The sequence below is a fragment of the Sphingomonas sp. CBMAI 2297 genome (assembly GCF_029870595.1).
Taxonomy (GTDB): Bacteria; Pseudomonadota; Alphaproteobacteria; order Sphingomonadales; family Sphingomonadaceae; genus Sphingomonas.
In genome coordinates this window covers 57,672-283,302 of sequence record NZ_JAPDIR010000002.1, presented here as the reverse complement: position 1 = coordinate 283,302, position 225,631 = coordinate 57,672, and the positions used below count along the sequence as shown (strand labels likewise).

Below are 225,631 nucleotides of genomic sequence, written 5' to 3'. Positions count from 1 at the left end.
CGCTCGCCGCACAAATGGTGGACAATGGGCGGAGGAACATCGTGACCGGATACGAAGCCGAGCCGCAGTTCACCGACCATGACAACGATCCAGCCACCCCGCCGGTGGAAACGTCCAAGGCTTCGTTCGGCCCGGCCTTCACGCTCTATGACGGGGCGCATGCCGAACCCTGGGTGAAGTTCCATTGGGACGGCACCCAAATGGTGATCGATGGCGGCCAGGGTGCCTCGGTGGTCCGCGTCGGCGTGGGCGACTATCTGGTCAACTGGGACAAGCCCTTCCGAAGCAACGACTATGCGCTGGCGGCGTCGCTCAACACCGACGCGTCCGGCCATCCGGGCTCGATCACGCTCGGCAGCCAGACCGCAGCGAATGCCCGCTTCTACACCTATATCGATGCCGGTGGTCCGCTGGCGCAGGCGGATCCGCAGTTCCTGTACGTATCGGCCAGGAATAGCTGATTCCGCTCCGCTCCTGCGCGTTCGCGCGCAGGAGCCTCAGCCCTCCACCCAATCCTTCGCCGCGATCCCCTGCGCATGGAGCAGCGCGGTCAGGTCGCCATGGTCGATCCGCACGCCCGCCGCCGCCGCGACGATCGGCTTGGCGTGATAGGCCACGCCCAGCCCGGCCTCGCGGATCATCGCCAGGTCGTTGGCGCCGTCGCCCACCGCCAGCGTTCCGTCCATCGCCAGCCCCAGCTCGCCCCGCACCGCGCGCAGCGTCTCCAGCTTGGTGTTGCTGTCGACGATCGGCCGCTCGACCGTCCCGTCCAGCGCGCCGTCCGCGATCACCAGCCGGTTCGCGATGACGCGGTGGAAGCCGATCTCCGCGCCCACCGGCTCGGCGAAGCGCGTGAACCCGCCCGATACCAGCACGCAGGTCGCGCCCCGCGCCCGCATCGTCCGCACCAGCGCCTTCGCGCCCGGCATCAGCTTCACCCGCTCGGCCAGGCACTGGTCGATGGCGCTTTCGGAAAGCCCCTTCAGCAGCGCCACTCGCGCGTCGAGCGCGGCGCCGAAATCCAGCTCGCCGCGCATCGCGCGCTCGGTCACTTCCGCGATCCGCGGCTTGATCCCGGCATAATCGGCAAGCTCGTCGATGCACTCCACGGTGATCATCGTCGAATCCATGTCGGCGACGAGCAGCTTCTTCTCCCGCCCCGCGGCCGGCTGCACCGCCACGTCGCAGGCCGGGAACGCGCCTTCCAGCGCGGCGCGCGCGGCATCGGGATGCAGGGCGAATTCGAGATCGGCCGCTCGCCCCGCGTCGATCCAGCACGACGCTCCCGGCGCACAGCCCGCCGCCGCCAGCCGGTCACCCGCCTCGGAAAGCTGCCCCGCGGTCAAACCCTCTGCTATAAGCGTCGCAATGAACATCGGATCCCCTGACCTGCCTTTGGTGGCGCTCATCGCAGGGCCGACCGCGAGCGGCAAGTCCGCGCTCGCCCTCGCGCTGGCCGAAAAGCATGGCGGCGTCGTGATCAACGCGGATTCGATGCAGGTCTATGCCGACCTCCGCGTGCTCACCGCCCGCCCGTCGGCCGAGGAGGAGAAGCGCGCCCCGCACCGCCTGTTCGGCCATGTCGACGGCGCCGAAGCCTATTCCGCCGCGCGCTGGGCGGCCGAGGCGCGCTGCGCCATCGCCGAGGCGCATGCGGCGGGCCGCCTGCCCATCCTGGTCGGCGGCACCGGCATGTATCTGCGCACCCTGGTCGAGGGCATCGCACCGGTGCCCGAGATCGATCCGGAAATCCGCGCCGCGGTGCGCGCCATGGCAGTCGCCGACGCGCATGCCGAGCTGTCCCGGCACGACCCCGAGACCGCCGCCCGGCTCAAGCCCGCCGACACCGCCCGCGTGTCCCGCGCGCTCGAAGTCGTCCGCTCCACCGGCAAGTCGCTCGGCACATGGCAGGCGGAGCGCCACGGCGGCATCGGCGGCGAGGTGCGCATCGCCGCGCTGATCCTGCTGCCCGACAAGACCTGGCTCGCCGACCGGATCGATCGCCGCTTCCGCCACATGGTCCAGGTGGCGCGGAAGGAGGTCGAGGCGCTGCTCGCCCGTACCGACATACCGGACGACGCCCCGGTGCTGCGCGCGATCGGGGTGCGGGAGATCGGCCTGGCGCTCTCGGGCGAGAGCAACATGGACGAGGCGCATTTCGCCGGCTCGCTCGCCACCCGCCAGTATGCCAAGCGCCAATATACCTGGTTCCGCCGCCAGCCTCCGCCCGAGTGGGAGCGCACGAACGAGACACAAACGAACAGACTCATTGAGCAATTCGAAACAAAATTACTATAATGCGGCTTGACGCGTAGTTTTCGTGCAGCTAGCAGCGCCCTTCGGCGGTGCGTTTTGCACTGCAACCAACGGAGGCCGATGTGACCGAGAAGAGTGGAGCAGACATCCTGATCGAGACGCTGTGCGATCTCGGTGTGGAAGTCGTGTTCGGCTATCCCGGCGGCGCGGTGCTCCCGATCTACGATGCCATCTTCAAGCAGGATCGCATCAAGCATATTCTCGTCCGCCACGAGCAGGCGGCGACGCACGCGGCCGAGGGCTATGCCCGGGCCACGGGCAAGCCGGGCGTCGTCCTCGTCACGTCGGGCCCGGGCGCGACCAACGCGGTCACCGGCATCACCGATGCGCTGATGGATTCGATCCCGATGGTCGTCATCACCGGCCAGGTCCCCACCGGCCTGATCGGCACCGATGCCTTCCAGGAGGCCGACACGGTCGGCATCACCCGCCACTGCTCGAAGCATAATTATCTGGTGAAGGACCCCGCGCGGCTGGAGCCGACGATCCGCGAGGCCTTCTACATCGCCACTTCGGGCCGGCCGGGCCCGGTGGTGATCGACATTCCCAAGGACGTCCAGGTCGCGACCGCGCGGCGCGGCGAGAACGCCCCGATCTCGCACAAGACCTATCGCCCCCAGGTCGAGCCCGATGCGGCGGCGATCGAGAAGGCGGTCGACATGCTGGCCGCGGCCGAGCGGCCGATCTTCTATACCGGCGGCGGAGTCATCAATTCCGGCCCCGAGGCCGCGCGCCTGCTGCGCCAACTCGCGGAGATCACCGGCGCGCCGGTCACCTCGACGCTGATGGGCCTCGGCGCCTTCCCCGCCTCGGACGAAAAATGGCTGGGCATGCTGGGGATGCACGGCACCTACGAAGCCAATATGGCGATGAACAAGGCCGATCTGATCATCGCGCTGGGTGCCCGTTTCGACGATCGCGTCACCGGCCGCCTGGATGCCTTTTCGCCGAACAGCGCGAAGATCCATGTCGATATCGACCGGTCGAGCATCAACAAGAACGTCCGGGTCGACCTGCCCATCGTGGCGGACGTCGGCCGGGCGCTCCAGGCGATGATCGACGCGTATCAGCTTCGCAAGCATCCCCGTCCGGACCTGACCGAATGGTGGAACCGCATCCAGGGCTGGCGCCAGACCCGTTGCCTGGATTTCCAGGAAGCCGATCCCCAGGTCATCATGCCCCAGCGCGCCATCAAGGCGCTGTGGGAAGCGACCCGGGACAAGGCGCCGATCATCACCACCGAAGTCGGCCAGCACCAGATGTGGGCCGCCCAGCATTTCGACTTCGAGGATCCCAACAAATGGCTGACCTCGGGCGGCCTGGGGACGATGGGCTATGGCCTGCCGGCCGCGATCGGCGCCCAGCTGGGCAATCCGGACGCGCTGGTGATCGACATCGCCGGCGAAGCCTCGATCCAGATGAACATCCAGGAGCTGGCGACGGCGACCCAATATCGCCTGCCGGTCAAGATCTTCATCCTGAACAACGAATATATGGGCATGGTCCGCCAGTGGCAGCAGCTGACCTATCAGTCGCGCTATTCGGAGAGCTATAGCGACGCGCTGCCCGATTTCGTGAAGCTTGCCGAAGCCTATGGCTGGAAGGGCATCCGCATCGAGACGCGCGACCAGCTCGACACCGGCATCGCCGAGATGCTCGCGCATGACGGGCCGGTGCTGGTGGACTGCATGGTGGCCAAGCTCGCCAACTGTTTCCCGATGATCCCGTCGGGCGCCGCCCATACCGAAATGCTGCTCCAATCGGCCGAAGTCTCGGGCGAGATGGACGACGAAGCCAAGGCGCTGGTCTGATCCCATGCATATCAAGGAAGAAGCAGCCGAGCGGCACACGCTCGCCGTCATCGTCGACAACGAGCCGGGCATCCTCGCCCGGATCGCCGGCCTGTTCACGGCGCGGGGCTACAACATCTCCTCGCTTACCGTGTCGGAGATCAGCGACGACGACCTGATCAGCCGCATCACCATCGTCACCGAGGCGTCGGCCCCGGTGATGGAGCAGATCATCGCCCAGCTCGAACGGCTGGTGCCGGTGCACAAGGTGACCGACCTCACTGCCTTCGGCCCGCATGTCGAGCGCGAGCTGGCGCTGGTGAAGGTGGCGGGCACCGGCGAGCACCGGATCGAGGCGCTGCGCCTGGCCGAAGTCTATCGCGCCCGGGTGGTCGACGCGACGACCGCGAGCTTCGTCTTCGAAGTCACCGGCGGATCGGAGAAGCTGGACAAGTTCGTCGAGCTGATGCGCGACCTCGGCCTGGTCGAGGTGGCGCGCACCGGGATCGTCGCGATCGCGAGAGGGGCCGAGGCGGCATGATCACGAGAGGTCTGGTAGCGATCGGCCTGTTGGCCGTGAGCAACGGCGTGAACGCGCAGACAGCCCCGCCGGCCGGAACGCCCGGCTTTGAGGACATGCTCGCGGGGCAATCGGTCCTCAAGATGAATGGCGCCTGCAACCGCTTGACGACCCCGGAGGGCGATCGGACGCCCGAATGCGATAAGCAACTGATCAACATCGCGTTCGCAAGTGGCAATTCCACCTTCCTCGCGACCATGGAAGGCAAGGGCAGCATATCGTTTCGCGGCAGGGACAGCGCCGCCAGGGGCGATGTCGCCACCATAGCGCTCAGGTCCGTCATTCTGACCGGGACCGATCTTTCTTCCCCGCCCGTCGAAATCAAGGCGAAGGGCCAATGCACCTATACCAACCCCCACAAGGGGCCGATCCAGGTTGAATGCTCGGCCAATACCGCCAAGGGCAAATACGAGCTTTCGTACGTGTCCGACGGCGTCTGGCCGCCGAAATAAACCGACCAACACCGGCTAAAGCAAAAAAGGGCTATATCAATGCGTGTCTATTACGATCGCGATGCCGATCTGAACCTGATCTCGGGCAAGAAGATCGCCATCCTCGGCTATGGCTCGCAGGGCCATGCCCATGCGCAGAACCTGCGCGACAGCGGCGTGAAGGAAGTCGCCATCGCGCTGCGCCCCGGCTCGGCCTCGGCCGCGAAGGCGGAGGGCGCGGGCTTCAAGGTGCTGCCGAACAAGGAAGCCGCCGCCTGGGCCGATATCCTGATGATCCTCGCTCCCGACGAGCACCAGGCCGCGATCTGGGAGAACGACATCAAGGGTAATCTGCGCCCCGGTGCCGCCCTCGCCTTCGCCCATGGCCTCAACATCCATTTCGGCCTGATCGAGGCCCCGGCGGATATCGACGTGATCATGATCGCGCCCAAGGGCCCGGGCCACACCGTGCGCAGCGAATATGTCCGCGGCGGCGGCGTCCCCTGCCTGATCGCCATCCACCAGGATGCCAGCGGCAACGCGCATGACCTCGCGCTTGCCTATGCCTCCGGCGTGGGCGGCGGCCGTTCGGGCATCATCGAGACCAATTTCCGCGAGGAATGCGAGACCGACCTGTTCGGCGAGCAGGCCGTGCTCTGCGGCGGCGCCACCGCGCTGGTCCAGGCCGGGTTCGAAACGCTGGTCGAGGCCGGCTATGCGCCGGAAATGGCCTATTTCGAATGCCTCCACGAGCTCAAGCTGATCGTCGACCTGATGTATGAGGGCGGCATCGCCAACATGCGCTACTCGATCTCGAACACCGCCGAGTATGGCGACATCAAGACTGGCCCGCGCATCATCACCGAAGAGACCAAGAAGGAAATGAAGCGCGTGCTGGCCGACATCCAGTCGGGCCGCTTCGTCAAGGACTTCGTGCTCGACAACCGCGCCGGCCAGCCCGAGCTGAAGGCCAGCCGCATCGCCGCCAAGCGCCACCCGATCGAGCAGGTCGGCAGCGAACTGCGCGCGATGATGCCGTGGATCGGCGCCAACAAGCTGGTAGACAAGGAAAAGAATTAAGGAGAGGGCGTGCGGCGCCGGGCTTTGACAGAGGCCCGGCGCCAGCCGCTGCGACAGCCACCGGACATTGCCCGCGGGATCGCCCGGGCCGCCAAGCGCCCATCCGGGCCCCATGCGCCCGGTCGGCCAACAGGCGGGGAAACGCCTGACAAAGCCCGGCGGAGGCGTGTCGTTCCTTCCCGCCGGACGGTTCCCGCGGCGCGATATCGGACTATAAGCATCGCAACCGCAGCGAGGAACGGGGGCTGACTTGAACGAGACCGACGAAGGCCGGGGCGGCGTCAATCGCGTGGAAGCCTTTTCCGACGGCGTGATCGCGATCATCATCACGATCATGGTGCTCGAGATGAAGGCGCCCGAGGAACCGGGGCTGGCGCATCTCTGGGCGCTATGGCCGGTCTTCACCGCCTATGTGCTCAGCTATGCCTATGTCGCGATCTACTGGGTGAACCACCACCGCATGTTCGCCCATGCCACGCGGATCACCAACGACCTGCTCTGGGCCAATATCGCCCTGCTCTTCACGCTGTCGCTGGTGCCCTTCGCCACCGCCTATCTGGGCGAGCAGCATTTTACGCATGACGCGGCGCTGGTCTATATGTGCGTGATGATGCTGCCGAGCTTCGCCTATGTGTGGCTCCAGGCGGTGATCCGGCGCACCGGCCGGCAGGACGCGGCGGCGCAGGCCTATCACCACCGCACCCTGCGCAAGGGCGCGGTGGCCTCCGCCATCTATGCGAGCGGCATCGCCCTCACCTTCGTCTCGCCCTGGGCGGGGCTGGCCTGCGCGGCGCTGGTGGCGGTGCTGTGGTTCCTGCCCAAGAGCCCGATCGACGCGCTGTTCGGAGAGTAAGGCGGAGCTACTTCTTTCCCCGGCGAAGGCCGGGGCCCAGGCTTGAATTCTAGGGCGTGGCGATCCGATCGTAGAGATCGTCCCAATCTGGATTCATCGTTTCGATCTCGCGCAGCTTCCAGAGGCGTTTCCACTCTTTCATCTGTTTCTCGCGATGTCGTGCCGCTTCGAGGCTCTCGAAGGCCTGATACCAGACGAGCAGCTTGCACCCATATTTCTTGGTGAAGCCCTCGACCACTCCGTTCCGATGCTCCCAGGCTCGCTTCGCGAGGTCGCTGGTCGCGCCGATATACAGCGTGCCGTTTCGCCCGCTGGCCATGATGTAGGCATAACCCCGTAGCTCCACGCTCAGACTCCAAGTCTGGGCCCCGGCCTTCGCCGGGGAAAGATAAAGTCCGCCCTCCCCCAACGAAAAGGGCGCCCCGGTCTCCCGGAGCGCCCCATCCCTGGCCGATGGCCCGATTTAGAAGCCGAACCGCAGCCGCGCGCCATAGAAGCGCGGATAGCCCGGATAGCCGTTATAGTTGCCGGTCTGCTCCGGCACCGCGAAGCCCGAGATGAAGTAGAAGGTGTTGGTGAGGTTCTCGACGAACACCTCGCCACGGATCTTCCCGTCGTTCGACTGCAGGCCGATCGAGCCGTTGATCAGCCCATAGCCCTCGTTGCGGATCGCCGTGTGGCCGGTCACCGGATCGGGGTTGCTCGAAGGGATGTCGACTTCGCTGTTGTAGCGGGCATCCATGTGGATCAGGCCCTTCAGGCCGCTGGTGATCTGCGGCTCCCAGGTCACCGAGCCGGTCACCGTGTGCCGCGGCTGGTTCTGGAACTGGCGGCCCTCCTGCCCCTGCAGCGGCGTGCCGGTGAAGTTGTTCGACTTGGAATATTGGGCGTCGATATAGCTGTAGCCCAGCTGGAAGGTCAGGTTCTTGGACGGCCGGATCGACGATTCGATCTCGACGCCCTTCGAAACGCTCTTGGGAACGTTCTGGACGACGAAGTTATTGCCCGAGAACACCAGCGACTGCAGGTTGTAGAAGTTCATGTAGAAGGCGGCGATGTTCAGCGAGAAGGCACGGTTCGGGCTGAACTTGGTGCCGATCTCGAACGCGTCGTTGGTCTCCGCCCCGAAGCGCAGGTCGCGGCCCTGCGGGCCGTTGCCGCCGAGCAGCACCGAGTCGAAGGTCGCCTGGTCGAGATTATAGCCGCCCGACTTGTAGCCGTGATCATAGCTTCCGTAGATCAGCAGCCGGTTCGAGAGCTTGTAGGCCAGCTTCACGGTGCCGGTGATCTTGTCGTCGGTGAAGCTGTCGGTGTAGTTGCCGTTGAACTCGGTGTTGATCGCCGGGTTGCAGCTCAGCAGATACAGGTTGTTGAAGATACCGAGCTGCTTGAGCAGGTTGGCATAGGCGGTGGCCGCCGGATTGCCCGCGCGCACCTGGTTGAAGAAGGTGCAGCTGCCGGTGTTGTTGTTGATCGAGGCGTTCATCGCCTTGCGCTCATGGTTCCAGCGCGCGCCAAGGGTCAGCGAGACCTTGTCGGTGATGTTGACGATATTGTGGGTGAACAGCGCGAAGGCATCGGTCTTCACGCCGAACTGGTCGTTGTTGTTGCCCTGCCCGGCAACGGCGCCCGGCAGCGGCGAGGCGGCCAGCGCGGCGAGGCCGGGGATCGGCGTCGAGGGGAAGCCCGGGATCACGCAGAGGCTGCCCGGCGCCGTGCCCGCCTGGGCGCGGAAGCAGCCGACCAGCGGCGCGAGCGTGGCGCCATAAACGGCCTGGAGCGCCGCCAGCGAGTTCGGCACCGCCGGGTTGAGGAACACCGCGCCCGGCGTCGGCACCGTCGGGCCGAGCGAACCGTAGAACTGCACCTTGCCGCCGAAGGACGGGCCGGCGAGCGCATTGAACACCGAATCGACGTACAGATTGGCGTCGTTGCCCACCCGCACCGTGTCGGTCAGGTCGTTCTGCTCATGCAGGTAGAAGCCGCCGACGAGCCAGTCGAGCACCCCGCCAAAGGCCGAGCCCTGGAGGCGGACTTCCTGGGTGAAGTCCTTCAGGCGGGTCTTGTAGCCGTCGCGATAGGCGCGATCGATGCCCGAGAAATCAATGTCCTGGCTGCGGAGCGCGCGCCAGTCGCGATAGGCGGTGATCGACGTCAGCTTGACGTCGCCCAGGTCCCAGTTGAGCTCGCCCGAAAGGCCCCAGTCCTTCACCTTCTCGCCATAGTTGCGATTGGGCGACGCGGCCTGGATGCGATCGCTGGGCTGGCCGGTGTAGATGCCGACCCGGCCCTGCGACGCGGCGATGCCGTTGATCACCTGGGCAAGGCCGCCGCGCACCACCGAGACGGTGGCGCAGCAGACTTCGTTGGTCTCGTAATAATCGCCGATCAGGCGGAAGGTCACGTCGCCCTTGTCGAGCAGCGCCTGGCCGCGCAGCGCCCAGCGATCGATGTCGTTGAAGCGGCGGTCGCTATTGGCGTCCTTGATATAGCCGTCACGCTTCCGGTAGGTGCCGTCGAGGCGCAGGGCGAGGCCTTCGCTCACCGGGCCGGTGATCGCGCCCTTGACGCCATAGGCGTTGTAGTTGCCGTAGGTGCCCTCGATATAGCCATGCGTCTCGAACTGCGGCATCGCGGTGTAGATGCTCAGCGCGCCGGCCGAGGTGTTGCGGCCGAACAGCGTGCCCTGCGGGCCGCGCAGCACTTCGACGCGCTCCAGCTCGGGCAGTTCGGAGATGGCGACGCCGGCACGGGCGCGGAACACGCCGTCGATGAACACGCCGACCGCCGGCTCGAAGCCCGGATTGTCGCCGCCCGTGGTGATGCCGCGCAGATAGATGGTGGTGCCCGTGGCCGAGGACTGGCCGGTCGAGCTCTGGATCGAGGGCGCGAGCTGCTCGAGATCGCGAATATTGTCCACGCCCGCATTCTGCAGCTCGGCGGCGCCGATGGCGGTGATCGCGATCGGCACGTCCTGCACGGTCTCGTTACGGCGGGTCGCCGTGACGACGATCTCGTTGGCCGAGGTATATTCCTGGCTGTCGTCCGCAGCGGCCGGCGTCGCGGTCTGCTGCTGGGCAAAGGCGGGCGTCGCGAGGAACAGCGTGAGCGCAGTCGCCGCGAGCAGGTCGATCTTCTTCATCGGGTGCATCCCCCTCCTTGGGCGCCGGCCGGCTGCTACCGGTCACGGCGTTGCTTTTATCGCCAGCGAAACTAACGCTGCATTTTTCAGCCCGTCAACGGGGATAAGGGCCGGAACTCCGCAGTTTCCCGCCGTTTTTCTCGATGAGATACAGTTGAGCCACACCCGGTTTCTGCAAGAACCGCAGATGCCGTAGCGTAAAGCCCGGAAGTCGCGAGGAAGAGAAGAAAATGGTGCATGATCATGAGGGACCCGAGGATGGCGACATCGTTGCGCCGTCGGCCAAAATTCCGGTCCCCGCCGAAGTCTCGGACGCGATCCGCACGCTGATCCGCTGGGCCGGCGACGATCCCGGGCGCGAAGGACTGCTCGACACCCCGCAGCGCGTCGCCCGCGCGTGGAAGGAATATTGCCAGGGCTATGACGAGGACCCCGCGCATCACCTGAACCGCGTGTTCGAGGAAGTGGGCGGCTATGACGACATCGTGCTGCTGAACGGCATCCCGTTCCAGTCGCACTGCGAGCATCACATGGCGCCGATCACCGGCAAGGCCTCGATCGCCTATCTGCCCAAGGACCGCGTGGTCGGCATCTCGAAGCTCGCCCGGGTGCTGCACGGCTTCGCCAGCCGGCTCCAGGTGCAGGAACGGCTCACCGCGCAGGTGGCGGACTGCATCTGGGAAAGACTGCGCCCGCAGGGCGTGGCGGTGGTGATCGAGGCAACGCATGGCTGCATGACCGCGCGCGGCGTGCGCACGCCCGGCGTCGGCATGGTCACCAGCCGGATGATGGGCGTGTTCCGCGACGACGAGCGCAGCCGCCAGGAAGTGCTCAAGCTGATGGGCTATTGATGCGGGTTCTCGTCACCGGCGGCGCGCGGCGGATCGGGGCGGCAATCGCCCGCCGGCTGGCGCTGCGCGGCCATGCCGTGGCGATCCACCATCACCATGCCCCCGACGAGGCCGAGGCGCTGCGCGCGCAGATCGAGGCCGAGGGCGGCACCGCCTGCGTGGTGAGCGGCGAGCTGACCGAGGCGGAGACCGCCCCGGCGCTGATCGCGGCGGCCCGGCAGGGCCTGGGCGGCGCGGTGGAGGGGCTGGTCAACAACGCCTCCCAATTCGCCTGGGACGCCCTGCCCCTCACCGATTTCGCGCTGCTCGACCGGCACATGCGCGTCAATTGCGGCGCCCCGGTCGCGCTCGCTTCGGCGCTGGCGGCGCAGGACGATCTCGATCAGGGCGCAGTGGTCAACCTGCTCGACCAGAAGCTGGCCAATCTCAATCCGGACTTCCTCACCTACACGCTCAGCAAGGCCGCGCTCGCCGCCGCCACCGAGCTGCTCGCCCGCGGGCTGGCCCCGCGCATCCGGGTGAACGCGGTCTCGCCGGGCCTCACCCTGCCCAGCCTGGACCAGACGGCCGAGGAGTTCGCGGAGCATGCCCGCCAGAACCTGCTCCAGCGCCCCGTCGCGCTCGCCGACATCGCGGCTGCCGTCGAGCATCTGCTCACCGCCCGGAGCATCACCGGCCAGAACATCTTCGTCGATTGCGGCCAGCGCTTCCTCCAGCGCGACGGCGACGTGATGTTCGAGGGGCGGGAGCGTCCGCATGGCTGAATACACCATCCTGCTCGACGGGCTCGAGGTGGCGATGGGCCTGGGCATCCATCCCGAAGAGCGCGCCGCGCCCCAGCGGGTGACGCTGCACGTCGCGATGACCTGCCGCTATCCCGCGCTCCCGGAAGACCGGATCGAAGCGGTGGTCGATTACGACTTCCTGCGAACCGGCATCCACAAGCTCGCGGAATCGCGCCATTTCGAGCTGCAGGAGACATTCTGCGAGCAAGTCGCGGCGCTGGCATTGGCGGACGCGCGCGTGGTTCGCGTCACCGTCCGCTCGATGAAGCTCGACATCTATCCCGATGCGCGCATCGGCTGCGAGCTGACCCGGGAGCGCAATCCGGGCTAGGGTGAGAACCCAGGCAAGCATTTGATTTTCTGCCGTCATCCCCGCGCAGGCGGGGATCCAGGATAGCATGGGATGATCGAAGCAATCACGCGGGGCTTGCCGGAAACGGCAAAGTGAGCGTCGCGCGCCTTGCCCCTGGCCCTGGATCCCCGCCTGCGCGGGGAGGACGGGAGGGAATGGCCGGGATCACCGACGAGGGAATGGCCGGGATGACCTGCGCGGAAATATGAGTCCCCAGCGCAGGCCAGCCGCCCGTGCCTACACCCGGTTGGCTGCGCTGAGGACCGCGCGCACCGAAGCCGTCGCGATGTCCGCATCGATGCCCACGCCGAACACGGTCCGCCCATCGGCGGCACGGCATTCGACATAGGCGGCCGCCTGTGCATCGGCGCCGTGCCCGATCGCATGCTCGCTATAATCGACCACGTCGAGCGCCGGCCCGGTCGTGCCCGCCAGCGCATCGATCACGCCCGAGATCAGGCCGTTGCCGCGACCGGAGATCGACCGCGTCTCGCCGTCCACCGCGATGCGGCCGACGAACACGCGCTGCCCCGCGGCGCCCGTCTCCTCATAGTCGACCAGCGCGAACCGGTCCTTCTCGCCCGGCAGATAGGCCTGCTCGAAACGGCCCCAGATATCCGCGGCATTGAGCTCGCGGCTGGTCTCGTCGGCCAGCGCCTGGACGTGGCGCGAGAAGTCCGCCTGCATGCGCTTGGGCAGCTTCAGCCCCTTGTCCTGCTCCAGCACCCAGGCGACGCCGCCCTTGCCGGACTGCGAGTTCACCCGGATCACCGCCTCATAGTCACGGCCCAGATCCTTGGGATCGATCGGCAGATAGGGCACGTCCCAGAATTCGTCGTTGCGCGCTTCCTGCGCCGCGAAGCCCTTCTTGATCGCGTCCTGGTGGCTGCCCGAAAAGGCCGTGAACACCAGGTCGCCGGCATAGGGGTGGCGCGGGTGGACGGGGATCTGGTTGCAATATTCGACCGTCTGGATCACCTCGTCGATGTTCGAGAAATCCAGTCCCGGATCAACGCCTTGCGTGTACATGTTGAGCGCCAGCGTCACCAGATCGACATTGCCGGTGCGCTCGCCATTGCCGAACAGGCAGCCCTCGACCCGGTCCGCGCCCGCCAGCAGGCCCAGTTCCGACGCGGCGACGCCGGTGCCGCGGTCGTTGTGCGTGTGCAGGCTGATGACCACGGTCTCGCGGCTGCGGATGTTGCGGCAGAACCACTCGATCTGGTCGGCATAGATATTGGGCGTCGCCGCCTCGACCGTTGCCGGCAGGTTGAGGATCAGCGGCTTGTCGGTGGTCGGCCGCAATATGTCCATCACCGCCTCGCAGACCTCGACCGAGAAATCGAGCTCGGCGGTGGAGAAGGTCTCGGGGCTGTATTCGAAATGCCAGTCGGTGTCGGGCTGCTTGGCGGCTTCGTCGCGCAGCACCTTGGCGCCGGCGATGGCGATCGCCTTGATCTCCTCGCGGCTCATGCCGAACACGATACGCCGCCATGCCGGCGAGACGGCGTTGTAGAGGTGGACGATCGCCTTCCTGGCGCCCTTGAGCGACTGGAAGCTGGTCTCGATCAGGTCCTGGCGCGACTGGGTGAGCACCTGGACGATCACGTCGTCGGGGATCCTGTCCTGCTGGACCAGGCCCGAGATGAAGTCGAACTCGGTGGCGCCGGCGCTGGGGAAGCCGACTTCGATCTCCTTCACGCCCACCTTGCAGAGCAGCTCGAAGAAGCGAGTCTTCTTCTCGGCGTCCATCGGGTCGATCAGCGCCTGGTTGCCGTCGCGCATGTCGGTCGACAGCCAGCGGGGCGCCTTGGTGATGGTGCGGCTCGGCCATTGGCGGCCGGGCAGGTTTACCTGGGGGAACGGACGGTATTTGATACTCGGATCGCGCAGCATGACAGCTCTCTCTCGGCTGGAGACTTGGGTTCAGACCTTTGAAATGCCCTTAGGGGCGTGCGCGTGCGCGTCCGGCCCCTAAGGGCGGATAAGTCGCAGTCCGAGAAGCGCGCGAGCCGTCATGATGGGCTCCCCTTAGACAAGCCCGCGCGGCCTTGTCCACCTCACATTGTGTTTGTGGCGGCCGTAGTATCGCTATTCGCCGCTTCGTCCGCGGTGGCAGCGGCGGCGTTGGCGGCAGCGGCCGGGGCGGCTTCCTCCGCCGGCGTCTCGCTCGCCCTTGGGCTCGGCGTGGCGACGATCTCGGCCATGGGCGGCGGGTCGGAATAGTTGGTGCCGGTGGTTCCACCGCCGCCGCAGCCCGCCAGAATCAGCAACCCGCCGAGCACCAGACCGCGCATCCCGCTCTCCCCTTTCGCCGTGAAATTGCACGATAGCACGGCATTTTCCCCACTCCTACCGGCCGTTTAACCCCAGTTATCCCCGAAATATCGCTCTCCGGGCCCGTCTCGGCGCATCTGCTCTCTAGACAGACGCGTTTTGGCACGATCAAAGGGTTGCAGGTGAGGACGAATGCTCTCACCGCGGTACATCGTAGGCACGAAAAGCGGCGGAAGGGTTCGCACACGCCGCTGGCGCCCACGAAGGCATAGCCCGTCCAGGGCAGGAACAGGAGAAGACTTTATGGCCGAGACCAAAGCACGCGGCGGTATCGCCAAGCCGGTGACCCCTTCGCCCGAGCTGGCCAAGATCACGGGCTCCGCGGACCTTCCGCGCAGCGAAGTCGTCAGCAAGCTGTGGGACTATATCAAGAAGAACAACCTGCAGAACCCGGCGAACAAGCGCGAGATCATCGCCGATGACACGCTGCGTCCGATCTTCGGCACCGACAAGGTGACGATGTTCGAGATGAACAAGCACATCGCGAAGCACGTCAAGTAAGCCGGCCGGGGCCATGAGGCCCTGCCGCTGAACATGCGAAGGGCGGGTTCCCTGGGGGAGCCCGCCCTTTTGCTTCAGGAGATACCAATGGCCGAACGTTTCGAACGCCACCGCCAGCCCTGGCGCCCCGACGAGGTCCAGAAGCTCCACACGCTGGCGAAGAAGGGCATGGCGCTGAAGGCCATCGCCAAGGCGCTCACCCGCAGCGAGGAATCGGTGAAGGAGCGGGCCAAGCTCGACGGGCTCAGCATCGCCAAGCTGCACTAGCTTGCGGCGCACGGCCGCTTGCCGCGGGCCGAACAGCTGCTAGGGGGCCCCGCGATGTACGATGCGATCATCCTGGGAGCCGGCGCCGCGGGGCTCATGTGTGCGCTCACCGCCGGCCAGCGAGGCCGGCGCGTGCTCCTCGTCGACCATGCCGACGCGCCCGGCAAGAAGATCCTGATCTCCGGCGGCGGCCGCTGCAACTTCACCAACATCGGCACCACGCCCGATCGCTATCTCTCGCAGAACCCGCATTTCATGAAGTCCGCGCTCGGCCGCTACACCGCGCAGGACTTTCTCGACCTGGTCGAGCGCCACCGCATCGCCTGGCACGAGAAGACGCTGGGCCAGCTCTTCTGCGACGGCTCGGCGCGCCAGATCGTCGACATGCTGCTCGACGAATGCGCGCGCGGCCAGGTGGAGATCTGGTTGGGCGACGCGCCGCGAGTCGAGCATGCCGATGCCCGCTGGCAAATCGCTTGCGGGAAACGCGTCGCCACCGCGCCCGCGCTGGTGCTCGCCACCGGAGGGCCGTCGATCCCCAAGCTGGGGGCGACCGGCTTCGCCTATGACTTCGCCCGCCGCTTCGGCCTCAAGGTCGTCGAGCCCCGCCCCGCCCTCGTCCCGCTCACGCTGAGCGGCGAGGAAGCGCTGTTCCGCGAGCTTTCGGGCGTCTCGACCGAAGTCACCGCCAGCGCCGGCAAGGCACGTTTCCGCGAGGCCGCGCTGTTCACCCATCGCGGCCTGTCCGGGCCCGCTATCCTCCAGGTCTCGAGCTATTGGCGCCACGGCGAGAGCATCGGCATCGACTTCCTGCCCGATGCCGAACCCGGCTGGCTGCTCGCCGCCAAGCGCGCGCGTCCCCGGGTGATGCTGCGCAAGCTGCTCGGCGAGGCGCTGCCCGCCCGCCTGGCCGATGCGCTGGCGGAGAAGCTCGCCTTGCCCGCCGAGCTCGCCAACACGCCCGATCGCAAGCTCGAGGATGCCGCCCGCCGCCTCGCCGACTGGCGCTTCGCTCCCAGCGGCACCGAAGGCTTTGCGAAGGCCGAAGTCACGCTGGGCGGGATCAGCACCGCCGAACTCAGCTCGCAGACGATGGCAGCGCGCAAGCTGCCCGGCCTCTACGCGATCGGCGAGGCGGTGGACGTCACCGGCTGGCTCGGCGGCTATAATTTCCAATGGGCCTGGGCGAGCGGCCGTGCCGCGGGGCTCGCGCTTTAGGGTCCCAGCGCCGGCATAAACGCCATCCCAGCCGCCATGCGGGCATGATTCCTCCCCATGGCCCGCCCGGAACGCATGATCCCATCGGATATGTCGGAAATGCTACGGCGTTTCCCAAATCGAATTTCACAGATAAAATAATGTTTCCACCATGTGTCTCCTACAAAGGGCTTGTCCGGTCGCGCTTCCCGTGGGGCCGGGCCAGCAACTGGCTTTCCGGGCTGTATCTTCCGGAGGCCGCCCAGGAGGATTCACGATGCACTGGTTCCAGGCCATCGCGCCTATCCGTCTCAAGCTCTACATCGCCTTCGGCTCGCTGATCGGCGTCATGGCGCTGGTCGCGCTCGTCGCCTTCGTAGCGCCTCTCCTGGTGGCGGCGCCGATCGTCGCGCTGCTGATCGGCGGCGCCGCGATCCAATGCGTGCGCTATCGCGCTGCGATCGCCGATCCCTATGTCACCACCGTGGTCCGCATGGAGGCGCTCGCCGCCGGCGACCTCGCCAGCCCGATCCAGTTCGGCGACTATCGGGACTGTGTCGGCCGCATGACCAAGGCGATGGAAATCTTCCGCGACAATGCGGCCGAGCAGGCCCGCCAGGCGGAGGAACAGTCGGTCGCCGTCGCGCATCTCGGTGCAAGCCTTGCGCGCCTCACTCATGGCGACCTCACTGCCGAGATCGGCCAAGGCTTCCCCACGGGCTATGGCGAGATCAAGACCAACTTCAACGCCGCGCTCGCCGCGTTGCGCGGGCTGATCGGCGCGGTCACGGAGAGCGCCGCGACCATCCAGGCCGGCTCGGGCGAGATCGCCCAGGCCGCGGAGGACCTCGCCCGCCGGACCGAGGCCAATGCCGCCAGCCTGGAGGAGACTTCGGCCGCAGTCACCCAGATGGACCTGCGCCTCAAGGCCACCGCCGAGGCCGCCGGCCGTACCGTCACGCGCGCCGACGACGCCATCGCCACCGTTGCCGGCGGCCGCGGGATCGCCGACGAGGCGGTGCAGGCGATGACTCGGGTCAGCGAGTCCGCCAAGGGTATCGACGGCGTGATCGAGGGGCTGGACAAGATCGCGTTCCAGACGCGCGTCCTCGCCATGAACGCGGCGGTGGAGGCGGGGCGGGCCGGCGAGGCGGGGCGCGGCTTCGCGGTCGTCGCCGACCTGGTCTCCGCCCTGGCGATGCGGGCCGAGGAAGAGGCCGGCCGCGCCCGCGACCAGCTGACCGCCACCCAGGCCGACATCGGCACCGCCGTCGGGATGGTCCGCAAGGTCGACGGCGCGCTCGCCGACATCTCGAGCGACGTCGGCGAGGTCCATGCGCTGCTCGGCCAGATGGCGGGCGACAATCAGGCCCAGGCGGCGGCCATCACCCAGATCAGCACCGCGATCGGCGACATGGATCGGGGCACCCAACAGAATGCCGCGATGGTCGAGGAAACTTCCGCCGCCGCGCGCAAGCTCACCGGCGAAGTCGCCGCGCTCGGCGAGCAGGCGGCGAAGTTCGACGTCGGCGCGCCAACGCGCCCCGGCCTGCCCGCGCGTCCCCGGACGCAGCAGAAGCCGCGCACCGGCGGCGCGCCGGCCAGGCCGGCGCCGGCAGCGCCCGCCAACGACTGGGCAAGCTTCTGATCCGGCCGCGAGGGCGCCCGCACCCGGCGCCCTCGCCGCTGCCGCCCATCATCGGCCGCAAGGGCTATTCCGCCGCCAGCCGCGCCGCGCGCCGCTGCGCGATCCGGGGCATGTTCGCCTCGATCCAGTCGGCCAGGCCGCGCACCCGCGCCGCCGCCTCGCGCCCCATCGGCGTCAGGCTATACTCGACGTGCGGCGGCACCACCGGATAGGCGACGCGATCGACCAGCCCGTCGCCCTCCAGCCATTGCAGCGTCTGCGCCAGCATCCGCTCGCTCACGCCGCCCACCTTGCGGCGAAGCTCGCTGAAGCGATGCGTGCCGCCTTCCAGCGCGATCAGGATCAGCACGCCCCATTGGCTGGTGACGTGCCGCAGCACCTCGCGAGAGGGGCAATCGGGCGACATCAGGTCACCGCGCCGCACGCGGGCCGAAAAGGGCTCGACAGGTTTTTCCATGCTTACATTTATGTACGTACTTACGATTAGTAAGCAACCCCCATATCTGGATGCCCGTCCCCAAGGAAGGAACGGATCCATGACCATCGCCATCACCGGAGCCACCGGCCAGCTCGGCCGCCTCGTCGTCGGGAAGCTCAAGGAGAAGCTGCCCGCCCGCGAGATCGTCGCGCTCGCCCGCACCCCGGAAAAGGCCGCCGATCTCGGCATCGCGGCGCGCGCCTTCGACTATGATCGCCCGGATGCCCTTGCCCCCGCGCTTGCCGGCATCGACACGCTGCTGCTCATCTCGTCCAGCGAAGTGGGCAAGCGCGGGCCGCAGCATGCCGCGATCGTCGCGGCCGCCCGGGAAGCCGGCGTCGGCCGCATCGTCTATACCAGCCTGTTGCGTGCCGACACGACGCCGCTGAGCCTGGGCATCGAGCATGCCGAGACCGAGCGGACGATCGCCGCCTCCGGCATTCCGCACATCTTCCTGCGCAACGGCTGGTATCTCGAAAACTATGCCGCATCGGTGCAGGGCGCGCTGGCGCATGGCGCGCTGATCGGCGCCGCCGGGGAAGGCCGCATCGCCGCCGCGAGCCGCGCGGACTATGCCGATGCCGCGGTCGCCGTGCTGCTCGGCACCGGCCATGACGGCAAGACCTATGAACTGGCCGGCGACACCGCCTTCACGCTTGCCGGGCTTGCCGCCGAAGTCTCGCGCCAGGCCGGCCGCGACATTCCCTATCGCAACCTGCCCCAGGCCGATTATGCCACGGCGCTCGTCGGCGCGGGCGTCCCCGCTCCCTTCGCCGATCTGCTCGCCGCCTGGGACATCGACATTGCGAGCGGCGCGCTGTTCGACGACGGCCACCAGCTCTCGCGGCTGATCGGCCGGCCCACCACCGGCCTGGCGGACGGCGTTCGGGCATTGATCGGCTGACCGCCCTTCCCGGCCGTATCGACATTCGGAGCAAGGGCGCCGCAAAGGCGCCATATGGTCCGTCGCCCCGGCAAGCGGCCGGGGCGACGGATATCCGAAATATGCGGCACGGAATGCCCTCGGCACCTATCCCCTTGAGGCAGGGAATGCCCCATAGCCGTCATCCCCGCCTCCCTCCGTCGTCATCCCCGCGCAGGCGGGGATCCAGGGTAGCCCGGGACGATCGAAGCAATCGCGCGAACGCTTTCCGGAGAGGGCAGGGGCTGCTGCGCCTGCCCCGCTTTTGGCCCTGGATCCCCGCCTGCGCGGGGATGACGGAGGGGTACTTGTCCCGGCGGGGCAAATGCCAATGCCCGCCCGCCCCTCCGGGAAGGGAGAGCCCGCAAGGACTGGCAATGTAGGAAATCTTCCGGTCTACCCTCGAAGATGCGGCACCAACCCGACTCCAGCCCCCCTGTTCCTGCCCCGCACCGGCGCGCGTGTATCAAGGGATTCAACATTTCCACCGCGAGGGGTTCGCGCGCCGCAACGAAAATCCGGGCGGATCCGCCATTTAGTTGCTCAACCCCTCGGTTGAACGACACAAAGCGACGCCGCCGGCGATCAACCCTCTTTTCCCTTGCGATGCGGGCCCGGCGAGCCCATGTGCGGGACCTCATGTCATTTGCCGATCTTCCCGCGCTTCTCGCCGAAGCGCTCGCAGCGCGTGGTTATGCCGCGCCCACGGCCGTGCAGGCCGCCGTCATCGCCCCCGAGGCCGCAGGCCGCGACCTCATCGTCTCGGCCCAGACGGGATCGGGCAAGACCGTGGCCTTCGGCCTCGCCATGCATCCCGAGCTGCTGGGCGAGGACGGCCGCATCGAGCCGACCCGCGAGCCGCATGCGCTGATCATCGCCCCCACCCGCGAGCTGGCGCTCCAGGTGAGCCGCGAGCTGATCTGGCTCTACGGCCCCACCGGCGCGCGCATCGCCACCTGCGTGGGCGGGATGGATGCGTCCAAGGAACGCCGCCAGCTGAGCTATGGCGCCCATGTCGTCGTCGGCACGCCGGGCCGGCTGCGCGATCACCTCGAGCGCGGGGCGCTCGACCTGTCGGCGCTGCGCGCGGTCGTGCTCGACGAAGCCGACGAGATGCTCGACATGGGCTTTCGCGACGACCTGGAGGCGATCCTCGACGGCACGCCCGAGACGCGCCGCACCCTGCTCTTCTCGGCGACCATGCCCAAGCCGATCGTGGCGCTCGCCAAGCGCTACCAGAAGGAGGCGCTGCGCATCTCGACCGTCGGCGAGGATCGCGGGCATGGCGACATCAGCTATCAGGCGATGACCGTCAGCCCCTCGGACATCGAGCATGCGGTGATCAACCTGCTGCGCTTCCATGAAGCGGAGACGGCGATCCTGTTCTGCGCGACCCGCGACAATGTCCGCCACCTCCATGCCAGCCTGGTCGAGCGTGGTTTCGCCGCGGTGGCGCTGTCGGGCGAGCACAGCCAGAACGAGCGCAACCACGCGCTCCAGGCGCTGCGCGACCAGCGTGCGCGGGTCTGCGTCGCCACCGACGTGGCGGCGCGCGGCATCGACCTGCCCACGCTTACGCTGGTGGTGCATGTCGAGCTGCCGCGCGATGCCGAGACGCTCCAGCACCGTTCGGGCCGCACCGGCCGCGCCGGCAAGAAGGGCACCGCGGTGCTCATCGTCCCCTATCCGCGCCGCCGCCGCGTCGAGATGATGCTCAAGGGCGCGCGCATCCCGGTCGAATGGGTCGAGGTGCCGAGCGCCGAGGCTATCCGCGCGCAGGACCGCGAGCGGCTGATCGCCGCGCTGCTCGCGCCCGTGGAGATCGACGAGGAGGATGCCGCCATCGCCGAGCGCCTGCTCGCCGAGCGCAGCCCCGAGGAGCTGGCCGCCGCGCTGGTGCGCGCCCACCGGGCCGCGCTGCCCGCGCCCGAGGAGCTCAGCGACCGCAGCCATTCGGACCGGCGCGAGGAGCGCCAGGCCGGCCAGCATCGCCCGGGCTTCGACGATGTCGCCTGGTTCCGCATGGACATCGGCCGCCGCCAGAATGCCGATCCGCGCTGGATCCTGCCGCTGATCTGCCGCCGCGGCCACATCACCAAGGCCGAGGTGGGCGCGATCCGGATCGGGCCGAACGAGACCGCCTTCCAGATCCCCCGCGCGCTCGCGGCCAAGTTCCTCAACGCCGTGGGCCGTTCCGCCGAGGGGGACGACGATGTCCGCATCGAGCCGTCCGAGGGACCGGTCCAGGGCGGCCGGCCGCAACGCAACGGCCCGAACCGTCCCTATCAGGCCAAGCCGCATCGCAAGGGGCCGCCCCGGGGTCACGCGCCCCGGTGAGGATCCTCGTCGACGCCGATGCCTGCCCGGTGAAGGACGAGGTCTACAAGGTCGCCTGGCGGCATGCGGTGCCGGTGGTGATCGTGAGCAATTCATGGCTGCGCGTGCCCCAGCATCCGCTGGTCAGCCGCCAGGTGGTGAGCGACGGCTTCGACGCCGCCGACGACTGGATCGCCGGGCAGGCCGGCGCGGAGACGGTGGTGATCACCGCCGACATCCTGCTGGCGGACCGCGCGCTCAAGGCGGGATCGAAGGTGCTGGCTCCGAACGGCAGGCCGTTCACCACCAGCTCCATCGGCGCGGCGATCGCGACCCGGGCGATCATGGCCGATCTGCGGGCCGGCGGCGACCAGATCGGCGGGCCCCGCCCCTTCTCGCCCGCCGACCGCTCGGCCTTTCTCCAGGCGCTGGACCGCGAGCTGGTTTCGTTGAAGCGGCTTACGCAATCTTAGGAGACGTGCAGCTATCCTCCCCCGATTGCTGAAGTGGGGCCTGGGTCGGGGAATGCTGAAACTACCGCTGATTGCACCGCGTCCGCCGCGGCTGAGCGAGATGAGTGAGGAGCTGCGCGCGCTGGAAGCGAGCGGCTATTTCAGCAATGGCGGGCCCATCGTCCGCGATTTCGAACGGCGGGCCGTGGCGCAGCTGTTCGGCGGCGAGGGCTTTGCGCTGGCGGTCTCCAACGCCACGCTCGGCCTGCTGCTCGCCGTCCGCGAGGCGCGCGCCGGCCGCCCGGGCCGCTACGCGCTGGTCCCCGCCTTCACGTTCGCCGCCACCGCCCATGCCGTGATCTGGGCGGGGCTCACGCCCATCCTGGTCGACAGCGATGGCCGTGACTGGGCCGTTGCCGCCGCGGCGCTGGAAGAAGCGCTAGCCCGATATGGCGAGGAAGTCGCCGTGGTCGTCCCCTATGACACGTTCGGCGCGGCCATCGACCTCGACTATTACCGCGCCCTGTCCGATTGCCACGATGTCGGCGTCGTGATCGATGCCGCCGCCTCGCTGGGCAGCCTCGACGCCGCCGGCCGCGGCTTCGGCACCGGGGCGCGTTTCGCCTGCGTCTTCTCGATGCACGCCACCAAAACCTTCGCGACCGCCGAGGGCGGGCTGATTTACAGCGCCGACCCGGACCGGATCCAGGTGCTGCGCCGCATGCAGAATTTCGGCTTCGGCGCCCCGCGCACCGCCACGCAGGAAGGCATCAACGCCAAGCTGCCCGAACTGCTCGGGCTGATGGCCCGCGCCAAGCTGGGCGAGATCGACGCCGTCGCCGAGCATCGCGCCGCGCTCGACCGCGCCTATCGCGCCGCCCTGGGCGACACCGTCACCTTCCAGCACGGCCACGCCACCCGCCAGGTGGCCCAGTTCATGCCGATGCTGCTCCCCGCCGGCGCCGATCGCGCCGCGGTGATAGCCAGCCTGACCGAGCAAGGCATCGGCTCCGGCCATTATTTCAGCCCGCATATCGGCGAGCAGCCCTATTTCCGCCAGGCCTGCATCACCGGACCGACTCCGATCGCGGACGACCTCTCCGCCCGGATGCTCTCGCTTCCCGTCACCGACGCCATGACCGCGGCCGATGTCGCCACCATCTGCGGCGCCCTCCATGCCGCGCTCCGCAAGCCGCGCATCGTCGTCCCCGCCCCGCAGCCCGGAATCCTCTCCACCGTTCTGATCGGCGGCGGCCCGGCCGGCATCGCGTTCCTCATCGCGGCGAGCAAGAAGGGCAAGCTGCGCGAACTCGGCGCCGACCTCGCCGTGATCGAGCGGGGGCCGAGCCTTGGCGCCGGCCAGCTGCCCGACTATGCCATCACCTCGGACAGCACCGCCGAGACCTTCCTCAGCGCGGTGAAGGACAATCCGGAACCCGGCATCGCCGCGCTGCTCGACCATCCCGCCGCCCGCGAGATCGCCCGCCATGCCGGCAAGCTCGGCGTCCCCCTCCACCGCACCCGTCCCTTCCTCGAGGCGATGGGCCAGCGCGTCGGCGCGATCCTGGCCGAGAGCGGCGGCAGCGTGCACACCGGCCACGAAGTGCTCGACAGCCGCCGCACCGCCGCGGGCCTCTGGCAGACCCGCATCCGCGATACCGCCACCGGGGCGGAGCGCGCATTGCTCTCCCGGAACATCGTCCTCGCCACCGGCGGCTATCAGTCCGCCAGCGACATCGCCGCCGCCACGGTCGCCGGCACGCAGCTGGGCCCGCAGGCCGGCGAGCGGCTGATGCTGTGCGACGACATGCTGCGCACCGGCGGCATGGAGCGGCTGCACGCCCGCATCGCCCACACCCGCGCCCCGCGCATCGCCATCGTCGGCGCCTCCACTTCCGCGATCGCCTCCGCCGTCCTCCTCCTCAAATCCGACATCCCGTTCGGCGCCGAGAGCCTGAGCCTGCTCCACCGCGAGGCGCTGCGCCCCTGGTATCCCAATGCCGAGGCCGCCCATGCCGACGGCTTCACCGATTTCGGCCCCGACGACATCTGCCCGCTCTCGGGCTTCGTCTATCGCCTGGCCGGCTTCCGCCTCGAAGCCCGCGAGCTGGTGCTGCGCATGCTCCGCATCGGCGGCCGCACCCCCGATCCGCGCGTCCGGCTCCACCGGCTCGCCGGCCCGGATGCCGAGGCCGCGCGCATCCTCGCCGAGGCCGACCTGATCGTCGCCGCGCTCGGCTATCGCCCGCACGCGCTGCCCCTGCTCGACGCGGCGGGCCAGCGCATCGCCCTCGCCGCCCATGCGCCGGGCCGCCCCCGCCTAGCCGACCAGCTCTGCCGCGTCAGCGACGCGGACGGCCAGCCGATCCCCGGCGCCTATGGCATCGGCCTCGCCGCCGGTTTCGTCCCCGAAGGGCGGCTGGGTGGCGAGAAGAGCTTCAGGGGCAAGGCCAACGGCCTGTGGCAATGGCAGAACGATGTCGGCCAGCTGATCGTCGACCAGCTGCTCGGCGAGAGCGTGAGCCTCGCCGCATGAACGGCCTGCCCGCCCCCACCGTCTCGGTCATCATGCCCGCCTATAACGGCGCGCCCTGGATCGGCGCGACGATCGACTCCGTGCTGGCGCAGGACTTCACCGACTGGGAGCTGGTGATCGTCGACGACTGCTCGACCGACGACACCCGCACCCTGCTCGCCACCTTCACCGATCCGCGCATCACCATCCTCCATGCCGAGGCCAATGGCGGCCCCGTCCTCGCCCGCAACCAGGCCTTTGCCGCGGCGCGCGGGCGCTACATCGCCGGCCTCGACCAGGACGATCTGTGCAAGCCCGGCCGCTTCGCCGCGCAGGCCGCCCATCTCGACGCAAATCCCGGCACCGTGCTCGTCGCCACCGCGGCCGAGCTGCTCGAGGACGGCCGCCTCACGCCCTGGCCCGGCGATCGCCCGCTCACCCCGGCGACCATCGACTGGCTGCTCCTCACCCAGAACCCGCTGGTCTGGTCCAGCGTCATGTTCCGCGCGGAGGCCGCACGGCTGCTCGAGCCGTTCGAGCGCCCGCAGGTGCGCTATGCCGAGGATTTCGACCTCTATCACCGGCTCGGGCGCTTCGGGCAGATCGCCCGGCTCGACGAGGCTCAGCTCCTCTATCGCTGCCATCCCGGCGGCGCCTCGAAGCGCTATGCCGAGATGATGGCCGCCAGCGCCGCGCGCGTGCTCGCCGGGCGCTATGCCGGCGTGTTCGAGCCCGATGCGGTACAGGCCAATGCCGAGCTCGTGGTGCGCTATTTCATGGCGCGCGAGCCGGTGTCGGACCTCGGCACGCTGAGCCGCCTGTCGCGCATCCTCGCCACCCTCCATGCCGACCATGTCGCCCGCACGCCGCTCACCCGGCAGGAGCGGATCGAAGTGGACGGCGAGCATGCCCGGCTCTGGTGGCTGGTCGCCCGCCCTGCGCTCCGCCAGGGCGCGGTGACGCTGCGCGAGGCGATGGGCGTGCTGCCCGAGAGCGTGAGCCTGCCGGCCAAGGATCCGGACCGGCTGATCTCGCCGCTGATCGGCCGGGTGCGGGCAATCGGGCGCGGGCTGGGCGTGGCGCTGTAGGAAGGGCGCGCTGCCCGAAAGCCCCCATTGCCGGCCGCACCACGGAGGAATAGCGGACCAGCGCGCAGCCCAGCCCAGCCCGACGCAGAAACCGCCGAAACGCGAGGATAGCCAAGCGGGCGGATGCACACACCGGCACTTGAGGCAAACAAAGATGGCGCGCCCGAAGGGAGCGGCATCGAACCCGCCAGGGTTCGCAAGGCCGAACGGCCGCCCGAGCTTATGCGAGGTTCCAGAACAAGAAATGGCGCGCCTGAAGGGAACAAGCTCGAACCCGCCAGGGTTCGCAAGCGCGAACGCGCGCCCGAGCTTATGCGAGGATCTTCCAACAAAAATGGTGCCCCGGGAGAGACTCGAACTCCCGACCTGCGGTTTAGGAAACCGTTGCTCTGTCCTGCTGAGCTACCGGGGCGCACCGCAGAACCCCTAGGTTTCTGCGCCTTTCGGGTCAATCTCCAACACGCGAAACGCGCGGGCAGCTACGGTTTGCGTCGGCACAACGGGGGGCACAGTCTGTTCTCGCTATGTTGCGCACCGTGCCTAGCGCGCGAGCGCCCTAGCGGCGGTAGGCGATGGCAACCGAAGAGTTCGCACCGACGGGAGATGTCACAAAAAGTGGCACAACAAACCGCGGAGTTTCACGCGTCCATGTCGATCGTGTCGCCCGTCGCAACGTCGTGCACTCGATACCGGTAGCCGCCGTTAAAGCAGCGAAGAAAGTCACGCATATCATTCGTCACAATCACCAGGTCGGGGCGAAAGGTGCAATTCGACGTAATCTGATGAGCCATTTGCATTAGATAGGCGTCGACATAATCGAGCTTGTGGCGGGTCATCCATTCCAAATCCGCGCCGAGGTACCTCTGGACAGATGCCTCAGGCGATCCGTGCGGCGCTGGGAGCAGCCGTATTCCACTTCCGGGACTGAGCAGCCAGTTCAACAGCCACTCCGCGCGATCTCGACGTTTACGCTTACCGATCAACAAGCTGCACGCCTCCCCGATGACGGGCGGCGCTACGGCAAGCTGAAAATCGTCTTGCTCATCGATGAATTGCTGTGCGTAGGCGTGATGTTGGTCGTCGGGGTCTGCCAGCGCGACAAGAATATTCGTATCGATCAGCGCCAAATTGCGGGGAAGATCAATCTCCGCGCCGTCGACGACGAACATCACCATTTAGAAGAGGTCTATGCCAGAGGTTTGAGCCGCCCGCACGAGCAGATCGTCAATCGATTTCTCGACGGCAATGCAGGCGTCGCCGGAGCCGTCGACCCTAAGGCGTTCTCGGGCTAGCAAGCCGAGCTGGTGCATCAATTCTTCGTCTTCAATCACAGCGTTGAGCACGGGCATCCGGCTGAGAACGCCGGGCTCGAACTTAAAAAAGTCCCCCCGGAACGTAGGAGCCTGCCGCTCGGCAAAACGGCTGATGAGCGGGCTATTGAGATATGCCAAAAGCGGAAGCGTATGATCCGGATCCGCCGGCGCCACGGCAGTTCCTCCCACCAAGAACGCTTCGCCACTTACGTCGACAGCAAAGGCCGTCGCCGGCGCTAGGTCACGGATGAGGAGTTTTGGTCGACGTAGCCAGCTTTCGTCCCGTGGCCGGATAAGCTCATAGTGCTCCGATCCGGTACCTTTGAGGCTGGAGCGGGCCGCCAGGATGTCGCGGTACGCCCACAGATATTCTTGGGTTCTCGGATATCGTTCACGCAGCTCGAGCTCCGAGACCGCGCGACCACCCCTATATGGGTACAGCAGCTTGCGAACCGGCTGAACCTCAGTGAACCGCACCAGCTCAGTTCCGAACACTAGCGGCTCAAGCAGATCGCGCTCTACAAACCATTGTTCGCCCAGGCCGTTGATAACCCGCGCCAACGACGAACCATCGTCCTCGACAACCTCGAGCACAAAAATGTCGTTCGCGCCGGTCCTGATGCCCTGCGCCACGGTCGCAATGTCACCCAGCTGCACCGAGGCTTCATCGAGCAGAACTCTGGTTCTCTGCTCCCGCACGGACAGTAGCTGCCAGGGTTCTGCGCCAGGTTGCCGTGCGTCGTATGAAACCAACTCGGAGCCTCCAAGGCCTCCCTCTTGCCTTTCGGCCTCGAGAAGCTCCGAGGTCATGAAATCGGGTTCAAGCGAGCTGACTTTCACGACCCGCACTGGCGAACGGTCGCTCGCCGCCGCCGACCGTCTTGCCACTATGCAACCGACATAGGCATCAGCATCGAACAGCTTCGTGGACCCAAAATCCACAACGACATCCAAGTGACACTGTGAAGTGAGAACCTGCCTCAACGGCTCCGCGCTTTTATTGATGAAGAGCCGATTGGGAATCACGAGCCCAAGCACGCCGTCTGGCGCGAGGATTTTTACACCCCGTTCCACGAACAATGACGAGAAATCATACCGACCACGGGCCGTCGTGTATGTCGCTTCCAGCTTTTCCCGATTTGTAACGAGGGTTGTCGCAAGGAACGGCGGATTACCTAGAACAACGTCGTACTCACCGTCCAGGTCTCCCCAATTCTCGGCATCGAGGCCGTCGGCTTGGCGGATGAAATGGGAAAGATTCGGTAGCGGTAGGGCGTGAGGCTCCTCAATCAACCGCTGCCACAGATGGAGTCGAGCTGCGGTCACAGCCTTCGCATCGATGTCGATGCCGACGATATAGCCGCCTTCTACAATCTCTCGCGCCCAAGGTCGGTTCGGATCTTGCCGCTTTAGATGGCCAAGCATTTGATCGACTGCGGCAACCAGAAAGGATCCGGACCCACAAGCGAAATCGATGACCTTAGGAATGCTCCCGGGCTCGCGATCCGCGAAAGTTTTGTTCAAGCAGGTAGTGGCAAGATAAGTCGTGAGGAACCGTGGCGTATAGTATGCCCCAGCCGATTTTCGCACACTCAGACGCTCAACACCGCGCTGAGGCTGGACAAAGAGTTCGGTCTGCGCGGGCAGCGGCGCCGGCTGCAACACGGTCGAGAGGTACTTTTCGTAAGCCGATCCGAGCACGTCGGCACTGATCCACGAAAAGTCATATCGGACGTCTTGGCCAGGCACCCGCTTGGGGAAGTAGAGGTCGCGGATTACCCCGCTTAGAATGAATGGTTCGATCGCGTCCGTGGCATCTTCCGCGAATAAGTCGCTTCCGATTTGGCTCTGCGCCCGCTTGAAAATCGTAGCCCACTTTTCCCGATCGAACACGTCAGGAGCCATCGCGGCCTCGAGGATGGGTGGAATAATGTCATTGAGCGAACGATCCTCAACCGTGCGAAGAACAAAGAGCTGAGCATAGAGTGTCTGCAACTGTTCATCTATGCGAGATACAGTCCCCCGCGAGTAGCGCACGGCTTTCTCACGCCAAGCATCGAGCCGCTCAACCAAAGCCTCGTCCACGCCCTTGAGAAAGGCCGTGGGCTGCTCGACCTCAAGCAAGCGTCGAGCCGGCTCGCCCAGTCGTACAGCGTCTGGCGCAAAAATATCGAGCAGGCTGGCTCTCTGCTCCGCGGCATCGATCGGCGCCAAGCGATACCAGTCGGTGTCCCGTAGCCACCGCGAGCTGAGCACGTGGACGCCCTCGCTATCTGCCACCAGCCCCCAGTGCGAAGACGCGTGATAGCCATAGAGTGAAACCGCATCGAGATCTGCGCGGCTCGCTCGTCCTTCGAAGCACGAGAAAACGATTGCGCTCTCACCATCCAAACGCGCGTTCTGAAGAGGGATCGGCCGTCCCGCCTGGCTTTTGATCTCACGTGCAATCAACTGCTCGCCCGACCACCCTATGGCCGCGGCCAAATGCTCAGGAGCAGCGATGTCAACACCCTTAAACTGCACGCCGTGACCCCACCGAAAAATCTGCGTGGCCCTAGTACCACCTGAGCCGAATAGGAATGATTTCGGCCTTGGTCCACGTCCAGCGTTGACCAGTCAACCAGATACCGGCCCATTCCGGCGACGAGCGCGGGATCAGGCATGGCGCTTCCTCTGATAGCGCCCTGCGCCAGCCTTTAGAGTAGCACGCGGGAGAACCCCAACATTCCCAATATCCGCAGAATTCTGCGGATATTGGCCCAACATTTTTCCCAACCTCACCCCAACGACATTGGCCTTTCCGACCCCAATAATTTTATTCAATAATATCAATGATATTGGGATAAATGGTTGGAGAGATTGGGGTTGCATTGGGATAGAAAGCCAACAATTTATTGGCTTAATATCAGATAGTTAGTTCTGAATTCTGGCCTGGGTTGGGGATATTGGGATTTTCCCGCCTGCCCTACTCTCTCGAAGCGAAGCGAACGGCGAACATAGGCCGGGCCGCCACACTCGCAATTCGGCCCACCAGCTGCATCAGATCGCATCATCCGTCCGCCACCTCCCCCTCAGGGAGAGCCTCAGGGGCTGCGGGATGCATCAAAGGGGACACAGAAAGCTGGCGGGCGAGGCGGGGGGAAAAGCGCCCTTGCTGGGGTACCAGCTGCAGGGCCCGACCCCGTCCAATGGCGAGGCCTCGACTCTCCATTTATGTTCACATTATGTTCTTATAAATGGGTAGGAGTATCGATTCGGCCATCGCGGCAACGGACTGGCTGGCGCAACGCTGGGACTTCGCAATCCGCAACGTCGGCCTGATCGCCTGCGGCGAACCCTGGTACGTTGAGGCCGGCGGCTGCACTGTCAGCAGTCATGCGACCGAGCTGGATGCGGATGCCTGGATCGCAGGGTTCAAGATCCTGTCGATCGCCGATGTGGTGCTCAGGCATGCCAGGCTGGGGCCGCGGGTTATCATCATCGAAGGGATGAGCGGGCGCCTGGCGCGCATCCCAACGGCATTGGCGGTGGCGGCGGCGCGCCGCAAAAGGAAACGCCGCCGCCTCCGACTTGGAAGTCTAGAGCAAAGGACGTGCTTTGCTCCGACACCACTGGAAATGTGGCTGATGCCGTGATCGGAACATTGACCGGCATAGGCACTGGAGCGGCAATTAGAGGCGCCAATTGGGCTTATGCGGCTAGCGTTGGAGGCCGGATTGGATCGGTGATCGGAGGACGCGCAGTGCTTATTGCGGCCGGCCCTGCTTTTCTCATCTCCGCCGGCGTCGCGCTCGCAACGTCTGCTGCTGTGAGGTATGCACGATCGCAGTTTTGTCCGGCAGGAGGTTGAGATGCGGGCTGGGCCGATTATCCGAAATCTACTGATCATATTCAGTCTTAGTATTTTGGCCGTTTTCATCGCCGGAATATTCTTCAATAAAGGCGGATCAGGTAAAGATCTGGCTATATATGTCATTTCCTTCGGCTGGGGTCTTGGCGCTTTTGAGCTATGGTGGCGCAAGAGAAAACCTAGATAATCGCCGCAAAGGGATAATATTAGGTTGGGGACTCATTTAAGCTACACAGAGATAAGGGCTACGAGAGCGACGGCAGCGAGGTAGTTTGTGGCATGCCAGTCGTATCTGGTAGCGATGCGTCGCCAGTTCTTGAGGCGACAGAATAGGCCGCCGGCGAGAACACCAGCGTGACTCAGGTACTTGTCATGTAGGAAATCTCGCTCTTCTAGGATTCTCGCCCGGTGATGCCGGGTGCGGGACGGCCGACTGGCCAGTTGGTCGTGGCGAGACTATCCTCGTCGGTGATCCGGGCCGCCACCCGGTTCTCCCCCGCTCGGCCTGGCCGAGCGGGGAACCGTCAGGCCGCCGTCAGCGCCTTCAGCGCGTCCATCAGCTGGCTATTGTCGAATGCGATAAGCGGATGGCCAACGGCCTCATTCACCTGCTCGAAGCGGCGCTGCAGCGCCATGATCTCCAGCGCGAGGAACATCATCACCGATTGCAGGGGGTTGCCCGGCGTCGTGCCCTGGGCGGGAACGATGCCGATCAGCGAGGGCGGCACGCGGTGCGCGGCCAGCACGTCGTCGCGCGTCGCCGTCTTGATGCCAAGGAATTCATCCTTCGCCCCCACCTCGGTGATCGGGATCACCTTCAGGCTGCCTTCCTTCCCGTTCGGCGCATGGACGAACAGGTTGCGGAAATTGCCCGGCCCCTTCGACTTACGGAGCGCCTCACGCAGCCCGTCCACGTCGTTGTTGTCGATGTCGCCGGTGGCATAGAGGATGTACCCGGCATGGCTGCCATTCAGGTAATAGCGCCGGCGGAATAGCGTGGCGGCCTCGTTCAGCAGCGCGGACTGCAGCGCGCTCAGATACTCCGGCACGCCGTAGATCTCCTGGTTCACGTCCGGCTGCCGCACCATGACGACACTGCCAGGCCGGAACTCGGTCTCCATCTTGAAGCCCGGCACCCAGAAATGCTGCCCAGGCTCTAGGCCGACCCGGGTGAACTTGGCCAGGCTGTGGTCATAGCGCAGGGTGCCGCCCAGGCGGTTCAGCTTCTCTTCCAGGAAGCCATAGCCGAATACGAGCAGATCCTGGGCGAGCGCCTCGAAGGCGCTGCCGCTAAGCTGCGAGCTGGAAACGAACGTCGCTGCGAGCAGATTGCGCTTGAGCAGAATGGCGGAGCTGTGATGCGGCGACACGCGGAACGCCCGCGCGAGCCCGTCCACCGAGATCGGCGGCTCGTACCAGCGGCCATTGTGCACGCATTCGAACATGTCGATTATCTCGCGCCGGTTCAGCACCGGCTCGGGATCGCCGAAGCTGAATACCAGCTCGCCGCGCTCCTCGCTCGCCCGCGCGTCGATGGCTCCATGTGAGGCCGCCAGCGCTTCCTCCCGCCGCATCCACCGCGCTGCCGCGCTCCGCTTCGACATCGATAATCTCCATGCGCGTCTTCGGCCGCGCCTTGCCGTCCAGGGGTTCGTTGATCAGGATGTGCATCACCGCCCAGGCGAGATCGGCATGGCCCACCTCCTCGCTGCGGCTCGCCTTGAACGTCATGGCGCGGCCCGAGCTGGTCAGCGCCTTCTTGATCGAAAGGAAGCTGGATTGGACATCGATCCAGCCCGCGTCGAACTCGATGCGGCCGCGGGCGAAGGTGTGCTGCGCCTTCATCACCATCGCGGCCTTGGCTTCGAGCGAATATTCGATCTTCACCACGCCGCGCATGTCGCTCAGCAGCTGATAGACCGCGGCGCCCACGCCATTGGCATCGATCCCCAGATAGGTGCAGTTGTAGCGGCTGAGCCGTGCTCGGATGAACTCGGCCTGCGCCTGGAAATCGGCGCCGCGCAGCTGGTGGCGCTCGATCAGGCGGAATTTCTCGCCCGGCCCTTCCGGCGGCAGCGCGATCACCAGCGCGGCATTGTCGCCGTCCTCGCTCTCCTGCGGATCATAGCCGGCCCAAACCGGGCGATTGCCCACCGGCCTGGGCGCGAGCACATCCACGTCACGCCAATCGACCATCGCATCGACGGTCGCGCGCTGCAGCTCGTTGAACTTGAAGGCCGAGAGGCTGTCGTCCACGAACTGGCACATCAGCAGGTTCGCGAACTCGTCGGGCGCATACTCGACGCGCAACTCCTCGATGTCGAACAGGTCGCAGCCGCGCGCCGCGGCGTCTTCGATCGTAACGATCTGGCGCCAGATATTGTCCTCGCACCGCACGCCCGTCCGCAGCCGCTCGTGGCTGACGTCGATCGTGACGCGCTGGTCCTTCTTCACCCGCCGGTTGCGGCGCTCGCCCGTCCAATAGGGATGCGCCTGGTGCGCGACGCTGGACGGGGTCGAGAAATAGGTGCGGCGCCAGCGCTTGTGCATCGCCATGGCGCTGGCGACCTTGTTCAGCTCCTCAAAGCCATAGGTCCAGAAGAATTCGTCGAAATAGAAATTGCCGTGATAGCCCTGGGCGGTGCGGGCATTGGTGCCCAGGAAGATCAGTTCGGCCGCCGGCTCGCCCTCGGGCATGGTGTCCGCGGTGATCACGATCGGGTCGCCCTGCAGCTTCACGCCGACGCGCTGGGCGAACTGGACGATATAGTTGCGGAAAATATGCGCCTGGTTCTTCGAGGCGGACAGGAAGATCTGGTTGCCGCCGCCGCGCAACGCATCGAGCAGGGCTTCGCGTGCGAAGTACCAGGTCGCGCCGATCTGGCGCGACTTCAGGATCATGCGGGTCCGCTCGTCCTTCGCGGCCCACCAGCCCTCCTGATAGCCGAACAACTCCTCAAGGAAGATCGCCTCGAGCTGCTCGACCTGCTCGGCGGTGAAGTGGTTCTTCTTGGCCTTCTTCCGCTCGCCGGCGTTCCGGTTGCCGACATTCTCGTTCAGATCGCCTTCGTGACCGCCCGGCGCCTCGAAGCGCCGGACGCGTGCCGCGGCGACGATCTGCCGCATCAGCAGGTCGATTTCCTTGAAGTCGGCGCCCGTCTTGTTCGTTTTCAGGATCAGCTGGTTGATCCGCATCTCGGCGGTATGCTCGACGCGGTCGATCGGGCGGGCCTTGTCCCACCCCTGGCGCTGCTTCCATGCCTCCACGGTGGAGCGGGCATAGGCCTTGCCCGTCTCGTCGTTGCGATAGCCCAGATTGCCCAGCTCGTCGGCAATCTGGGTGATGCCCCATCCCGCCCAATACAGGCTGCGCGCCCACCGATCCGCCGTGATCGGGATCGGGAAGGTGTTCGCCGGCAGATGCGCGTCGATATCGGGCGGAGGCTTGGCCATCGGCACGGAACCTAGCCACCCCACACCCCGCCGATGGTGCGGCCAATCCTGTAGAGACTGTCTCTACAAGTCCGTTCGCTTGAGAAGCGGCGCCCCTTCGTCCCCTTTCGGCCCGGTCAACGCGGCGATGCCGCCAGCACCGAAACCGATCCGAGGGACCGCACCGCCATGGGCACCAAGAGCAAGATGTTCCGCGTTTTCGTCGCCGGCCAGACGATTAGCGATGGCCGCACGATCACGCCGGAAATGGTCAACCAGTGCGTCGAGACCTTCAACCTCGAAACTTACACGCCGCGCATCAACATCGAGCACATCTCGGGCTACAGCCCCGAACCGCCCTTCAACGGCTATGGCGACGTAGTCGCGGTCGAGGCGCGTGATGTCGAGCTGGAGATCGCCGGAAAGGCGGAGAAGCGCCGCGCGCTCTATGCTCAGGTCGACGCCAACGATCAGCTCGTCACGCTCGCCAAGAAGGATCAGAAGCCCTTCCCCTCGGTCGAGCTGACGCCCAGCTACGCCGGCACCGATAAGATCGGCCTGATCGGCCTGGCCTTCACGGACAAGCCGGCCAGCGTCGGCACCGAGCGCCTCAAGTTTTCGAGCCGCGCGCCCGGCTCGCTGTTCAGCCACGGCGCCGACGCGGTCGAGATCGAATTCGACGCCAAGGCGCCCGATGCCGCCACGATGGCCGAGTCCATCAAGTCCGGCCTCGCCAGCTTCTTCGCCCAGTTCAAGCCCGAGGGCGAGAAGCCGAAGCCGCCGGTCGAACAGGACGGGGGCACCGGCAAGCCGGCCAACGACAATATCGACCTGGCGGGCTTCTCGGTCGCGTTCGGCGAGCAGGTCGGCAAGCAGATCGCGGAAGCAGTGAAGCCGGCCAACGAAGGGCTGGCCTCTCTGCAGCGCGACTTCGCCGCGCTCAGGTCCCAGCTCGAAAAGACCGAGCAGCCGGCCACCTTCAGCCGCGCGCCCGCCACCGGCGGCAACGGCGGGCTGCTGACCGACTGCTGATCGGCCACCAGCACCCGCCACTCACCACAATCCGCCGCCCAGGAGCCCAAGATGCGCAACGCCACCCGCACCCTCTACCTCGCCTATTGCTCGCAGATCGCGCTGCTCAGCGGCGTCGCCAACGCCACCGATCGCTTCACCGTCGCCCCGGCGGTCCAGCAGAAGATGGTCGAGGTCCAGCAGCTGCAGAGCGACTTCCTCTCGCGCATCAACATCATCACCGTCGTCGAGCAGGAAGGCGACAAGGTCGGCGTCGGCGTCACCCGCCCGATCGCGGGCCGCACCAACACCGCCGCGGGCAATCGCCGCACGCCCACCCCGGCGACCGACACTTCGGACATGGGCCGCTATCGCTGCGAGCAGACGAACTTCGACACGGCCATCAAATATGCGACGCTGGATGCCTGGGCACACAAGCCCGAATTCCAGCAGCTCGTGCGCAACGCGATCCTGAAGCGCCAGGGCCTGGATCGCATCCTGATCGGCTGGAACGGCACCTCGGTGGCCGCCCAGACCGATCGCGCCGCCAATCCGCTGCTCCAGGACGTGAACAAGGGCTGGCTCCACAAGATCCGCACCTTCGCCGCGGCACGCGTCCTTGCCGATGGTGGCCTCACCCCCGATGCCACCAAGGCCATCTATGTCGGCGAAGGCACCGTCGGCACCCAGGTCGATTACGTCAATCTCGACGCGCTCGTCATGGACGCGGTCGAGCTGATGGACGAATGGAACCGCGACGACACCGAACTGGTGGTGATCTGCGGGCGTGACCTGGTCCACGACAAATATTTCAACATCGTCAATGCAGCCGGCGACAAGGCGACCGAGCAGCTCGCGCGCGACGTGCTGCTCTCGACCAAGAAGATCGGCGGCCTGCAGGCGGTGCGCGTGCCGGGCTTCCCGGCAGGCAAGCTGCTGATCACGCGGCTCGATAACCTGTCGATCTACGAGCAGGAGGGCACCCGCCGCCGCATGCTCAAGGATGAACCGGCCCTCGATCAGATCGAGAACTACGAGAGCGTCAACGAGAGCTACGTGGTCGAGGATTACGGCCTCTGCGCGTTCGTCGAGAACATCGTCATGGGCAAGAAGCCGGCCTGATCGCCGGCGCCGCCCATCCCCCTGTAGCCCGCTCGCCCAAAGGAACCGCAATGAGCCTCGCTCGCAAGCACCGGGACAGCTTCTCGGCACTTATCACCCAGGCGGCCGCACCTTCCGAGGCGAGCGGGCTCGCCACCGATACGACGGCGCCCGCCAGCGCCAGCGCCGCGCCCAGCCTGGCGCGCGCGCACCGCGACCGCGCCCTAGCCGAGGCCTCCGCCGTCGAGCAGGTCGCGGTCGCGTCCGTGGCGGAGACCGGCACCGAAGCGGAGCGCGCCGCGGCCCAGATGAATCTGCGCCTGCAGGCCGACCTGCGCCGCCTGCGCGACATCAAGTCGATCGAGAAGAAGATCGAGACCAAGCGCGAACTGCTCCCGCACTATGCCGCCTGGGTCGATGGCCTGGTTGCCGCCGGCGTCGCGGCCGAGGAAGACGTGCTGCCCACGATCATGATCTGGCGCATCGATACCGAGGATTTCGCAGGCGCGATGGTCCTGGCCGAGCATGTTCTGGAACATGCCCTCCCGCTGCCCGCCAGGTACGAGCGTTCGGCGCCCGATCTCATCGTGGAGGAGATCGCTTCCGGTGCCCTGAAAATCCAGCAGGCAAACACTGCGTTCGAATTCGAGATCCTGGCGCACCTCGACATGCTCACCGCCGATCTCGATATGCACGACGAGATCCGGGCAAAGCTCAAGAAGGCGATCGGCGTCGAGCAGATGCGCGGCGCGCTGAACGCGGACGGGGATGCGATCGTGAACACCCCGCTTGCGCGGCTCGCGCTGGAAACTCTGGGTCGTGCCCGATCGCTGAATCAGCGCGTCGGCGTCTCCGATCGCATCAAGAAGCTGACCAAGCTCCTGCCGCCTCCCGAATCCCAGGCGCCCGCCAGCGCCTAACCAGCTCGCCCCCCGGCGCTCGGGGGCGGATCGCGCGCGATGGGAGGGCCTTCGGGCTGAGGGCCATCGCAGTCCCGATCCCCACCCCCGATTTTCTAGGATCGCCCATGTCGCTCGCCGTCGCCCTCGCCATGCTCGCCGCCGCCGCCCTGGTGACGATCGGCGCCGGCTTGGCGATTGCCGGCGGCATGGTCCTGGCCTGGGCGCGAGACAACCGCCTGGTTTACATGGCGTCGATCGCCGGGATCGGGGGCGGCATCGCCTCCTTCATCGCCGGCATGGCGATCCTCGCGGGCAACCTCCAATGAGCGGCTTCGCCTGCGCCCCCTCGATCGTGCCTCCGCCCGATCCGCCCTCCGGCGCCGCGATCGTCAACGATGGCTGGTTCCCGGACATCCATCCCGAGGATCTGCGAAAGGCAGTGCGCATCCGCGACGCGGTCACCGGCGATCAGCTAACCGACGCGATCGTTCGGGCGATGCTCTGGGCAAACCCGCAACTCGAGCCGCTCCGGCTGCGGAACCTTGGCGCCGCCAGCCTCGCTGCCGTGTCCTCGCCCCAGATCAACGGCGAAAGCCGCCTGGTCGTGCTCTATCGGATCGCGATCTCCGCCTGGGTGAAGGCGAGCCTGGTCGAGCGCCAGCGCGATGTCGATCTGACCGGTGCGGGCCAGCGCAAGGCCGATGACAATGACCCGGTCATTCCCGATCTGCGGCGCGATGCCCTGCACGCAATCCGCGACATGCTCGGCGTCGGCCGCACAGCGGTGGAGCTGATCTGATGGCAGACAGGCTCACTGCCGCCCAGGGCGACACGCTGGACGAACTGCTGTGGCGTGAACGCGGGCTAGGCCCCGATGCCCTGGCCGCCGTTCTGACCGCCAATCCCGGCCTTGCCGATCTGGGCGCCGTCCTGCCCCTCGGCACCCCCGTGATCGTGCCCGCAATCGCCACGCCCGCCGCCCCCACCCGCGAAATCGTCCAGCTCTGGAGTTGAGTATGGAAGCCAAGCTTCATGCATTTTACGAGGCCTGCTTAACGCTCCTCTCCGGCCTCGCGCCCGGCGCGATCGGCGCCGCCGTCAGCATGGCCTGGCGGCGCGGCCTGACCTGGGGCGAGCGCTTCGTTCAGCTTGCCGTGGGCATCATTGTCAGCTGGTTCATCACCCGCGCCGTCGCGGCCCTCTGGCCGCTCTGGTTTCGCGCGGCCCCCGATCCCTTCGTCATGCAGGCCATCGCCTTCACGATCGGGATGGTCGCTTTCGAGGCGACGCCCCGGTTCATCGCCGCCGCCAGTGACGTGATCGCGGGCATTCCCGCGCGCCTGGCTGACCGCTTCCTCCCCTCGCGAAAGGACGGCAAGTGACCGAAAGAACGCCCGCACCTCCCCGAAAGTCGCTAGTCGCCATCGTCGGAGTCATCGCCGCCATCGGCCTGGGCACTTCGATCCCGCGTGACGAAAGCGGTCGTACCGTCGAAGCACGCGTAGCACCAGACGGCCAGCTCCAGGTCGAGCACAAGGCTGGCTCGCAGCACCTGGCGGCCTATCGGGACATGGTCGGCGTGCTGACGATCTGCGATGGCGACACCGCCGATGTGAAGCCCGGCCTCTTCGAAACGCCCGAGGGATGCTCGCGGCGACTGGAGCGCCAGCTGGTCGAGCATGCCGAACCGGTGATGGCCTGTATCCCCACGCTTCGCGAAGCGGGCCGAGATTACCAGCGATGGGCTGTGATCTCGCTCGCCTACAATGTCGGGACCGATGCGGTCTGCCGGTCTTCGCTCGCCCGCCTGATGCGCGCCCGAGAGTGGCGCAGCGGCTGCGATCAACTGCTCCGCTGGGATCGCGCCGGCGGCAAAGCGGTGCGGGGCCTCACCCTTCGCCGGCAGCGTGAGCGCGAGATCTGCTTGAGGGGGCTCTGATGAAGTCGGTCCTTTCCGTCCTTCGCTGGGTGGGCAGCGCGCGCGAGTGGCTGTTGCTTCTTTCGCTCGCCGCCCTCGCCGCTGGCACCTATGCACATGCCCGCCGCGTCGCCGCCGATCGCGATGCCTGGGCGAGCTGGGGCAAGCAGGTCTGCGCGTTCGCCGGCACCACCACCGACGCGGCAATCGTCGAGGTCGACACCGCCAAAGGCAAGCGGAAGGTCGCCAAGGCGCGCGGCCAGGTCTGTGGCGAAGCGGTCCAGGATCTCGCCGCCTACCGGGCGCGCAGCCAGGCCGCGACCGCCCGGGTGCTGGGGGATGCCCAGGCCGCCCGCGCGGCCAAAACGAACACCGATAGCGGCACCGCCGCGGCCAATGCCGCCGATCGGCGCCGTGCAGTCACGAAAATGGAGAGGCTCGATGCGCAGCTTGGCGACGATGATCGCGTGGATGGCAATTACTTTGCCGGCATCAACGATCTTGGCGGGCTGCGCTAGCCGTCCGATCGCGCACGTCTCGCCCGAGGTGATCGCCGTGCCGGTGCAAGATACGCCGCCGGCGGACCTGCTCGCCTGTCCGCAGCCCGCGCGCGCCTTCCCCACTGATACGGCCGCCGTGCTCCCCAAGGCGCTGCGCGGGCCCCTGCAGGGATTGGCGATCGAATATCGCGACCTGTTCGATCGCCAGGTGCGCCTGATCAACTGGATCTCGCCCGGCGCCTGCGCAGTGCGGGAGGCTGCCGCGCGGTGAACAAGCCCGATCAGCTGCGCCGGGTGCTGCTCGCCCATGTGCCCGATCTGAAGGCGAGCCCGGATCGCCTCAGCCTCTTCATCGACAAAGGGCGCGTCGTCGCTTCGGCAGGCTCGCTGGGCTTCGTCTGCGCCTACACGCTCAATGTCGTCGTCCAGGACTATGCCGGCGACGTGCCGGCGCTCCTGGTGCCCGTGCTCGCCTGGATCGCCGAGGCGCAGCCGGATCTCCTCCAGAAGCCGGAGCGGCAGCCCTTCACCTTCGGTGCGGAACTGATGGATGAAAAGGCGGCCGACGTGTCGATCTACATCGATCTGACCGAGACCGTGCAGGTGCAGGTCAATCCCGAGGGCGGCTTCAGCACCGTGGCACTTCCCGAGCCGGTCATGGCGGATGAATTTGCGGGCGTTTGCTGCGTTCTCCTCCGTCAGCTCAAGCTTGGCGCCGACATTGTCGCCGAGTCCGAAACCCCGCCCGGCGCATGACGGACGATCTCGCCGAGATCGAACGCATCGCCGGCGCGCTGCTCCGCCAGATCGGCCCGAGCGAGCGCCGCCGCATCCTTCGCGCCATGTCGCGCGATCTGCAGAGGTCGCAGTCCGCGCGCATCGGCCGCCAACAAGCCCCGGATGGTTCCGCCTACACGCCACGCCGTCAGAAGAAACCGCCGCGCCCCGGCAATTATGCGGTCAAGTTCCTCTATCCGCGCGGTGCAGCCGAGCCGCGCCTGGTGCTGATGAAAAGCTGGGTACACGAGGGCAACCTGCTCACCGGCTTCGATGTCGAGGCCGGTGGCATCCGTAGCTTCTTCTGGGACAAGGTCGATCGCTGGTTGCCCGTCGAACCCGCCGAGCAGAACAAAGGGGCCGGCAAGTTTCGCCGCTCCGGCAGCATCCGGCGAGCGGCGATGTTCCGGAAGCTGCGCAATGGCCGAAACCTTCGCGCTGGCGCGACAGATCGTGAACTATGGGTTGGCTTCAGTGGGAGGGCGTCCGAAATCGCGGGCGTTCACCAGGAAGGCGGTCGGGACCGCCCCGCGGCAAAGGCCGCGCTGGTCCGCTATCCAAGGCGCGAGCTGCTGGGGGTAACGGATGTCGAAATGCAGCGGATGCTGGATTGGTTGCTCGCTCATTTGGAGGTCACGAGAAACTAAATTTCCATTCCGGGTCCGGATCTGACGAATATTTTTGTTTCGAAAGTTTCATGTGCAATTCGTGACTTAGAAGCATTGGGTTCCAAGCCCTGAATTTGCCATACCCGACGGCCACGGACGTTTGCGTTCTCACAAAATACCGCGCAATCTCCTTTAGACTACTATCTTCTCGTGCCATTTTCTCGAACAGAAACATCAACATCACACCAATTGGGGTCGGCGGCTCGCGATCTGGCTGTCTATCAGTCGCAAGCCTCATAAATGTCGATCTTGGACCGCGTTCGTCCCATTTTCGGCCGTCTCCTTCCCTAGTAAATAGTAGCGTCGTATCGACGAGGCAGGTCCAAGTGGCGAGGTCGGCGACACATACCAAATCAACCAGGAGTGCCGGGTGCGGCACAGGCTCGCTGGCGGCTGTCAGCGTATCTTCGATGTTAGCCAGAGGTGTCGATTTCTTGCCCTTCCAAGAGTGGGAGTGAGCAAGCACGCCGTAAACTAAGGGACTAGTTAGCTCGGAACGCGGAGTTCCAAAGCGCCGACGCAATAGTGACTTTAATTTTTGCCCTCGATCGGCTGCGTCTTTTAGGTGTTTAGCGTTCAAAGTTGTCTTACATTCGAACGCCGCCGCAACACCGTCGGCTAGCCAGAGCTTCTTCTCAAGAAGTTTAGGCGGATAACTCGGCTTAAGGACCACAACATCGATCTGGTCCGACAGCCTACCGTTTACGCTAATCAACCTGCCCTTTGTCCTGACATGATAGCCAGCCGGAATCCAGTCACGAAGCAAACTGGCCCAGTTCTCCTCACCCTCGTCACCAGCGGTTCCCGGATCTTGAGCAGCTCGTGCAACAATCCGCCGATATTCGGAAGCCATCTCGTTGGTTACTTGATTGAGAAAATCGTATAGCGGGTGCTCTTCCGGCAAAACCCTCTCCTCCTCCGCTATGGTCCACTCCTGTAGAGACCATCTCTACAAGTTTGCAGGCTAGCGGCCCAGCCCGTGCCGCACCGAAGTGGCGGCATGGCCGACACTCCCGCCACCTTCACCGCGGTCGATCTCTCGCGCCTCCCGGCGCCGAGCGTGATCGAAGCGCTCAGCTACGAGCAGATCCTGGGCGAGATGGTCGCCAACCTGGTCGAGCTGATGGGCGATGATTTCGACGCGCTGGTCGAATCCGATCCGGCGATGCGCCTGCTTCAGGTTGCCGCGATGCGTGAATTTCTGCTGCGGGGCCGCGTCAACGACGCTGCCAAGGCGGTGATGCCGGCCTATGCGGTAAAGGAAGATCTCGACAATCTGGCCGCGCTGATGGGCGTCACGCGCCTGGTGATCGCACCTGGCGATCCCGCCGCCGGCATCGATCCTGTCCGCGAAAAGGACGATGATCTCCGCCGCCGGCTCGTCCTGGCACCCGAAGGATATTCCGTCGCCGGGCCCGAGGGCGCCTACATCTTCCATGCCATGTCGGCGTCGGGCGATGTGCTCGACGCATCCGCGATCAGCCCCAGCCCCGGCGAAGTGCTCGTAACCGTGCTCTCGCGAACCGGCGACGGCACGGCACCGCCCGCGCTCCTCGCCATGGTCGATCAGCACGTTTCCGACGAAACCCGGCGCCCGCTCACGGACGCGGTCACCGTCCAGGGTGCGCACATTGTGCCCTATGCGATCACGGCCGCGATCACGACCTTCGCAGGTCCCGATGGCTCGATCGTCCTTGCCGAGGCCCTACGGCGCGCGGGCGAGTATCGCGACCGCCAGCACCGCCTGGGGCTCGACATCACGCGCTCGGGCATCTTCGCCGCGCTCCACTGCGAGGGCGTGCAGAACGTCGTGCTCACCTTGCCGGCCGCGGACATCGTGATCGACCGCAAAAGCGCGAGCTGGTGCACCGCCATCAACGTCACCCATGCGGGTGTCGGCGAATGACGGCGAGCCTCCTCCCCCCCAACGCGACGAAGCTCGAGCGCGCGATCGAGACGGCGATGGCGCGCCTGGCCGATCTCCCGGTCCCGCTCCGCCAACTCGTCTCGCCGGACCACTGCCCACTCGACTTGCTCCCCTATCTCGCCTGGGCGCTCTCGATCGACAGCTGGTCGAGCGATTGGCCCGAGCCGGTGAAGCGCGCGCGCGTCCGCCGCGCGATCGAGATTCAGCGCCGCAAGGGCACAGCGGAATCGGTTCGCGCCGTGGTCGAGAGCTTCGGCGGCGCCGTCGCGCTGCGGGAGTGGTGGCAGACCACGCCACGCGGCGAGCCCCACACCTTCAACCTCGCCGTCACCCTGTCGGGCGCCGGCGGCACCGAGGCCAGCGCAGCCTTTGCAGACGCGGTGATCGCCGAGGTCCGCCGCACCAAGCCCGTGCGCTCCCACTTCACTTACACCCAGGGCGTCAGCTTCGCCCGCAAGGTCGGCATCGTCGCCGCCGCCCGCCCCGCCATCTTCGCCCGCCTGTCGCTCGACGCGCCCGCCGCCTGACCGGAGACCCGCATGCCGTTTCAGTTCATCGTCACCGACGCAGGCCGCGCCGCCCTAGTCAACGCCAAGCACAACGGCACCAATGCCGTCACGATCGAGCAGGTCGGCTTCTCCGGCACGCCGATCGTGGCCACGCCGGCAACCACCGCCCTGCCCGGCGAAGTGAAGCGAATCGCCACGATCAGCGGGAGCGCGGTCGCGGCCGACACCATGCACGTCATCGTGCGCGACGAGAGCGCGGACGTGTTCACGGTGCGCTCGGTGGCGTTCTACCTTTCGGACGGCACCCTGTTCGGCGCCTATGGCCAACCGGCTGTCATCGGCGAAAAGTCCGCCCAGGCCATCTTCCTCCTCGCCATCGACGTGATCTTCGCGGACATCGCCGCGGCCATGATCCAGTTCGGCAACGCGAATTTCCTCAATCCGCCGGCGACCACGGACACCGCCGGCGTGGTCAAGCTCGCCACCGATGCGGACGCGCTCGCGTTGGCCAGCGCGATCAAGGCGCTCACCCCGCGCGGGATGGCGCTGGCCTTCTCGGCGGCGAACGTCCTGGCGCGCCTGCTCACCGTCGACGGCGCCGGCTCGGGACTGGACGCAGACCTGCTCGATGGGCAAGACGGCAGCTACTACACCAACATCACCGCGCGGCTCGGCTACACGCCGCTGAATGCCGTCTATTACACCGGCTCGGAGATCCTTGGCAGGTTGGTCGCGGTCGACGGCGCCGGCTCCGGACTGGATGCGGATCTGCTCGACGGCCGCCACGCCACGGACTTCGCGCTTCTCTCTGGCGCAGCCTTTGCCGGCGGCGTGTCCGCGCCCTCCTTCAATGCTGCTGGCGCAATCGCTGCGGGGACGGCGCTGACACGCGGTGGCTGGACGGTCTGGGATCAGGGCAACATTGCCCCATGGCATGTCGGCAATGACGGGTCCGGATCCGGCCTCGATGCCGATCTGCTCGACGGTCGCCATGCCACGGACTTCGCGCTGCTCAGCGGTGCCAACTTCACGGGCGACATCCAGTTCAACAGCACCGCCCGAACCTTCTATTCGAACAACTGGGCTTCCGTCTCCAGCTCCGCTCCCACGCGCTTCATCAACAATGCGAACTGGGAATGGATGAACACCAGCGCCTCAATCCTGATGCGGCTGACCACCGCCGGCGATCTGGCCGTGGCGAGCGGTCTCAACACGGGCGGAGCCATCACCCAGAACGGCAACCAGGTCTGGCATATCGCGAACGACGGCGCCGGCTCCGGGCTCGACGCGGATCTGCTGGACGGGCGCCAGGGCTCGGAGTTCGCCCTGTTGGCCGGTGCGACCTTCACCGGTCGCGTGAGCGCGACCGGGCTGCAGTCGACGGGCGGGAATGCGATCGAGCTGTTTGACGAATCCAATACCGTCGCGACGCGTTGGTACCTGGTGAACGGGGGAAACCGGCTGTCGATCTACGATCCGGGCGGTGTCGTGCGCTTTGTTCTCCAGGGCGCAACCGCGTCGATCGGTGGCGCACTGAATGTCTCCGGCACGATCACGCGCGCGGGCAGCCTGGTATGGGACGCGGCGAACGATGGCGCCGGATCCGGGCTCGACGCCGACCTGCTCGATGGCCAGCACGGGAGCTATTATGCCGATATCGTCGGGCGCCTGGGCTATACCCCCGTCAACAGGAACGGCGACACCTTCTTGGGCACCGTGCAGAGCACGGCGAGCGAAGGCCTGCGCGTCCGCGCCGCATCCCCGTTCATCAGCTTCTTCGATGCCGCGAACACCACGCGCCAGGGCTATATCCAGCACACGGGCAGCACCCTGGCGCTGGTGAATGAGGTAGGATCCACGATCGCGATCTCCGCATCCTGGTTCCAGCGCGGTGGGAACACGATCTGGGATGCCGGCAACGATGGCGCCGGATCCGGCCTCGATGCGGATCTGCTCGACGGCCGCCACGCCTCGGACTTCACCTTGCTCACCGATGCTACCCGAGCCGGCTCCAACGCCTATGGCTATTGGGAGAAGCGGCCGAACGGCGTGATCGAACAATGGGGCATGATCATCGGCCCGTTCCCCGAAGGTACGGTCGGCATTCACTATCCGATCCCGTTCACCGACCAGGCCTCGATCAACCTGACCCCCACCGCGTGCAACTTCGACGCCAGCAACCGCAAGGACATGATCGCGCAGTTCAGCTCGACCACCACGACCGACGGCCTCGCCTATCTGCAATGGACCGCCGCCGCGAGCAGCCTTTCCCAGGCCGATGCCCTGATGTGGCGAGCGATCGGCCGCTGAGTTTCAACGAGGAGCCCACCATGGAAATCAAGGTCAACGGCTATAGCGCCGACACCCGCACCGTCTCGGTCACCTATGATCATGCCGGCGTCACGCACACCAGGGACGTGAACGCCTGTCACGACGAGGCCGGCGCCTATGATCAGGTCGCCACCGCCGCCCGGGTCGAGGAAGTCGGCGCCGGCGTCGCGGCGAAGATCGCCGCCGGTGCGATCACCAACCCGCCGCCCGCCGAGGAGGAGGAACCGGGCGAGGAGTCGAAGGGCCGGAAGAAGAAGAAGACGGCGCCGGCGGAATAGGCCCGTTCTTGTAGAGACGGTCTCTACAGCTTCTCCCGCGCGCGGATCGGCACCGTGGTCGGCAATGTCCGGCACCATGAGCGCTCTCGCCGATCCGCGCCGCACCATCGGCAACATCCTGCAGCTGGGCACGATCGAACGGATCGACCTGGGCGCGGCCACGTGCCGCGTCCGCGTGGGTGACAACGTCACCGGCGATATCCCCTGGGCCACCGGCGGCGCCGGCCAGATGCTGCGCGTGTGGTCACCGCCCAGCGTCGGCGAGCAGTGCATGCTGCTCTGCCCGGAGGGCGACGATGAAGGCGGCATCGCCGTGCTCGGCATCTTCTCGGACACCCATCCCGCCCCATCCAGCGAACCGCTCGTGCTGCTCGAATTCAAGGACGGCAGCCGGTTCTCCTACGATCCCGAGGCCCACGCGCTCAAGATCCAGCTCGCCGGCGAAGGCACCGCCCTGCTCGAAGCGCCCGGCGGCCTGAAGATCACGGCTGATGTCGAGGTCGAAGGCGATATCAACCTCACCGGCAAGCTCGATGCCTCCGGCAAGATCACCAGCTCGGCCGACGTGATCGGCGGCGGAAAGAGCCTGAAGGATCACAAGCACACCGGCGTCACCGCCGGCGGTGGCGTCTCGGGGCCGCCGCAGTGATCGGCATGGATGCCCGCACCGGCAAATCGCTCGCCGGCGAGGCCCACCTGGCGCAGTCCGTGGGCAAGATCCTCGGCACGCCCCTGGGCAGCTGCGTCGCGCGCCGGGAGTTCGGCTCGCTGCTCGCCGAGCTGGTCGATCAGCCGGCCAACCCGGCGAGCCGCCTTCGCATCTACGCGGCCACCGCGCTGGCTATCCAGCGCTGGGAACCGCGGATCACGCTTACCCGCGTCAGCCTGGAGCAGACCGGCCCGGGCGCGTTCAACATCGTCCTGGACGGGAAGCGCACCGACACCGCGCAGCCCAACCTCCGCACCCGCCTCACCATCCCGCTCGCATCGCAGAGCGGCCTCCCCGTCTACGCCTGAAGGAGTCTCACATGCCCGATCAGTTCATGCATGGCATCACCATCACCGAAGTGAACGAGGGCGCGCGCAGCCTCGTCACGGTCGCCACCGCCGTCATCGGCCTGGTCGCCACCGCCACCGCGCCGGTGGGCGCCGCGCTGAACGCGCTCAACGCCGCCTTTCCGCTCAACAAGGCGGTGCTGGTCAACGACATGAGCGCCGCGATCGGCGTCGCCGGCACCGGCGGCACGCTGCGCGGCGTGCTCACCGCCATCTCGGATCAGGTCACCTGCCCCGTCGTCGTCGTCCGCGTTGCCACCGGCGCCGATGCTGCCGGCACCGATGCGAACGTGATCGGCGCCACGGTCGACGGCGTGAAGACGGGCATGCAGGCGCTGCTCGCGGCCGAAGCCCAGCTCGGCGTCAAGCCGCGCATCCTCGGCGCCCCTGGCCTCGATACCCAGGCGGTCACCGCTGCGCTGATCGTCGTGGCCCAGAAGCTGCGCGGCATGGCCTATGCCGCTGCCAATGGCGTCGATACCGCCGCCGCCATCGCCTATCGCGCCAACTTCTCGGCCCGCGAGCTGATGCTGCTCTATCCGGACTTCATCGCCTTCGACCAGGTCGCCGCGGCGAACGCCACCAGCTTCGGCACCGCGCGCATCCTCGGCCTGCGCGCGCATCGATCGCGAGCAGGGCTGGCACAAGACGATTTCCAATGTCGAAGTGCAGGGCGTCCTCGGCCTCACCAAGGATATCCAATTCGACATCCAGGATTCCGGCTGCGAGGCGAACCTGCTCAACGCGAAGGAGATCACCGCGCTGATCCGCGCTGGCGGCGGTTTCCGCGCCTGGGGCAGCCGCACCTGCTCCGATGAACCGCTGTTCGTCTTCGAGAGCGCCACCCGCACCGCCCAGGTGCTGCTCGACACGATCGGCAGCGGCATGATGTGGGCGATCGACAAGCCGCTCCGTCCCAGCCTGGTCAAGGACATCGTGGAGACGATCAACGGCAAGATCCGCGCAATGGTCTCGGCGGGCCAGCTCCTCGGCGGCAAGGCCTGGTACGATCCGGCGAAGAACACGCCCGATACACTGAAGGCCGGCAAGCTGGCGATCGACTACGAATATACGCCGGTGCCGCCGCTCGAAAACCTGCAGCTCACCCAGCGCATCACCGACACCTATCTGGCGAACTTCTCGATCGCCGCCGGTGCCGCTGGCTGATCCGCCCACCCTTCCCGCACGATATCAAGGAGCTAAGCCATGGGCTTTCCCCGCATCCTCAAGAATCTCAACCTCTTCAACGAAGGGCTCAGCTACCTGGGCGAGATCGGCACGGTCACCCTGCCCAAATTGGCGCTGGAAACGCAGGATTGGCGTGGCGGCGGCATGTTCGGCAAGGTGAAGCTCGATATGGGCCTGGACGCACTGGAGATGGAGTTCTCCACCGGCGGCCCGATGCGCGACGTGCTGCGCCAGTTCGGGGTTACCAACGCCTCGGGCGTCTTCCTGCGCTTTGCCGGCGCCTACCAGAACGATTCGACGGGCGATGTCGATACGGTCGAGATCACGGTACGCGGCCGCCATACCGAGATCGAGATGGGCGAAGCGAAGGCCGGCGAACCCGGCGAGTTCAAGGTGAAGTCGGCCCTCACCTATCTGCGCGTCGATTGGAACGGCGTGGAGGAGCTCGAGATCGACCTGCTCAACATGATCTTCCGCGTGGGCGGCGTCGATCGCCTGGAAGAGATCCGCAACGCCATCGTCTGATTCCGGGGCCGCCCGCGCCCTGCGCGGCCCTCCCTTCCCCCTCGACTTCACAGGTGCATCCATGACCGACTCTTCCACCACCGCCATTGCCGCCGCCACCGCCAACCATGGCACCCCGGTCTTTCGCAGCTTCTTCCTCGACACCGCGATCGTGGTGAACGGCCAGGTCGTTCACCCTGCAGGCACCGAGATCAAGGTGCGGAAGCCGGGTGCGCCCGAGCTGCGCGGCCTGCAGATCTCCAGCCTCTACCAGATGGATGTGAGCCAGTTGGAGACGCTCGCGCCCCGCATCACCATCCCCGTGCTGCACAAGGCCTATTGGTCCGCGGGCGGCATCGATCCCGCGGATATCACCCAGTTCGGCACCGAGGTGGCGGATTTTTTGCTACCGAAGGCGATGAAGCCGGCCTCCCCGACCGCGTAGAGGAGGTGATGGCGGACCTGGCGGCGGTGTTCCACTGGCCGCCTTCCGCCTCCGACGGGATGTCCATCCCCGATCTGATGCGCTGGCGCGCCCTCGCAATCGACCGCCTCAAGGCCATGAACGGCATCAAGGACTGAAGCTATGGACCGCAACTTACGCATCCGCATGATCCTCGAAGCGGCAGATCGGGCCTCCCGCTCGCTCCGTGACATTGCCTCCAGCAGCAGCCGCACGGGCCGCGCCCTCAACGAAACGCGCGAGCGCCTGCGGCAGCTGCAGCGCACCCAGGCCGATATCGCATCGTTCCGCTCGCTGAAGACGGGCCTGCAGGGCACCGGGGAACAGATGGGATTGGCGCGCGAGCGTGTCGCGTCGCTCGCCCGCCAGATGCGGGAGGCGGCAAACCCATCCCGCGCGCTGACGCGGGAGTTCGAACAGGCGAAGCGCGCGGCCGCCGCGCTGAAGCTGCAGCACGAGCAGGAAAGCGCGGAGCTACAGCGGATGCGCGATCGTCTCCGCGCTGCCGGCGTCGGCACGAACGACCTGGTCCACCACGAGCGCGAGTTGCGCGCGGCCATGGAGCGCACCAATCGCGAGATCCAGGAGCAGTCGCGCCGCCTGCAACAGGTGGATGCCAGGGCGCGGCGATTCGCGGAGGCCCGCAGCCGGTTCGACCAGGTGCAGGGCCGCGCGACCGGGCTTGCCGCCGGCGGGTTCGCCGCGGTGTCCACCGGCCAGACCATCGCACGCCCGGTGCTGGGCACGATCGACGCCGCGGCGAAATATCAGTCCACGATGACGGATATCGCCCAGAAAGCGAACCTCAGCCGCGCCGCCGGCGACAAGCTCGGCCAGACGCTGCTCGCCGCCGCCCAGGCGGCCAATCGCCTGCCCGAGGAGATGCAGGCTGGCGTCGACGCCCTGGCGGGCTTCGGCCTCGATCCGCGCGACGCGATGAAGATGATCACGCCGATCGGCCGCGCAGCCACCGCCTACAAGGCCGAGATGGCGGACCTGGCATCGGCATCGTTCGCGGTGAGCGACAATCTCAAGGTGCCGATCGAGCAGACCGGCCGCGTCATCGATGTCATGGCGGCCGCCGGCAAGGCCGGCGCCTTCGAGATGAAGGACATGGCACAGTATTTCCCCGCCCTCACCGCCGGCTATCAGGCGCTGGGGCAAAAGGGAGTGGGCGCGGTCGCGGATCTCGCCGCCGCCCTGCAGATCGCGCGCAAGGGCGCCGGCGACGCGTCCTCGGCCGCCACCAATGTCTCCAACATCCTGCAGAAGCTCAGCTCGCCGCAGACGATCAAGGCGTTCGACAAGTTCGGCATCAACCTGCCCCGGGCGCTGAAAAAGGCCTATGCGGAGGGCAAGACGCCCCTCGAAGCAATCGCCGAGCTGACGAACAAGGCGCTGAAGGGCGACATGTCGAGGATCGGATTCCTGTTCGAGGATTCCCAGGTGCAGCAGGGCCTGCGCCCGATCATTGCCAACATGGAGGAATATCGCCGCATCCGGACGGAGGCGATGAATTCGCCTGGCACCACGGACACCGATTTCGCGCAACGCATGCAGGACGCGGCGGAATCCACCCAGCGGCTAGCGGTGGCGGGGCGCGCGCTGGCAACTGACTTCGGCACCCAGCTCCTTCCAACCTGGTCGAAGATCACCGGCGCGGCGGCGGACTGGGCCAAGTGGCTGGGCAGCCTGGCGAAGCGACATCCCACCCTCACCCGCGCGATCGGCCTGACCGCCCTCGGACTCTCGGCGCTGTTCGTGATCATCGGCGGGGGTTCGCTTGCCATCGCCGGCCTTCTGGCTCCATTCGCGGCGCTCACCTTCGTCGCAGGGGCCTTCAACATTGCGATGTTGCCGTTGATCGGCATCGTGGCTGCCGTCGTGCTAGGTATCGGCGCGCTGATTGCGATCAGCTACCTGATCTATGCGAAATGGGGGCCGATCTCCGCCTGGTTCGCCGGGCTCTGGGAAGGCATCAAGCGCGCCTTCTTCGCGAGCCTGCAGTTCATGGCTTCGGCGATCATGAACTTCTCGCCGGTGGGATTGATGATCCGCGCCTTTTCCGCGCTGGTCGCCTGGCTTCCAGGCATCTGGGCGACGGTAAAGGCCTTGTTCGTGAATGGCGTAAGTGCCCTCGGCACGGCGTTCATCGGCTTCAACCCGACCAGCTTGTTGCTCGCGGGCTTCCTCGCCCTGCTCGGATGGCTGCGCGGAACGATGGCCGGCCAGCTCGCATCCGTCGGCGCCGACCTGATCCGCGGCCTGATTGGCGGCATCACGGGTATGCTGGGCACGCTCAAGAATGCCGTGGTCGGCGCAGCATCCTCGGCCGCCAGCTGGTTCAAGGAGAAGCTTGGCATTCACTCCCCGTCCCGCGTCTTCATGGGCTTCGGCGGCTACATGATGCAGGGACTCGATCAGGGCATCATCCGGAACCAGCAGGCGCCCGTCCAGCGCATCACCGAGCTTTCCCAGCGCATAAAGGCAGCGCTCGCCGTGGGTGCCGTGGCGACGGCCGCACCGGCGATGGCCGCCGCCGCCCCCCCGCCGGCAGCGGCTGCCCATGCTCCCCCCGGCTCCGGCCTCTCGATCGCCAAGGTCGAGATACATATCCACGCGAAGGATGGACAATCCGCCACCGATATCGCCGAGGCGGTGCGCAAGGAGCTGGAGCGCCTGGAACGCGATCGGCGCGCCAATGAGCGCTCCTCGATGCGCGACTTCGGCGATGGAGCCGATGCATGACCAGCAAGCTGATGTCGCTGGGGATGTTCGTCTTCTCGATCCCCACCCTCGCCTATGACGAGCTGCAACGCCGCAGCTCGTGGCGCGTCGCGCGCAATTCGGTGGTCGGCGCAAAGGACGCCCTGCAGTTCCTGGGCGCGGATCTCGACACCATTTCGCTGTCGGGCAGCGCACCCGCCGAGATCAGCAAGGGCCGCGCCTCGATCGATCAGCTGCGCGAGATGGCGGAAGAGGGGGAGGCATGGCCGCTGGTGGACGGCTCCGGCATTGTCTGGGGCGCCTACATCATCACCGGTATCGATGAACGCCAGAGCCGTTTCACGCCCAATGGCACCGCGCGTATGATAGACTTCGCGATCGACCTGTTGGAAGCCGGCGCGCCCGGAACCGGCAGCGCCTACAGCACCGGAGCCAGCGGATGATGGGGGTGAACTACCCGGATTGGCGCGTCGTGGTCGCGGGGAACGACGTGACGGGCAAGATGCGCCCGCGCCTCGTCTCCCTGCGCCTCACCGAGAAGCGGGGCAGCGAAGCCGACCAGCTCGATATCGCCCTGGACGATACCGATGGCCTGCTGGCGCTGCCGAAGGAAGGCGCGGAAATCAGCCTGGAGCTGGGCTGGCTCAACGGCCCCGACGTGCGGGCCGGCCTGGTCGACAAGGGCCGGTTCAAGGTGGATAGCGTGAACCATTCCGGGCCGCCCGACACGGTCACGATCCGCGCCCGTGCGGTCGATTTCACCAGCAAGATCGGCACACGCCGCAGCCGCAGCTGGCACGATGTCACCTTGGGCACGGTAGTTCGCGAGATCGCCAACGGGAACGCCCTCACCCCGCGGATCGAAGCGAAACTGGCGGCCATCACCGTCAAATCGCTGTCGCAATGCCGGGAAAGCGACGTCGCCTTCCTGCGCCGCCTGGGCAAGGAACACGATGCGCTCGCCACCATCAAGCGCGGCTATCTCGTCTTCGCGCCGATCGGCACGGGCAAGACGGCATCGGGAAAGGATCTGCCGACCGCGATCATCAATCGCCAGCAGCAGGATCGCCATAGCTTCGACATCGAGGCGCGCGAGGGGGCCGGCAAAGTCACCGCAGATTGGCACGATCGCAAGAGCGCCGCCAAGAAGACCGTCTCCGCGGGCAGCGGCGATGGCCCCGAGCGCAAGTTGGCCCGCACCTATGCGAGCGAGGCCGCGGCGAAGAAGGCGGTTGCCGCCGAGGCAAGCCGATCGAAGCGCGCGCCGCGCAAGATGTCCGTCACGCTCGCGCTCGGCCGCGTGGACCTGTACCCTGAGCAGAAGACGGGCGTTGCCGGCTTCAAGGCGGAGATCGACGCCACGAATTGGGTGATCGCCGAGGTGCAGCACCAGCTAGACGGCAACGGCGGCTTCACCAGCCAGGTGCAGCTCGAGTTGGCGCCCTAGGCGTTGTCTGCATTCAGGGATTCCGTTTGTGCGTGAGTTCTGCTTCAAGGTCGTCGAAGGAGACGAGCCTTGAGCAAGTGCCTTGTGGCGCTCGTACTCGACGGTCCATCCCAAAAAGGGGCAGATCACCAGCCACCTCTCATCGAGCGCGCATGGAATTTCGTTTCACATTCGTATCTATTTGAACTAAACTCCAAGTACCGCTATGGGTGCCAACCGCATCAGGGAAAAGAATCGTCGACGGAGAGAGCGCCATGAAATATCGACGTTACGGTGACGTCCTTATAACCCTGACATCGCAATATAAACTGCGTTATGCAGATCATGGAAGCGGCGCTCGTTGGGATGGCACATTCTGGCATCCCAAGAGCGACGGCAATTTTCGTCCGCTCGGTAGTGTTTGTGTCGGCGGCCATGCGAACATCAACTTCAACCGTGCATCCATGTTGCTTGCCAATGCGCCTGACCACGTGGCGTTGGCGGCTCCTCTCGATTACTCCTGGGTCTGGGACGATCACGGATCAGGAGCCAAGACGAATTGCTCGGTCTGGCGGCCAGTTCCACCGGAAGGATATGTAGCGCTGGGTGACGTTGCCGCATCGGGTTACTTGAAGCCAAGTCTTAGTGATATCTGGTGCGTCCGTGCCGATTTGGTAACGAGTGGTGTTTTTACCTCTGGCCCGGCGTGGCGAGATGCCGGCTCAAAGGGCAGGCACGACATTGCGGCATGGCCTGTCGAAGTCGGCGATTCCTCCAGAGACCTGCAGATGGGTATATTGGCGCCAGATACATTCATCGGCGTTGCCAGTTATGATTTTCCGCCGGATGCTGGTCTGGCGAGAGTTATTCAAATCCCGATCGTGGTAGACGAGCGCGACATGCCGGAAAGGCCGATGTTGAAGAGTCGTCGAGAGCCGCGCGATCCTATCTCACCAGTAAAAGATCGTAGCGTTGTCTTACCTTTCACAGCATTGCTCGATCGAACCGATCGACCAAGTCTAAACAAGATCGAAGATCCGTTCTGCACTATCGAGCGATCCGTAAATTGGTCATTGATAGCATTTGACGACAACACAACGACCGCTCCGCAGACCATAACTAAATCGGTCACTGTTGGATTTACGGTAACCGAGGCACAATCCTTCGCGCATAGCACTGGTGTGAAGGCTGGGCTAGATATCGGCGACAAGATAAAATTCAAGATTGAACTTAATTATCAGTTTACGCATATCGCTTCTTCCAGCACCTCCAGCCTATTGAGCACCACTGTCATTCGTAATCTCACTACGCCCCCAGGCGTTGCCGCTGCATTGTGGACAACAACCTATACGTTCAGGGTAACCCGCGCCGATGGTACGGTCGTCGGACGTGATCTCAGATTCGACGTCGACAATGTAGCGCATGATCAATATCCGCCCGCGGCGCATAATATCCAGAAGGCAACGATATCCTCGAGAGCAGATCCAGGATGAATTTGTAGCATTTCGAGGAGACTTCATCGGAGATAGGGCATAGCTTGGTTACAAAGCTTTATCGGACAGCGCCATCACGTCTGGAAAACGACAATATCCCGACCCTCAAGTCATGTTCGGCGCGAGCTGCTCCGGTGGAGTAGATTGCGATAGTCGCCCTCGGCCATGATACGTGCGCTCGCGCGCCAGCCGCCTCACCCGAGTGGGCTTCGTCCATCTCGCATGCGCCATGATCTGGATACGATGAATGCAGACAACGCCTAGAGCGACTTGCAGACCTGCGCCGAGGGATGCGCGCTACAATAGGACTTCACGACATCGTCGTTCGCTGGCGTCCAATAGCCGAACCCTTTTGCGGCATCGAGCACCGACTCGGAGTTCGCGCCCATATGCGCGAGCTGGCGGAGTTGCTGCCCATCAAGCGAGAAATGGGCGATTTTCCGCCCCACCGTTGGTTCAGCGCCGGCGGGTCCGAGGATGGTGAAGTTGATGGTGTCGATCTTCCCCGGCACCAGCGGGTGCCCATCGGTCATGGCCTTGCCCACCGCTAACACCTCGGCGCCGGCACGCTCCAGCAGGGCGCCCTCCCTTGGAGTGTCCTGCCCAAGATCGATCGTCAGATTCAGTATCGGCTCGTAATAGCCATCGTTCTTCACGGCCGCTTTGGGCACCGACGTGGCAACGGGTTTCGGCTGCTCGGAGGCACCGCATCCGGCAGCCAACAACAGCGCGAGCAAGGCGAAGAACCGCCGCGGTGCGAATTCATTTGGCACTGTAGGAAAATTCCTGCGAGCTAGAACACAACGAGAACACGAATCGGAACGAGTCGTTGAGCGAACCGGTATTTCGGCTGACTCCTGGATGCGAGCAGTCCTGCCCACGTTGCGACGTCATGTGCGCGGTGCTCGCGGCGACTCGCGACCACCTGTGGCGGGAGCTGGAGGAGCTTCATCGGCTCCGCGCGCTCCGTCCTGGTCGAGTTGCGGCAGCAGAGCTTGAACTTGCGCGAGGCCGATTGGCAGACGCTGAGCGAGGATTCGAGCGAGTTCGGCCCGCGAAAGCTCGTGATCGAGCGGCAGCAGCAGGCCCTCAAACATCCTCGTCAGCGCAGCTTCACTAGGCAATGCGACGCGCATCGTAACGAACTGAAGCGTTTTCGCGTTCTCTGGTGCGGCGAGACTTGTTCCCGCGTTCGCCTCGTCAAAAGCAGCCCGCACATGCTGGAACCAGGCAGGCATCCGCTTGGCCGTGCCATTTTCAAATGCGGAGATCGATTGCTGACTGAGGCCGGTCTCGGAGCCCGCCGCTTCAGCGTGGCGACGCGCGCGCGCAGCGAGTTCAGCAGCCGACCAGCCCAGCCGAGCCCGCTCCGATTTCACCCAAGCCGCAACCTCAGAAACGCTCATGCCCAAGGGCCTACAAAAAAATTTGTAGCGCGCCGCTACAAAAACTCTTGTAGTAATTACCTGTCTTAGGTAATTCTCTTGTATGAACACGCGCCAAGCATATCTCGCCTTCGTAGAAGCGGTAAGGATTGCCACGTCGCAATCGGCCTTCGCCTTGGGCGTTGGCACATCCCAGCAGCGCATTTCCTACCTTCTGAAGCACGAGCGCCCATTGCCTGGCGAATTGGTCCTGGCCGCCGAGAAACTGACCGGCGTTTGCCGCCACCAACTCCGGGTGGACCTGTACCCACTGCCCGCCGCTGACGGCGACGGCAGCGACGATCAGCCGGATCTCTTTGAACGCGACGGCGTCGCCCCAGTGCCCCCTTGCCATGACGCCGTCGTATCCACCGCCGCTCCGATCGTCGCGTGCGATCGGAGCGGCATTTCGCACCCGAAGGCAAAATGATGTCCGTGGAGCATACGCCGGGGCCGTGGTCGACCGCAAACGACGATGGCGGCAATGGCCTGCTGTCTGTGACGATGGGCCACGACAAGGCGTGGATGCACTTCAATCCCTCGGTGTCGAGTTTTGGTTATGACCCGACAGAGGAGATGCGCGCCAACGCCCGCCTGATCGCCGCCGCGCCGGAGCTGCTGGAGGCGCTGGAGAACGCAGAGGTTCTCTGCACAGCGTGCGTCGCGCGTGATCGCACCGAGACCAAGCGCCGGCCGCACAGCACCGGTGCGAAGGAAATCCTCGCTCGATCGGAGGCCTGCCTCGCAACTGTTCGCGCCGCCATCGCCAAAGCGCGAGGTGAAGCATGAGCACCGGCTTCGACTTCACCGGCAACGCGCCAAAACCGGTCTCTATCAAGGCTCACCAGGTCCGGACGCTCCCCGCCCTGCGCATGGCGCTCGATGACCTGGTCAAGGTCGCTGACGATCGCGGCACCAAGCATGTCGATCTGCGCGAGGTTTCGCCCATGCGCGGCGTGCAGGTCAGCCTGATCGATTTCGGCGGACGCCTCTACATCTCCTTCGAAGGACTCCGCGCATGAGCGCCATCACCGATAACCCCGCGGGTCGCAGCGCGGGCACCGGCGCCCTGGGTATCTCTCCCGCCCAGGGCGCCAATCCTTCCACGGCGCTGGACGAGCTGTTTGCGCAGCGAGCCCGCCTGGCGCACGAACTTCGCCATCTCCGGGAACGGCTGACCAGGCGAGTGTGTCGCAACATGCTCCTGAACACGCTGATGGATGTCCATATCCGGATCAGCGCCCAAGCCAGAATCGAGCGGCGCTGCAGCGAGTGCGGCGCGGGCTTGTCCGATGCGGGCTCGGTCGCCCCCGTCCGCGTGTTCTGCACCCCTTGCGACGAAGCGATCCCGTTTTGACCCGCGCCCGCGAACCCCTCACCTTCCCTCGCGCGATCACCAGGATCGCGGGCTTGGTCGATTATCCCGACATGGCCCGTATCGTGGCCCGCAGCGAGCGCCTGGTGCGCAAATGGTCGCACCCGACGGCAGAGGCCTATCCCACGCTGATGCAGGCGGTGACGCTCGATAGCGCCTATGTCGCCGCCGGCGGGGACGGCACGCCCCTGCACGAAGTCTATTCCCGGATGCTCGATATCGAGCTTGGCCGCCAGATCACCTGCCAGCTCGCATTGTCCGCGGCGATTGCGGTCGCGGCCAGGGAGTTCGGCGAAGCCGTCGCAGCCAGCATCGCCGTGACCAGGCCGGGAAATCCAGATCCACGCGCGATCTATGTCGCGCTGTCCGAGAACGAGGAAGCCTGCGAAGCGATGGCGGTCGTCACGCGGCACCTCACTGCACTCCTGCCGAACGGCGCTGGGCCGATCGGGGAAGCGAAGGGGGAACCCCAATGACGGCCGCCAAACGAAAATCCCGCCCGAGGCTGCCCAGCCTCCACTGCCCGCACTGCGGATCCCGCGCGATCGTGCGCAGCAACAATGAGGTGACGCCGATCGTGCGCGAGCTGCGGATGATCTGCACCAACGACGAGGAATGCGGCTGCATCTTCGTCGGCCAGCTCACCGCGACGCACATCGTTCGCCAGAGCGCGATCCCGAATCCTTCTGTCACCCTGCCCGTCAAGAAGTGGGGCGTGCCGGCGAACGATACCGGCCCGACGCCTGCCAACGACGAACAGCCGCCGGCGGCCGAGGGGGCCGCCACCTGACCGGCTAGCTCTTCCACCCGGCTCCCTGGCCCAGCCCGACCACCTCCACCCGGAAGCATCCCGCTTCCGGGAGCGCCCTCCGCTTGCCCGAAAGACCTGCCCTCTCCATGCGCGACGATCTCCACAAGGAAGTGACTGCCCGCCTGAAGGCCGATTTCGGCTTCAAGGAGCAGCGCACCTATCTGCGCCAGGGGTTGTGCCCGAAAGAGCATGGCGGCTGCGGCAAGCGCGAAGTCTATGCCGTCGCCGATAAGCCCTGGACGCTGCGCTGCGGTCGGCTCGATCGCTGCGGCTGGGAAGGCCGGGTCAAGGAGTTGTACCCGGACATCTTCGATGATTGGTCGAAGCGGTACGTTCGCACCGAGAAAGACCCGCACGCGGCGGCCGATGCCTATCTGGCGCACCAGCGCGGCTTCGATCTCATGGGCCTGCGCGGCTCCTACAGCCAGGAACATTTCCACCATTCGGCGCTGAACATCGGCAGCGCCACCGTGCGCTTCCCGATGCCCGGCGGCGGATATTGGGAGCGGATCATCGATCAGCCCCATCGCTTCGGGAAGCAGAAGGCCAATTTTTCCTATGGAGTCGGCTATCGGGGCCAGTGGTGGACCTATCCCGGGCACGACCTAACGACGCTGGCCCAGGCCGATGAAATCTGGCTCGCGGAAGGCATCTTCGACACGATCGCCCTGGTCCAGTCCGGCAAGATCGTCGCCGTCTCGACCATGTCGACCAACAACTATCCGGAGGATGCGCTGGCCGCGCTCCGGCAGAAGTGCGGCGAGCTCAACCTTTCCACCCCGAAGCTGATCTTCGCATTCGATCCCGGCAAGGCCGGCACTGAGTTCGCCCGCAAATATGTGAAGCGCGCCCGCGAAGACGGCTGGGAAGCCGGCGCCGCCCAGAGCTTCCCCGATGGCGAGGGCGAAAAGCTCGACTGGAATGACCTGGCGATCGAGGACCGGCTCAAGCCCGAGGATCTCGAAACCTATCGCTGGAACGGCGAAGTCACGATCGCGCCGGATGTCCAGGCCAAGGCGATGCTGATCTACCGGCGCAACCGGTTCGCCAGCTTCTCGCTCACCTTCGAACGCCGCCTGTTCTGGGCCAGCTTCTCGCTCGACCGCATCAACGCCGCGCTGGAAGAGATGGCCGGCGATCCGGAATTCGACGCGCTCGGCAAGGACGAAAAGTGGGACCGGGCCGCCGAGGCGGCCGTGGAGGTCGAGGAGATCGCGAATTGCGTCTTCCGCGTCCTCTATTTCCAGCGCGATTTCGGCATCGAGGAAGGCGCCTATTTCGTCCGCGTCGATTTTCCCAAGCAGCCCAGCACCAAGGCCACCTTTTCCGGCGGTGCGATGACCACCAGCGGCGAGTTCACCAAGCGGCTCGCCTCGGTCGCGCCCGGCGGGCTGTGGACCGGATCGCAGAAGCAGCTCACCCAGATCGCGCGAACACAGTGGCGCACGATCCGCACGGTCGAGGCCCTGCAGTTCACCGGCTATTCCATCGACCATAGCGCCTACATTTTCGGCGATATCGCCGTGCACCGCGGGCGCGTGATCGAGAAGAACGAGGAGGATTATTTCGTCCTCGGTCGCCAATCGGTGAAGCTGCGCACCACGGAGCGGATGCTGCGCATCTCCTACGATGCCGAGAAGCTCGACCTGTCCTGGGCGCGCCCGCTCACCATCGCATATGGGCCGAAGGGCCTGGTCGTGCTCGCCTTCTGGGTGCTGAGCCTGTTCGCCGAACAGGTCCGCTCTTTCCAGGAAAGCCTGGGCTTTCTCGAAATGACCGGCGTGCCGGGCAGCGGCAAGACCACCCTGCTCGCCTTCCTGTGGCGCCTGGTGGGCCGCCCCGGATACGAAGGTTTCGATCCGACCAAGGCCACCTCCGCCGGCATCGCGCGCACCCTCGGCCAGGTCGCGAACCTGCCCGTGGTGCTGATCGAGGGCGACCGCAGCCAGGAGACGAACCATTCCCGCCGTTTCGAGTGGGACGAGCTGAAGACCGCATATGACGGTCGCGCCGTCCGCACCCGCGCCATTGCCAATGGCGGCATGGAGACGTTCGAACCGCCGTTCCGCGGTGCCGTCGTCATCGCGCAGAACGCCGTGGTCGAGGGATCGGACGCGATCCGCGAGCGCATCATGGGCGTGCACTTCGACAAGGGCCGCTTCTCCGATGAGGGCAAGGCGGCGGCCGACAGGCTGAAGGCCGCCCAGATCGCCGACATATCCGGCTTCCCGGTCCATATCGCCCGGCGCGAGGAGCAGATCCTCGCGGCCTATCGCGAGGGGTTCGCCCGCCACGAAGCGGCGATGCTGAAGCATCCCGGCTGCGGCGACTATCGCTTCGCCAAGAACCATGCCCAGCTCGCGGCGATGCTCGATGCCATGCGCATCGTCGTCACCAACCTGGACGATCGCGACGTCGCCGCCGCGCATAGGCTGATCCTCGCCATGCTGGTGGAGCGTCACCAGCTCAACGGCGCCGATCACCCGCATGTCACGGCGTTCTGGGAGAAGTTCGACCACTTCTTCGCCCAGGATCTGGAGACGGCGCGCAGCTCGGCGCTGCCGAACACCTTCGCGATCGATCATGCCCGCGCGGCCGATCAGTTCGCCATCAACCTGGTGCAATTCGAGACGCGGTGCAGCGCCGCGGGCCTCCGCCTGCCCTGCACGCTGCACGAGCTGAAACGGCACCTGAAAACATCGAAATCCCGCCGCTTCATCGACGTGAAGGCGGTCAACTCCCGGCACACCGGCAGGACGGTCGATTGCTGGGTTTTCGCCAACCCCGATCCCTCGCGGAAATCGTCCGCACCTCCCGAAAGAAAAGGAGCCGCAGCATGATGCTTGCCCCCGTTGTCGGCCGTGCCGTGCCGAAAAATGTCCCCGTTACCACCACGCGCCAGGCGCTCACGCCGGCGGGCTATGTCGCCCTGCGCCGCAAGGCGTCGAAGCTGGACATCGCCCGGGTCGCGGCGCTGATCGCGGTCAAGGCCGATGACCAGGCCAAGGTGCGCAGCCTGATCCGCCAGCTCGAGACGCCCGGCCTCGTCGCGCTCGATCTCAAGTCGATCGCGTTGCTCGGCCGCGCCTTCCCGATCGACGCGAACGTCTATCGCCAGCTCGCCACCGAGCCCGCCGATCGTCACCCCCAAATCTGCCGCGGCTGCGGCTGCTCGGAATGGGATTGCTGCGAGCGCTGGCCGGATCAGCGCTGTGGATGGGCGGCACCGAACCTGTGCACGCGCTGCGGGGGCAACGACTGATGCGCGCGCCGATCCGCACCCTGGGCTGCCGTTGCGCGACCTGCGCGCCGCCAGCTTCGCGCTTGTTCGACCGCCTGACCATCTGGTTCGCGGTCGCCGGCTTCCTGCTGATGCCTGGTCGCGCCCTGTTCCAACTTGGGTGGGAGGCCCTTTCCCGATGAGCAGCTTGACCATGCGCACCCAGCGCGGTGCCGACGGCATCGCACGCCATGTCCCCATGATCGGCGACACGGCTCCGGCAAAGGGGAAGAAGAAGCCGCGCCCGCGCCCCGACCCCATCGTTGCGAACGAGAACACGCAGGTCGCCGGCGAGCAGCTGAAGTTGCTCATCGAGCGGATCGAGCGCCTCGAAGAGGAGAAGCAGGGCATCGCGGACGACATCAAGGATGTCTACGCGGAGGCCAAATCGACGGGCTTCGACGTGAAAGGCATGCGCGCGATCGTCGCGATGCGGAAGATGGAGAAGCACCACCGCGACGAGGCGGAATTCATCATCGAAACCTACAAGCTGGCGCTCGGGCTATGAGTACGCCCCAGCCCGCCCGCCGGCCCCGCCCGTTCCGCGCCCTCGGTCTCGGCCTGGTCGCAATCGTCGCCGCAATCCCTTTGGTGCTCGCCGTGATCGTGTCGATCGCCGGGAGCCGCCAGCGATGATCGGCGCCCATTACAAGCGGTGGCAGCCCGCCGAACTGCAGATCCTTCGCGAGGAATATCCCCGCGGCGGATACAAGCACGTCGGTCGGCTGCTGCCCCATCGCTCCCTCGACACGATCCGCATGCGCGCCAGCGCCTTGGGGATCCGCGCACCCAGGAGGATCGCGGCATGAAATCCCGTACCCGCCCGAAAAGCATCTGCCACGCGCCCGAATGCGCGGAAGAAATCAGCTGCGGCAAGCTGATGTGTCGCCCGCACTGGTTCGCGCTGCCCAGGCCGCTTCGCCAGGCGATCAGCAGCGCCTGGAAGGAGCGCCGCCTCGCCGATTGGTCCGCCAACTGCCTGGAGGCACGCCGCTTGCTCGCGACGACGCAGGCGCCCGCCACCCGCACCACCGTCACCCCCGAACGCGCCTTCGAGATGAACGCGCGCATCACCGGCGAAAGGATCGACAATTGACCCCTCGCCGTCTGCTCGCGGCCACCGTCTTCCTCGTTGCGTGGTCGGCGTTCTGGATTGCAATCAGCTTTCTAACCGGCTTTGCCTATCAGCTGGGGTTTTAGTGTGGCGCGCGAACCTACCCGCGTGGGCATCGCCGGCGCATACGAGATAACAGGGCTTTCCTACAGGACGTTGCAAGATCTAGCATCTCGCGGTGCGATTCCCGGCGCCTCGAAGCCGGCGGGCCGCTGGCTCTTCGTGGTGACCGATCTCAAACGTTGGTCGACACGGATAAATCGATCGAAGAAGAGATGCCGAAAAACCTCTACCAGCGGAACGGAATCTACTGGGCGCGTTTCAAAGTCGCGGGGATCGAATACCGGGAAAGCCTACGAACGCGCTCTGTCAGCGTCGCGGAAAAGCGGCTGAGGGCTCGCCGCGAGGAGATCGAGAACCAGACGCATTTCGGCATCGCTGGCCCGATGGGCTGGGAATCCGCCGTGGTCGCCTGGGACGAGGCCATGTCGCAGGAGATCCGCAACAAGACCAAGAGCGCTAAGACCGTCTCGCGCTATAAGACAAGCTTGCGCGAGTGCCGGCCCTGGCTCGATGGCCGCGAGGTGCACGAGATCGATGCGGAGCGCATCCGCGAGCTGGTGAAGGGCCGCAAGGCCCTTCGCGTCACTAACGCCACGATCCGCCGCGACCTGACCGCCATCGCCAGCGTTCTTGACCTGGCGATCGAGGAAGGCTGGCTAGAGGACGACACCAATGCCGCCCGCGCCCACTCGCGGAAGCGCCTGCAGGAGCGGCGCGACCCGATCGTGCTCCCCACCGACGCCGACATCAAATACACGGTCGGCCGCCAGAGCACGCGGTTCGGCGATATGATGCTGTTCGCTCGCGAGACCGGGATGCGCGAGGAAGAGATCGCCGGGCTGGAGCATGGCATGCTCGACCTGGTCGGCCGACACGCGACGATCGTCGGCAAGCGCAATCGGATGCGCACGGTCACGCTCACGCGCCGCGCTGTCGAGATAGTAAAGCGCCAGCCCCGCCATCTGCGCTGTCCGTTCGTGTTCTGGCATCTGGAGGAAAATCCCGAAGGAAAGCCTGTTGCCCAGCGCTATCGCAACGTCGCGTCGAATTTCGGCGACTACACCGTGCGCGCCGCCAAGCGAGCCGCAAAAGCCGGCATCGATTATCGCCGCTTCAACTTCCACGCGCTCCGACACCTCTTTGCCGTGGAGTATCTGCGCAACGGCCGAGGCGGCATCTACGACCTGCAGCGCGAGCTGGGCCACAGCAGCGTCAAGACCACCGAGATCTACTTGGCCTTCCTCACGCCCGAGCAGGCCGCCGCGGCGATGTCAGGGGTGGCACAAAAGAGGGCACACAAGCGGCGGTCAGCAGCTTCGGAGTAGCAAAAATCGTCAGAAATCTGCCGTTCCCGAGACCAACACCGGCACCCACATGAGGGTTTAGGAAACCGTTGCTCTGTCCTGCTGAGCTACCGGGGCACAAACGGGTTTCGGAGGCGCGTCGTATCGGGCCGGGCGCGGCCGGTCAATTGCAGGCCTCGGGCGGCACCACCGGCAGCGGCAGCGGCGCGACGGGAACGCCTTCGTCGATCAGCGCCTTCGCCTCCGCCATGCTCGTCTGGCCGTGGATCGGCGCGGCGGGCGCCTCGCCCAGATGCATGGCGCGCGCCTGGTCGGCAAAGGCGGTGCCGACCCATTGCGAGCCCTCGAGCAGCTTCGCCTGCGCGCCCGCCAGCGCGGCCATCGCGGCCTTGAGCATTTCCGGCGGGAGTGCCGGCTCGCCCCGGACGGCCGGGGCGGATGCCGGCACGGGCGCCGGCGCCTGATTGCCCTTGGCGCCGACATTGGGCGCCATCACCGCCTTGGCCACCTCCGCGCTGCCGCATATCGGACAGGCGACCAGCCCGGCGGCGCGCTGGCCTTCATAAGCCGCGCTCGACCCGAACCACGCCTCGAAGACATGGCCGGCGCCGCATTTGAGGTCGAAGACGATCACAGCCGCCCGATCCCGTCACGCGGCGAGCAGCGGATCGAGCCCGCCGCGCGCATCGAGCGCCGCCAGGTCGTCGGACCCGCCGATATGCGCGCCGGCGATGAAGATCTGCGGAACGGTGGTGCGGCCATGGGCGCGGTCGATCATCTCGGCACGGCGCGGGCCGCCCATCGAGATGTCGATCTCCTCATATTCCGCGTGCTTGCCGTCGAGCAGCGCCTTGGCGCGGTAGCAATAGGGGCAGAACGCCTTGGTGTAGATTTCGATCTTGGGCATTGCGGCATACACCTGTGGTCGTGCCGGGCGCTTGTCAATCCGCGCCCTCGCCTTCCATCAGAACGCGCGCCCAGCACAGAAGGATCACGCGCGCCGCACCGCCGCGCTTGAGCACCCGCACACAGGCATTGGCGGTGGCGCCGCTGGTATGGACATCGTCGACCAGCACCACCGTCCTGCCGGAAAGGCGCGCGCCGGCGTCCGGCGCGAGCGCGAAGGCACCGGCGACCGCCCTGGCGCGGGCACGGGGACCCAGGCCGCGCAGCACCGGCGTGGCCTTCACCCGCCGCAGCAGATCGGGCGCGGCGGGCAGGCCGTGCGCGCGCGCGAGCGAAGCGGCGATCAGCCCCGCCTGGTTGTAGCCGCGCGACCAGAGCCGCCAGCGATGGAGCGGCACCGGCACGATCAGCTCGGCTTCGCCGGGCATCAGCCGGGCCATGGCGCGTGCCATGGTGGCGGCGCAGGCGAGCCGTCCCGAATATTTGAGCTTGAGCGCGATCGCCCGCGCCACCTCGCCATAGGCGACCGCGGCGCGGATCCCGTCATGCGGCGGCGGCTGGGCGATGCACGCGGCGCAGCGCGCGCCCTCGCCCCGGTCGTGATCGAAGGGCGCATGGCAGGCCGCGCACCAGGGCGGGCCGAGGAAATCCAGGCTGGCCCAGCAGGTAGCGCAGAAGCGATGGTCCGCCGGCGTTATCGTGCCGCAGCCCGGGCAACGCGGCGGCAACGCGAGGTCCGCGATGCGGCGCAGGGATGCGCAATAGTCGCCGAACCGGGCCATGCCCGCCTTGTCCCCGGCGGCGCGGCGGCGCACAAGCGCGCCATGCCCCAAAACGGACCCAGCGATTCCGCCGAGATCTTCGACCGCGCCCTGCGCCGCAAGCGCCGCGACCGCGCCGCCCGCCGCTACGAGGGGTTCGTGCGCGAGCACATGCTCGAGGGGATCCAGGACCGGCTGGCGGCGGTGAAGCGCGCGTTCGGCGACGTGCTCGACCTGGGCAGCTTCGGCGGCGGCTTCGACTTGCCGGGCGCGCGCATCACCCGGATCGATGCCGGCGCCGGCTTCGCGGCGATGGCCGGCGGCGTCCATGCCGACGAGGATCGCCACCCCTTTCCCGAGGCCAGCTTCGACCTGGTGGTGAGCGCGGGCGTGCTCGACCAGATCAACGACGTGCCGGGCGCGCTCGCCCTGGCGCGCCGGGCGCTGCGGCCCGACGGACTGTTCCTGGGCGCGTTCCTGGGCGCCGGTACGCTGGCGACCCTGCGCGGCGCCTTCCTCAGGGCCGAGGCGGAGCGGCCGGTCGCGCGCTTCCACCCGCAGATCGACGTGCGCGCGGCCGGTGACCTGCTCACCCGCGCCGGCTTCGCGCTGCCGGTGGCGGACGTCGAGACCCTGACCGTGCGCTATGGCAGCATGTTCTCGCTGCTCCGCGACCTGCGCGGCATGGCCGCGACAAACCTGCTGCCCGGCACGCCGCCCCTCACTCGCGGCACGCTGGCCCAGGCCGCGGAGGCCTTTGCGGAACGCGCCGATCCGGACGGCCGGACGGCGGAGCGTTTCGAGATCGTCTACCTGACCGGCTGGGCCCCGGACGAATCGCAGCCCAGGCCGGCACGACGCGGCAGCGCGACGACGAGCCTGGCCGAGGCGCTGCGCGTGAAGCAATGAGCGCGGTTGCGGTTTCGCAGCCACGGCGCTAAAGGCGCCGCGTCGGAAAAGGCAGGCTTGGTCTGGTAAGCCCAAGTCCTTTCGGTAACGAAAGCTCTGGTCTTTGGCCTCGCGCCCGGGATCCCCACGACGAACATCGGACGCCACCGGGCGCTCCGTGGTTCGTCCATGCGGGTCTCCAGCACGGGAAACGCTCCGGTCGAACCATCGACTTGGGAGTAGTTCATGCCACACCGCCACACCGTACTTCACGATGCCGTCATTGCCGGGGCCGGCCCCGTTGGCCTGTTCCTCGCCTGCGAGCTGCGCCTGGCCGGCCTGTCCGTCCTGGTGCTGGAGCAGGCGGAAGACCCGCATTCGCCGCTGAAGCGGCTCCCCTTCGGGATGCGCGGCCTGTCGGCGCCGACGCTCGAGGCGCTTTACCGGCGCGGGCTGCTCGACGATGTCGTCGCGGCGCAGCGCGCCGGTGCCGCCTCCCCCGTCGCCGCGCATTGGGCGCGGCAGCCCCGGCGGCCGGCGGGGCATTTCGCCGGCATCCAATTCTATCAGGACGATGTCGATCCCGCGGCCTGGCCCTGGCACCTGCCGAGCCCCGCGAGCACCGGCATGGCAGTGACGCTGGAGTCGTTCGAGACCGTGCTGGCGGCGCGGGCGAGCGCGATCGGCGTCTCGATCCGGCGCGGCTGCGGCGTCGACGACCTCGTCTCGTCCGGGGACGAAGTGGCGGTCCATGCCGGCGGCGAGACGTTCCGCGCGCGCTGGCTGATCGGCTGCGACGGCGGGCGCAGCCTTGTGCGCAAGGCGGCCGGCTTCGATTTTGCCGGCACCGATCCCGAGTTCACCGGCTATTCGGCCGAAGTCGAGCTCGCCGATCCAGACGCGCTCCCGCCCGGCCGGCACTATAGCGCGGCCGGCATGTTCACCTATGCGCCGCCGGGCACGATCGCGATGGTCGATTTCGACGGCGGCGCCTTTCACCGGACCCGGCCGATCACGCCCGAACATGTTCAGGCGGTGCTGCGCCGCGTGACCGGCACGGAGGTGACGCTGCGCGCGCTCCGGCTCGCCACGACCTGGACGGACCGCGCCCATCAGGCGACGGCCTATCGCAAGGGGCGCGTGCTGCTCGCGGGCGATGCCGCGCACATCCACTCGCCGCTGGGCGGGCAAGGGCTCAACCTCGGCATCGGCGACGCGATGAACCTGGGATGGAAGCTGGCCGCCACGATCCGGGGCACCGCGCCGGCCAGCCTGCTCGACAGCTATGCGGCCGAACGCCATCCGGCAGGCGCGAAGGTGCTCGACTGGTCGCGCGCGCAAGTGGCGCTCATGCGACCCAGCCCCGGCACTCGCGCGCTCGCGGCCATCGTCCGCGACCTGACCGCGACCCGCGACGGCGCGACTTATTTCGCCGAGCGCGTATCGGGCGTCTCGCTACGCTACGCGCTGGACGGCACCCATCCGCTGGCCGGCCGCAGCATGCCGGACTTCGCGCTGGCCGACGGACGGCAGGCCGGCCCGCTGCTGTGCGAGGGCAAGGGCCTGCTGCTCGACTTCGACGCCCATGCGCCGCTGCACGCCGTGGCGGCGCGCCGGGACGGGCGGATCGACTATGTGGCATGCGACGCGAAGGTGCGGCTCGGCCTGAGTGCGGTGCTGGTGCGCCCCGACGGCGTCGTCGCCTGGGCGAGCGAAGGCGGGCCGGACGCGGGCGAGGCGGAGCGCGCGGCGGCGCGGTGGTTCGGCTAGGCCTTCCCGGGCGCGTCCGCGAAGCCACGCCACCCCGCCAGCGCCGCCACCAGTGGCACGTCCGCCGGCGGCATCGCCATCCCCGACATCTCCGCCGGGGTCACCCAGCGCAGCGCCGTCGCATGGTGCGCGACCGGCTCACCCGCCCATGCCCGGCAGGTGTAGAGCAGCAACAGCAGGTGCCGCCCGTCCAGCGGCTCGCTCGCAAAGGCGAGCGGCGCGAGGCCGGACGGGTCGAGCGCAATCCCCAGCTCCTCGTGAAGCTCCCGGGCCAGCGCCGCTTCGGGGCGCTCGCCCGGCTCGATCTTGCCGCCCGGAAACTCCCAGAGCCCGGCCATCGGCTTGCCCGGCGGGCGCTGCTGGAGGAGCACCCGGCCGCGATCATCGATCAGGGCAGCCGCCACGACGAGCAACATGTCAGAAGCAATCATCAGCTTTTCGTTAAGCCTCTTCGGCTAGATTGTTGCCATCATTGGAGAAGAAGCGCCCACAATGCGAGCCCTTGTACGAGCGATCCGCGATGTGATGCACGACCGCCGCGCCGCGACCGCAGTGGAATATGGCTTCATCCTCGCGCTCATCGTCATTGCAATGATGGCCAGCCTGATGAGCGTCGCCAACACCACCACGGACATGTGGAGCAACGTCACCAACAAGGTGCAGGCGGCCACCCAGTCCTGATTCTGGTTACGATGCCGTAACACTCGCTCTTAGCCGTTTCTTTACTTCCCAACCGTAGTTTCGAGTTGCCGAACCGGAGTCTCCGGTGAGGCCGGGTGAATGAAGCAATCCTTGAACACTGGAGACCGGTTATGCAGAAGATCCGCAACTTCCTGAAGAATTCGAAGGGCGCGACCGCCATCGAGTACGGCCTGATCGCCGCTCTGATCGCCGTCGCCGCGATTGCTGCCATGCAGGGCCTCGGCAACTCGCTGAAGTCGACCTTCACCAACGTTTCGGCGAGCATGAAGGTCTCGTAAGCCTTCCGACGAAACGAACGAGAACGGGCGGCGGGACCTTGGTTCCGCCGCCCTTTTCTTGCCGGAAGCCCCCCCCGGATCATGTCCGGGCGCGGGCGCGCGTTCGCGCTTGCGAACCCTGACCGGTGCGAGGCCGCTACCTTCGCGCGCATCCAAGTAGTTTTCCTGAACCGCGGCGAACGGGCCGCTTCACCCGGCGTACAGCCGACTCTCCTATAAGGAAGGAATGAAGCAGCTTTCCTCCAAAAAGGCGGTGACGCGGATCGAGCTGGCGGTGGTCGCGTTCCTCGCGCTTTGCGCGGTGCTCGCGGTCATCCAGGGCCTGGGCATGATCGGGGCGAGCATGGCCGCCGCCGAGCATATCGCTCCGGTCCGCTAGCGTCAGATCCGGCCCATCGCCAGGAACTTGGCGCGGCGCGCCTGGCGCAGGCTCTCGGGCGACATGCCGTCGAGCTTGCGCAGCGATTCCTCGATCGCATCCCCCAGCGCATGGATCGCCGCACCGGGCTCGCGGTGCGCACCGCCCAGCGGCTCGCCGACGATCCGGTCGATCACCTTCAGCTCCTTCAGGTGCTGCGCGGTGACCTTCATCGCCTCCGCCGCCTCCGCCGCCTTGTCGGCGGTGCGCCACAGGATCGAGGCGCAGCCCTCGGGCGAGATCACCGAATAGACCGCATGCTCCATCATCAGCACGGTGTTGCCCGCGGCAAGCGCGATCGCCCCGCCCGAGCCGCCCTCGCCAAGGATCGATGCAACCAGCGGCACGCCGAGATTGAGGCAAGCTTCGGTCGAGCGCGCGATCGCCTCGGCCTGGCCGCGCTCCTCGGCCTGCACGCCGGGAAAGGCGCCCGAGGTGTCGACCAGGGTGATCACCGGCAGATGGAATTTGTCGGCGAGCGCCATCAGGCGAATGGCCTTGCGATAGCCCTCGGGCTTGCCCATGCCGAAATTATGCTTGAGCCGGCTGGCGGTATCGTCGCCCTTTTCATGGCCGATCACCATCACCCTGCGCCCGCGGAACCGGCCCAGGCCGCCCTGGATCGCATTGTCGTCGGCAAAGGCGCGATCGCCGCCCAGCGGCATGAACTCCTCGATCAGCCCGGCGACATAATGTTTGAAGTGCGGGCGCTCGGGATGGCGGGCAACCTGGGTCTTCTGCCAGGGCGTGAGCCTGGCATAGGTATCCCTGAGGAGCTTCTCGGCCTTGGCCTGGAGCGGGGCGATCTCCGCATCGATATCGACGGCGCCGCCCTCCGCGGTCTGGCGCAGCTCGTCGATGCGGGTCTGAAGCTCGGCGATCGGCTTCTCGAAGTCGAGGAAAGTGGTCATCGCTGCGCGGGCTAACCTTGGCGCGAAGCTACGTCAACGAGCGGGTAGGTTGAGCGATCCCGTTGTGAGGCGCGGAAGCCGCTCCAACCCTCATCCGGCACAAGGCCGGGATGGCGGTTAGGTCGAGGGCACATCTTCTTCTTTCGTCGCCCCTGCCTTGAGCCGGCGTCCCGCTGCCCTACGGACGGAAGAAGAAGCGGGATCCCTGCTCAAGCCCGGAATGACGAAAGAAAATCAAATACTTTTCTTGGGTTCTCAATCTGGCGGCTAGCCTCGCTTCCCCAGCGCTTCACCCAAAGGATGCCGCTGGTTGACCAGCTCGACCAGCCGGCGGCTGTCGACATGGGTATAGATCTCGGTCGTCGCGATATCGGCATGGCCGAGCATCGCCTGCAGCGCGCGCAGATCGGCGCCGCCCTCCAGCAGATGGGTGGCGAAGGCATGGCGGAGCACATGGGGGCTCACCCGGTCGGGCGGGATGCCCGCCTCCCCGGCCAGCGCGCGGACGAGCTGGTAGAGCCGGATGCGCGAGAGATGCCCCTTGCCCGAGGGAAAGAGGAAGGGCCGGTCCGCCGCGACATGCCCGCGCCACGCCGCGACGGCGGCACGGGCGCGGTCCGAGATCGGCACCAGCCGCTCCCGCCCGCCCTTGCCCTTCAGGATCAGATAGGGCCGGTCGGGCGACACGGCGTTGCGCGGCAGCGACACCAGCTCGGTGGCGCGCAGGCCAGAGCCATAGAGCAGCTCGATCAGCGCCAGCAGCCGCAGGTCGTTCGGATCGGGCGGCACCCGCGCGATGCGCGCATCGATCGCGGCGAACATCCGGTCGACATCCTCCACTCCGAGCACCTTGGGCAATGCGCGCGCGGTGCCGGGGCGCGGCAGCATGGCCGAGGGATCGTCCGCGCGCAGCTTCTCATCGGCGAGGAATGCATAGAAACGGCGCAGCGCCGCCGATTTGCGGGCGACGGTGGCGCGCGAGAGCGGCTGCCACTCGGCACCGAGCCGCTCCAGCTCCGGCCGCCCGGCCCCGCCCAGCCCGCCGCGGAGAAATTCGGAGGCGAGCCGCAGATCGGTGCCATAGGCGGCGATGGTATTGGCAGCGGCGCCCGCCTCCGCCCGCATCATCTCGAGGAAGCGCTCGATCAGCGCCCGGTCTTCGGAGACGCTCAAGCCGATCGCGTGACCGCCTCCACGGCGATCATCCGCGCATAGCTGGCCATCCCCGCGGCGCGCATCGCCGCGACGATGTGGAACAGCGCCTCGGGAGTCACATTGTCCCAGACGCGCGACTGCATGCCGACCGCGGCGAGCAGCGCCACCATCGCCGAATCGCCGCGCCGGCCGGCGGCGTCGATCGCGCGGGTCCAGGCGTTCTGCGCGCCGATCTGCACCTCGAGCGCCTGGGCGCCGCGGCGCGCGTCGCTGCTCTCGAAGCGGCCGAGGCCGGCAAGGCCGGCAAAGGCCAGCTGGGCGCGGCGCTGCCCGGCGGCATCCTTGAACGCATCGAAATCACCATAGGCGACCGGGCCCTGCGCGCCGGGATCGCCGAGCGCGAGCAGGCCCCAGGCGACGCTGCCGCGCGGCACCACCTGGCGCCATTCCATCGCCTTCGATTCATAGCCGGCGGAGAGCATCGAGGCGATCAGCTTCTCGGGCTCCTCCACCTTGGCGTCGGCCGGGATCCAGGAAGCCGCGCGCGCGGTGAGGATCAGCCGGGCATATTGGGTGCGCGGCGTGCTCGCTTCGGCCCAGAGCGTGCGAATCGCCTTGATCCGGTCCCCGACATCGCCGTCGGTATAGGCGATGCGCAGATCGCGGGCGACGCCGCCCTCGGTGGTGCTGGCATCGTCGCCCTCGGCGATCTCGCTGTAGAGGTCGACAAGGCCGGCGCTGGAGAAGACGCCGGCGGTGGCGGCCAGCTCGGCAGCGGCGGCGCGCTGGCGGGGCGAAAGCTGCGGGGCGAGCGCCTGCCAATAGCGGACCTGCGGGCCGGCGGTGGCGTAGAGCGAGGCGGGGACTTCCTGGCCGGTCGCGGTGGCGAGGCCCCAGCGCCAGGCGGTCAGCCGGGTGATGCCGCCCCATTCGAGCGTGACCGCGCGGCGCCCCTGCGCGCCGGTGCCGAGCACCTTCTCGGCCAGCAGATTGTCGATATCGCTGGCGGGCGTGCCGCCGCGCGCCTCGTCGAGCAACTGGCCCGCCTCGTTGGGCTTGCCGGCGAGCCCGGCGCACATCGCCCGGGCAAGCGCCCAGCCGCGCTGCTGGATATATTGGTTGCCGCGCTCGGCGATCGGGCAGATGCCGCCTGGATCGGCGGTGGCGAGCGAGACCTGCATCGCCACCTGGAGCAGGCGCGTCGTGTAATTGTCGCCATCGACGTCGTTCACCACCGCGCGCGCGGCATTGGCCTCGCCCATGCGCAGCAGCAGCCAGGCGCGCTCGGCGGCGAAATCGGCGCCATTGGCATGCCGCGGCGTGTCGAGCGGCGACATCAGCGCGCGGCGGAGCGCGATCGACGCCCAGCGCGACGCCACCGGCGCGCGCAGCCGCTGCATCAGCACCGCCAGGGTACGGCCATCGGCATTGCCGAAGCCCCTGGCGGGGAACGGCGTGTTGCCCGCGGCAAGCACGCCGACGCGGTTCAGCGAATGTTTCGCGAATTCGGGCAGCTCGTAGCGCGACAGGTCGACCGGACCGGTCGCCGTCACATCCTCGACCGCGCTGCTATTGGAAAGCGCGGTGTCGCCGCCCGGCGCGGGCGCGCTCGGGATCGGCGCGCTGCCGGGCGCGCCGGGGGGCGTCGCGGCGGGCGCCGTTGCGGCCGGCGCGGGGGCGGGGCGCGGCGCCGGAGTGGGCGCCGGCTCGTCGAAGCCCGGCGGCAGCAGCGATTCGGGCTTGTCCTGCTGCCCCAGCGCGGGCACCGCCGCGCCGGCCAGCAACAGCGCCCCGAAGGCGATGTGGCGGCGCTTAATTCGCGAGATTGTCAAGCGGGACCACCTTCTCCATGCGCACCGGCTCCTTCTTCGTCTCGCGGCCCGCGAGGAAGAAGAGGCCGCCGACCAGGACGACGAGAATGACGATCAGCGCAACGATCAAGCGGGACATGAAAAAGGGTCCGGAAATTGTGACTTCGCGGGCCTTTTGCCCGAGACCCGCCCTCGCTGTATAGCCCCTCCGAACATGTTACAAACGCAGGCAGCGAATACCGCGTGGACGGGCAAGGCCATCGTCCTGATCGGCCTCATGGGTGCGGGCAAGACCACGGTCGGCCGGCGCCTGGCGCAGCGCATGCGCCTGCCCTTCGTCGACGCCGACCACGAGATCGAGGCGGCGGCCGGCATGACCGTGGCCGACATCTTCGCGCGTTTCGGCGAGGCGCATTTCCGCGACGGGGAGCGGCGGGTGATCGCCCGGCTGGTCGACGGGGCGCCCAAAGTCATCGCCACGGGCGGCGGCGCATTCATGAACGAGAGCACCCGCGCGCTGATTCTCGAGCATGCGATCGCGGTATGGCTCGACGCCGAGCCGGCGGTGCTGGCGGACCGGGTGCGGCGGCGCGACACGCGCCCGCTGCTGCGCGGTCGCGATCCCCAGGCGGTGCTCACCGAGCTCGCGGCGATCCGCAATCCCTATTACGCGCTTGCGCCGATCCGGGTGCCCAGCATAGCAGCGCCGCACGACACCACCGTCGACGCGATCCTGAAGGCCCTCAATCCGTGACAATCGTCCCCGTCGCGCTCGGCGACCGCAGCTATGACATCCGCATCGAGGCGGGGCTCCTCGCCCGCGCCGGAGATGCGCTCGCGCCGTTCGACAATGGCCGGCGCCGGATCATCGTCACCGACGAGCATGTCCTCCCGCATCTCGCCACGCTGCAGGCGGGCCTGGGCACGAGCGAGGCGATCGTGCTGCCGCCCGGCGAAGGCACCAAGAGCTGGGGCCAGCTGGAGGCGCTGCTCGACCGGCTGCTCGCGCTGGGCGTGGAGCGCGGCGATCACGTCATCGCGCTGGGCGGCGGCGTGATCGGCGACCTGGTCGGCTTCGCCACCTCCATCCTCAAGCGCGGCTGCGGCTTCGTCCAGATCCCCACCACCCTGCTCGCCCAGGTCGACAGCTCGGTGGGCGGCAAGACCGCGATCAACACGCGCGCCGGCAAGAACCTCGTCGGCACCTTCCACCAGCCGGCCATGGTGCTGATCGACCCGGAAGTGCTCGACACGCTGCCGGCCCGCGACCTGCGCGCCGGCTATGCCGAAGTGGTGAAATACGGGCTGATCGACGATTTCGCCTTTTTCGAATGGTGCGAGGCCAATGCCGCCGCGCTGCTGGCGGGCGACCCGGCGGCGCGCACGCATGCCATCGCCCATTCGGTGGCGGCCAAGGCGCGGATCGTCGCGGCCGACGAGCGCGAGACCAGCGGCATGCGCGCGCTGCTCAACCTCGGCCACACCTTCGGCCATGCGCTGGAGGCCGAGGCCGGCTTCTCCGACCGGCTGCTGCACGGCGAGGGCGTGGCGGCGGGCATGGCGCTCGCCTTCGGCTTCTCGGCCGCCAGGGGCATCTGCCCCGGCCAGGACGCCGAAAGGGTTGCCGCGCACCTGGCCGCGGTCGGCCTGCCGGATGGGCTGAAGGCGGCGGGGATCACCGCCTCCGGTGCGCGGCTCGTGGAGCACATGCTCCACGACAAGAAGATGAGCGCCGGCACCCTGCCCTTCCTGCTCGCGCGCGGGATCGGGCGGACGTACCTCGACAAGAATGTCGACCTTGGCGAGGTGGCGGCGTTCCTGGATGCCCAGCCGCGCTAGAGCTCGCTCGTCAGCGTCAGGGTCAGCGTGCGCGGGGCGATCGGCGTGATCAGCCCCGAATTGGCCGGGGTCCAGGCGAAACGGTCGGTCAGGTTGGTCACGCGGGCGCGCAGCGTCACCGGATGGCCGCCGATCGCGAAGGCCTGGCGGAGCCCCAGGTTGAACAGCGCATAGCCGGGCAGCGCGACGCTGTTCTCGCGATCGGCATAGCGCGCGCCGCGGACGTTCACGCCGCCGTCCACCGTCAGCCCTTCCATGCCGGGCACCCGCCAGGTGAGATTGGCGAGCGCAGTCACGCGCGGCCGGCCGATCGGGCGGGCGCCGATCACGCCGCGATCCACCAGCTCGCCATCGATCCTGGCATCGAGCCAGGTAGCGCCCAGCACCGCGTTCAGCCGCGGGGTGATCGGCCCGGCCAGCGACAGCTCCACGCCGCGATGCCGCACCGTGCCGACAAAGTCGAACGCGCCCGTGGCATCGATCCCCGGCGTCGGCTTGGACAGGTCGAACAGGCCCGCGATCAGCGTCGGGCCTCCGGCAAAGCCATATTTCACGCCCAGCTCGGCCTGGCGCGAGATGGCGGCGGGGAGGACCGCGCCGCGATTGCTGGCATTGGCGGGCGCGACCCCGGCTTCCTCCAGCCCGCGCGCATAGCTGGCAAAGCCGGTGAGCCGTGAGGTGATCCCCACCGACAGCGCCCCGCCATAGAGCCAGGGCCGCGTCGTCTGCTCGGTCACCGTGCCGTCGAGCCCCCGGACGCGCTTGGCATATTCCACGCGCTGCGCATCGACGCGCAGCTCGGCCAGCGTGCCGATCGACAGGCGATAGCCGAGGCCGCCGGTCCATTGCCCGACATCGTCGCGCTTCCGGACCGTGCCGAGCGCCACCATGGGCCGGGCGATCCTGGGCGGCTTGTTCACATCGCCGAAGGTGCCGAGCGCGAAGGGGACGCCGGGATCGCTCTCCACCATCGAATCCCGCCGCCGGGCCATGGCGATGATGCGGTGCGTGAGATTGCCGGTGGCGAACTGCTTGGCCGCGGTCACTTCGGCCGAGACCGTGTGGCGCGTCTCGGCACCGAACAGCAGCCCGCTCGCCACCGCCTCGCGGCCATTGCCGGTGAAGCGCAGCACGCTGTAGGCGCTATGGTCATAGGGCAGCGCATTGTAGAACAGCGAGGCGCCGAACCGCCAGCCCTTGCCCGCGTCCACATCGGCAAAGGCGCCGATCAGGTCCGATTCGTTGCGCGCGTCCATCCAGCTCTGGGTGCGATTGGTCCAGCGCTTCACTTCGCGCGGCGCGCCGGCCGGATTGGCATAATAGGTGTCGCCTTCGCGCGGGAACCAGTTGCGGCTCCACACGCCGGTGATCCGCACGCCGGGCGCCGGCGACCAGCGCGGAACGAGGCCGATGGCAGTGAAGTCGCCGGTCGTGCCGTCGGTATATTGCTGGGCGGGCGTGAGCTGAAGGCCGCCCGCGATCGACCAGCGCCCGTCGGCGGTGCCCACCGAACCGCGCAGCATCGCGACCGGCCCCGAGCCGCCCCACCAGCCAGCCTCGATCGAGGCGCGCGCACCGGGCGTGGCGCCAGGCATCGTATATTGCACCACGCCGGAGGGAGCGGCGAAATCGGTCCGCAGGCCATTGGCGCCGACCCGGATCGCGGTGCCGCCGTTCAGCGGCTGGAGCATGCCGGAAACGCGGACGTAATAATGATCCTCGATCCGGTAGTTGCCGGCGGCCTGCAGGTCGAACCCGCGCACCTCGCTCTCCGAATAGAGCCCCACTTCCTCGATCCCGATCCGCCGGCCGAACGCATCGTCGGCGGCGCTGACCACGTCGCCGTTCGCCGGCGGCTGCGGCGCCCGCGCGGTCTGCGCATGGACGGCGGGCACCATGAGAAACGGCAGGCAGAATATCGAATGACGCATGACACGAACCCTCTTCCCAACCCGGCCCGATTGACCGGGCCGGCGGCGGCGGGTGGAGCCGGCTGGGACGAATGGATCGCGGGCGTGACGAACGGCATTTCGCGCGCGCGCGTTCGCGAGCTATCGTGCGCGCATGGAAATGACGGCGCGCGAGTCGATCTGGGACCTCAGAATCCCGTTGAGCGCGGCGACGGCGTTCGCGCTGTTCGCCTTCCTGCTCGGCTATGGGATAGGCGGGCTGGAAGCGAACACGGGCAGCTTCGCCGCCGAGCATCCGGACGAGGCGCGGCTGGCGCGGCTGCTGGTCTGGGGCGCCATGCTCACCATCGCCTGGGCCAGCCGCAAGCCGATGCAGGAGATATTGCAGACGCCGAAACGCTCGTCGCCCCTGCTGCTCGGCGCGTTCGCCTTCGTGCCGGTGATGCTTACGGAACTGGCCGCGTCGCGTTTCGCGATGGCCATTTCCCCCTATCAGCTCTGCGGGCCCAACGGGCCGCCGCCAGTGCCCGTCGACAATTTCCTGCCGCGCGCCATTGCGCTGGGCTCGACGGCGTGGCTGTCGCTGATGGCCTGGAGGCGCCACCTCGCCAATGGACATGATCGGCAGGAGGCGGACCCGCCGTTCGCCGAGCCGCTGCCGCCGATGCTGCCCGTCCAGCCAAGCGCCGAGCAATGGCTGAGCCTGCCCGAGGCGCCGTTCCTGCGCGTGCGCGCCTGCGACGTGGCGCAGATCCGCTCGGCGGGGAACTATAGCGAGATCCTCGCGCATGGCCGGGTGCACCTTGTGCGCGCGCCGCTTTCGGAGCTGGCCGGGCGTTTCGCGGAACTCGGCTTCGTCCGCGTGCATCGCCAGGTGGTGGTGAACCGCAGCCATGTCTCGCAAATCTATCGCGAGGCGGGCGGGCGGCTCGCCGTGCAGCTCAATTGCGGCGCCATCGTTCCGCTCGGCCGCAGCTATCGCACCGCCCTCGCCGCCTTCGCGCATTGAATCGCCCCCGGCTTTTCCGGAGCATCATCCCCAGCTTTTCGGGAGCCGAATGGCGCCTGCCGCGTTGACTTGGCGGCGGACGGCGATTTCGTCCGCGCAACGAAACAGACACTCTCCGGGGGACGGATGGCCACCGCGATCTCTCCAGCCACCTCGCTTGCAGCCTTTGGAGAATTGGGCCGGCTGACGGCCGCGATCGGCGACGAATCGCCGCTGGGGCCCGCTGCCGGCTGGTCGAACGCGCTCCTCGCCTCGCTCCGCATGATGCTGCCGGCGCGCGCCGAGATCGTGATGTTCTGGGGCCCCGAATTCTGCGCGCTCTACAACGAGGCCTATGCGCCGACGATCGGCGACAAGCACCCGCGCGCGCTCGGCCAGTCGGCGCTGATCTGGTGGGGCGAGCTGTGGGACGATCTCGGCCCGCTGCTCCAGGGGGTGCGCGACACCGGCGAGACCTTCTGGGCCAAGGACCGCCCCTTCTATATCGAGCGCGACCAGGGCCGCGGCGAGACCACTTATTTCGACATCAGCTATTCGCCGGTGTTCGACGATGACGGAACGGTGGGCGGCGTGCTCTGCATCGTCAGCGAGACCACGGCCCGCGTGCTCGCCGAGCGCGAGGCGATCGCCGATCGCAACCGGCTATGGACGCTGGCGCGCGACCCGTTCCTGATCGCGGACAGCCATGGCGTGTGGCGCAACGTCAGCCCCGCCTGGACCGAGATCCTCGGCTGGAACACCGACGAGCTGGTCGGCCGCACCTCGGAATGGATGGAGCATCCCGACGACCGCAAGCGCACCCGCGCGGAACTGGCCGGGCTGCGGCAGGGCGCCACCACCCTGCGCTTCGAGAACCGCTTCCGCGGCAAGGACGGCGACTATCACTGGTTCAGCTGGACCGCGGTGCCCGAGGGCGACCTGCTCTATTGCGTGGCGCGCGACATCACCGCCGAGCGCCAGGCGGCGGATGCGCTCGAGGCGGCCCAGGCGGCGCTGCGCCATTCCCAGAAGATGGAGACGGTGGGCCAGCTGACCGGCGGCGTCGCGCATGATTTCAACAATCTGCTCCAGATCGTCACGGGCAATCTCGATATCCTCCAGCGCAACCTGCCGCCCGACCAGCCCAGGCTGGCGCGCGCGGCCGGCGCGGCGATGAACGGGGCACAGCGCGCCGCCGTGCTGACCCAGCGCCTGCTGGCATTCTCGCGCCGCCAGCCGCTCGCGCCCGAGCGGACCGATCCGAACCGGCTGATCGTCGGCATGTCGGACCTGCTCCACCGCAGCCTGGGGGAAACGGTGGAGGTGGAAATCGTGCAGGCGGCGCGCATCTGGCCGGTGGAAGTGGATGCGAACCAGCTCGAGAACGCGCTGCTCAACCTGGCCGTCAACGCGCGCGACGCGATGCCGCAGGGCGGCAAGCTGACGATCGAGACCGCAAATACCCATCTCGACAGCCATTATGCCGCGCAGGATGCGGAAGTGACGCCCGGCCAATATGTGCTGATCTGCGTGTCCGACACCGGCACCGGCATGGACGAGGAAACGCTCGCCCATGCCTTCGAGCCCTTCTTCACCACCAAGGAAGTGGGGCGCGGCACCGGCCTGGGCCTGTCGATGGTCTATGGCTTCATCAAGCAGTCGGGCGGGCATGTCCGCATCTATTCGGAGCGCGGGGACGGCACGACCGTGAAGATCTACCTGCCCCGCGTCCACGGCACCGCCCGCGACGCCGCCGCGGCCCATGCCCCGGCTCCCCCGGCGCCGCAGGGCAATGTCGACGAGACGATCCTGGTATGCGAGGACGACGAGAATGTCCGCGCCTATACGGTCGAGGTGCTGCGCGAGCTTGGCTACCGCGTGATCGAGGCGGGCGACGGCCCCGCCGCGCTCGCCGCGCTTGATGCCGAGCGGGAAGCGATCGACCTGCTGTTCACCGATGTCGTGCTGCCCGGCGGCATGACCGGCGCGGTGCTCGCCGCCGAGGCGCATGCGAAGCGGCCGGATCTCCGGATCCTCTTCACCACCGGCTATGCCCGCAACGCGATCGTCCATCACGGACGGCTCGATCCCGGCGTGCAGCTGCTGCCCAAGCCCTTCACCTATACCGATCTGGCGGCCAAGGTACGCGACATGCTCGACCAGTGACATCCCGCCTGGAAGAGCGGGGAGCAGCGCGTCGGTTGCCGTTCCCGCCCGATCCGCCTAGCACATCGGCATGCGCATCCTCCCCGCTCTCGCCGCCGCGATCGTGATCGCCGCGCCCGCCGCCGCCCAGACCGGCAAGCCCGCCCCGATCCTGACCACGCCCGAAGCGAAGGACGCATGGACCCATGCCGTGCCCGAAGTGGCGCGAGTCACGCATGTCGACCTGAACCTCGACGTCGATTTCGCGAGCAGGACGCTGGCCGGCGTCGCGACGCTCGACGTGCTCGCCGCCGCCGGCGCGAAGGAGATCGTGCTGGACGTCGATGATCTCGATGTGATCGCGGTCACCTGCCCCAAGGGCAAGCCGCTCCCCTTCACGGTCGGCCCGCGCGACAAGGAGCTGGGCTCGGCGCTGACCGTGCAGCTCGAGGGCAACAAGCGGATCCTGATCCGCTACAAGACGCGGCCGGGCGCATCGGCGCTCCAGTGGCTCGCGCCGGAGCTCACCGCCGGCAAGCGCAAGCCCTATCTGTTCAGCCAAGGCCAGCCGATCAACAACCGCAGCTGGATCCCCACCCAGGACAGCCCCGGCATCCGCCAGACCTGGTCGGCCACGCTCACCGTGCCCGCCGGCTTCGTCGCGGTGATGAGCGGCGACCGGCTGGACGGCGAAAAGGGCCAGGCCGCGCCGGACGGCAAGCGCAGCTTCCGCTTCCGGATGGACAAGCCGGTGCCGCCCTATCTCGTCGCGATGGCGGTGGGCGACCTCGCCTTCAAGGCCACCGGCAAGCGCTCGGGCGTGTGGACCGAGCCTTCGATGCTCGATGCCGCGGCGCATGAGGTCGGCGATGTCGAGAAGATGATCGACGCGGCGCAGGCGCTCTACGGCCCCTATCGCTGGGGCCGCTACGACATGCTCGTGCTGCCGCCCAGCTTCCCCTATGGCGGCATGGAGAACCCCACTCTCACCTTCCTGACGCCGACGATCATCACCGGCGACCGCTCGAACACCGATGTCGTCGCGCACGAGCTGGCGCACAGCTGGTCGGGCAACCTCGTCACCAACGCGACCTGGTCGGACAGCTGGCTCAACGAGGGCTTCACCACCTATTTCGAGAACCGGATCATGGAGGCGGTCTATGGCAAGGAGCGCGCCGCCATGTATGCCGATCTCGACTGGGACGGCCTGCAGCGCGACATCAAGGATGCGGGCGGCAGCGATGCGGCCACCACGCGCCTCCATGGCGATCCGGGGGCGACTTTCGGCCAGCTCGATTATTTCAAGGGCTCCACCTTCCTGCGCACGATCGAGGCGGCGGTGGGCCGGGCGAAATGGGACGCCTATCTGCGCGCCTATTTCGATCGCCACGCCTTCCAGCCGCAGACCACCGCCGGCTTCCTGGCGGACCTGCGCGCCAATCTGATCAAGGGCGACAAGGCGCTCGAGGCGAAGCTGGAGCTCGATCGCTGGGCCTATCAGCCGGGGCTGCCCGGCAATGCCGTGCACGTGACGTCGGCGACGCTCGCCGCCGTGGACGCGAAGCTCGCCGCGTTCAACGCGGGTGGCCCGGCGGCCGCGGTGCAGCCCACCGGCTGGGCGACCCAGCAATGGCTGCGCTTCCTGAACGGCCTTCCCCGCCAGCAGGCGCCCGCCCGCCTTGCCGAGCTCGACGCGACGCTCGGCCTGTCCGCCTCGAACAATGCCTATGTCCGCTCGGCCTGGGCCGAGCTGGCGATCGCCAATCGCTACGAGCCCGCGCTGCCGGGGATCGAGGAATTCGTGAAGCGGGTGGGCCGCGGCCTGCTGATCTACCCGATCTACAAGGACCTGATGGCCCAGGGCGATTGGGGCAAGCCGATCGCACGGCGATTCTATGAGAGCGCCAGGGCGGGCTATCACCCGAATGCGGCCGCCGGCGTGGCGAAGATCGTCGGGGCGGAGTGACCATCATTCCCCTCCCTGGAAGGGAGGGGCCAGGGGTGGGTCGCGTCCGGGCGATACTGAAGCCAAAGATGTGACGGCACCGCATCGCGTGCATTCACCCACCCCCACCCCTCCCTGCCAGGGAGGGGAGTTTCAGTCGAAACCGAATACCTCCGTCACTCGCATCACGCCGCTGTCCGTCTCGGCGAACCGATATTCCGCCAGCGCCCGCAGCCGGTCCAGCGGCAGCGGCGCGCGGCGGGGATCGCCCACCAGCACCGCCACCCCGGCCGCCCGGCAGCGCGCAAGGAAGGGCTCCACCCGCGCCGCCGGCTCCGGATCGTAGAACAGGTCCCCGGCGAGGATCAGGTCCGTCTCCGGCACCGGACCATCGGTCAGGTCGGCGTGCACCGCCTCTACCACGACGCCGTTCGCCGCCGCGTTCAGCGCCACGGCCGCCAGCGCATAGGGGTCGACGTCCACCGCCAGCACCCGGTCCGCGCCGGCCTTGGCCGCGGCGATCGCCACCAGGCCCGAGCCGCAGCCCAGGTCGAGCACCCGCCGCCCGGCCACGACTTCCGGCCGGTCGAGCACGAACCGCGCCAGCGCCAGGCCGCCCAGCCAGTAATAGGCCCAATAGGGCGAGCCGAAATCCCCGTCCGCCGCCGCCAGCCGGCCGAGTCCGCTCGCCGGCACGGCCTTGTGCAGCACGATCTCGGCAATGCCCGGCACCGGCAGCACGGGCAGCCGCGCCCGGATGAAGTCGCTCGGGTTCAGGCGAGCCTTCCTATTCGCCAGTGTCGGGCGCCGGGCAGCGCGCGGACTCGCACCGGCGCCAGTCGATATTGAACCAGCCGCGGGCCGGGCCTGGCTTGCCGTCGGGATCGGCCGCGGCCGGTGCCGGGACCAGCGGCAACGCCATCAGCGCGCCCTCCATGCGCCGAGCGCCAGGCAGAGCCAGCCCGCGATCAGCGCCGCGCCGCCCAGCGGCGTCACCGCGCCCAGCCAGCGGGGGCCACCCAGCGCCATCAGGTAGAGCGTCCCCGCGAACAGCGCGCCGCCGCCGACGAACAGCCAGGCCGGGATGCGCGCGCCCATCCGGACGGCGACCAGCGCCGCCACCGCGTGGACCAGCTGATAATGCCCGCCGGTCCGGAGCCACTCGGCCGCCGCGCCGCTCGCGCCATGCGCGCCGAACGCCCCCGCCGCCACCGCCACCGCGCCCGAAAGCGCCGCCAGCACCGCCACGATCCTCACAGCCCGATCTCCTCCAGGAAATGCGGCCCGTTCGCCGCCACCATCGCCACCGCCACGACGAGCGCCGCGACGCTCATCACGAGCACCGCGCCCGCCAGCATGTCCTTGGCGGCCTTGATCGACGGATGGATGCCGGGATGGAGCAGGTCGATCACTGCCTCCATCGCCGAATTGACCAGCTCCAATGCCAGCACGATCGCGCAGCAGATCGCGACTAGCCCCCACCAGATGGGCGCCGGCCGGAGCAAAAGCAGCGCGAGCAAGGCCGCCGCCGCGAGCCGCGCCTGGCTGCGGAAGCTCGCCTCGCGCGTCCAGCCGGCGTGGATGCCGGCCAGCGCGAACCCCATCCGCGCGCGGAAGGGCCGCCCCTTCATCCCGAGGACTCGAGATCGATCTCGATCGCCGCCGCCCTGCTCGCATGAGTGATCATGCCGTCGATCCCGGCCCGCAGGTCGCCGGTCTCGCGCTGCACGTCCAGCCGGGCGCTGTCGCGGCGGCGATATTCCGCCTCGGTCTTGTCGATCTCCATCTGGTCGACGCCCACCGCCTGCATCGCCTGGCGCGCCATCATCACCGCGCTCTCCAGCACTTCGCGTACCACGCCGCCCACCGGCGCGCCCTTCATCTTGATCACGCTGCGCCGGTCATAGGCGCGCACGAAGATCGTCGCCTTGGGAAAGGCGTGATGGACCGCCTCGAGGAACTCGGTATCGATCTTGTCGCCGTCGTTGCAGAACAGCACCAGCTCGGCCTCGGCCGCACCGGCCTGGCGCAGCAGGTCGATGCGCAGCCCGTCGCCATAATAGACCTTCATGCCGAAATCGCTGGCGGTCTGGATCATCTCGACATCGGTGTCGATCAGCGTGACCGGGATGTCCTGCGCGAGCAGCATCTGCGCCACCGTCTGGCCGAAGCGGCCATAGCCTACCACCACGGCATTGGCGCCTTCGTGCTGCGGCGTGTCGACGCCCTGCGCGCTCGGCGCCGGCTCGGTCCGCAGCTTGCGGGTCGCCATCATCAGGAACGGCGTGGTGGCCATCGACAGGGTAACGATCGCGCCGAAGATGCTCGCTGCCTCCCCCTCGATCAGCATCGCCGACTGGGCCTGGGCGAACAGCACGAAGCCGAACTCGCCGCCCTGGCTGAGCAGGACGCCCAGTGCGAAGGCCTGGCGCCGCGGCACGCCGAACAACAGGCCCAGCCCCATGATCAGCGCGGCCTTGGCGGCGATCAGCGCCAGCGCCATGCCGACGACGAAGAAGGGCCGCTCGGCGATCGCGTGCAGGTTCAGCGTCATGCCCACGGCCAGGAAGAACAGCCCGAGCAGGATCGAGCGGAACGGCTCCACATCCGCCTCCAGCTCGTGGCGATAGGGCGAATCCGCCAGCATCACGCCCGCGATGAACGCGCCCAGCGCGGCGGAAAGCCCCAGCGCCTCCATGATCGCCGCGGCAGCGATCACGGTGAACAGCCCGGCGAAGATGAACATCTCGCGCTCGCCGAGATTGCCGATCAGCCGGAACAGCGGGCGCAGCAGGTAGCGGCCGGCCAGGATCAGGCCGATGATCGCCACCACCGTATAGACGCCGAGCAGCCAGCCGGGGGTGCTGCTCTGGTCGTGCGGGTTGCGCGAGAGCGCGGCGACGATCGTGATCAGCGGGACGATCGACAGGTCCTGGAACAGCAGGATCGCGAAGGCGCGCTCGCCGAACGGCGTGCGCAGGCGCCCCGCCGATTGCAGCATCGGCAGCACCTGCGCCGTGGAGGAGAGCGCGAGCGGCAGGCCGAGCGCCAGCGCCGCGCCGATCGAGCTGCCCGTCGCCAGCCACACCATGCCCGCGATCACCAGGCCGCAGATCGTCACCTGGAGCAGGCCGAGCCCGAAAATGTCGCGCCGCATGCGCCACAGCCGCGCCGGGCTCAGCTCCAGGCCGACGAGGAAGAGCAGCAGCGCGATGCCGAGCTCGGCGATGCCCATCTTGCTCTCGGCATCGCCGACCAGCCCGAGCACCTGCGGTCCCACGATCGCGCCCGCGACGAGATAGCCGAGCGTGGCGCCCAGCCCGAACCGGCGGAATACCAGCACGAAGACCAGCGCGAAGCCGAGCAGCGGCACATATTCGCCGAGCAGCGAAGCCTCGTTGGCGTGCTCCATCAGCCGCGCCCCCCGGAAACGGCGGCTCGGGCGGCTTCCGCCACCGCCTCGAAGGCGAGCCGGATCGCCGGATGGCGGCCGCGATGTTCGAGCGCGGGCGTGAACAGGTCGAGCCCGGGCCAGTCGGGCGGGGTGGCGCGCGTGCCGGCAAGCCAGGCGGCGAGACCGTCGCGCGCCGCCTCGAGCTCCTCCGGCGAGCGGCCGACGGCATGCGCCTCCATCAGCGCCGCCGATGCCTGGCCGAGCGCGCAGGCGCGCACCACCATGCCGATCGCGGCAACGCGTCCCGCATCATCCAGGTTCACATCGACGGTGACGCGGCTCCCGCAGACCGGGGAGCGTTTCTCGCAAGACGCCATCGCGCCTTCCAGCCGGGACTCGAACGGCACGGAAGCCGCCAGGCGCAGGATTTCGGTGTTGTAGAGCGGCGCGTTCATCTGCTTCCGACTTAGGGGAGCGGCGCGCGAAGTGCGACCCCCCTAATCGGTGGAATTCGCCCTGGCCCTGTCGGCGGCGCTGCCATTGCCTGGCTCGTCCCCGAACACGGGCTCGCCCTTGCGGCGGCGATCGACGAAATCGGCGATGCTGGCGCTGGTGGCGTTGAGCAGCGGATAGGTGGTCGACTTGGTGATCCATTGCGGGCGATTGGCCGGGCCGCCGCTCACCGTGTCGAACAGCAGCACGACCAGCAGGAAGCCGATGCTGACCAGGATCAGGCCCTTGAGCGCGCCGAAGCCGAGGCCGAGCACGCGGTCGACCGGCCCGAGAAAGCTCTCGCGGGTGCGCGCGCCGATCGCCCGGGCGAGCAGCCGCCCGCCGAAATAGGTGACGCCGGTCAGGATCACGAAGGCCAGCACCGCCCCGCCCTGCTCGGTGCCGACCAATCCGGCCAGCGCGGCGGCGAGCGGCGTGTGGAACAGCTTGAGCGCGAGCACGATCAGCAGCCAGGCGACCAGCGCCAGCACCTCGGTTACGAAGCCGCGCAGGAAGCCCAGCACGGCGGCGCCGCCGATCGCGAGCAGCACGATGATGTCGAGCCCGGTCAAAGTCATTGGAACACGTCCCTCCCGGGGACGGCCTATAGCGGAGGATGGATGGGAAACGGGAGAGGAAATCAGCCCTGCCGCGTGATCCGCAGCGCCCAGCGGTCATAGCCGAGTTCCTCGACTCGCTTCATGATCGCCTGCGCCAGCGCCGAGGAGGGGACGGCATCGCGGCACAGCACCCACAGATAGCGCCCGCTCGGCTCGCCGACGATCGACCAGGCATAGTCCTCGTCATGGTCGAGGATCCAATAGTCGCCGGTGTAGAGCGGGCCGAAGAACGCGACCTTGAGCTTGGCGTTGGTCGCCTCGTCGGCGACGACGGCCTTGCCCTCCGAGACGCTGCGATCGCCCTCCGGCCAATCGAGCGTGCCGCTGTTGGTCACGCTGATCTTGCCGTCCTCGAGCAGCGCATATTCGGCGGTCACCGCGTCCAGGCCCTTCTCGAAGCGGTTCTCGTGCCGCGCCAGCTCGTACCATTTGCCGAGATAGCGGGCGAGATCGACCGGCCTTGCCGGCTCGGGCACTTTCTTGTTGATCACCGGCGGGCGGGTGGCGCGCGAATAGAGGAAGAGGCCGCCGATCGCGGCGACCGCGACGCCCGAGGCGATGGAAATGGCAGTGCTTCGCTTCATTCCGGCAATGTGGGGGGTAAGCCACGGAAAGGATAGCCCTATCAATGATAGGGCGTGCAGCTTCGCTCCCGCTGGTTCCACGGGGGAAGGATCCGCGCCCGGCGCTTGCCGTAATAGCTGAGGTCCATCGACACGCGCACCGGCACGCCCTGGCGCGTGTAGATGTCCTGGTCGCCCCAGCGCTCGTTGCCGGTCTCGCAGTGCATCCAGCCCCGGCGCTGCAACGCCTCGACCAACTTGTAGATTTCCTCCTGGCCCCCGTTCGCCCACAGGGTCAGGTGATCGAAGCCGCCGCGCCCGTCGCTGCCGATCAGGTCGAGGGCCGCTTCATAGGGCCCTTCGCCGGCCATCATCAGCCCGCTGCGGCGGCAGCGCGCGCGGAACGCGTCGATCTTGACGCATTCGGTGAAGCCGGCGCGCCGCGCATCCGCCGCGCTGCCGCTCACCGGCAATCCCTCGAAGGCGAGCGAGGGCGGCGGCGTGCGGACGGGCTCGGCGCCGGCCCACAGGATCGCCGCCATCAGCGCCACGGCGCAGGAGGTCGGCACCAGCATCCCGGGGCGCGCCCATTCGACGGCCAATTCTCGCAACATCGATCGCCCCGCCAATCCGTTCGCGAGACGATGTTCCATGGCCCGGCAAGCGATTGCAACCCCTTGGCAAATGACGGAGTAGCGCCTCAGCGCCCCAGCAGGTGATCGACGAACTGGCCGAGCGACTTGAACCCCGCCAGCTGCAGCCCGCCCTTGTCCTTCGCCTGCACGGCCGGGGCGAGCGCGCGGCCGAAGCCGAGCTTCGCCGCCTCGCGGCAGCGCAGCGCGCCATGCGCCACCGGGCGCACCTCGCCCGACAGCGCGATCTCGCCGAACACCACCGCATCCACCGGGATCGGCCGCTCGGCCAGCGCCGAGACGAGCGCCGCCGCCACCGCCATGTCCGCCGCCGGATCCTGCACGCGGTAGCCGCCGGCGATGTTGAGATAGACTTCGCAGGTCGAGAAGCTCAGCCCGCACCGCGCCTCCAGCACCGCGAGGATCATCGCCAGCCGCCCGCTGTCCCAGCCCACCACGGCGCGCCGCGGCGTCGCGCCGCTCGCCAGCCGCACGGTGAGCGCCTGCACTTCGATCAGCACCGGCCGCGTGCCCTCCAGCGCGGGGAACACCACCGTGCCGGTCACATTCTCGTCGCGCGCGGTGAGGAACAGCGACGAGGGATTGGAGACTTCCTCCAGCCCCTCGGTCTGCATCGCGAACACGCCGATCTCGTCGGTGCCGCCGAAGCGGTTCTTCACCGCGCGCAGGATGCGATACTGGTGGCTGCGCTCGCCCTCGAACGCCAGCACCGTGTCGACCATGTGCTCGAGCACGCGCGGCCCGGCGATGCTGCCGTCCTTGGTGACATGGCCGACCAGCACCAGCGCGGTGCCGCGTTCCTTGGCGAAGCGGATCAGCTCGCCCGATGCGGCGCGCACCTGGCTCACCGTGCCCGGGGCGCCTTCGATCAGGTCCGAATGCATCGTCTGGATCGAATCGATGATCAGCAGCGCAGGCGGCGCCCCCTCGCCCAGCGTGGTCAGGATGTCGCGCACCGAAGTCGCCGCGGCCAGCATCACCGGCGCCTTGCCCAGGCCGAGCCGCCGCGCGCGCAGCCGCACCTGGTCCGCCGCCTCCTCGCCCGAGACATAGGCGACCGCCAGCCCGCGCGAAGCGATCCGCGCCGCCGCCTGGAGCAGCAGGGTCGACTTGCCGATGCCGGGATCGCCGCCGATCAGCGTGGCCGATCCCTCGACGAAGCCGCCGCCCAGCGCCCGGTCGAACTCGGCGATGCCGGTCGAGGTCCGCTCGGGCAGCGCGATATCGGTGTTGAGCCCGGTCAGCTGGATCGCCCGCCCGCCCGATTGGAGGTTGTGGCGCGCCTGGAACGGCGTCACTACCGCCCCGGCATCCTCCACCATCTGGTTCCACTCGCCGCAATCGCAGCACTGACCCGCCCATTGCGAGGAAACCGAGCCACAGGCCTGGCAGACATAACGCTTCTTGAGTTTCGCCATGGCCGGGAAGGTAGCGAGAGAACAAGATGAGAACAATAGCGCAAACGCGCGCGTGCGGGCCGGCGGAGAGCGGCGAACGGGCCGCTACACAGGATATCGACGGTTTCTCCACACTGTCTCCAGAAAGGAGAACTATGCGCCAAGGTTGCCCCTCGCGCTCGCGGACGGTATCGCGCGCGCCATGAAGCCCACCGAGCTCCGCGTCGCACTGTTCAGCGGCAACTATAACTACGTCCGCGACGGCGCGAACCAGGCGCTCAACCTGCTCGTCGGCTATCTGCTCGACCAGGGCGTGAAGGTCCGCGTCTATTCGCCGACCACCGACACGCCCGCTTTCCCGCCGACGGGCGACCTGGTGAGCGTGCCCGCGCTGCCCGTGCCGGGCGGGCGCGACGAGTACAAGTTCGCCAAGGGCATCAAGGCGGTGCTGCCGGATCTGGAAGCCTTCGCGCCCAATCTCGTCCATGTCTCCGCGCCCGAGATACTCGGCCACCGCGCGGTCACCTGGGCGCGGCGGAACAACATCGCCTCGGTGGCCTCGGTCCATACCCGGTTCGAGACCTATCCCGCCTATTACCATATCGGCTTCGTCACGCCGTTGCTGATCTGGACGCTCACGCGCTTCTACAACCGATTCGACACCGTGCTGCCCACCGGGCGCGGCATGGAGGAGCTGCTGCGCGGCTGGGGCGTCGAGCGGCCGATGCGGATCTGGTCGCGCGGCGTGAATCACGACCGCTTCAATCCGGGGCGCCGCAGCCTCGAATGGCGGCGCTCGCTCGGCATCGCGGACGACGAGGTGGCGGTGAGCTTCCTCGGCCGGCTGGTGCTGGAAAAGGGACTCGACATCTTCGCCGAGGTGGTCGGCGAACTGCAGCGGCGCGGCGTGAAGCATCGCGTGCTCGTGATCGGCAAGGGCCCCGCGGAGCAATGGTTCGCCGAGCGCGTGCCCGACGCCGTGTTCGCCGGCTTCCAGGCGGGCGACGATCTCGGCCGCGCGGTCGCCTCGATGGACGTGTTCTTCAATCCCTCCCTCACCGAGAGCTTCGGCAACGTCACGCTGGAGGCGATGGCCGCCGGCGTGGCGGTGGTCGCCGCCAATGCGGTCGGCCCGGTCGGCATGGTCGAGGAGAATGTGAGCGGCCTGCTGGTCGATCCCGGCAAGGGCGCGGTGAGCCGCTATGCCGATGCGATCCAGCATTATTGCGAGAATCACGATGCGCGGCGGGCCGCGGGCGCGGCCGGGCACGCGATCGCCGAAACCTATCAATGGGACGCGATCAACCAGAAGGTGCTCGACGCCTATCTCGAGGCGATCGCGAAGCGGGCGGGATAAACCCTTTGCCGGCCCGGCAATGGGCGTGATGGCGGTTCCGCCGGAAGAGACCGGTGCGCCAGCGCTGAAAATCCAGGCAAACCTATGAAACCATGCCCGTCATCCCCGCGCAGGCGGGGATGACGGAAGAAATCGGCATGACGGAAGAAATCGGGATGGCGAGGGAAATCCCGGATCTTGCCCGGGTTTTCGACCCGGGCTTCATTTCCAATCATATTTCAGCCCGTCCTCGCGAAAGGCGAACCGGTCGAGATGGCGCTCCACCGCGCCCTTCAGCCCCTCGAGCTGTTCGGACGAGCTGGCGTCGATCCGGATGTCGAGCCCGGTCTCGGCGACGTTGAAGGTCACCACCGCGTCGCCCGGATGGTCCGCGCCGCGCGCGTCCCTGGGGAAGATCACCGTGCCGTTCTCCGGCGTGAACTCCACCTGGAGATTGTGCTGCCAGTGCTTGCACAGCTGCTGCAGGTAGCGGCTGCCATGCTCGGTGGGGGCCAGCGTCTCGGCCGAAAACAGAGTCATCGTCATGCGCTTCGTCTCCATCGGCGGCGGCACGATCCCGAGCCGCCGCCTCAGCATTTCAATGCGCGGCACCGGGCTCAGAGCCGCTCGATCTTCCGCGCCGCCTCGTCGAGGATCTCGGCGACGCCGTGCAGCATGTCGGCATCGACGCTTTCGCCCGCAAGACGTTCCTGCAGCACGGCGCGCAGATTGCCCATCGCGCGGCGGATCGGCCCGCCATGGGACCGCTCGCGCAGCCCCGCCAGCTGCTGGAGCCGCTCGAACAGCGCCGCCACTTCCTCGGTCCGCTCGGCGAGATGCGCCGCGCCGGCCTCGGTGATCGCGAACTGCTTCTTGGCGCCTTCGCTCTTGCTTTCCTCGATCAGCCCCATGTCGTCGAGCATGGTGAGGGTCGGATAGACCACGCCCGGGCTGGGGGCATAGGCACCGCCGGAACGCTCCTCGATCTCGCGGATCAGGTCATAGCCGTGGCGCGGCTGCTCCTCGATCAGCTTGAGCAGGATGAGGCGCAGCTCGGTGCCGTCGAACATGCGGCGGCGGCCGCCCCGTTCGCCGCGCTCGCCAAAGCCGCCGCGCCCCATGCCCCATCCGATGATGAAGTCCGGCGCGCCGCCGCCAAAGCCGCCACGGCGGCCGAAATGCATGCCGCGATGGCCGCAATGATGATGTCGCATAATATCTCCTGTACGACTCTTGATGGCTCTAAGATATATCTTAAACCGATCTTTACAAGCCTCAACATTGACATTCGCCATTGTTCCCGTATTGTTCTCGCCATGCTTCTCGACCTCCCCTTCTCCGCCGGCGCCCTGCGCGGAAAGGCGGTGGGGCACGGCGCGGCGCGCGATGAGGTCATGGCTTTTGCGACCTTCCGGTGCCGATATCCGCAGTGGGAAAACGGGTCCGCCGGCCCTATCTGTGCCGGCGATGGCTGATCTTTTCGCGACCGAGGAACAGGCGCCGCGCGCCTCCGAAAGCCCTGCCGGCCCGCTCGCCGATCGCCTGCGCCCGCAGCGGCTCGAGGATGTCGTGGGGCAGGAGCATCTGACCGGGGCCGAGGGCGCGATCGGGCGGATGGTGGCGGCGGGCAAGCTCTCGTCGATCATCCTCTGGGGCCCGCCCGGCACCGGCAAGACCACGATCGCCCGCCTGCTCGCCGACGCGGTGGGCTTGCGCTTCGTGGCGATCAGCGCGGTCTTCTCGGGCGTCGCCGACCTGAAGAAAGTGTTCGCCGAGGCGAAGGAATATGCCCGGATCGGCCGGCGCACGCTCCTGTTCGTGGACGAGATCCACCGGTTCAACCGCTCGCAGCAGGACGGCTTCCTGCCCTATGTCGAGGACGGCACCGTCACCCTGGTCGGCGCGACCACCGAGAATCCGAGCTTCGAGCTCAACGCCGCGGTGCTCAGCCGCGCCCAGGTGCTGATCCTCCACCGGCTCGATCCCGCCGCGCTGACGCGCCTGCTCGATCGGGCCGAGGCCGTCGAGGAGCGCCCCCTGCCCCTCACCCCCGATGCGCGCGACGCGCTGGTGGCGAGCGCGGACGGCGACGGGCGCTTCCTGCTCAACCAGGCCGAGACGCTGTTCGCCGTCCATTTCGAGCAGCCGCTCGACCCCGCCGGCCTGTCGAGCTTCCTCCAGCGCCGCGTCGCGGTCTATGACAAGGATCGCGAGGGGCATTACAACCTGATCTCCGCGCTGCACAAATCGGTGCGCGGCAGCGACCCCCAGGCGGCGCTCTATTATCTCGCGCGCATGCTCACCGCCGGCGAGGAGCCGCTCTTCGTGCTGCGCCGGCTGGTGCGCATGGCGGTGGAGGATATCGGCCTGGCCGATCCCAACGCGCTGGTCCAGTGCCTCGCGGCCAAGGACACCTACGAGTTCCTCGGCTCGCCCGAGGGCGAGCTGGCGATCGCCCAGGCCTGTCTCTATGTCGCCACCGCGCCCAAATCGAACGCGGCCTATGTGGCGCAGAAGGCGGCATGGCGCGCGGCGAAGGAGACCGGCTCGCTGATGCCGCCGCAGAACATCCTCAACGCCCCCACCCGGCTGATGAAGGACATCGGCTATGGCAAGGGCTATACCTATGACCATGACGCCGAGGGCGGCTTCTCGGGCGACGACTACTGGCCCGAGGAGATGGCGCCGCAGACCTTCTATACCCCCACCGATCGCGGCCATGAGAAGCGCATCGCCGAGCGGCTCGCCTGGTGGAACGAGATGCGGGAGCAGCGGCGGGATGGCGGCGGGAGATCGGACGAATGAAGGACTGGGAAGACGCCACCGCCTATGCCCGCACCCTGCCCGATGTGGTGATGGAGAAATGGTGGGGCACGCTTTGCCCCAAGATCAACGGCAAGGGCTTCATGTCGCCCGGGCGCGAAACGGGCAGCTTCGCGCTGATGGTCGCCAACCCGGAGAAGGAGATATTGTTCGAGACCGATCCGGACACCTTCTGGCAGACCGCCCATTACGCCAACTATCCGATGCTGCTGGTGCGCTACGGCAGCGGGAGCCGCGAGCGGATCGAGCTCTACATCCAGCGCGCCTGGTGGGACCGCGCGAAAAAGCCCCAGCGCATCGCGGCGGGGATGGCGGAGCGGCCGTGAGGGCGCTGCATTCCTCCCCGAGGAACTAGGTGCCCGCCTTCACCGATTTCATCGCGATCGACTGGTCGGGCCAGGCGGTCGAGCGGCCCCGGGGGCTGGCGGTCGCCCATGCGAGGTCGGGGACCGGCGCGCCCGAACTGGTCGAGCGCGGCTGGTCTCGGCAGGACATTGCCGACTGGCTGGGCGGGCTGGCGGATCGCGGCACGCGGGCGCTGATCGGGCTGGACCTCTCCCCCGCCTTCCCGCTGGCCGATGCGGGCGCCTATTTCCCCGGCTGGGCGCTCTCCCCGCCCGACGGGCCCGCATTGTGGCAGTTGGTGGAGCAACTCTCCGCCGAAGACCCGCATCTGGCCGCCACCAGCTTCGTCGACCATCCCGAGGCGCGGCGCCATTTCCGCCGGATGGGCGATTGCGGCGACCTGTTCCCGCCCGGCCGCGGCCGCTTCCGGGTGTGCGAGCATGGCCAGGCGGCGATGCGCCTGTCGCCCTATAGCTGCTTCAACCTGGTCGGCGCGTCCCAGGTCGGCAAGTCGAGCCTCACCGGCATGCGCGTGCTGCACCGGCTGCGCGGGCGGGTGCCGATCTGGCCCTTCGATCCCCTGCCCGGAGACGGCCCGGTGCTGGTCGAGATCTACACCGCGCTCGCCGCGCGGGCCGCGGGCATGCGCAAGGGCATTTCCAAGATCCGCGATGCCGCGACGCTGGACGAGATGCTGGCCGCGCTCGGCTCGCGGGCCCATGCGCCGATCGCCCGCTACGACGATCACGCCACCGACGCGATGCTCAGCGCGGCCTGGCTGCGCCATGTCGCCGGCCGGCCCGAACTCTGGGCGCCCGCCGGCCTCACCCCGGAGCTGGCGCGCACCGAAGGCTGGACCTTCGGTGTTCGCTGAGCGGCCGTTGATCGCGGCCGGGCGCGCTTTCGTCGCAGGGGCGATGCGCGCGCCCCCCCGGGCCAGCAGCGTCTCCCAAAGGGCACCCATGGCGGGGCCGTTCTCGAGGGAGCATTTGCATGCAGGCCGTCCTCCTCATCCTCTCCAGCCTCGCGGCGGCGCCGCACGAAGCGCCGCAACAGGCGACCAGGCCCGCGCAGCCCGCCGCCAAGGCGCCGCCCGCGCCGGCCGTGCTCAGGCTGCGCACCGGCATGAAGGTCTATGCGTCGGACGGCGTGCTGGTCGCGGAGACGGCGCATATTCCCTCGCCCATCGGCTTCTACGAGCCCAATGCCAGCTTCTTCACCGTGCAGGAGCGGCCGTTCATGGAACGGCGCATCTATGCCCGCGAGGCCTGGCTGGACGGCGACGTCGTGCGGCTGCGGATGACCGCCGCGCAGTTCCGCGCGCGCGGCCAGAACCCGCCGGGTGCGCCCGGCTCGTAACTGCGTGCCTAGGCGGGCTCGGCCGCGATCTGGCGCAGCGCCTGCTCGAAGGCCTCGGGCGGCTGGCCGCCCGATATCAGCCATTTGTCGTCGATGACGATCGCCGGTACCGAATGGATGCCCCGCCCCTGCCAGAGCTGCTCGGCCTGGCGGACCTCGCCGGCATAGCGGCCCGAAGCGAGCACTTCGCGCGCGGCCGCGCCGTCCAGCCCGGCCCGTTCCGCGGCGGCGACCAGGACGTCATGGCTCGACGGGTCCTGCTGGTCGGTGAAATAGGCTTCGAACAGCGCGTGCTTCAACGCCGCCTGGCGGCCCTCGATCGCCGCCCAGTGAAGCAGCCGGTGCGCGTCGAACGTGTTGTAGATCCGGCTGTCGGCCGAGCCGTTCATCGTGAAGCCGAGCGCCGCCGCACGGTCGCGGATCATTTCCCGGTTCGCCGCCGACTGCTCGGGCGTGGACCCGTATTTCCGCGCGATGTGCTCGCCGATATTCTCGCCTTCGGGCGCCATGCCGGGGTTGAGCTCGAACGGCTGGAAATGGATCCGCGCATCGACGACATCGCCGGTCCGCGCCAGCGCTTCCTCCAGGCCCTTCAGGCCGATGATGCACCAGGGGCAGGAAACGTCGGAGACGAAATCGATCTTGAGCGGGCGGGGCATCGGCGGTCCTTTGTCGGCTTGCTCCGCCAAGATGGGAACCGGGTGTCCCGATGCAATGTCAGCGCGGCTTCAGCGCGTCCGCCCGCCGGAGATATTCGTCCGCCATCTCGAAGCGGATGCGCCGTACGCCGGGATCGTCGCTGTCCGCCGCGCGTGCCCGCTCCTCGCGCGCGCGGCGCTGCAGATAGGCGCGCTCATCCTCCTTCGCTTCGGACTCCGCCGCCTTCGCGGCCGGAAGTCCGGTTCCGGATCCGCGCTTCGGCTCGGTGGCCAGCGCCTCGTACATCGCCGCCAGGGTCAGATGCTGTTCGCGAGCGGAGCCCGTCAGCTCCGCCGCCATTTCACGCTGGAGCGCGGCGCGGGCCTGGTAATAGTCGTGCTGCTTGTTCATCGCTGTCCCCGCTGCGCGGATGCAATTCTACGAAACCTTGCGCAAAAGCGAAGGTTTCCAGGCAGCAATGGTCGCTCGGCGGCGCCATTCCATCGCATATCCGGGCACCGCGCGCGCGCCGCCGATGGGGCTTGCGCGCACTACAAATGTAGCGTAGGCTACAAATGTAGCGTAAAGGGATTCTCATGCTGAACAATCTGCCGCCTCGCGAACGCCAGATCGTCGACCTGCTCTACGAGCGGGGAGCGATGGCGGTATCCGATGTCTGCGACGCCCTGCCCGACAAGCTCTCCGCCTCGGCGGTCCGGGCCATGCTGACCCGGCTCGAGCAGAAGGGCGCGGTGCGGCGCACGCAGAGCGATCGCGGCTATCTGTTCTCGCCGGTCGAGGCCGAGAGCAAGGCGAGCGTCAATGCGCTCGGCCATGTCGTGCGCACTTTCTTCAACGGCTCGACCACCCATGCCGCCAGCGCGCTGCTCGGCATGAGCGAGAAGCTGGACGAGAACGACCTGGACGAGCTGGAGGCGATGATCGCCGCGGCGCGCGCCAAGAAGGGAGCCTGATCATGACCGCGTTGCTCGGCCTCGTGCTCAAGTCGCTGGTGATCGCCGGCACCACCCTGATCCTGCTCCGCCTCACCCGCGGCCGTTCGGCGGCGGAGCGCTCGCTGATCGCGCATCTCGGCCTGGCCGGCCTGGTGATCCTGCCGCTCGCCACGCTGGTGCTGCCGTCGATGCGGCTGCCGATGCCCGAGTTCGTCCAGAGCCGGTTCGAGGCTCCGGCCACGCGGATCGCCCCGCAACCGGCCGCGAGCTTCACCGCCGCCCCGCGGACGGCAGACACGCCGGCGACGACGAGGGCGACGCCCGCCACCGAGGCCGCCGCCGCGCAGCCCTGGCTCACGCTGCCGCAGGGCTGGGAGCGCTATGCCTATGCGCTGCCCGTGCTGGCGCTGCTGCTGCTCACCATCGTCGCGCTGCTTCGCCTCGTCCGCCTGCGCGCCGGGGCCGAAGTGCTCGTCGACCCGGTCTGGCTGAGCGCGCTCGCCCATGCCCAGCGCCGCATGGGGATGAAGAGCGGCACCGCGCTGCTGGTGAGCGATGCGCTGCCCTCGCCCATTTCCTGGGGCCTCGCCCGCCCGACCATCCTGCTCAGCGCCGATGCGCTCGCCGCCACCGACGAGGCCGAGGCGATCATCGCGCACGAGCTGGCGCACGTCTCCGCGCTCGACTGGGCCAAGCTGATGCTCGCCCGCGTCGCCACCGCGATCCACTGGTTCAACCCGCTGGCCTGGCGGCTGGCGCGTGAGGCGCACCAGCTGCGCGAGGAAGCCGCCGACGATGCTGTGCTCGCCGCGAACATCGATGCGCCCGACTATGCCCAGCTGCTCGTCCGGGTCGCCCGGCACGAGAGCAAGGGCCTGTTGCTCGGCGCGCATGGCGTCGCCCCCGGCAAGGGGAGCCTCAAGCGCCGGGTCGGCCGCGTGCTCGACGCGACGCTGCCGCGCGGCCGTGCCCAGGGCTCATGGATCGCGGGCTTCGGTGCCGGCATGCTGGTGATGGCCGCGCCGCTCGCCGCGCTGACCGTCGGCGCCGCCGAGAGCCGCGACGCCGCTACGGCCGTGCAGGAGACCAAGGCCGACACCGGCCTGACGGCAAACCCGGTCACGGCCCCCACCGTGTCGCCCGCCGCCCATGCGGCCCCGGCTCCGACGGCTACCGAACATGCCCCTGCCGTTGCCGCCGCCACGCCTGCGCCGGTGGCCGCCGCCGCCGCGCCCGACCCCCGCCAGGACCGCGAGGCCCGGAACGACAACGGCCGCGACCGTGAGCTCAATGCGATCATCGGTGCCCGCGCGGTCGGCGTCACGCCCGAATATATCGAGGCGATCCGCCGCGCCGCGCCGCAGCTCGGCCCGATCAGTCTCGACGACGCGACCAGCATGCGCGCCGTCGGCGTCACGCCCGAATATGTCCAGGCGATGATGTCCACCGGCCTGCGCATCCGGTCGTTCGACGATATCGTCTCGGCCCGGGCGGTGGGCGTGAACCCCGACTATGTCCGCAGCCTGGTGTCGGCCGGCTTTCGCGGCCAGCTGGACGATTATGTCGCGCTGGCCGGCATGGGCGTGAGCGCCGACGATGTCCGCCGCCTGCGCAGCGCCGGCATGCCGGTCGAGATCGACACGCTCGCCCTCACGCGCAACGGCCGCAGGCGCGGTCCCAATCCCAACCCCAATCCGCGGCCCAACCCGAATCCGCATCCCGATCCGGACCCCAATCCCGACAACTGACGGGTCCGCTCTTCCACCTGCCCATTGCCGAAGCATCAACGCCCCGTCCGGGGCGGACGCCCCCGGCTTGCCTGCTGCATTAGGAGAAATGCCATGAACCGCGTTCTTGCCGTCATCGCCTCCGTTACCCTGCTCGCCACCGCCGCCATTGCCGGCGATCGTGCCCGCGACCCGGTCACCGCGTCCACGCCGATCAGCTTCAAGCTCCAGCTCGAAGCCAGCGGCACGCGCTTCGAGCTGCGCCTGTCCATGGGCCCGCGCAGCAACATGAACACCCATCTCAGCCACGAGCAGCTCGGGCTCGACAGCCGCGCGCTCGAAGCCGATGGCCCGGTCCGCTTCGCCATCGCCCGGGAGCCCGGCCGCCTCGACTGCGCGGGCGACGCCGGCAAGCAGATCGCCACCGGCAACTGCACCTTCACTCCCGCCACCGAGTTCGCGCGCTATCTCGCCGGCCGCGGCATCGGCGAGCCGAGCTTCCGGGAATCGCTCGACCTGACGATGGTCGGCGCCAACCGCACGCTGGTCGAGGCGCTGGCCCAGGCCGACTATCCCAAGCCGACCATCAATCAGCTCATCGCCCTTTCCGCGCTCCGCGTCACCCCGGCCTATGTTGCCGACCTCGCCCGCCAGGGCTTCCGCCCCGACAATCTCGAGGACCTCACCGCCTTCGCCGCGCTCGGCATCAATGCCGACTATGCCGGCAAGATGCTGCGCGCCGGGCTGGGCAAGCTGAGCGGCAGGAATCTGATCGAGCTCAAGGCGCTCGGCGTGTCGCCCGAATTCCTCTCGGAGATGGCGGGCGCGGGGCTGCGCAACCTTTCGGCCGACCAGGCCGTGCAGCTCAAGGCGATCGGCGTCACGCCCGCCTATGTCCGCGAGCTCGCCGCGATCGGCTATGTCGATCTGCCGGCGAACCGGCTCGTCGAGATGAAGGCGGTCGGCGTCACCGCCGAGGATGTGCGCCGCGCCCGCAAGATCGGAATCGCCAGGCCCACGCCCGATCAGCTCGTCCAGCTGCGCACGCTGCGCAACTGATCGTCGCGAAGCCTTCCCCAGATGCGTCCAGCTGCGCTGCTTCTCGCCGGCGCCGCGCTCTTCCCCATGAGCGCGGCCGCCCAGACCACCCCTCCCCCACTCAGCGCCAAGCAGGTCTTCGCTCCCGAGGACTTCACTCGCTTCGCCCCCCGGACCGCCTATGACATGCTCGTCCGGGTCCCCGGCTTCACCATCCGCAGCGCGGACCAGGAGCGCGGCCTCGGCCAGGCATCGGAGAATGTGCTGATCAACGGCGAACGCATCGCCAACAAGACCGGCGGCGCGATCGCCGAGCTCCAGCGCATCGTCGCCGGCAATGTCGAGCGCATCGAGATCGTCGATGCCTCAACCCTCGGCATCGCCGGCCTGGCCGGCCAGGTCGCCAACATCATCCTCAAACAGGCCCGCAAGGCAGGCGGCCAGTTCGAATGGCGGCCGGATTTCCGAGCCCATTATTCGCGCCCCAACCTGTTCCGCGGCAATGTCAGCTATACGGGCAAGACGCGCGGGATCGACTACACGCTCTCGCTCGAGGACCAGACCGGGCGCGGCGGCCTGGGCGGGCCGGAGCTGTTCCATGCCGCCGACGGAACGCTGATCGAGCGCCGCGAGGAGATATATCATTCGGAATCGGACACGCTCGTCGCCAAGCTCAGGCTCGGCTTCGACGGACCGGGCGGCGCCAAGGGGCATCTCATCCTCAACTATTCGCCCTATTGGGGGCCGGTCTATGATTTCGAGCGGCGCTATCGGGCCGATGGCAATGACGGCACCCGCCTGCGCCGCAACCGGCTCGACGGCTGGATGTACGACGTCAACGCGGACTATGAATTCCCGCTCGGGCCCGGCCGGTTCAAGATCATCGGCCTGCGCCATTTCGACCATGAGCCGCTCATTTCCACCCAGGTCGACAGTTTCGCGAGCGGCGCGCCCGACCAGGGCACCCGTTTCGAGCGCAACTCGTACATCACCGAAACCATCGCCCGTGCCGAATATGGCTGGAAGATGGGGGGAAGCGACTGGCAGCTCTCGCTCGAGCGCGCGGTCAACGGCCTCGACCAGCGCGGCGCGCTCGCCAGGCTCGATCCCCAAGGCCGGTTCGTGCCGGTTCCCTTCCCCGGCGGCAGCGGGATCGTGCGCGAAGTCCGCCACGAAGGCATGGTGACGTTCAGCCGCCCGCTCGGCGCGGGGATTACTCTCCAGGTCGCCGGCGGCGGCGAGTCCAGCACGCTCGAGCGTGTCGATGGCGACTTGCCCGCGCGCCGCTTCTTCCGACCAAAGGGCAGCATCACGCTCGGCTGGCGGCCGGACGAGCAATGGGATCTCAGTCTCAAGCTGCGCCGCCGGGTTGGCCAGATCAGCTTCTACGACTTCATGGCCCAGCCCAACCTCAAGTCCGAGCGGCAGAACAGCGGCAACGCGGAACTCGTCCCCCCGCAGAGCTGGGAAGCGGAGATGGAGGTCGGCCGCGCGCTGGGCGCCGCGGGCAAGACCCGGCTGCGCGCTTATTATTACGCCGTCGAGGACATCGTCGATATCGTGCCGATCGGCGCGGACGGCGAAGGCGTCGGCAATCTGCCGCGGGCGACGCGCTTCGGGCTGGAGAGCACCAGCACGATCCAGTTCGCGCCGCTGGGCCTGCCCGGCGCCCGGCTCGACGCCAAGCTGGGCTTCGAGATCGCCCGCGTCCGCGATCCGCTCACCGGCGAGATGCGCCCGATCAGCGGGACGCAGGATCGCTGGGCGGAGCTCGATTTCCGCCACGACCTGCCGAACAGCGATTTCGCCTGGGGCGTCACGGCCGGCCTCAATCACAATACGGCTTATTATTATCTCACCGAGGTGAACCGCGAGAACGAAGGCCCCTGGTTCACCAACGTCTTTGTCGAGCACAAGGACGTGTTCGGCCTCACCGTGCGCGCGCAGGTGGGCAATGTCCTCAACGGCCGGCACTATTATGATCGCCAGGTCTATGCCGGGCGGCGCAATGCGAGCCCGCTGGTGTTCCGGCAACGCAACGACCAGTTGATCGGGCCGATCTTCACCTTCACGATCCGCGGGAGCTTCTGATGCACATGATCGACCGAGCCCTGCGCTCCATCGCTTCGTCCGCCCTTCTTTCGAGCCTTGCCCTGGCGCATCTCGCAACGGCCGCTCCCGCCCGGGCGCAGGCCCAGGCACCCGCGCAGCAGGCCCCGCTGCTCGCGCCCGAAACCGTGATGCTCACGATCGACATGGGCCCCGGCGAGCCGCCGCTCGCCGTGACGCTGGCCGAGCTGATGCAGGTCTTCCGCGTGCCGGGCATGAGCATCGCGGTGGTGAAGGACAATCGCATCGCCTTCTCGGCCAGCTTCGGCGTGACCGAGGCGGGCGGCACCACGCCGGTCACGCCAGCCACGCTGTTCCAGGCAGCCTCGATCAGCAAGCCGGTCGCGGCGATGGGAGCATTGTGGCTGGTCGAGCGGGGCAAGCTCTCCCTCGATGCCGATGTGAACACCCAGCTCAAGGGCTGGAAGCTGCCGGAGAGCCCGCTCGCCGCCACGCGGAAGGTCACGCTGCGCCGGCTGATGAGCCACAATGCGGGCCTGAACGTCCATGGCTTTGCCGGCTATGCCCAGGGCGTGCCGGTGCCGGGCATCGAGCAGATCCTCGACGGCAAGCCGCCCGCCAACAGCCCGGCGGTCCGCGTGACCGTGGAGCCCGGCACCCAGTGCATCTATTCGGGCGGCGGCGTGACGATAGAGGGCCTGATGATCCGCGACGCCGCGGGCCAGCCGTTCGAGGATTTCATGGCCGCGCGCGTCCTGCGCCCGGCCGGCATGACGAGCAGCAGCTTCGCCCAGTCCCTGCCCCCGGAACTGGCGGCGCGCGCCGCCAGCGGCACCGGGCCGGACGGCGCCATCACTCCGGGCAAATGGCACGTCTATCCCGAACTCGCCCCCGATGGGCTGTGGACCACCGCCGAGGATCTCGCGCGCCTGGGCATCGAGGTGTCGCTCTCCCGCGAAGGCAAGGCCAACCATGTCCTCTCGCAGGCGATGACGCGCGAGATGCTCACGCCGCATTGCCCCGACGATTCCGGCAAGCCCGGTGGCATCGGGCTGGGTTTCGGTGTCGGCTATGGCGGCCATCCCGGCCAGTTCCGCCACAATGGTGCGAACGAAGGGTTCCAGTCGCTGATGTTCATGGACGCCGACAAGGGCTGGGGCATCGCCCTGCTCGGCAATTCGGACAGCTTCTCGTCCATCTATGAGCGCATCATGAAGGTCGTCGGCGACGCCCAGGGCTGGCAGTATCAGGCCCGCCAGCCGCGCGAAGGCGATCTGCTGCTCGTCATCGCCGCCCGGCGCGGCCTGGATGCGGCGCTGGCCCATTATGATCGCACGCGGAACGGAAAGGACGACCCGTCGGTCCTCAACCTGCTCGGCTATCGCCTGCTCCGCCAGAACCAGGTCGCCGACGCGCTCCGCGTCTTCGAGCGCAACGCCGCGCTCTATCCGGCCGACGCCAATGCCTGGGACAGCCTGGGCGAGGCGCATGCCCGCGCCGGCAACCGGAAAGCCGCGATCCGCAACTATCGGCGATCGCTCGCGCTGGATGCGAACAACGCCAATGCGAAACGGCAGCTGGAGAAGCTCGAGCGCTAGGGTGGAGCCTAATATTCTTCCTTCGTCACCCCGGCCTTGCACCGGGGTCCCGCTATCTCGCCAGCGCAAGAAGAAGAGGGACCCCGGCGCCAGGCCGGGGTGACGGTGTTTGCTGATCGAGTCGTGACCCTAATCCAGCCCCGTCTTGCCCGGCGCCCAATAGGCCTTGGTCGCGATCCGGCTCGCCGGTACCGCCAGCCGTTTCAGCCGCTGGCGCAGGCGCTGGACGGTGCCCGCCTTGCCGGTCAGCACGAAGCCGGTGCCGCCGGCCGCCAGCGTCGCGAGCCGCAGCTCCATCTCGCCGACATGCGCATCGTCCGCCGCTCTCGCGAACAGCGCGACCCGGTCGAGCCCCAGCTGCTCGGCCACCCGGCAGCTGCCCTCCACGTCGCCGACCTCGAAATAGCCGGCAACCACGCGCCCCGGGGTCTGATAGGCCAGCGCATGGGCAAGCCCGATCGAGGTCTCGTCGCCGAACACCGCCAGCGGTCCGTGCATCCGGCCGGCATCAAGCGAGCCGCGCGGCCCGAAGATGTCGCACATGGCGCCCGGCGCCACGTCGCGCACCCAGGAACTGCCCGGCCCGTCGCCGTGCACATGGCCCAGGATGCAGGCGCGCCCGGTCCCCGGGTTCCATTCGATCGGCGTATAGGTCCGCGCGGTGAACGCCGATCCCATCGCGATCTGGATCTTCTGTCCCGGCGTCCAGGCGATGCCCTCCAGCGCCGGGCCTTCCAGGGTGATCAGCCGGAAGCCGTCGGCGAGCCGTTCGCTGGCCGTCACGGTCGCGCGCTTCATCAGCAGCCGGATGAGCGCCTGGCCAATCCGGCCGGGAGCCTTGGCCACGGGGCGTTCGGGCGATTCCATCGGCAGCATCACACGGTCCTCATGCAGAATTCATTGCCACGTCTCCCCGCCCCGCGCCGCCGCCTGGCTCCTCGCCTGGCCCATGCCCGCGACGGCATGCCGGCTTCCGTGCCCAATCTCTCGACTTGCGCCGCCTTTCCGGGCTCGACGGGTTCGCGAACAACTGATAATGGCTCGCATTATTGTCGTCATTGCGAAGCATGGACAGAATATTATTAGATCCTGCCAATCAAGGCGGAGGCGGATATGCCCATTCTGAATGAGATCGGCAGCGACAATGGCTGGATGGATCCGGACGCCGTGCCCCGCCCGGTCGTCACCTATGGCTTCATCACCGAAGCGTTCGGCAGCTTCGAACTCGCCCCGCATCACCACGCCAAGGGCCAGATCATCCTGGCCCAGCGCGGCGCGCTGAGCTGCGAGGTGGACGGGGGGCTGTGGATCGTCCCGCCGCGCAGCGCCATCTGGATCCCCGGCGGCGCTCTCCATTCGGTCAAGGCGACGGGCGCGCTGGAAGGCTATAACGCCTTCATCGCCCCGGACGTGGCGGCAGGCCTGCCCGCCAGCTGCTGTGCCCTCTCGGTCAGCCCGCTGCTCCGCGAGCTGCTCGCCCGCGCCGCCGTCCTGCCCGTCCTCTACGAGGAGACCGGCCCCAATGCCCGGCTGGTCGCGGTCCTGCTCGACGAGATCGCTGCCGCCGGGATCGAGGATCTCCACCTCCCCATGCCCGCCGATGCCCGGCTGCGCCGGGTAGTCGACCTGATGATGGCCGCCCCGGCCGAGCGCGGCACGCTCGACGGCTGGGCCCGCCGCGCCGGCCTGGGCGAGCGCACCCTCGCGCGGCTGATCCACCGCGAGACCGGCATGAGCTTCGGCCGCTGGCGGCAGCAGTTGGGGGTGATGCTCGCGGTCAAATGGCTGGCGGGCGGCGCTTCGATCCAGCAGGTCGCGGGGGACCTTGGCTATGAGAGCGTGCCGAGCTTCGTGACGATGTTCCGCAAGGCCCTGGGCACCTCGCCCGGCCGCTACATGGCGGAACGCCATTCCAGCCGGCACTGACCCGCGCGGGGGCTGGACGCCGGCCCCGGCGCGCGCCACCCTGCCACCTCGCGCCAAGGAGAGCCCGATGATCCCCGCCCCTTTCCGGGTCACCCGTCATCCCGCCTGAGACCCGCCTCGGCAGCCGCGCGGCGCGCTTCCTGTGGGTAGCGCTCGGCTTCTTCTTCGTCGCGCTCGGCGTGATCGGGGCGCTGTTGCCCGTGATGCCGACCACGATCTTCCTGATCCTGGCGGCCGGCTGCTTCGCCCGCGGCTCGGCCCGGCTCGAGGCCTGGCTGCTCGATCATCCCAAGGTCGGGCCGCCGATCCGGCAATGGCGCGAGCAGGGGGCGATCCCGCGCCGCGGCAAGATCGCGGCCTGTGCCGGGATCGCGCTGGGCTATGCGCTGTTCTGGATCTCGGTACGCCCCCATGCCGCGCTGGCGCTTGGCGTCGCGGCCGGGATGGCGGCCTGCGCGCTGTGGATCGTCACTCGCCCCGCGCCCATCGGCCCGGCATAGTTCGTCCTTGACCGCCCCGACGAAGCCGACCAAGGGGCGAGCGACCTGCGGATCGTTGCGGGTTTCGGGCAGGTGCCGGGTTAGCTCAGCTGGTAGAGCAGCGGTTTTGTAAACCGAAGGTCGCGGGTTCGATCCCTGCACTCGGCACCAGCCCTGGCCTCGCGATTCGGCGGGAAGCCCTTCAGAACAGCCGGAATGCCGCGTTGAAAGCTCGACTGGCCAAGGGTCCGCTCCCTTTGTCCACGGCTCCGCGCATCAAGATGATCCGCATTCGAGATGGGCTTGATCGCCCCGATCCGAATGCTCCGGACCAAAAGCCCGAGCCACCCCTTGTTCACGATATGATATAATGTTACGCGATTCGCACTTCTTGCATCGAGCCTTTCATCCGGGGGGATGGTCCTTTGAATCTCTGCACCAGAATCGCCGCCACCGGCGCGGCACTCGTCATGGCCGGCGTCGGACACGCGGCCGAAGACGAGGCGCGCGCGAATACCGGCAACGAGCCGCGGCGCGACGCCGCGGAGATCGTGGTCACAGCCACCCGCAACGAGCAGCCGATCGCCGACGCGCCCGCGACCATGTCGGTGGTGACCGGCACGGAGCTGCGGCGGCGCCCGGTCCAGGATCTCGCCGAAGCGCTGGAGAACGAGCCCGGCGTGGCGATCAACGGTATCGGCATGACCCGGCGCGGCATCTCGATCCGCGGCATGTCGAACGAGCATGTGCTGACCCTGGTGGACGGGCGCCGGATCAACGACGCCGCCGCCAATATGGCGCATGTCGATTTCGACCTCGGCTGGGTGCCGAGCATCGCGATCGACCGTATCGAAGTGGTGCGCGGGCCATTGTCCGCGCTCTATGGCTCGGAGGCGCTGGCCGGCGTCATCAACGTCATCACCCGCCGCCCCACCGAACGGATCGAGGTGAGCGCGCTCGGCCTTGCCGGCTTCCGGGACGGCAAGGGCGGCGACAGCGCGCAGATGGCGGCGCTGGTCGGCGGGCCCTTGACCCGGACGCTCGGCATGGTCGCCTGGGGCGAATATCGCCACCGCGACCGCACGCAGAGCCTGGCGGACCCGCGGCAGAGCGAGCTCGAGGGGCGCAACGCGCTGAGCGGCAGCATCATCGCCTGGTGGGAGCCCGTGGCGGGGCAGCGATTCGAAGTCGGTCAGGCCGCGATCAACGACGATCGCGCGCGCGATACGGTGACGACCTCGGCGCCGGCCACCTATTATGAATATCAGGATCACGTCACCCGGGCGCAGACCCATGGCAGCTATACCGGCCGCTGGCGCTGGGGCGAGCTGCGCGCCCGCGCCTATCGCTCGACGCTCGAACGGATCAACGAACGCGACCGGAATCAGGCACCGACCCAGCCGACCAAGGTGACCGACACGGTCGCCGATGCGAGCCTGCTCCTCAACCTCTTCCGGGGCAATCGCCTGACCCTGGGCGGCGAGCACCGGCGCGAGGCGCTGCGCGACGCCACGGTCAACGCCACGGGCTTCGCGAGCATCGATCACGACGCGCTCTTCGTCCAGGATGAATGGGATATCATCGACGGCATTTCGTTCACCGCCGGCAGCCGCTTCGATCACCATCCCGGCTATGGCTGGCAGGTTTCGCCGCGCGCCTATCTGGTCGTCGCGCCGATCGAGGGGCTGCGCTTCCGCGGCGGCTTCGGCGAGGCGTTCAAGGCGCCGAGCCTCAAGCAATTGTCGCGCGGCTATATCACGGTCGCCGCCGGAGGGCGCTTCATCATCACCGGCAATCCCGATCTCAAGCCGGAAACCAGCACCGCCTATGAATTCGGCGCCAGCTATGCGGGGCGGAACTGGAATGTCGGCGCCACGCTGTTCCGCAACGATCTGCGCGGGCTGGTGCAGACGATCTGCGTCGAATTTTGCGGCGTTCGCGGGCGCGAGCGGCGCGCCTATGTCAATGTGAGCCGGGCCCGCACGCAGGGAGTCGAGCTGTCGGCGGAAGTTCGGCCGGCGCGCGTGCTGACGCTCGGTGCCAGCTATACCCATGTCGACCCGCGCGACATCTCCGCCAATCGCGAGCTTGCCGAGCGTCCGAACGACACGGTCAAGGTCAGGCTGGCATGGGAACCCCTGCCCGGCACGGCGCTCAACGTGCGCGGCCGCTATATCGGCAAGCAGACCGTCTACCAGACCGTGGGCACCGCCACCAATGCGGTCCGGCTCAACGCCTATGATCTCTGGTCGCTCGATGCGAGCCACGCGCTGAACCGCCGGCTCACCCTCAAGGCCGGGATCGACAATATCTTCGGAAAGCGGCTGGCGGAGACCTCCGCGCTCTACAGCTTCGCCGAGCCGGGCCGCGTGTTCTTCATCGGCCTGGGCGCCAGTTTCTGACGATGCGGCTGCTTCTCGCCCTGGTCCTGACGCTCCTGGCCGGCACGGCCTTCGCGCAGGATGCGACGAAGGTGCCGGGGCATCCGCCGGTCGTCAGGATCGTCGCGACGCGCTTCACGCTGCCGGCCAAGTTCGAGCGGCTGGCCGGCTGGGCCACGGAGCGGGGGTACCGGATCGAATGGCGCCAGATCGAGGACGGCGGCACGCCGGCGGAGCTGACCGGTGGCGCCGGGCTGCTGGTGTTCGACGGCCCCCGCCCCGGCGATATGGCCGCGCTGGACAAGGCCGCCGGCGGCCTGGGCGACCGGCTGGCCGTCCCCTGGATCGCGATCGGGGGCGGTCCGCCGCGCTCGGGCGGTCTCGCGCCCGATGTCGCGCGGCGGCTGATCGGCTATTATGCGGGCGGCGGCGCGGCCAATCTGCGCAGCTTCGTCGAGGCTGTTCCGCTGGCGCTCGCGGGGCGCGATCTCGGCGCCCTGCCCGCACCCGCGCGGCTTGCCGCAGCCGGTCTCTATCATCCGGCCGCGCCTGCCCCGTTTGCCGGAGCGGAATCGTTCCGGACCTGGGCGGGGACCCGGGGCTGGGCGGACCGGCCGGTGGTCGCCATCGCCATCCCCGACGGCATGATCCGCGACATGCAGACCGAAATCGTCGACGCGGTCGTCGCGGCGCTCGGCGAGAAGGGGCTGCTGGCGGCTCCCTTCTGGTATGACGATACCGATCCGCAGGCGATCGCCAAGGCCGTGGGGGAGCTGCATCCGATCGCGCTGGTCAACATGACTCATATGCAGAACGGAGCCGCGCGTGCCGCGGAGTTCGCGGCGCTCGATATTCCAGTCCTTCTCGCACTGAGCGCGCGCGGGCAGACCGTCGCCGAATGGCGCGCCGGACCGGGCGGCATCCCGGCCTCGACCGCCGCCACGCTCCTGACCATTCCCGAAGGCTGGGGCGTCTCCGATCCGCTCGTGATCGGCGCGGTCGAGAAAGGCGCGGCCGTTCCGATCCCCGAACAGATCGAACTGCTCGCGGCCAAGCTCCGGCGGCTCGCGGCGCTGCGCGCCATCGCCCCCCGCGACAAGCGCGTGGCGCTGTTCTTCTGGAACCATCCCGTCGGCGAGAAGAACCTCGCCGCCTCCAACCTCAATCTGCCGAAGAGCCTCGCCAATGTCGGTCGGGCGATGGCGGCGGCGGGCTATGAGGTGACGCCCGCCGAGGAGTCGCGGCTGATCGCCGAGGGTCAGGCGATGCTGGCCGGCTATTACCGGCCCGAGACGCTGGCGGCGCTCCAGCAACGCGGACTCGCGGCCACGCTGCCGCTGGCGACCTACACGGCCTGGCTGGACACCCTGCCCCGCGAGCGCCGCGAGGAGATCGTCGCGCGCTGGGGTCCGCCCGAGCAGAGCCGCTGGCTGCGCGGCGGCGCATTCGTCATTCCGCGGCTCATGCTCGGCAAGCTGGCGATCCTGCCGCAGCCGCCGCGCGGCGGCGATCCGGTGAAAAGCTATCACGACCAGAAGCTGCCGCCCGATCATGTCTATCTGGCCGCCTATCTCTGGGTGCGCGGGCATGCCGACGCGATCGTCCATTTCGGCACCCACGGAACCCAGGAATGGACGCCGGGCAAGGATCGCGGGCTCTGGGCGGGCGACTATCCCTTCCTGCTCATCGGCGACCTGCCGGTCTTCTATCCCTATATCCAGGACAATGTCGCCGAGGCGATCCAGGCGCGCCGGCGCGGCCGGGCTGTGACGATCAGCCACCAGACGCCCGCCTTCGGCCCCTCCGGCCTCTATGAGGAGCTTCGCGACATCCATGCGCTGATCCACCAATATGCGCAGCTCGACAATGGCGGCGTGCGCGATCGCGTCGCCGGCGAGATCCGCGCCAAGGCCGCCGCGGCGCATCTGGATCGCGACATCGGCTGGGATGCCGCGGCGATCGATCGCGACTTCCCCGGCTATTATGCCGCCCTGCACGACCATCTGCACCAGGTCGCGCGCACCGCGATACCGCTTGGCCTGCACAGTTTCGGCGAACCCGCATCGGCCGAACATCGCCTGACGACCGTGATGCAGCAGCTCGGCCCCGCCTATCTCGAGGCGCTTGGACAGGATCCGGTCGAGGCATTCGCGGAGGACTTCGACGCGATCCGGCAGGGCCGGCCCTATCGCACGCTCGTCCGCTATCTGCGCGATGGGGAAAGCCCCGCCGGCATTGCCGACCCGAAGCTGCGCGGCCAGATCGAGCGCGCCATGCTGCTGGACGCCAGGCTGGCGGACACCGGCGAGATCGAGGCGTTGCTGGCGGGACTTGCCGGCCGCTTCGTGCGGCCCGGCGCGGGAGGCGACCCGGTGCGCAATCCGGACGTCGAGAGCGGCCGCAATCTCTACGCGTTCGAGGCCGACAAGATTCCGACCCGGGCCGCCTATGCCCAGGGCGGCACGATGCTGGACAAGCTCGTTGCCGCCTATCGCACCGGGCATGGCGGCAAGGCGCCGGAGAAACTCGCTTTCGTCATGTTCTCGGGCGAGACGATCCGCCAGCAGGGCGTGATCGAGGGGCAAATCCTCCACGCGCTGGGCCTGCGTCCGGTGTGGGGGCGTGGCGACCGGCTCGAGCGGCTGGAAGTGGTGCCGGCGGCGGAACTCGGCCGGCCGCGGATCGACGCGGTGGTTCAGGCCAGCAGCGTCTATCGCGACCAGTTCGACGGCTTCATGCGGCTGCTGGCCGGAGGGATCGAGCAGATTGCCGCGCTCGACGAGGGGAGCGGCCCCGCCGCGAACGCGAGGGCGCTCGCCGCGAAGCTGGTGGCGCGGGGCGTCCCCGCCGACCGGGCGCAGGCGCTGGCGCGGCTGCGCATCTTCAGCAATGCGCCCGGCGACTACGGCACCGGCCTGCCCGGCCAGATCGCCAAGGACCGGAACTGGAACGCCGACAAGGACCTCGCCGACCCGTTTCTGGCGCGCCTGCAATATGCCTATGGCGCAAGCGCATGGGGCATGGCGCCCGGAGAGGCCAATCTGTTCGCCGAGCAGCTGCGCGGCGTCGATGCCGCCGTGATGTCGCGATCGTCGAACGTGCATGGCCTGCTCTCGACCGATCACCCGTTCGAACATCTCGGCGGGCTATCGCTCGCGATCCGCAGCCTGACGGGCAAGGCGCCCGATCTCTACGTCGCCGATCTGCGCGACACCGAGGGCAAGGTGACCACTGCCGCCAGCTTCCTCTCCAGCGAACTGCGCGCTCGCTATCTCAATCCGCAATGGATCGGCGCGATGCAGGCGGAGGGCTATTCCGGCGCCAATGCGATGCTCGACATCGTCAACAACCTCTGGGGCTGGCAGGTGACCGATCCCGCCAGCGTTCGCGCCGACCAATGGCAGGCGATGCACGATATCTATGTGCGCGATACGCGCCGGCTGGGCCTTGATCGCTTCTTCGCCCAGGCCCATCCCTCGGCGCAACGCCAGATCGTCGAGCGCATGCTCGAGGCGGTGTCGCGCGGCTATTGGCGGCCCGATGCGCAGACCCGCCGCTCCCTGGAGGAGAAGCGCGCCGCTCTCGCCACGGCCGTGCGGAGCAGTGCCTTCACTGCGGCGGCGGGAGGTTTCGGCCTGCGGACCATCGCGCCAGCCGCTCCGCGGGCGGCCCCGGCCCCTTCCCGGGCCACCGCCGCGCGCGCGCCGGCCCCGCGCGGGATGATCCTGGAGCAGACCCGGCCAAGGCCGGCGCCCACGATCCGCGCCGCCCCCGTCGCGGGATTGCTGGTGGCGCTCCTGCTGCTCTTCATCGCCGGCGTCACGCGTGAAATGCGGATGCGCCGGCACCCCGTTCCAGCCTGAAGGATCCGCTGATGCCCATGCTCGAAGCGACATTGTACGACCTGTCGCGCCTGTTCCTCATTCCGGTGATGCTGCTGATCCTCGCGTCCCTCGCCTATGCGGTCGTCAGCCTTGGCGGATTCGCGGCGGAAAGCGTGCAGCGGCTGCGGGGACGGCGCGCTGGCCGGCTGGCCATGCACCAGCGCCATACCGGCTGCGCGGCCGACGATCTCGAGCTCGTCGTGCTGCGCCGGCTCGAATGGCTGCGGATCGTGTCGCGCGCGGCGCCGATGCTGGGCCTGGTCGCCACGATGATCCCGATGGGCCCGGCGCTGCTCGCGCTCGGGAGCAACAACAACCGGGCGGTGGGCGAGAATCTCGTGGTGGCCTTCTCCTCGGTGATCCTCGCGCTGGTCGCCGCGTCGATCACCTTCTTCATCTATACCATCCGCCGCCGCTGGCTCCTCGAGGAACTGCGCGCGATCGAGACGGGAGCCGCCTGATGCGTTTCATCGAAGACGATGAGAATGACGATCCGATCCTCTCGGTCGTCAATCTGGTCGACCTGTTCCTCGTGATCACCGCCGTGCTGATGGTGCTGATCGCGCGCAACCCGCTCAACCCCTTCCAGTCCAGACAGGTGGTGGTGGTCGAGAATCCGGGCAGGAAGGACATGACGATCACGGTCAAGGACGGCGAGAAGCTCGAACGCTATACCGCATCCGATCGCATGGGCGATGGCGGCGGCGTGAAGGCGGGCGTTACTTATCGCCTGCCCAGCGGCGATCTCGTCTATGTGCCGGAATAGGGCTCGAAAGGCGCCCTGGGGCCCCTGATCCCGGCTTCAGGCTCAGGCCATCAGGCGATAGCCCACCCCCGGCTCGTTGCGGATCACCGAAGGAGCCGCCGCATCGCCCTCCAGCTTGCGGCGGACGCCGCGCGCGGCGACGCGGAGATATTCGACGTCATGCTCGTGGCCCGGGCCCCAGACGGTGCGCAGCAGCTGGGCATGAGTCACCACCCGCCCGGGATGCTTGGCGAGCTCGGCGAGAAAGCCGAACTCCTTGGGCGTCAGATGCACCTCCTCGCCGGCCCTGCGGACCAGCCTTGCGCCCAGGTCGATCTCGATCGCATCGATCCGCACCACCGGCATCTCGGCCTCCACCGAAAGGCGATGGCGCAGCGCGGTGCGGACGCGAGCGAGCACTTCCTCGGTATCGAATGGCTTGGTCACATAGTCGTCCGCGCCCAGGTCGAGCGCGGTGACCTTCTGCTCGGTCGCGTCGCGCGCGGAGACGACGATCACGGACGCGCCCGCCGCCTTGAGCAGCGGCACCAGCTCAAGCCCGTCGCGATCGGGCAGGCCGAGATCGAGCAGCACCGCCTCGGGCTTGTCGATCTGCATGGCGCTCAGCGCGTCGCGGGCGCTCGCCGCCTCGACCACGCGGTAGCCCGCGCGCGCCAGCCCCGCGCCGAGCAGACGGCGGATCGCCGGCTCGTCGTCCACCACCAGAATTTTCGCCTGCTGGCTCATTCGCCTGCATTTCCTTTCCGTAGCAAGGCTTCCGGGAAGCGGATGGTGAAGATCGCCCCGGCCCGGTCGGTGCGGTTCGCCGCGGAGACACTCAGCCCCATCGCCTCGGCAAATCCCTTCACGATGGCGAGGCCGAGCCCGGTGCCTCCCTTGCGGTCCGATCCCTCGATCCGGGTGAAGGTCTCAAAGATCCGCGCCTCGTCGCCCGGCGGCAGGCCGGGGCCCTCGTCCATCACGCTCAGCGTCATGCTGCCCGGCTGGCGGCGCGCGGTGAGCGTGATCGACGAGCCCGGATCGCCATATTTTCCGGCATTCTCGATCAGGTTGATCAGGCAATGGTGGAACAGCTGCGGATCGACCGAGGCGAAGGGGAGCTCGGGCGGCACGTCGAGCCGCACCGGATGATCTTCCAGCACCCGCCGCAGGTCGTGCACGGCGGCGGCGACAGCCTCGGCCAGGTCGACCGGCTCGATCGACTGGTGGAGCGCGCCCGCTTCGATCCGCACCATGTCGAGCAGGTTGGCGACGAAGCGGTTGAGCCGTTCCGCCTCGGCGCGGGCGGCGGACAGCTGCTCCTCCTGCCCCTCGCCCGCCGGCCGCATCTCGCCCAGCATGCCGAGGATGGTGGTGAGCGGCGTGCGCAGGTCGTGGCTCACCGAGGAGAGCAGCGCTGCGCGCAGCCGGTCGCGCTCCTTCAGCTGGGTCACCATCGCCATCTCGCTCTCCAGCGCGATCCGCTCAAAGGCGAGCGCGGCCTGGTCGAGCAGGCTGAGCAGCAGCGGCAGCTGGTCCGAGCGCAGCGGATTGCCCGCATCGATCCGCGCCACGCCCAACACTCCTAGCGCCCGCCCGCCCGCCGCGAGCGGATGGAACAGCCATTCCGAAGCGGTGAGCGTGTCCGAGCCGCGCCCGGCGGGGCTGTTGTGGTCGAACGACCATTGCGCCGCCGCCTGCTCGATCATCTCGAGCCGGTCCTCCGGCGGATAGGCCGCGCGCAGCCCGAGCTGGCCGTGCTCGGGCAGCAGCAGCACCGCGCTCACGTCGAGCAGCCGGGCGACCTCGGCGCAGAGCGTCTGGCCGAGATCCTCCTGCGTGCTCACCCCCGTCAGCAGCCGCGCGAAGCCCGCCAGCGTGCTGTTCTGCGCGGCGCTGCGCTGGGCGAGCTCCGCCTGTGCCCGCACGCGCGCCGCGAGCTGGCTGGAGACCACCGCCACCCCCATCAGCACCAGCACGGTGATGATGTTCTGCGGGTCCTGGATGGTGAAGGTCCGGGTTGGCGGGATGAAGAAGAAATTATAGGCGAGCGACGAGACCAGCCCGGTCACCACGCCCGGGCGCACGCCGTAGCGCGTCGCCGCGACCATCACCGGCAACAGGTAGAGCAGCCCGATATTGGTGATGTTGCCGAGCGAGAAGATCGTCGCCCCCAGCACCGTGACTGCGACGACCAGGCCGAGCGAGACGATATAGTCGGCCGGGGAACCCCAGCGGCCGCGCGGGCGGTGGTGGCGGCCGGGCGCGGGCGCCTCGAGCATCGGCAGCACGTGCACCGCGATGCCCGGCGTCTCGCGCACCAGCCGGTCCACCACCGAGCCGTGCCGCAGCTCGAACCAGCGCGAGCGCGCCGACTTGCCGACGATGAGCTGGGTGGCGCGCGCCTCGGCGGTGAAGCGCTTGAGGCCCTCCAGCACCGATTCCGCCGGTACCGTCGCCACCTGCCCGCCGAGCTGGCTGGCGAGATGGAGCGTCGCGGCGATCTGGGCATTTTCCGCGTCGCTGAGCCGGGCGGTGCGCGGCGTTTCGATGTGCACCGCCGTCCAGGGCGCGCGCAGCCCGTCGGCGACGCGCTTGGCGGCGCGGACCAGCTCGGCCGAGCCGGGCAGCTCGCTCACCGCCACCACCAGCCGCTCGCTGGCCGCCCAGGTGCCGGCCAGCGCATGGGTGCGCAGATAGTCGAGCATCTGCGCGTCGACCGCCTGGGCGGCGCGGCGCAACGCCAGCTCGCGCAGGGCGGTCAGGTTCGACTTGGAGAAGAAATGCCCCAGCGCTCGCGTCGCTTCCTCGGGGACATAGACCTTGCCTTCGCGCAGCCGCTCGATCAGCTCGTCGGGCGGCAGGTCGACGATCTCGAGGTCCGCCGCCTCGAGCACGCGGTCCGGCACGGTCTCGCGCACCCGCACCTTGGTGAAGGAGGCGACGACGTCGTTCAGGCTCTCGATATGCTGGATGTTGACGGTGGAATAGACATCTATCCCCGCCGCGAGCAGCTCCTCGATGTCCTGGTAGCGCTTGTCGTGCCGGCTGCCCGGCGCGTTGGTGTGGGCAAGCTCGTCGACCAGCACCAGCTGCGGCGCGCGGGCCAGGATGGCGTCGATGTCCATCTCGGCGATGGTGCGGCCATGATAGGCGACCGGACGGCGCGGCACGATCTCCAGCCCCTGGACCAGCGCCTCGGTCTCGACGCGGCCATGCGTCTCGACCACGCCGATGACGACGTCGATGCCCGCCTTGCGCCGCGCCGCGGCCTCGGTGAGCATCTCATAGGTCTTGCCCACCCCGGGGGCGGCGCCGAGGAATACCTTCAGGCGGCCGAAGCCCTCCTGCGCGGCGGCGCGCAGCAGGGCGTCGGGATCGGGTCGCTGGTCGTCGTCGCTCACTCGGCGGCTTTTGCGCCCTGCGCCGCCTGCTTGTCGAGATCGCGATTGAGCGCGAGCACGTTGACGCGCGGCTCGCCCAGGAAGCCGAGCAGCGGCTGCTCGACATGCCCGGCGACGATCGCGCGCACCTTGCCGGCGCTCAGCCCCCGCGCCCCGGCGACGCGGGCCACCTGGAAAAAGGCCGCCTCGGGGCTGATGTCAGGGTCAAGCCCCGAGGCGGAGGTGGTCACCAGATCGGCGGGAACCGAATTTCCTGGTGCGGAACGGTTGGCGGCGACGTCCTTGGCGACGCGATCGACGAGCGCCTGCGCGGTCGGCCCCAGGTTGGAGCCGGACGAAGCGGTGGGGTCATAGCCATTGGTGCCGGCGGCCGAGGGCCGGCCGTGGAAATAGCGGGGACCGGCGAAACCCTGGCCGAGCAGCTCGGAGCCGCGCACCCGGCCGTCCTCGACGATCAGGCTGCCATTCGCCTGGTGCGGGAAGGCGAGCTGGCCGATGCCGGTGAGCGCCGCCGGATAGGCGAGCCCGAGCAGGGCGGCGAACAGGATCGTCAGGACGAGCGCCGGACGAAGAGCGGTAGTGAGATCCTTGAGCATTTCTTCTTCCTTCTGAAGCCTCTCCGCGGGAGGGGCCTGCCTCGTCACGCCAGCCCCAGCCCCGCCACGACCAGGTCGATCAGCTTGATCCCCGCGAACGGCGCCAGCACGCCGCCCAGGCCGTAGATCGCCAGGTTGCGGGCCAGCAGCGGCCCCGCCCCGATCGGGCGATATTTCACGCCCTTGAGCGCCAGCGGCACCAGCGCCGGGATGATCAGCGCGTTGAAGATGATCGCGGAGAGGATCGCGCTCTGCGGGCTCGCCAGCTCCATCACGTTGAGCACGCCGAGCGACGGATAGAGCGCGACGAACATCGCCGGGATGATCGCGAAATATTTCGCGATGTCGTTGGCGACCGAGAAGGTGGTCAGCGCCCCGCGCGTCATCAGCAGCTGCTTGCCCAGGCCGACGATCTCGATGAGCTTGGTCGGATCGCTGTCGAGATCGACCATGTTGCCCGCCTCGCGCGCGGCCTGGGTGCCGGTATTCATCGCCACGCCCACATCGGACTGGGCGAGCGCCGGCGCATCGTTGGTGCCGTCGCCGCACATCGCCACCAGGCGGCCGCCCTGCTGCTCCTTGCGGATCAGCGCGAGCTTGTCCTCCGGCGTGGCTTCGGCGAGGAAATCATCCACCCCGGCCTCGGCCGCGATCGCCGCGGCGGTCAGCGGATTGTCGCCGGTGATCATCACGGTGCGGATGCCCATCCGGCGCAGCTCGCCGAACCGCTCGCGTACCCCGGCCTTGACCACGTCCTTGAGCGCGATCACGCCGAACAGCCGGCCATCCTCGGCCACCGCCAGCGGCGTCTGGCCCTGGCGCGCGATCTCCTCGGCGATGCGGCGCAGGTCGCCGCCCGCCGCCGTCTCGCCCAGGCCGGGATTGGCGCGCAGCACCGCGTCGACCGCGCCCTTCTGGATCAGCGTGGTGCCGATGCGGACGCCCGAGATGCGCGTCTGGGCAGTGAAGGGAATGACCTCGGCGGTCTTGGGCAGGCTGCGGATCTCCACCGCATATCTGCCCTGGGCGAGCGCCACGATCGAGCGGCCCTCGGGCGTCTCGTCGGCCAGGCTGGCGAGCAGGGCGGCGCGCGCCAGCTCGTCGGTGGTGACGCCGCCGAGCGGGCGGAACTCGCTCGCGGCGCGGTCGCCGATGGTGATGGTGCCGGTCTTGTCGAGCAGCAGCACGTCGATATCGCCCGCCGCCTCCACCGCGCGGCCCGATTTGGCAAGCACGTTGAAGCGCACCAGCCGGTCCATCCCCGCGATGCCGATCGCCGAGAGCAAGGCCGCGATCGTGGTCGGGATCAGCGTGATCAGCAGCGCCGCCAGGATCGCCACCGGCACCTGGCCGCCCGCATAGGCGGCGAAGCTCGGAATGGTCGAGACGGCGATCAGGAAGATAATCGTCAGGCCGACGAGCAGGATGGTCAGCGCGATCTCGTTCGGAGTCTTCTGGCGCTCGGCCCCCTCCACCAGCGCGATCATCCGGTCGAGGAAACCCTGGCCCGGCTCCTGGGTGACGCGCACCTTGATCCGGTCCGAGATCACGCGGGTGCCGGCGGTCACCGCCGAACGGTCGCCGCCCGCCTCGCGGATCACCGGCGCGCTCTCGCCGGTGATCGCGCTTTCGTTGACCGAGGCGACGCCCTCGATCACCTCGCCATCGGCCGGGATCAGGTCGCCGGTCTCGACCAGGACGATGTCGCCCTTCTTCAGCTGCGAGGCCGGGACGACCCTGCCGCTGGGCAGCCGCGCGCTGAGTTCCGACTTGGTGGCGCGCAGCGACGCGGCCTGGGCGCGGCCCCGCCCCTCGGCCAGCGCCTCGGCAAAGGTGCCGAACAGCACGGTGAGCCACAGCCAGACGATCAGCTGGATCTGGAAGGACAGGGACAGGCTGGTGCCGCCGAGGAACAGCAGCACGGTGAGCAGCAGCGCGACCACCGCGGTGGTGAAGAGCACGGGGTTCTTCACCAGCTGGCGCGGATCGAGCTTCGCGAACGCGTCGCCGATGGCAGGGCCGATCAGGGCGGGCGTGAACAGGGTTGCGGTCGTCATGGCAAGGGACCTCAGAAGAGCTGGCCGTGGATCATCGCGAGATGATCGGCGATGGGACCGAGCGCGAGGCTGGGCAGGAAGGTGAGCCCGCCCAGGATCAGGACGATGCCGACGAGCAGGCCGACCCAGAGCAGGCCGGTGGTCGGGAACGAGCCCGCGCTCTCCGGATGCACCTTCTTCGCGGCCAGGCTGCCGGCGATGGCGAGCGCGGGCACGATGATGAAGAAGCGGCCCACCCACATCGCGACGGCGAGCATGCCGTTGTAGAAGGGCGTGTTCGCGCTCAGGCCGCCAAAGGCCGAGCCATTGTTCGCGGTGGCCGAAGTGAAGGCGTAGAGGATCTCGGTGAAGCCATGCGGCCCCTTGTTGAGCGGCCCGGCCAGGCCCGCCGGCAGCGCCGAGGCCAGCGCGGTGCCGCCCAGGATCATCAGCGGCAGCACCGCGATGGCGAGGACGGCGAGCTTGACCTCGCGGCTCTCGATCTTCTTGCCGACATATTCGGGCGTGCGGCCCACCATCAGCCCGGCGACGAACACCGCGAGGATGGCGAAGAGCAGGAAGCCGTAGATGCCCGCGCCGACGCCGCCGATCACGACTTCGCCGAGCTGCATGTTGAACAGCGGGATCATGCCGCCGAGCGGCGTCAGGCTGTCGTGCATCGCGTTGACCGCGCCGCACGAGGCCGCGGTGGTCACCACGCTGAACAGGGCGCTGGCGGCGATGCCGAAGCGGACTTCCTTGCCCTCCATGCTGCCCCCGGCAAGGCCGAGATGATGGAGCGCCGGATTGCCCGCGGCTTCCTGCCAATAGCTCATGGTGGTGCCGGCGACGAACATGACCAGCATCGCGGCGAGGATTGCCCAGCCCTGGCGCGGATTCCCCACCGCCCGGCCGAAGCTGTGGGTCAGGCCGGCGCCGATCAGCAGGATCGACAGCATCTGGACGAAATTGGTGAGCGCGCCCGGATTCTCGAACGGATGCGCCGAATTGGCGTTGAAGAAGCCGCCGCCATTGGTGCCGAGCATCTTGATCGCTTCCTGCGAGGCGACGGGCCCGAGCAGGATCGTCTGGCGCGCGCCCTCCAGCGTGGTCGCGTCGACCGAGGACAGGAAGGTCTGCGGCACGCCGCTGGCGATCAGGAACAGCGCATAGACGATGCACGCGGGCAGCAGCACGTAGAGCGTCACCCGGGTCATGTCGGCCCAGAAATTGCCGATGCCGCTCGCCTGGCGCCGCGCGAAGCCGCGGAACAGCGCAAAGGCGATGGCGATGCCGGTCGCCGCCGACAGGAAATTATGGATGGTGAGGCCGAGCATCTGGCTGAGGATCGACAGGCTCTCGCCCGAATAGCTCTGCCAGTTGGTGTTGGTGGTGAAGCTCACCGCCGTGTTGAAGGCGAGGTCGGGCGACTGGCCCGGCAGCCCGCGCGGATTGAGCGGCAGCAGGTCCTGGAAGCGCAGGATGCAATAGGTGAAGGCGAAGGTCGCCAGCTGGAACGCCAGCATGTGCAGCGCATAGCGGCGCCAGCCCTGCTCGGCGTGCGGATCGACGCCGGCGAGCCTGTAGAAGCCGCGCTCGACCGGGCCGAGCACGGCATGGAGCGGCGTGCGCCGCCCTTCATAGATGGCGAAGAGCCAGCTCCCCATCGGCTTGGCGAGCGCGACGAGGAGCAGCAGGAAGACGAGGATCAGCGTCCAGCCTTGCACGGTCATGATGAAGTCCGATCAGAAGCGCTCGGGCCGGACGAGCACGGCCACGAGGTAGATGAGCAGGCCCAGGGCGGTGAGCCCGGCGAGCGCGAGCGGCAGCGGCATAGCGTTCTCCTCAAGCCTGGTCGCAGAGGCGGACGCAGGCGAGCGTGAGCAGGAAGAGCCCGGCGAGCGCTCCCAGCCAGATCAGGTCGTTCATGGTCTTGTTCCCCTATTGGCGGCGATCATGGCGCCCATTGTCGAACCGGATGTGCCCGGGCGGCACGGGGATCAGCCGGAACAGGCCCGGCCCCTCGATCAGCAGCGCCCAGCCCAGCGCCCAGGCGATGACGGAAAGCACGGCCTCGCCGAATTCGGCGGGATCGGCATTGTGCAGCGGCGCATGGTGGATCGAGACGGCGAGCGCCGACACCGCCAGCGCGCAGCCGCCAAGCAGCAGCGCGCCGCCCAGCCGCAGCCCGGCCTGTGCCGGCCAGCCTCCGGCGCCGCTTTCCAGACGATGCAGAAACGCACCCACGATGCACCTCCGAACAGGATGTCGTGAGCAGCGATGTGGGGCGGCGGCCAGTTAAGGTTCCACGGGGAAGTTCGGCCCCCGCATAAAGATTCCATAAAATCGTTGGCAGCGGCCGAAACCTCTGAATACTAGGCGGGCTCGACGGCGCCGAAGGGGGAGCCGGCAGGGAAAGGCCCGCCTTGAACGCGACGCAGACCGCCGAAACCGGCCCCTCGCACGGCCATCAGGATCGGCTCGGCACGCTTGCCGTCGGCGCCATCGGCGTGGTGTTCGGCGATATCGGCACCTCGCCGCTCTATTCGCTCAAGGAAAGCTTCATCGGCCATCATCCGCTGGCGGTGGACCGGGAGCATATCTTCGGCGTGCTCTCGCTGGTCTTCTGGACGATGGTGCTGGTGGTGACGCTCAAATATGTCGTCATCATCCTGCGCGCGGACAACAAGGGCGAAGGCGGCAGCCTGGCGCTGCTGGCGCTGATCACGCGCAAGCTGGGCGAGACGCGCTGGACGCCCTGGGTGACGATCCTGGGCGTGATCGCCACCGCGCTCTTCTATGGCGACGCGATCATCACGCCGGCGGTGTCGGTGCTGTCGGCGGTGGAGGGGCTCGCCACGGTCGAGGACTCGCTGTCGCAGCTGGTGCTGCCGATCAGCATCGCCATCCTGATCGGCCTCTTCATGATCCAGTCGCGCGGCACCGCGCGGGTCGGCCGGCTGTTCGGCCCGGTGATGGTCTTCTATTTCGCGGTGATCGCGGTGCTCGGCGTGTCCGGGATCGCGCGGAGCCCGGACATCCTCTGGGCGCTCAATCCCTGGTACGCGCTCAACTTCTTCCTGCTCGATCCCATGCTTGCCTTCCTGGCGCTGGGATCGGTGGTGCTGGCGGTGACCGGGGCCGAGGCGCTTTATGCCGATATGGGCCATTTCGGGCGCAAGGCGATCATGGTCTCCTGGCTCTACATCGCCTTCCCCTGCCTGATGCTCAACTATCTCGGCCAGTCGGCGCTGCTGCTGAGCAGCCCCGCCGCGGTGGAGAACCCGTTCTTCCTGCTGGCGCCCGAATGGGCCCGCCTCCCCCTCGTCATCCTCGCCACCATGGCGACGGTGATCGCCAGCCAGGCGGTGATCTCGGGCGCCTTTTCGGTGACGCAGCAGGCGGTGCAGCTCGGCTTCCTTCCGCGCCTGCGCATCCGCCATACCAGCGCCAAGGCGGCGGGGCAGATCTATGTCCCGCTCACCAACTGGCTGCTGCTGATCATGGTGATCCTGCTCGTCCTCGGCTTCCGCAGCTCGAGCAATCTCGCCGCCGCCTATGGCATCGCGGTAACCGGCACGATGTTCATCACCGCCTGCATGCTGGGCGTGCTCACCTTCGCGGTGTGGAAATGGCCGCCGGTCGTGGCCGGGCTGGTCACCGGCGGCTTCCTGCTCATCGACGGGCTCTATTTCGCCTCGAACGTCACCAAGATCCCCGATGGCGGCTGGTTCCCGCTGCTGGTGGCGGCGATCGTCTTCATCCTGCTCACCACCTGGGCGAGCGGGCGCCGGCTGGTCCGCGCGCGGCTGCACGAAGGGGCGATGCCGATCCAGATCTTCATCCAGTCCGCCGGCCATTCGGTGCAGCGCGTCCCGGGCACCGCCGTGTTCCTTGCCAGCACCGACGACATTCCGCCCGCGCTGCTCCACAACCTCAAGCACAACAAGGTGCTGCACGATCGCGTGGTGATCCTCACCGTGGCGATCGAGCAGGTGCCGCATGTCGCCCCCGCGGCCCGTGCCGAAGTGAAGCCGCTCGGCGAGGGATTCTACCGGATCGTCCTCCATTACGGCTTCATGGACGAGATCGACATTCCCGCCGCGCTCCATGCGCTGGGCGAAGCCGTGGGCGACAAGTTCAAGGCGATGGAGACAAGCTATTTCCTCGCCCGGCAGACGCTGATCGCTTCGTCCCGGCCGGGCATGGCGATCTGGCGCGAGAAGCTGTTCGCCCTGATGGTCCGCAACGCCGAGAGCGCGATGGAGTTCTTCAAGCTCCCCACCAACCGCGTGGTCGAGCTGGGGAGCCAGGTGGAAATTTGAAGCGGCGCCCCCTCCCCGAAAGGGCGGGGAGATAGGCGCGAACCGCGCGGCGCCGGCCGGCCGGAAAGGGGGCGGATCGCCGCCCCCTCCCCTAGCGGATCAGAAGCTCATGCGCAGGCCGGCGGTGATGATCCGCCCGGTGCTGGCATAGGTCTGGCTGACCGGATTGGCCGCGTACATCGTGCGATATTGCGGCGCGTTGGTCATGTTGCGGCCCTCGAGCGACAGCTTGGCGAACTTGGTCACCGCATAGGACATGGCGAAGTCGATGTTCAGCTGGTTCTCGTTATAGCCGAAGTCCGCGAACACCGGCGAGTTGCAGGGGCCGCCGCCGACCGTGGTGGTGCCTACCGAGCAGGTGCCCGTCGCCAGCGGGAAACGGTTCACGTAGCGCGCCCGCCACGCGCCCGAGACGCGGGCCGAGAACTTGCTGTCCTCGTAATAGAGCGTCGCGTTGAACGCGTCCGGCGACGTGTTGAGGAACGGCCCCTCGGCATAGCTGTTCACCGCGGTGCCCGACACCGTCTGGCTGGTGCTCAGCGCCGTGCCCGTCAGATAGCTCAGGCTCGAATCGATGTGCGTGTAGTTCGCGATCACGCCGAAATGCTTCAGGAAGCCGGGCAGGAAGAAGAAGTCGGTCTGCAGATTGACTTCCACGCCCTGGATATGGCCGCCGGGCGCATCCTTGAACTGGCGGATGCCCCAGGTGCCGCCGGCCGTGGTGTAGCTGAGCAGCGCGGGGTTGGTGATGAAGGTCAGCACCTGCTGGTACACCTCGGGCTCGAACACCGCCGACAGCGGCGCCTCGAGCGCCACCTGCTGCGGGAAGGTGTCGATGTTCTTCCTGAACAGGTTCACCGCGATCAGGCCGTTATGCGCGAAATATTTCTCGAGGCTCAGGTCGAGATTGGTCGCGCGGAACGGGTTGAGATAGGGATTGCCCACCGTCAGCGTCGGCGCCGTGCCGTTCGCGTTCAGGCTGGTGGTGAAGGCCGTGGTGCCCGGCGTCAGGCTGGCGAGCTGCGGCCGCGACATCACCTTGGACGCGGCGAAGCGGACGAGGAAATTGTCGGCGACTTCCCAGTTCGCGTTCATCGCGGGCAGCCAGTCCCAATATTCGTTCTTCGCGGTCACCCCGAGGCCCGCCACGCCGTCGGCGCCGCCGACATTGCCCGAGCCCGAGACCCGGGTATTGGCGACGCGCATGCCGATATTGCCGCGCAGCGGCCGGCCGAGCAGGTTGACGTTGTAGTCGACCTGGAAATAGGCCGACACGTCGTTCTCGCTCACCCCGGAGCGCTGGCGCCCGTCGACCACGGCGCGGAAATCGCCCCATTTGTTCACACAGTTGCAGTTGATGCCGAACTGATTGATGAACTTCTTGATATCGGGCGCATAATAGCTGGTCGGCGTGCCCTGCGACACGTTCAGCCCCTGGCCGAAGCCGATCGTCTGGCCGAGATCGGTGATGTTGAGCCGCGCCTCGGCCAGCGTCGGGTTGATCGCCTCGATCGACTGGTTGCGGCGGCCCTGGTCGCCCGAATAGGCGAACTGCTTGGCGGTCCCGCCGAAGCGGATCGACATCTCGGGCAGCGCTTCATAGGTGAAGTTCACCCGCGCCACCTTGAACTCATTGTCCACGGTGTTGGTGAAGTAGCGGATCGTCGACAGGCCCTTCACCAGCGTCCAGCTGTTCGGGTTCGCCACGTCGAAGCCGGGCTTGAACACCGGCATCTTGCCGCCGGCGCGCTCGTCGAAGGTATAGCCGTCCTGGTCGATCGCGTTGAACTCGGCGAGCAGGCCATAGGCGCGGAACTGCGATTTCGACCAGCCGCCGGTCGCATCGGCATAGAAGCCCGGCGCGAGCTCCTGATGGACGTTCAGCGTCACCTGCTTGAAGTCGGTGCGGCCGAACTGGGTATCGGCGAAGCTGCGCCAGTCCACATCGTCGAGGACCAGATAATCGGCCTGGCCGGCGCTGTTGACATGCGCCTCGCGGATCTTGGTGTTCGGGCGGCCGAGCAGCTCGTTGTAATAGCCGATCTGGTTGGCGGTCGCGACATAGCCCGGCGAGGCGGGGTTGTTGTAATAGTCGAACGGATTGAGGTTGTTCGGGTTGAGGCTGTTGAAATAGCCGGCCAGCGGCGCCTGGCCCACGCCGTTGCCCGGCTGGTCGCCATTGCAGTCGATGATCGCGCTGGGCACGCAGTTCGCATAGAGCGCGACACGGTCGGCATAGCCATTGGCGGTGCCGATCGCGCGCAGCCCGTTCGCGCCCGTCCCCACCACGCGCGCATTGGTGCCGTTGCGGTTGAGGCCGATCGGCGTGATGCCGGTGTTGTTGCTGTTCTGGTCGTAGCGCGAGAACACGCCGTCCAGCGTGATCTCGGTGCCCGGGCCCGGCTTCCACTGCATCGTCGCGGTGGCGCCGATCCGCTCATAGTCCAGATATTGGCGGCCGACCGAGGGCAGGCCCGGGATGATCGTGGTCGGCGTGACCAGCGCATAGGCCGCCGGATCCGAGCCGAAGGTGGCGCCGGTGCCCTGGTTGCTCGGGCGCGCGAAGCCGAACACGTTCGGGGTGACGCCGGCGATCTGCGAGTTGCGATAGGCATATTCGAACACGCCGATGTTGCGGCGATAGGCGTCGATCTGCTGTTCCTGCTTCTGGTACGCGCCCGAGACGAGGATGCCGAAATTGTCCGTCACCCGCACCGAGGCGAGGCCGGTGAAGCGCGGGTTCCACTTCTTGCCGTTCTCGCGATACTCGGCCTCGGCGCCCGCGGCGAAGCGGTTCTTCTTGTAGGCGAGCGGGCGGCCGGTGGTGAGGTCGATGATCGCGCCGAGCGACCCTTCGTCATTCTCCGCCGCGGTCGACTTGGTCACCTTGATGCCGCCGAACAGTTCGGAGGCGAAGGTGTTGAAATCGAAGCCGCGCGAACGGTTAGCGCCGGAATCGGACTGGTTGCCGCCCGAGATGTTCTGGGCATCGGCACCGTTCAGGCGGACCATCTGGAAGTCGCCGCCCAGGCCGCGCACAGTGATCGTGCGGCCCTCGCCATTGTCGCGATCGATCGAGACGCCGGGCAGGCGCTGGATCGATTCCGCCAGATTGGCGTCCGGGAAGTCGGCAATGTCCTCGGCGGTGATCGCGTCGACGATCTGGTTCGAATTGCGCTTGATGTTGACCGAGCTGGCCAGCGAGGCGCGGAAACCGGTAACAACGATCAGGTCGCCGCTTTCCGTCTGGTCCTGCGGCGCGGCCTGCGGATCGTCCTGCGCGACGGTGGCGGCGACCGCGGCGGCGGCCTCGGCGGTCTGCGCCCAGGCCGGCGCTGCCATCAGCAGCGCCATGCCGAGCGCGCCCAGCGCCGTCGTGCCGCGCAGCGCCGAACGGCGCGCGGCAAGGGTGTCAGCGATAGAAAGCATGAATTCCTCCCCCAAAGTCTTCTCATCGACAAGCATGAGTCGATGCGCCCGGCGGAGCCTGGAATCAGGGTGCGACGCAGCATTGCGGAAAACGACGCGAGCCGCTCCGCAAGATCCAGCCATGTCGCGACTTGCCCCCTCCCACGCCCCTCTTGCGGATCTTCTCGTCCACTTGGGCGCAAGCGTATTCAGCCACGCTTGTTCACCCTATTGATCGCGCTACCATCCACGCGTGTCAACCGGTGTCATTGAACAAAATGTCACAATCGGGCGATTGCGGCATTTCAGCAACATCGGGGAAATGCCGCCGTGCCGCGTGGGTTTTCGGGGAGGTTTTGCGCGCCGGTTCCGCGCGCTGGCCTGTTGCCCGCGGGCAATGGCTCCTTCCGCACCTTCTCCGCCGTCACCCCCACTATCCCTTCCTCCATCCCCCGCTGTGCCTTCCTAGTCATCCCCGCATATTCTCCACCGTCATCCCCGCGCAGGCGGGGATCCAGGGTAGCTCGGGATGATCGAAGCAATCACGCGGGCGCTTGCCGGAAACGGCAAGGCGAGCCTCGCACGCCTTGCTGTTGGCCCTGGATCCCCGCCTGCGCGGGGATGACGAGGAAGGCACAGCGGGGGATGGAGGAAGGGATAGCGGGGATGACGGTGGAGAATATGCGGGGATGGCCGGGTTCGCCGATTGGGCGGGGTCTTGAACCTAGCCCTCGCGCGGCGGCGCGACCGAGGCGCGGTGGATCAGCGTCGAGGGGAAGAGCGACGGCTCCTCCACGGCATTGCCGTCGTCGCCGAAAAAGTCCGCCAGCAGCTTCAGCGCGGCCGAGCGTGCCATCGAGATGATCGGCCAGTGCACCGTGGTGAGCGGCGGCCAGATGTGCGAGGCGATGGCGGTGTCGTCGAAGCCGACGATCGACAGGTCCTCGGGCACGCTCATGCCCCGGCGGCGCGCGGCGTGGAGGGTGGCGGCAGCCATCTCGTCGTTCGAGGCGAAGATCGCGGTGGGGCGCGGCGACAGGTCGAGCAGCCGGTCGGCGGCGGCCAGCCCGGTCTCGAACGTGTAGTTGCCGTCGGCGATCAGGCTGCGCGGCAGCTTGATCCCCGCCTCTTCCAGCGCGTTCTCGAAGCCCTTGCGGCGCTCGCGCGCGGAGCGGAAGCCGTGCGGGCCGGCGATCAGGCCGATGCGGCGATGGCCGAGCGAGATCAGGTGGTTCACCGCCTCGGTCACCACGTCGCAATCGTTCGAGGCGACCATGTGCTCGGACGCGTCCAGCGTCGCCGATCCCATGCGGACATAGCGGATGCCGAGCTCGCGGCAGAGCTCCGCCACCATCTCGTTCTCGGAGACGGGCGGCAGGAACATCACGCCATAGAGCCGCTGGCGCTCGAGGAAGTTGCGCACATCCTCGAGCATCGTCGAGCTGCCCCGGTCGATCGGGCGGACGATCAGCTCGAACTCGGTGTCGCGCATTGCCTCGAGCATGCCCGCCTGCACGTTCATCACCATCTGCGCGTTGGGATTGTCGTGGATCAGGCCGATCAGGAAGTTGCGGCGCAGCGCCAGCGCGCGCGCCTGGACATTGGGGACATAGCCCAGCTCGCTGATCACCTGCTCGACCTTCGCGCGCGTGTCTCCATTGAGCAGCGGCGAGCGATTGATCACCCGGCTGACGGTTTTCTTCGAGACGCCGGCGATACGGGCGACGTCGTTGATCGTGGGCTTTCCGGTTCTCTCCATCCCGCGAACATAATGGCTTGCAGGACAAAGCGATACGATATTATCGGCTTGGTCGGCGCCGCGGATTGGCCACCGGTGTCAGCTATCGCCTCAACTGCCCGGCTGGATGTACGGCACCCTGCTCCATAGCTCGCGCTCCCATTTGCGCGGATCGCCGGCCAGGCGGCTGGGCGCGTCGAACAGCATCGTCGCGCGGCCGGGCAAGGTATAGGGCGCCCAGGCGGGCAGGCCCGCCGCCGCCGGCCGGCCGGTGCGCGCGAGCGAAGCGAAGGCGCCCATCACCTGCCCGCTCAGCTTCCGCGCCGCCGGCCCGGTACCGGTATAGGATCCCGGCGCATCGAGCGTGCCAAAGGCCAGCGCTATATCCATCGTGTGCGGCGCGCCGCGCTCGGGCCGGGTCGGCGACTGGTAGTCGACCTGATAGACCCAGGTCGCCCTGGCCCCCGCCGCCGCCCGCGCATCCGCCTCGAGCCATTGGCCCGGCCAGCTCCGGCCGGCGGTGGTGGCGCGGTAGAAGAGCTGCTCGGGCGTGTCGCCCGGGAAGCGCGCGCGATATTGGGCGACCACCCATTCGGGCAGCAGGTCCATGCGCAGCTCGGGCGCCATGCGCGCGGCCACATTGTCCCAGGTCAGCCCCCGCACCTTCTCCGAATTGGGATCGATGAAGGCCCGTGTCTCGTCATGCGTGTTGCCCAGGATCATCGGGATCGCCAGGCTCTGCGGATTGGCGTCGGGCCAGAAGGGGTGGCGGGTGAGCCACTTCATGTCGAGCACCGGCCCGAAATAGACGCCGCCGCCCAGGATCGGGTCGGTCGCGTCCAGCGCATCGACCAGCTTCTCGACCGGCATGTCGAGCAGGGGCTGGAGGTCGCCTTCCCGCACGCCCAGCCGCGCGAGATAGGCCTGGGCCCGCTTCGTCGCGTTGAGCGGGCCCGACGCGGTCACCTGCTGCCCGCTCATCGTCGCCGCCGAATGGAACAGCCCTCTGGCCGCCGGCATGCCCATCAGCGTCGCGATCTTGGCGCCGCCGCCCGACTGGCCGAACACGAAGACCCGGCGGGGATCGCCGCCGAATGCCGCAATATTGTCCCGCACCCATTGCAGCGCCAGGATCAGGTCGAGCTGACCGAGATTGCCGCTGTCGGCGAAGCGCGGATCGAAGCGGGCGAGATAGAGATAGCCGAGCGCGTTGAGCCGGTGGTTCACCGTCACAACCACCACATCCTCGGCCGCCGCCAGCGTCGCGCCATCGTTCAGCGGCACGGTGACGGTGCCGTTCGAATAGGCCCCGCCATGGATGTAGAGCATCACCGGGCGCTTCGCCGTGTCACTGGGGGCGGGCGTCCAGATGTTGAGGAACAGGCAGTCCTCGGAAGCACGCTGGTCGCCCCTGCCCTGCGGGCAGATCGGGCCGAACGTATCGGCACGGAAATCGGTCACGCGCGCGGCCCGGCGCGGGGCGCGGAAGCGATCGGCCACGCCGTAGCGGATCCCCAGAAATGCCCAGGGACCGCCCTGGTCTTCGGAATGGCCCATGCTGAGGAAGCGGCCCGCAGGCGCATCGACCACCATGCTCACCGGAGTCGCACGGGCCACCAGCGGCGCCGCCGCCAGCGCCATGCCGCCCGCCACTACCGAACGCCGCGTTACCCCGCTCATTGCCCTGCTCCCGTCATGATATGTCCCGTCGCCTCTTCGATCCGGCCGAGCGCCGCGCGGGTCAGCGCCGCCTGGCGCCCGGCTTCCTCGGCCTCGCCGGCCAGCCGCCCCACCTGCAGGCTGATCGTCGCGATCAGCGCCGCGATCTCGCGCGAGGAGACGGCGGTCTCGTCGATCGAGGCGAGGATGCCCGCCACGGTGGCCATCTGCGCCTCCATCGCGCCCGACACGGCGCGGACGCGGGCCAGCAGCTCGGTGACGACGCCCAGGATCGCGCGGTTGGTCTCGGCCATCGCGGCGCTCGCGGCCTGTGCCTCGCGGATCGTCCGGGTGACGCCGCCGGTCGCGTCCGCCGCCTGGTCCGCCAGCGTCCGCACTTCCTGCGCGACCACCGCGAAGCCGCGCCCGCTGTCGCCGGCGCGCGCCGCCTCGATGCTGGCGTTCAGCGCGAGCAGCCTGGTCTGATGCGCGATGCCGGAGATCAGCGTGACGACGCTCTCGATCCGCGCCGTGTTGGCGGAGAGGCGCTCGGCGCTCTCCTTGCCCTTGAGCGCGATGGCATCGGCATTGCCGGCGACTTCCGCCGCGGCGGAGGCATCCTCGCGGGCGCGCTCATAGGCGGTGATGAGCGCCGCGGCGCCGCGCGCGGACTCGCCCATCGCGATCGCCGCCTGGTCCGCCGCCGACGCCACTTCCGCCGCCGGCGCGCGCAGCCCGAGCAGCTCGGCGGCGGTGCGCTCGGTGAACCGGGCGATCTCGCGGCTCGTCCGGGCGGTGCTGGCGATCGATTCGCTAAGCTCGGCGCGAACCTCGGCCAGCTCGCGCCGCCGGGCGGCCTGGGCGCGCAGACGGGCGATCTGGCGCAGCCGGCTGGCGATGATCTCGAACTCGATCACCGCCAGCTTCTGCGTCGCGCGGGTCAGCCGCTCGAGCTGGCCGGGATCGCTGCTCAGCGCGAAGAACAGGGCATGGATGTGCATCTGGGCGACGAGCATCGATGCGGCGACGGTGGAGAATTCCAGGCCGTCCTCGGCGATGCGGTCGGCCTCGGCGGCGACGCGATCGACCCAGGCCTGGTCGATCGGGCGCGAAAGCTTGGCGCGGGCATAGTCGACGCGGCTCTCGACCAGCGCGGCGGGCACCGCGCCGCCCGCGCGCCGCTCCAGCAGCTCGCGCGCCACGCCCGCTATGTGCGGCGCGATGAAGCGCCAGGCCTCGGCCAGCTCGCGCTCGAAGCCCGCATCCATGCCATAGACCGCGCGCAGCTGCGCTACGTCACGCCCTTCCGGAGCCGCTTCGGCGGTGCCGGCGAAATCCTCCCCCATCGGCCATCCTCACCCATGCCGGGGCGATGTTTCGCCTCCGGTCGATCATCGGCGGACGTCGAGCCCGCCTTCGTCGAACGCCGCCAGGTCGGCGCGCGTGAACAGGCTCGCGTCGCCGGGCAGCGAATGCTTGAGCGCCGTGAGCGCCAGGCCGGCCCGCGCCGCCGCCTTCGCATCGCCGCCGCTCTCGATCAGGCCGTGCAGCACGCCCGCGGCGAACGCGTCGCCCGCGCCGATGCGATCGACGATCCCGGCGATCAGCACTTCGTCGGTCTGGTAGCCGCCGGCACGCGTATCGACTCGCGCCGAGACGCGGTGGCTGTCCGCATCGTCGACATGCCGCGCGGTGTTGGCGATCGTCTGGAGCCTGGGAAAGGCCGCGAACGCCGCCTCCGCCGCCTCGCGCCGGCGATCGGCGCCGTCGCCCGAGAATTCCCGCCCGAGCAGCAGCGAGATGTCGCGATGGTTGCCGAACAACAGGTCGGCATGGCCGATCAGCCGAGTCAGCACCGCCTTGGGATCGCTGTCCCAGCTCTCCCACAGCTTCGCGCGGTAATTGCCGTCGAACGAGACCGGGATGCCCCTCGCGGCCGCCGCTTCGGCCGCGGCGATCGCGGCGGTGGCGCTGTTGTGGCCGAGCGCCGGAGTGATGCCCGACAGATGCAGCCGCGTCGCCCCGTCGAGCAGCGCGTCCCAGTCCCAGGCCTCGGCCGGGCGCAGGGCGAACACCGACCAGGCCCGGTCATAGACGACCTCGGACGCGCGCAGCCCCGCGCCGGGGGTCAGGAAATACAGGCCGAGCCGCCCGGGCTCCGCCACCACGGTCGAAGTGTCGACGCCGCGCCGGCGCAGCTCGCCGATCACCGCGCCGCCCAGCGGATTGTCCGCCACGGCGGAGATCATCCGCACCGAATGACCCAGGCACGCCAGCCCCGTGGCGACGTTCGCCTCGGCCCCGCCGACATTCACCTCGAGCTTCGGCGTCTGGAGCAGCAGCTCGCGCCCCGGCGGCGAGAGCCGCAGCATCAGCTCGCCGAAAAAGGCAATGCTCATCGCGCCAGCCACCCGCCGTCGACCGCCAGGATATGGCCCTGGACATAATCCGCGGCCGCAGAGGCGAGGAACACCGCCGCGCCGCCCATGTCCGCCGGATCGCCCCAGCGACCGGCCGGGATGCGCTCCATGATCGAGCGGTTGCGATCCGCGTCCGCCTGGAGCGCCGCCGTGTTGTTGGTGGCGATATAGCCGGGCGCGATCGCGTTCACGTTGATGCCCTTGGCCGCCCATTCGTTGGCGAGCAGCTTGGTCAGCCCGCCGATGCCGGACTTGGACGCGGTGTAGCTGGGCACGCGGATGCCGCCCTGGAAGGTGAGCATCGAGGCGATGTTGATGATCTTGCCCCGGCCCTGCGCCACCATGTGCCGCGCCGCCGCCTGGCACAGGAAGAACACCGACTTGAGGTTGGTGTCGATCACCGCGTCCCAGTCCGCCTCGGTGAAATCCAGGCTGTCGGCGCGGCGGATGATGCCGGCATTGTTGACCAGAATGTCGAGCCCGCCCAGCTTGTCCACAGCTTCGTCCACAACCCTGTCCACAGGCGCGATGGTCGAGAGGTCGGCCGAGACGATCTCGGCGCGGCGGCCGAGCGCGCGGACCTTCTCCACCGTTTCCTCGGCCGGCGTGCGGCCGACGGCGGCGATGTCGGCACCCGCGGCGGCGAGCGCCAGCGCGATGCCCTGGCCGATGCCGGTATTGGCGCCGGTGACTATGGCAACCTTGCCGGAGAGATCGAAGGGATTGGTCATGGCTCTTCTCACTCCCCTCCCTGCAAGGGAGGGGTCGGGGGGTGGGTACGCGGCGCGCAGCGTCGCGTTCGACGTCAGCGGAGGCAGGCCGAGCCTCACGGCTCGGCACCCACCCCCAGCCCCTCCCTTGCAGGGAGGGGAGCAACGGTTACGCCAGCTGGCAGATGTCCAGCACGTTCATGTCGGTATAGTCCTGGTTCTCGCCGGCCATCGCCCAGATGAAGGCATAGGCCTTGGTCCCCGAACCCATATGGACCGACCAGGGCGGGCTGATCACCGCTTCCTCGTTCTGGACCACGATGTGCCGCAGCGCATCCTCCTGACCCATGTAGTGGAACACGCGGTCCTTCTCGAGATTGTCGAGCTCGAAATAGAGATAGATCTCGCTGCGGCGCTCATGGATGTGCGGCGGCATGGTGTTCCACACGCTGCCCGGCTTGAGCACCGTCAGGCCCATCACCAGCTGCGCGCTGTCGCACACGCCCGGGATGACGAGCTGGTAGATCGAGCGCTCGTTCGATTCCTCCAGCGTGCCGCGATCGAGGCGGTTGGCGTCGGCGATGCCGAGCTTGCGCGTCTGGAAGCCCTTATGCGCCGGGCACGAGACCAGGTAGAAGCGCGCGCCGTCGCCCGAGAAGGTCACGTCCCTGGCGCCCATCGTCACGTACAGGCAGTCCTTGTTGCCCAGCGCGAAGCTCTCGCCATCCACCGTCACGGTGCCTTCGACGCCGCCGATATTGACCACCGCCAGCTCGCGGCGCTCGAGGAACGGGTGCCCCGCCGCCGAGGCCGGCTCGGTCTGATCGGGCAGCTTCACCGAGCCGCCGGCCACCGCGACGCCGCCGATCACCATGCGATCGGCATGGGTGTAGTTCAGCACGCACTCGCCGGCGCGGAACAGGTCGGTGATCAGATAGCGGTCGCGCAGTTCCTCGTTCGAGACGCACTCCATCATGTCGGGGTGCGTGGCGTAGTAGGTCCGGTCGAACATGAATGCTCCGTAGGTTAGGCAGCGGCGGCGACGGGCGCCGGCGCGGGGTGATCGAGCTTGTACGCTTCGCGCACCAGCCCGTTGGTCAGTTCATAGGCCAGCTCCGCGGCTTCCCAGTCGAGCAGCCGCCCCTCGGCGACCAGCCGCGCGAGGAAGCCGCAATCGATCCGCCGCGCGACATCGTGCCGCGCCGGGATCGAAAGGAAGGCGCGGGTATCGTCGTTGAAGCCGACGGTGTTGTAGAAGCCGGCGGTCTCGGTCACCTGCTCGCGGAAGCGGCGCATGCCCTCGGGCGAATCATGGAACCACCAGCTCGGGCCCAGCTTCAGGCACGGATAATGGCCGGCCAGCGGCGCCAGCTCGCGGGCATAGACGGTCTCGTCGAGCGTGAAGAGGATGATCGAAAGGTCGGTCGAGGTGCCGAACCGGTCGAGCAGCGGCTTCAGCGCATGGACGTAATCGGTGCGCATCGGGATGTCCGCGCCCTTGTCGCGGCCATGGCTTTCGAACAGCCCGCCATTATGGTTGCGGAAGCTGCCCGGATGGATCTGCATCACCATCCCGTCCTCGGCGCTCATCGCCGCCATCTCGGTCAGCATCTGGGCGCGGAACAGCTCGGCGTCCTGCGGCGTCCAGCTGTCGGACAGGATCGTGCGGAACAGCCGCTCGGCCTCGTCCCTGCCCAGGTTCGCGGTCGCCGCCGTCGGATGGCCATGATCCGTCGCGGTGGCGCCGGCGGCGCGGAAATCGGCGCGGCGCTTGCGATGCGCGGCGAGATAGCCGTCCCAGCTATACACGTCCTCGCCGGTCTTCTCGGCGAAGACCCGCATCGCGCCGGCGAACTGCTCATGCTCGACATCGATCACCGCATCGGGGCGATAGGTGGTGACGACGCGCCCGCCCCAGCCCGAGGCGCGGATCGCATGATGCGGCGACAGATCGTCCTGCGGCCCCTCGGTGGTGGCGAGGAAGCCGATGTTGAACCGGTCGAACAGCGCGCGCGGCTTGAACGCGTCGGTCGCCAGCTTCGCGTTGATCGTGTCGTAATAATGATCGGCGGTCGAAGCATCGAGCGCCACGTCGAAGCCGAACACTGCGCCGAACACATGGCCCAGCCACATTGCCGAGGGGGTGCCGCGGAAGAGATAGATGTGCTCGGCAAAGGTCCGCCACGCCTCGCGCGGATCGGTGGCCGGCATGCCCGCCTTGCTCGGCACGCCCAGCGCGTCGAGCGCCACGCCCTGCGAATAGAGCATGCGATAGATATAGTGATCCGGCGAGAGCAGCAGCTCGGTGGCGTTCGACCAGTTGGCGTTGGTCGAGAACCAGGTCGGATCGGTGTGCCCGTGCGGGCTGATGATCGGCAGCCCGGCCACTTCGGCATAGAGCACGCGGGCAATCTCCCGCGTGCGGTCCTCGGCCGGGAACAGCCGGTCGGGATCGAGCTTCAGGGGCCGGGCCATCGTCCAGTCCTTCCGTTACGCGACGTCGACGCGCGCCAGGCGCGGCGAAAGCAGGTGAATCGAAAGCAGCGCCAGGAAATATGCCGCACCGGCGACGATGAAGAGCGGCGCATAGCTGCCGATCGCATCGAGCACATAGCCCGCATATTTCGAGAAGACCATGCCGCCGATGGCGCCGACGGTGCCGCCGATGCCGATCACCGAGCCCACCGCGAAGCGCGGCACGGTGTCCGAGGGGATGGTGTAGAGCGTCGCCGAGAAGCTCTGGTGCGCCGCCGCGGCCACGCCGACCACGAACACGCTGAGCCAGAGATTGCCGTAGAAGGTGGTGAACATCACCGGCAGCACGAAGCAGGCCGAGATCAGCATGGTGAGCTTGCGCGCCTTGTTCACGCTCATGCCGGCGCTCATCAGCTTGCCCGAGAGCCAGCCGCCCGCCACCGAGCCGACATCGGAGATCAGGTAGATCGCGCCCAGCGCGATCGCCGCGGTCGGCGAATCCCAGCTGGTCAGGTTCAGGCCATATTCCTTGCCCAGCCAGCTCGGCAGCCAGAACAGGTAGAACCACCAGATCGGGTCGATGAAGAACTTGCCCAGCGCGAAGGCCCAGGTCTCCCTGGTGCGGAGCAGCTTGCCCCACAGATTCTTCACCTTCACTTCGGGGTCGGCCGGATCCTGGGTGATATAGGCCAGCTCCGCCGCGCCCACCTTGGGATGGTCGGCCGGCTTGTCGCGGAAGATGGCGAGCCAGGCGACCAGCCAGATCACGCCGAAGATGCCGGTGATCACGAAGGTCATGCGCCAGCCGAACGCCGGCACCATCGCCCAGATCAGCAGCGGGGTGAGGATCGCGCCGACATTCGATCCGGCGTTGAACAGGCCCACGGCAAAGGCGCGCTCCTTGGCCGGGAACCAGTCCGCGACGGTCTTCACGCCGGCCGGGAAATTGCCCGATTCGCCGATGCCCAGGCCGAAGCGGGCCAGGGTGAACTGCATGACGGTGTGCACGCCGCCATGGGCGACGTGCGCGATCGTCCAGATCACCACCGCGATGGCATAGCCGAAGCGCGCGCCGATCGCGTCGACGATCTTGCCGAAGGCGAGATAGCCGATCGCATAGGCGGCCTGGAAATAGAAGACGATGTTGGCATAGTCGGTCTCGGTCCAGCCGAGCTCCTTCGACAGGTCGGGCTTCAGCACCGCGATCATCTGCCGGTCGACATAGTTGATCGCGGTCGCCGCGAAGAGCAGCCCCACGATCACCCAGCGATAGCGCCCGACGCGCGAAACCGCGCCGGAGACTGCCGCCTCTCCCTTACTCGCCATCATCCTCTCCCTCGTCTCTCTCGATCGCGTTTCGCGACTCAATTCTCAGGCGTCGTGGATGCCGACGATACGGCACCGGACGCTGTAGTCATTCGCGAACCGCGCCTCCACCAGCTCGCCGACGCGAACAGGGTGGACCCCCGTGACCGCGCCGGTGGAGATCCACTGGCCCGGCGCGAGCGGCAGCTGCCGGTTGGCGGCAAGCTCGAACAGGAAGCGGACGGCGCCGAACGGGCCGTCGAGCATGGTGCTCGCGGTCGCCTCGCCGGCCACTTCATTTTCGATTGTTAGCGCTACCGGCCACTCGAGGAAATCCGTGCCGCGCGGAATTTCCGCGCCGACCACCAGGCCGTTGTTGTTGCCGAAGTCGGAAACCGTCACCGCCGGTCCGTGCGCGTTGATTCCCGCGAAGGGCGAGCTGGCGACCTCGATGCCGACATGGACGGCATCGACATATTCGGCGACTTCCGCATTGGTCCAGGGCCGGTCGAAATCCTCGGGGAGTTCGCCCAGGCGGAGCAGATATTCGGCCTCGCCCGCCGCGAAGCCCCGTTCGAACACCGGCATCTCCGGCACTTCGCCATTGGCCGCGGTCACCACCGAATCGGCGAAGATCGGGCCGGTCAGCCGGTTGGTGCCATAGGTCGCGTCGAGCGGCGCGGGGATCTTGCCCACTTTCCATCCCGCGATCCGGTCGCCGAACAGCGCGATCGCGCGTTCCTGGATGCCATAGGCTTCCTCGAGCGTACCCGGCAGCTCGCCGGGATAGTCGGTCAGCGCATTTCCTGCCTGTCGGGCCGCGACAAATGCTTGGGCGATGGCCTCGGCCGGTTCCCGTCCTTCGATCAACTTGAAATTCCCCATGTTCCCGTCGCGTGAGGGCCGCCCGCCATGTCCGGCCCGCGCACGCGCAAGCCGTCGCCCGACATCGCCGTCCCGCCCCGCTTCGCCTGCCCGGAAACCGCTCGCCTCCTGCGGTCCAGGGCTATGGGAGAAGACAGGCCGGAACCGGTGCCGGGCCATGTCGAGTAACTTGCGCGCGATCTCCTCTCCGAAGTCCTGCGTCCGACTTTGCGCGGTTCCGCAGGTGTCGCGCTGATGCTACCGGTGTCAGGTCGGCGCGTCAACGCACCTCAGGCGAGATGATCGACCAACGCGCCGTTCACCCGCACATTTTCCAGCCTCAGTCCCTCGGTATGCCGGATCACGCTGGGCTGGGTGACGCCGTCGAAGCTGCAGTCGCGCAGGGTGATCCCGGTCACCGGCGCGCCGGCCAGGCCCTGGCTGTCGAGCACCCGCACCGCGTTTTTCGCGCGCAGCCGCTCGATCACGACGTTGCGCAGCCGTGGCACGAACGGTCCGTTCGCACCTTCCTCATAGTTGAAGTCGCAGGTCACCGCGGCGCGGCCGACCTGGCCCACCTCCAGGTCGCGATAGTGGAAATTCTCGAGCAGCCCGCCGCGCAGCGCGTTGTTCTTGAAGCGGATCGCGTACCACAGGTCCGGCGAATCCATCACGCAGCCCTCGGCGAAGATCCAGCGCGCGCCGCCCGAGATCTGCGATCCGACGACCACGCCGCCATGCCCGGCCTTCATCCGGCAGTTGCGGATCAGGATGTTCTGGGCGGGCGCGGCCAGGCGCCGGCCATCGGCGTTGCGCCCGGAATTGATCGCGATGCAATCGTCGCCGGTGTCGAAGGTGCAGCCCTCGATCAGCGCGCCGTCGACCGATTCGGGATCGCAGCCGTCATTGTTCGGGCCGTGCCCCAGGATATCGAGCCCGCGCACGATCAGGTTGCGGCAGAGCACCGGATGCACCTGCCAGAAGGGCGCGCCGCGCAGGCGCACGCCCTCGATCAGCACATTCTCGCAGGCATAGGGCTGGACGAAGGCCGGGCGCAGGAAGTCGCCGTCGCCGAACACGCGCTTCTCCACCGGCACCTTGTCTTCGGCCATCCGGAACAGCCGCGCCCGCGCCTTGCGCTGGTCCGGCATGCCCTCGCGCCAGCCATGGTCGGCCGCGCCGCCCCAGGGCCCCTTCCATGCCCACCAGTGCCGGGCGCTGCCCTGCCCGTCGAGGATGCCCGCGCCGGTGAGCGCGATGTTCCGCTGCCCGCGCGCATAGACGAGCGGCGAATAGTTCATCAACTCGATGCCTTCCCAGCGAGTGAAGACGATCGGATAGTGCGCGGGGTCGGTGCTGAAGAGCAAAGTCGCGTCGCGGGTGACGTGCAGGTTCACGTTGGACTTCAGATGCACCGCCCCGGTCAGGAAGCGCCCGGCCGGCACCACCACCCTGCCTCCGCCCGCCGCGCTGCACGCCGCGATGGCGGCGGCGATCGCTTCGGTGTTGAGCGTCGCGCCGTCGCCCTTCGCCCCGAACCGGGTGACGTCGAAGTCGCGCGCCGGGAAGACCGGCGGCTTCACGGTCCGCGCGATCGCGGCGGCGCGCATCCAGGGATCGGGCTCGGCCGCGAAAGCAAGTCGCGGTGTCAGCCCCAGCACGGCCCCCGCGCCGAAATTGTGCAATATGTCGCGGCGTGCGATCATCGCCCTCTCCCCAATGCGTATCCCGGTTTTCGCATCGACTTTTTCTGACACCGGTCACCGGAAAGCTGTCGCGCGGGGGCCTTCGCGTCAAGCGGACATGCCGCCGAAACCAGAAAGATATTGTCACCGGTGTCAAGCGTCGCCATGCTGGACGGGAGAGACGGCGCAGACCGTCCCGTTCGTTCAGAGAGGCAAGTCATGATCCGCACCTCCACCGGCATCGCCCTGGCATGGGCGCTCGCGCTCGCCGCGAACCCAGCCGCGGCCCAGAGCCCGGACGATCGCCTGCTCTTCCGCGCCTCGGGCGACCGGGACGGCACGGCGGAAAAGGCCGGCGGCGATGCGGTCCCCAATTTCCAGACCAGGGTGACCAGCGTGCCCGACGGCGCGATCGGCGGCGCCTTTCGCTGGGCGGACGACGGCTACATCGCCTGGAACGCACCGGGCAACATCCAGGCGCAGCGCGGCACGCTCTCCTTCTTCTGGCGCCCGCGCGAGCCGGTGGGCGAGGCGCCCTTCGTGATCTTCCGCGTCGGCTATGCCGATCATTCGAGCTGGGACATGGCGTTCCTGCGCATCGACTGGAACGGCCATGGCTTCGATGCCTTCGTGACCGACGCGAACCTGTCGCGCGTGCGCGTCTCGTTCAAGCTGCCTGCCAATCCCGCCCCCGATGCCTGGCGGCACATCGCCTTTGCCTGGGACGAAAGCGTCGGCGTGCGGCTCTTCGTCGACGGCAGGGAAGTCGCCCGCCGGGACCAGAAGGCCGATCTCGATACCGGGCTCGACCAGTTCGGCATGGCCGGCCGCGTGATGGCGCCGCACCAGGTGCAGAGCCGCTACAATTTCATGCGCGGCAGCGATCTCGACGAGATCCGCGTCTATGACCGCATGCTCGACGCCGCCGGCGTGGCCGCGCTCGCCGCCAAGGCCGAGCCCGCCCCCGCCCCGGCCGCCGACAAGGCGGGCAAGCGCGCCGCCTGGCTCCACCGCTTCGGCTGGGACGCCGCCTCGCCGCCGGTGCTCGCCGACAAGGTCACCGGCGTGCGCAAGGTCGAGTTCGCCGATGCGAAGGACTTGAAGGAATGGATGTGGAAGGGCGTGGACGGCATCGCCGAGACGACCTGGCCCGGCGTCTATAATCGCTCGAAGCTCCCCGGCCGCGACGATTATTTCGAGCTGCCCGACTGGAACGTCTATGTCGAAGGCGGCAAGACCTACACGCTGACCGTCCCCGCCGCCGAGAAGTTCAACCGCGTCGAGATCCGCGGTGCCGCCTATGGCGCGCTCGACTATAGCGCGGACGGCGCCGGCTTCCGCAACCTCGCGAAACGCCCCCAGGGCGTGGTTCGCAGCGTCACGTCCCTCGGTACCGCGCAGGGCGGCACGCTCCGCTTCACCAATGGGATGCAGGAGCAACCGATCCAGGAGATCTGGGCCTATGACGTCGGTGCCGCCAGCGAGCCCGAGGGCAGCTTCAAGCTCAGCTATACGGTGAATGCCCAGGTCTCCGCCGATCTCGCCGCGCTCGCCCCGCTGAACAAGTTCATCCGCGGCCGCTATCCCGCCGACGAGCGCAACACCGTGCTCGCCCTGCCCCCCGGCGCCGGTTCGGCAGCGGCCGGCGCGGGCAGCGCCGCCGCGACCAGCGCCGCCGCGCATGTCGAGGGCGCCATGCCGATCGTCCATGTCCTGATCCCCTCGGGCTTTGGCGACGCCTTTCCCGGCCGCGCGCTCGCCCGCGCCTGGAACTATGGCTGGGAGCACAGCCGCGACGGGCTCGACGGCATCGCGATCGACCTTCCCGCGCTCAAGGTCGCGCCCGGCAAGGACGGGCTGATCCCGCTCAACATCAGGGTGAAGGACCCGATCTGGCCGGGCCGCGACATGATCGACCTGTCCGTCTCGGTCCGCCCCGGCGAGGCGCGCACGCTCTGGCTCGACCTGCGCGACCGCATCCTCACCAATGACAGCCTCTATCTCGCCATCGCTTCCGCCGCCGCCGATTTCGGCCCGGCATCGCTCGACGGCATGAACGTCCGCCTGGTGTTCAAGGACCGCGCCGCCGCGCTCCCCGAGCACGTCGCCGACCGGTTCAACCAGGTGAAGGACAATTGGGGCTTCCTGGTCGAGGAGCATACCGCCTCGAAGCGCGCCGCCCTGTATGCCCGCGTCTTCGCCGATATCGGCGACCTGCTCCGCGTCGATCCCGACCATGTCGAGGGCCGTCGCTACTGGGCTGACATCAGCTACGGCGCCCAGAACCTGCCCGCGTTCAAGCAGCCCGAAGCGCCCGCCGGCGTGCCGCTCTGGGCCTTCCGCCAGCTCGAGGATCTGAAGATCACGCGCCAGTTCGTGAACTGGTGGATCGACAATCGCCAGGTTCCCTATGGCGATTTCGGCGGCGGCATCTCCGACGATACCGACCTGACCCAGCAATGGCCGGGCCTGGCGCTGATGGGCGTCGATCCGGACAAGATCAACGCATCGCTCCGCGCGCTCTCGGACGCGGTGTATCGGAACGGCATGATGGTGAACGGCCTCGGCCATATCACCACCGACGAGCTGCATGCGTATGAGGAGGGCATGAACTCGGACGCCGAGCGGCTCTACCTCAACTGGGGCGAGCCGCGCGCGATCGAGCGGCTGATGGCGACGGTGAAGGCGCTCAAGACCGTCATCCTCCCCAACCCCGCCGGCCATCTGCACTTCGCCAGCAACTGGTACGGCGCGCGGAAGATGTACCGCGAGGGACCGTTCGAGTGGCAGAAGCCCTATAGCTGGGTCGTCCTCCACGCACCGACGCTGATCGGGCTCTACAACGGCAATCCCGATGCGCGCGGCCTGATCACCGGCACCGTCGACGGCCTGCTCGCCCATGGCAAGCAGGACGCCAGGGGCAACTGGAGCTGGCCCAACGAGATCAACTGGCGCACCGATGCCGAGCGCGCCGGCGATGGCGGCGGCGCCTCCACGCCGCTCCAGGCGGCCTGGGCGGCATATCGCTTCACCGGCGACGGGAAATATCTTGCCCCGATTCTCGCCCGGGTGGGCAAGAGCGGCCCCACTTCGGTGCAGGACATCAACGAGAATGTGATCAAGCTGCTCGGCACCGGCACGGACTGGGCCAAGACGCTCGCCGACAAGGCACGGAAGGGCGGCGCCTTCGAGCAATGGGCCGCCTGGGACGCGAGCGGCGACACCGGATATCTGGAATCGCTCCACGCCGCGGCGATCGCGGACAAGTCGCAGCGCCAGTATATGTATACCGAAGGCCATTGGTGGTCCGACCGGGTCGACCAGCCCAACGAGATCCTCCAGCGCGAGCGGCTGGGCGGCATCGCGCTGCGCCGCAACCAGACCTGGCCGGGCAACACGGTGAGCTGGCGCTTCGACGACCCGGAAGGCGCGCTCAAGACCGCGATCCTGCTGCCCGGCGCAACGCCCACGCGCTTCAAGGTGATCGCCTACAATACCGGCGACACGCCGCAATCTGCCGAGATGTCGACCTGGAACGTGGCCGCCGGCGAATGGGAGATGGTGACGAACGGCACCACCACGCCGCTCCACCTCGAACGCAGCGCCGCGACTCGCGTCACCTTCGCGCCGCATGCGACGACCGAGATCGAGTTCCTGCTGAAGACGGCGGGCGAGGACGTCGCCGCGCGGCCCGACCTGGGCATCGGCAGCGACGACCTGGTGGTGAAAGGCGGCCGGATCGCGGTCACGGTGCACAGCCTGGGCGCAAAGGATGTGCCGGGCGGCACGCTCGTGATCGAGGACGAAGCCGGCAAGGCATTGGCGACCGCCGCCATACCCGCCCTCGCCGCGCCGACCGATCTTGCGCCCAAGACCGCCACGCTGCGGCTCGCGCTGCCCCGGGGCGCCGCCCGCGTCCGCGTCGCGCTGCCGGGCGATGCTCCGGAAGTGACGCTGCGGAACAACCTGGTGCCCCTGCCCCGCTGAACCGGAGGACCGCGATGCATCGCCGCCAGTTCCTCGCCGCCGCCGGCGCCGCCGCGCTTCCCCGCGCCGCCCTTGCCGCGCCGAACCGCGACGCCGACCTGCGTGCCGCGCTCGACGGCCTGGCGAAGCTCGACACGCCCACCGCAAAGCTCGCGCGGCTGCGGGGCTTCGATCCCCTGTCCCTCTCGCCCTCGGCCCGGATCGATCTGGAGACGGTGCGCGCCGGCCTCGCCGTCGACGCCGCGCTGCTCCGCAGCCTGCCCGTGGGCCGGCTGGGCCGCTCGCCCTATGCCGTCGCCCCCAATGCCGGCGCCTGGCGCGACAAGGCACCCGATCCCCATCATATCGAAGCCGAGAATGCGCGGATCGCAGCGGATGCCCGGCGCGGCGTGATCCTGCCGGCACCGCTGCTCGAAAAGACCCGCTCCGGCATTGCCGCGGCCGCCGACAAGGCGACGGGGCCCGCCGCGGCGGCGCTCGCCGGCCAGGCCCGGCTGCTCGGGGAACTCGCCCCCCGCGCGCCGCGGGAACCCGGCACCAGCCGCTTCCCCGGCGGCGCCCGCTATTTCGCGCTGCTGCTCGAGCGGCACTATGGCGCCGCCATCGACCCGGCCGAGGCGCATCGCCGGATGCTTGCCATGGCCGAAACGCTCACGGCCCGCGCCGATGCCGTGCTCAGGCGCCTGGGCTATTCCCAGGGTTCGGTCGGCGCCCGGATCAGCGCCGCGTTCAAGGATCCCCGCTTCCTCTACAGCGACGACGATGCCGGCAGGAATCGTGCGGTGGCCGATATGAACGCGGCGCTCGCCACCGTCCCCGCGCGCCTGCCCGCGCTGTTCGGGCCGTTGCCGCCCGAATGCCTGAACGTATCGGCGCTGAGGATGACGCCGCAGGAAGAGGCCGAGGGCAAGCAGGGCTATCGCACCATCCCCGCCCCCGGCATGGCGGGCGCCTATTTCCCCGACCTGGCGCGCATCCGCGACCGTCCTTCCTGGACGTTGCCCGCTGTCGTCCATCACGAGCTGCTGCCTGGGCACATGATCCAGCTGCCCATCGAGGCGGCCGCGAACCCGCATCCGCTGCGCATCGAATATGCCCCCACCTTCGCCGAGGGCTGGGCGATCTATGCCGAACAGCTGATGGCGGACCAGGGCGCCTTTGCCGGCAACGACCCTGCGCTGCTCGGCCATTTGCACTGGCTGCTGTTCCGGATCGGCCGCGGATTGGTTGACACCGGTGTCCATATCAGACAAGAAACGCTGGCACAGACGAGCAGCAAGCTCGCGACACTGCAGGGAGAGGCGGCTTATTTCGCGCCAATGGCGCAGGATATCGAGCGAATCTGCATTGAACCCGCCATGCGCGCCGCGGAGGCGCTCACTTGGCTCGGGCTGGCCCGTCTGGGGTCCGTCGCGCAGTGCAACGGACCGGAATCGCTCAGGAAATTTCACCGCAAGCTGCTCGCCGACGGGCGCAGGCGCTTCGCGATGATCGCATAAGGGCGGGCAAGAGCCGGCCGAGAAATCACAGAGAGCTGGCGCAAGCCGGCCGGAATGCCGGGCGAGCCGCACGGGCGGCGCGACCCGGAAACACTGATCATGGGAGAATTGGGATGCGTAAAGGGATTTTGAGGCGGAATCTGTGGTGTGCCGGCGCTTTGCTTGCCGTGATGGCCGGCACCGGCATCGTGACCCCGGCGCTCGCGCAGGAGGCGCAGGACACGCAGGCGGCGCCCGCCGCCCCGGGCGTGCAGGAACAGGACCAGGGCACCGATGGCGCCATTGTTGTCACCGGTTTCCGCCAGTCGCTCCAAAAGGCGCTCAACCTGAAGCGCGAGTCGGTATCGTCGGTCGATGCGGTTGTCGCCGAGGACATCGCCAAGTTCCCCGACCAGAATCTCGCGGAGTCGCTCCAGCGCATTCCGGGCATCTCGATCCAGCGCGACGCCGGCGAAGGCCGCGCGATCACCGTTCGCGGCCTCAGCGCGCAATTCACTCGCGTCCGCCTCAACGGGCTCGAGACGGTCGCCACCTCGACCGACGGCGCCTCGGCCAATCGCGACCGGGCATTCGATTTCAATGTCTTCGCTTCCGAACTGTTCACCTCTCTGGTCGTCCACAAGACCGCCGAGGCATCGCTCGACGAAGGTTCGCTCGGCGCGGTCGTCGACCTGAACACCGGCAATCCGCTTGCCGGCAAGGCCGGCTTCACCTTCGTCGGATCGATCCAGGGCAGCTATAACGACCTGTCCAAGAACTGGGGGCCGCGCGCGGCCGGCCTGCTCTCGTGGAAGTCGCCCGACGGCACGCTCGGCGCCTCGGTTTCGGCCGCCTATTCGAAGACCGACAATGTCGAGCTCGGCAACAATTCGGTGCGCTGGGCCCAGGCCGCGTTCGACTCAGTCAACGGCACGTCGTGCTTCGCCACGCCCAATTCCGGCAATGGCTGGCTGGGCAATGCCGCCTGCACCAAGGCCGCCCTCGCCTTCCATCCGCGCATCCCGCGCTACGGCATCGTCGGGCATGATCGCGAGCGGCTCGGCGTGACCGGCAGCGTTCAATGGGCGCCGAGCGACGCCACCAAGATCTCGATCGACGGTCTTTATTCGCGGTTCAAGGAAACCCGCGAGGAGAAGTGGCTGGAAGTGCTGGCCCGCTCGAACGAGCGCGCGATGGACATCGTGAACCCGGTCTATGACGCCAACAACAACATGATCTCGGCGACGATCAACGATGCCTGGGTTCGTACCGAACATTATCTGCGCAAGTCCGATACCGAATTCTACCAGCTCGGCGGCACCTGGGACCAGGATCTCGGCGACAGCTTCCGCTTCACTCTGCTCGGCGGCTTCTCCAGGTCGAACGCCGACATCCCGGTCGAGACCACGCTGATCCTCGACGATCGCGACGCGCAGAATTATCGCTACGACTATACCGACATGAAGCGCCCGGTGCTCACCTTCGGCACCAGCGTCACCGATCCCGCGAACTTCCAGCTCGCCGAGATCCGCGACCGCCCGTCGAACGTCACCAACAAGTTCCGCACCGCGCAGCTGCGCACCGAATGGGACGTGACCGAAGGCTTCCAGATCAAGTCGGGCGCGATGTATCGCCGCTTCGATTACGAAGTGAAGGCGTTCCAGCGCGATACCGCGGTGTGCGGCAATGGCGGGCTCGACCTGGTGCTGCGCACGATCACCTGCTCGCCCAGCTCGGCCTTCGGGCCGACCGCGGTCTATGGTTTCCAGGCCACCCCGGCGCTGACCGAGCTGGTCAATCTCGGCAATGCCGGCCAGCCGGCGGGCACCACCACCAGCTGGGTGGTCGCGAACATCGATGCGGCCGCCAGATATACCGGACTCTACAATCGCGCGCTGGCGCTCGACGTCGGCAACAACCGCTCCGTCATCGAGGAAGTGAAGGGCGGCTATCTCCAGTTCGACGCCAAGGGAGAACTGCTCGGACTGCGCTACGCGCTCAACGCCGGCATCCGCTATGCCTCCACCTCCCAGACCGCGACCGGCATCAACGGCACCACGCCGGTCACGCTGAAGCGGACCTATGGCGACTGGCTGCCCGCGGCCAACCTCGCCCTGTTCCCGACGGAGAAGCTCATCCTGCGCGCCGCCATCGCCGATGTGATGACGCGCCCGACGCTGGGCAGCCTGACGCCGGGCGGCTCGGCGGACGGTTTCAACTATCGGGTCAATTTCGGCAATCCGAACCTCGATCCCTATCGCGCCACCTCCTATGATCTTGCGGCCGAATGGTATTTCGCGCCGCAGTCGATCTTCTCGGTGGCGCTGTTCAAGAAGGACGTGAAGAGCTTCCCGGTCAGCCGGACCCTGACCGAGCAGACCTTCCTGTCGACCGGCCTTCCCGCCAATGTGCTCGCGGCATCCTCGCCGGCCTTCCTGGATCCGGCCAGGCTCGCCATGCCGATCTGGACGGTGGTGACGACGATCAACGGCACCGGCGCCTCGCTCAAGGGCGCCGAAATCGCGATCCAGGCGCCGTTCCGCTTCCTGCCGGGCTTCCTCAAGAACTTCGGCGGCATCGCGAACGCGACCTTCATCGATTCGACCGCGACCTATATGCAGTCGGCACCGGGAACCGCGGTCAGCGCCACCGGCACGATCGCGCTGCCGAACCTGCCGTTCAAGTCGACGCTCTACGGCGTGTCGAAGCGGGCGTTCAACGCGACGCTCTATTATGAGGACAAGAAGTTCAGCGCGCGCGCCTCGGTCAGCTATCGCGGGCCCTATGTCGATGCGGGATCGGGCACGGGCAATGTGTTCGAAGGCTATAACGCGATCACCAATGTCGATGCCTCGGTCCGCTACAAGCTCACCGACTGGATCGAGCTGTCGGTAGAGGGCACCAACCTCACCGATGCCTATCGCGATCGCTACACCGACACCGCCGCGAACCGGAACTATGAGTATAATCATTTCGGCCGCACGATCCTGTTCGGCGCGCGCCTGAAGCTCTGATCGCCTCCGCGACCACTGAAGGGCCGTCGCATCATCCGATGCGGCGGCCCTTTCTTTTCGGGGGATCAGGCCGCCAGCGCCGCGTCGCGCCGTTCCACCGCACGCGCTTCGCCGCCGCGGAACAGCAGGATGCAGGCGGCCAGCGCCGCGACCGCCGGCGGCAGCGCATAGGCGGCGCGCACCGCCAGCAGCGCATCGGCCTGCCCGGGCTCGCCCGGCGCGAAGCCGGCCCAGCCGAGTGCCCCCAGCGCCGCGGCCACGCCCAGCCCCATCGCCAGCCGGAGCGTGACGTTGAACAGCGCATAGCGGCTCGACGCCCAGCGCTGCCCCTGCTCCACTTCGCGCCGGGTGATGTCGCCCACCATCGCGCGCAGCAACATATAGTCGACTCCGAAGACCAGGCTGCGCGCGATCAGCCAGAGGACGAGCGCCGCCAGCCCGCCCATGGGCAGCAGCAGCGCCAGCGGCGCCACCAGCGCCTGCCAGCCATAGCCGGCCAGCAGCACCCGCCGCTTGCCGAAGCGCCGGCTCATCCGCGCCCAGAAGGGCAGCAGGACGAGCGGCACCACGGCCTGGACGAGCATCAGCGTGCTTCCCCAGCCGGGCAGCGCCAGCGCCTGCTCGACGAAGAACAGGAACGTGCCGGCCGCGGCGGCATCGGCCATGCCGACCAGCCCGTAGAGCATCAGGATGCGCCGCATCTCGCGCGTGCGCAGCATGCCGGCGAATAGGGCGAAGGGATTGGCGACACGCGCGATCGAGGGCGCGTCCGGCTCGCGGATCCGCCGGAGGACCAGCGCCACCGTGATCGGCGCGAGCAGCACGATCGCCGCGCCCAGCGCTCCCACCTGCGCCGCCCGCCCCAGCCCGAAGCCGCGCTCGAGCAGGCTCGGCAGCACCAGGGTGACGATCATCCCCGCCATCGCCACCCACACCTTGGCCCCCATCACCCGCACGCGCTCATGCGCATCGCGCGACAGCTCCAGCCCCCAGCCGCCATGCGGCGTGGCGATCAGCGTGTAGCCGAGGTGGAAGACCAGGCTCCAGGCGGCGAGCGTCGCGATGCCGGTGCCGGGCACCGCCCAGAACAGCCCGAGCGCGCCCAGGCCGACCAGCGGCGCCCCCAGCGCCATCCATGGCCGGCGCAGGCCGAAGCGCGTCGGGAACCGGTCGCTCGCCCAGCCGATGCACGGATCGATCAGCCCGTCGAACAGCCGCGCGGCGAGCAGCAGCATGCCCACCGCCGCGATCGGCAGCGCCAGCGTCGTGGCGAAGAAGGCGGGGAGATAGGTCCGCCAGGCCAGCTCGATCGCCTGGAACAGGATGACCGGGGAGGAGAAGACGAACAGGTCCACCCGGCTCAGCCGCTCGGTTCGACTCGATCCGATATCCCCGCTCACGCCGCCCCCTCTGGCCGAGCGGGATGACAAATATGCGACCGTCAGCCGCCGCGCAGAACGGCGAGCAGCGCTTCGGTCTCGGCCAGGCTCGCCGCCTGGCGCTCGCCATCGGACAGCCCGCGATGCGCATTGCCCTGGCCGATCGCGAAGCTCGAGAAGATCGCCGCGTCCAGCGGCCCGATCGGGCGGTCGCGGCCGATCATCGCCTGCAGGAACAATCGCGAGGTGCGCCCGCGCAGATAGCGCAGCTGCGCGGCGAAGGGCGCCAGCGCCGGATCCCGCATCGCCGCCATCATCAGCTCGGACGTGGCCAGGCGGAACTCTTCCGCGCCCGGCCGCTCGCCGAGCCTGTCGAGCATGGTCCGGCCGTCGCCATCGGTCGCCGCCGCAAGCTCGGCCTCGAGCTCGCCGGCCGGCACGTTGCGGCGATAGATGACTTCGAAAGCCGATCCGAGCAGCTCGGCGCTCGTGCGGAACTTGTGCGAGACCACGCCGAGCGTCAGCCCCGCCTCCGCCGCCACCGCGCGATGCGTCACCCCGGCCACGCCGCCCCGCGCGACGATCGCCGCCGCCGCCTCGGCAATGCGTTCGGCAGTCTCGTCGCGCGCCTCGGGCAATCGCGCCGAACGCTGGGCGCAGCCGCGCGCCATGTCCCGCCAGGGCCCCGGCCCGGCCAGGCTGCCGCCCAGCCAATTGCCCCAGCCGCGGCACAGCTCGTCCAGCGCGGCGCGGTCCACCGAGCGGCGCCAGCGCATCATGTGCAGGAAGCTCTCGCCGTCGAACAGCCGTTCGGTGATCGTCGCGGTGCCGGGAATGCCCAGCCGGTCGCAGACATGGCGCCAGAACCCCGCCCAGAGCGTGCGCCAGCGCTGCGCGGCCGGGCCGTAGCGCGGATCGCGCGCGACCAGCAGCTGGCATTCGCGCCAGGCAAAGGCCAGCCCGCGCTGCCCCTCGCACCAGTCGTCGATCAGCGCGGCAAGCAGCGCCGGCAGCGAATCGGCGCCCGCCGGCACATCGGCAAGCTGGTCCAGCCGCGCGCCGCACCACTCCGCCGCCAGTGCCTGGGCATGTTCGTGCGCGCACACATACAAACGTTCGAGATCACCAAAATGGTGATAAATGGACGACGCCGGCAACCCCGTCACCTGCGCCAGACCGCGCGCGGACACCGCAGCCTGACCGCTCACTTCCCAGGCACTTAGCACTGCGGCGATCCATTTCTCGGCGCTTCCACTCGCCTTGCCGACAGCCGCGATACTCCGACCGGACATCCACTTCTCCCCCATTTCGCGCCCATGCCAATGCCGGAATGGGCCACTCCATACAAGCGTCACAGAAGATACATACAATCGTTCTAGTTGGCCGCTCGTCATCAGCCTTTGGGGGTCATCATGGAACTGAACGTCAAGCACCGGTTGCGCCTGTCAGCCCTGTCCGGAGCCGCCGCGTCGGCACTGCTCCTCGCCCCGCCCGCCCTCGCCCAGCAGGCCGACACGGCCAGCATCGTCGCGGCCGACGAACAGGATCAGAGCGGCGGCCTTGGCGAGATCGTCGTCACCGCCCAGCGGCGCGAGACCAATCTCCAGAAGACGCCGATCTCGATCGCGGTGCTGAACAGCGCGGCGCTGGAGAACCGGCATGTCCAGACCCTTGCCGATCTGGCCGACGGCTCGGTCCCGGGCCTGCGCGTCGCCCCCTTCTTCTCGCGCACCTCGGCGCTGGTGATCGGCATTCGCGGCGTGGGCTTCCTGGGCGACGCCAACCAGCCGGCCCGCGAGCAGGGCGTCGGCGTCTATATCGACGGCATCTATCTCGGCCGCGCCCAGGGCCTGGGCACCGCCCTGTACGACATCGAGCGCATCGAAGTGCTCAAGGGCCCGCAGGGCACGCTGTTCGGCCGCAATACCGAAGGCGGCGCGATCAGCATCGTCACCAGGAAGCCGAGCGGCGAGTTCCATCTCAATGCCTCGGCCGGCATCGCCAATTTCGGCGGCTACGAGACCGCGCTGCACCTCGACCTGCCGCGCGCGGGCAATATCAGCCTGAAGTTCGACGGCGTGATCCAGAAGCGCGGCGGCACGATCGACAACCCGATGGCGGGCCAGCTCGACTTCAACAGCCATGACCGCCGCGGCGCGCACGTCGCCGCGCTGTGGGAGCCGAGCGACAAGTTCAGCGCGCTCTGGCAGTTCGACGTCTCGCACGACGAGAGCTCGCCTTATTATCTCCAGCTGCTCCGCAAGGGCAGCCTGCCGCTCGCGCCGATCGTCAAGCTCCAGCCCGAACGCGCCAAGGCCGGCAATGTCGGCGTGCCGCTCCAGCCCAGCGTCGGCGACACCACCGGCATGTCGCTCCATCTCGACTGGAAGCTGGGCGACGGCATCCGCGCCCGCTCGATCACCAGCTACCGCACATTGACCCAGAGCCAGTATGACAACGGCTCCGCGATCCTCTCGGTCTTCGCGCCCAACGGCAATTTCGCGCGCTACAGCATCGCCAATTTCGGGCAGCGCCAGTTCAGCCAGGAAGTGCAGCTGCTCGGCGAGCTGCCGCGCCTCAGCTTCGTGGCCGGCGCCTTTTACTACAGCGAGCATGTCGGCGATAACGCCTTCGCGCCCAACACGCTCAAGTTCAACGCGGACGGCACCGACTATAGCGTGCTGCCCGCGCCGGTCTCGGCCACGCGCTTCCCCGATCGCGCCAGCATCGCCCGGACAAACAGCGCGGCGGTGTTCGGCCAGTTCACCTATACCCCGGCATTGCTCGGCGACCGGCTGCACCTCACGCTCGGCGGCCGCTATTCGCACGACAAGAAGACCGGCGAGCTCGACAAGGTCAACGGCGCGCTGCCGGTGGTGAATGGCGTCAGCGCGGTGGTGCCGATGCGGGTCACCTCGGATCGCTTCGATCCGCTGGTCAACCTGTCGCTCGACGTCGCCGACGGCGTGATGCTCTACGGCAAATGGAGCACGGGCTATAAGTCGGCCGGCGCCAATTCGCGCTCGCTCACCTATCGCGGCTTCGGCCCGGAGGCGGTCTCGGAGTTCGAGGGCGGCGTGAAGGCCAGCTTCCTCGACAATCATGCCCGGCTGAACCTCGCCGCCTATACCGGCACCTACAAGGACGTGCAGATCGACTTCAACGCGGTGATCCCCGGCTCGAACCGCGGCACGCTGGAGACGACCAATACCGCCGGCAAGGGCCGGATCTCCGGCTTCGAGGCGGAACTGACGGTGATGCCCGTCGCCAACCTCACCTTGTCGGGCACCTATACCCGCCAGCACATCCGCCTGCCCGAAGCGCCGAACCCGTTCGTCGCCGGCAATCCGCTGGTGCCGGTCTATCCGATCTTCGCCCCGAAGAATTCGGCGAGCGGATCGATCGACTATCGCCTGCCGATGGGCGCGGCGACGCTCGTCGCGCATCTCGACGGCAACTATGCCTCGAGCCAATACAGCTCGACCAGCGATCCGACGAAGAGCGACCCCTCGTTCATCGTCAACGGCCGCCTGGCGCTGACGGACATCGCGCTGGACGAGGGCGCCGCGCGCCTCGAGCTCTCGCTCTGGGCCCGCAACCTGCTCGACAGGCAGTATCTGTACCTGCGCAACACCAGCGCGGCGCTCGGCACCTATGGGATCTTCAACGATCCGCGCACCTACGGCCTCACCGGCACCGTCCGCTTCTAAGGAGAATCCGACATGCGTATCCCCATTTCCGTCCGCGTGATCGGCCTCGCGGCGCTCGCCGCCGCCGCGGTGCCGCTCGCGGCCAATGCCCTCCAGCAACAGGCCCCGGCGGCGCAGGGCGAGAATGCGCGGCTGCTCCCGCTCCAGGGCGGGCAGAATTTCCGCGATCTCGGCGGCTATCGCACCCGCACCGGCCGCACGGTGCGCTGGGGCATGCTCTATCGCTCGGGCTCGATGCATTTCCTGACGCGCGCGGATTTCGACTATCTCGCCGGACGCGGGATCCGCACCGTCTGCGACTTCCGCAGCACCGGCGAGCGCAGCACCGAGCCGGTGGTCTGGCCGGCCGGCAAGCCGCCGCGCGTGCTCGCCGACGACTATGTGATGGACACCAGCGCGCTCGCGCCCCGGGCCGATCGCCTGCCCACCGTGGCCGAGGCCCGGGCGACGATGACCGCGACCTATCCGCAGCTGCTGAAGCAGTTCAACGGCCAGTATCGCCGCATGTTCGGCGAGCTCCTGGCCGGGCGGGTGCCGCTGGCGTTCAACTGCACCGCGGGCAAGGACCGCACCGGGGTGGCGGCCGCGCTGGTTCTCACCGCGCTCGACGTGCCGCGCGAGACGGTGATCCAGGACTATCTGCTCACCAACAGATATTTCGATCCGCGCAAGGTGGTGCGGGCGGACGACCAGGCCTCGCAGGCCTGGCGCAAGCTGCCGGCGGACGTGCTCAAGGCCTATATGGCGGCCGATCGCGACTATATCGAAGCGGTGTTCGCAGTGATGGACCGGCATCGCGGCGGCGTCGCCGGCTATCTGAACGACGCGCTCGGCCTCAGCCCGGCCAGGCTGGCCCAGCTGCGCAGGGCCTATACGCGCTAGGTTGCCGGCGCATATTCCGCCATCGTCATCCCGGTGCAAGGCCGGGATGACGGTGACAGATCAGATACTTGCTTGGGCGCTCAACCCAGGCGCGGCACGTCGGCCGCCCCTTCGGGGCCATTCCGGAATCTCGATGGTACGGGTGGTCGGACTCGAACCGACATGTTGTTGCCAACGGCGGATTTTGAGTCCGCTGCGTCTACCATTCCGCCACACCCGCATGCCGATTGGCACGGGGCCATGGATCGACTTCGGACCCTATAGAAAAGCGCTTGCGGGATTTCCAGATGCTAAGATGCGATGCGGCGAGCGCTCCGCCGGGCGCTCGCCATGCGCAAATGCCCTAGCTGAAGACGTCGGCCGCCTGCTCGACGCCGAACGGGTCCTTGGGATCGTCGCCGAAGCGGTTCTCGCCCTTCGTGCCGGGCAGCAGCATGAAGACCAGCACGATCAGCCCGCCGATATAGGGAATGAAGTTGAGCAGGCACAGCCAGCCCGTCTTGTCCTGGTCGTGGAAGCGGCGCACCTGCACGGCCACCGCCGGGATCAGGATGGCGAGATACAGGAGAATCCCCAGCACCACCCAGGTGATCTCCGCGCCGTTCATCTGCCGGGTCGCATAGATGCCGTCGCCGGTCACGTCGCCGAGCAGGAAGAAGACGACCGCCCAGGCGGTCACCGCCAGCATCAAGAACAGCGCGAACATCCAATATTCGAGCCGCCGCGAACGGCCCGAGAAATCGAAATAGCGCCTGAGCGGCATAATCATCCAACGCATGCATTTCCCCTCTGAAAGCATCCCGGACGGGACGCCGGCATCTGGGCACAAGATCGGCCGGGATACAATCGGGTCAATTGCCCGGCGAACGACGCCGCCTGCCCGGCGCCTGGCCGACATGCGGGCTCCACCCCCTTTCGCCCCGGTCCGCGACCGTGCGGGCGAGGCGTGGCGGATGCGCATGGGTGCGCAAAGAGCAGATTGTTCTTGAGCCGCCGCCCGGCAAGGTCCAGTTTTCCGGCATGACGGCAGCGATACGATCCATCGCCATCCTCCCGCTCTTTCTGGCAAGTGCCTCAGGTGCTTTCGCGAACGCGCAAACCCGGGCTTCGCCGGCCTGCTACGATGCGGTCGTCAAGGCTCGAATCCACAGCCAGATACCGAGTATCGTCCCGGATTGCGGTTCCGACTGCATCATCATGACATGGCCGTGGTTCCTGGATCTTGACGTCAGGCGGACCGAGAGCGGCGATGTGCCGCGGGGCCGGCTGGAGACGCTGGCCATGCTGCACATGTCATACCGAAGGGATCTCGGCAGCCGACGCTGGTGGCTCAGGCGGAACACGCTCGGGGGATACAATGCCCTTCGATTCGACGAGGAAGGGCCGCCGCCGCGCTGCGCGGCCGGATCGCCCCCGGAACCTGCTTATATCGATCCGGGCAGTGGCGAGGCCTTGCGCAAGCTGCGCGAGGCCGGAGAGCGTATCTATCGCGCGCAATGAGAAACAAGCTGCCGTAAAATCAGTTTGCTGGCGAACGACGCCGATAGCTCAGCGCCTCGGCGACATGCAGGCGCCCCACCCCTTCCGCTCCCGCCAGGTCCGCGATCGTGCGGGCCACCCGAAGCACCCGGGTATAGCCCCGCGCCGAGAGCCGCATCGCCTCGGCCGCCTGCGCCAGCAGCGTGCGCCCGGCCTCGTCGGGCGTCGCATGGTCGGCGAGCAGATCGCCGTCCGCCTCGGCATTGGTGCGCGCGGGAGTGTCGCGGTAGCGCGCCGACTGCACCGCCCGCGCCCCGGCCACCCGCTCCGCCACTGCCGCCGAACCCTCGGCCGGCCGGGCGAGCACCAGGTCCGCGGCGGTCACCGGCTGGACCTCGACGTGCAGGTCGATCCGGTCGAGCAGCGGGCCCGAGACCCTGGCCTGATAGTCCGCCGCGCAGCGCGGCGCCCGCGCGCAGGCAAGCGCGGGGTCGCCCAGATGCCCGCACCGGCACGGGTTCATCGCCGCGACCAGCTGGACGCGCGCCGGAAAGGTGACGTGCGCATTGGCCCGCGCCACGCTCACCACGCCGGCCTCGATCGGCTGGCGCAGCGAATCGAGCACCGCCCGCTGGAATTCGGGCAGCTCGTCGAGGAACAGCACGCCGAGATGCGCCAGGCTCACTTCGCCCGGCTTCACCCTGAGCCCGCCGCCGGTGAGCGCCGCCATCGAGGCCGAATGGTGCGGGCTGCGAAAGGGCCGCGTGCGCGTCAGCCGGCCGCCCTGCAGCGTCCCCGCCACCGAGGCGACCATCGACACTTCCAGCGCCTCGCCGGCGTCGAGCGGCGGCAGGATGCCCGGCAGGCAGGAAGCGAGCAGCGACTTGCCCGCCCCCGGCGGGCCGCACATCAGCAGATTGTGCCCGCCCGCCGCCGCGATCTCGAGCGCGCGCCGCGCCGTCTCCTGCCCCTTCACCTGGGCGAGATCGGGGCCCGGCACGGGCAGGTCGACGGTGCCGGCCATGGGCGCGGGCAGCAGCTGGCTGCCCTTGAAATGATTGAGCAGCGCGATGAGGTCGGGCGCGGCGATCACGTCCACGCGCCCGGCCCAGCTCGCCTCCGGCCCCTGGGCGGCGGGGCAGACCAGCCCCTTGCCCGTCTCGGCGGCGTGGAGCGCGGCGAGCAGCACGCCGGGGCTCGGCGCGATCCGCCCGTCCAGCGCCAGCTCGCCGACGACGACATAGCCGGACAGCGTCTCGGCATCGACCACGCCCATCGCCGCCAGCAGCGCCAGCGCCACCGCCAGGTCGAAATGCGAGCCTTCCTTGGGCAGGTCGGCGGGCGAGAGGTTGAGGATGATGTGCTTGGGCGGCAGCGCCAGCCCGATCGCGGCCATGGCGGCGCGGACGCGCTCCCGGCTTTCCGCCACCGCCTTGTCGGGCAGGCCGACCACCACGAACTTGGGCAGCCCGGCGACGAGGTTGCACTGCACCTCCACCGCGCGCGCCTCGAGTCCCAGATAGGCAACCGTCGATACGCTCGCGACCAAGCCCGTTCCCCCCAACCGGAACCGGACGATAGCGGCGGCGGCGGCCGATGCGCGCCGGGATGCCCCCGGAACGGACCAATCGATCGGGGGCCGGCGGCCGAGGCGCGGCGGCCAGGGCGTGGCGGTCAGGGCGTGGCGGTCAGGAAGTTGCGCTTCACCGCGCCCAGCAACGGGCTGCTGCCGTCGGGCATATGGTCATAGTTGATCGCCCAGATGATCGTGCCGCCCAGGCCGGTCTGGCGGACATAGATGCCCTTGGCCGCGATCGACAGCTCGTCCTCATAGCTCAGAAAGCCCGCCGGATTGATCCCCGAGCCCGCCGGCGAGAAGCCGCCGGGATAGCTGCGATAGCCGACCTTGGAGAGCTCGTCCCAGGTGTAGGTGCCCCGGCTGAAATAGCCCATCCGCGCCAGCTCCGAATAGCGCAGCGGACGATCCTGCACCTCGAAGATGTTGTTGTGCGTGGTGTCCTGCCGCGGCCCGGTGATGCTCGGGCCGTAGAAGATGCCGTAGAAGCCGATGCCGATGCCGATCCTGCCGCGCGGCACGCCCGTCTTCACATAGGCCGCGATGCTGGTGTCGAGGTCGCGCGGCGTGTGTGGCTGGGCGCCGTAGATCGGGCTGCTGAACCAGGAATACCAGTCGGCCTGGTTCCAGGCGCTGCCGATGCCATAGCTCATCAGATTATACTGATCGACCAGGTTGGCGATGTCCGCCTGCCACTGCTCGACCATGCCCGCGCGCGGGCCGTCCCGCGGCAGGTCGTTGATCGAGACCAGATAGCCCGGGAAGGTGATCAGGAAGTTGCGGCCGCCCTGGTAGCGCGGCCGCGTGTTCGCCTCGGCGCGCAGCTCGGTGATCAGCGCGATCGCGCGCCGCTGCGCCTCCGCGGCGCTGACGCCGAGGGGCGCGCTGCCCTCGAGCCTGTCCTCCCAGTCGACATCGATGCCGTCATAGTCGTGCGTGACCAGATAGTTGACCAGATTGCGCACGAAGGCAGGGCGGACGGCATTGGTCGCGGAGCGCAGGAAGCCGTCGCCATCGCCCTCGCCGCCGAGCATCAGCACCGCCTTCTTGCCCGCCGCATGCGCTTTCTTGACGAGATAATCCTCGACGCTGTTCACGCCGTCGGGCGAGAGCCCCGGGTCGTGCCCGGTGCCGGCGCCCTTCACCACCTGGCCCGGTTGGCCGCCCAGCGTGCCGCTGCCCGGCGCCACGCGCGCGAACAGCAAATGGGTGAGCGTGCTCATGTCCACCGCCTCGGGCGGATAGATATAGTCCCAGAAATAGCCGAGATAATAGCCGGTCACCCAAGGCTTGTCGGTGACCGGAACCGTCACCGTCACCGCCGCCGTGGCGGAGCTGGCGGGATCCGCCACGCTCGTCGCCACGACGTGGTAGGTGCCCGGGGCGGACGGCGCGGCATAGATGCCGTCGGCCGACATCGCCCCGCCATTCGCTTCCCGCACCGACCAGGTGCAGCGCGTGTCGGTCGCGCCGGCGACGGTGCAGCCGAAATGGCGAGTCGCCTGGGTGGGCAGCGAGAAGGTCGCGGGCCCGACCTGCACCGTCACCGCGGAGGTGGGGCTCGGCGTGGGAGTCGGCGAGGGAGACGGGCTCGGCGAAGGCGTGGGCGTGGGCACCGGCGTGACGATGCCGCCATCGCTCCCGCCGCCGCCACAGGCGGCAAGGAACAGCATCGGGACGAGCAGGCAGGGAGAGCGGGTCATGGCCGCGCCTATGCCGGCCCACCCCCGGGGCGAGCGACGCGGGCGCGACCGGGGGCGACCGGAAGGCGACGAAACAAGGCTAAGCGGCGATGAACCACGGCCAGCGTGTCTTGCACAGGCAATACACGATCCCCACCTTGCCGCCATGGCAGCCGCACGCAGCCCGATCGTCCGCACCGCCCTGTTCGTCACCGGGGTGCTGGTGATCGCCGTCTCGCCGCTGGTCGGCATCCTCCCCGGCCCGGGCGGGATCTTCGTCTTCGCCGCGGGGCTGGTCCTGGTGCTGCGGAACTCGGCCTGGGCGCAAAGGGCGTTCTGCCGCGCCAAGCGGCGCTGGCCGCGATTCGGCCATTATGCCGACATGGCGCTCCGCCGCCGCAGCGCCCGCAGGCGCCGCCTGCGCGGGAAGGAGGCGGAAATCGCACGCGCGGAGGCCGAACTGCCCGGTTTGCGGAACGGAACGCGTTGACTCGGCCGGACCATCCCACTATGGGCACCCGACACGCGGCCGCCCCTGTGGTGGCCCTTTTACGTTCTAGATACTTGAGGATGAGCGATGAAGCGGACCTTTCAGCCGAGCAACCTGGTGCGTGCGCGCCGGCACGGCTTCCGCAGCCGCATGGCGACCCCGGGCGGCCGCAACGTGATCCGTGCCCGCCGCGCCCGCGGCCGCAACAAGCTGTCGGCGTAATCGCCGACGGTGCGGCGGTGGGCCTTACCCGGCTCACGCAGCGCAAGGACTATCTCGCGGCGAACGCGGGCAAGCGGGCCCCCATGCCCGGCTTTGTCCTGATCGTCCATGCGCGCAACGATGCCGATCCGGTCATGCGGGTCGGCATTACCGTATCCAAAAAGGTCGGCAACGCGGTGATCCGCAACCGGATGAAGCGCCGGTTTCGCGCCCTCGTCCGCGAAGTGCTGCCCGAAGCCGGCCTGCCCGGCGCCGATCATGTGCTCATCGGCCGCAACGGCGGCATCGAGCGTCCGTTCGCCGAGCTGCGGGCCGAGCTGGTCAAGGCCCTGGGGAAGGTGCGGCGGTGAGCTTCCACCTCCCTTCGCGCCATTCACTCTATTCCCGTCATCCCCGCCTTCGCGGAGATGACGAATTGGGAGCATGGCTGTGCTCGCCAAACTCCTGATCCTGCTCGCCCGCGCCTGGCAGATCGGCCCTTCGGCCGTGCTTCCGCCCAGCTGCCGCTACCAGCCCAGCTGTTCGGCCTATGCAATCGAGGCGCTTCGCCGCTATGGGGCTGTCAAAGGCAGCTGGCTCGCCATCCGGCGGATCGCCCGCTGCCACCCATGGGGCGGGCACGGCTACGACCCAGTGCCATAAGTTTTTCCGGGGAATCGGTTACGTGAAGGACGATCAGAAGAATTTCCTGCTGTTCGCGGTGATCGCGGCGCTCCTGCTGTTCGCGTGGCCCGCCGTCATGCACTGGTTCTTCCCGCAGCAGCAGCAGCAGCAGCAGGCTGCCCCCGCCCAGCCCAAGGCGATCCCGAACAGCGCCGATTCGCCCGCCGCGCTGCGCGACCGCGCCGTCGTGCTGGCCGAATCGCCGCGCGTCGCGATCGAAACGCCTTCGCTCAAGGGCTCGATCAACCTCAAGGGCGCGCGGATCGACGATCTCGTCCTCGTCAAATATGACGAGACCACCGCGAAGAACTCGCCGCCGATCCACCTGCTCTCGCCCAATGGCGCGCAAGGCGCCTATTTCGCCGAGTTCGGCTGGTCGGGCTCGGGCGTGCAGGCGCCCAATGCGAATACCGTGTGGCAGGCGAGCGGCACCAAGCTGACGCCGACCACGCCGGTGACGCTGACGGCAAGGACCGCCACCGGCCAGGTCTTCCGCATCGATCTCGCGGTCGACCAGGACTATATGTTCACGATCCGCCAGACGGTCGCGAATCTCGGCCAGGCGCCGGTCTCGGTCACGCCCTATGCCTCGGTCTCGCGCGCCGAGCGCTCGAAGGACGCCGGCCAATGGGCCGCCCGTGTCGGGCCGATCGCCGCGACTGCCGACAAGGCGCATTATCTGGGCTGGAGCGACGTGGAGACCACGGCGCAGAGCTACAGGACCAGCGGCGGCTGGGCAGGCTTTACCGATCATTACTGGCTGACCTCGCTGATCCCCGATCAGCGGGTGCCGGTGACGCTTGGCCAGCGCCAGAATCCGAGCAAGGCCTATCAGGCCGATTATCAACTCGATCAGCCGCTCGCCATCGCGCCGGGCAAGCAGACCAGCTATTCCAGCCGCTTCTTCGCCGGCGCGAAGGAAGTGAAGCTGCTCGAAGCCTATCAGGACAAGCTGGGCATCAAGCTGTTCAGCTATGCGATCGACTGGGGCTGGTTCGGCGTGATCGAGCAGCCGATCTTCTATTATCTCGACTGGCTGTTCCGCCTGGTCGGCAATTTCGGCGTGGCGATCATCCTGCTGACGATCACCATCCGCGGCCTGCTCTTCCCGATCGCGCACAAGCAGTTCGAATCGATGGCCCGCATGCGCGTCATCCAGCCGAAGATGAAGGCGCTGCAGGAACGCCACAAGGACGACAAGCAGCGCCAGCAGCAGGAGATCATGAAGCTCTACAAGGAAGAGAAGGTAAACCCGCTGGCGGGCTGCCTTCCGATCCTGCTGCAGATCCCGATCATGTTCGCGCTCTACAAGGTGCTGCTGCTGACGATCGAAATGCGCCACCAGGGCTTCGTGCTGTGGATCAAGGACCTTTCGGCGCCCGATCCCGCGATGATCCTCAACCTGTTCGGCTATCTCCACTTCACGCCGCCTTCGTTCCTGGCGATCGGCGTGGTGCCGGTGCTGCTGGGCGTCTCGATGTATTTCCAGATGAAGTTCAACCCGGCGCCGATGGACGAGATCCAGAAGCAGGTGTTCGCGATCATGCCGTGGATGCTGATGTTCCTGATGGCGCCGTTCGCGGTGGGCCTGCAGCTCTACTGGATCACCTCCAACGTGATCACCATCCTGCAGCAGCAGTGGCTCTATTCGCGCCATCCGGTGCTGAAGCAGCCGGCGAAGAAGGAAGCCCCGGCGAAGTGAGCGGGTTCGACGAAGATATGATCGAGGCCGCGCGAAAGACCTTCGCCGGCCCGGTCACGTTCCTGAAGTCCGCGCCGACGCTGGAGTTCCTGCCCGGCCAGGAAGTGCCCGAGGTCGCGTTCGCGGGCCGCTCGAACGTGGGCAAGTCGTCGCTGCTCAACGCGCTGACCGGCCGCAACGCCCTGGCGCGCACTTCGAACACGCCCGGCCGCACCCAGGAGCTGAACTTCTTCGACGTGGGCCAGCCGCTGCGCTTCCGCCTGGTCGACATGCCCGGCTATGGCTTCGCCAAGGCGCCCAAGGACATGGTCCGCAAGTGGCGCTATCTGGTGAACGACTATCTGCGCGGCCGCCAGGCGCTGAAGCGCGGGCTCGTGCTGATCGACGCGCGCCACGGGATCAAGGAAGTCGACCGCGAGATCCTCGACATGCTCGACGGCGCCGCGGTGAGCTACCGCATCGTCCTCACTAAGGCGGACAAGATCAAGGCGACCGAGCTGACCGAAGTGCGCGAGCGCACCGAGGCCGAGGCCCGCAAGCGCCCCGCCGCGCATCCCGACATCATCGCGACGTCGAGCGAGAAGGGCATGGGCATTCCCGAGCTGCGCGCCGCAGTGCTCGAAGCGATCGGATAGAGCGGCGCTGGATGCGCGAGGGCGCGCTGCTCTTCTCCTATGGCACGCTCCAGCTGGCGAGCGTGCAGCTGCGCCAGTTCGGCCGGCTGCTGGAGGGCAGCGACGACATCCTCCACGGCTATCGGCAGATCGAGATCACGATCCGCGACCCGGACGTGCTGGAAGCCAGCGGCATCGAGGTGCATCTGGCGCTGGTTCCCGATGCCGATGCCCCGCCCATCCCCGGCAAGGTCTTCCGCCTCACGCCCGAAGAGCTCGCCGCGGCGGACGTGTACGAGAGCGAGAACTATGTCCGCGTCGAGGCACCGCTGGCCAGCGGCGCGACGGCCTGGGTGTATGTGAAGGCCTGACTGGCTGCGCTTGGGGCGTCGGCTACCCCAGCGTCATCCCCGCCTTTGCGGGGATGACGCTAGACGTCAGAGCTGGTCCGGGTGCGGAGCCCGCCCATGGGCATGATCGCCGGACCTCAGAACAGCAGCGTCTTGCGGAACAGCGATCCGTCCGGCGCCTTCGCCTCCAGCTTGACGAACTGCTGCGTGCGCTTGGCGTACCAGAAGCGCGACGGGTCCTTGCCGCTGTTATAGTCGCATTCGACGATCCAGCAGTCGATCGGCCGCCCGTCGGGCCCGGCCAGCTGCGCGTCCCCGGTCACGGTCCACAGATAGCGCGCCGGCGGCCCGCCGGCCGGGTGATAGAAGGGAATCGACACCTGATAGCCATGCGCCAGCGGCAGCGTGCCGAGCATCTCCATGTCGGTCTCGAAATTGAACATGGGCTCCGGAAAGGCGACGCTGAAATCGGCGCGGCTATTGTCCGCCACGCCCGCCAGGCCGGTGATCCGGTCGGCGGCAAACAGGAAACCCTCCACCGTCTTCCTGTCTTCCACCGTCGTGACGCGCAGATGGCTGGAGGGCCGCCAGGTGCCGGGCTCGAACAGCGAATCGCGCGTGACCAGCGAAGGCTTCGCGCCCGTCCCGTCCCAGCGCTGCACGACGCGCAGCGTCTGCACCCCGTCGACCGTCTCGAACCGCACTTCCCGCCGCCAGATGTCGCGCGCGACATGGGCGCCGTCCTTCTCGGCCGAGCGGAGATAGCTGTGCACGCCCGGCTTGAGCAGGTCGAAGCGCGCCAGCCGGTCGCCGACGCTCAGCCTGGCCGGTGCCGCCCTGGCCATCGCCGCGACCGGCGCCACCGTCGCCGTCGCGAGCACGCCCCGCCGGCTGATCCTCACTCCGTCCATCCCCGCCTCCCACATTATCGTGCTAGATCACTAACACACCCCGTTCCCGCCGCAAGCGCCGCGCTTTGACCGGGCGGCGCAACCGATCCATGGTGCGGCCGGGAGGGACGCGATGAGCGAAGGCAGAACGCAGGCAGGCGCACGGCTCGGCGGGCTCGACCTGTTCCGCGGGCTGACGGTGGCCTTCATGATCATCGTCAACACGCCGGGCAGCTGGGCGCATGTCTGGTGGCCGCTCGACCATGCCGAGTGGCACGGCTTCACCCCTACCGACCTTGTCTTCCCCGCCTTTCTCTGCGCGATGGGCGTGGCGCTGGGCCTGTCCTTCCCCCGCCGGGTCGATGCCCGGCTCTGGGGCCGCGTCGTCCGGCGCGCGCTGCTGCTGATCCTGATCGGCTGGGCGTGGCAGATGCTCGCGCGCCCCGGGCTGGCGGATTTCCGGGTGTTCGGCGTGCTACCCCGCCTCGGCCTCTGCTACGGCCTCGCCGCCGCGCTGGCGATCCTCACCGCCCGGACGGACGCGGACGGGCGCGCACGCCTGGGCGCCCGGGCGCTGGGCATCGCCAGCATCGTGCTGCTGCTCGGCTATTGGGCGCTGCTGGTCTTCGTGCCCGTCCCCGGGCACGGCGCGGGGGATCTCAGCCCGGCGGGCAACCTCGCCGGCTATGTCGACCGGATCGCGGTCACCACGCATCATATGTACCGGCTCGGCACCGATGCGGCGGGCAATATCGTCTATGATCCCGAGGGCCTGCTCTCGACGCTCCCCGCGCTGGTCAACGTGCTGCTCGGCGTGCTCGCCGCGCTGCTCTGGCAGGCGGCGCCCGCGCGCGCGGTGCCGCGCCTCCTGCTCGCCGGCATCGCGCTCGCCGCGCTCGGCCTCCTGCTCGCGCCCTGGCTTCCGCTCAACAAGAAGCTGTGGACCAGCAGCTTCGCGCTGCTCACCTCGGGCCTTTCGGCGGTGCTGTTCGTCGGCTGCATCCTCGCCGCGCGCAGCGAGACGGTCCGCAAGGCGCTATGGCCGCTCGACGTGCTGGGGATGAACGCGATCCTCGGCTATCTGCTCTCGCTGCTGCTCTCGCTCGCCGCGATGCGCTCGGGATTCCAGGCCTGGGCGTGGAAGGGGCTCGCCGCGCTCCTTCCCGGCAATCTCCTCCTCGCCTCCTTCCTCTTCGCGCTGGCGGCGCTGCTGCTCGTGCTGGCGCTGCTGATCCCGCTCCACCGCCGGGGCATCCATCTGCGCCTGTAAACGCCATGGTAACCATGTTCGGCTAGTCGCTGGCCGAATGGGAGAGGTGAGCGGACACGCCCTCAGGCGGGCGATCTGGGACAGATGGGCGGCCCTCCCGCCGCCGCTGATGCGCGCCCACGCCATCGCCATCCAGCGCGGCTATCCGCTCTCCTATGCCGCCAGCGTCTTCGTCAGCATCGCGCTGGCCCTGATGATCCATGCCGGCGGCTTCTGGACCTGGCACATCGCCGCGCTGGCGCTGCACCTCGCGATCGGCACCGCGATCCTCGTGCGCTGGCGCGACGGCAAGCGGCGCGACTGGCGGGTCGACGATCCCGCCGGAACGCTCCGCGGCGCGGTGATCGAGGCCGCCGCCTCCTCGCTCGGCTGGTTCCTGTTCCTGCTGACGATCGGCCTGGGCGCGACCGACCAGGAACTGATCGTCACCACCACCGCCATTGCCGGCGTCGTCGCGATCGGCGCGCTGCGCTACGCCCCGCTGCCGCCCGCCAGCCTGGCATGGCTCGGCATCGCCGTGGCGATCTGCGCGCTCTACGCCGTCTTCGCCAATATCCCTGCCGGCGTGTTCGTCTTCCTCGCCGTCTTCGTCGCCCTGCTCGCCCGCACCGTGATGGGCCAGGCCGTGCTGATCGGCGAGCAGTTCGCCCAGGGCGAGGCGCTGGCCCGTGCCGCCGGCGAGCGCGACCTGCTGCGCGCTGCCGCCCAGCGCGACGAGCTGCAACAGGCGGCCCATGCCGCCGAGGCGCGCCACCGCGCCCAGCTCGATGCCGAGCGGGATCGCCGCGCCGAGATTGCCCGCATCGCCGACCGGTTCGAGCACCAGTTCGTCGCCGCGATCAGCGAGCTCGCGGCCGCCGCCGAACAGACCCGCGCCTCCGCCGGCAGCCTGGTGGGCACCGCCGCCGCCACGCGCGACGAGATCCGCGGCGTCGCCGATCGCGCCGTGCGCGCGGACACCGGCGCCGCCACCCTGCTCGAGGAATCGGCCAATCTCGGCCGCTCGCTCACCGCCGTCGAAGCCAGCCTCGATGCCCAGAGCGAGACTACCGCCCATCTCTACGGCCTGTCCCGCTCGGCCGATGCCCGCTTCGCCACGCTGGTGGAGCACAGCGCCAGCGTCGGCAGCATCGCCGACATGATCGCCGGGATCGCGGCGCGCACCAATCTGCTCGCGCTCAACGCCAGCATCGAGGCCGCCCGCGCCGGCGAGGCCGGCCGCGGCTTCGCGATCGTCGCGCAGGAAGTGAAGAGCCTGGCCGCCCAGACGGCCCATGCCACCGGCGACATCCGCGCCCAGCTCACCCGGATGACCGGCGCGGTCCATGCCACCACCACCATCGTCGGCGAGATGCGCGACGGCTTCGACCGGATCGGCGAGGTCGGCGGGGCGGTGGGCCAGGCGATGCGGCACCAGGGCGAGGTGATCCGCTCGATCCAGGCCTATGCCGGCACCGCCGCCGCGCTCACCGCCGATCTCCAGGCCGGTGCGGCCGGCGCCGAGAATGCCACCGACGAGGCGGCCCGCACCACCGCCGAGATGGATGCCGCCACCGACGAGCTGGTCAACCAGGCCCGCCGCCTGCTCGGCGAGATGCGCAGCTTCCTCGAGACGCTGCGAGCGGCCTAGGCCAGCGCCGCCCGGGGCGCCTTCTCCGCCCGCGCCGCCAGGATCGCCACCGCCGCGACCAGCCCGAAGGCGCCCGCCACCAGGAAGGCCGGCGTATAGGTCCCCGTCCAGGCGCGCACCGCGCCCGCGCCGAACGCCGCGGTCGCCGCCCCGATCTGGTGCCCCACCATCACCCAGCCGAACACGATCGGCGCATCGCGCTCGCCGAAATGGACATTGGCGAGCTTCACCGTGGGCGGCACGGTGGCGATCCAGTCGAGCCCGTAGAAGATCGCGAACAGGAGCAGACTGGAGGCGCTGAAGTCGAGGAACGGCAGCGCCAGCAGCGAAAGCCCGCGCAGCCCGTAATAGACGAACAGCAGCTTGCGCGGATCATAGCGATCGGTCAGCCAGCCCGATGCCGTGGTGCCGATCAGGTCGAACAGCCCCATCAGGCTCAGCAGCCCCGCCGCCTGCACCGGCGCGATGCCGTGATCGCCGCAAAAGGCGATCAGATGGGTGCCGACCAGCCCGTTGGTGGTGAGACCGCAGACGAAGAAGGTCCCGAACAACAGCCAGAAGGTCATGCTCCTCGAAGCGCGGAACAGCGCGGTGAAGGCCAGTGCCGGCGTCGCCGCCTGCTTGAGCGGCGGCGGCGGCGTGCTTGCCTCGGTCTCGCCGAAGCGGCGCACGCCCAGCTGCTGCGGATGCTCGGGCACGAACAGCAGCACCAGCGGGATCACCGCGGCGCTGGCGATCGACACGGCCAGCGCCACCGGCCGCCACGCCCCGCCCTCGGCCAGCCAGGCGAGCATCGGCAGGAAGACGAGCGCGCCGGTCGCCGTGCTCGCGGTCAGCATGCCCATCACCAGCCCCTGGCGCGTCGCGAACCAGCGATTGACCACCGCTGCGCCCAGCACCGAGGCGACCGCGCCGCTGCCCACGCCCGAGAACACGCCCCAGCTCAGCACATATTGCCAGGGCTCGGACATCCACAGGCTCGCAAAGGTCGCCGCGGACATCAGCGCCAGCCCGGCCAGCATCGTCCGCCGGATCCCCACCGACAGCATCAGCGCGGCGGCGAACGGGCCGACCAGCCCGTAGAGGAAGATGCCGATCGCCGCGGCGGCGGAGATGGTCGCGCGGTCCCAGCCGAAATGCTGCTCGAGCGGCAGCATCATCACGCCCGGCGCGGAACGCAGCCCGGCCGAGACCAGCAGCGCGACGAAGGTGATCGCCGCGACGATGCCGGCATAGCCGCGTGCGCCCACCGGCAGGCGGGAAAGCAGCGCGATCATGCCCGGCCTCCCGCCCGCTCGAGGCTTTGGGTGAAGCCTTCGATCCCGGCCTTGAGCTCCCGCCACAGCGCCGGGCCGGCCTCCGCCTCCACGCGCCGCTGCATCGCCGCCCAGTCGGGCTCGGCGGCGCGGAGCGCCTCCCTGCCCGCCGCGCTCAGCGACGCCCGCTTGCTGCGCCCGGCCCCGGCGGTCACGCCCACCCAGCCGCGCTTCTCGATCGGCGCAAGCGCGCGGTAGAGCGAGCTGCGGTCCATCTCGAGCTGCTCCGCCAGCCGGCTCAGCGCCAGCGGCTCGCCCCGCGCGACATGCCGCAGGATCGCGAATTGCGCCGTGGTCATCCCGTGCCCGGCCAGCGCCGAGTCATAGAGGCGGCCGGTAATGCGCGCGGCCTTGCGCAGCATCGTGCAGGCGCAGACGGAGGGGAGCGAATCATCATGCATATGCATCATGCGTATACATGATGCATATGCATGATCCAGCCTCAGTTCCCCGAAGGCGCATCCCGATCGTGGGCATGGAGATCGGCGGGGGCTTCAGCGCCTTGCCGCCGGCGAAATCGTCGTTGCACACATAGATGGCCATTGCCGGATCGGGCAGCCCGACGCGCGGCGGCAGCACATCGCTCGCCGCCTGATTTTATCCATTCCCTACATGTGGCAATCCCGCATACGTTCTCTATATGTTCATGCCTGCCTTCACCCTGCTCCCATGCGCACTCGCGAGAGGGGTCAAGGGATTCAACATTTCGTGGCGGTTGCCAGCCCCCCTGCCCGGCCGCTATCCCGGGATTCATGAAGCTCTATATCGGCAACAAGGCCTATTCTTCCTGGTCGCTGCGCGGCTGGCTCGCCTGCAGGCAATCGGGCCTTCCCTTCGAGGAAGTGGTCGTGCCGCTGTACGACGAGGCGTGGGAGAAGCGGCGCGAAGGCGACGAGTTCGCGCCTTCCTCGGGCAAGGTCCCGATCCTGTGGGACGGCGATGCCGTGGTGTGGGACAGCCTGGCGATCATCGAATATCTCAACGACAAGACCGGCAATACCGGCTTCTGGCCCCAGGATCCGGCGGCGCGCGCCATGGCCCGCTCGATGGCGGCCGAGATGCATTCCAGCTTCGCCGCCCTGCGCCGCAAGCACAGCATGAACGTGCGCAAGGTCTATCCGCCCAAGGCGCCCGATGCCGATGTGCTGGAGGATATCGGCCGGATCATGGAGCTCTGGGCCCAGGCCCGTGCCCGCTATGGCGGCGAGGGGCAGTTCCTGTTCGGCGCGTTCGGTGCGGTGGACATCATGTTCGCGCCGGTGGTGACGCGGCTCGTCACCTATTCGCTGCCCGTGGCACGCTTTGCGCCCGCCTATATGAACGCCGTGCTCCAGCATCCCTTCATGCAGGACTGGATCGCCGCGGCCCAGGAAGAGGATTGGGTGATCCAGCAGTTCGAGATGGATCCGGCCTAGGGTCACGGCTCAATCCGCAAACCCCGTCATCTCCGCGCAGGCAGGGATCCAGGGTCGCGCGGGACAAAGAGGCCACCAGGCGAGCCCTCCCTGGAGCGCGCGGGGCTTGATTGCGTGCAATCCGCCCTTGGCCCTAGAACCCGCTGCCGTCCTTCCGGCGGAACCCCTGCCCCGCCGGCAGATGCATGTCGATGTCCGGATAATGGCAGTCGCTCGCGGCGGGCCTGCCCACCGCGATATAGACGCAGGGGGTGTCGCCGCGGTTCTGGAGGACGTGCCCGTTGCCGTCGCCCTTGGGAAAGGCGGCGATGTCGCCCGGCCGCATCGGCGTCTCGCCGCTATCGTCGACCAGCACCGCCTCGCCCGCCAGCATCACCACGAACTCGTCCTCGCCGGCATGCCAGTGCCGCTGGGCGGACCAGGCCCCCGGCTCGAGCGTCACATGGCTGAAGCCGAAATCGGTGATCCCGCTCGCCGGGGCGAGCCGGCGATACCAGCGCCCCTGCACCGGCCCGGCAAATTCGGGCGGATAGCCGGTCGCGTTGGTCTGCGGGATTGTATCGAGATCGAGCTTGGGCAATGCCACCTCCACCAATGCCGGAGACCATCTTGCCCGATCCCGTAGAACTCACCAAGGCGCTGATCGCCGCCGAGAGCATCACCCCGGCGCGCGGCGCTGTGTTCGACGTGCTGGAAGCGGCGCTGCTGCCGCTCGGCTTCAGGGTCGAGCGCTTCGTCGAGGGCGAGGCGCCCGAGGGGCCGGTCGAGAACCTGCTCGCGGTGCGGGCCGGCGCCGGCCGCCATTTCGCCTTTGCCGGCCATCTCGACGTGGTGCCTCCCGGCCAGGGCTGGGCGAGCGACGCCTTCACGCCCGAGATCCGGGGCGAGCTTCTCTACGGTCGCGGCGCCGTCGACATGAAGGGCGCCATCGCCGCCTTCGTCGCCGCCGCGGCGCGTTCGCCCGAGGGGATGGTCAGCCTGATCATCACCGGCGACGAGGAAGGCCCCGCCACCTATGGCACGCCCCGCCTCATCGAGCGGATGGCCGAGCGCGGCCTGATGCCGGACATGTGCCTGGTCGGCGAGCCCACGTCCCAGCACCGCCTGGGCGACATGATCAAGATCGGCCGGCGCGGCTCGACGGTGATCGACATCGCGATTCCCGGCAGGCAGGGCCATGTCGCCTATCCTCACCTGGCCGACAATCCGGTCCCCCGGCTCGTCCGCGCCCTGGCCGAGATCGACGCCATCGAGCTGGATCAGGGCAATGCCTGGTTCCAGCCTTCGAACATCGAGATCATCGACATGGCCGTGGGCAATCCGGCGACCAACGTGATCCCCGGCCATGCCGGGGCGCGGATCAGCATCCGCTTCAACGACCGCCAGCACGGCCCGGACCTGATCGCCCGGATCGAGGAGATCGTGCAGCGCCATGCCCCGGCGGGGATCGTCAGAGGCCGCGTCTATGGCGAGGCGTTCCTCACCGAGCCCGGCGCGCTTTCGGCGCTGGTCGCCGGGGCGATCCAGGCGCGGCTGGGGGTGGTGCCGGAGCTTTCGACCACCGGCGGCACGTCGGACGCGCGCTTCCTTTCGAAACTGTGCCCGGTGGTGGAGTTCGGCCTGCTCAACGCCACGATGCACAAGCTCGACGAGGCAGTGGCGCTGGCCGACCTGGCCGCGCTGACGGACGTCTATGAAGAGGTGCTGCGCCGGGTGATGCGATAAGTTCTCCCCGAGCAAGCTGGGGGAGGAACCAGCGCTTACCCCGCAACCCGCTGCGGCGCGATGCCCCGCGCCCATTCGAGGAAGGCGCTCTCCTCCATCGGAGTCGCCACGGCATAGCCCTGGAGCACGTCGCAGCCGATGACGCGCAGCACGGTGGCCTGGTCCTCGCTTTCGATCCCCTCGGCCACGGCTTCGCAGCCCAGACCGTGGATCAGCCCGATCACCGCCTGGGCGATGATACGTGCCTCGGCACTCTCGGCGACCTGCTCGATCAGGCTGCGGTCGAGCTTGATGCGGTCGATCGGCAGCTTGCGGAGCCGGGCGATGTTCGAATAGCCGGTGCCGAAATCGTCGATGGCGATGGTGGCCCCGTCAGCCCGCAGCGTGGCGATCGCGTCGAGCACTTCGCCCGAGCAATGCATCGCCAGCGTCTCGGTGATCTCGAGCTCGAGCAGGCTGGCCGGAGCCCTGGCCGCCAGCATCGCCTCGCGCAGCTTGCGGAAGAAGCTGGCATGGTCGAGCTGGCGCGGGCTGATATTGACCGCGAGCCGCTGCTGGATGCCCAGCCGCCCCCAGCGCGAGATCGTCTCGGCGACGCTTTCCACCACCCATTCGCCGATCTCGACGATCAGGCCGGTCTCCTCGGCGCGCTGGATGAAGGTGCCCGGCATCTTGAGCCCGTCCGGATGGCGCCAGCGCAGCAGCGCCTCGGCGGCGACGATGCGGCCGTCGGCGGCGGAGACCTGGGGCTGGTAGACGAGCGTGAACTGGTCCTTGTCGACCGCTTCGCGCAGATCGCTCTCCAACCGGGCGCGTTCGGCGATCTCGGCGGCGAGGATCTCGGTGAAATGCTCGGCGCGGCCGCGGCCCATCGCCTTGGCATGGTACATGGCGGCATCGGCGGCGCGCATCAGGTCGTGCAGCGTGGTGCCGTGCTCGGGGCGCAGCGCGATGCCGATGGAAGCGCCGATCGACACTTCCTGGTCGGCCAGGTCGAACGGCTCGGAAAGAGCGTAGAGGATGCCGCGCCCGATCCGCTCGGCGTCGCGCACATGGCGCAGCGCCGGGAAGAACATGGTGAACTCGTCGCCGGCCAGGCGGCCGATCAGCGGCGGGCGGGCATCGGCCTCGGCAGCGAAGCGGTCCGCGACGGCGCGCAGGCGATTGGCCACCATGCCGAGCAGCGCATCGCCGGTGGCATGGCCCAGCGTGTCGTTGACGTGCTTGAAACGGTCGAGATCGATGAAATAGAGTACCGCGATGTTGCCCGGCGCCAGGTCCGCGAGCATGCGCTCGGCGGTGCGGCGGAAATTGGTGCGGTTGGGCAGCGACGTCACCGGATCGAACATCGCCAGCCGCTGGACGCTCTCGAGATTGGCGTGGAGCTGGCGGAACAGCCCGTCCATCGCCCGCGCCAGCGTCGGCACCGATTCATGCACCTGGGGCGGGATGCCGCTCTGCAGGTCGCCATTGGCGGCGCCCTGGAGGCGGGCGATCGCGGCGTCGATGGCCTCGGCGGTGGAAGCGATGCTGCGCTCGGCCGACGCCCAGCACATCACGCCGCAGACGATCGCCGCGATCAGCGCGCGCCCCGCCGTCTCGACGGTGATCATGCCGGGAGTGGAGGCCGCGGCCAGCGCCAGGATGAACGCCACGGCACCGGCGCACATCGCAAAGGCTATCGCACGGCTCTTGAGCGAAAATCCTTCCACTGCGCTCGCTCTTCCCCCCAGCAACCCGTCGCCGGACCGGCAGATGCCGGCCTCGATCCCCGGACACATCGCAGAGAGAAGTTAAGATTTTTCCCGGGGACGCCGGAGCACGATGTAGAGCGCACCGGCCCCGCCGTGGCGGGAATGCGCGGTCCTTACGGCAGCGATACGATCGGAATGGCGCGACGCGGCGAGCCAGTCGCCCACCGCCGCGCGGATCGCGCCGCGGGCATGCGGGCGCTCGGATTCCGGCCGCGGCGGCTTGCCGGTGACGAGCAGCAGCACCCGGTCGCTCCGCCCGATCGCCGCCTCCAGCCCGAAATCGAGCCGGTCATAGGCCGAGGCGAGGCTGTGGCCGTGCAGGTCGACGGTCGAATCCGGCGCGACCAGCCCGCGCGACAGGCGCCGGTCCCAGGAGGCGTCGAGCGTGTTGGCGGCCTGCCCGCGCGGCGGCGCGGGCGGCGGTGCCGCCACCGCGCGTAGCGGCGGCACCCGCCCCTTGCGCTTGGCCGGCAGGGGCTGGGCTGCGGCCGGTACGGGCTCCTCCTCGACGGTCACGGCCGCCCGCGCGGCACGCTTCTCGAGCGGCGTCACGCTGGCGATCACGCGTTTCCACAGCGCCGCTTCCTCGGGCGCGAGGCGCCTCACCGCTGGCGTTGCGGGGCCGGCACCGTGGCGATCGGCCCGCCGCCCAGCCGGCTGAGCGTGCCCGCCGGCAGCAGCAGCCAGGCGGTGCCGCGCGCGTTCATGCCGCCCGCGATCGCGCGCGCATCGTCGCCCGCGCCCCAGAAGGTATCGACCCGGTTGGGGCCCTTGATCGCCCCGCCGGTATCCTGCGCGATCCACAGGCCGTTCGCCTCGGCGCGGTCCATCGAGAGGAACACCGGCGCGCCGAGCGGGATGAACTTGGGATCCACCGCGGCGCTCACCTGCCCCGTCACGGGCAGCCCGAGCGAGCCGTTCGGCCCGGCGCCCTTCAATTCCTGGAAGAACACATAGCTCTTGTTCTCCCACATGATGTCCCGCCCCTCTTCGGGGTGGTCGCGCAGATAGGCGATGATGCCCTGCATCGAGGCGCCGCCGGGCTTGAGCAGCCCGCGGTCGCGCATCAGCGCGCCGATGCCGACATATTCGCGGCCGTTCTGGCCGGCGAAGCCGATCCGCATCAGCTGGCCGTCCGGCCCGCGCAGCCGCCCGGACCCCTGGATCTGGAGGAAGAACAGCTCGATCGGATCGGCCGCCCAGGCGATCTCCAGCCCGCGCCCGTCCAGCGCGCCCTGGTCGATCTCCCGGCGGTCATAATAGGGGATGAAGGCCTTGCCGGCGACGCGGCCGCGGATTCGCCTGCCCTTCATCTCGGCGGAGAACTGGCCGAGATCGACGTCGATGATGTCGTCGGGCTTGGCGTAGACCGGCACCTCATAGCCCGGGCGGCGATGGCGCGATCCGGCGATCTCGGGCTCGTAATAGCCGGTCGCCTGCGCCTTGCCGTCGGCGACCTGCACCGTCTCGAACCAGCGCGCGAAGAAGCCGCGCGCATCGCGCGCGTCCCAGCTTTTCGCCGCATCGCACGAAGGCTGCCAGTCCCGCCCCTGGGTGAGCCCGCTCGCATCGGCGCGGCGCACCAGCGAGGGGCAGCTGAGCCGATAGGCAACGAGCGCGCGCGCCGCCCCGGCGTCGCTCACCGGCAGCGAATCGAAGGCGGGGCCGGCGAGGAGCCCGGCCGAGGCGGCCACCAGCGTGCCGGCCGGCGCGGCCGGCGCCGGAACGGCGGCGAGCGGCGTCGCGGGAACGGGCTGGCGCGCGGCGGGATTGCCGTGCGGTTCGGAAACGCGGCCGGTTTCCCGCGGGCGCTCCCGCGGCGGCGTGTAGCCCGGCTCCACCGAATGCGGCACCACGCCGCCCGAGCAAGCGCCCAGCAGCGCCGCCAGCGCGACTCCCCCCCAGATCCGCATAATGGCCCCTCAGGCTTCGTCGGTCTCGACGAGCTTCCAGTTGGGATCGTCGCTGCGGAGGCTCCGCGCGAAGGTCCAGATGTCGTGCGTCTCCACCGCATCGCTCAGCGAGCCGGCGACCACATTGCCATCGGCATCGCGCGTCACCGCCGCGATATCGGCGTCGAAGCGCACGGTGATGCGAGCGGCCTTGCCCTCCACCACCACGTCGGAGATCAGCGCGCGCTCGATCGCGACCAGGCGATTCTCCAGCACATGGCCGGCCGCCTTGCGATCGGCGATCGCCTGGGCGAAGCCGGCGCGGACATCGTCCTCCACCAGCCAGGCCAGCATATCCTCATCGCCCTTCCAGAAGGCCTCGAGGATCATCTTGTAGGCACTTTTCGCGCCGTCGAGGAACTGGGCGACGTCGAAGCTCGGATCGGCGGCGATCACGGCCTTGAGGCCCGCTTCCGCGCCGGCGCCGATCACCCGGGCGCCGATCTCGCGCACCTCGGGAGTCTGGTCGATGGTGCGGGCCGCGGGCGGCACGGCCACGCGCTCCTCGCTCGGCTTCGGCAACGCCTGCTCATGGCCGGTGCGCTTGCCGAGCACGGCATAGAGTCGGAGCGCCAGGAAACCGGCCACCATTGCGAACAGGATTATCGTGTACACTACGCCTCCAAACGCTTCGCCGCTAACATAGGCTCAAGCGCCGCCGGTTTCAAATCTCCGGTTCCGCGCGTCGAATCCGGGGGCAATTGAAACGCGTGCGCCCGCCTGCTAGGCGCGCAACCGATCCAACGCGCAAACAGCGTCAAACTATCCGGAAATAAAGAGGTACATCGAAATGGCCGAGAACGACACGATCGCCGAATTCGGCGAGCCCGCTGCCAATGGTGCCGATACCGCCCCGGCCGCCGGCCTGCTGTCGCAATATGTGAAGGATCTCTCGTTCGAGAATCCGAACGCGCCGGCCATCTTCCAGAACCCGACCGCGCCGGCCATCGACGTGCAGTTCAACATCGGTTCGGCCAAGATCGCCGACGAAGTCTATGAGGTCGTCCTCAAGATCGAGGTGCGCGCCACCGCCGAGAGCCAGGCCGCCTTCATCGTCGACCTGTCCTATGCCGGCCTGTTCGGCATCCGCAACGTGCCCGAGGGCGAGGCGCTCGACGGCTTCCTGCTCGGCGAGGCGCCGCGCCTGCTCTTCCCGTTCGCCCGCCGCGTGCTGGCCGATGCGGTGCGCGACGGCGGCTTCCCGCCGCTGATGCTCGAGCCGATCGATTTCGGCGGCATCTACATCCAGCAGCGCGCGATGAACGAATCGGGCCTGACCGGCGAAGTCGCGGGCGAAGCCTGATCGGCCAGGCGGGGAGCTGGGCCCGATGCCCCGTCATCGTCACCCCCGCGAAAGCGGGGGCCCGGCTCCCGCGCTCCCCACGCATGCCGCGGCGCTTCTCCGCGGCTCCTCGCCGGATCGGCCATCGGCCATCGGCGAAATGACGGTGGCGGCATGAAGCTGGCCCGCAGCCTCGGCTCGGTCGGCGGCCTCACTCTGGCCAGCCGCGTCCTCGCGCTGGTGCGCGATTCGCTGCAGGCCCGCTATGTCGGCGCGAGCTTCGCGTCCGACGCGTTCACCATCGCCTTCCGCCTGCCCAACATGTTCCGCGCCCTCTTCGCCGAGGGCGCGTTCAATTCCGCCTTCATCCCGATGTTCAATCGGAAAGTGGGCGAGACCGGCGAGCTTGCGCAGGGCCTCGATTTCGCCGAGCGCGCGCTGTCGGTGCTGTTCCTCGCCCTCGCGGTGATGACCGGGGTGATGCTGGCCGCCGCCTGGCCGCTCACCTGGCTGCTCTCCGGCGGCTTCCACGACGTCGCGCCCGATCGCTTCGCCTTCGCGGTGGAGCTGAGCCGGATCACCATTCCCTATCTGATGCTGATCAGCCTCGCCTCGCTGCTGGGCGGCATCCTCAATTCGCTCGACAAATTCTGGGTCAACGCCGCGGCGCCGATCCTGCTCAACGTCGCGATGGTAGTGGCGCTCGCCGTGTTCAACGGCGATCCGTTCGAGACGGCGCGGGCCCAGGCGATCGCGGTGCCGGTCGGCGGCGCGCTGCAGCTCGGCTGGCTGGCACTGGCCTGCCGCCGTTCGGGCGTGTCGCTCAAGCCCCGCCTTCCCCGGCTGGATCCCGAGGTGAAGCGGCTGATGAAGCTGATCCTGCCCGCCGCCGCCGGCGCGGGCGCATCGCAGATCAACCTGCTGATCTCGAGCGCGCTCGCCGGCGGCCTGCTCGCCGCGGGCTCGCTCTCCTACATCTATTATGCCGACCGGCTGAACCAGCTGCCGCTCGGCATGATCGGCATCGGCCTGGGCACCATCCTGCTTCCCACCATCTCGCGCCTGCTCGGCGCCGGCAGGGACGAGGAGGCGATGGAGACGCAGAATCGCGGCATCGAGCTCGCGCTGTTCCTCACCCTGCCCGCGATGGTGGCGCTGATCGTCGCCGCCGAGCCGATCGTGCGCGGCCTGTTCCAATATGGCCATTTCGGCCCGGAGGCGACGCGCGCCTGCGCGCTGGCGCTCGCGGGCTTCTCCGTCGGCCTGCCCGCCTATGTCCTCGTGAAGGTGCTCACGCCCGGCTATTACGCCCGGCACGACATGAAGACGCCGGTGCGCTACGCGATCGTCTCGGTCGGCGTGAACATTGCGCTGAATCTGGTGCTGATCCCGCTGATCGGCGCCAGCGGGCCGCCGCTCGCCACGGCGATCGCGTCGAGCGTCAACACCTTCATGCTCTATCGCACGCTGCACCGGCGCGGCCATTTCACCGCCGACGCGCAGCTCAGGCGCCGCCTGCCCCGCCTGGCGATCGCGGCGGTCATCATGGGCGGGGCGCTGTTCGCCTTCGACCATCTGCTCGATCCCTGGCTCAACGGCCATATGGTCGAGCGCTACGGCGCGCTGGTGGTGCTCGTGGGGGCGGGCTGCATCGTCTACGGCATCGCCTGCTTCGTCACCCGCGCCTTCCTGGTCTCCGACATCAAGGCGCTGGTGCGGCGGCGCCGGACCTAGGGCGAGGACCTCGGGCAAGTATCTGATATTGCCGTCTTCCCGGCACAGGCGGGGATCCAGGGTAATAAGGAGCGATCGAAGCGATCACGCGGATGCTTGCCGGAAACGGCAAGGCGAGCGTCGCCGTCCTTGCCCTTGGCCCTGGATCCCCGCCTGCGCGGGGATGACGGTCTAAGGGATAGCGGGGATGCGCTGGCACGCCGATCGCGGTGGCCGGCAGCGCGGTTCCCGGCGGCGTGCCGGCTCCTCATCATGGCATTGGACAGCGGCAAACCCGCCCTCTACAGCCCGCTCCGTCCCTGACATCGCTGTGCGGCCGCGCCCCCGCCGTCTCGGACCCGCGGCCCGTCCAAAGGCCGAACGGTCAGCCCGGGCGCGGAGTATCGAATCATGCGCGTCGTTTCCGGCATCCAGACCACCGGCAATCTTCACCTCGGCAACTATCTCGGGGCGATCAAGCAATGGGTGGCGATGCAGGACATCCAGGAGAAGAATGGCGGAGAATGCCTGTTCTTCCTCGCCGATCTCCATGCGCTGACGGGCAACATCTCGCCGCGGGAACTTGCCAACAGCACGATCGAAATGGCCGCGACGCTGATGGCCTCGGGCATCGACGATCGCGCGATCCTGTTCAACCAGGCGCGCGTTCCCGCGCATGCCGAGCTGTGCTGGATCCTGAACGGCACCGCGCGGATGGGCTGGCTGAACCGCATGACCCAGTGGAAGGACAAGGCGGGCAAGAACCGCGAGGGCGCCAGCGTCGGCCTGTTCGCCTATCCGGTGCTCCAGGCGGCGGACGTGCTCGTCTACAAGGCGACGCACGTGCCGGTGGGTGAGGACCAGAAGCAGCATCTCGAGCTCGCCCGCGACATCGCGGCCAAGTTCAACACCGATTTCGAAGTGGAGCTGTTCCCGCTGCCCGAGCCGTTCATCTCCAAGGCGGCCCCGCGGATCATGAGCCTGCGCGACGGCAGCGCGAAGATGTCCAAGTCGGACCCTTCGGACCTGTCGCGCATCAACCTGTCGGACGATGACGACATGATCGCGCAGAAGCTCCGCAAGGCGAAGACCGATCCCGAGCCGCTGCCCGATTCGTTCGACGCCCTGGCCGAGCGGCCCGAGGCGAAGAACCTGGTGACGATCTTCGCCGCGCTGGCGGATCGCGATCCCCAGTCGGTGGTGACGGAGTTTGCCGGCCAGGGGTTCGGCGCGTTCAAGCCGGCACTGGCGGACCTCGCCATCGCCGTGCTGGGGCCGGTGCGCGCGCGGCTGAACCAGCTGCTGGCGGACCGCGACGCGGTGGGCGCGCAGCTCGCCAGGGGCGCCGAGCGCGCCAGCACGCTCGCCGAACCAACGCTCAAGGCGGCGCAAAAGGCGGTCGGACTGCAGGTCTGATCCCCGATCCATGGCACCCGCGCGCGCCGCGGGTGCCATGGCGGCACCGGGTCCGGACCCGAACGAATAGTCGATCTTCCGCCGTCATGCCGGCCTTGCGCCGGATCCCGCTTTCGCTCCCGTCGACAAGGCAGCCGGACCCTGGCTCAGGGCCGGGACGAAAGAGGATATCGGCTCTCGACCCGGTTTGAGGACCATGTTCCCTCAACCTTCATCCTCCATCAACCATGATCCCCGCCGCTCCTTCAACCTTCGCCCCGCTATTCCTTCAACCGTCATCCCCGCGCAGGCGGGGATCCGGGGCCAAGGGCAAGGGTCATGCGGCTGGCCTCACCATCTCCGGCAAGCCCGCGCACGATTGCTTCGATGGCCCCGGGTTACGCCGGATCCCCGCCTAGGCGGGGATTACGAGGTTTGCTGATTGAATTCCGGCCCCGGGCTGGGCGTTCCCCCGGGGGAGGCGCTCGATTCGCCGCAAGCCTCGCTTCGCGCTCGCATCGCCCCGCTGGTCGACCTGTCCGCCGATAAGTGCTGACAGCCCTTTTCCCGGCGCTATGCTCCAGGGAGGGGCTGGAACCGCGCCATGCCATTGGGGTTCCGCCAGGCGGGAGTGCGTGCGGATGCGTAAACTGGTTACCCTGTGGCTGCTCGGCAGCGCCCTGGCCGCGTGCAGCGGCGGCGGCGGCTCGGGCGGGGAAGGCGGCACGGTCGTCACGCCCACGCCGACGCCCCCATCGGGATCGACCCCCACGCCCACCACGCCGGCGCCCACGCCCAGCCCGACGGGCACCGAGCCCGCCACCGGCTCGGATTTCCTGAGCTCGGTCGCCCTGCTCTACAGCACCCCGCCCAACATCGCGGCCTGCCAGGCCGGGACGCTCAAGCCCGAGGTCGGCGCGCGGGTGCTCGCGACGCTCAACGACATCCGCGCGCATCACAACCTGCCTGCGGTCACCTATGCCCCGGCCGACGAGCCCGCCTCCCAGCAATCCGCGCTGATGATGGCCGCCAACGGCCAGCTCAGCCACAATCCGCCGGCGAGCTGGAACTGCTACACCAGCGCCGGCGCCACCGCCGCCGGGCAGAGCAACATCTATCTGGGCACGGGCGGCCTGCGCTATTCGCAGGACGCGGATCTGCTGATCGGCTGGCTCACCGACACCAACAATGTGGTGGCGAACAATATCGGCCATCGCCGCTGGCTGCTCTATCCGTTCCTCTCGACCATCGCCTATGGCCGGGTCGCCGGCATCTGGCAGGGCAGCAACCGTGCGGACGGTGCCTCGATCAAGGTGATCAACAACACCCAGAATACCGCCGGTCCGCTGCCGGACTATGTCGCCTATCCGTTCCAGGAATATCCGGCGCGCTATTTCGACACCGCGGCGCTGCTGTCGTTCGGCGTGATCGCCAACAAGAGCTCCAACTTCGGGGCGAACGCCGCGGTCAGCTTCGCCAACGCCACGATCACCGTGCGCGCCCGGGGCGGCGCCGCGCTCGCCGTGTCGAACGTGTCGTGGGACAATGAAGGCTATGGCCTGCCCAACAGCCTGCAATGGAAAGTCGCCGGACTGGCCGCCAACACCATCTATGACGTGACGATCGGCAACGTCACCGTCAGCGGCGCCACGCGAAGCTACAGCTATTATTTCCGGCTGGTGCCCTGAGCGGCGCGAAACCACCATATCCGATGGAGCTTCGCTGGGTGGTGGCGGAAGGGCGGCCTAGCCTGTGCTTCCCACGTCAAAGAGAGGCACCCATGCGCAAGAAGATCGGTTTTTCGCTCTCGCTCGCCGCCGCGGCCGGATTCCAGGCCGTGCTGGCCCAGCCGCTCCAGGCCCGCCCGGGCGTGGCCGAGTGCGACAATCCGCCATCGGTCACCTGCACCAGCTACCGCGCCCGCGGCTTCGCCAATTATGGCGACTGCGTGAGCTATTACAGCGATTATTGCCCCATGCTCGAAAGCGGCAATGGCGGCTGCGTCTATGATCCGCGGATCGGCCAGACCATCTGCTGGTAGGACGCACTGGCCGCGAATGGCCGGAGGGGAATCGTATCCCGGTTATGTCTAGACAAAAAGGCCGAGCCCGTTTCCGGGGCCCGGCCTTTCTGTCGATCAGGGTGGAGGCGTGACCGATCTGCGTTGCCCCGCTCTCAGCTCCTCCACCCCGCCCACCCCTGAAAGGGGCAGGAATACAGCTCCTTAGCCTTCCAGGGTACGCATCAGGGTGCGCACCGCGGTATCGATCTCCACGTCCTTGCCGCGCAGCTCCTCGATACGCTTCACCGCGTGGATCACGGTCGAATGGTCACGATTGCCGAACTTCCGCCCAATCTCGGGCAGCGATCGCGTGGTCAGGCGCTTGGCGAGATACATCGCGATCTGGCGCGGCCGGGCGATCGCCACGGCGCGGCGCTCGGAGATCAGGTCGATCTGCTTCACCTCGAAATGCGCCGAGACCGCGCGCTGGATCTCGTCGATCGTGATGCGGCGCTGAGCCGAGCGCAGCACTTCGCCGAGCACATTGGTGGCGAAGTCGATCGTGATCACCTCGCCGTTCAGCTGCGCATAGGCGACGAGGCGATTGAGCGCGCCCTCGAGCTCGCGGACATTGGTGGTGATCCGCGCGGCCAGCAGGTCCATCACTTCGTGCGGCATCGTCACCGCCGGCATGTCCTGCAGCTTGCGGCCGACGATCGCGCGGCGCAGTTCCAGCTCCGCCGGCTTGATGTCCGCCACCAGGCCCGAGGCCAGGCGACCGGCCAGGCGCGGCTCGAAGCCTTCCAGGGCCTGCGGCGCGCGATCGGCAGCGATCACCAGCCGCTTGCCCGAGGACATGAACTCGTTGACGGTGTGGAAAAATTCCTGCTGCGTGGCGTCCTTGCCGCCAATGAACTGCAGGTCGTCGATCATCAACAGATCGACCGAGCGCAGCCGCGCCTTGAAGGCGTGCGTGTCCTTGTTGCGGAGCGCCTGGACGAACTCGAACATGAAGCGCTCGGCAGTCACATAGATCGCGGTCGCTTCCGGGTTCGCGGCCAGGAACGCATGGCCGATCGCGTGCATCAGGTGCGTCTTGCCCTGGCCCGTGCCGGCATGGAGATAGAGCGGGCTGAACCGAGGCGCGCCCGGCTCCGCCATCGCCTTGGCGGCATTGCACGCCACGCGATTCGTCGCGTCGATCACGAAGCGCTCGAACGTGAAGCGCACATCGAACTGCGGACGCTCGGCCGGCGAGGCCGTCGCCGCCGCGACCGGCGCCGAATCGGCGGCCGCCGGAGCGGACGCCGTGCTCAACACGCGCTTCGGCTCTTCCGCCAGCGTCTCGATCGACACGCTGCGCACCGCCGGGATCTGGCCACGGAACTCGAGCAGCAGCCGCTCGGCATAGTGATTCTTGACCCACTGGGTCATGAACGCCGAGGGCAGGCCCAGGCGCACGATCTCGGCATTGCTGCCTTCGATCAGGACGACCGGCTTGAGCCACTGGTCGAACAGACGCTGGCCCGCAGAGCGACGCAGGTTCGCGCGCACATGCGACCAAGCCTTGGCAACCGCAGCTTCCATCCCGTCCCGTTCCAAGGCCTGAACCTGAGTCACCGTGACGTACCCCTCCTTCGCGGGAAGCAGCCGCTTCCCGTGCGCTAATTCGCTCCGACATGAGGCCCTTCGACACCGGACATCCCCGGTCCCTGTGTGACGGGCTTCGCAAAATACCCCGGCGAGACCTCGCCTGGGAGGTCTGTTTTAGGAACCCCTTTCTGAGTCGATCAAGGGGGTCGGGTGTAAAGATACTGAAATAGTTTTGTTGACTCGCCGTAACCCGCGGAAAACCGTGGGGGCCGCCTTACAAACTACTGAAAAACTTGGCTTCTGCGAATTATTGCAAACCAAAGACACTGCGACTCGCGCGAATCTCAGGGTTCCATGGCACCAACCATGATTCGTTCTGCAAACCCTTGTCAGACACGACAAAAACCCCGCGGAACCGAGGTTCCGCGGGGTTTTATTACGAAAAAATTACGATTACGCCAGCGCTTCGACGCGCTTGTTGAGACGCGCGAACTTGCGCGAGGCCGTATTCTTGTGGAGCACGCCCTTGGCGACGCCGCGCGCCATCTCCGGCTGCGCAGCGGCGAGCGCGGCAGCGGCCGCGGCCTTGTCGCCGGCCTCGAGGGCCGACTCGACCTTCTTCACGAAGGTGCGGATACGGCTCACGCGCGTGCCGTTGATCTCCGCGCGGCGCGCATTGCGCCGGATACGCTTCTTCGCTTGCGGCGTATTCGCCATGCCGTCTCGTTCCTAGCTCGAAATGTTTAGGGCGCGGGGAACATGCCGCCACGCCCGGAAAGACGGGCCCCTTAGCGCCACCGGCGATTCGGGTCAACCATTACGACTGGCATTTCGGGCACCAGAAGGTGGAGCGCCCCGAATCCACCCGCCGCTCGACCAGGCCGCCGCAACTGCACGGCTCCCCTTCCCGGCCATAGACTCGCCACTCCTTGGCGAAATAGCCCAGCTCGCCATCGGGCCTGGCATAGTCGCGGATCGTGGAGCCGCCGGCCCGGATCGCGCCTTCCAGCACCTCCCGAATCGCGGCGGCCAGCTTCGCCAGCCGCGCCTTCGCGATCGAGCCGCCTTCGCGCATGGGCGCGATGCCGGCAATATGGAGCGCCTCGCACACATAGATATTGCCCAGCCCCGCCACCGTGCGCTGATCGAGCAGCAGCGCCTTTACCGGCGCGATCCGGTCCTTGAACACCCGCGCCAGATGGGCTGCGTCGAAGTCCGGCCCCAGGGGCTCCGGCCCGAGCGCGGCGAAGGGCGGCCAGGCCGCCACCGCCGCCGTCGGCACCAGGTCGACCGAGCCGAATCGCCGCGGGTCGTTCAGCGCCAGCCGGTGATGCTGCGTCTCCAGCACCAGATGGTCGTGCTTGCCGATCTCCCCGGGATCGATCCGCCAGCGCCCGGACATGCCGAGATGGAAGATCAGCGTGTCGCCCCGATTCGTCTCGATCAGCCCATATTTGGCGCGCCGCCCCAGCGCGGTGACGGCCGCGCCGGTCAGCCGCTGGCCCAGCCCCTCGGGAAACGGCCGGCGCAGGTCGCCGCGGTGCAGCGTGACGCGAGTGATCGTCTCGCCTTGCAGCACGGGCTCCAGCCCGCGCACGGTGGTCTCTACTTCGGGGAGTTCAGGCATGAGGGTTCCCTAACCTACCCGCCCCCAATTCGTCATCCCCGCGAAGGCGGGTATCCAGGGTGGCGGAGCGCTTCCCTCGCGACCTGGATACCCGCCTTCGCGGGGACGACGAGTTTAAAGGCGATGACGAGCGCGGAAACGCTCGCTAGAGCCGCTCCCATGACCGACACCGTCTCCTTCGGCTACGAGGACGTGGCCCCCGAGGAAAAGACCCGCCGCGTCGGCGAGGTCTTCTCCAGCGTCGCTTCGAAATACGACCTGATGAACGACGCCATGTCGGGCGGCCTCCACCGCCTGTGGAAGGACAAGTTCGTCCGCCGCGTGAAGCCTCGCGCCGGCGAGCATATCCTCGACATGGCCGGCGGCACCGGCGACATCGCCTTCCGCATGGTCAAGTCCGGTGCGTCGATCACCGTGGCGGACATCAATCCCGAGATGCTCGCCGTCGGCATCGAGCGCGCCGCCGAGCGCGGGATCGCCAGCGGGGGCGAGCCCGACACCGGGAGCCTGGTGTGGAGCGAGGCCAATGCCGAGCAGCTGCAATGGCCCGACAAGTTCTTCGACGCCTATACCATCGCCTTCGGCATCCGGAACGTGACCGACATCCCCAGGGCGCTCCGCGAGGCGCATCGCGTGCTCAAGCGCGGCGGACGGCTGTTCGTGCTGGAATTCTCCACCACCCAGTGGCCGGGCTTCTCCGAAGTGTACGACGCCTATTCGCACCATCTCGTCCCCAAGCTCGGCCAGCTGCTCACCGGCGATGCGGACAGCTATCGCTACCTGATCGAATCGATCCGCCGCTTCCCGCCCATGCCCGAGTTCGAGCGGATGATCCGCGAGGCCGGCTTCACCCAGACCAAGGTCGAGCCGCTGCTCGGCGGCCTGGTCGCGATCCATTCGGGCTGGAAGATTTGAAGCCAGTGCCCTTCAGCGATTTCCGTCATTCCGGCAATTCCGGATGACCGCACCCGCCGTCCATCTCTGGCGCCTGCTCAAATGGGGCCGCATCCTCGCGCGCCACGGCGCGCTGCGCGGGATCGAGCGCGATCCCAACACGCCCAGGCCCGTCCGCCGGATCGCCCGGATCGCCCGCTTCGGCGCGCGCGTACCCCGGGTGCCGCATTATGCCGATGCCTTCCAGGCGATCGGCCCCGCCGCGATCAAGCTCGGCCAGACGCTCGCCACGCGCCCCGACCTGGTCGGCGACGAGGCCGCCCATGACCTGCTCCGCCTGCAGGACGCGCTGCCGCCGCTGCCCTTCCCGGTGATCCGCCAGCGGATCGAGGGCAGCTTCGGCCGCCCGCTCGAGACCTTCTTCGCCGCGTTCGACGAGACGCCGGTCGGCGCGGCGTCGATCGCGCAGGTCCACCGCGCCGTCACCACCGATGGCCGCCAGGTCGCGGTGAAGGTGCTGCGCCCGGGCATCGAGGCCGAGTTCGCCAAGGCGATCGACACCTATGAATGGGCGGCCGCCCAGGTCGAGAGCATGGGCGGCGAGGCATCGCGCCTGCGTCCCCGCCTCGTCATCGAGACCTTCAAGCGCTGGACCGCGCGCGAGCTCGATCTGCGCCGCGAGGCCGCCTCCGCCTCGGAACTGGCCGAGGGCATGCAGGCCGAGCCCGATTTCATGGTCCCGCAGATCGACTGGCAGCGCACCACCGGCAAGGTGCTGACGCTCGAATGGATCGACGGCATCAAGCTTTCCCACCGCGACCGGATCATCGCCGCGGGGCATGACCCGAGCGTCCTGGCCGGCCGGCTGATCCGCGCCTTTCTGCGCCAGGCGATCGCCGAGGGCTTCTTCCATGCCGACATGCACCAGGGGAATCTCTTCGCCCTCCCCGACGGCCGCATCGCCGCGATCGACTTCGGCATCATGGGCCGGATCGACCGGCGCGCCCGGGTCTGGCTGGCCGAGATCCTCTACGGGCTGATCACCGGCAACTACAAGCGCGTCGCGGAGATCCATTTCGAGGCCGGCTATGTGCCCCCGCACCACAATGTCGCCGAGTTCGCCACGGCGCTGCGTGCGGTCGGCGAGCCGATGCGCGGCCTGCCGGTCAAGGACATGTCGATGGGCGCGATGCTCGACGGCCTGTTCTCGATCACCCGCGACTTCGACATGCAGACCCAGCCGCACCTCCTTCTCCTCCAGAAGACGATGGTGATGGTCGAGGGCGTGGCGCGCACGCTCGATCCCGACATCAACCTGTGGGACGTCTCGGCGCCGTTCGTGCGCGAATGGATCCGCACCGAGCTGGGCCCCGAGGCCAAGATCGCCGATCGGCTGGTCGAGGACATCCGCACCCTTGCCCGCCTGCCCGAGCTGATCCGCAACATCGAGCGGCGCTTCCCCGCGCCGGGCGGCGCCCCGCCCGCGCCGCCGCTCAAGGAGATCGAGCGCATCCGCGTGGTCGGCGGCTGGCGCTATGCGGCAGTGGCCGTGCTTTCCGGCGCGGTGGGCGCCGCGATCATGATGTACCTGCTCTCGTGAAGCTGCCCGCGATCCGCTGGCTGGCCGAGCCGACGCGCTTCGCCGCGCTCGGCCGCGCCCGTGCCCGGATCGCGCTGGCGGTGCTCGGCCTGTTCCTACTGCTGTCGCTGACCGCCCTGGTCACCGTCGGCCCGCCGCCGGTGAGCGGCGACCCGGCGAAGCGCGCCGACGACCAGAGCGACGTGGTGCTCTATGAAAGCATCGTCGCGGGCGTGCGCCATGGCGGCGGCTATTACGAAGTCGCCGCCGACGCGCTGCGCGCCGGCAATTATCCGCTGCGTCCCTTCGTCACCTTCCGCCTGCCGGGCCTGGCGATGGTCCAGGCGCATCTTCCCCGCCTGGCGACGATGGGCCTGCTCTATCTGCTCATCGCGGCGGTATTCGCCGTCTGGGGCAGCAGGCTGCGCGCCGGGATGACGCGCTGGCCGCCCGTGGCGATCGGCCTCGCCCTGCTCGCCGCCGGACTGATGGCGTTCGTCCAGCCCGATCTCTGGGCGTTCCACGAGATCTGGGCGGGCCTGCTCGTCGCCCTTTCGCTCGGCGTCCGCCGGCCGGGCCGCTGGGTCGAGGCAGTGGCGATCGCGCTGCTCGCCATGCTGATCCGCGAGACCGCCGCGCTGTTCGCGCTGGTCATGCTCGCCGCCGCCTGGCTGGAAGGCCAGAAGCGCGAGGCGATCGGCTGGGGCGTGGCGATCGCCTGCCTCGCCGTCGCGCTCGGCTTCCATGCCTGGGCGGTGGGCCAGGTCACCACCGGCACCGACCCGGCCTCGCCCGGCTGGGCGGGGTTGCACGGCTATGGCTTCTTCGCCAAGGCGATGGCGCTGTCGACCGCGCTCCGGCTCCTGCCGATGGCGCTCGCGGCGCTGCTCGTCACCCTGTCGCTGTTCGGCTGGATCGGCTGGAGGGACCCGGCCGCAGGCCGCGTCGCCGGCACGCTCGCCGCCTTCGGGCTGGCGATCGCCCTGTTCGCGCGGCCGGACACCTTCTATTGGGCCCTCATGGTCGCGCCGCTCTCGCTGATCGGACTCGCCTTCGCGCCCGACGGGCTGCGCGACCTGTTCCGCCAGGCGCTCGACAGGCGTAGGATCACCGTGACAAAGGTGACGCGATGAGCAGCATGGCTTCAACCCGCGGCGGCAGCTGGGCGCAGGCATGGTTGGCAGGTGCCTTCGTGCCCTTCGCGATCGGTACCACATTCATCCTCGCATGGAATGCCTGGTCCGGCCCGCAATCGGAGCCCGGCCTGACCGTTACCGACTGGGCGCCGATGATATTGCTGCTCGTGATGCTGGATGCTGCCATCGCCGCGGCTGTCGCGCTGGGCTTCGTCTATCTCGTCCGCTTTGCCGAACGTCGTGGCGCCAAGCCCTTGTCCGCCTGGCTGCAGCTCGGCCTTGTCGCAGTCACGCCGGTCGTTCTGCTGCTCGAAGGGTTTCTGGCAGTTGATCCGTTCGATCGCGAAGGGATGACGATCTGGAGATTCACGCTTCCAGCGTTCTATCTGTACGGGGCGAGCCTGATCGGCGCCCTCACGACATGGCGCATCCGCCGGGGAGCTTGGCGCGCATGACCAAGAAGATCCTCCTGATCGTCGGCGGCGGCATCGCGGCCTACAAGGCGTGCGAGCTGATCCGCCTGTGCCGCAGGGCCGGGATCGAAGTGAAGTGCGTGCTCACCGCCGGGGGGCAGCATTTCGTCACGCCGATGACGCTTGCGGCGCTCAGCGAGAACCAGGTCCATACGACGCTCTGGGACCTCAAGGACGAGGCCGAGATGGGCCATATCCAGCTGAGCCGCGAGGCGGACCTGGTCGTGGTCGCGCCCGCCACCGCCGACCTGATGGCGAAGATGGCGGCCGGCATCGCCGACGATCTCGCCACCACCCTGCTGCTCGCCACCGACAAGCCGGTGCTCGCGGCCCCGGCGATGAACGTGCGGATGTGGCAGCACGCCGCCACGCGCCGCAACGTCGCCACCCTGCGCGGCGACGGCGTCACGGTGCTCGAGCCGGACGAAGGCCCGATGGCCTGCGGCGAATACGGCCCCGGCCGCCTGCCCGAGCCCGCGGCGATCCTGGCGGCGATCCAGCGCCATTTCGGCGGCGGCACCGGCGGCGGGCTCGCCGGCAAGCACATCCTCGTCACCGCCGGCCCCACCCATGAGCCGATCGATCCGGTGCGCTACATCGCCAACCGCTCGTCGGGGAAGCAGGGCTATGCCATTGCCGGGGCGCTCGCTGCCCTGGGCGCGCGCGTCACGCTCGTCTCCGGGCCGGTTGCTCTCGCCACGCCGCCGGGCGTCTCCCGCATCGATGTCGAGACCGCGCAGGACATGGCCAATGCCGTCGCCCAGGCGCTGCCTGCCGATGCCGCGGTGATGGTCGCGGCGGTGGGCGACTGGCGTGCCGATGCCGCCACCCAGAAGATCAAGAAGGAAGGCAGCACCCCGCCCAGCCTCCAGCTCTCCGAGAACCCCGATATCCTCGCCATGCTCGCCACCAGCCCGCGCCGGCCGGGGCTGGTGGTGGGATTCGCCGCGGAAACGGAGCGGGTCGTCGAACATGCCACCGCGAAACGCACTCGCAAGGGCGCGGACTGGATTGTCGCCAACGATGTTTCGGGCGATGTGATGGGCGGTGAAGCCAATGCCATCCATCTCGTCACCGCCGACGGTGTCGAACACTGGGAAAGACTGCCCAAGGACGAAGTCGCCCGCCGGCTCGCGCAGCGTATCGCCGATGCGCTCTAGCCTTGCGTTGCTGCTGCTCGGCGCGGGCCTTGCCGCCTGCAGCACGCCGGCCGCCCGCCTGGACGCTCCCGCCGGCGCGCCGGGCACGGGCCTCTATTCCCAGAGCTTCGGCAATGTCCCGGCGCGCCAGGTGCGCACGCTGATCGTCGTCCTGCACGGCGATGCGCCGGCCGCCAAGCCGGACTATCAATATGCCTTTGCCCGCGCCGCCGCCGATGCGGTGCCGAACAGCATCGCGGTCGCCCTGCTGCGCCCCGGCTATGAGGACCCGCAGGGCCATCGCTCGCCGGGCGAGCGCGGCCAGACGACCGGCGACAACTACACGCCCGATCGCATCGCCGCCGTGGCCGGGACGATCCGCCATCTCCAGCACCGCTACGGCCAGGCCCGCACCGTGCTGGTCGGCCATTCGGGCGGCGCGGCGATCGCGGCCGACCTCGCCGCCACCTGGCCGCATCTGGTCGACGGCGTCGTCCTGGTCTCCTGTCCCTGTGCCCTGCCCGAATGGCGCAAGCACATGAAGACGGTCGCGCCCACGCCGCTCTGGGACGCGCCGGTCAACAGCCTCGACCCGGTCAAGCTCGTCGGCGGCATGCCGCCCAGCCTGCGCGCGGCGGTGCTGGTGGGGGCCGACGACAAGACCACGCCGCTCCGCTTCTCGCGCCTTTATGCCGAGGCGCTGTCGCTGCGCGGGATCGCCACCGATTTCCGCATCATCCCCGGCAAGGGCCATGAGCTGCTCGGCGATCCCGAGGTGATCTCCGCGCTCCAGCGCCTCGCCGCCGCCCTTCCAGGAAAGTCTTGATGTCCGCTCCGATCCGTATCGCGCTCCAACGCCTGCCGCATGGTGCGGGCCTGCCGCTCCCCGCCTATGCCACGGCGGGCGCCGCCGGCATGGACGTGGTCGCGGCCGAGGCGGTGGTGCTCGCCCCCGGTGCCCGCCATGCGGTGGCGACCGGCTTCGCGATGGCGATTCCGCCGGGCTATGAAGTGCAGGTGCGGCCGCGCTCCGGCCTCGCGCTCAAGCACGGCGTCACTTGCCTCAACACGCCCGGCACGATCGACAGCGACTATCGCGGCGAGGTCAAGGTGATCCTCGCCAATCTCGGCGACGCGCCGTTCCCCGTCGCGCGCGGCGACCGGATCGCGCAGCTCGTGCCCGCGCCGGTCCAGCATGCGGCGCTCGAGGAAGTGGCGACGCTCGACGAAACGGCGCGCGGCATCGGGGGCTTCGGATCGACGGGCACGTGATCGGATCGCTTCTCCTTGCCGCGGCGCTCCAGGCGGCGCCGATCGATTGGGACGCGCTGCCGCCCCTGCCCTGGCGCACGCCTCCGGTGCTCACGCCGGACATGCAGGGCTTCGTCCAGCGCGAAGTGAAGCTGCGCAAATGCACCACGCCCAAGCCGGGCACGCTCGAAGTCTCGATCGCGGTGCTGGTCGACGAGAATGGCGCGATCCGCACCACCGTGCCGCGCGCGATCGCCTGCCCCTCGGTCGAGCAATATGCCGCGGCCCTCGCCGCGGGCTTCGCCCGGGCCAACCTGCTCCCGCGCCCCGGCGCGAGCGAGCAATGGTACAGCACGACCCTCACCTTCACCCTGCCGCAATGAACCTCTCCGACACGGAGCTGGAACGCTATGCCCGCCACATCGTGCTGCGCGAGATCGGCGGCGGCGGGCAGCTGCGCCTGAAGGCCGCGCGCGTGCTGGTGATCGGCGCGGGCGGGATCGGCTCGCCGGCGATCGAATATCTGGCGGCGGCCGGCATCGGCACGCTCTTCATCGTCGATGACGATCGCGTCGAGCTTTCGAACCTGCAACGCCAGACGCTGTTCGCCACGAAGGATCTCGGCAAGCGCAAAGTCGCCGCCGCCAAAGCGCGGGCGCATGCGCTCAACCCCCATATCGAGGTCTACGCGGTTCAGGACCGGGTAGACCTGGGCAACGCCGAGCAAGTCCGCGATTACGACGTGGTGATCGATGGCACCGACAATTTCGCCACCCGCCTCGCCGTGGCCGATGCGTGCCTCCGCCACCGCGTCCCGCTCGTCTCCGCGGCCGTCTCGGAATTCGAAGGGCAGCTCGGCGTGTTCCGCGGCTGGGAAGCGGACAAGCCCTGCTATCGCTGCTTCGTCGGCCATGATCCCGAGCGCCCCGGCATCAGCTGTGCCGAGCAGGGGGTGCTCGGCGCGCTTACCGGCGTGATGGGCAGCCTCGCCGCGCTGGAGACGATCCGCGCCATCGCCCCCTTTGGCGAGGATCCGGCCGGCAAGCTGCTGCTGGTCGATGCGCTCGCCTTTCGGTTCCGGACGCTGACCTTGCCCAAGGACCCCGGCTGCCCGGCTTGTCGCGAAGGCCAGGGCACCCAACCCTGATCCTCCCCCATCGGCAGCGATCACCGCGCCCATGGATCGCCATTGAAGCGCCGTCGGAACTGAGGCAATCGGAACCTCAATCGAGATGTTCCGAAGGAGGCCGCCATGTTGATGAGCCTGATTCTTGCCGCCTTGCTCGCGCCCGGCACGTTCGCCATCGAATCGGAATGGGCACCCATCGGCATCAATGGCGATGGCGACACGCTCTACCTTGTCGATCGCACCAGCATCAAGGCTGGCCCCGAGACCATGTCGGGCATGTTTCGCGCGGTCAGCCAGACCAGCGCATTCGGCCTGCATCTCGACTTCGACTGTGCCGCCGGGCGCTTTCGCTACCTCGACTACAGCAACCCCAATGGCGACCTGTCCGGCGAGTCGGAGTGGGGCCCGGTGAAACCGGGAACGCCCCTGCACCTGGCCTCGAAATATATATGCGCCGGCGGCAAGATCGATCTCGGCTTTGGCGATGCCACGTTCAAGGCCGAGAGACCCGAGCCCTTCGCGCGCAGGTTTCTCGAGCTCCGATCCCGGAAGAAGTGATCCGCCCGCCGGCAACCGCGACGTGCCGCCCCCGATGCGGGAAACTGGACTTCCCATCCCGCTTCGGGCACCTGCCGCCCCATGACCCGCGTCCTCGTCACCGGCTCGGCCGGCTTCATCGGCTTCCATACCGCGAGCAAGCTGCTCCAGCGCGGTGCGACCGTGCTCGGCGTCGACAATTTCAGCGACTATTATGACCCCGCGCTCAAGGAAGCGCGCAACGACATCCTGTCGAACCATCCCGATTTCCGCGTCGCCCGGGTCTCGATCGACGACATGGCGGCGTTCGGCGATGTCTGGGCCGAATTCCGGCCGGACGTGGTGATCCATCTCGCCGCGCAGGCCGGCGTGCGCTATTCGATCGACGCGCCCGAAAGCTATGTCGCGGCCAATCTGATCGGCACGTTCAACGTGCTCGAGTTGGCCCGCCGCCATGCCACCAAGCACCTGCTCGCCGCCTCCACCAGCTCGGTCTATGGCGCGAACACCGACATGCCGTTCACCGAGACGCAGCGTACCGCCACGCCGCTCAGCTTCTACGCCGCCACCAAGGGCGCGACCGAGCTGATGGGGCATAGCTACGCGCATCTCTACAAGACGCCGATGACCTTCTTCCGCTTCTTCACGGTCTATGGCCCCTGGGGCCGGCCGGACATGGCGCTGTTCAAGTTCACGCGCGGCATCCTCGCCGGCGAGCCGATCGACATCTACAACAACGGCCAGATGGTCCGCGACTTCACCTATGTCGACGACCTGGCCGAAGCGATCGTCAGGCTCACCGAAGCCGTTCCCGGCACCGTGCCGGTCGAGGGCGACAGCCTGTCCCCGGTCGCGCCCTTCCGCACCGTCAACATCGGCGCGGGCCGGCAGACCCAGCTGATGGACTATATCGGCGAGATCGAGCGCGCGCTGGGCAGGGAAGCCATCAAGAACTTCATGCCGATGCAGCAGGGCGACGTGCCGGCGACCGAGGCCAGCTCGGCCCTGCTCAAGGCGCTTACCGGCTATGCGCCCTCGACGCCGCCGAGCCGGGGCATTCCCGCCTTTGTCGATTGGTATCTGGCGCATTATCGAAACTGAAACCCCTGTTCCGGCATGAAGGCGCGCAAGCGTACTTCCACCGTTATGGGGTTTCCCGATGAGCATCGAATGGCCCGCGCACGGGCTCAAGCTTCAGGCGCGGATCGAAGGCGGCACGGCGATCATCGGCGTGATCGGCATGGGCTATGTCGGCCTGCCGCTCGCCATGGCCTTTGGTGAGGCCGGCTGCCCCGTCCTCGCCTTCGACGTCGACCAGGCCAAGATCGACGCGCTCGAGGCCGGCGAGAGCTATATCAAGCATATCGACGCCGCCCGCGTCGCGCCGCTCGTCGCGAACGCGAAGCTGCGCGCCACCGCCGATCTCGGCCGGCTGGACGAAGCGGACGTGGTGCTGATCTGCGTCCCCACGCCGCTCACCCGCCATCTCGAGCCCGACCTGAAATATGTGGAGAGCACCACCCGCGCGATCGCGAAGACGCTGCGCCGCGGCCAGCTCGTGATCCTCGAATCGACCACCTATCCCGGCACCACCGCCGAGGTGATGCAGCCGATCCTCGAGGAAACCGGCCTCGTCGCCGGCAAGGACTTCTTCCTCGCCTATTCGCCCGAGCGCGAGGACCCCGGCAACCCGACCTATTCGACCACCAAGATCCCGAAAGTGGTCGGCGCCGACGACGGCGTGTCCGCGGCGCTCGCGCTTTCGGTCTATCGCCACATCGTCCCCCAGGCGATCCAGGTCTCGTCCGCCGCCACGGCGGAGGCGGTGAAGATCACGGAGAACGTGTTCCGCGCCGTCAACATCGCGCTGGTCAACGAGCTCAAGCTCATCTTCACCGCGATGGACATCGACGTGTGGGAAGTGATCGACGCGGCGAAATCCAAGCCGTTCGGCTTCATGCCCTTCTATCCCGGCCCGGGCCTGGGCGGGCACTGCATCCCGATCGACCCCTTCTACCTCACCTGGAAGGCGCGCGAGTATAACCAGCACACCAAGTTCATCGAGCTCGCCGGACAGATCAACGCGGACATGCCCCAGCACGTCGTCCGCGTCCTCGCCGACACGATGGATGCCCGTTTCGGCCGGGGCCTGCGCGGCGCGCGCATCCTGGTGCTGGGCGTGGCCTACAAGAAGAATGTCGAGGATATCCGGGAGAGCCCGTCGCTCCGCCTGATGGAGATGATCGAGGCACGCGGCGCCACCGCCGACTTCCACGATCCCCATGTCGCCCAGATCGACAACACCCGCGAGCATCCGACGCTCAACTTCCGCCACGGCGTGGCGTGGGACGCGGCGGAGATCGGGAATTATGACGCGGTGCTGATCGCCACCGATCACGACGCGGTCGATTACGGCGCGCTGGTCGATGCGGCGAAGCTGGTGATCGACACGCGCAACGCCTGCGGCAAGGCGGGCATCGCCTCGGACAAGGTGGTCCGGGCTTGATCCCGGGCCGCCTGACCGCGGCATAGGGCGTCACCCGCCGTCACCGCGGCGCGGAAGCGCGATCCTCGGCTCAGCCGGCGCAGCGGCTGGCCACGAACGCGCGGATTGCCGGCGCCATGTCCTCGCGTTCCAGCGCCACGGCGATATTGGCCTGGATGAAGCCTGCCTTGTCGCCGCAATCATAGCGCACGCCGTCGAAGGTGACGCCGTGGAAACGCTGGCCGCCGATCATCTGCGCCATCGCATCCGTCAGCTGGATCTCGCCGCCGGCACCCTTCTCCTGCTTCTCGAGCAGGCGCATCACCTCGGGCTGCAGGATATACCGGCCGATCACCGAGAGGTTCGAGGGCGCGGTGCCCGGGGCCGGCTTCTCGACCAGCCCCTTCACCTCGGTCAGCGCGCCATCCCGCGCGCCGGGCGTGATGATGCCATAGCGATGGGTCTGGTCGTCGGGGACGATCTCGGCGCAGATCAGGTTGCCGCCCACCTGATTATACGCATCGACCATCTGCTTCAGGCAGCCGGGCCGGCCCATCATGAAGTCGTCGGCGAGCAGCACGGCGAAGGGCTCGTCCCCCACGATGTCGCGGGCGCACCAGACGGCGTGCCCCAGGCCCATCGGCTCCTGCTGGCGGACATAGGCGACCGCGCCGGGCTTCAGCCGGGTCGCATCGAGAAGCTCGAGCGACTTGCCGCGCGCCGACATGGTCGTCTCGAGCTCATAGGCGATGTCGAAATGATCCTCGATCGCGCTCTTGCCGCGACCGGTCACGAAGATCATCTGCTCGATGCCGGCCTCCAGCGCCTCGTCGACGGCATATTGGATCAGCGGGCGATCGACGACCGGCAGCATCTCCTTGGGCAGCGCCTTGGTGGCGGGCAGGAAGCGGGTACCCAGACCGCCCACGGGAAACACGGCCTTGCGCAGCGGCTTGATGGTCATTCGAGAAGCGCCTCTTCGGATCAATCGGGCGCCCATAACGACGGCCATTGGTTTTCGCAATTATGTCGGTAACCGTAACCACATGGTGAGAGGATGCGGCTAAGGGAGCAGCATGACCGGAACAAGCAAGCGCGTTCTCCTGATCTTCGGCACCCGTCCCGAAGCCATCAAGCTCTTCCCCGTCGTCCGCGCCCTTCACGCGATGCCCGGGATCGAGGTGCGAACCTGCGTCACGGCTCAGCATCGCGGGCTGCTCGATCAGGTCCTCTCGATCGCCAGCCTCACGCCTGACGTCGACCTGAATCTGATGGAGCCCGGCCAGACACTCGAACAGCTCACCGCCCGGCTGCTCACCGGACTGGGCAAGGTGATGGACGCGGAGCGGCCCGACCGCGTGATCGTCCAGGGCGATACCGCCACTGCGATGGTCGGCGCACTTGCCGCCTATTATCGCAAGGTGCCGGTCAGCCATGTCGAGGCGGGGTTGCGTTCCGGCGACATCTACCAGCCCTGGCCCGAGGAAGTGAACCGTCGCATCGTCGCCCCCATCGCCGACCAGCATTTCGCGCCCACCGAGACGGCGGCGGAGGCTCTGCGTCGCGAGAATATCGATCCGGCGACGATCCACGTCACCGGCAACACGGTGATCGACGCGCTGCTCGCCACCCGCGCCCGCATCGCTGCGGACCCCGGGCTCGCGGCCGGCCTCGATCCGATCGCGGCCCGCTTCGCCGGCAAGCGCATCGCCCTCGTCACCACGCATCGCCGCGAGAATTTCGGCGGCGGCATGGAGGATATCGCCCGGGCGCTGGGCCGCATCGCCGATCGGGACGACACGGCGATCCTCTTCCCGATGCACCCCAACCCCAATGTCGTGGCGGCGATGGACAAGGTGCTGGGCGACCGGCCCAACGTCGCCCGGATCGAGCCGCTCGACTATCCGCACTTCATCCGCGCACTCGAGCTGTGCGACGTCGTGCTCAGCGATTCAGGCGGCGTGCAGGAAGAAGCGCCTGCCCTCGGCAAGCCGGTGCTGGTGATGCGGGAGACCACCGAACGTCCCGAAGGCATAGCGGCAGGCACCGCCAGGCTGGTCGGCACCAGCCCGGAGCGGATCGTTTCCGAAATATCAACCCTCCTGGACGTACCATCGGCCTATTCGGCCATGGCCCGCGCCCACAATCCGTTCGGCGACGGCCATGCTTCCGAGCGGATTGCGGGGATCGTCGCACATGGTTTCGGATTCTGAGCTCAAGGTCTGTGTTCTCGGCCTGGGCTATATCGGGCTTCCCACCGCAGCGGTGATCGCGCGCACCGGCGCCAAGGTACTCGGTGTCGACGTCCATCAATCGGTGGTCGACACGGTCAATTCGGGCAAGGTCCATATCGAGGAAATCGACCTGGACGGCCTGGTCTCGGGTGTCGTCGCCCGCGGCAATCTGCGCGCCTCGCTGCGGATCGAGCTAGCCGATGTCTTCGTCATCGCCGTTCCCACCCCCTTCGACGCGAACCACGCACCGGACATCGGCTATGTGCTCAAGGCCGCGACCAATGTCGCGATCACGCTCAAGGCCGGCGACGTGGTGATCCTCGAATCGACATCGCCGGTGGGCACCACCGAGAAGGTTGCCGAGCTGCTCGCCCAGCTCCGCCCGGACCTCAGGATTCCCGGCCACTGCACCGGCAGCGCCGATATCGCCATCGCCTATTGCCCCGAGCGCGTGCTGCCCGGCCGCATCCTGGTCGAGCTGATCGACAATGACCGCGTCATCGGCGGGATCACGCCGCGCTGCGCCCGCAAGGCGCTGCAATTCTACCGCCGCTTCGTCCGCGGCGCCTGCGTCACCACCACGGCCAAGGCCGCGGAGATGACCAAGCTAACCGAGAACGCCTTTCGCGACGTCAACATCGCCTTCGCCAACGAGCTGAGCCTCGTCGCCGAGAAGATGGGCGTCGATGTGTGGGAAGTGATCCGCCTCGCCAACCGCCATCCGCGCGTCAACATCCTGTCCCCGGGCCCGGGCGTGGGCGGCCACTGCATCGCGGTCGACCCCTGGTTCCTGGTCAGTGCCGCCCCCGAGCAGACGCCGCTGATCCGCACCGCCCGCGAGGTGAATGACGGCAAGACCGACTTCGTAATCGAGCATGCCGCAGCGATGATCGAGGCGAATCCGACGGCCCGGGTCGCCTGTCTGGGCCTGGCCTTCAAGGCCAATATCGACGATTTCCGCGAGAGCCCCGCACTCAAGGTCGCGGCGTCGCTGGCCGAACGCTTCGGCGAACGCATCCAGATCGTCGAACCCTATGCAAGCGCCCTGCCCCCAGCCTTTGAGGGCACTGGCGCCGAACTGATCGACGTCGACAGCGCGATCGAGAGCTGCGGGATTTTCGTGGTGCTGGTCGATCACGACATATTCAAGTCAGTCCCCCTCGACGAGCGCGCCGACAAACAGGTCTACGACACGCGGGGCATCTGGCCCGACCAGCCGCGCGGCATCGCCGGCGAGCCCCTCCGGCTGGCGAGTTGAACCTTAGCGACTGCGCACCAGGATCGATTGCCAGTCGCCGTCCAGCGGCTTTTCGCGATCGGCCAGGAAGGGAGGCATGATCGGCCGGGCCGACAGCGTCTCGACCTTGGCGCTCGTCGCCTCGAGCGTTGCCACGCGATCGCGCCACGCCGGATGCGAACGGCTGCGCAGGATTCCGCCAGCCTTGCTCGGCCCAAAATGCCGCCAGAACGCGATGCTCGCGCGCACCGGATAATTGGCATTGGCAAGCAGGTAGACCGACAGGATATCGGCCTGCACCTCGGTCTGACGGAAATATTTCACGTTGGCGCCGAAGCCGGAAAGCAGCCCGTAATCCACGCCCCGCGCTTCCAGCCGGTCACGATGGCGCAGGATATTGTGGGAGAACTCGTGCGCGATCACCGCCGCCAGCTGGTCGTCGGGATAATCGTACAGAAAGCCCGACCCGATCTGCACCATCGTCCCGTCCGCAGAAGCGCCAAAACCGCCACCGAGCTCCAGCTCGAAGCGCGATTTACAGGCCCGTACGGGCTGGATCGTCACCTGAAGCGGAGCACCTTCCCGTATCGCTTGAACTGCGATCGGAGCATCGACAGGAAGCGCTGCAATGGCGAGCTGTGCGGCCACCAGCTTGGCGGTGCTGCCCGGCTTGCCCGGCAGCGCCGCGATGTCGACCGTGCCGACGCGCACCAGCGAATCGTCAGCCCGCAAGCCTGCCCGGTCGCCGGGGCCGCCCGCAATCACTCCCTCGACCGCTACGGGCGTGGCGAAATGGAAATGATTTCTCGCCGATTCGCGCGCGGCACCGTCGAACTGATCGAGCGTGTGGAGCTGCAGGCCCGTGCCGGCTTCGATACGATCGCAGAGTGCCGCATTGGCGGTGGCCAGCTTCCAACCTATCCCGGCCACGCGCACGTCCGCCGCACGCACCGCCTCGAACAGCGCCGTGTCATCCGCGCGTGCAGACGAGATCGGAAACGCGAGAAGGGCAAGGATGCCGGCCAGGACGTCGCGCGGGAGCCCCGGGATGGCCGGGCGGAACTGGTGGAAGGAAGAGCTCATGGGAAACTCCCCTACGATGGACGGAGCGCATCGCCAAACTGGCGGCCCGGAGGCCGGCAGCCTCGGTGGATTCGCGATCCCCGTCCGCTCCCGCAGTGCAACTTGCCCGGAAACAGGGGATGGCAACAAAACTGTCACAAGAATCTCCCTCTAACCATCACGGATTAGGCCCATTTCGACGGAGAGACTTCATTAATCCCCTTGGCGATATTGGTGCAGCGCGTTAAGGACGGCTCCGTAACCACTTGGTTCGGGTCGAACGGGTGTTTACAGAGTTCGGATAAACCGGACCAAGGTGTTGCCAATGGGTCACGACGGGAAGTTTCTCGCCGTAGCCAAAGTTTGAGGTGTTGCGACTACGCAGGTCCTGTGCCATAGGACCGCGTGACGAGAGCACCAGAGCTCGAAAGAGGGAGAAAAAAGAGTGTTCACTAAGCTTCTTACGGCCGCCGCTATCGCGTCGATGGCGACCGCCCCCGTTCTGGCCGCTCCGACGAGCGCTTCGAAGCTGTCGCTGTCGGGTGTCCGCACCGCGACCGTCAGCAAGAAGAAGAGCGATCTGGCTCCGGCCGTTCTGATCGGCGTTCTCGCCACCGTCGCCATCATCGGCGGCGCGGTGATCCTCGCCGACAGCGACGACAAGCCCAACAGCCCGTAGTTTCTGGCTGCGCAAGCAGAGTTTCGAAGTGGCGGCCTAACGGCCGCCACTTTTGTTTCTGGGCTTCTGCGCGGCTATCTATCCCGGGATCGAGGCTTGCTTTGCTCTCGGACGGCGAAAGACCATGCTTTCCAAGTTATTCGGAAAAACCCGCGCGCACACGACAGCGCCCGCAAATGGCCCCACGGGTGAACGCGTGTACGCGATCGGCGATATCCATGGGCGATTGGATTTGCTCGATGAGCTGATCGAACGCATTTTCCGCGACGAGCGCGAACGCCATGGCATGCCCAGCACGATTATCTTCCTTGGCGACCTGATCGACCGCGGCCCGGAATCGGCGCAGGTAGTCGAGCGCGTCATGCAATTTGAAACCCAGCGCCCGACGCGGTTTCTGCTTGGCAATCACGAAGAGGTATTCCTCAAGTCGCTTGACGGCGATCTGACTGCCCTCGCGCTGTTCAATCGGATAGGCGGTCGAGAGACCGCGCTCAGCTATGGCATTTCGGAAGAGGAGTATCGCAAAAGCGACTATCCGGCGCTTGCCAACCTGCTCGCACGCGCGGTGCCGCGCAGCCACATCGACTTCATGAACCGCTTTGAAGATCTGATAGTTCTAGGCGACTACGCCTTCGTACACGCCGGCGTCCGCCCAAATGAGCCGTTGACGCGCCAGCGCCCCAGCGATTTGCGCTGGATCCGCAATGAGTTTCTCCGCCATCAAACGCGCCTGGAGAAAATGATCGTCCACGGCCACACGATCTCCGATGACGTGGAATTCGGTCCTCACCGCATCGGCATCGATACGGGAGCCTATATGAGCGGTAAACTTACCGCCATGGGCATCGAAGGCAGCGAGCGCTGGCTTCTCCAAACCGGCTAGCACCACGACAATGGCCGGAAACGATGCAAACCCCCGGCCGCCCTCACACTAGCCGATAGAGCCTCATGCCACGGGCCTACGCGCTACTGCGCGGCTAGGTGATGCACCTCAATACCCCGCACCTGACCTGAATAACTCGTGTCAGCAGTGTCCATGCCCGAGAGAAAAAGGGTAAGGAACTGATAGCGGCATCCCTCGGTGTCCGGGACGGTGAAACGCAAGCGATCCTTGGCCACCGTCCCTAGCGCTATCGCCCCCAGCGGCTGCCCACTAGCGCAGGAGACCATCCACCGCGCTCCCTCGCCCGCCGGACGCTCAACATAGCTCGTGACACTCACCAGCTCCGCTGCCCCCGGCGTCATATGGAGCAGGCGCTCCGCGACCTTACCGCCCGAACTCCCCCCATAATAGGACAAGCCTCCGCCCGAATTGGCACTTGCGCCGAAGCCCGCACCATCGATGAAAGACCAATCGAAAGGCGGCCACTGGCCGGAGCGATCGAGCTCCCCTCCGGAAAGCTCCATTGCTCCGCTCCATTCCCGATACAGCGCAAGCGCGGAGTCCAGCTTGCCGCGCTCGGCAAGCTTCTGGACAACGAATCTGCGGATCTGCAAGGGCAGCGCCTCAGGCATTCGCGCCAACCGCCCGACAATATCGACAAGCGCTGGATCAGCGGTCCCCGCGGAGGCCGTGTACTCCAGAAAAGGCACGAGCCAGGGCGGCCGCTTGGCGAACATCGGATAGGCTACGCGCAGAATATCGGGATCGGAAATTGCGCCGGCCAGGATCGGAAAGAGCAGCTGCGGGCTCTGCGATGAAGTGCGCAAGGTGATATCGTAGTAATAGAGCGCCTTGGGGATATCACCACGACGGCTCGCATCCTCGATCAGCCACAAATTGGTAAACAGATCGCGCCTGCTCAAGCGCTCAGCCAGGTGCATTAGCTGATCCGCCTGCTTACCCTGCCCCTCGATCGCCAACCCGCGAGTGCGGATGGCGATGACATTCGCGGGTTCGACGCGCAGCGCATCGAGAGACAATGCGCCAGCCGAGTCGTAATCTTGGCGCAGGAAAGCCTTTGCCCCGAGCGTGGAGACCGAAATCGAGTTCCATGGCCACAAGCGAACCGCCAGTTGTGGCGCCTTCGCCGAGAAACCGCAGGAAAGACTGACAGCGCCAGCAAGCAACGCCATCAGGAGCGCCAGCGGAACCACAACGAACATTCGCCGTATGATCGGCGCCGGCAGCCCCGCCCTGGCAAATCCGCTATGACTCGACGATGCCATCTGCCCTCAGCTACTTTTTGTTACCGTAACTATATTCATAGCCATAGCCATAGTTCCGGGTCTGCGCCTCCAGCTTGGTGAAGACGACGCCCAGAATCCGCGCCCGCGCTGCGAGCAAACGCCCAAGTGCGGTCTTGATGACTCGACGCGAAGCTTCCCGCGCGGCGACCACATAGACCACACCTTCAACGGTCTGTGCCATCAGCGGCACGTCGGCGAGGCCAAGCACCGGCGGCATATCGACCACCACCTGATCATATTCCGTCAGCAGCGTATCGATCAGCAACCGCATACGCCCGCCGCTCAGAAGCTCCGCCGCATTCGGCGGCTGAGGACCGCTGGGCAACAGCGTCACGTCATCCCGATCGCTCTTCAACAGCAGCGGCTTCACATCGGATTCGCCTGCCAGGTAATTGCTGAGGCCGCGCTCATTCTGAAGCCCGAAGGCATAGTGGAGCGACGGCGAGCGCATGTCGCCATCGATCAGCACCACGGTACGGCCCGTGCGGGCGATGATGCGCGCGATCGCCGAAGCGCTCGTGCTCTTGCCTTCGGCGGCCCGGGTGCTGGTCACCATTATCGAACGCGGTATCCCATGATCCGTCGAGAAGCGTAGGCCGGTGACCGCGGTGAGATAGGCATCCGAGGTGATCGACTTGACGTCGTCCAGATCCTGGAGCGGCTGCACGTCTCGCGCGACCGGGATCGCACCAAGGAGCGGCACGTCGATCAAATTGGCGACATCGCCAGGATCCGTGATGCGCTCGTCGATCTGCTCGAGGCCAAAAGTAACCGCGCCCGCGACTATTATGCCCAGGAAACCGGCCAGCAGCAGATTCAGGAGCAGATTGGGGCTCGACGGACTGCGCGGCAACTTCGCCGGATCGACGACGAACACGTTATTGGAGCCAACGCCGGCAACGCCGATTTCCTTATAGCGCTGCAGGAGGGCGTTATACAGTTCGCGGTTGGTATCGACTTCACGCTGGTAGATGTTGAACTGAATCCCCCGGCGCTGCTGATCGTTGAGCTGGCTCTTCAGCTGATCCACCAGGGCGCGCAGGCGCGTCTCGCGCGAAACCGCTTCGTCATACTCACGGTTGACCCCAGTGGATGTGCGACCGCGCTCAGCTTCGATCTCGCGGTCGAGCGATGCCAACTGCGAGGTCAGCGCCTGAACCTGAGGATAACCCGGCTCGAACTGCGCGAGCAGCTTCGAGCGCTCGGCCGCCACCTCGGCGCGACGCGAGCGCAGCGCGACCAGCGCGGTGTTCTGTTGCGAGCTCGGCGTGGTAATGTCCCCGCCGCGGCCAAGGCGGCTCTGCGCCAAGATGCGGTCGGCGGTCGCCGCCGACAGAGCCGTGTTCAGCGCCTCGAGCTTGTCGCCGACCAAGGTGCGATCAGAACGGGTCTTCCCGTCCGCCCCCACAGTCGTGCTCAACGGCACAATTTCCTGTTCCGCCGAGTAGTTGACCAAATCGCGCTCCGACTGTTCCAACCGGCGACGGAGCTGTTCGAGGCGAGTTTCGAGGAAAGCGCGCGCATCGCTGGTCGCGGCGAAGCGCTGCTCGATATTCGACTGGATGAACTGCTTCACCCACTCGTTCGAGATCTGCGCCGAATAAGCAGGGTCGGGCGCGGTGAAGCGTACATCAACCAAGCTGGAATCCCGCACCGGAAGGATCGAGACGCCCGCAAGCAACGTGCCGACGATCTTCTCGAATTCCTGTTCGCGCTGCACGGGCGTAAGGCGCTGCATCGGCCCGTCCGATACCGCAGCGCCACCGCGCGCCAGACCGAAACCTTCATAGAAGCGAGGATCGTCGACAAGCTTGAGCGAACGCGTCACCCGTTCCGCAAGGCTGCGAGCGCGCAGCAACGCATATTGTGTCTGATAGAAAGTGATGTCGGTGATCTTGCTGTCTTCGTCCAGCTCGCCGACCTTGGTGACATTGGCCTTGGCCTTGGAGATCTCCACACGCGTCGTTGCGGTAAATTTCGGAGTGGCGAGCATCGTCACGATCAGGCCCAGCACCAGCGAGCCCATGACGATCGGCAATATGATCCACTTGCGCCGGAGAGCAGTGAACCAAGCGCTCACGAGGAGCGGCATACGCTCGCCCCTTGCCTGAACGCCAACAGACGGGGCGGTGTCGGCGGACTCCGAAACAAGAGATTTCTGTTTAAGGTCGAAAGACTGGGACATCGAGATTTCCATCAGGCGGAGGCGCAAGCCTCAGCGTGCGAGAATGTAGATCAGCGGCGTTAGAATTGCCGGGGTAGCCAGCAGCACGTCCTTGAAGATGCGCCGTGCCTTGGAGTCGCCCACGACAACAATATCGCCCGGATAGATTTCCGGATCGGCATAGTTGCCCAAACGGATAGCCCTCAAATTGTAAATGCCAGCCATACGTTGCCCGCCAACGGTACGAAACACGATGACATCATCGAGCCGCGCATATTCGCCGGTGCCCTTCGCCGTCGCGATCGCGCGGAGCAGCGTCATGCGACCAACGACCGGGTACAGGCCAGGCTCGCGAACCTCACCGTCAACGGTGAATACTTGGCTGACCGTCTCCTCGAGATTCACGCTGACCTGGGGGTTGCGGACATAGCCGCGCAACCGGCCCTCAATGGCCTTCGCCACTTGATCCGGCGTCTGGCCCGATGCCTGGATCACGCCGGCGAGCGGGAAGGAAATCCGGCCGCTCGCATCGGCCTGGATACGCATATCCATGTCCTGAACGCCGAATACCTTGATGGTCAGTTTGTCAAACGGTCCGATCAGATAGGGACGCGCGCTGCCATAAAGGTCCGCATCCTGAGGCGCCGGAAGTCCTTGTTGATCACTCAGCTTGATTGCAGGATCACTGCCATACACGCGATGGTCGACGCAGGCCGCCAGCGCCAAAGCGCAGGCCGTGGTGACAAACAACTTTAACACGCTTTGAAGATCCCCGGCTACTCGTAGCGAGGCCGTGCTTAGACGCCGGGGATGCACCCGTAAAGCGCCTCGATCAGCTTTTCCCCTGGTTCAGACGAACCGATCATCCGGTGCGGCGCAACAATCCGTTTTGAGAGTTGCCGAGATGGTGCGATGGAGGACGCATTGAGCACCTTCGTGGTTCCCCTTCTTGCGCAACCTTCTGACGATTCGAAACCTTGCGGCGCTGTTGTTTGCCGCGACCGCCGGACTGATCGCGATCACGCCTGCGGCCCGCCAGCTCGTAAGGGAAGCGGACGCTACGATGTTCGGATACCGGCTGACGGATGCCTATGCGCAGCTATGGGGGGCGGAGGATTGGAGCGCCGCCCCGCAGCTCCCGGAAGGACATTCGACCGCCTGGGCTCGGCAGCCGGTGCGCATTGCGCATGCCATGGGCAGTTGGGGAAAGCCGGATGAGAACAAGCCGGCCGCACTCGCGGCCGCACTCGCCGCAGGCTATCATATCATCGAAGTCGACCTCTCCTATGGCCCCGACGGGAAACTTCATTGCTTTCACGGCCCCGGCGGCGCCCGCCAGGATGACTGGCCCCTTGAGGAGTTGCTGTCGGCCGCTGAAAAGCAGCCCTTCTTCATCGTGCTGGATCTGAAATCGGATTTCGCTCGATCCGCTGCCGATGTTATGCGGCGCGTGCGCGGCACCCCACTCGAGGAGCGTATCATTTTCCAACTATATAGCCCGGAGGATGTGCGTTGGTTTGCACAGCATGCAGTTGGAACTCACCTGCCCGCGCCGATCGTGACGCTTTATCGCGCACGCCGATACCGGCCACACCTCTTGCCGAATCTCAGCCGTATCCACGCGCGTATCGTTACGATGCCGATCGAGCGGGTCGGCGAGCTTGGTGATGCGCGAGATTTCGCCACTGTTCTGGTTCACCCGCTCCAGTCTTGCGCCGATGCGAAGAGGCTTCGCGTGGCCGCCGGATACATGCTCACCGACGCATCTTGTAACATGGCCCCCAGCCGCGGGAGCACCGTGCGATGAACCGCTGGGCGAGCGGTCTGCGTTCGGAATGGTCTTCCAACCTGCGCAAGCCGGTTTCGGCGCTTGGGCAACGGATTCGCGAGAGCAGGACGACGATCGAATTGACGGGCCTTGTACTTTACCTAGTCCTGCCCAGCCTGGCGTGGAGCATGGTCTACCGGCAACCCAAGCTAGTCGCCGATACGCTCTTGATGATTCCGATAGAGCTTTTTCTGCCGAAATTGGCACGGCCGTTCTGGCGCCTTGCCTGGATCACCGCATGCGGCGCGATGCTCCTGCTCGAATGGAACATCTTCTTCGAGAGCTATGGCTTCTATGCCCATCTCCTGTTCGAGATTGCCCTAACCGGACATGGGCTGGCCATCATTGGCGCCATTCTGTTTTTTGCCATCTTTCTGTTTCTGCCCATTCCCAGCCCGAAGCGACGACTCCAACTGCTGGCGATCGGCACCTGCGCCTATCTATTCGTGATCGGCGTCAAGGCGCTGCCTTGGGGCAAAGAGCATCTTGCCTGGATCCGCATCCCCATCGTCCGCGCCCTCCAAGTGTCGATAAGTGACGGTCCACGCGCCTTTCGGTCTGTCTTGGGCCAGGATGCGGCTCCGGTAACGCACCGGCTATACGACGCGCTCTCCGCAAGACCTGAAGCAGCGCCTGCGAAGATCCTGATCATTCTAGTCGAATCCTGGGGCGAGCGACCGGCCGATCTGGCGCATATCCGCGATGCGCTAGCCGCCATGCCCAGCGTATCCCAGATTGAACTCGGATATAATGCCTTCCACGGATCTACCTTGCCCGCCGAGGTCCGCGAGCTTTGCGGCATGGCGCTGGACTTCGCACACCCGGAGAAGCTCAACCGCAACTGCCTCCCGCGACGCTTCGCCACGGCCGGATATGCGACCACCGCCTTCCATGGTTACGATGGCTTTTTCTACTCGCGCGACATCATTTATCCCGGCCTCGGCTTCCAGAGGAGCTACTTCAAGCCAGACTTGTCCGCTCTTGCCGAGTGCGCAGGCGCCTTTAACGGCGCCTGCGACGACGCCGTCGTAGACAATGCTGTCAATCTCCTCGCGCGCCCGGGGCGCCAGTTCGTCTACATGATGTCGCTGACTGCGCACGCACCTGTCGCCGCGACATCGCTTGCCCGGCCCTATGCGACGACGATGCTCAGTGCCCTCCCCGGCGATCCCGGACAGAAGCTCAATCGGGCCCTAATAGTGCGCGCGGTCCAGCGCATCCATGCGACCATGAACGGGCAAGATGCTCTTTTGTATATCGCGGGTGACCATAACCCGCCCGGCGCGGAACAGGAATTCCAGGTTCCTGCCGGAAAGACGCCTTATCTGCTGATCCGCTTGTCCGGCGCTGCTCAGCCGCGCAATGGAGCTTCCACCTCGCGCCGCGCCGACATCCAGTAAACCGCAACCGCGAAAACGAGCGCGGCAAGAGGCGTACGCAACGGGTAATCGGTCAGGCTCGCCAGCATGAAGAGACCGGAAACAACGCTGCCCGTTCGCGCGAGGACCACCGCAGACCGCGTGCTCGCAGCCCGCCAAGCTCCAAACGCAGCCCTGCTCCACCAGAATGCAAAACCCAGCAGGATCACGATCGCCGGCACGCCGCCGTCGCTGATCAACTCGAGAAGATCGCAGTGCGCATGGTTGAGGTAGCTCAGCCTGAGCAACTCATAGGGCTCCGCCATGCGGAAAGCCGGATCGAACGTGCCGAAGCCCGTACCGAAAGGCATGAACAACACCGCCATGTTCCAAACCGGATGCAGAACCTCGTAGCGTAGTTCGCCAGTGCCATGGCTGGCCAACAGTCGAGTGAGGGCCTGCGCACGAGACTGCAGGACCACGGCCACAATCAGCGCGGCGACCGCGACCACGGCGGCTGCCCCGCCGATCAGGAAGTACTTTCTGGGCAAATCCCGGATTCGAGGAAGCGCGATCAGAAGCCCCGCCAGAATGCCGATCGGCATCAACAACAGGCCGGCGCGCGATCCCGTCACCAGGACGAGCGGGATCAGGAACAGCGCCGCCATCATGGCAAGCATTTCGCGGGGCAGGCGGGCCCTTGCATTCTGCGGCATAGTCACGAATGCGCCAAGCATGGGGAAAAGCGAAACCAGCAGCACCGCCTGGTGATTGCGATTGGCGAAGAAACCGACCGCCGAATTCTCATTGGTAATCTCATATAGATAGAGCGGGCTGCCCGCCGGGCTGACGATCTGCATCAACCCGAGCACCCCGCTCACAAGGCCAACCCCGATAAGCGTCCAGAGCGGGATCTCACGCTGGCTGCGGGCAAGCGCGCAAAGCACGAGCAGAGTCCCGGCCGGCACGAGTGCCGCACACAAGCTATTCCAAGTACGCAGCGGTGAGATGGAGATCGCCAGCCACGACTGCCCAGTCCCGATCGCGTCGGCGACTGCGGCAATCGGTTCATGTCCAGGCAGGTGCCGCCAGACAAAGGGAGGCAGCGGCAGAATCTGAAGCAGCATATAGGCGATGAGCGCACCGAGCAGGAGCAGCGGTCCACGCGCAACGCGATAGCCCTCGAAGGGGACGAAGACGACCGCAAAGGCACCTGCGATGATCGCCGCGATGCGCACTATGGTGACGACCGGCACGTCCATCCGGCTCGCGCCACCAAACAAGGCAGCGATCGTAACCAGCAAAAGGAAAAGCGCCGCAGCCGCAAGATAGTCGGGGCGCAACCTGCTGGGAAAGGACATTTGTTTAAGTTCCCCGCAACCGAACGCCGCAATGCCGAAAAATCGGCCCCTTCAATCGCTTTACCATCAAGATGAGATGTCGCAAGTAGGGGCATGGCAATCTTGAATAGCGCCCGCCGCGTGGCCCTTCGGACGCTGCTGGCGGCGCCGATAGCGGGAACGGCATCGATAGCGATGCCGCAATCGGAGAAGGCCCGCAGCGACCTTGATCGAGGCCCGGTGAACCTGCTCGATTTCATCCCAGCTTCGCTACATCCGGCGATCGCCGCCGGCACGCAGCACTCCGATCTTGCCAAATATTTTCAAGATGCGGCGATGGCGGCAGCCGCGCGTAACGACGGCTCTCGGCTCAGCGCGACCATTTTCGTACCAGATGGCTGCTATCGGGTGAGCAGCGTTGGCCTGCGAGACACCGTATTTCGCGGCGAGAGCCGGGACGGCACCGTTATCCGCGCCGTGACCTCCGGTGGCGCGGACGAGTTCCTGTTCGACGCGATGTTGGATCGCGACAAGGCGGCACGCAACACATCGGGAAATGGCTGGGTCGAGAATATGACACTCGACGCCGGGGGTAGCGGCCGTTCCTGCCTACGAACTTATGGAGGCGGCGTGCGCGCTTCGGCCCTGATCCTGCGCGGCGGCACGATCGGCCTGTCGGCGGGGCTGCCGATCTGGGCAACCTTCGACAACATCTATGCGGTGGACAATGAAGTCGGCTTCCATACATTTGCCGCGAAGGGCGATGGCGGGACTTCGACGAACTTCCGCGCCTGCTGGGCGCTGCGATCGAAACGATATGGCTTCCATATCGGCCAGTTAAGCTATTCCAGCCTGGTAAATTGCGCCGGCCAGGACAGTGGGGTAGCCAATTTCTTCGTTGAAGGCGACGCCAATGGTGCGGGAAGCTGCGAGGCGCTGCAGCTGATCGGCTGCGGGAGCGAAGGCACCGGCTCACCCTTCCATTTCAAACGCTGCCGGCACTTGTCCGTGATCGGCCCGCGGGTCGTATCTCCTGATCCGGGCCGCGACTACATAGTCATGGAAGACAGCGGCGGCGCAATCCGCGAGTTCAGTGGCGCGCCGTCCGCTCCCGCCTTCGGCATCGGCGTCCGCAATCATGGCGCGGGCGACGGAGCCATTCTCGTCGAGGGAAGCGATGTGACCTTCGATCCGGATATGGCGCAACTATTCACGCTCGTCGGCACAGTCGCGAATGGCATCAACACCATGATGACGGAGAGAATGGCTTGGCGTAGCGGGCGTGTGCAAATCGATGCGGCGCTCAGCGCAGTGGGCGACGTCCCATTTCTCGAATTCACCCATGGCAAGGACAGCGCGTTGGCGCTCACTGGCGGCAGCGTGATCTTGGGTGCGGAGCCGTTGAAGGCACCGGCCAGAATGCTCCGCCCCGGCCAGGTCGCCATCGAGATCGACTCCACTGGCTCCGGATTGATCCTGCGCTTCAAGGATCGACAGGGGCGACTGCGTGCGGTACGGCTGCCGGCGCTCCCGATTGGCTCCTAGCCTGCCGTAGCTACTGGCCGAACCACGGGGCGCCCCAGCCAGATAGTGAGCAGCGGGACCGGCGCTAGGAATACGGCATAAACCAGCATGAGATACTGCACCGGCAGATGATGCGTGCCGATCCAGAGCGCACAGAGCGGGAGCATCGTGGCGAAAAGATTGACCCCGAAACCGCGCCAACGCCCGAGATGGCTGAGCAGATAGGTGAGACCGAGCCAGTTCGCGCCTCGAAACCCCTCCGCCACGCAGATCGCCAGCGCAGACGCGACTATCCCGACCGGGAAGAATGGCAAGAGCGCCGCTGCCGCCGTGCTGGCGACCCACAACCCAAGCGCGCTCGGCCGCAAGATGTTCGAGGCGCGCATGACGATCGCGGTCCACACTGCCGCGCCAACACCGTTCACGATCAGGCCGAAGGATTCAACATGCTCCCTGGGGATGGCGTGCTGGGCGTCGAATATGTCGCGAAGCGCGATCAAAACGACCGGAGCAATGCAAATCGAAGGCAATTGCATGATCACCGAGTCCACGGCGTCCGAACGGTCGCCGCCGTCGATCGGCCGGGACAGCAGCCAGTAGAGAAAGCCCGCAGTCGCTACAGCGCCCACGGCCAAGGTGAACGTGCCAGCGCACAGAACCAGGAGAATGAAAGGCGGCACAAGGTCCCACACCGCCGAGCGTATCTGCCCCATCGCGCTACGCAGGTAGAGCAGCATGAACTGGCAGGCATAGAAGACCGCAACCAGCGCGAGCAGTCGCGGAGTCAGCACCAGATCCGCAGAATAAAAGGCCAGAATGAACAGCGAAAGAAGAGGCGCCAGATAGAGATACAAGCCCCTTGGACGCAACGCCGACAGCCCGTCTCCCCGCCGCAACTCCAGCAGCAGGAAGATTGAAAACGTGCCGATATAGCCGCTGCGCAGCAACGAGATGATCTGCGGCGGAATGCCGAGCCTGCCTGATAGCTGGACGAGCCCGAGCCACAGCACGCCCGACGCGATAAGCAGGGTTACCGACCTCACCGGCGCTCACGCGCCAGGCGGCGCAGCAGCGCATAGGCAAGACTGCCGGCATAGGAACGCGGGCGCAGCGACAGCGATCGCCGAGGCACGTCGTCGAACAGATGATGCTCCACGAAGATGCGCTGCAAGCGTCCGCTCATGTCCGCGAGATTCCACCTGCCGTCCTGCGATTCGATCCAACGCGCCAGCCTTGCCTGCGAATGGGGGTCGAACAACGGCTCCCCTTCCTCGACAAGCTTCCGGGCCCGGCCAATCGCCGCTTCCAGCGAATCCGCCAGCGTACCCGCCAATGCCAATGGCAGCACGACGATCCTGCTGTTCGGACACCGGCTGAAGCGGGGGGGGGCGAAGTGGGAGAAATTGTCCAGCCAGCCAGCGATCTTGCCACGCCGTGCATCCGCGTACATCGCGCGAACGATCGGTCGAGATGCCGTGCTGATGGTCCAATTGCGCCCATAGCTGTCGTTGAGTAGCGTCAGCCGCCCCCCCCCCGAAAGCAGCCGAAGTCCTTCGAGCCAGCCCGAGAATTCCTGAAACGCGTTGGAACCACGCACGATCCGCAGCCAATCCTCGCCTCCGTCGCCCGCTTCCTCGTCAAGATGCCCGCCATTGTCGATGACAAGGACACGCTTGAAGCGGATACCGGCATTCGCTTGGAAATCCCCCAGCAGCGCGCCGAGTTCCGCGCGCGAGCGCGTGTAATAGGTCACCAGCAGGAGGCAATCGCTTCCCGCGTCCGGATCATGGCCTAGGATCATCGGTCAAGCGGCCTGCGGGCAAGCAGGATGATCTCATCGCCGATCTCGCGCCCCTTGGCGATCGCAAGCTGTTGCGCGCGATACTGACCATCGGCCGCAAAAAGACGTGCGAGCTTAGCTGCATGCGCCGCGGGCTTGCCTGCCCCGCCGGCGCTGACTTGCCCCATCCAGGCCGCGCTGCGCCCGGAGGTCCGCACCAACTGTACTTCGAAACCTGCATTACGGGCCAGCTTTCCCAGCGCACGTGCGGTAAAAATCACCAGGTGCCGCGGTGCTTCGAACCCGCGCCAATATTTCCCCCACTCGACGCGGGTCGCACTTTCGATGTTCGGCGTCACCACCAGCAGTTTCCCGCCCGGCCGCAATATTCGATAGGCCTCCGCCATGGCCCTCGCGGGATTATCGACATGTTCGATGACATGATGAAGCATCGCGGCGGCAGCGGAGCCATCAGCAAGCGGTAGCGCTTCAGCAGTACCCAATCGCAAATCAATCTGCTGCTTCTGCCCCATCTCAACCGCCGACGGATCGGGCTCGATGCCGATTGCGTGCTCCCACCCCTCTCGGCGCAGGCGCGACAGCCGCCCTCCATCGCCTGCCCCGATATCGACGATGGTTTCCCCGCGCTGTGCCGGCAGGGCCCCCGACCCATCCCAGATCGACTGTTCGGCGATCCATCCGAGCAACGGCAAACCCGGTCCTGCGTCGTCAACGGGATTTCGCAGCCGCTGCGCCAACGGCGCGAGCATCTCGATCGCCGCTGCGGAACCGTCCGAGCCTTGATGTGTATAATAGGTTCGATAGGCTTGGCGCAGCGCTTCGGCGTCGGGGCGCGGCGACGGGAAGGCCACGCCGCAGTGCTCATCGCCGCACTGGAGGTAGTCCCAGCTGCCCGGCGATCTAAAATAATAATCCTCAACGCCCGCGGCGAGCAGCTGCGCCGACGATGCGCAAATCGGGCAAAGCGTGGCTTTCGTCATCCGAAACGCGACCGCAGTTCGAGCGCCAGGCGCCGATAACGAGGATCGGCGAGATATGACAGGGGCCGGCGCAGCAATTTGAGGGCGATTGCCTTACCCCAGGCGCCCTTCGCCCAGACCGCACGCGTCAGCTCAGCGCCACGCGCATGATCACCACGCCGATGCGCCTTCAGTGCCTCGAGAAGAAGATAATAGACTTCACGGCGCCTGATCGCAGAGGCGTAGCGCGGATAGCGCGCCGTGATCGCTCCCAGCACCATCAGATTCTCCTCGATCAGCGTGCTCACGACCTGCTTGTCCTTGCCGATGCTGCGTTGATGCTTCCGATAGCGCACGAAGCAGCCATCGAGCCGCACATAGGGGCCCCCGAAAGCAATCGTTTCGAAATCGAAGAGATAATCATTGTGGAAGCGAAAGCGCGGATCGAAACCCGCAGGCATGCGATCACGCCGCACTAGCAGCGTGGAGGGCAGCATCTGGACCCGAGGGTCGAGCATGCGGCGTGCATCGACCCGATCGATCTTGAATGCCCGACCTCCATATAGGCGCGAAAACAGGCCAAGCACTTCCCCCGACGGCCATTCGAAGACTTCCGCATCATGGTAGCACCCCGACACTTCGGGTTGCCGGTCGAGCATCTCGACCTGGCGGACGATCTTGCCCGGCAGCATCACGTCATCGCCGCCAAGCCAGGCGACGAATTCGCCCCGCGCAGCCTTCAGGCCAGCAGTCATGTTCGCAGCGATCCCGCCATTGGTATCCGATAGGGCCAGGCGGATGATGTCGGGATGGCGCTCCGCCCATTGGCGGGCGGCATCGGTGGTGCCGTCGGTCGATCCGTCATCGGCTATGACGATCTCCAGGTCGGAAAAAGTCTCAGCCTGGGCAAGGCAACCCTGGATCGCCTCATCGAAGAACTCGAGCTGGTTGTAGCAGACGATCACGATGCTCACGCGCGGGGCACCGGCTTCGCGATTCGGGAACGCGCTCATCGCGCAGGCGCTCGCAATAGGGAAGCGAGCTCGCCCGGCCTCAGCATCAGCCGCCCAAATTCGGCATAGCTCCTGAAAAGCCGCTCCCAGCGCTTCGCAGTGGGCTCGAGCACCAACCGCCAAAGCCCCTCCATGCCGATCCGCTGGACCAGTTCCGGCGAGCGCGGCAGCAGCCCGGCGAGCATCTCGAAGCTGCCACCGATGCACAGGATCGGCGTATCCGGATAGGAGGACCGCGCAAGCGCCTGCGCGAGAATCTCCTGCTTGGGTACGCCAAGTGCAATCATGATCGAACTATAGCCCGCGCCATATTTGCCTGTGATCCTCCGCGCGACCGCCTCGGCATCGGCTTGACGCCCAATCGCGAAAACGGAATCGTCCTGGATGAAATCGACAGCGGGATATCGGGTCCGGATCGCCGCCATCACCTTTGCCGTCGAACCGATCACCAGCACCCGCTTGCCGGCGGACCGCTCCAGCCAGACGCCGACGATACGATTGCCCGCCACCAGGGGCAAGCTGCGGCCGAACGCACGCTCACAAAGCTTCCATGCCCCCCGTCCGTCAAGGCAAAGGCGAGCATTCGGATCATGGAGGGTGGCAGCCAACTCCGGCGAGCGCCGGCTTTCGTAGAGATGCTGCATATTCACCGTCACGAGAAACCCTCGCGGCAGTGATACGCAACTTTCCAGGCTCAGGAAATCGACCTCGGTCATGCAGGATCCTCCGCGCCTCTCAGCTTGGCTGCGTCGGCGACGACGTCGCCATCTGCCGCCGTGCGGCTTTTCGACTCGAACTCGCGACGGAAGCAACCGCGGCCATCGCGCCAAGCATGATCCCCCCGTTGAGGCTGCCATAGTCCAGCACTGGAACGATCGCCAAGTAAACCAGGGTGGCGAAAGCCACCAGGATCGTGCCGGGTAGGTACAATGCCTTGAGCGCGAAGCGTAGCCAGAACACGATCAGGCCGAATGCCACGACCACGCCGAGCGCGCCGTAGCGGTAGATCAGCACCAAGGGACCATAATCGGACGTGAAGAAATTGGACGCACGGCCGAGCTGCGCCTTCTGCGCCGCTTCGGGTACGAAACCGACGCCGAAGGGAAACGCTTCCTGCGCATAGTGCACGGCGAGCGCATAATCGCGACCGGCCACCTGCTGACCTTGCTGAAAGATGCTTCCGACGACGAAATAGACGACGATGACCATCGCACCGACGAGCGGCCATCGCAGGATCGGCACCCGCGCATATATCCACTGCGCGAGGATGCTGCCAAGCAATACCGTCTCCGAACGGCTCGTGGTCAGCAGCCCGATATGGAGCATGAATACGCCGAGCACGGCATAATCGGCGAAGCCGGGTTCTCGGCCCTGGCGCTGGAGAACGAGGCCCTTCACCCACATCGCCACCAGCGGCCCGACAATCGAGAGCACGAAACGATCGAACGAGCGATCGGCCAGCTTCAACGCACCGCTGCCGACATAGGCAACGGTGACATAGGCATCGAGGAGAAGCATGAAAACAATATATGTCCGCACGAGCCGGTCGATCGTCTCGATCGATGCGGTGCGCAGAAAGACATAGGCGGCCGGCGCACCGACGATGAAGAAACCGAAGCGCGCTTCTTGCAGCGCACCCAGGATGTCGGTCTCGTACTGCAGGTTCGCGATCAGCCAGCCGTAGAGAAAGCGCACCAAGACCAGAGCGGCCGCATAGCTCGTCCAGCGCACCAGCCCCGGCACCTTGGGCGTGAGCCAGAGCAGGACACAAAAGGTCGCGGCTTCGCAGACCGACACGAGCGGCCGGATCCAGCTGTTCTCGCCCATCTGAGGAAATTGCTGGAGCGAAGCGATGGTGAGGAAGAAGGCGAGGAGCGTGATGCCGATCCTCGACGGGCGCTTCACCTGCACATCCTGTTCCGCGGGGGATCGGGTGCCAAGGACGGCGCTGGTCATCGGCGCTGCGCGGGGTCTTCGGCCAGAGCCGCGTTGACCGCCTCGATCACGCTTTCGGCCTGCGCGGCACTGAGCTGCGGCCCGATCGGCAGGCTCAGCACCTCATCGGCCATGCGCGACGCGATCGGCTGCTCCTCGAATGTCCAGGCTTCGCCGGCATAGGCCTGCTGCTTGTGCGGCGGGACCGGATAATGGATCAGCGCCTCGACGCCGCGCTCAGCAAGCGCGCGAACAAGCCAGTCGCGCTGAGCATGGCGCACGACGAACAAGTGCCAGGAACTCTCACCCCAATTGGTCTCCGCCGGCAAGGTCAGCCCCGAACCGGCGAGCCGCGCACGATACGAGGCAGCGATGGCCTGGCGGCGACCGTTCCATTCCTCCAGATGATCGAGCTTCACACGAAGCACCGCAGCCTGGATCGGATCGAGGCGACTGTTATAGCCGACCAGGTCATTGCGATATTTCACCGAGGATCCATAGTTGCGCAGCATACGCAGCCGATCCGCGACCTCCTTGTCCGAGGTGGTGATCGCGCCCGCATCGCCCAGCCCGCCCAGATTCTTGCCCGGATAGAAGCTCCAGGCCACCGCCCGCGAGTGAGCGCCGATCCGCTTGCCCTTATAACGTGCGCCATGCGCCTGGGCCGCGTCCTCGATCACCGGGATGCCGTGCCGCGCGGCGACTTCATGGACGCTGTCTAGATCGGCCGGCAGCCCATAGAGGTGCACGGGGAGGATCGCCTTGGTGCGCGGCGAGATCTTGGCTTCGATGCGCGCGGGATCGATGTTGCAGGTCGCCTCGTCGGGCTCGACCGGGATCGGGATTGCGCCGATCTGGCTCACCGCGAGATTTGTCGCGATGAAGGTGTTGGAAGGGACAATTACCTCGTCCCCCGGCCTCACGCCAAACACAAGCAGCGAGAGCTTGAGCGCATCCAGTCCATTCGCCACGCCAACGCAATGCTCAGCGCCGCAATAGGCCGCGAATTCCGCCTCGAAGGCCTCGACCTCCGGCCCGAGAATATACCAGCCGGAATCGACCACGCGCCGTACCGCAGCGTGAATCGGCTCGGAGAGTTCCGCCGTCGCAGCCTTCAGATCGAGAAACGGAACAGTCATCCGATGCGCTTTCGGTCTACCAGATAGGTTTCGTAATCGCGGTGATAATCGGCTTCGTCATAGCGCTGCGAGGCGAGAACCATGCAAACGGAGCCGGAGGAAAAATTGTCGAGCTCCCGCCAGATCATCGGGCAGATATAGAGCCCGCGATAGGAGCGGTTGAGATGCACGCGGCGGCGGGAGATCCCGTCATCAAGCACTACGTCGAAGCTACCTGACATGGCGATCATAAGCTGCTGAAGGCCGCGATGCGCGTGCCCTCCCCGCTCGGAACCGCCCGGCACATCGTAGAGATAATAGACGCGCTCTATGGCGAACGGGATATGGCGCTCACCCTCGATGAAGGTCAGATTGCCGCGCGGATCGTGGATCCGCGGCAGGTCGATCATCTCGCAGCAATCGAGAAGCGGTTTCATATCGGCCTCGCAGGGTTTCCGACCACGGTAGTGCCCGGTGCGACGTCACGTGTGACGACAGCGCCGGCGCCTACCATGGCCCCTTCCCCAATTACTAGTCCGGGCAGGATGACCGCCCCGCCGCCGATGCTGCACCCCTTGCCAAGACGAGTACGCTCGATCGTGAAGTCGCGATTACCGGAACGCGGGTGGCGATCGTTGGTGAACGTCACATTCGGGCCGATGAACACATCATCCGACACGTCCAAACCGTCCCAGAGCTGCACCCCCGACTTGATCGTCACCCGGTCACCGATGGTAACATCGTTCTCGATGAAGACGTGCGCACAGATGTTGCAGTCGCGCCCGACCGACGCACCATCGAGTATCACGACATATTGCCAGACACGAGTGCCGGCGCCGATCCGTTCTCCCGGAGCGATCGCACTGGCATGCACGAAAGCCTCCAGGCGCGGGCGCCCCCCTTCTTCACCGGTCGCCATCGCCTATTTCGCCCCGTGGCCCGACACCACGATCCGAAAAGTCAGCAGGACGATGAGCACATCGAGCCAGAAGGAGAAGTTCTTGATATAGTAGAAGTCATAATAGAGCTTGCCGCGCACTTCGGTCACGTCCGCCACATGGCCCTGCCGGACCTGCGCCCAGCCGGTGATGCCGGGGCGAACGATGTGGCGATAATGATAGAAGGGAAGCTCCGCCTCATACCATTCGGCAAGCGGCTTTGCTTCTGGACGCGGACCGATCCAGCTCATTTCGCCACGGAGAATGTTCAGGATCTGCGGCAGCTCGTCGATCCGCGTACGGCGAAGGAAACGTCCGACCCGCGTGATCCTCGAATCATTCTCCTGCGTGATCGCCGCATCGCGCGCAGACACTTCGGCCTTGGCGCGCACCACATGATTCATCGTGCGGAACTTGAAAACGCGGATGCTCTTGCCGCGAAAGCCCACCCGCTCCTGACGGAAGAAAACCGGCCCGGGGGTGTCGAGCTTGATGAGCAACGACACGATCAGCAGCACGGGTGCCAAGACAAGCAACGCCGCCACGGCAGCTAGCCAGTCGATGCTCTGCTTGATCTTGAAATAGGCCTGGTTGGGATTGAGCGACCCCAGCGTATTCTCTGAGAGATGCTCGATCTCGCTGCGCCCGGTCAGCTGCTCGATCGTCTGCTTCACGCCATAGACCGGTACGCCGGCAAGCGCCGCATCCGCGATCATGCGTTCCCACTCGTCCGCGGGATCAGCACGCAGATCTGCGACCACCCCATCCCAGCCGGGCTGCGGTGCGACCGGTGCCTTCAGCATGATCCACTCGACTCCCTCAAGCCCGAGCACCTGCTCCGCATCGCCGCCAGGGACCACGGCGAGACGATAGGTCTTCGCGCGATAGGCGAGAATGAAGATAATTGTGAACCAAAACAGGCTCGATAGATAATTTATGATGAAGGGCACGCGGCTATAGTCTAAGCGCAGGTTGAAAAAACACAGCACGACCAAAGCGAACGCAGCCGAGAAGCTAGGAATGATGTAGCCGACCGAAGAAAACCCCGGAAAGACACCCAGTCGACGCTGAACAAAATAACCCAGAACAATCGAAATCACCGAGCCGATCAGGCTATTCTGCTCGGGCTGGACGCTTGGCTCGAGCCCGGTCATCAGATAGCGCAGCACAGCCGGCACGATGATGGCCAGGATCAGCCCAACCCCCAATTGCGTGCGAATGCGCGCAAAATGCGATGCGAAGCGCGGCCGCGCCGGCGCATCCTCGGCAACGAGCGCATTGGACTTCACGCGATGCCGCCCTTCGGCAGTCGCGTCGCGCGCACCGTCGCCGGCCGAGGTAGAAATGCGTGCCTAGCCACCCGTCCCACCAAAGATTTTCCACCCTGCAAAGGCCCGAAAAACTCCAACGCCCCCAACCTCAAGCGCGAAGGCACGACCCGAAAAACCGCCGGAATGGCAATATTCTCAATGCACTCGCCATCTGGCATCTTCAACCCTCAATACCAACCACCGTGCACGGCACCTGCTCAAGGATCGCAGCAATCACCGGACGGAGCCCATCGTCGAACCCCTGCGCGCGAAATCCGAACACTTCGGCGAAATGTGCGGAATCGAGCCGTGAATTGGCCGGCCGCCGGGCGCGTGTCGGCCACTCCGATGCGGGAATATCACGCACATGCGCTGCAGGCCCGCCCATCTCGCCGCTCAAGGAGAATATCCGACGCGCGAAATCCGCCCAGCTACATGCCTCGCTGCCGGCGAAATGATAGAGACCCGACCGCCAGGCCGCTCCGTCACCGCTCCATTGCCCCGCCACCTGCAGCAACGCATCCGCGATATCGAATGCCGAAGTCGGGCAGCCGATCTGATCGCTGACCACCGACAATTCGGCGCGCTCTTCGGCCAGGCGAAGCATGGTACGCACGAAATTGCCGCCGAACGGGCTGTATACCCAGGCAGTTCGCAGAATCAGCCATTCGGCACCGGATTCCCGAACAGCTTGCTCACCGCGGAGCTTCGTGGCGCCGTACGCCCCGATAGGTCCGACCACATCCTCTTCTCGATAGGGACGGTCGAGCGTGCCGTCGAAGACATAGTCAGTGGACAGGTGCACAATCGGCGCCCCCATGGCGGCGGCGGCGCGAGCGAGAGCCCCGGGACCCGCGGCGTTCACCTTCTCGGCAACAGCCGGCTCCACCTCCGCCCGATCGACCGCGGTGTAGGCAGCCACGCTGAACACGAGATCGGGCGTCAGGCGCGCGACTGCCTCGTGAATTGCCTCGGGCCGAGCAAGATCGAGTTCCGGCCGCCCCAGGAACAGGAGCTCATGCCCAGCCGATCGCGCTGCCAAGGCGCGCGCGACCTGGCCATCGCGTCCTGTCACCAGGATGCGCATCAGCCGCCTCCAAGCCGTTCGCCGGCATAGGTGCCCGACCGGATCGGGTTCCACCACCAGCGGTTCTCGAGATACCAATCCACCGTCCTGGCCAGGCCGGTCTCAAAGCTTTCCTGCGCCGACCACCCGAGATCCGTCTCGATCTTCGACGGGTCGATCGCATATCGCCGATCATGGCCGGGGCGATCCGACACGAAGGTAATCAGGCGGCGTCGCGAGCTGCCGTCCGCGAGTGGCACACGCGCATCGAGGGCATCGCAGATCGCCTCGACCACTTGGAGGTTGGTCCTTTCCTCGCGGCCACCGACATTATAGCTCTCTCCCACCGCGCCCCGGGTCACCACCAACTCAAGCGCGCGCGCGTGGTCCTCCACGAAAAGCCAGTCGCGGACATTCTCACCGCGCCCATATACCGGGAGCGGCTTGCCCTCAAGCGCATTCAGGATCGTCAGGGGGATCAGCTTCTCTGGAAAATGGAACGGGCCATAGTTGTTCGAGCAGTTCGATATGACCACCGGCAGGCCGTAGGTTTCGTGCCAAGCCCTCACGAAATGGTCGGACGCTGCCTTGGACGCCGAATAAGGCGAGGACGGGGCATAGGCCGTCTCCTCGGTAAAGACCCCGCTGTCGAAAGGCAGGTCGCCGAAGACTTCGTCAGTCGAGATGTGATGGAAGCGGAACGTGGCTCGGCGCTGCGTATCGAGCTCGCGCCAATATTCCAGGGCAGCGCTGAGCAGCCGGAAGGTTCCGACAACATTGGTTTCCACAAAGGCACCAGGCCCATCGATCGATCGATCGACGTGACTCTCCGCCGCAAGATGCATAATCGCATCGACCTGCTCGGCGCGCAGCAGATCAAGCACCAACGGAACATCCGCGATATCGCCTTCTACGAGGCGATAATTGGGCGCGTTCTCAATCGCCTTCAGGGAAACTGGGTTGCCCGCATAGGTGAGCTTGTCGAGATTGACGACCCTGACGCCACCCCGCACCAAGTGCCGGCACACGGCGGACCCAATGAAGCCGGCACCGCCGGTAACTAATATCGTGCGCATCAGCACTCCTAGAGCGAGAATGTCGGTACATGGTCGCGGAATGCGGGGGCCACGGCATCTTTGGGCGACATCGTAACCTCACCGGCATCGGGCCAGCGGATGCCAACGTCCGCATCGTCCCAGCGGATCGCTCCCTCGTGCGCCGCCGAATAGGGCGCGCTGACCTTGTAGAAAACCTCGGTATCCGGAACCAGGGTCATAAATCCGTGCGCGAAGCCCTTAGGTACGAACAACTGGTTCCATTTCTCCGCCGAGATCTCACACCCGACCCAGGCACCATAGGTCGGCGATCCTTCGCGGATATCGACCGCAACATCGTAGATCGCGCCCCGCGAGACACGGATGAGCTTATCCTGCGCGAAGGGCGCCACTTGGAAATGCAGTCCACGCATAGTTCCCGGACGCGCAGATACGCTCAGATTGTCCTGGAACCAGTCGACCTCGATCCCCTGGCACGCGAGCAGATCACGCCGGAAAACCTCCGAGAAAAAACCACGATCGTCCGAGAAGCGCGGCGGCACGATCTCTATGAGATCAGGGATGGCCAGTCGGTTGAACGCGATCACCTGGCTTCATCCACCACGCGACGCAGGAAAGCCGCATAGTCGGTTTTTCCCATCATCGCTGCGCGCGCCAGGACCGCTTCCGCATCAATATAGCCGAGGTTGAACCCGATCTCTTCCGGGCAACCGATCTTCACGCCGGTTCGATGCTCGATCGCCCGAACGAAGGAGCCTGCCTCGTGCAGGCTCTCATGGGTGCCCGTATCAAGCCAAGCATAGCCGCGACCGAGTTGCGACACGCTGAGATCGCCACGATGCATATAATGGAGATTGATGTCGGTAATCTCGAGTTCACCACGCGGCGACGGGCGGATCGAGCGCGCGATATCCGTCACGTCGCGATCATAGAAATAGAGGCCGGTAATTGCCCAATTGGAGCGCGGCTTAGCCGGCTTCTCCTCAATGCTGGTCGCACGACCAGTGGCCGGATCGAAGGTGGCAACCCCATAGCGCTCGGGATCCTCCACCTGATACGCGAAGACCACTGCTCCGCCCTGGCTTGCAGCGGCGGCCGACGCTCGGCATTTCTCCGCCAAGCCGGCACCGTGATATATATTGTCGCCAAGGATCAGCGCTCCGGCGTCACTCTTAAGAAAATCGGCACCGATGATAAAAGCCTCGGCGAGCCCGTTGGGCTCCGGCTGCACGGCATATTGCAAATTGATTCCAAAGGCCGCCCCGTCTCCGAGCATGCCTTCGAAGACCGGAAGATCGCGAGGCGTGGAAATGATGAGGATATCACGCAGCCCGGCCAGCATGAGCGTGGACAGCGGATAGTAAATCATCGGCTTGTCGAATATGGGAAGCGCTTGCTTCGAAACCGCCAGCGTAGCCGGATAGAGGCGAGTACCGCTACCGCCGGCCAATATGATCCCCTTCATCCGAACCTCATTTCCTGCAAGGAAGACCCCACCCCGATCTAGCGTCGGCCACACCGCCATTGCAGGAACCGCCGTCTCAGCCTCGGCCATTCCGTTGGGCAATACCGGCAACTGCCGTCCATCATGAACGGGACCTCGAAGGGTCGCCCTCCTGTCGTCGTTGAGGCCGCGGACCTAACAGTGACGCCATTCGTTTACAAGTGCGCACTACGGCAGCGCAGCATGCCAAGGATAATGGATTATACCATTGAAAATACAAAATAAAATATCGCAACAACAGTCGTTGCAGCGCATCATTTCAGTTCAAGGACACTGAACCAATTCTTCGACTCAACCGATGGTGCGAACGCTCCATCGGCAACGCATCCCGCCACGGCTCTGACATGCTTCATCCTGCCACAGCCCTGACATGATTCTAGTCGCTTCGCTCCCGGCATGATTTCGGCGATGCTCTTGCGCGATTACCGTGAAGGACAGCACTTGCCGCCCGGCTCCGGCAATGGCAGCTGCGCTGGGTAAAGTTCATCGCCCCGATCTCAAAGCAGCACCAGCAGACCGGCCCGAGGCCTTGGATCATCGCCGGGTATCCGGCGCTGCGAGAGAAGCTGCGATCCAGAGCATCGAGGCACCTTCCGGCGTGAGATGGTCATCATCGAAGTACAGCGGTGCCCCGGCACGGGTGAGCGTGCAACGGTCCACGCCACATAGTGCGCGATCCGGGCGGACACGGATCAGGCCAGGTACATCGCCCAGCGCGTCAAACGCCTCAAAGATCGGCGCCTGACGGCGCAGGAACCCGGCCCTGCTGGTCGTAAGCCCGTCCGCGCGCTTCACGCCTAGCATGCGCATCCTGGCGAGGGTTATCGGAACATTCCATCCCGCTTCGGGCACCGGATAGATCAAGATGACGCGCTTGCCTCCCTTGAGAAGCCGGCGCACCGCCACGGAATAGCCCTCAAGGATATGCGAACGCGCCGCAGGAAGCGTGGCCACCTCCCAGCTTGCCTCCACACCGCCTTCGCCGTTGTCGAAACCGGTACGCTCAAGATCATAGGCCCACCGCGCCGCAAGCACCACAGTCTGGATGCTGGCATCTTGCAAGACCCGCTCAATCGCCCCAGCGTGGAAGGCGGCGCATTGGCGATGAAGGGCATCGAGTCCCGCCACGGGCAAGATCGGCGCGCAACCGGCGCGCGTGAACAGCACTGCACGCTCGTGCCTTGCCCACAACCCTTCGGAGAAAGCCGGCGCCAAGGCGATAGCATGTGAATCGCCCAGGATCGCCATTGCTGCCGGGCCTGCCGGATCTCCTATCGTACAGGCCGTATCCAGCCTACGGGCCGCGCCGGGAGCGAGGGAACATTCAACCTGCCGGGCGATGTTGGCCCGCGCCAACCCACCTGCCAGCGCCCGCTGCTCTGCGGAGAAGCGTTGCGGAAGCCCCCCGCTGAACCACAGCGCGGCCGCGCCCGCCGCGAGGACAAGGGCATAGGCCGCCAAACCCACGAAGCCGGCGGCACTTACGCGACCACGCCGGAAAGGCCTCTCGATCCACCGCCAACTCATGGCACCCAATAGAAACGATACACCGAGAAGGCCCAGCGAGGGTGACAGGCCGACATGGTCAATCGACAGCAACCGGGCAAAGGCAAGCAGCGGCTGATGCCATAGGTAGACGGAATAGGAAATCAGGCCGATCGCCACCAATGGCCGCGTGGCAAGCATGCCCCCGACGATCGTGCCCGGAACCGAGCAGCCGATGATCAGCGCCGTGCCGGCGATGGTGGGCAACGCGGCCCAGCCGGGGAAAGGCGTCG

General features: G+C 67.4%; 217 protein-coding genes, 3 tRNA genes and 3 pseudogenes (2 of these 223 only partly in view). 127 read left to right on the top strand and 96 right to left on the bottom strand.

The genetic code is table 11. The features are described from left to right. Positions 1–461, top strand: the 3' portion of a protein-coding gene (locus OMP43_RS04090; RefSeq protein ID WP_280278460.1) for a glycosyl hydrolase family 28-related protein. Its footprint begins 970 nt before the window's first position; 461 of the gene's 1,431 nt are visible here — the last part of the coding sequence; its start codon lies beyond the left edge, outside the window; the stop codon is at positions 459–461. Between the two features lie 36 nt (positions 462–497). On the opposite strand, the gene serB is transcribed toward OMP43_RS04090, so the two are convergent. After that, complete coding sequence (gene serB, locus OMP43_RS04085; RefSeq protein ID WP_280278459.1) at positions 498–1,376, bottom strand: phosphoserine phosphatase SerB; 879 nt, start codon at positions 1,374–1,376, stop codon at positions 498–500. Here serB and miaA point away from each other — a divergent pair. From miaA to OMP43_RS04055, 6 genes are all read left to right on the top strand, one after another. Beyond that, positions 1,369–2,298, top strand: coding sequence for a tRNA (adenosine(37)-N6)-dimethylallyltransferase MiaA (miaA, locus tag OMP43_RS04080; protein ID WP_280278458.1), 930 nt, complete (start codon positions 1,369–1,371; stop codon positions 2,296–2,298). The two genes, serB and miaA, sit on opposite strands and share 8 nt — an antisense overlap. Positions 2,299–2,378: 80 nt before the next feature. Beyond that, on the top strand, positions 2,379–4,127 hold the full coding sequence (locus OMP43_RS04075) for an acetolactate synthase 3 large subunit (RefSeq protein WP_280278457.1): 1,749 nt from the start codon (positions 2,379–2,381) through the stop codon (positions 4,125–4,127). Positions 4,128–4,131: 4 nt separating this feature from the next. Continuing rightward, the gene (gene ilvN / locus OMP43_RS04070) at positions 4,132–4,647 is read left to right on the top strand and encodes an acetolactate synthase small subunit (RefSeq protein ID WP_280278456.1); all 516 of its coding nucleotides are present in this window, start codon (positions 4,132–4,134) and stop codon (positions 4,645–4,647) included. Then, complete coding sequence (locus tag OMP43_RS04065; RefSeq protein WP_280278455.1) at positions 4,644–5,138, top strand: hypothetical protein; 495 nt, start codon at positions 4,644–4,646, stop codon at positions 5,136–5,138. The genes ilvN and OMP43_RS04065 overlap by 4 nt, the downstream gene beginning before the upstream one ends. Before the next feature lie 39 nt (positions 5,139–5,177). Continuing rightward, positions 5,178–6,197 carry a ketol-acid reductoisomerase gene (ilvC, locus tag OMP43_RS04060; RefSeq protein WP_086128978.1) on the top strand — a complete coding sequence of 340 codons (1,020 nt, stop codon included), beginning with the start codon at positions 5,178–5,180 and terminating at the stop codon, positions 6,195–6,197. Positions 6,198–6,447: 250 nt separating this feature from the next. Continuing rightward, on the top strand, positions 6,448–7,050 hold the full coding sequence (locus OMP43_RS04055) for a TMEM175 family protein (RefSeq protein ID WP_280278454.1): 603 nt from the start codon (positions 6,448–6,450) through the stop codon (positions 7,048–7,050). 49 nt (positions 7,051–7,099) lie between these two features. On the opposite strand, the gene OMP43_RS04050 is transcribed toward OMP43_RS04055, so the two are convergent. Both OMP43_RS04050 and OMP43_RS04045 read right to left on the bottom strand, forming a co-directional pair. Continuing rightward, positions 7,100–7,396 (bottom strand): GIY-YIG nuclease family protein, encoded by a 297-nt coding sequence (locus OMP43_RS04050; RefSeq protein ID WP_280278453.1) that lies wholly within the window; start codon positions 7,394–7,396, stop codon positions 7,100–7,102. Positions 7,397–7,513: 117 nt separating this feature from the next. Continuing rightward, positions 7,514–10,192 carry a TonB-dependent receptor gene (locus tag OMP43_RS04045; RefSeq protein WP_280278452.1) on the bottom strand — a complete coding sequence of 893 codons (2,679 nt, stop codon included), beginning with the start codon at positions 10,190–10,192 and terminating at the stop codon, positions 7,514–7,516. Between the two features lie 230 nt (positions 10,193–10,422). Here OMP43_RS04045 and folE point away from each other — a divergent pair, with 230 nt between their 5' ends. Genes folE through OMP43_RS04030 form a run of 3 tightly spaced genes read left to right on the top strand, consistent with a single transcriptional unit; the run spans position 10,423 to position 12,159 of the window. Next, complete coding sequence (folE, locus tag OMP43_RS04040; RefSeq protein WP_280278451.1) at positions 10,423–11,043, top strand: GTP cyclohydrolase I FolE; 621 nt, start codon at positions 10,423–10,425, stop codon at positions 11,041–11,043. Beyond that, complete coding sequence (locus OMP43_RS04035) at positions 11,043–11,807, top strand: SDR family oxidoreductase (RefSeq protein WP_280278450.1); 765 nt, start codon at positions 11,043–11,045, stop codon at positions 11,805–11,807. Before folE ends, OMP43_RS04035 begins: the two co-directional genes overlap by 1 nt. Beyond that, entirely contained in the window at positions 11,800–12,159 is a 360-nt protein-coding gene (locus tag OMP43_RS04030; protein ID WP_280278449.1) for a dihydroneopterin aldolase, read from the top strand. Before OMP43_RS04035 ends, OMP43_RS04030 begins: the two co-directional genes overlap by 8 nt. 258 nt (positions 12,160–12,417) lie before the next feature. Here OMP43_RS04030 and leuA read toward each other — a convergent pair whose 3' ends face one another. Continuing rightward, entirely contained in the window at positions 12,418–14,076 is a 1,659-nt protein-coding gene (gene leuA, locus OMP43_RS04025; RefSeq protein WP_280278448.1) for a 2-isopropylmalate synthase, read from the bottom strand. 164 nt (positions 14,077–14,240) lie between these two features. Then, positions 14,241–14,477, bottom strand: coding sequence for a hypothetical protein (locus OMP43_RS04020; RefSeq protein WP_280278446.1), 237 nt, complete (start codon positions 14,475–14,477; stop codon positions 14,241–14,243). Positions 14,478–14,760: 283 nt separating this feature from the next. On the opposite strand from OMP43_RS04020, the gene OMP43_RS04015 reads away from it, so the two are divergent. From OMP43_RS04015 to OMP43_RS04000, 4 genes are all read left to right on the top strand, one after another. After that, positions 14,761–15,018 (top strand): SWIB/MDM2 domain-containing protein, encoded by a 258-nt coding sequence (locus tag OMP43_RS04015; protein ID WP_280278445.1) that lies wholly within the window; start codon positions 14,761–14,763, stop codon positions 15,016–15,018. Between the two features lie 87 nt (positions 15,019–15,105). Continuing rightward, positions 15,106–15,285 (top strand): hypothetical protein, encoded by a 180-nt coding sequence (locus OMP43_RS04010; RefSeq protein ID WP_137862246.1) that lies wholly within the window; start codon positions 15,106–15,108, stop codon positions 15,283–15,285. A gap of 54 nt (positions 15,286–15,339) precedes the next feature. Further along, positions 15,340–16,503 (top strand): NAD(P)/FAD-dependent oxidoreductase, encoded by a 1,164-nt coding sequence (locus tag OMP43_RS04005; RefSeq protein ID WP_280278441.1) that lies wholly within the window; start codon positions 15,340–15,342, stop codon positions 16,501–16,503. A 256-nt stretch (positions 16,504–16,759) separates the two neighbouring features. Further along, positions 16,760–18,130: a methyl-accepting chemotaxis protein gene (locus OMP43_RS04000; protein WP_280278439.1), complete on the top strand. Its 1,371-nt coding sequence runs from the start codon at positions 16,760–16,762 to the stop codon at positions 18,128–18,130. Between the two features lie 64 nt (positions 18,131–18,194). Here the strand turns inward: OMP43_RS04000 and OMP43_RS03995 are convergent, their stop codons facing one another. Further along, entirely contained in the window at positions 18,195–18,587 is a 393-nt protein-coding gene (locus OMP43_RS03995; RefSeq protein WP_280278438.1) for a helix-turn-helix domain-containing protein, read from the bottom strand. Between the two features lie 79 nt (positions 18,588–18,666). Between OMP43_RS03995 and OMP43_RS03990 the strand changes: the two genes are divergently transcribed. The 5 genes from OMP43_RS03990 (at position 18,667) to OMP43_RS03970 (ending at position 25,901) form a co-directional block, all read left to right on the top strand. Next, positions 18,667–19,512, top strand: coding sequence for an SDR family oxidoreductase (locus OMP43_RS03990; RefSeq protein ID WP_280278436.1), 846 nt, complete (start codon positions 18,667–18,669; stop codon positions 19,510–19,512). 657 nt (positions 19,513–20,169) lie between these two features. Continuing rightward, positions 20,170–21,867: a DEAD/DEAH box helicase gene (locus OMP43_RS03985; protein WP_280278435.1), complete on the top strand. Its 1,698-nt coding sequence runs from the start codon at positions 20,170–20,172 to the stop codon at positions 21,865–21,867. Further along, positions 21,864–22,319, top strand: coding sequence for a YaiI/YqxD family protein (locus OMP43_RS03980; RefSeq protein WP_280278433.1), 456 nt, complete (start codon positions 21,864–21,866; stop codon positions 22,317–22,319). The genes OMP43_RS03985 and OMP43_RS03980 overlap by 4 nt, the downstream gene beginning before the upstream one ends. Positions 22,320–22,371: 52 nt before the next feature. Continuing rightward, a complete protein-coding gene (locus tag OMP43_RS03975; protein ID WP_280278432.1) occupies positions 22,372–24,834 on the top strand; it encodes a DegT/DnrJ/EryC1/StrS family aminotransferase in 2,463 nt (820 codons plus the stop codon). Further along, entirely contained in the window at positions 24,831–25,901 is a 1,071-nt protein-coding gene (locus tag OMP43_RS03970) for a glycosyltransferase (RefSeq protein ID WP_280278430.1), read from the top strand. Before OMP43_RS03975 ends, OMP43_RS03970 begins: the two co-directional genes overlap by 4 nt. 335 nt (positions 25,902–26,236) lie before the next feature. On the opposite strand, the gene OMP43_RS03965 is transcribed toward OMP43_RS03970, so the two are convergent. The 3 genes from OMP43_RS03965 to OMP43_RS03955 all read right to left on the bottom strand — a co-directional run bounded on the left by OMP43_RS03965 (position 26,237) and on the right by OMP43_RS03955 (position 29,665). Next, positions 26,237–26,313 (bottom strand) — tRNA-Arg (locus tag OMP43_RS03965). Between the two features lie 226 nt (positions 26,314–26,539). Further along, positions 26,540–27,076 carry a type II toxin-antitoxin system VapC family toxin gene (locus OMP43_RS03960; RefSeq protein ID WP_280278429.1) on the bottom strand — a complete coding sequence of 179 codons (537 nt, stop codon included), beginning with the start codon at positions 27,074–27,076 and terminating at the stop codon, positions 26,540–26,542. Then, positions 27,077–29,665, bottom strand: coding sequence for an N-6 DNA methylase (locus tag OMP43_RS03955; RefSeq protein WP_280278428.1), 2,589 nt, complete (start codon positions 29,663–29,665; stop codon positions 27,077–27,079). Positions 29,666–30,450: 785 nt separating this feature from the next. Between OMP43_RS03955 and OMP43_RS03950 the strand changes: the two genes are divergently transcribed. Next, positions 30,451–30,849, top strand: a complete 399-nt coding sequence (locus OMP43_RS03950) for a hypothetical protein (RefSeq protein WP_280278427.1) — start codon at positions 30,451–30,453, stop codon at positions 30,847–30,849. A 443-nt stretch (positions 30,850–31,292) separates the two neighbouring features. On the opposite strand, the pseudogene OMP43_RS03945 reads toward OMP43_RS03950, so the two are convergent. The 3 genes and pseudogenes from OMP43_RS03945 to OMP43_RS03935 all read right to left on the bottom strand — a co-directional run. Further along, a pseudogene (locus tag OMP43_RS03945) lies at positions 31,293–31,397 on the bottom strand (IS5/IS1182 family transposase); the annotation flags it as partial. A gap of 191 nt (positions 31,398–31,588) precedes the next feature. Then, a complete protein-coding gene (locus OMP43_RS03940; protein ID WP_348538588.1) occupies positions 31,589–32,509 on the bottom strand; it encodes a phage portal protein in 921 nt (306 codons plus the stop codon). Between the two features lie 163 nt (positions 32,510–32,672). Then, positions 32,673–34,517 (bottom strand): annotated as a pseudogene (locus tag OMP43_RS03935) (terminase family protein); the annotation flags it as partial. Between the two features lie 168 nt (positions 34,518–34,685). On the opposite strand from OMP43_RS03935, the gene OMP43_RS03930 reads away from it, so the two are divergent. From OMP43_RS03930 to OMP43_RS03875, 12 genes are all read left to right on the top strand, one after another. Then, complete coding sequence (locus tag OMP43_RS03930; protein WP_280278424.1) at positions 34,686–35,528, top strand: GPO family capsid scaffolding protein; 843 nt, start codon at positions 34,686–34,688, stop codon at positions 35,526–35,528. 51 nt (positions 35,529–35,579) lie between these two features. Further along, on the top strand, positions 35,580–36,629 hold the full coding sequence (locus OMP43_RS03925; protein ID WP_280278422.1) for a phage major capsid protein, P2 family: 1,050 nt from the start codon (positions 35,580–35,582) through the stop codon (positions 36,627–36,629). A gap of 50 nt (positions 36,630–36,679) precedes the next feature. Continuing rightward, positions 36,680–37,528, top strand: coding sequence for a phage terminase small subunit (gpM, locus tag OMP43_RS03920; protein ID WP_280278421.1), 849 nt, complete (start codon positions 36,680–36,682; stop codon positions 37,526–37,528). Positions 37,529–37,635: 107 nt separating this feature from the next. After that, complete coding sequence (locus tag OMP43_RS03915) at positions 37,636–37,836, top strand: hypothetical protein (protein WP_280278420.1); 201 nt, start codon at positions 37,636–37,638, stop codon at positions 37,834–37,836. Next, the gene (locus OMP43_RS03910; RefSeq protein ID WP_280278419.1) at positions 37,833–38,309 is read left to right on the top strand and encodes a head completion/stabilization protein; all 477 of its coding nucleotides are present in this window, start codon (positions 37,833–37,835) and stop codon (positions 38,307–38,309) included. The genes OMP43_RS03915 and OMP43_RS03910 overlap by 4 nt, the downstream gene beginning before the upstream one ends. After that, a complete protein-coding gene (locus tag OMP43_RS03905; RefSeq protein WP_280278418.1) occupies positions 38,309–38,524 on the top strand; it encodes a tail protein X in 216 nt (71 codons plus the stop codon). The genes OMP43_RS03910 and OMP43_RS03905 overlap by 1 nt, the downstream gene beginning before the upstream one ends. A gap of 2 nt (positions 38,525–38,526) precedes the next feature. Continuing rightward, positions 38,527–38,892 (top strand): hypothetical protein, encoded by a 366-nt coding sequence (locus tag OMP43_RS03900; RefSeq protein ID WP_280278416.1) that lies wholly within the window; start codon positions 38,527–38,529, stop codon positions 38,890–38,892. After that, positions 38,889–39,449 carry a lysozyme gene (locus tag OMP43_RS03895; RefSeq protein ID WP_280278415.1) on the top strand — a complete coding sequence of 187 codons (561 nt, stop codon included), beginning with the start codon at positions 38,889–38,891 and terminating at the stop codon, positions 39,447–39,449. Before OMP43_RS03900 ends, OMP43_RS03895 begins: the two co-directional genes overlap by 4 nt. Further along, a complete protein-coding gene (locus OMP43_RS03890; RefSeq protein WP_280278413.1) occupies positions 39,449–39,946 on the top strand; it encodes a hypothetical protein in 498 nt (165 codons plus the stop codon). Before OMP43_RS03895 ends, OMP43_RS03890 begins: the two co-directional genes overlap by 1 nt. After that, complete coding sequence (locus OMP43_RS03885) at positions 39,930–40,199, top strand: hypothetical protein (RefSeq protein WP_280278411.1); 270 nt, start codon at positions 39,930–39,932, stop codon at positions 40,197–40,199. Before OMP43_RS03890 ends, OMP43_RS03885 begins: the two co-directional genes overlap by 17 nt. Further along, complete coding sequence (locus OMP43_RS03880; RefSeq protein WP_280278409.1) at positions 40,196–40,684, top strand: phage tail protein; 489 nt, start codon at positions 40,196–40,198, stop codon at positions 40,682–40,684. Before OMP43_RS03885 ends, OMP43_RS03880 begins: the two co-directional genes overlap by 4 nt. Continuing rightward, positions 40,681–41,352, top strand: coding sequence for a phage virion morphogenesis protein (locus OMP43_RS03875; RefSeq protein ID WP_280278407.1), 672 nt, complete (start codon positions 40,681–40,683; stop codon positions 41,350–41,352). Before OMP43_RS03880 ends, OMP43_RS03875 begins: the two co-directional genes overlap by 4 nt. Here OMP43_RS03875 and OMP43_RS03870 read toward each other — a convergent pair. Continuing rightward, complete coding sequence (locus OMP43_RS03870) at positions 41,339–42,277, bottom strand: DUF6602 domain-containing protein (RefSeq protein ID WP_280278405.1); 939 nt, start codon at positions 42,275–42,277, stop codon at positions 41,339–41,341. The two genes, OMP43_RS03875 and OMP43_RS03870, sit on opposite strands and share 14 nt — an antisense overlap. A 96-nt stretch (positions 42,278–42,373) precedes the next feature. Between OMP43_RS03870 and OMP43_RS03865 the strand changes: the two genes are divergently transcribed. The 14 genes and pseudogenes from OMP43_RS03865 (at position 42,374) to OMP43_RS03800 (ending at position 55,275) form a co-directional block, all read left to right on the top strand. Then, positions 42,374–43,279 (top strand): baseplate J/gp47 family protein, encoded by a 906-nt coding sequence (locus OMP43_RS03865; protein WP_280278403.1) that lies wholly within the window; start codon positions 42,374–42,376, stop codon positions 43,277–43,279. Next, positions 43,276–43,827 carry a phage tail protein I gene (locus tag OMP43_RS03860; protein ID WP_280278401.1) on the top strand — a complete coding sequence of 184 codons (552 nt, stop codon included), beginning with the start codon at positions 43,276–43,278 and terminating at the stop codon, positions 43,825–43,827. The genes OMP43_RS03865 and OMP43_RS03860 overlap by 4 nt, the downstream gene beginning before the upstream one ends. Positions 43,828–43,839: 12 nt before the next feature. Continuing rightward, positions 43,840–46,119: a hypothetical protein gene (locus OMP43_RS03855; RefSeq protein WP_280278400.1), complete on the top strand. Its 2,280-nt coding sequence runs from the start codon at positions 43,840–43,842 to the stop codon at positions 46,117–46,119. A gap of 20 nt (positions 46,120–46,139) precedes the next feature. After that, positions 46,140–46,418 carry a hypothetical protein gene (locus OMP43_RS03850; RefSeq protein ID WP_280278399.1) on the top strand — a complete coding sequence of 93 codons (279 nt, stop codon included), beginning with the start codon at positions 46,140–46,142 and terminating at the stop codon, positions 46,416–46,418. A 76-nt stretch (positions 46,419–46,494) separates the two neighbouring features. After that, complete coding sequence (locus tag OMP43_RS03845) at positions 46,495–47,067, top strand: phage baseplate assembly protein V (protein ID WP_280278397.1); 573 nt, start codon at positions 46,495–46,497, stop codon at positions 47,065–47,067. 5 nt (positions 47,068–47,072) lie between these two features. Beyond that, the gene (locus tag OMP43_RS03840) at positions 47,073–47,435 is read left to right on the top strand and encodes a GPW/gp25 family protein (protein WP_348538590.1); all 363 of its coding nucleotides are present in this window, start codon (positions 47,073–47,075) and stop codon (positions 47,433–47,435) included. An 11-nt stretch (positions 47,436–47,446) separates the two neighbouring features. After that, positions 47,447–48,641, top strand: a pseudogene (locus OMP43_RS03835) (phage tail sheath subtilisin-like domain-containing protein). A 39-nt stretch (positions 48,642–48,680) separates the two neighbouring features. Then, entirely contained in the window at positions 48,681–49,187 is a 507-nt protein-coding gene (locus OMP43_RS03830) for a phage major tail tube protein (protein ID WP_280278394.1), read from the top strand. A gap of 61 nt (positions 49,188–49,248) precedes the next feature. Continuing rightward, positions 49,249–49,611 (top strand): phage tail assembly protein, encoded by a 363-nt coding sequence (locus OMP43_RS03825; RefSeq protein ID WP_280278393.1) that lies wholly within the window; start codon positions 49,249–49,251, stop codon positions 49,609–49,611. 8 nt (positions 49,612–49,619) lie between these two features. Then, a complete protein-coding gene (locus tag OMP43_RS03820) occupies positions 49,620–49,748 on the top strand; it encodes a GpE family phage tail protein (RefSeq protein WP_280278391.1) in 129 nt (42 codons plus the stop codon). A 4-nt stretch (positions 49,749–49,752) separates the two neighbouring features. Next, positions 49,753–52,377, top strand: a complete 2,625-nt coding sequence (locus OMP43_RS03815) for a phage tail tape measure protein (protein ID WP_280278390.1) — start codon at positions 49,753–49,755, stop codon at positions 52,375–52,377. Continuing rightward, complete coding sequence (locus tag OMP43_RS03810) at positions 52,374–52,799, top strand: phage tail protein (protein WP_280278388.1); 426 nt, start codon at positions 52,374–52,376, stop codon at positions 52,797–52,799. The genes OMP43_RS03815 and OMP43_RS03810 overlap by 4 nt, the downstream gene beginning before the upstream one ends. Then, a complete protein-coding gene (locus OMP43_RS03805; protein ID WP_280278386.1) occupies positions 52,799–53,803 on the top strand; it encodes a contractile injection system protein, VgrG/Pvc8 family in 1,005 nt (334 codons plus the stop codon). Before OMP43_RS03810 ends, OMP43_RS03805 begins: the two co-directional genes overlap by 1 nt. Positions 53,804–54,057: 254 nt before the next feature. Then, positions 54,058–55,275, top strand: a complete 1,218-nt coding sequence (locus tag OMP43_RS03800) for a Vps62-related protein (protein WP_280278385.1) — start codon at positions 54,058–54,060, stop codon at positions 55,273–55,275. A gap of 260 nt (positions 55,276–55,535) precedes the next feature. Here the strand turns inward: OMP43_RS03800 and OMP43_RS03795 are convergent, their stop codons facing one another. From OMP43_RS03795 to OMP43_RS03785, 3 genes are all read right to left on the bottom strand, one after another. Beyond that, positions 55,536–56,048, bottom strand: a complete 513-nt coding sequence (locus OMP43_RS03795) for a hypothetical protein (RefSeq protein WP_280278383.1) — start codon at positions 56,046–56,048, stop codon at positions 55,536–55,538. A 117-nt stretch (positions 56,049–56,165) separates the two neighbouring features. After that, the gene (locus OMP43_RS03790; protein WP_280278381.1) at positions 56,166–56,681 is read right to left on the bottom strand and encodes a hypothetical protein; all 516 of its coding nucleotides are present in this window, start codon (positions 56,679–56,681) and stop codon (positions 56,166–56,168) included. Positions 56,682–56,691: 10 nt separating this feature from the next. Continuing rightward, entirely contained in the window at positions 56,692–57,054 is a 363-nt protein-coding gene (locus OMP43_RS03785) for a hypothetical protein (RefSeq protein ID WP_280278379.1), read from the bottom strand. Between the two features lie 74 nt (positions 57,055–57,128). Here OMP43_RS03785 and OMP43_RS03780 point away from each other — a divergent pair, with 74 nt between their 5' ends. The 12 genes from OMP43_RS03780 (at position 57,129) to OMP43_RS03725 (ending at position 64,667) form a co-directional block, all read left to right on the top strand. Next, a complete protein-coding gene (locus OMP43_RS03780; RefSeq protein ID WP_280278377.1) occupies positions 57,129–57,488 on the top strand; it encodes a hypothetical protein in 360 nt (119 codons plus the stop codon). After that, positions 57,485–57,721 carry a hypothetical protein gene (locus OMP43_RS03775; protein WP_280278376.1) on the top strand — a complete coding sequence of 79 codons (237 nt, stop codon included), beginning with the start codon at positions 57,485–57,487 and terminating at the stop codon, positions 57,719–57,721. Before OMP43_RS03780 ends, OMP43_RS03775 begins: the two co-directional genes overlap by 4 nt. Next, positions 57,718–58,056 carry a hypothetical protein gene (locus tag OMP43_RS03770; RefSeq protein ID WP_280278374.1) on the top strand — a complete coding sequence of 113 codons (339 nt, stop codon included), beginning with the start codon at positions 57,718–57,720 and terminating at the stop codon, positions 58,054–58,056. The genes OMP43_RS03775 and OMP43_RS03770 overlap by 4 nt, the downstream gene beginning before the upstream one ends. A 53-nt stretch (positions 58,057–58,109) precedes the next feature. Next, positions 58,110–58,550, top strand: a complete 441-nt coding sequence (locus OMP43_RS03765) for a hypothetical protein (RefSeq protein WP_280278372.1) — start codon at positions 58,110–58,112, stop codon at positions 58,548–58,550. Beyond that, positions 58,547–58,864, top strand: a complete 318-nt coding sequence (locus OMP43_RS03760) for an ogr/Delta-like zinc finger family protein (protein WP_280278371.1) — start codon at positions 58,547–58,549, stop codon at positions 58,862–58,864. Before OMP43_RS03765 ends, OMP43_RS03760 begins: the two co-directional genes overlap by 4 nt. A gap of 107 nt (positions 58,865–58,971) precedes the next feature. Next, positions 58,972–61,725, top strand: coding sequence for a toprim domain-containing protein (locus OMP43_RS03755; RefSeq protein ID WP_280278369.1), 2,754 nt, complete (start codon positions 58,972–58,974; stop codon positions 61,723–61,725). Further along, on the top strand, positions 61,722–62,147 hold the full coding sequence (locus tag OMP43_RS03750) for a hypothetical protein (protein WP_280278368.1): 426 nt from the start codon (positions 61,722–61,724) through the stop codon (positions 62,145–62,147). The genes OMP43_RS03755 and OMP43_RS03750 overlap by 4 nt, the downstream gene beginning before the upstream one ends. Then, complete coding sequence (locus tag OMP43_RS03745) at positions 62,147–62,308, top strand: hypothetical protein (RefSeq protein WP_280278367.1); 162 nt, start codon at positions 62,147–62,149, stop codon at positions 62,306–62,308. The genes OMP43_RS03750 and OMP43_RS03745 overlap by 1 nt, the downstream gene beginning before the upstream one ends. Positions 62,309–62,424: 116 nt before the next feature. Then, positions 62,425–62,673, top strand: a complete 249-nt coding sequence (locus OMP43_RS03740) for a DUF2312 domain-containing protein (protein WP_280278641.1) — start codon at positions 62,425–62,427, stop codon at positions 62,671–62,673. Positions 62,674–62,797: 124 nt separating this feature from the next. Next, complete coding sequence (locus OMP43_RS03735; RefSeq protein ID WP_280278366.1) at positions 62,798–62,974, top strand: hypothetical protein; 177 nt, start codon at positions 62,798–62,800, stop codon at positions 62,972–62,974. After that, a complete protein-coding gene (locus OMP43_RS03730) occupies positions 62,971–63,261 on the top strand; it encodes a hypothetical protein (protein ID WP_280278364.1) in 291 nt (96 codons plus the stop codon). Before OMP43_RS03735 ends, OMP43_RS03730 begins: the two co-directional genes overlap by 4 nt. 260 nt (positions 63,262–63,521) lie before the next feature. Beyond that, positions 63,522–64,667, top strand: coding sequence for a site-specific integrase (locus OMP43_RS03725; RefSeq protein ID WP_280278363.1), 1,146 nt, complete (start codon positions 63,522–63,524; stop codon positions 64,665–64,667). Positions 64,668–64,809: 142 nt separating this feature from the next. On the opposite strand, the gene OMP43_RS03720 is transcribed toward OMP43_RS03725, so the two are convergent. The 3 genes from OMP43_RS03720 to OMP43_RS03710 are packed head-to-tail and all read right to left on the bottom strand — an operon-like array spanning position 64,810 to position 66,334. Then, complete coding sequence (locus OMP43_RS03720; RefSeq protein WP_280278362.1) at positions 64,810–65,280, bottom strand: DUF1178 family protein; 471 nt, start codon at positions 65,278–65,280, stop codon at positions 64,810–64,812. Between the two features lie 15 nt (positions 65,281–65,295). Next, positions 65,296–65,553 carry a glutaredoxin 3 gene (gene grxC, locus OMP43_RS03715; RefSeq protein WP_280278360.1) on the bottom strand — a complete coding sequence of 86 codons (258 nt, stop codon included), beginning with the start codon at positions 65,551–65,553 and terminating at the stop codon, positions 65,296–65,298. 34 nt (positions 65,554–65,587) lie between these two features. Further along, positions 65,588–66,334: a ComF family protein gene (locus OMP43_RS03710; protein WP_280278640.1), complete on the bottom strand. Its 747-nt coding sequence runs from the start codon at positions 66,332–66,334 to the stop codon at positions 65,588–65,590. 42 nt (positions 66,335–66,376) lie between these two features. On the opposite strand from OMP43_RS03710, the gene OMP43_RS03705 reads away from it, so the two are divergent. Both OMP43_RS03705 and OMP43_RS03700 read left to right on the top strand, forming a co-directional pair. Continuing rightward, on the top strand, positions 66,377–67,222 hold the full coding sequence (locus OMP43_RS03705; protein WP_280278359.1) for a methyltransferase domain-containing protein: 846 nt from the start codon (positions 66,377–66,379) through the stop codon (positions 67,220–67,222). Between the two features lie 225 nt (positions 67,223–67,447). Continuing rightward, on the top strand, positions 67,448–68,971 hold the full coding sequence (locus tag OMP43_RS03700) for an FAD-dependent monooxygenase (protein WP_280278357.1): 1,524 nt from the start codon (positions 67,448–67,450) through the stop codon (positions 68,969–68,971). Here OMP43_RS03700 and OMP43_RS03695 read toward each other — a convergent pair. Beyond that, positions 68,968–69,402, bottom strand: a complete 435-nt coding sequence (locus OMP43_RS03695; protein ID WP_280278355.1) for a (deoxy)nucleoside triphosphate pyrophosphohydrolase — start codon at positions 69,400–69,402, stop codon at positions 68,968–68,970. The genes OMP43_RS03700 and OMP43_RS03695 overlap by 4 nt on opposite strands. A 61-nt stretch (positions 69,403–69,463) precedes the next feature. On the opposite strand from OMP43_RS03695, the gene OMP43_RS03690 reads away from it, so the two are divergent. From OMP43_RS03690 to OMP43_RS03680, 3 genes are all read left to right on the top strand, one after another. After that, entirely contained in the window at positions 69,464–69,652 is a 189-nt protein-coding gene (locus OMP43_RS03690; RefSeq protein ID WP_167298229.1) for a Flp family type IVb pilin, read from the top strand. A gap of 131 nt (positions 69,653–69,783) precedes the next feature. Next, on the top strand, positions 69,784–69,951 hold the full coding sequence (locus OMP43_RS03685) for a Flp family type IVb pilin (protein WP_086128950.1): 168 nt from the start codon (positions 69,784–69,786) through the stop codon (positions 69,949–69,951). A gap of 226 nt (positions 69,952–70,177) precedes the next feature. Next, the gene (locus OMP43_RS03680) at positions 70,178–70,330 is read left to right on the top strand and encodes a hypothetical protein (protein WP_280278353.1); all 153 of its coding nucleotides are present in this window, start codon (positions 70,178–70,180) and stop codon (positions 70,328–70,330) included. A gap of 2 nt (positions 70,331–70,332) precedes the next feature. On the opposite strand, the gene OMP43_RS03675 is transcribed toward OMP43_RS03680, so the two are convergent. The 4 genes from OMP43_RS03675 to OMP43_RS03660 all read right to left on the bottom strand — a co-directional run bounded on the left by OMP43_RS03675 (position 70,333) and on the right by OMP43_RS03660 (position 74,385). Further along, on the bottom strand, positions 70,333–71,280 hold the full coding sequence (locus OMP43_RS03675) for an acetyl-CoA carboxylase carboxyltransferase subunit alpha (protein ID WP_280278352.1): 948 nt from the start codon (positions 71,278–71,280) through the stop codon (positions 70,333–70,335). A gap of 267 nt (positions 71,281–71,547) precedes the next feature. After that, positions 71,548–72,453 carry a tyrosine-type recombinase/integrase gene (locus tag OMP43_RS03670; RefSeq protein ID WP_280278350.1) on the bottom strand — a complete coding sequence of 302 codons (906 nt, stop codon included), beginning with the start codon at positions 72,451–72,453 and terminating at the stop codon, positions 71,548–71,550. Further along, on the bottom strand, positions 72,450–74,267 hold the full coding sequence (locus OMP43_RS03665) for a hypothetical protein (RefSeq protein ID WP_280278348.1): 1,818 nt from the start codon (positions 74,265–74,267) through the stop codon (positions 72,450–72,452). The genes OMP43_RS03670 and OMP43_RS03665 overlap by 4 nt, the downstream gene beginning before the upstream one ends. After that, positions 74,248–74,385 carry a hypothetical protein gene (locus OMP43_RS03660; protein WP_167298226.1) on the bottom strand — a complete coding sequence of 46 codons (138 nt, stop codon included), beginning with the start codon at positions 74,383–74,385 and terminating at the stop codon, positions 74,248–74,250. The genes OMP43_RS03665 and OMP43_RS03660 overlap by 20 nt, the downstream gene beginning before the upstream one ends. Positions 74,386–74,460: 75 nt before the next feature. Here OMP43_RS03660 and OMP43_RS03655 point away from each other — a divergent pair, with 75 nt between their 5' ends. Next, positions 74,461–75,000, top strand: a complete 540-nt coding sequence (locus OMP43_RS03655) for a shikimate kinase (protein WP_280278346.1) — start codon at positions 74,461–74,463, stop codon at positions 74,998–75,000. Continuing rightward, complete coding sequence (aroB, locus tag OMP43_RS03650) at positions 74,997–76,085, top strand: 3-dehydroquinate synthase (protein ID WP_280278345.1); 1,089 nt, start codon at positions 74,997–74,999, stop codon at positions 76,083–76,085. The genes OMP43_RS03655 and aroB overlap by 4 nt, the downstream gene beginning before the upstream one ends. Here aroB and OMP43_RS03645 read toward each other — a convergent pair. Next, positions 76,082–78,016: a TonB-dependent receptor gene (locus OMP43_RS03645; protein ID WP_280278343.1), complete on the bottom strand. Its 1,935-nt coding sequence runs from the start codon at positions 78,014–78,016 to the stop codon at positions 76,082–76,084. The genes aroB and OMP43_RS03645 overlap by 4 nt on opposite strands. A 139-nt stretch (positions 78,017–78,155) precedes the next feature. Between OMP43_RS03645 and OMP43_RS03640 the strand changes: the two genes are divergently transcribed. From OMP43_RS03640 to OMP43_RS03630, 3 genes are all read left to right on the top strand, one after another. Beyond that, the gene (locus tag OMP43_RS03640) at positions 78,156–79,004 is read left to right on the top strand and encodes a LytTR family DNA-binding domain-containing protein (protein ID WP_280278342.1); all 849 of its coding nucleotides are present in this window, start codon (positions 78,156–78,158) and stop codon (positions 79,002–79,004) included. A 174-nt stretch (positions 79,005–79,178) separates the two neighbouring features. Continuing rightward, on the top strand, positions 79,179–81,149 hold the full coding sequence (locus OMP43_RS03635) for a PAS domain-containing sensor histidine kinase (protein WP_280278340.1): 1,971 nt from the start codon (positions 79,179–79,181) through the stop codon (positions 81,147–81,149). A gap of 70 nt (positions 81,150–81,219) precedes the next feature. After that, positions 81,220–83,094, top strand: coding sequence for a M1 family metallopeptidase (locus OMP43_RS03630; protein ID WP_280278339.1), 1,875 nt, complete (start codon positions 81,220–81,222; stop codon positions 83,092–83,094). Positions 83,095–83,226: 132 nt separating this feature from the next. On the opposite strand, the gene OMP43_RS03625 is transcribed toward OMP43_RS03630, so the two are convergent. From OMP43_RS03625 to radA, 10 genes are all read right to left on the bottom strand, one after another. Beyond that, a complete protein-coding gene (locus OMP43_RS03625) occupies positions 83,227–83,814 on the bottom strand; it encodes a 50S ribosomal protein L11 methyltransferase (RefSeq protein WP_280278337.1) in 588 nt (195 codons plus the stop codon). A gap of 46 nt (positions 83,815–83,860) precedes the next feature. Then, positions 83,861–83,995 (bottom strand): hypothetical protein, encoded by a 135-nt coding sequence (locus OMP43_RS03620; RefSeq protein WP_280278336.1) that lies wholly within the window; start codon positions 83,993–83,995, stop codon positions 83,861–83,863. Continuing rightward, the gene (locus OMP43_RS03615) at positions 83,995–84,330 is read right to left on the bottom strand and encodes a DUF423 domain-containing protein (protein ID WP_280278334.1); all 336 of its coding nucleotides are present in this window, start codon (positions 84,328–84,330) and stop codon (positions 83,995–83,997) included. Before OMP43_RS03615 ends, OMP43_RS03620 begins: the two co-directional genes overlap by 1 nt. Further along, positions 84,327–84,704, bottom strand: coding sequence for a diacylglycerol kinase (locus tag OMP43_RS03610; RefSeq protein ID WP_280278333.1), 378 nt, complete (start codon positions 84,702–84,704; stop codon positions 84,327–84,329). Before OMP43_RS03610 ends, OMP43_RS03615 begins: the two co-directional genes overlap by 4 nt. Beyond that, a complete protein-coding gene (locus tag OMP43_RS03605) occupies positions 84,701–86,485 on the bottom strand; it encodes a monovalent cation:proton antiporter-2 (CPA2) family protein (RefSeq protein WP_280278332.1) in 1,785 nt (594 codons plus the stop codon). Before OMP43_RS03605 ends, OMP43_RS03610 begins: the two co-directional genes overlap by 4 nt. Further along, positions 86,485–86,922 carry an iron-sulfur cluster assembly scaffold protein gene (locus OMP43_RS03600; protein ID WP_280278330.1) on the bottom strand — a complete coding sequence of 146 codons (438 nt, stop codon included), beginning with the start codon at positions 86,920–86,922 and terminating at the stop codon, positions 86,485–86,487. Before OMP43_RS03600 ends, OMP43_RS03605 begins: the two co-directional genes overlap by 1 nt. Positions 86,923–86,964: 42 nt before the next feature. After that, the gene (locus OMP43_RS03595; protein ID WP_280278329.1) at positions 86,965–87,537 is read right to left on the bottom strand and encodes a CvpA family protein; all 573 of its coding nucleotides are present in this window, start codon (positions 87,535–87,537) and stop codon (positions 86,965–86,967) included. A 62-nt stretch (positions 87,538–87,599) separates the two neighbouring features. Further along, positions 87,600–88,163: a lipocalin family protein gene (locus OMP43_RS03590; RefSeq protein ID WP_280278328.1), complete on the bottom strand. Its 564-nt coding sequence runs from the start codon at positions 88,161–88,163 to the stop codon at positions 87,600–87,602. 41 nt (positions 88,164–88,204) lie between these two features. After that, complete coding sequence (locus OMP43_RS03585; RefSeq protein ID WP_280278327.1) at positions 88,205–88,756, bottom strand: hypothetical protein; 552 nt, start codon at positions 88,754–88,756, stop codon at positions 88,205–88,207. 86 nt (positions 88,757–88,842) lie between these two features. Further along, positions 88,843–90,213 (bottom strand): DNA repair protein RadA, encoded by a 1,371-nt coding sequence (radA, locus tag OMP43_RS03580; RefSeq protein ID WP_280278326.1) that lies wholly within the window; start codon positions 90,211–90,213, stop codon positions 88,843–88,845. Positions 90,214–90,394: 181 nt separating this feature from the next. On the opposite strand from radA, the gene OMP43_RS03575 reads away from it, so the two are divergent. Beyond that, on the top strand, positions 90,395–91,549 hold the full coding sequence (locus OMP43_RS03575; RefSeq protein ID WP_280278325.1) for a glycosyltransferase family 1 protein: 1,155 nt from the start codon (positions 90,395–90,397) through the stop codon (positions 91,547–91,549). Positions 91,550–91,750: 201 nt separating this feature from the next. Here OMP43_RS03575 and OMP43_RS03570 read toward each other — a convergent pair whose 3' ends face one another. Both OMP43_RS03570 and OMP43_RS03565 read right to left on the bottom strand, forming a co-directional pair. Continuing rightward, the gene (locus OMP43_RS03570) at positions 91,751–92,074 is read right to left on the bottom strand and encodes a DUF2218 domain-containing protein (protein ID WP_280278324.1); all 324 of its coding nucleotides are present in this window, start codon (positions 92,072–92,074) and stop codon (positions 91,751–91,753) included. Between the two features lie 71 nt (positions 92,075–92,145). Continuing rightward, complete coding sequence (locus tag OMP43_RS03565) at positions 92,146–92,742, bottom strand: PadR family transcriptional regulator (RefSeq protein WP_280278322.1); 597 nt, start codon at positions 92,740–92,742, stop codon at positions 92,146–92,148. A gap of 253 nt (positions 92,743–92,995) precedes the next feature. On the opposite strand from OMP43_RS03565, the gene OMP43_RS03560 reads away from it, so the two are divergent. From OMP43_RS03560 to OMP43_RS03545, 4 genes are all read left to right on the top strand, one after another. Next, a complete protein-coding gene (locus tag OMP43_RS03560) occupies positions 92,996–94,333 on the top strand; it encodes a replication-associated recombination protein A (RefSeq protein WP_280278321.1) in 1,338 nt (445 codons plus the stop codon). Then, entirely contained in the window at positions 94,330–94,677 is a 348-nt protein-coding gene (locus tag OMP43_RS03555) for a hypothetical protein (RefSeq protein WP_280278320.1), read from the top strand. Before OMP43_RS03560 ends, OMP43_RS03555 begins: the two co-directional genes overlap by 4 nt. A gap of 29 nt (positions 94,678–94,706) precedes the next feature. After that, positions 94,707–95,570 (top strand): hypothetical protein, encoded by an 864-nt coding sequence (locus tag OMP43_RS03550; protein WP_280278319.1) that lies wholly within the window; start codon positions 94,707–94,709, stop codon positions 95,568–95,570. Positions 95,571–95,689: 119 nt separating this feature from the next. After that, positions 95,690–96,055, top strand: coding sequence for a hypothetical protein (locus OMP43_RS03545; RefSeq protein WP_280278317.1), 366 nt, complete (start codon positions 95,690–95,692; stop codon positions 96,053–96,055). A gap of 8 nt (positions 96,056–96,063) precedes the next feature. Here the strand turns inward: OMP43_RS03545 and OMP43_RS03540 are convergent, their stop codons facing one another. Together OMP43_RS03540 and OMP43_RS03535 are read right to left on the bottom strand one after the other, a co-directional pair. After that, complete coding sequence (locus OMP43_RS03540) at positions 96,064–96,714, bottom strand: DsbA family oxidoreductase (protein WP_280278316.1); 651 nt, start codon at positions 96,712–96,714, stop codon at positions 96,064–96,066. A 58-nt stretch (positions 96,715–96,772) separates the two neighbouring features. Then, positions 96,773–97,105, bottom strand: a complete 333-nt coding sequence (locus OMP43_RS03535) for a hypothetical protein (protein ID WP_280278315.1) — start codon at positions 97,103–97,105, stop codon at positions 96,773–96,775. A 185-nt stretch (positions 97,106–97,290) separates the two neighbouring features. Here OMP43_RS03535 and OMP43_RS03530 point away from each other — a divergent pair, with 185 nt between their 5' ends. From OMP43_RS03530 to OMP43_RS03510, 5 genes are all read left to right on the top strand, one after another. Next, positions 97,291–97,668, top strand: coding sequence for a BlaI/MecI/CopY family transcriptional regulator (locus OMP43_RS03530; RefSeq protein WP_280278314.1), 378 nt, complete (start codon positions 97,291–97,293; stop codon positions 97,666–97,668). A gap of 2 nt (positions 97,669–97,670) precedes the next feature. Further along, the gene (locus OMP43_RS03525) at positions 97,671–99,398 is read left to right on the top strand and encodes a M56 family metallopeptidase (protein ID WP_280278312.1); all 1,728 of its coding nucleotides are present in this window, start codon (positions 97,671–97,673) and stop codon (positions 99,396–99,398) included. A 93-nt stretch (positions 99,399–99,491) separates the two neighbouring features. Continuing rightward, entirely contained in the window at positions 99,492–100,436 is a 945-nt protein-coding gene (locus OMP43_RS03520; RefSeq protein ID WP_280278310.1) for a hypothetical protein, read from the top strand. Positions 100,437–100,457: 21 nt separating this feature from the next. Then, positions 100,458–102,506, top strand: a complete 2,049-nt coding sequence (locus tag OMP43_RS03515) for a TonB-dependent receptor plug domain-containing protein (protein ID WP_280278309.1) — start codon at positions 100,458–100,460, stop codon at positions 102,504–102,506. Beyond that, entirely contained in the window at positions 102,506–104,083 is a 1,578-nt protein-coding gene (locus tag OMP43_RS03510) for a serine hydrolase (RefSeq protein ID WP_280278308.1), read from the top strand. Before OMP43_RS03515 ends, OMP43_RS03510 begins: the two co-directional genes overlap by 1 nt. A 129-nt stretch (positions 104,084–104,212) precedes the next feature. Here the strand turns inward: OMP43_RS03510 and OMP43_RS03505 are convergent, their stop codons facing one another. Next, the gene (locus tag OMP43_RS03505; RefSeq protein WP_280278306.1) at positions 104,213–104,959 is read right to left on the bottom strand and encodes a siderophore-interacting protein; all 747 of its coding nucleotides are present in this window, start codon (positions 104,957–104,959) and stop codon (positions 104,213–104,215) included. Between the two features lie 237 nt (positions 104,960–105,196). On the opposite strand from OMP43_RS03505, the gene OMP43_RS03500 reads away from it, so the two are divergent. The 7 genes from OMP43_RS03500 to OMP43_RS03470 all read left to right on the top strand — a co-directional run bounded on the left by OMP43_RS03500 (position 105,197) and on the right by OMP43_RS03470 (position 113,519). Further along, positions 105,197–106,009: a helix-turn-helix transcriptional regulator gene (locus tag OMP43_RS03500; protein WP_280278305.1), complete on the top strand. Its 813-nt coding sequence runs from the start codon at positions 105,197–105,199 to the stop codon at positions 106,007–106,009. A gap of 98 nt (positions 106,010–106,107) precedes the next feature. After that, a complete protein-coding gene (locus tag OMP43_RS03495) occupies positions 106,108–106,509 on the top strand; it encodes a YbaN family protein (RefSeq protein ID WP_280278639.1) in 402 nt (133 codons plus the stop codon). Between the two features lie 74 nt (positions 106,510–106,583). Continuing rightward, positions 106,584–106,659: transfer RNA gene (locus OMP43_RS03490), tRNA-Thr, on the top strand. A 254-nt stretch (positions 106,660–106,913) separates the two neighbouring features. Continuing rightward, the gene (locus tag OMP43_RS03485; protein WP_280278304.1) at positions 106,914–108,890 is read left to right on the top strand and encodes a TonB-dependent receptor; all 1,977 of its coding nucleotides are present in this window, start codon (positions 106,914–106,916) and stop codon (positions 108,888–108,890) included. Between the two features lie 2 nt (positions 108,891–108,892). Then, positions 108,893–112,732, top strand: coding sequence for a cobaltochelatase subunit CobN (cobN, locus tag OMP43_RS03480; protein WP_280278303.1), 3,840 nt, complete (start codon positions 108,893–108,895; stop codon positions 112,730–112,732). Between the two features lie 11 nt (positions 112,733–112,743). Further along, positions 112,744–113,214 carry a MotA/TolQ/ExbB proton channel family protein gene (locus OMP43_RS03475; RefSeq protein WP_280278302.1) on the top strand — a complete coding sequence of 157 codons (471 nt, stop codon included), beginning with the start codon at positions 112,744–112,746 and terminating at the stop codon, positions 113,212–113,214. Beyond that, positions 113,214–113,519, top strand: a complete 306-nt coding sequence (locus OMP43_RS03470; protein ID WP_280278301.1) for a DUF2149 domain-containing protein — start codon at positions 113,214–113,216, stop codon at positions 113,517–113,519. Before OMP43_RS03475 ends, OMP43_RS03470 begins: the two co-directional genes overlap by 1 nt. A gap of 42 nt (positions 113,520–113,561) precedes the next feature. On the opposite strand, the gene OMP43_RS03465 is transcribed toward OMP43_RS03470, so the two are convergent. The 7 genes from OMP43_RS03465 to OMP43_RS03435 all read right to left on the bottom strand — a co-directional run bounded on the left by OMP43_RS03465 (position 113,562) and on the right by OMP43_RS03435 (position 121,781). Continuing rightward, positions 113,562–114,245: a response regulator transcription factor gene (locus OMP43_RS03465; protein ID WP_280278299.1), complete on the bottom strand. Its 684-nt coding sequence runs from the start codon at positions 114,243–114,245 to the stop codon at positions 113,562–113,564. After that, positions 114,242–116,902, bottom strand: a complete 2,661-nt coding sequence (locus tag OMP43_RS03460) for a sensor histidine kinase KdpD (protein ID WP_280278298.1) — start codon at positions 116,900–116,902, stop codon at positions 114,242–114,244. The genes OMP43_RS03465 and OMP43_RS03460 overlap by 4 nt, the downstream gene beginning before the upstream one ends. Then, positions 116,899–117,498, bottom strand: coding sequence for a potassium-transporting ATPase subunit KdpC (gene kdpC / locus OMP43_RS03455; protein WP_280278296.1), 600 nt, complete (start codon positions 117,496–117,498; stop codon positions 116,899–116,901). Before kdpC ends, OMP43_RS03460 begins: the two co-directional genes overlap by 4 nt. 44 nt (positions 117,499–117,542) lie before the next feature. Continuing rightward, positions 117,543–119,555 (bottom strand): potassium-transporting ATPase subunit KdpB, encoded by a 2,013-nt coding sequence (gene kdpB / locus OMP43_RS03450; protein ID WP_280278295.1) that lies wholly within the window; start codon positions 119,553–119,555, stop codon positions 117,543–117,545. An 11-nt stretch (positions 119,556–119,566) separates the two neighbouring features. Next, positions 119,567–121,267, bottom strand: a complete 1,701-nt coding sequence (kdpA, locus tag OMP43_RS03445; protein ID WP_280278294.1) for a potassium-transporting ATPase subunit KdpA — start codon at positions 121,265–121,267, stop codon at positions 119,567–119,569. A 12-nt stretch (positions 121,268–121,279) separates the two neighbouring features. Next, positions 121,280–121,369 (bottom strand): K(+)-transporting ATPase subunit F, encoded by a 90-nt coding sequence (gene kdpF, locus OMP43_RS03440; protein ID WP_086128909.1) that lies wholly within the window; start codon positions 121,367–121,369, stop codon positions 121,280–121,282. A gap of 106 nt (positions 121,370–121,475) precedes the next feature. Beyond that, positions 121,476–121,781 (bottom strand): hypothetical protein, encoded by a 306-nt coding sequence (locus tag OMP43_RS03435; RefSeq protein ID WP_280278292.1) that lies wholly within the window; start codon positions 121,779–121,781, stop codon positions 121,476–121,478. A 257-nt stretch (positions 121,782–122,038) separates the two neighbouring features. Here OMP43_RS03435 and OMP43_RS03430 point away from each other — a divergent pair, with 257 nt between their 5' ends. After that, positions 122,039–123,859 (top strand): potassium transporter Kup, encoded by a 1,821-nt coding sequence (locus tag OMP43_RS03430; protein ID WP_280278638.1) that lies wholly within the window; start codon positions 122,039–122,041, stop codon positions 123,857–123,859. 99 nt (positions 123,860–123,958) lie between these two features. On the opposite strand, the gene OMP43_RS03425 is transcribed toward OMP43_RS03430, so the two are convergent. From OMP43_RS03425 to OMP43_RS03375, 11 genes are all read right to left on the bottom strand, one after another. Continuing rightward, positions 123,959–127,288: a TonB-dependent receptor gene (locus OMP43_RS03425; protein ID WP_280278291.1), complete on the bottom strand. Its 3,330-nt coding sequence runs from the start codon at positions 127,286–127,288 to the stop codon at positions 123,959–123,961. 703 nt (positions 127,289–127,991) lie between these two features. Next, a complete protein-coding gene (locus tag OMP43_RS03420) occupies positions 127,992–129,026 on the bottom strand; it encodes a LacI family DNA-binding transcriptional regulator (RefSeq protein ID WP_280278289.1) in 1,035 nt (344 codons plus the stop codon). A gap of 90 nt (positions 129,027–129,116) precedes the next feature. Further along, positions 129,117–130,685 (bottom strand): carboxylesterase family protein, encoded by a 1,569-nt coding sequence (locus OMP43_RS03415; protein ID WP_280278287.1) that lies wholly within the window; start codon positions 130,683–130,685, stop codon positions 129,117–129,119. Then, complete coding sequence (locus OMP43_RS03410; protein WP_280278286.1) at positions 130,682–132,010, bottom strand: methyl-accepting chemotaxis protein; 1,329 nt, start codon at positions 132,008–132,010, stop codon at positions 130,682–130,684. Before OMP43_RS03410 ends, OMP43_RS03415 begins: the two co-directional genes overlap by 4 nt. Before the next feature lie 45 nt (positions 132,011–132,055). Continuing rightward, positions 132,056–133,063 (bottom strand): sugar kinase, encoded by a 1,008-nt coding sequence (locus tag OMP43_RS03405; RefSeq protein WP_280278285.1) that lies wholly within the window; start codon positions 133,061–133,063, stop codon positions 132,056–132,058. Beyond that, a complete protein-coding gene (kduD, locus tag OMP43_RS03400; RefSeq protein WP_280278284.1) occupies positions 133,060–133,815 on the bottom strand; it encodes a 2-dehydro-3-deoxy-D-gluconate 5-dehydrogenase KduD in 756 nt (251 codons plus the stop codon). The genes OMP43_RS03405 and kduD overlap by 4 nt, the downstream gene beginning before the upstream one ends. Positions 133,816–133,963: 148 nt before the next feature. Continuing rightward, positions 133,964–134,806, bottom strand: a complete 843-nt coding sequence (gene kduI, locus OMP43_RS03395; protein ID WP_280278282.1) for a 5-dehydro-4-deoxy-D-glucuronate isomerase — start codon at positions 134,804–134,806, stop codon at positions 133,964–133,966. Between the two features lie 14 nt (positions 134,807–134,820). Further along, positions 134,821–136,269 (bottom strand): glucuronate isomerase, encoded by a 1,449-nt coding sequence (uxaC, locus tag OMP43_RS03390; protein WP_280278280.1) that lies wholly within the window; start codon positions 136,267–136,269, stop codon positions 134,821–134,823. Between the two features lie 15 nt (positions 136,270–136,284). Next, entirely contained in the window at positions 136,285–137,595 is a 1,311-nt protein-coding gene (locus OMP43_RS03385) for an MFS transporter (RefSeq protein ID WP_280278278.1), read from the bottom strand. Between the two features lie 45 nt (positions 137,596–137,640). Next, positions 137,641–138,444, bottom strand: a complete 804-nt coding sequence (locus OMP43_RS03380) for a 2-keto-4-pentenoate hydratase (RefSeq protein WP_348538587.1) — start codon at positions 138,442–138,444, stop codon at positions 137,641–137,643. Between the two features lie 284 nt (positions 138,445–138,728). After that, entirely contained in the window at positions 138,729–140,144 is a 1,416-nt protein-coding gene (locus OMP43_RS03375; RefSeq protein ID WP_280278274.1) for a glycoside hydrolase family 28 protein, read from the bottom strand. Positions 140,145–140,342: 198 nt separating this feature from the next. Here OMP43_RS03375 and OMP43_RS03370 point away from each other — a divergent pair, with 198 nt between their 5' ends. The 3 genes from OMP43_RS03370 (at position 140,343) to OMP43_RS03360 (ending at position 148,602) form a co-directional block, all read left to right on the top strand. Further along, positions 140,343–144,110, top strand: a complete 3,768-nt coding sequence (locus OMP43_RS03370; RefSeq protein ID WP_280278273.1) for a LamG-like jellyroll fold domain-containing protein — start codon at positions 140,343–140,345, stop codon at positions 144,108–144,110. 14 nt (positions 144,111–144,124) lie between these two features. Further along, complete coding sequence (locus OMP43_RS03365; RefSeq protein ID WP_280278271.1) at positions 144,125–145,609, top strand: DUF885 family protein; 1,485 nt, start codon at positions 144,125–144,127, stop codon at positions 145,607–145,609. Between the two features lie 113 nt (positions 145,610–145,722). Then, positions 145,723–148,602 carry a TonB-dependent receptor gene (locus OMP43_RS03360; RefSeq protein WP_280278270.1) on the top strand — a complete coding sequence of 960 codons (2,880 nt, stop codon included), beginning with the start codon at positions 145,723–145,725 and terminating at the stop codon, positions 148,600–148,602. 65 nt (positions 148,603–148,667) lie between these two features. On the opposite strand, the gene OMP43_RS03355 is transcribed toward OMP43_RS03360, so the two are convergent. Beyond that, the gene (locus tag OMP43_RS03355) at positions 148,668–150,002 is read right to left on the bottom strand and encodes an MFS transporter (protein WP_280278269.1); all 1,335 of its coding nucleotides are present in this window, start codon (positions 150,000–150,002) and stop codon (positions 148,668–148,670) included. A 41-nt stretch (positions 150,003–150,043) separates the two neighbouring features. After that, complete coding sequence (locus tag OMP43_RS03350) at positions 150,044–151,273, bottom strand: TetR/AcrR family transcriptional regulator (RefSeq protein ID WP_280278268.1); 1,230 nt, start codon at positions 151,271–151,273, stop codon at positions 150,044–150,046. Positions 151,274–151,393: 120 nt separating this feature from the next. On the opposite strand from OMP43_RS03350, the gene OMP43_RS03345 reads away from it, so the two are divergent. Both OMP43_RS03345 and OMP43_RS03340 read left to right on the top strand, forming a co-directional pair. Continuing rightward, a complete protein-coding gene (locus tag OMP43_RS03345; RefSeq protein ID WP_280278266.1) occupies positions 151,394–153,691 on the top strand; it encodes a TonB-dependent receptor in 2,298 nt (765 codons plus the stop codon). A gap of 12 nt (positions 153,692–153,703) precedes the next feature. After that, entirely contained in the window at positions 153,704–154,573 is an 870-nt protein-coding gene (locus OMP43_RS03340) for a tyrosine-protein phosphatase (protein WP_280278265.1), read from the top strand. A 134-nt stretch (positions 154,574–154,707) separates the two neighbouring features. Here OMP43_RS03340 and OMP43_RS03335 read toward each other — a convergent pair. After that, positions 154,708–154,793: transfer RNA gene (locus OMP43_RS03335), tRNA-Leu, on the bottom strand. Positions 154,794–154,916: 123 nt separating this feature from the next. Next, positions 154,917–155,351 (bottom strand): DUF805 domain-containing protein, encoded by a 435-nt coding sequence (locus tag OMP43_RS03330; RefSeq protein WP_280278264.1) that lies wholly within the window; start codon positions 155,349–155,351, stop codon positions 154,917–154,919. Positions 155,352–155,536: 185 nt separating this feature from the next. Between OMP43_RS03330 and OMP43_RS03325 the strand changes: the two genes are divergently transcribed. Further along, positions 155,537–156,073 carry a hypothetical protein gene (locus tag OMP43_RS03325; RefSeq protein WP_280278262.1) on the top strand — a complete coding sequence of 179 codons (537 nt, stop codon included), beginning with the start codon at positions 155,537–155,539 and terminating at the stop codon, positions 156,071–156,073. 19 nt (positions 156,074–156,092) lie between these two features. Here OMP43_RS03325 and OMP43_RS03320 read toward each other — a convergent pair whose 3' ends face one another. Together OMP43_RS03320 and OMP43_RS03315 are read right to left on the bottom strand one after the other, a co-directional pair. Continuing rightward, entirely contained in the window at positions 156,093–157,601 is a 1,509-nt protein-coding gene (locus OMP43_RS03320) for a YifB family Mg chelatase-like AAA ATPase (protein WP_280278260.1), read from the bottom strand. Positions 157,602–157,726: 125 nt separating this feature from the next. Continuing rightward, a complete protein-coding gene (locus tag OMP43_RS03315; protein ID WP_280278259.1) occupies positions 157,727–159,331 on the bottom strand; it encodes a glycosyl hydrolase family 18 protein in 1,605 nt (534 codons plus the stop codon). Positions 159,332–159,476: 145 nt separating this feature from the next. Between OMP43_RS03315 and OMP43_RS03310 the strand changes: the two genes are divergently transcribed. From OMP43_RS03310 to OMP43_RS03280, 7 genes are all read left to right on the top strand, one after another. Continuing rightward, positions 159,477–159,800 (top strand): hypothetical protein, encoded by a 324-nt coding sequence (locus OMP43_RS03310; protein ID WP_280278258.1) that lies wholly within the window; start codon positions 159,477–159,479, stop codon positions 159,798–159,800. Positions 159,801–159,887: 87 nt separating this feature from the next. Further along, positions 159,888–160,022: a 50S ribosomal protein L34 gene (gene rpmH, locus OMP43_RS03305; RefSeq protein ID WP_086128886.1), complete on the top strand. Its 135-nt coding sequence runs from the start codon at positions 159,888–159,890 to the stop codon at positions 160,020–160,022. A gap of 17 nt (positions 160,023–160,039) precedes the next feature. Next, on the top strand, positions 160,040–160,372 hold the full coding sequence (gene rnpA / locus OMP43_RS03300; protein WP_280278256.1) for a ribonuclease P protein component: 333 nt from the start codon (positions 160,040–160,042) through the stop codon (positions 160,370–160,372). Positions 160,373–160,451: 79 nt separating this feature from the next. Then, positions 160,452–160,664, top strand: coding sequence for a membrane protein insertion efficiency factor YidD (gene yidD / locus OMP43_RS03295; protein ID WP_086129369.1), 213 nt, complete (start codon positions 160,452–160,454; stop codon positions 160,662–160,664). Positions 160,665–160,686: 22 nt separating this feature from the next. Then, positions 160,687–162,387, top strand: a complete 1,701-nt coding sequence (gene yidC, locus OMP43_RS03290; RefSeq protein WP_280278254.1) for a membrane protein insertase YidC — start codon at positions 160,687–160,689, stop codon at positions 162,385–162,387. A gap of 17 nt (positions 162,388–162,404) precedes the next feature. Then, positions 162,405–163,022 (top strand): ribosome biogenesis GTP-binding protein YihA/YsxC, encoded by a 618-nt coding sequence (yihA, locus tag OMP43_RS03285; RefSeq protein ID WP_280278637.1) that lies wholly within the window; start codon positions 162,405–162,407, stop codon positions 163,020–163,022. 11 nt (positions 163,023–163,033) lie between these two features. After that, positions 163,034–163,372: a gamma-glutamylcyclotransferase gene (locus OMP43_RS03280; RefSeq protein ID WP_280278252.1), complete on the top strand. Its 339-nt coding sequence runs from the start codon at positions 163,034–163,036 to the stop codon at positions 163,370–163,372. A 116-nt stretch (positions 163,373–163,488) separates the two neighbouring features. On the opposite strand, the gene OMP43_RS03275 is transcribed toward OMP43_RS03280, so the two are convergent. Continuing rightward, positions 163,489–164,262, bottom strand: a complete 774-nt coding sequence (locus OMP43_RS03275) for a hypothetical protein (protein ID WP_280278251.1) — start codon at positions 164,260–164,262, stop codon at positions 163,489–163,491. Positions 164,263–164,374: 112 nt separating this feature from the next. Between OMP43_RS03275 and OMP43_RS03270 the strand changes: the two genes are divergently transcribed. Continuing rightward, entirely contained in the window at positions 164,375–165,511 is a 1,137-nt protein-coding gene (locus OMP43_RS03270; protein ID WP_280278250.1) for a hypothetical protein, read from the top strand. Positions 165,512–165,620: 109 nt separating this feature from the next. Further along, positions 165,621–167,141 carry a methyl-accepting chemotaxis protein gene (locus OMP43_RS03265; protein WP_280278248.1) on the top strand — a complete coding sequence of 507 codons (1,521 nt, stop codon included), beginning with the start codon at positions 165,621–165,623 and terminating at the stop codon, positions 167,139–167,141. Here the strand turns inward: OMP43_RS03265 and OMP43_RS03260 are convergent. Together OMP43_RS03260 and OMP43_RS03255 are read right to left on the bottom strand one after the other, a co-directional pair. Next, complete coding sequence (locus OMP43_RS03260; RefSeq protein ID WP_280278247.1) at positions 167,138–168,418, bottom strand: MFS transporter; 1,281 nt, start codon at positions 168,416–168,418, stop codon at positions 167,138–167,140. The two genes, OMP43_RS03265 and OMP43_RS03260, sit on opposite strands and share 4 nt — an antisense overlap. After that, a complete protein-coding gene (locus OMP43_RS03255) occupies positions 168,415–168,864 on the bottom strand; it encodes a MarR family winged helix-turn-helix transcriptional regulator (protein ID WP_280278246.1) in 450 nt (149 codons plus the stop codon). The genes OMP43_RS03260 and OMP43_RS03255 overlap by 4 nt, the downstream gene beginning before the upstream one ends. 345 nt (positions 168,865–169,209) lie before the next feature. On the opposite strand from OMP43_RS03255, the gene OMP43_RS03250 reads away from it, so the two are divergent. Beyond that, a complete protein-coding gene (locus OMP43_RS03250; RefSeq protein WP_280278244.1) occupies positions 169,210–169,872 on the top strand; it encodes a glutathione S-transferase family protein in 663 nt (220 codons plus the stop codon). A 133-nt stretch (positions 169,873–170,005) separates the two neighbouring features. Here the strand turns inward: OMP43_RS03250 and OMP43_RS03245 are convergent, their stop codons facing one another. Then, positions 170,006–170,452 (bottom strand): cupin domain-containing protein, encoded by a 447-nt coding sequence (locus OMP43_RS03245; protein ID WP_280278242.1) that lies wholly within the window; start codon positions 170,450–170,452, stop codon positions 170,006–170,008. A 14-nt stretch (positions 170,453–170,466) separates the two neighbouring features. Here OMP43_RS03245 and dapE point away from each other — a divergent pair, with 14 nt between their 5' ends. Then, positions 170,467–171,597 (top strand): succinyl-diaminopimelate desuccinylase, encoded by a 1,131-nt coding sequence (dapE, locus tag OMP43_RS03240; RefSeq protein ID WP_280278241.1) that lies wholly within the window; start codon positions 170,467–170,469, stop codon positions 171,595–171,597. Positions 171,598–171,632: 35 nt separating this feature from the next. Here dapE and OMP43_RS03235 read toward each other — a convergent pair whose 3' ends face one another. The 4 genes from OMP43_RS03235 to OMP43_RS03220 all read right to left on the bottom strand — a co-directional run bounded on the left by OMP43_RS03235 (position 171,633) and on the right by OMP43_RS03220 (position 175,918). Beyond that, complete coding sequence (locus tag OMP43_RS03235) at positions 171,633–173,309, bottom strand: EAL domain-containing protein (RefSeq protein WP_280278240.1); 1,677 nt, start codon at positions 173,307–173,309, stop codon at positions 171,633–171,635. Between the two features lie 81 nt (positions 173,310–173,390). Beyond that, positions 173,391–173,957, bottom strand: a complete 567-nt coding sequence (locus OMP43_RS03230) for a Smr/MutS family protein (RefSeq protein ID WP_280278238.1) — start codon at positions 173,955–173,957, stop codon at positions 173,391–173,393. After that, a complete protein-coding gene (locus OMP43_RS03225; protein ID WP_280278237.1) occupies positions 173,954–175,264 on the bottom strand; it encodes a murein transglycosylase A in 1,311 nt (436 codons plus the stop codon). Before OMP43_RS03225 ends, OMP43_RS03230 begins: the two co-directional genes overlap by 4 nt. 9 nt (positions 175,265–175,273) lie before the next feature. Then, positions 175,274–175,918, bottom strand: coding sequence for a Tim44/TimA family putative adaptor protein (locus OMP43_RS03220; protein ID WP_280278235.1), 645 nt, complete (start codon positions 175,916–175,918; stop codon positions 175,274–175,276). Positions 175,919–176,093: 175 nt separating this feature from the next. Here OMP43_RS03220 and secB point away from each other — a divergent pair, with 175 nt between their 5' ends. From secB to OMP43_RS03195, 5 genes are all read left to right on the top strand, one after another. Beyond that, a complete protein-coding gene (secB, locus tag OMP43_RS03215) occupies positions 176,094–176,606 on the top strand; it encodes a protein-export chaperone SecB (protein ID WP_280278234.1) in 513 nt (170 codons plus the stop codon). Positions 176,607–176,759: 153 nt separating this feature from the next. After that, entirely contained in the window at positions 176,760–178,319 is a 1,560-nt protein-coding gene (gene murJ / locus OMP43_RS03210) for a murein biosynthesis integral membrane protein MurJ (RefSeq protein WP_280278232.1), read from the top strand. A gap of 390 nt (positions 178,320–178,709) precedes the next feature. After that, a complete protein-coding gene (gene trpS, locus OMP43_RS03205; RefSeq protein WP_280278231.1) occupies positions 178,710–179,714 on the top strand; it encodes a tryptophan--tRNA ligase in 1,005 nt (334 codons plus the stop codon). A 620-nt stretch (positions 179,715–180,334) separates the two neighbouring features. Then, positions 180,335–181,381 (top strand): CAP domain-containing protein, encoded by a 1,047-nt coding sequence (locus tag OMP43_RS03200; RefSeq protein ID WP_280278230.1) that lies wholly within the window; start codon positions 180,335–180,337, stop codon positions 181,379–181,381. Between the two features lie 92 nt (positions 181,382–181,473). Beyond that, positions 181,474–181,734 (top strand): hypothetical protein, encoded by a 261-nt coding sequence (locus OMP43_RS03195; protein ID WP_280278228.1) that lies wholly within the window; start codon positions 181,474–181,476, stop codon positions 181,732–181,734. A 183-nt stretch (positions 181,735–181,917) separates the two neighbouring features. On the opposite strand, the gene dnaA is transcribed toward OMP43_RS03195, so the two are convergent. The 3 genes from dnaA to mutM form a co-directional block, all read right to left on the bottom strand. Further along, positions 181,918–183,282, bottom strand: a complete 1,365-nt coding sequence (gene dnaA, locus OMP43_RS03190; RefSeq protein WP_280278227.1) for a chromosomal replication initiator protein DnaA — start codon at positions 183,280–183,282, stop codon at positions 181,918–181,920. A 459-nt stretch (positions 183,283–183,741) separates the two neighbouring features. Beyond that, positions 183,742–184,005 carry a 30S ribosomal protein S20 gene (rpsT, locus tag OMP43_RS03185; protein ID WP_086128864.1) on the bottom strand — a complete coding sequence of 88 codons (264 nt, stop codon included), beginning with the start codon at positions 184,003–184,005 and terminating at the stop codon, positions 183,742–183,744. A 100-nt stretch (positions 184,006–184,105) separates the two neighbouring features. Beyond that, complete coding sequence (mutM, locus tag OMP43_RS03180) at positions 184,106–184,915, bottom strand: bifunctional DNA-formamidopyrimidine glycosylase/DNA-(apurinic or apyrimidinic site) lyase (protein ID WP_280278226.1); 810 nt, start codon at positions 184,913–184,915, stop codon at positions 184,106–184,108. Positions 184,916–185,074: 159 nt separating this feature from the next. Here mutM and OMP43_RS03175 point away from each other — a divergent pair, with 159 nt between their 5' ends. The 12 genes from OMP43_RS03175 (at position 185,075) to OMP43_RS03120 (ending at position 195,559) form a co-directional block, all read left to right on the top strand. Beyond that, positions 185,075–185,830 (top strand): class I SAM-dependent methyltransferase, encoded by a 756-nt coding sequence (locus OMP43_RS03175; RefSeq protein ID WP_280278224.1) that lies wholly within the window; start codon positions 185,075–185,077, stop codon positions 185,828–185,830. A gap of 43 nt (positions 185,831–185,873) precedes the next feature. Continuing rightward, positions 185,874–187,409, top strand: a complete 1,536-nt coding sequence (gene ubiB, locus OMP43_RS03170; RefSeq protein ID WP_280278223.1) for a 2-polyprenylphenol 6-hydroxylase — start codon at positions 185,874–185,876, stop codon at positions 187,407–187,409. Next, a complete protein-coding gene (locus OMP43_RS03165; RefSeq protein ID WP_280278221.1) occupies positions 187,406–188,521 on the top strand; it encodes a hypothetical protein in 1,116 nt (371 codons plus the stop codon). Before ubiB ends, OMP43_RS03165 begins: the two co-directional genes overlap by 4 nt. Beyond that, positions 188,518–188,979: a hypothetical protein gene (locus tag OMP43_RS03160; RefSeq protein ID WP_280278220.1), complete on the top strand. Its 462-nt coding sequence runs from the start codon at positions 188,518–188,520 to the stop codon at positions 188,977–188,979. Before OMP43_RS03165 ends, OMP43_RS03160 begins: the two co-directional genes overlap by 4 nt. Continuing rightward, positions 188,976–190,157 (top strand): bifunctional phosphopantothenoylcysteine decarboxylase/phosphopantothenate--cysteine ligase CoaBC, encoded by a 1,182-nt coding sequence (coaBC, locus tag OMP43_RS03155; RefSeq protein ID WP_280278218.1) that lies wholly within the window; start codon positions 188,976–188,978, stop codon positions 190,155–190,157. Before OMP43_RS03160 ends, coaBC begins: the two co-directional genes overlap by 4 nt. Further along, on the top strand, positions 190,147–190,962 hold the full coding sequence (locus OMP43_RS03150; protein ID WP_280278217.1) for an alpha/beta fold hydrolase: 816 nt from the start codon (positions 190,147–190,149) through the stop codon (positions 190,960–190,962). The genes coaBC and OMP43_RS03150 overlap by 11 nt, the downstream gene beginning before the upstream one ends. Then, entirely contained in the window at positions 190,962–191,408 is a 447-nt protein-coding gene (gene dut / locus OMP43_RS03145) for a dUTP diphosphatase (protein WP_280278216.1), read from the top strand. The genes OMP43_RS03150 and dut overlap by 1 nt, the downstream gene beginning before the upstream one ends. Continuing rightward, the gene (locus tag OMP43_RS03140) at positions 191,405–191,770 is read left to right on the top strand and encodes a hypothetical protein (RefSeq protein ID WP_280278215.1); all 366 of its coding nucleotides are present in this window, start codon (positions 191,405–191,407) and stop codon (positions 191,768–191,770) included. Before dut ends, OMP43_RS03140 begins: the two co-directional genes overlap by 4 nt. Next, entirely contained in the window at positions 191,767–192,534 is a 768-nt protein-coding gene (moeB, locus tag OMP43_RS03135) for a molybdopterin-synthase adenylyltransferase MoeB (protein ID WP_280278214.1), read from the top strand. The genes OMP43_RS03140 and moeB overlap by 4 nt, the downstream gene beginning before the upstream one ends. Before the next feature lie 105 nt (positions 192,535–192,639). Next, positions 192,640–193,074, top strand: coding sequence for a hypothetical protein (locus OMP43_RS03130; RefSeq protein ID WP_280278212.1), 435 nt, complete (start codon positions 192,640–192,642; stop codon positions 193,072–193,074). Positions 193,075–193,155: 81 nt separating this feature from the next. Continuing rightward, positions 193,156–194,154 carry an NAD-dependent epimerase/dehydratase family protein gene (locus tag OMP43_RS03125; protein WP_280278211.1) on the top strand — a complete coding sequence of 333 codons (999 nt, stop codon included), beginning with the start codon at positions 193,156–193,158 and terminating at the stop codon, positions 194,152–194,154. Positions 194,155–194,212: 58 nt separating this feature from the next. After that, positions 194,213–195,559 carry a nucleotide sugar dehydrogenase gene (locus OMP43_RS03120; RefSeq protein WP_280278210.1) on the top strand — a complete coding sequence of 449 codons (1,347 nt, stop codon included), beginning with the start codon at positions 194,213–194,215 and terminating at the stop codon, positions 195,557–195,559. A gap of 70 nt (positions 195,560–195,629) precedes the next feature. Here the strand turns inward: OMP43_RS03120 and galU are convergent, their stop codons facing one another. After that, the gene (gene galU / locus OMP43_RS03115) at positions 195,630–196,502 is read right to left on the bottom strand and encodes a UTP--glucose-1-phosphate uridylyltransferase GalU (RefSeq protein ID WP_280278208.1); all 873 of its coding nucleotides are present in this window, start codon (positions 196,500–196,502) and stop codon (positions 195,630–195,632) included. A 112-nt stretch (positions 196,503–196,614) separates the two neighbouring features. Here galU and wecB point away from each other — a divergent pair, with 112 nt between their 5' ends. Further along, positions 196,615–197,751, top strand: a complete 1,137-nt coding sequence (gene wecB, locus OMP43_RS03110; protein WP_280278206.1) for a UDP-N-acetylglucosamine 2-epimerase (non-hydrolyzing) — start codon at positions 196,615–196,617, stop codon at positions 197,749–197,751. Next, positions 197,735–199,030 carry a UDP-N-acetyl-D-mannosamine dehydrogenase gene (gene wecC, locus OMP43_RS03105; RefSeq protein WP_280278204.1) on the top strand — a complete coding sequence of 432 codons (1,296 nt, stop codon included), beginning with the start codon at positions 197,735–197,737 and terminating at the stop codon, positions 199,028–199,030. Before wecB ends, wecC begins: the two co-directional genes overlap by 17 nt. A 3-nt stretch (positions 199,031–199,033) precedes the next feature. Here the strand turns inward: wecC and OMP43_RS03100 are convergent, their stop codons facing one another. Continuing rightward, a complete protein-coding gene (locus OMP43_RS03100) occupies positions 199,034–200,092 on the bottom strand; it encodes a M48 family metallopeptidase (RefSeq protein WP_280278203.1) in 1,059 nt (352 codons plus the stop codon). A 424-nt stretch (positions 200,093–200,516) separates the two neighbouring features. Between OMP43_RS03100 and OMP43_RS03095 the strand changes: the two genes are divergently transcribed. Then, positions 200,517–200,750 carry a hypothetical protein gene (locus tag OMP43_RS03095; protein ID WP_167298133.1) on the top strand — a complete coding sequence of 78 codons (234 nt, stop codon included), beginning with the start codon at positions 200,517–200,519 and terminating at the stop codon, positions 200,748–200,750. Between the two features lie 124 nt (positions 200,751–200,874). After that, entirely contained in the window at positions 200,875–201,633 is a 759-nt protein-coding gene (locus OMP43_RS03090) for a metallophosphoesterase family protein (RefSeq protein WP_280278201.1), read from the top strand. 83 nt (positions 201,634–201,716) lie between these two features. Here the strand turns inward: OMP43_RS03090 and OMP43_RS03085 are convergent, their stop codons facing one another. The 3 genes from OMP43_RS03085 to OMP43_RS03075 form a co-directional block, all read right to left on the bottom strand. After that, the gene (locus tag OMP43_RS03085) at positions 201,717–202,856 is read right to left on the bottom strand and encodes a hypothetical protein (protein ID WP_280278200.1); all 1,140 of its coding nucleotides are present in this window, start codon (positions 202,854–202,856) and stop codon (positions 201,717–201,719) included. A 73-nt stretch (positions 202,857–202,929) separates the two neighbouring features. Next, positions 202,930–205,125, bottom strand: coding sequence for a polysaccharide biosynthesis tyrosine autokinase (locus OMP43_RS03080; protein ID WP_280278198.1), 2,196 nt, complete (start codon positions 205,123–205,125; stop codon positions 202,930–202,932). Positions 205,126–205,155: 30 nt separating this feature from the next. Beyond that, a complete protein-coding gene (locus OMP43_RS03075; RefSeq protein WP_280278197.1) occupies positions 205,156–205,863 on the bottom strand; it encodes a polysaccharide biosynthesis/export family protein in 708 nt (235 codons plus the stop codon). Positions 205,864–206,053: 190 nt separating this feature from the next. Here OMP43_RS03075 and OMP43_RS03070 point away from each other — a divergent pair, with 190 nt between their 5' ends. Both OMP43_RS03070 and OMP43_RS03065 read left to right on the top strand, forming a co-directional pair. Then, positions 206,054–206,911, top strand: coding sequence for a hypothetical protein (locus OMP43_RS03070; protein WP_280278195.1), 858 nt, complete (start codon positions 206,054–206,056; stop codon positions 206,909–206,911). After that, positions 206,908–208,332 (top strand): sulfatase-like hydrolase/transferase, encoded by a 1,425-nt coding sequence (locus OMP43_RS03065; RefSeq protein ID WP_280278194.1) that lies wholly within the window; start codon positions 206,908–206,910, stop codon positions 208,330–208,332. The genes OMP43_RS03070 and OMP43_RS03065 overlap by 4 nt, the downstream gene beginning before the upstream one ends. Here OMP43_RS03065 and OMP43_RS03060 read toward each other — a convergent pair. Then, complete coding sequence (locus tag OMP43_RS03060) at positions 208,284–209,651, bottom strand: O-antigen ligase family protein (protein ID WP_280278193.1); 1,368 nt, start codon at positions 209,649–209,651, stop codon at positions 208,284–208,286. The genes OMP43_RS03065 and OMP43_RS03060 overlap by 49 nt on opposite strands. 93 nt (positions 209,652–209,744) lie before the next feature. On the opposite strand from OMP43_RS03060, the gene OMP43_RS03055 reads away from it, so the two are divergent. Next, a complete protein-coding gene (locus tag OMP43_RS03055) occupies positions 209,745–211,175 on the top strand; it encodes a hypothetical protein (RefSeq protein ID WP_280278192.1) in 1,431 nt (476 codons plus the stop codon). On the opposite strand, the gene OMP43_RS03050 is transcribed toward OMP43_RS03055, so the two are convergent. From OMP43_RS03050 to OMP43_RS02980, 15 genes are all read right to left on the bottom strand, one after another. Beyond that, positions 211,172–212,197: a hypothetical protein gene (locus OMP43_RS03050; protein ID WP_280278191.1), complete on the bottom strand. Its 1,026-nt coding sequence runs from the start codon at positions 212,195–212,197 to the stop codon at positions 211,172–211,174. The two genes, OMP43_RS03055 and OMP43_RS03050, sit on opposite strands and share 4 nt — an antisense overlap. Next, entirely contained in the window at positions 212,194–212,955 is a 762-nt protein-coding gene (locus OMP43_RS03045) for a hypothetical protein (RefSeq protein WP_280278190.1), read from the bottom strand. The genes OMP43_RS03050 and OMP43_RS03045 overlap by 4 nt, the downstream gene beginning before the upstream one ends. Then, positions 212,952–213,935: a class I SAM-dependent methyltransferase gene (locus OMP43_RS03040; RefSeq protein ID WP_280278189.1), complete on the bottom strand. Its 984-nt coding sequence runs from the start codon at positions 213,933–213,935 to the stop codon at positions 212,952–212,954. The genes OMP43_RS03045 and OMP43_RS03040 overlap by 4 nt, the downstream gene beginning before the upstream one ends. Then, a complete protein-coding gene (locus OMP43_RS03035; protein WP_280278188.1) occupies positions 213,932–214,927 on the bottom strand; it encodes a glycosyltransferase in 996 nt (331 codons plus the stop codon). Before OMP43_RS03035 ends, OMP43_RS03040 begins: the two co-directional genes overlap by 4 nt. Further along, a complete protein-coding gene (locus tag OMP43_RS03030) occupies positions 214,924–215,643 on the bottom strand; it encodes a WecB/TagA/CpsF family glycosyltransferase (protein ID WP_280278187.1) in 720 nt (239 codons plus the stop codon). The genes OMP43_RS03035 and OMP43_RS03030 overlap by 4 nt, the downstream gene beginning before the upstream one ends. A 19-nt stretch (positions 215,644–215,662) precedes the next feature. Further along, the gene (locus OMP43_RS03025; protein WP_280278186.1) at positions 215,663–216,883 is read right to left on the bottom strand and encodes a hypothetical protein; all 1,221 of its coding nucleotides are present in this window, start codon (positions 216,881–216,883) and stop codon (positions 215,663–215,665) included. Then, a complete protein-coding gene (locus OMP43_RS03020) occupies positions 216,880–218,001 on the bottom strand; it encodes a DegT/DnrJ/EryC1/StrS family aminotransferase (RefSeq protein ID WP_280278185.1) in 1,122 nt (373 codons plus the stop codon). Before OMP43_RS03020 ends, OMP43_RS03025 begins: the two co-directional genes overlap by 4 nt. Further along, a complete protein-coding gene (locus OMP43_RS03015) occupies positions 217,998–218,417 on the bottom strand; it encodes an FdtA/QdtA family cupin domain-containing protein (protein WP_280278184.1) in 420 nt (139 codons plus the stop codon). The genes OMP43_RS03020 and OMP43_RS03015 overlap by 4 nt, the downstream gene beginning before the upstream one ends. Continuing rightward, positions 218,414–218,899 carry an acyltransferase gene (locus OMP43_RS03010; protein ID WP_280278183.1) on the bottom strand — a complete coding sequence of 162 codons (486 nt, stop codon included), beginning with the start codon at positions 218,897–218,899 and terminating at the stop codon, positions 218,414–218,416. The genes OMP43_RS03015 and OMP43_RS03010 overlap by 4 nt, the downstream gene beginning before the upstream one ends. A gap of 3 nt (positions 218,900–218,902) precedes the next feature. Next, positions 218,903–220,207 (bottom strand): sugar transferase, encoded by a 1,305-nt coding sequence (locus tag OMP43_RS03005; RefSeq protein ID WP_280278182.1) that lies wholly within the window; start codon positions 220,205–220,207, stop codon positions 218,903–218,905. 202 nt (positions 220,208–220,409) lie between these two features. Then, positions 220,410–221,315, bottom strand: coding sequence for a dTDP-4-dehydrorhamnose reductase (gene rfbD / locus OMP43_RS03000; protein WP_280278181.1), 906 nt, complete (start codon positions 221,313–221,315; stop codon positions 220,410–220,412). Then, positions 221,315–222,370 (bottom strand): dTDP-glucose 4,6-dehydratase, encoded by a 1,056-nt coding sequence (gene rfbB / locus OMP43_RS02995; protein WP_280278179.1) that lies wholly within the window; start codon positions 222,368–222,370, stop codon positions 221,315–221,317. The genes rfbD and rfbB overlap by 1 nt, the downstream gene beginning before the upstream one ends. An 8-nt stretch (positions 222,371–222,378) precedes the next feature. Further along, the gene (gene rfbC, locus OMP43_RS02990) at positions 222,379–222,936 is read right to left on the bottom strand and encodes a dTDP-4-dehydrorhamnose 3,5-epimerase (protein ID WP_348538586.1); all 558 of its coding nucleotides are present in this window, start codon (positions 222,934–222,936) and stop codon (positions 222,379–222,381) included. Continuing rightward, positions 222,933–223,814: a glucose-1-phosphate thymidylyltransferase RfbA gene (gene rfbA, locus OMP43_RS02985; protein ID WP_280278177.1), complete on the bottom strand. Its 882-nt coding sequence runs from the start codon at positions 223,812–223,814 to the stop codon at positions 222,933–222,935. The genes rfbC and rfbA overlap by 4 nt, the downstream gene beginning before the upstream one ends. A 573-nt stretch (positions 223,815–224,387) precedes the next feature. Then, a protein-coding gene (locus OMP43_RS02980) for an acyltransferase family protein (RefSeq protein WP_280278176.1) crosses the window boundary here: on the bottom strand, positions 224,388–225,631 show its 3' portion. 784 nt of this gene lie beyond the right edge of the window; only the last 1,244 of its 2,028 coding nucleotides appear in the window; its start codon lies off the right edge, out of view — the gene reads right to left on this strand; its stop codon occupies positions 224,388–224,390.

What these genes read in the sequence shown, in the direction of transcription:
- miaA (WP_280278458.1), top strand. Translation starts at nt 1,369, where the DNA reads ATGAACATCGGATCCCCTGACCTGCCTTTGGTGGCGCTCATCGCAGGG.
- serB (WP_280278459.1), bottom strand. Translation starts at nt 1,376, where the DNA reads ATGTTCATTGCGACGCTTATAGCAGAGGGTTTGACCGCGGGGCAGCTT.
- ilvN (WP_280278456.1), top strand. Translation starts at nt 4,132, where the DNA reads ATGCATATCAAGGAAGAAGCAGCCGAGCGGCACACGCTCGCCGTCATC.
- OMP43_RS04065 (WP_280278455.1), top strand. Translation starts at nt 4,644, where the DNA reads ATGATCACGAGAGGTCTGGTAGCGATCGGCCTGTTGGCCGTGAGCAAC.
- ilvC (WP_086128978.1), top strand. Translation starts at nt 5,178, where the DNA reads ATGCGTGTCTATTACGATCGCGATGCCGATCTGAACCTGATCTCGGGC.
- OMP43_RS04045 (WP_280278452.1), bottom strand. Translation starts at nt 10,192, where the DNA reads ATGAAGAAGATCGACCTGCTCGCGGCGACTGCGCTCACGCTGTTCCTC.
- folE (WP_280278451.1), top strand. Translation starts at nt 10,423, where the DNA reads ATGGTGCATGATCATGAGGGACCCGAGGATGGCGACATCGTTGCGCCG.
- OMP43_RS04035 (WP_280278450.1), top strand. Translation starts at nt 11,043, where the DNA reads ATGCGGGTTCTCGTCACCGGCGGCGCGCGGCGGATCGGGGCGGCAATC.
- OMP43_RS04030 (WP_280278449.1), top strand. Translation starts at nt 11,800, where the DNA reads ATGGCTGAATACACCATCCTGCTCGACGGGCTCGAGGTGGCGATGGGC.
- leuA (WP_280278448.1), bottom strand. Translation starts at nt 14,076, where the DNA reads ATGCTGCGCGATCCGAGTATCAAATACCGTCCGTTCCCCCAGGTAAAC.
- OMP43_RS04020 (WP_280278446.1), bottom strand. Translation starts at nt 14,477, where the DNA reads ATGCGCGGTCTGGTGCTCGGCGGGTTGCTGATTCTGGCGGGCTGCGGC.
- OMP43_RS04015 (WP_280278445.1), top strand. Translation starts at nt 14,761, where the DNA reads ATGGCCGAGACCAAAGCACGCGGCGGTATCGCCAAGCCGGTGACCCCT.
- OMP43_RS04010 (WP_137862246.1), top strand. Translation starts at nt 15,106, where the DNA reads ATGGCCGAACGTTTCGAACGCCACCGCCAGCCCTGGCGCCCCGACGAG.
- OMP43_RS04005 (WP_280278441.1), top strand. Translation starts at nt 15,340, where the DNA reads ATGTACGATGCGATCATCCTGGGAGCCGGCGCCGCGGGGCTCATGTGT.
- OMP43_RS04000 (WP_280278439.1), top strand. Translation starts at nt 16,760, where the DNA reads ATGCACTGGTTCCAGGCCATCGCGCCTATCCGTCTCAAGCTCTACATC.
- OMP43_RS03995 (WP_280278438.1), bottom strand. Translation starts at nt 18,587, where the DNA reads ATGGAAAAACCTGTCGAGCCCTTTTCGGCCCGCGTGCGGCGCGGTGAC.
- OMP43_RS03990 (WP_280278436.1), top strand. Translation starts at nt 18,667, where the DNA reads ATGACCATCGCCATCACCGGAGCCACCGGCCAGCTCGGCCGCCTCGTC.
- OMP43_RS03985 (WP_280278435.1), top strand. Translation starts at nt 20,170, where the DNA reads ATGTCATTTGCCGATCTTCCCGCGCTTCTCGCCGAAGCGCTCGCAGCG.
- OMP43_RS03975 (WP_280278432.1), top strand. Translation starts at nt 22,372, where the DNA reads ATGCTGAAACTACCGCTGATTGCACCGCGTCCGCCGCGGCTGAGCGAG.
- OMP43_RS03970 (WP_280278430.1), top strand. Translation starts at nt 24,831, where the DNA reads ATGAACGGCCTGCCCGCCCCCACCGTCTCGGTCATCATGCCCGCCTAT.
- OMP43_RS03960 (WP_280278429.1), bottom strand. Translation starts at nt 27,076, where the DNA reads ATGGTGATGTTCGTCGTCGACGGCGCGGAGATTGATCTTCCCCGCAAT.
- OMP43_RS03950 (WP_280278427.1), top strand. Translation starts at nt 30,451, where the DNA reads ATGGGTAGGAGTATCGATTCGGCCATCGCGGCAACGGACTGGCTGGCG.
- OMP43_RS03940 (WP_348538588.1), bottom strand. Translation starts at nt 32,509, where the DNA reads ATGTTCGAATGCGTGCACAATGGCCGCTGGTACGAGCCGCCGATCTCG.
- OMP43_RS03930 (WP_280278424.1), top strand. Translation starts at nt 34,686, where the DNA reads ATGGGCACCAAGAGCAAGATGTTCCGCGTTTTCGTCGCCGGCCAGACG.
- OMP43_RS03925 (WP_280278422.1), top strand. Translation starts at nt 35,580, where the DNA reads ATGCGCAACGCCACCCGCACCCTCTACCTCGCCTATTGCTCGCAGATC.
- gpM (WP_280278421.1), top strand. Translation starts at nt 36,680, where the DNA reads ATGAGCCTCGCTCGCAAGCACCGGGACAGCTTCTCGGCACTTATCACC.
- OMP43_RS03915 (WP_280278420.1), top strand. Translation starts at nt 37,636, where the DNA reads ATGTCGCTCGCCGTCGCCCTCGCCATGCTCGCCGCCGCCGCCCTGGTG.
- OMP43_RS03910 (WP_280278419.1), top strand. Translation starts at nt 37,833, where the DNA reads ATGAGCGGCTTCGCCTGCGCCCCCTCGATCGTGCCTCCGCCCGATCCG.
- OMP43_RS03905 (WP_280278418.1), top strand. Translation starts at nt 38,309, where the DNA reads ATGGCAGACAGGCTCACTGCCGCCCAGGGCGACACGCTGGACGAACTG.
- OMP43_RS03900 (WP_280278416.1), top strand. Translation starts at nt 38,527, where the DNA reads ATGGAAGCCAAGCTTCATGCATTTTACGAGGCCTGCTTAACGCTCCTC.
- OMP43_RS03890 (WP_280278413.1), top strand. Translation starts at nt 39,449, where the DNA reads ATGAAGTCGGTCCTTTCCGTCCTTCGCTGGGTGGGCAGCGCGCGCGAG.
- OMP43_RS03875 (WP_280278407.1), top strand. Translation starts at nt 40,681, where the DNA reads ATGACGGACGATCTCGCCGAGATCGAACGCATCGCCGGCGCGCTGCTC.
- OMP43_RS03865 (WP_280278403.1), top strand. Translation starts at nt 42,374, where the DNA reads ATGGCCGACACTCCCGCCACCTTCACCGCGGTCGATCTCTCGCGCCTC.
- OMP43_RS03860 (WP_280278401.1), top strand. Translation starts at nt 43,276, where the DNA reads ATGACGGCGAGCCTCCTCCCCCCCAACGCGACGAAGCTCGAGCGCGCG.
- OMP43_RS03855 (WP_280278400.1), top strand. Translation starts at nt 43,840, where the DNA reads ATGCCGTTTCAGTTCATCGTCACCGACGCAGGCCGCGCCGCCCTAGTC.
- OMP43_RS03850 (WP_280278399.1), top strand. Translation starts at nt 46,140, where the DNA reads ATGGAAATCAAGGTCAACGGCTATAGCGCCGACACCCGCACCGTCTCG.
- OMP43_RS03845 (WP_280278397.1), top strand. Translation starts at nt 46,495, where the DNA reads ATGAGCGCTCTCGCCGATCCGCGCCGCACCATCGGCAACATCCTGCAG.
- OMP43_RS03840 (WP_348538590.1), top strand. Translation starts at nt 47,073, where the DNA reads ATGGATGCCCGCACCGGCAAATCGCTCGCCGGCGAGGCCCACCTGGCG.
- OMP43_RS03830 (WP_280278394.1), top strand. Translation starts at nt 48,681, where the DNA reads ATGGGCTTTCCCCGCATCCTCAAGAATCTCAACCTCTTCAACGAAGGG.
- OMP43_RS03825 (WP_280278393.1), top strand. Translation starts at nt 49,249, where the DNA reads ATGACCGACTCTTCCACCACCGCCATTGCCGCCGCCACCGCCAACCAT.
- OMP43_RS03820 (WP_280278391.1), top strand. Translation starts at nt 49,620, where the DNA reads ATGGCGGACCTGGCGGCGGTGTTCCACTGGCCGCCTTCCGCCTCCGAC.
- OMP43_RS03815 (WP_280278390.1), top strand. Translation starts at nt 49,753, where the DNA reads ATGGACCGCAACTTACGCATCCGCATGATCCTCGAAGCGGCAGATCGG.
- OMP43_RS03810 (WP_280278388.1), top strand. Translation starts at nt 52,374, where the DNA reads ATGACCAGCAAGCTGATGTCGCTGGGGATGTTCGTCTTCTCGATCCCC.
- OMP43_RS03805 (WP_280278386.1), top strand. Translation starts at nt 52,799, where the DNA reads ATGGGGGTGAACTACCCGGATTGGCGCGTCGTGGTCGCGGGGAACGAC.
- OMP43_RS03800 (WP_280278385.1), top strand. Translation starts at nt 54,058, where the DNA reads ATGAAATATCGACGTTACGGTGACGTCCTTATAACCCTGACATCGCAA.
- OMP43_RS03790 (WP_280278381.1), bottom strand. Translation starts at nt 56,681, where the DNA reads ATGAGCGTTTCTGAGGTTGCGGCTTGGGTGAAATCGGAGCGGGCTCGG.
- OMP43_RS03785 (WP_280278379.1), bottom strand. Translation starts at nt 57,054, where the DNA reads ATGGCAAGGGGGCACTGGGGCGACGCCGTCGCGTTCAAAGAGATCCGG.
- OMP43_RS03780 (WP_280278377.1), top strand. Translation starts at nt 57,129, where the DNA reads ATGTCCGTGGAGCATACGCCGGGGCCGTGGTCGACCGCAAACGACGAT.
- OMP43_RS03775 (WP_280278376.1), top strand. Translation starts at nt 57,485, where the DNA reads ATGAGCACCGGCTTCGACTTCACCGGCAACGCGCCAAAACCGGTCTCT.
- OMP43_RS03770 (WP_280278374.1), top strand. Translation starts at nt 57,718, where the DNA reads ATGAGCGCCATCACCGATAACCCCGCGGGTCGCAGCGCGGGCACCGGC.
- OMP43_RS03760 (WP_280278371.1), top strand. Translation starts at nt 58,547, where the DNA reads ATGACGGCCGCCAAACGAAAATCCCGCCCGAGGCTGCCCAGCCTCCAC.
- OMP43_RS03755 (WP_280278369.1), top strand. Translation starts at nt 58,972, where the DNA reads ATGCGCGACGATCTCCACAAGGAAGTGACTGCCCGCCTGAAGGCCGAT.
- OMP43_RS03750 (WP_280278368.1), top strand. Translation starts at nt 61,722, where the DNA reads ATGATGCTTGCCCCCGTTGTCGGCCGTGCCGTGCCGAAAAATGTCCCC.
- OMP43_RS03745 (WP_280278367.1), top strand. Translation starts at nt 62,147, where the DNA reads ATGCGCGCGCCGATCCGCACCCTGGGCTGCCGTTGCGCGACCTGCGCG.
- OMP43_RS03735 (WP_280278366.1), top strand. Translation starts at nt 62,798, where the DNA reads ATGATCGGCGCCCATTACAAGCGGTGGCAGCCCGCCGAACTGCAGATC.
- OMP43_RS03730 (WP_280278364.1), top strand. Translation starts at nt 62,971, where the DNA reads ATGAAATCCCGTACCCGCCCGAAAAGCATCTGCCACGCGCCCGAATGC.
- grxC (WP_280278360.1), bottom strand. Translation starts at nt 65,553, where the DNA reads ATGCCCAAGATCGAAATCTACACCAAGGCGTTCTGCCCCTATTGCTAC.
- OMP43_RS03710 (WP_280278640.1), bottom strand. Translation starts at nt 66,334, where the DNA reads ATGGCCCGGTTCGGCGACTATTGCGCATCCCTGCGCCGCATCGCGGAC.
- OMP43_RS03705 (WP_280278359.1), top strand. Translation starts at nt 66,377, where the DNA reads ATGCCCCAAAACGGACCCAGCGATTCCGCCGAGATCTTCGACCGCGCC.
- OMP43_RS03700 (WP_280278357.1), top strand. Translation starts at nt 67,448, where the DNA reads ATGCCACACCGCCACACCGTACTTCACGATGCCGTCATTGCCGGGGCC.
- OMP43_RS03695 (WP_280278355.1), bottom strand. Translation starts at nt 69,402, where the DNA reads ATGATTGCTTCTGACATGTTGCTCGTCGTGGCGGCTGCCCTGATCGAT.
- OMP43_RS03690 (WP_167298229.1), top strand. Translation starts at nt 69,464, where the DNA reads ATGCGAGCCCTTGTACGAGCGATCCGCGATGTGATGCACGACCGCCGC.
- OMP43_RS03685 (WP_086128950.1), top strand. Translation starts at nt 69,784, where the DNA reads ATGCAGAAGATCCGCAACTTCCTGAAGAATTCGAAGGGCGCGACCGCC.
- OMP43_RS03680 (WP_280278353.1), top strand. Translation starts at nt 70,178, where the DNA reads ATGAAGCAGCTTTCCTCCAAAAAGGCGGTGACGCGGATCGAGCTGGCG.
- OMP43_RS03675 (WP_280278352.1), bottom strand. Translation starts at nt 71,280, where the DNA reads ATGACCACTTTCCTCGACTTCGAGAAGCCGATCGCCGAGCTTCAGACC.
- OMP43_RS03660 (WP_167298226.1), bottom strand. Translation starts at nt 74,385, where the DNA reads ATGTCCCGCTTGATCGTTGCGCTGATCGTCATTCTCGTCGTCCTGGTC.
- OMP43_RS03655 (WP_280278346.1), top strand. Translation starts at nt 74,461, where the DNA reads ATGTTACAAACGCAGGCAGCGAATACCGCGTGGACGGGCAAGGCCATC.
- OMP43_RS03645 (WP_280278343.1), bottom strand. Translation starts at nt 78,016, where the DNA reads ATGCGTCATTCGATATTCTGCCTGCCGTTTCTCATGGTGCCCGCCGTC.
- OMP43_RS03640 (WP_280278342.1), top strand. Translation starts at nt 78,156, where the DNA reads ATGACGGCGCGCGAGTCGATCTGGGACCTCAGAATCCCGTTGAGCGCG.
- OMP43_RS03630 (WP_280278339.1), top strand. Translation starts at nt 81,220, where the DNA reads ATGCGCATCCTCCCCGCTCTCGCCGCCGCGATCGTGATCGCCGCGCCC.
- OMP43_RS03620 (WP_280278336.1), bottom strand. Translation starts at nt 83,995, where the DNA reads ATGGCGTTGCCGCTGGTCCCGGCACCGGCCGCGGCCGATCCCGACGGC.
- OMP43_RS03610 (WP_280278333.1), bottom strand. Translation starts at nt 84,704, where the DNA reads ATGAAGGGGCGGCCCTTCCGCGCGCGGATGGGGTTCGCGCTGGCCGGC.
- OMP43_RS03605 (WP_280278332.1), bottom strand. Translation starts at nt 86,485, where the DNA reads ATGGAGCACGCCAACGAGGCTTCGCTGCTCGGCGAATATGTGCCGCTG.
- OMP43_RS03600 (WP_280278330.1), bottom strand. Translation starts at nt 86,922, where the DNA reads ATGAACGCGCCGCTCTACAACACCGAAATCCTGCGCCTGGCGGCTTCC.
- OMP43_RS03595 (WP_280278329.1), bottom strand. Translation starts at nt 87,537, where the DNA reads ATGACTTTGACCGGGCTCGACATCATCGTGCTGCTCGCGATCGGCGGC.
- OMP43_RS03590 (WP_280278328.1), bottom strand. Translation starts at nt 88,163, where the DNA reads ATGAAGCGAAGCACTGCCATTTCCATCGCCTCGGGCGTCGCGGTCGCC.
- OMP43_RS03585 (WP_280278327.1), bottom strand. Translation starts at nt 88,756, where the DNA reads ATGTTGCGAGAATTGGCCGTCGAATGGGCGCGCCCCGGGATGCTGGTG.
- radA (WP_280278326.1), bottom strand. Translation starts at nt 90,213, where the DNA reads ATGGCGAAACTCAAGAAGCGTTATGTCTGCCAGGCCTGTGGCTCGGTT.
- OMP43_RS03575 (WP_280278325.1), top strand. Translation starts at nt 90,395, where the DNA reads ATGAAGCCCACCGAGCTCCGCGTCGCACTGTTCAGCGGCAACTATAAC.
- OMP43_RS03570 (WP_280278324.1), bottom strand. Translation starts at nt 92,074, where the DNA reads ATGACGATGACTCTGTTTTCGGCCGAGACGCTGGCCCCCACCGAGCAT.
- OMP43_RS03565 (WP_280278322.1), bottom strand. Translation starts at nt 92,742, where the DNA reads ATGCGACATCATCATTGCGGCCATCGCGGCATGCATTTCGGCCGCCGT.
- OMP43_RS03560 (WP_280278321.1), top strand. Translation starts at nt 92,996, where the DNA reads ATGGCTGATCTTTTCGCGACCGAGGAACAGGCGCCGCGCGCCTCCGAA.
- OMP43_RS03555 (WP_280278320.1), top strand. Translation starts at nt 94,330, where the DNA reads ATGAAGGACTGGGAAGACGCCACCGCCTATGCCCGCACCCTGCCCGAT.
- OMP43_RS03545 (WP_280278317.1), top strand. Translation starts at nt 95,690, where the DNA reads ATGCAGGCCGTCCTCCTCATCCTCTCCAGCCTCGCGGCGGCGCCGCAC.
- OMP43_RS03540 (WP_280278316.1), bottom strand. Translation starts at nt 96,714, where the DNA reads ATGCCCCGCCCGCTCAAGATCGATTTCGTCTCCGACGTTTCCTGCCCC.
- OMP43_RS03535 (WP_280278315.1), bottom strand. Translation starts at nt 97,105, where the DNA reads ATGAACAAGCAGCACGACTATTACCAGGCCCGCGCCGCGCTCCAGCGT.
- OMP43_RS03530 (WP_280278314.1), top strand. Translation starts at nt 97,291, where the DNA reads ATGCTGAACAATCTGCCGCCTCGCGAACGCCAGATCGTCGACCTGCTC.
- OMP43_RS03525 (WP_280278312.1), top strand. Translation starts at nt 97,671, where the DNA reads ATGACCGCGTTGCTCGGCCTCGTGCTCAAGTCGCTGGTGATCGCCGGC.
- OMP43_RS03520 (WP_280278310.1), top strand. Translation starts at nt 99,492, where the DNA reads ATGAACCGCGTTCTTGCCGTCATCGCCTCCGTTACCCTGCTCGCCACC.
- OMP43_RS03515 (WP_280278309.1), top strand. Translation starts at nt 100,458, where the DNA reads ATGCGTCCAGCTGCGCTGCTTCTCGCCGGCGCCGCGCTCTTCCCCATG.
- OMP43_RS03510 (WP_280278308.1), top strand. Translation starts at nt 102,506, where the DNA reads ATGCACATGATCGACCGAGCCCTGCGCTCCATCGCTTCGTCCGCCCTT.
- OMP43_RS03505 (WP_280278306.1), bottom strand. Translation starts at nt 104,959, where the DNA reads ATGCTGCCGATGGAATCGCCCGAACGCCCCGTGGCCAAGGCTCCCGGC.
- OMP43_RS03500 (WP_280278305.1), top strand. Translation starts at nt 105,197, where the DNA reads ATGCCCATTCTGAATGAGATCGGCAGCGACAATGGCTGGATGGATCCG.
- cobN (WP_280278303.1), top strand. Translation starts at nt 108,893, where the DNA reads ATGCGGCTGCTTCTCGCCCTGGTCCTGACGCTCCTGGCCGGCACGGCC.
- OMP43_RS03475 (WP_280278302.1), top strand. Translation starts at nt 112,744, where the DNA reads ATGCCCATGCTCGAAGCGACATTGTACGACCTGTCGCGCCTGTTCCTC.
- OMP43_RS03470 (WP_280278301.1), top strand. Translation starts at nt 113,214, where the DNA reads ATGCGTTTCATCGAAGACGATGAGAATGACGATCCGATCCTCTCGGTC.
- OMP43_RS03465 (WP_280278299.1), bottom strand. Translation starts at nt 114,245, where the DNA reads ATGAGCCAGCAGGCGAAAATTCTGGTGGTGGACGACGAGCCGGCGATC.
- kdpC (WP_280278296.1), bottom strand. Translation starts at nt 117,498, where the DNA reads ATGCTCAAGGATCTCACTACCGCTCTTCGTCCGGCGCTCGTCCTGACG.
- kdpB (WP_280278295.1), bottom strand. Translation starts at nt 119,555, where the DNA reads ATGACGACCGCAACCCTGTTCACGCCCGCCCTGATCGGCCCTGCCATC.
- kdpA (WP_280278294.1), bottom strand. Translation starts at nt 121,267, where the DNA reads ATGACCGTGCAAGGCTGGACGCTGATCCTCGTCTTCCTGCTGCTCCTC.
- kdpF (WP_086128909.1), bottom strand. Translation starts at nt 121,369, where the DNA reads ATGCCGCTGCCGCTCGCGCTCGCCGGGCTCACCGCCCTGGGCCTGCTC.
- OMP43_RS03425 (WP_280278291.1), bottom strand. Translation starts at nt 127,288, where the DNA reads ATGCTTTCTATCGCTGACACCCTTGCCGCGCGCCGTTCGGCGCTGCGC.
- OMP43_RS03420 (WP_280278289.1), bottom strand. Translation starts at nt 129,026, where the DNA reads ATGGAGAGAACCGGAAAGCCCACGATCAACGACGTCGCCCGTATCGCC.
- OMP43_RS03415 (WP_280278287.1), bottom strand. Translation starts at nt 130,685, where the DNA reads ATGAGCGGGGTAACGCGGCGTTCGGTAGTGGCGGGCGGCATGGCGCTG.
- OMP43_RS03410 (WP_280278286.1), bottom strand. Translation starts at nt 132,010, where the DNA reads ATGGGGGAGGATTTCGCCGGCACCGCCGAAGCGGCTCCGGAAGGGCGT.
- OMP43_RS03405 (WP_280278285.1), bottom strand. Translation starts at nt 133,063, where the DNA reads ATGAGCATTGCCTTTTTCGGCGAGCTGATGCTGCGGCTCTCGCCGCCG.
- kduD (WP_280278284.1), bottom strand. Translation starts at nt 133,815, where the DNA reads ATGACCAATCCCTTCGATCTCTCCGGCAAGGTTGCCATAGTCACCGGC.
- kduI (WP_280278282.1), bottom strand. Translation starts at nt 134,806, where the DNA reads ATGTTCGACCGGACCTACTACGCCACGCACCCCGACATGATGGAGTGC.
- uxaC (WP_280278280.1), bottom strand. Translation starts at nt 136,269, where the DNA reads ATGGCCCGGCCCCTGAAGCTCGATCCCGACCGGCTGTTCCCGGCCGAG.
- OMP43_RS03385 (WP_280278278.1), bottom strand. Translation starts at nt 137,595, where the DNA reads ATGGCGAGTAAGGGAGAGGCGGCAGTCTCCGGCGCGGTTTCGCGCGTC.
- OMP43_RS03375 (WP_280278274.1), bottom strand. Translation starts at nt 140,144, where the DNA reads ATGATCGCACGCCGCGACATATTGCACAATTTCGGCGCGGGGGCCGTG.
- OMP43_RS03370 (WP_280278273.1), top strand. Translation starts at nt 140,343, where the DNA reads ATGATCCGCACCTCCACCGGCATCGCCCTGGCATGGGCGCTCGCGCTC.
- OMP43_RS03365 (WP_280278271.1), top strand. Translation starts at nt 144,125, where the DNA reads ATGCATCGCCGCCAGTTCCTCGCCGCCGCCGGCGCCGCCGCGCTTCCC.
- OMP43_RS03360 (WP_280278270.1), top strand. Translation starts at nt 145,723, where the DNA reads ATGCGTAAAGGGATTTTGAGGCGGAATCTGTGGTGTGCCGGCGCTTTG.
- OMP43_RS03350 (WP_280278268.1), bottom strand. Translation starts at nt 151,273, where the DNA reads ATGTCCGGTCGGAGTATCGCGGCTGTCGGCAAGGCGAGTGGAAGCGCC.
- OMP43_RS03345 (WP_280278266.1), top strand. Translation starts at nt 151,394, where the DNA reads ATGGAACTGAACGTCAAGCACCGGTTGCGCCTGTCAGCCCTGTCCGGA.
- OMP43_RS03340 (WP_280278265.1), top strand. Translation starts at nt 153,704, where the DNA reads ATGCGTATCCCCATTTCCGTCCGCGTGATCGGCCTCGCGGCGCTCGCC.
- OMP43_RS03330 (WP_280278264.1), bottom strand. Translation starts at nt 155,351, where the DNA reads ATGCGTTGGATGATTATGCCGCTCAGGCGCTATTTCGATTTCTCGGGC.
- OMP43_RS03315 (WP_280278259.1), bottom strand. Translation starts at nt 159,331, where the DNA reads ATGACCCGCTCTCCCTGCCTGCTCGTCCCGATGCTGTTCCTTGCCGCC.
- OMP43_RS03310 (WP_280278258.1), top strand. Translation starts at nt 159,477, where the DNA reads ATGGCAGCCGCACGCAGCCCGATCGTCCGCACCGCCCTGTTCGTCACC.
- rpmH (WP_086128886.1), top strand. Translation starts at nt 159,888, where the DNA reads ATGAAGCGGACCTTTCAGCCGAGCAACCTGGTGCGTGCGCGCCGGCAC.
- yihA (WP_280278637.1), top strand. Translation starts at nt 162,405, where the DNA reads ATGATCGAGGCCGCGCGAAAGACCTTCGCCGGCCCGGTCACGTTCCTG.
- OMP43_RS03280 (WP_280278252.1), top strand. Translation starts at nt 163,034, where the DNA reads ATGCGCGAGGGCGCGCTGCTCTTCTCCTATGGCACGCTCCAGCTGGCG.
- OMP43_RS03275 (WP_280278251.1), bottom strand. Translation starts at nt 164,262, where the DNA reads ATGGACGGAGTGAGGATCAGCCGGCGGGGCGTGCTCGCGACGGCGACG.
- OMP43_RS03270 (WP_280278250.1), top strand. Translation starts at nt 164,375, where the DNA reads ATGAGCGAAGGCAGAACGCAGGCAGGCGCACGGCTCGGCGGGCTCGAC.
- OMP43_RS03265 (WP_280278248.1), top strand. Translation starts at nt 165,621, where the DNA reads ATGCGCGCCCACGCCATCGCCATCCAGCGCGGCTATCCGCTCTCCTAT.
- OMP43_RS03260 (WP_280278247.1), bottom strand. Translation starts at nt 168,418, where the DNA reads ATGATCGCGCTGCTTTCCCGCCTGCCGGTGGGCGCACGCGGCTATGCC.
- OMP43_RS03255 (WP_280278246.1), bottom strand. Translation starts at nt 168,864, where the DNA reads ATGCATATGCATGATGATTCGCTCCCCTCCGTCTGCGCCTGCACGATG.
- OMP43_RS03250 (WP_280278244.1), top strand. Translation starts at nt 169,210, where the DNA reads ATGAAGCTCTATATCGGCAACAAGGCCTATTCTTCCTGGTCGCTGCGC.
- dapE (WP_280278241.1), top strand. Translation starts at nt 170,467, where the DNA reads ATGCCGGAGACCATCTTGCCCGATCCCGTAGAACTCACCAAGGCGCTG.
- OMP43_RS03225 (WP_280278237.1), bottom strand. Translation starts at nt 175,264, where the DNA reads ATGCGGATCTGGGGGGGAGTCGCGCTGGCGGCGCTGCTGGGCGCTTGC.
- secB (WP_280278234.1), top strand. Translation starts at nt 176,094, where the DNA reads ATGGCCGAGAACGACACGATCGCCGAATTCGGCGAGCCCGCTGCCAAT.
- murJ (WP_280278232.1), top strand. Translation starts at nt 176,760, where the DNA reads ATGAAGCTGGCCCGCAGCCTCGGCTCGGTCGGCGGCCTCACTCTGGCC.
- trpS (WP_280278231.1), top strand. Translation starts at nt 178,710, where the DNA reads ATGCGCGTCGTTTCCGGCATCCAGACCACCGGCAATCTTCACCTCGGC.
- OMP43_RS03200 (WP_280278230.1), top strand. Translation starts at nt 180,335, where the DNA reads ATGCGTAAACTGGTTACCCTGTGGCTGCTCGGCAGCGCCCTGGCCGCG.
- OMP43_RS03195 (WP_280278228.1), top strand. Translation starts at nt 181,474, where the DNA reads ATGCGCAAGAAGATCGGTTTTTCGCTCTCGCTCGCCGCCGCGGCCGGA.
- dnaA (WP_280278227.1), bottom strand. Translation starts at nt 183,282, where the DNA reads ATGGAAGCTGCGGTTGCCAAGGCTTGGTCGCATGTGCGCGCGAACCTG.
- rpsT (WP_086128864.1), bottom strand. Translation starts at nt 184,005, where the DNA reads ATGGCGAATACGCCGCAAGCGAAGAAGCGTATCCGGCGCAATGCGCGC.
- mutM (WP_280278226.1), bottom strand. Translation starts at nt 184,915, where the DNA reads ATGCCTGAACTCCCCGAAGTAGAGACCACCGTGCGCGGGCTGGAGCCC.
- OMP43_RS03175 (WP_280278224.1), top strand. Translation starts at nt 185,075, where the DNA reads ATGACCGACACCGTCTCCTTCGGCTACGAGGACGTGGCCCCCGAGGAA.
- ubiB (WP_280278223.1), top strand. Translation starts at nt 185,874, where the DNA reads ATGACCGCACCCGCCGTCCATCTCTGGCGCCTGCTCAAATGGGGCCGC.
- OMP43_RS03160 (WP_280278220.1), top strand. Translation starts at nt 188,518, where the DNA reads ATGAGCAGCATGGCTTCAACCCGCGGCGGCAGCTGGGCGCAGGCATGG.
- coaBC (WP_280278218.1), top strand. Translation starts at nt 188,976, where the DNA reads ATGACCAAGAAGATCCTCCTGATCGTCGGCGGCGGCATCGCGGCCTAC.
- OMP43_RS03150 (WP_280278217.1), top strand. Translation starts at nt 190,147, where the DNA reads ATGCGCTCTAGCCTTGCGTTGCTGCTGCTCGGCGCGGGCCTTGCCGCC.
- dut (WP_280278216.1), top strand. Translation starts at nt 190,962, where the DNA reads ATGTCCGCTCCGATCCGTATCGCGCTCCAACGCCTGCCGCATGGTGCG.
- moeB (WP_280278214.1), top strand. Translation starts at nt 191,767, where the DNA reads ATGAACCTCTCCGACACGGAGCTGGAACGCTATGCCCGCCACATCGTG.
- OMP43_RS03130 (WP_280278212.1), top strand. Translation starts at nt 192,640, where the DNA reads ATGTTGATGAGCCTGATTCTTGCCGCCTTGCTCGCGCCCGGCACGTTC.
- OMP43_RS03125 (WP_280278211.1), top strand. Translation starts at nt 193,156, where the DNA reads ATGACCCGCGTCCTCGTCACCGGCTCGGCCGGCTTCATCGGCTTCCAT.
- OMP43_RS03120 (WP_280278210.1), top strand. Translation starts at nt 194,213, where the DNA reads ATGAGCATCGAATGGCCCGCGCACGGGCTCAAGCTTCAGGCGCGGATC.
- galU (WP_280278208.1), bottom strand. Translation starts at nt 196,502, where the DNA reads ATGACCATCAAGCCGCTGCGCAAGGCCGTGTTTCCCGTGGGCGGTCTG.
- wecB (WP_280278206.1), top strand. Translation starts at nt 196,615, where the DNA reads ATGACCGGAACAAGCAAGCGCGTTCTCCTGATCTTCGGCACCCGTCCC.
- wecC (WP_280278204.1), top strand. Translation starts at nt 197,735, where the DNA reads ATGGTTTCGGATTCTGAGCTCAAGGTCTGTGTTCTCGGCCTGGGCTAT.
- OMP43_RS03100 (WP_280278203.1), bottom strand. Translation starts at nt 200,092, where the DNA reads ATGAGCTCTTCCTTCCACCAGTTCCGCCCGGCCATCCCGGGGCTCCCG.
- OMP43_RS03090 (WP_280278201.1), top strand. Translation starts at nt 200,875, where the DNA reads ATGCTTTCCAAGTTATTCGGAAAAACCCGCGCGCACACGACAGCGCCC.
- OMP43_RS03085 (WP_280278200.1), bottom strand. Translation starts at nt 202,856, where the DNA reads ATGTTCGTTGTGGTTCCGCTGGCGCTCCTGATGGCGTTGCTTGCTGGC.
- OMP43_RS03080 (WP_280278198.1), bottom strand. Translation starts at nt 205,125, where the DNA reads ATGTCCCAGTCTTTCGACCTTAAACAGAAATCTCTTGTTTCGGAGTCC.
- OMP43_RS03065 (WP_280278194.1), top strand. Translation starts at nt 206,908, where the DNA reads ATGAACCGCTGGGCGAGCGGTCTGCGTTCGGAATGGTCTTCCAACCTG.
- OMP43_RS03060 (WP_280278193.1), bottom strand. Translation starts at nt 209,651, where the DNA reads ATGTCCTTTCCCAGCAGGTTGCGCCCCGACTATCTTGCGGCTGCGGCG.
- OMP43_RS03055 (WP_280278192.1), top strand. Translation starts at nt 209,745, where the DNA reads ATGGCAATCTTGAATAGCGCCCGCCGCGTGGCCCTTCGGACGCTGCTG.
- OMP43_RS03045 (WP_280278190.1), bottom strand. Translation starts at nt 212,955, where the DNA reads ATGATCCTAGGCCATGATCCGGACGCGGGAAGCGATTGCCTCCTGCTG.
- OMP43_RS03040 (WP_280278189.1), bottom strand. Translation starts at nt 213,935, where the DNA reads ATGACGAAAGCCACGCTTTGCCCGATTTGCGCATCGTCGGCGCAGCTG.
- OMP43_RS03035 (WP_280278188.1), bottom strand. Translation starts at nt 214,927, where the DNA reads ATGAGCGCGTTCCCGAATCGCGAAGCCGGTGCCCCGCGCGTGAGCATC.
- OMP43_RS03030 (WP_280278187.1), bottom strand. Translation starts at nt 215,643, where the DNA reads ATGACCGAGGTCGATTTCCTGAGCCTGGAAAGTTGCGTATCACTGCCG.
- OMP43_RS03025 (WP_280278186.1), bottom strand. Translation starts at nt 216,883, where the DNA reads ATGACCAGCGCCGTCCTTGGCACCCGATCCCCCGCGGAACAGGATGTG.
- OMP43_RS03020 (WP_280278185.1), bottom strand. Translation starts at nt 218,001, where the DNA reads ATGACTGTTCCGTTTCTCGATCTGAAGGCTGCGACGGCGGAACTCTCC.
- OMP43_RS03015 (WP_280278184.1), bottom strand. Translation starts at nt 218,417, where the DNA reads ATGAAACCGCTTCTCGATTGCTGCGAGATGATCGACCTGCCGCGGATC.
- OMP43_RS03010 (WP_280278183.1), bottom strand. Translation starts at nt 218,899, where the DNA reads ATGGCGACCGGTGAAGAAGGGGGGCGCCCGCGCCTGGAGGCTTTCGTG.
- rfbD (WP_280278181.1), bottom strand. Translation starts at nt 221,315, where the DNA reads ATGCGCATCCTGGTGACAGGACGCGATGGCCAGGTCGCGCGCGCCTTG.
- rfbB (WP_280278179.1), bottom strand. Translation starts at nt 222,370, where the DNA reads ATGCGCACGATATTAGTTACCGGCGGTGCCGGCTTCATTGGGTCCGCC.
- rfbA (WP_280278177.1), bottom strand. Translation starts at nt 223,814, where the DNA reads ATGAAGGGGATCATATTGGCCGGCGGTAGCGGTACTCGCCTCTATCCG.